The 225,180-nt window shown below is 67.4% G+C and carries 208 protein-coding genes, 2 tRNA genes, 1 other RNA gene, 1 pseudogene, 1 CRISPR repeat array and 1 riboswitch (2 of these 214 running past the window's edge); of the genes and pseudogenes, 111 read left to right on the top strand and 101 right to left on the bottom strand.

The features are described from left to right. The 7 genes from cas7e to HTA01S_RS01270 all read left to right on the top strand — a co-directional run. Positions 1-933, top strand: partial view of a type I-E CRISPR-associated protein Cas7/Cse4/CasC gene (cas7e, locus tag HTA01S_RS01295; RefSeq protein ID WP_068166690.1) — the 3' portion only. It extends 264 nt beyond the left edge of the window; 933 of the gene's 1,197 nt are visible here — the last part of the coding sequence; its start codon lies beyond the left edge, outside the window; the stop codon is at positions 931-933. A gap of 1 nt (position 934) precedes the next feature. Beyond that, positions 935-1,669 carry a type I-E CRISPR-associated protein Cas5/CasD gene (gene cas5e, locus HTA01S_RS01290; protein WP_068166687.1) on the top strand — a complete coding sequence of 245 codons (735 nt, stop codon included), beginning with the start codon at positions 935-937 and terminating at the stop codon, positions 1,667-1,669. Continuing rightward, on the top strand, positions 1,666-2,409 hold the full coding sequence (gene cas6e, locus HTA01S_RS01285; protein WP_068166685.1) for a type I-E CRISPR-associated protein Cas6/Cse3/CasE: 744 nt from the start codon (positions 1,666-1,668) through the stop codon (positions 2,407-2,409). The genes cas5e and cas6e overlap by 4 nt, the downstream gene beginning before the upstream one ends. An 18-nt stretch (positions 2,410-2,427) precedes the next feature. Then, a complete protein-coding gene (gene cas1e, locus HTA01S_RS01280; protein WP_068166680.1) occupies positions 2,428-3,321 on the top strand; it encodes a type I-E CRISPR-associated endonuclease Cas1e in 894 nt (297 codons plus the stop codon). Next, complete coding sequence (gene cas2e, locus HTA01S_RS24480; protein WP_084235755.1) at positions 3,293-3,604, top strand: type I-E CRISPR-associated endoribonuclease Cas2e; 312 nt, start codon at positions 3,293-3,295, stop codon at positions 3,602-3,604. The genes cas1e and cas2e overlap by 29 nt, the downstream gene beginning before the upstream one ends. A gap of 55 nt (positions 3,605-3,659) precedes the next feature. Further along, a CRISPR array of direct repeats spans positions 3,660-7,225; the repeat unit is 29 nt; unit sequence GGTTTCCCCGCGCGAGCGGGGATAGGCCC. A gap of 356 nt (positions 7,226-7,581) precedes the next feature. Next, entirely contained in the window at positions 7,582-8,481 is a 900-nt protein-coding gene (locus HTA01S_RS01275; RefSeq protein ID WP_068166678.1) for a dienelactone hydrolase family protein, read from the top strand. A 109-nt stretch (positions 8,482-8,590) separates the two neighbouring features. After that, positions 8,591-9,433 (top strand): ZIP family metal transporter, encoded by an 843-nt coding sequence (locus tag HTA01S_RS01270; RefSeq protein ID WP_068166673.1) that lies wholly within the window; start codon positions 8,591-8,593, stop codon positions 9,431-9,433. 179 nt (positions 9,434-9,612) lie between these two features. On the opposite strand, the gene HTA01S_RS01265 is transcribed toward HTA01S_RS01270, so the two are convergent. From HTA01S_RS01265 to HTA01S_RS01245, 5 genes are all read right to left on the bottom strand, one after another. Continuing rightward, positions 9,613-12,183, bottom strand: coding sequence for a PAS domain-containing sensor histidine kinase (locus tag HTA01S_RS01265; RefSeq protein WP_068166670.1), 2,571 nt, complete (start codon positions 12,181-12,183; stop codon positions 9,613-9,615). A gap of 14 nt (positions 12,184-12,197) precedes the next feature. Then, a complete protein-coding gene (locus tag HTA01S_RS01260; protein WP_068166667.1) occupies positions 12,198-14,783 on the bottom strand; it encodes a PAS domain S-box protein in 2,586 nt (861 codons plus the stop codon). An 84-nt stretch (positions 14,784-14,867) separates the two neighbouring features. After that, entirely contained in the window at positions 14,868-15,743 is an 876-nt protein-coding gene (locus tag HTA01S_RS01255) for a sulfurtransferase (RefSeq protein ID WP_068167099.1), read from the bottom strand. 83 nt (positions 15,744-15,826) lie between these two features. Then, a complete protein-coding gene (locus HTA01S_RS01250) occupies positions 15,827-16,717 on the bottom strand; it encodes a DMT family transporter (RefSeq protein WP_068167098.1) in 891 nt (296 codons plus the stop codon). A gap of 8 nt (positions 16,718-16,725) precedes the next feature. Further along, the gene (locus tag HTA01S_RS01245; protein ID WP_068166665.1) at positions 16,726-17,865 is read right to left on the bottom strand and encodes an aromatic ring-hydroxylating oxygenase subunit alpha; all 1,140 of its coding nucleotides are present in this window, start codon (positions 17,863-17,865) and stop codon (positions 16,726-16,728) included. A 328-nt stretch (positions 17,866-18,193) separates the two neighbouring features. Here HTA01S_RS01245 and xseB point away from each other — a divergent pair, with 328 nt between their 5' ends. The 7 genes from xseB to dut all read left to right on the top strand — a co-directional run bounded on the left by xseB (position 18,194) and on the right by dut (position 25,719). Then, positions 18,194-18,463, top strand: coding sequence for an exodeoxyribonuclease VII small subunit (xseB, locus tag HTA01S_RS01240; RefSeq protein ID WP_068166663.1), 270 nt, complete (start codon positions 18,194-18,196; stop codon positions 18,461-18,463). Then, entirely contained in the window at positions 18,460-19,365 is a 906-nt protein-coding gene (locus HTA01S_RS01235; protein ID WP_407656085.1) for a polyprenyl synthetase family protein, read from the top strand. The genes xseB and HTA01S_RS01235 overlap by 4 nt, the downstream gene beginning before the upstream one ends. 34 nt (positions 19,366-19,399) lie before the next feature. Beyond that, positions 19,400-21,295, top strand: coding sequence for a 1-deoxy-D-xylulose-5-phosphate synthase (gene dxs, locus HTA01S_RS01230; protein WP_068166662.1), 1,896 nt, complete (start codon positions 19,400-19,402; stop codon positions 21,293-21,295). Between the two features lie 255 nt (positions 21,296-21,550). After that, positions 21,551-22,630, top strand: coding sequence for a TRAP transporter substrate-binding protein (locus tag HTA01S_RS01225; RefSeq protein ID WP_068166656.1), 1,080 nt, complete (start codon positions 21,551-21,553; stop codon positions 22,628-22,630). 176 nt (positions 22,631-22,806) lie between these two features. Then, the gene (locus HTA01S_RS01220; RefSeq protein ID WP_068166655.1) at positions 22,807-23,427 is read left to right on the top strand and encodes a TRAP transporter small permease subunit; all 621 of its coding nucleotides are present in this window, start codon (positions 22,807-22,809) and stop codon (positions 23,425-23,427) included. 2 nt (positions 23,428-23,429) lie between these two features. Then, positions 23,430-25,238, top strand: coding sequence for a TRAP transporter large permease (locus HTA01S_RS01215; protein ID WP_068166653.1), 1,809 nt, complete (start codon positions 23,430-23,432; stop codon positions 25,236-25,238). Between the two features lie 31 nt (positions 25,239-25,269). Then, on the top strand, positions 25,270-25,719 hold the full coding sequence (dut, locus tag HTA01S_RS01210; protein ID WP_068166651.1) for a dUTP diphosphatase: 450 nt from the start codon (positions 25,270-25,272) through the stop codon (positions 25,717-25,719). A gap of 84 nt (positions 25,720-25,803) precedes the next feature. Here the strand turns inward: dut and HTA01S_RS01205 are convergent, their stop codons facing one another. After that, entirely contained in the window at positions 25,804-26,355 is a 552-nt protein-coding gene (locus HTA01S_RS01205; protein WP_068166649.1) for an FKBP-type peptidyl-prolyl cis-trans isomerase, read from the bottom strand. 14 nt (positions 26,356-26,369) lie between these two features. On the opposite strand from HTA01S_RS01205, the gene HTA01S_RS01200 reads away from it, so the two are divergent. The 3 genes from HTA01S_RS01200 to HTA01S_RS25820 are packed head-to-tail and all read left to right on the top strand — an operon-like array spanning position 26,370 to position 28,612. Continuing rightward, entirely contained in the window at positions 26,370-27,524 is a 1,155-nt protein-coding gene (locus HTA01S_RS01200; protein WP_068166648.1) for a JmjC domain-containing protein, read from the top strand. Positions 27,525-27,552: 28 nt separating this feature from the next. Then, entirely contained in the window at positions 27,553-28,077 is a 525-nt protein-coding gene (locus HTA01S_RS01195; RefSeq protein WP_068166646.1) for a hypothetical protein, read from the top strand. Positions 28,078-28,102: 25 nt separating this feature from the next. Further along, on the top strand, positions 28,103-28,612 hold the full coding sequence (locus HTA01S_RS25820) for a hypothetical protein (RefSeq protein WP_245637956.1): 510 nt from the start codon (positions 28,103-28,105) through the stop codon (positions 28,610-28,612). A 105-nt stretch (positions 28,613-28,717) separates the two neighbouring features. On the opposite strand, the gene bamC is transcribed toward HTA01S_RS25820, so the two are convergent. From bamC to HTA01S_RS01170, 5 genes are all read right to left on the bottom strand, one after another. Beyond that, positions 28,718-29,839: an outer membrane protein assembly factor BamC gene (gene bamC / locus HTA01S_RS01185; protein ID WP_068166643.1), complete on the bottom strand. Its 1,122-nt coding sequence runs from the start codon at positions 29,837-29,839 to the stop codon at positions 28,718-28,720. A 49-nt stretch (positions 29,840-29,888) separates the two neighbouring features. After that, the gene (dapA, locus tag HTA01S_RS01180) at positions 29,889-30,776 is read right to left on the bottom strand and encodes a 4-hydroxy-tetrahydrodipicolinate synthase (RefSeq protein WP_068166639.1); all 888 of its coding nucleotides are present in this window, start codon (positions 30,774-30,776) and stop codon (positions 29,889-29,891) included. Between the two features lie 79 nt (positions 30,777-30,855). Further along, a complete protein-coding gene (locus tag HTA01S_RS01175) occupies positions 30,856-31,410 on the bottom strand; it encodes a class I SAM-dependent methyltransferase (RefSeq protein ID WP_068166637.1) in 555 nt (184 codons plus the stop codon). After that, positions 31,411-31,539: a hypothetical protein gene (locus tag HTA01S_RS26125; RefSeq protein ID WP_279338483.1), complete on the bottom strand. Its 129-nt coding sequence runs from the start codon at positions 31,537-31,539 to the stop codon at positions 31,411-31,413. Beyond that, positions 31,536-32,780, bottom strand: coding sequence for an MFS transporter (locus tag HTA01S_RS01170; protein WP_068166633.1), 1,245 nt, complete (start codon positions 32,778-32,780; stop codon positions 31,536-31,538). Before HTA01S_RS01170 ends, HTA01S_RS26125 begins: the two co-directional genes overlap by 4 nt. A 167-nt stretch (positions 32,781-32,947) precedes the next feature. On the opposite strand from HTA01S_RS01170, the gene HTA01S_RS01165 reads away from it, so the two are divergent. The 6 genes from HTA01S_RS01165 (at position 32,948) to HTA01S_RS01140 (ending at position 40,920) form a co-directional block, all read left to right on the top strand. Next, positions 32,948-34,918: a DNA topoisomerase IV subunit B gene (locus tag HTA01S_RS01165; protein WP_068166630.1), complete on the top strand. Its 1,971-nt coding sequence runs from the start codon at positions 32,948-32,950 to the stop codon at positions 34,916-34,918. A gap of 71 nt (positions 34,919-34,989) precedes the next feature. Then, on the top strand, positions 34,990-35,679 hold the full coding sequence (locus HTA01S_RS01160; RefSeq protein ID WP_218017294.1) for a lytic transglycosylase domain-containing protein: 690 nt from the start codon (positions 34,990-34,992) through the stop codon (positions 35,677-35,679). A gap of 23 nt (positions 35,680-35,702) precedes the next feature. Beyond that, the gene (gene parC, locus HTA01S_RS01155) at positions 35,703-38,042 is read left to right on the top strand and encodes a DNA topoisomerase IV subunit A (RefSeq protein WP_068166625.1); all 2,340 of its coding nucleotides are present in this window, start codon (positions 35,703-35,705) and stop codon (positions 38,040-38,042) included. Continuing rightward, positions 38,042-38,221, top strand: coding sequence for a hypothetical protein (locus HTA01S_RS01150; RefSeq protein WP_068166622.1), 180 nt, complete (start codon positions 38,042-38,044; stop codon positions 38,219-38,221). The genes parC and HTA01S_RS01150 overlap by 1 nt, the downstream gene beginning before the upstream one ends. Before the next feature lie 199 nt (positions 38,222-38,420). Further along, a complete protein-coding gene (locus HTA01S_RS01145) occupies positions 38,421-39,560 on the top strand; it encodes an MBL fold metallo-hydrolase (protein WP_068166620.1) in 1,140 nt (379 codons plus the stop codon). Positions 39,561-39,639: 79 nt separating this feature from the next. Then, the gene (locus HTA01S_RS01140) at positions 39,640-40,920 is read left to right on the top strand and encodes an alanine racemase (protein WP_068166618.1); all 1,281 of its coding nucleotides are present in this window, start codon (positions 39,640-39,642) and stop codon (positions 40,918-40,920) included. On the opposite strand, the gene HTA01S_RS01135 is transcribed toward HTA01S_RS01140, so the two are convergent. From HTA01S_RS01135 to HTA01S_RS01075, 13 genes are all read right to left on the bottom strand, one after another. Continuing rightward, complete coding sequence (locus HTA01S_RS01135; protein ID WP_084235753.1) at positions 40,884-41,390, bottom strand: GNAT family N-acetyltransferase; 507 nt, start codon at positions 41,388-41,390, stop codon at positions 40,884-40,886. The two genes, HTA01S_RS01140 and HTA01S_RS01135, sit on opposite strands and share 37 nt — an antisense overlap. Positions 41,391-41,407: 17 nt before the next feature. Beyond that, a complete protein-coding gene (locus HTA01S_RS01130) occupies positions 41,408-41,992 on the bottom strand; it encodes a hypothetical protein (RefSeq protein ID WP_068166589.1) in 585 nt (194 codons plus the stop codon). A gap of 80 nt (positions 41,993-42,072) precedes the next feature. Continuing rightward, positions 42,073-42,543, bottom strand: a complete 471-nt coding sequence (locus tag HTA01S_RS01125) for a RidA family protein (RefSeq protein ID WP_068166584.1) — start codon at positions 42,541-42,543, stop codon at positions 42,073-42,075. Positions 42,544-42,636: 93 nt separating this feature from the next. Beyond that, positions 42,637-44,322, bottom strand: coding sequence for a Na(+)/H(+) antiporter subunit D (locus HTA01S_RS01120; protein WP_068166582.1), 1,686 nt, complete (start codon positions 44,320-44,322; stop codon positions 42,637-42,639). Continuing rightward, positions 44,315-44,584, bottom strand: coding sequence for a hypothetical protein (locus tag HTA01S_RS01115; protein WP_068166578.1), 270 nt, complete (start codon positions 44,582-44,584; stop codon positions 44,315-44,317). The genes HTA01S_RS01120 and HTA01S_RS01115 overlap by 8 nt, the downstream gene beginning before the upstream one ends. Before the next feature lie 5 nt (positions 44,585-44,589). After that, positions 44,590-46,062, bottom strand: a complete 1,473-nt coding sequence (locus HTA01S_RS01110; protein WP_068166576.1) for a monovalent cation/H+ antiporter subunit D family protein — start codon at positions 46,060-46,062, stop codon at positions 44,590-44,592. Continuing rightward, complete coding sequence (locus HTA01S_RS01105) at positions 46,062-47,543, bottom strand: monovalent cation/H+ antiporter subunit D family protein (RefSeq protein WP_068166573.1); 1,482 nt, start codon at positions 47,541-47,543, stop codon at positions 46,062-46,064. The genes HTA01S_RS01110 and HTA01S_RS01105 overlap by 1 nt, the downstream gene beginning before the upstream one ends. Then, positions 47,540-47,923 (bottom strand): cation:proton antiporter subunit C, encoded by a 384-nt coding sequence (locus HTA01S_RS01100; RefSeq protein WP_218017293.1) that lies wholly within the window; start codon positions 47,921-47,923, stop codon positions 47,540-47,542. Before HTA01S_RS01100 ends, HTA01S_RS01105 begins: the two co-directional genes overlap by 4 nt. An 8-nt stretch (positions 47,924-47,931) precedes the next feature. Further along, positions 47,932-48,360 carry a Na(+)/H(+) antiporter subunit B gene (locus tag HTA01S_RS01095; RefSeq protein ID WP_068166571.1) on the bottom strand — a complete coding sequence of 143 codons (429 nt, stop codon included), beginning with the start codon at positions 48,358-48,360 and terminating at the stop codon, positions 47,932-47,934. Continuing rightward, positions 48,357-48,875 carry a DUF4040 domain-containing protein gene (locus HTA01S_RS01090; protein WP_245637978.1) on the bottom strand — a complete coding sequence of 173 codons (519 nt, stop codon included), beginning with the start codon at positions 48,873-48,875 and terminating at the stop codon, positions 48,357-48,359. The genes HTA01S_RS01095 and HTA01S_RS01090 overlap by 4 nt, the downstream gene beginning before the upstream one ends. A 14-nt stretch (positions 48,876-48,889) precedes the next feature. After that, complete coding sequence (mnhG, locus tag HTA01S_RS01085; RefSeq protein ID WP_068166565.1) at positions 48,890-49,219, bottom strand: monovalent cation/H(+) antiporter subunit G; 330 nt, start codon at positions 49,217-49,219, stop codon at positions 48,890-48,892. After that, positions 49,216-49,500 carry a monovalent cation/H+ antiporter complex subunit F gene (locus HTA01S_RS01080; protein ID WP_068166562.1) on the bottom strand — a complete coding sequence of 95 codons (285 nt, stop codon included), beginning with the start codon at positions 49,498-49,500 and terminating at the stop codon, positions 49,216-49,218. Before HTA01S_RS01080 ends, mnhG begins: the two co-directional genes overlap by 4 nt. After that, entirely contained in the window at positions 49,500-49,976 is a 477-nt protein-coding gene (locus HTA01S_RS01075) for a Na+/H+ antiporter subunit E (RefSeq protein ID WP_068166560.1), read from the bottom strand. Before HTA01S_RS01075 ends, HTA01S_RS01080 begins: the two co-directional genes overlap by 1 nt. Positions 49,977-50,340: 364 nt before the next feature. On the opposite strand from HTA01S_RS01075, the gene rmuC reads away from it, so the two are divergent. Then, a complete protein-coding gene (rmuC, locus tag HTA01S_RS01070) occupies positions 50,341-51,846 on the top strand; it encodes a DNA recombination protein RmuC (RefSeq protein ID WP_068167094.1) in 1,506 nt (501 codons plus the stop codon). Between the two features lie 8 nt (positions 51,847-51,854). Further along, positions 51,855-53,006, top strand: coding sequence for an MFS transporter (locus tag HTA01S_RS01065; RefSeq protein WP_157571945.1), 1,152 nt, complete (start codon positions 51,855-51,857; stop codon positions 53,004-53,006). A 17-nt stretch (positions 53,007-53,023) separates the two neighbouring features. Here the strand turns inward: HTA01S_RS01065 and HTA01S_RS01060 are convergent, their stop codons facing one another. Further along, a complete protein-coding gene (locus HTA01S_RS01060; protein WP_068166558.1) occupies positions 53,024-53,710 on the bottom strand; it encodes a TetR family transcriptional regulator in 687 nt (228 codons plus the stop codon). Positions 53,711-53,887: 177 nt separating this feature from the next. Between HTA01S_RS01060 and HTA01S_RS01055 the strand changes: the two genes are divergently transcribed. The 3 genes from HTA01S_RS01055 to HTA01S_RS01045 all read left to right on the top strand — a co-directional run bounded on the left by HTA01S_RS01055 (position 53,888) and on the right by HTA01S_RS01045 (position 59,950). Continuing rightward, positions 53,888-55,168 carry an efflux RND transporter periplasmic adaptor subunit gene (locus tag HTA01S_RS01055; RefSeq protein ID WP_068166556.1) on the top strand — a complete coding sequence of 427 codons (1,281 nt, stop codon included), beginning with the start codon at positions 53,888-53,890 and terminating at the stop codon, positions 55,166-55,168. 9 nt (positions 55,169-55,177) lie between these two features. After that, on the top strand, positions 55,178-58,324 hold the full coding sequence (locus tag HTA01S_RS01050; RefSeq protein WP_068166555.1) for an efflux RND transporter permease subunit: 3,147 nt from the start codon (positions 55,178-55,180) through the stop codon (positions 58,322-58,324). 228 nt (positions 58,325-58,552) lie between these two features. Continuing rightward, complete coding sequence (locus tag HTA01S_RS01045) at positions 58,553-59,950, top strand: efflux transporter outer membrane subunit (RefSeq protein ID WP_068166552.1); 1,398 nt, start codon at positions 58,553-58,555, stop codon at positions 59,948-59,950. 128 nt (positions 59,951-60,078) lie between these two features. On the opposite strand, the gene HTA01S_RS01040 is transcribed toward HTA01S_RS01045, so the two are convergent. From HTA01S_RS01040 to earP, 4 genes are all read right to left on the bottom strand, one after another. After that, positions 60,079-60,951 carry an LOG family protein gene (locus tag HTA01S_RS01040; RefSeq protein WP_068166549.1) on the bottom strand — a complete coding sequence of 291 codons (873 nt, stop codon included), beginning with the start codon at positions 60,949-60,951 and terminating at the stop codon, positions 60,079-60,081. A gap of 59 nt (positions 60,952-61,010) precedes the next feature. Continuing rightward, entirely contained in the window at positions 61,011-61,889 is an 879-nt protein-coding gene (locus tag HTA01S_RS01035; RefSeq protein ID WP_068166547.1) for an AEC family transporter, read from the bottom strand. A 70-nt stretch (positions 61,890-61,959) separates the two neighbouring features. Continuing rightward, positions 61,960-62,514 carry an elongation factor P gene (gene efp, locus HTA01S_RS01030; RefSeq protein WP_068166545.1) on the bottom strand — a complete coding sequence of 185 codons (555 nt, stop codon included), beginning with the start codon at positions 62,512-62,514 and terminating at the stop codon, positions 61,960-61,962. A 149-nt stretch (positions 62,515-62,663) separates the two neighbouring features. After that, positions 62,664-63,803: an elongation factor P maturation arginine rhamnosyltransferase EarP gene (gene earP, locus HTA01S_RS01025; RefSeq protein WP_068166543.1), complete on the bottom strand. Its 1,140-nt coding sequence runs from the start codon at positions 63,801-63,803 to the stop codon at positions 62,664-62,666. A 62-nt stretch (positions 63,804-63,865) separates the two neighbouring features. Between earP and uvrC the strand changes: the two genes are divergently transcribed. Genes uvrC through HTA01S_RS01010 form a run of 3 tightly spaced genes read left to right on the top strand, consistent with a single transcriptional unit; the run spans position 63,866 to position 67,542 of the window. Next, positions 63,866-66,013 carry an excinuclease ABC subunit UvrC gene (gene uvrC / locus HTA01S_RS01020; RefSeq protein WP_068166541.1) on the top strand — a complete coding sequence of 716 codons (2,148 nt, stop codon included), beginning with the start codon at positions 63,866-63,868 and terminating at the stop codon, positions 66,011-66,013. 29 nt (positions 66,014-66,042) lie between these two features. Continuing rightward, positions 66,043-66,612, top strand: a complete 570-nt coding sequence (pgsA, locus tag HTA01S_RS01015; RefSeq protein ID WP_068166539.1) for a CDP-diacylglycerol--glycerol-3-phosphate 3-phosphatidyltransferase — start codon at positions 66,043-66,045, stop codon at positions 66,610-66,612. Positions 66,613-66,636: 24 nt separating this feature from the next. Next, positions 66,637-67,542, top strand: a complete 906-nt coding sequence (locus HTA01S_RS01010; RefSeq protein WP_068166537.1) for a DMT family transporter — start codon at positions 66,637-66,639, stop codon at positions 67,540-67,542. On the opposite strand, the gene HTA01S_RS01005 is transcribed toward HTA01S_RS01010, so the two are convergent. After that, on the bottom strand, positions 67,493-68,464 hold the full coding sequence (locus HTA01S_RS01005; protein ID WP_068166533.1) for a LysR family transcriptional regulator: 972 nt from the start codon (positions 68,462-68,464) through the stop codon (positions 67,493-67,495). The two genes, HTA01S_RS01010 and HTA01S_RS01005, sit on opposite strands and share 50 nt — an antisense overlap. Before the next feature lie 65 nt (positions 68,465-68,529). On the opposite strand from HTA01S_RS01005, the gene HTA01S_RS01000 reads away from it, so the two are divergent. The 6 genes from HTA01S_RS01000 (at position 68,530) to HTA01S_RS00975 (ending at position 73,328) form a co-directional block, all read left to right on the top strand. Continuing rightward, a complete protein-coding gene (locus HTA01S_RS01000; protein ID WP_068166528.1) occupies positions 68,530-69,426 on the top strand; it encodes an alpha/beta fold hydrolase in 897 nt (298 codons plus the stop codon). Next, on the top strand, positions 69,423-70,514 hold the full coding sequence (locus HTA01S_RS00995) for a tartrate dehydrogenase (RefSeq protein ID WP_068166526.1): 1,092 nt from the start codon (positions 69,423-69,425) through the stop codon (positions 70,512-70,514). Before HTA01S_RS01000 ends, HTA01S_RS00995 begins: the two co-directional genes overlap by 4 nt. A gap of 291 nt (positions 70,515-70,805) precedes the next feature. Then, positions 70,806-71,078 (top strand): HU family DNA-binding protein, encoded by a 273-nt coding sequence (locus tag HTA01S_RS00990; protein WP_066158910.1) that lies wholly within the window; start codon positions 70,806-70,808, stop codon positions 71,076-71,078. A gap of 22 nt (positions 71,079-71,100) precedes the next feature. After that, positions 71,101-71,176, top strand: a tRNA-Val gene (locus HTA01S_RS00985). Between the two features lie 92 nt (positions 71,177-71,268). Further along, positions 71,269-73,188 (top strand): SurA N-terminal domain-containing protein, encoded by a 1,920-nt coding sequence (locus HTA01S_RS00980; protein ID WP_068166522.1) that lies wholly within the window; start codon positions 71,269-71,271, stop codon positions 73,186-73,188. Positions 73,189-73,252: 64 nt separating this feature from the next. After that, positions 73,253-73,328: transfer RNA gene (locus tag HTA01S_RS00975), tRNA-His, on the top strand. Between the two features lie 62 nt (positions 73,329-73,390). Here HTA01S_RS00975 and HTA01S_RS00970 read toward each other — a convergent pair. Continuing rightward, on the bottom strand, positions 73,391-74,494 hold the full coding sequence (locus HTA01S_RS00970) for an oxidoreductase (protein ID WP_068166520.1): 1,104 nt from the start codon (positions 74,492-74,494) through the stop codon (positions 73,391-73,393). A 41-nt stretch (positions 74,495-74,535) separates the two neighbouring features. Beyond that, entirely contained in the window at positions 74,536-75,522 is a 987-nt protein-coding gene (locus tag HTA01S_RS00965) for an NADPH:quinone oxidoreductase family protein (protein WP_068166518.1), read from the bottom strand. Positions 75,523-75,678: 156 nt separating this feature from the next. On the opposite strand from HTA01S_RS00965, the gene surE reads away from it, so the two are divergent. The 5 genes from surE (at position 75,679) to rlmD (ending at position 80,798) form a co-directional block, all read left to right on the top strand. Beyond that, the gene (surE, locus tag HTA01S_RS00960; RefSeq protein ID WP_068166515.1) at positions 75,679-76,500 is read left to right on the top strand and encodes a 5'/3'-nucleotidase SurE; all 822 of its coding nucleotides are present in this window, start codon (positions 75,679-75,681) and stop codon (positions 76,498-76,500) included. Beyond that, positions 76,497-77,345 (top strand): protein-L-isoaspartate(D-aspartate) O-methyltransferase, encoded by an 849-nt coding sequence (locus HTA01S_RS00955; protein WP_084235750.1) that lies wholly within the window; start codon positions 76,497-76,499, stop codon positions 77,343-77,345. The genes surE and HTA01S_RS00955 overlap by 4 nt, the downstream gene beginning before the upstream one ends. An 88-nt stretch (positions 77,346-77,433) precedes the next feature. Further along, positions 77,434-78,360 carry a peptidoglycan DD-metalloendopeptidase family protein gene (locus HTA01S_RS00950; protein ID WP_084235749.1) on the top strand — a complete coding sequence of 309 codons (927 nt, stop codon included), beginning with the start codon at positions 77,434-77,436 and terminating at the stop codon, positions 78,358-78,360. A 133-nt stretch (positions 78,361-78,493) separates the two neighbouring features. Continuing rightward, positions 78,494-79,279, top strand: coding sequence for a 3'-5' exonuclease (locus HTA01S_RS00945; RefSeq protein ID WP_068166510.1), 786 nt, complete (start codon positions 78,494-78,496; stop codon positions 79,277-79,279). Positions 79,280-79,316: 37 nt separating this feature from the next. Beyond that, positions 79,317-80,798 (top strand): 23S rRNA (uracil(1939)-C(5))-methyltransferase RlmD, encoded by a 1,482-nt coding sequence (gene rlmD, locus HTA01S_RS00940; RefSeq protein WP_084235748.1) that lies wholly within the window; start codon positions 79,317-79,319, stop codon positions 80,796-80,798. A gap of 26 nt (positions 80,799-80,824) precedes the next feature. Here the strand turns inward: rlmD and HTA01S_RS00935 are convergent, their stop codons facing one another. Both HTA01S_RS00935 and HTA01S_RS00930 read right to left on the bottom strand, forming a co-directional pair. After that, a complete protein-coding gene (locus HTA01S_RS00935) occupies positions 80,825-81,181 on the bottom strand; it encodes a hypothetical protein (RefSeq protein WP_068167090.1) in 357 nt (118 codons plus the stop codon). A 143-nt stretch (positions 81,182-81,324) separates the two neighbouring features. Continuing rightward, a complete protein-coding gene (locus HTA01S_RS00930) occupies positions 81,325-82,020 on the bottom strand; it encodes a Bax inhibitor-1/YccA family protein (protein WP_174545170.1) in 696 nt (231 codons plus the stop codon). 259 nt (positions 82,021-82,279) lie between these two features. Between HTA01S_RS00930 and HTA01S_RS00925 the strand changes: the two genes are divergently transcribed. Next, the gene (locus HTA01S_RS00925; RefSeq protein ID WP_068166506.1) at positions 82,280-82,687 is read left to right on the top strand and encodes a GlcG/HbpS family heme-binding protein; all 408 of its coding nucleotides are present in this window, start codon (positions 82,280-82,282) and stop codon (positions 82,685-82,687) included. A gap of 280 nt (positions 82,688-82,967) precedes the next feature. On the opposite strand, the gene hemP is transcribed toward HTA01S_RS00925, so the two are convergent. From hemP to HTA01S_RS00890, 8 genes are all read right to left on the bottom strand, one after another. Further along, a complete protein-coding gene (gene hemP, locus HTA01S_RS00920) occupies positions 82,968-83,168 on the bottom strand; it encodes a hemin uptake protein HemP (protein WP_068166503.1) in 201 nt (66 codons plus the stop codon). A 37-nt stretch (positions 83,169-83,205) separates the two neighbouring features. Then, a complete protein-coding gene (locus tag HTA01S_RS00915) occupies positions 83,206-83,625 on the bottom strand; it encodes an ExbD/TolR family protein (RefSeq protein WP_068166501.1) in 420 nt (139 codons plus the stop codon). Positions 83,626-83,642: 17 nt separating this feature from the next. Continuing rightward, a complete protein-coding gene (locus HTA01S_RS00910) occupies positions 83,643-84,377 on the bottom strand; it encodes a MotA/TolQ/ExbB proton channel family protein (protein WP_068166497.1) in 735 nt (244 codons plus the stop codon). Positions 84,378-84,417: 40 nt separating this feature from the next. Further along, the gene (locus HTA01S_RS00905; protein WP_068166493.1) at positions 84,418-85,074 is read right to left on the bottom strand and encodes an energy transducer TonB; all 657 of its coding nucleotides are present in this window, start codon (positions 85,072-85,074) and stop codon (positions 84,418-84,420) included. 136 nt (positions 85,075-85,210) lie between these two features. Continuing rightward, a complete protein-coding gene (locus HTA01S_RS25040) occupies positions 85,211-85,399 on the bottom strand; it encodes a hypothetical protein (RefSeq protein WP_157571922.1) in 189 nt (62 codons plus the stop codon). Continuing rightward, entirely contained in the window at positions 85,389-86,468 is a 1,080-nt protein-coding gene (locus HTA01S_RS00900; RefSeq protein ID WP_407656084.1) for an alpha-hydroxy acid oxidase, read from the bottom strand. Before HTA01S_RS00900 ends, HTA01S_RS25040 begins: the two co-directional genes overlap by 11 nt. A gap of 170 nt (positions 86,469-86,638) precedes the next feature. Then, a complete protein-coding gene (locus HTA01S_RS00895) occupies positions 86,639-87,322 on the bottom strand; it encodes a Fe2+-dependent dioxygenase (protein WP_068166489.1) in 684 nt (227 codons plus the stop codon). A 96-nt stretch (positions 87,323-87,418) separates the two neighbouring features. After that, entirely contained in the window at positions 87,419-89,653 is a 2,235-nt protein-coding gene (locus HTA01S_RS00890) for a TonB-dependent receptor (RefSeq protein WP_245637977.1), read from the bottom strand. Between the two features lie 484 nt (positions 89,654-90,137). On the opposite strand from HTA01S_RS00890, the gene ahpC reads away from it, so the two are divergent. Together ahpC and ahpF are read left to right on the top strand one after the other, a co-directional pair. After that, positions 90,138-90,701: an alkyl hydroperoxide reductase subunit C gene (gene ahpC, locus HTA01S_RS00885; RefSeq protein WP_068166484.1), complete on the top strand. Its 564-nt coding sequence runs from the start codon at positions 90,138-90,140 to the stop codon at positions 90,699-90,701. A gap of 203 nt (positions 90,702-90,904) precedes the next feature. Beyond that, positions 90,905-92,488 (top strand): alkyl hydroperoxide reductase subunit F, encoded by a 1,584-nt coding sequence (ahpF, locus tag HTA01S_RS00880; RefSeq protein ID WP_068166482.1) that lies wholly within the window; start codon positions 90,905-90,907, stop codon positions 92,486-92,488. Positions 92,489-92,564: 76 nt separating this feature from the next. On the opposite strand, the gene HTA01S_RS00875 is transcribed toward ahpF, so the two are convergent. The 3 genes from HTA01S_RS00875 to HTA01S_RS00865 form a co-directional block, all read right to left on the bottom strand. Beyond that, on the bottom strand, positions 92,565-98,225 hold the full coding sequence (locus HTA01S_RS00875; protein WP_068166477.1) for a DUF7379 domain-containing protein: 5,661 nt from the start codon (positions 98,223-98,225) through the stop codon (positions 92,565-92,567). A 200-nt stretch (positions 98,226-98,425) separates the two neighbouring features. Next, positions 98,426-100,123, bottom strand: coding sequence for a cation acetate symporter (locus HTA01S_RS00870; RefSeq protein ID WP_157571944.1), 1,698 nt, complete (start codon positions 100,121-100,123; stop codon positions 98,426-98,428). Between the two features lie 26 nt (positions 100,124-100,149). Beyond that, a complete protein-coding gene (locus HTA01S_RS00865) occupies positions 100,150-100,458 on the bottom strand; it encodes a DUF485 domain-containing protein (RefSeq protein ID WP_068166473.1) in 309 nt (102 codons plus the stop codon). Between the two features lie 294 nt (positions 100,459-100,752). Between HTA01S_RS00865 and HTA01S_RS00860 the strand changes: the two genes are divergently transcribed. From HTA01S_RS00860 to HTA01S_RS00850, 3 genes are all read left to right on the top strand, one after another. Next, entirely contained in the window at positions 100,753-101,019 is a 267-nt protein-coding gene (locus HTA01S_RS00860) for a DUF4212 domain-containing protein (RefSeq protein ID WP_068166471.1), read from the top strand. Between the two features lie 17 nt (positions 101,020-101,036). After that, entirely contained in the window at positions 101,037-102,839 is a 1,803-nt protein-coding gene (locus HTA01S_RS00855) for a sodium:solute symporter family protein (RefSeq protein WP_068166469.1), read from the top strand. Between the two features lie 230 nt (positions 102,840-103,069). Continuing rightward, entirely contained in the window at positions 103,070-103,435 is a 366-nt protein-coding gene (locus HTA01S_RS00850; RefSeq protein ID WP_245637954.1) for a hypothetical protein, read from the top strand. An 18-nt stretch (positions 103,436-103,453) separates the two neighbouring features. Here HTA01S_RS00850 and ppsR read toward each other — a convergent pair whose 3' ends face one another. After that, positions 103,454-104,275, bottom strand: a complete 822-nt coding sequence (ppsR, locus tag HTA01S_RS00845) for a posphoenolpyruvate synthetase regulatory kinase/phosphorylase PpsR (RefSeq protein WP_068166465.1) — start codon at positions 104,273-104,275, stop codon at positions 103,454-103,456. 250 nt (positions 104,276-104,525) lie between these two features. Between ppsR and ppsA the strand changes: the two genes are divergently transcribed. The 5 genes from ppsA (at position 104,526) to HTA01S_RS00820 (ending at position 112,713) form a co-directional block, all read left to right on the top strand. Next, positions 104,526-106,928: a phosphoenolpyruvate synthase gene (ppsA, locus tag HTA01S_RS00840; protein WP_068166462.1), complete on the top strand. Its 2,403-nt coding sequence runs from the start codon at positions 104,526-104,528 to the stop codon at positions 106,926-106,928. A gap of 189 nt (positions 106,929-107,117) precedes the next feature. Continuing rightward, on the top strand, positions 107,118-107,330 hold the full coding sequence (locus tag HTA01S_RS00835; protein ID WP_068166459.1) for a hypothetical protein: 213 nt from the start codon (positions 107,118-107,120) through the stop codon (positions 107,328-107,330). An 18-nt stretch (positions 107,331-107,348) separates the two neighbouring features. Beyond that, positions 107,349-110,144 carry a sensor histidine kinase gene (locus HTA01S_RS00830; protein WP_068166457.1) on the top strand — a complete coding sequence of 932 codons (2,796 nt, stop codon included), beginning with the start codon at positions 107,349-107,351 and terminating at the stop codon, positions 110,142-110,144. Then, positions 110,141-110,515: a response regulator transcription factor gene (locus HTA01S_RS00825; RefSeq protein WP_068166456.1), complete on the top strand. Its 375-nt coding sequence runs from the start codon at positions 110,141-110,143 to the stop codon at positions 110,513-110,515. The genes HTA01S_RS00830 and HTA01S_RS00825 overlap by 4 nt, the downstream gene beginning before the upstream one ends. Continuing rightward, positions 110,512-112,713 (top strand): exonuclease domain-containing protein, encoded by a 2,202-nt coding sequence (locus tag HTA01S_RS00820; RefSeq protein ID WP_068166427.1) that lies wholly within the window; start codon positions 110,512-110,514, stop codon positions 112,711-112,713. Before HTA01S_RS00825 ends, HTA01S_RS00820 begins: the two co-directional genes overlap by 4 nt. 214 nt (positions 112,714-112,927) lie before the next feature. On the opposite strand, the gene HTA01S_RS00815 is transcribed toward HTA01S_RS00820, so the two are convergent. After that, positions 112,928-114,787: a putative nucleotidyltransferase substrate binding domain-containing protein gene (locus tag HTA01S_RS00815; RefSeq protein ID WP_245637953.1), complete on the bottom strand. Its 1,860-nt coding sequence runs from the start codon at positions 114,785-114,787 to the stop codon at positions 112,928-112,930. 171 nt (positions 114,788-114,958) lie between these two features. On the opposite strand from HTA01S_RS00815, the gene HTA01S_RS00810 reads away from it, so the two are divergent. From HTA01S_RS00810 to HTA01S_RS00765, 10 genes are all read left to right on the top strand, one after another. Next, on the top strand, positions 114,959-115,255 hold the full coding sequence (locus HTA01S_RS00810; RefSeq protein WP_068166420.1) for a hypothetical protein: 297 nt from the start codon (positions 114,959-114,961) through the stop codon (positions 115,253-115,255). Beyond that, the gene (locus HTA01S_RS00805; RefSeq protein ID WP_322788357.1) at positions 115,246-115,827 is read left to right on the top strand and encodes a tetratricopeptide repeat protein; all 582 of its coding nucleotides are present in this window, start codon (positions 115,246-115,248) and stop codon (positions 115,825-115,827) included. Before HTA01S_RS00810 ends, HTA01S_RS00805 begins: the two co-directional genes overlap by 10 nt. A 145-nt stretch (positions 115,828-115,972) precedes the next feature. Next, complete coding sequence (locus tag HTA01S_RS00800) at positions 115,973-116,233, top strand: DUF4212 domain-containing protein (protein ID WP_068166418.1); 261 nt, start codon at positions 115,973-115,975, stop codon at positions 116,231-116,233. Positions 116,234-116,237: 4 nt separating this feature from the next. Beyond that, positions 116,238-118,355: a sodium:solute symporter family protein gene (locus tag HTA01S_RS00795; protein WP_068166415.1), complete on the top strand. Its 2,118-nt coding sequence runs from the start codon at positions 116,238-116,240 to the stop codon at positions 118,353-118,355. A 205-nt stretch (positions 118,356-118,560) separates the two neighbouring features. Next, entirely contained in the window at positions 118,561-118,935 is a 375-nt protein-coding gene (gene rpsF / locus HTA01S_RS00790; RefSeq protein ID WP_068166413.1) for a 30S ribosomal protein S6, read from the top strand. A 40-nt stretch (positions 118,936-118,975) separates the two neighbouring features. Then, positions 118,976-119,248: a primosomal replication protein N gene (priB, locus tag HTA01S_RS00785; RefSeq protein WP_068166409.1), complete on the top strand. Its 273-nt coding sequence runs from the start codon at positions 118,976-118,978 to the stop codon at positions 119,246-119,248. Between the two features lie 11 nt (positions 119,249-119,259). Then, on the top strand, positions 119,260-119,541 hold the full coding sequence (gene rpsR / locus HTA01S_RS00780) for a 30S ribosomal protein S18 (RefSeq protein WP_068166407.1): 282 nt from the start codon (positions 119,260-119,262) through the stop codon (positions 119,539-119,541). Between the two features lie 13 nt (positions 119,542-119,554). After that, a complete protein-coding gene (gene rplI / locus HTA01S_RS00775) occupies positions 119,555-120,007 on the top strand; it encodes a 50S ribosomal protein L9 (RefSeq protein ID WP_068166405.1) in 453 nt (150 codons plus the stop codon). A 227-nt stretch (positions 120,008-120,234) separates the two neighbouring features. Next, positions 120,235-121,662, top strand: coding sequence for a replicative DNA helicase (gene dnaB / locus HTA01S_RS00770; RefSeq protein ID WP_084235745.1), 1,428 nt, complete (start codon positions 120,235-120,237; stop codon positions 121,660-121,662). 85 nt (positions 121,663-121,747) lie between these two features. Next, on the top strand, positions 121,748-122,137 hold the full coding sequence (locus HTA01S_RS00765) for a VOC family protein (protein ID WP_068166403.1): 390 nt from the start codon (positions 121,748-121,750) through the stop codon (positions 122,135-122,137). Here HTA01S_RS00765 and HTA01S_RS00760 read toward each other — a convergent pair. The 4 genes from HTA01S_RS00760 to HTA01S_RS00745 all read right to left on the bottom strand — a co-directional run bounded on the left by HTA01S_RS00760 (position 122,074) and on the right by HTA01S_RS00745 (position 125,905). Then, a complete protein-coding gene (locus HTA01S_RS00760) occupies positions 122,074-122,775 on the bottom strand; it encodes a helix-turn-helix domain-containing protein (protein WP_068166399.1) in 702 nt (233 codons plus the stop codon). The genes HTA01S_RS00765 and HTA01S_RS00760 overlap by 64 nt on opposite strands. A 21-nt stretch (positions 122,776-122,796) precedes the next feature. Further along, a complete protein-coding gene (locus HTA01S_RS00755; RefSeq protein ID WP_068166397.1) occupies positions 122,797-124,596 on the bottom strand; it encodes a PhoH family protein in 1,800 nt (599 codons plus the stop codon). Between the two features lie 194 nt (positions 124,597-124,790). After that, on the bottom strand, positions 124,791-125,267 hold the full coding sequence (locus tag HTA01S_RS00750; RefSeq protein ID WP_068166395.1) for a peroxiredoxin: 477 nt from the start codon (positions 125,265-125,267) through the stop codon (positions 124,791-124,793). Between the two features lie 245 nt (positions 125,268-125,512). Then, the gene (locus tag HTA01S_RS00745) at positions 125,513-125,905 is read right to left on the bottom strand and encodes an Mth938-like domain-containing protein (RefSeq protein ID WP_068166393.1); all 393 of its coding nucleotides are present in this window, start codon (positions 125,903-125,905) and stop codon (positions 125,513-125,515) included. Between the two features lie 156 nt (positions 125,906-126,061). Between HTA01S_RS00745 and HTA01S_RS00740 the strand changes: the two genes are divergently transcribed. From HTA01S_RS00740 to HTA01S_RS00705, 8 genes are all read left to right on the top strand, one after another. Then, entirely contained in the window at positions 126,062-127,342 is a 1,281-nt protein-coding gene (locus tag HTA01S_RS00740) for a pyridoxal phosphate-dependent aminotransferase (RefSeq protein ID WP_068166389.1), read from the top strand. Between the two features lie 62 nt (positions 127,343-127,404). Continuing rightward, positions 127,405-128,727, top strand: a complete 1,323-nt coding sequence (locus tag HTA01S_RS00735; RefSeq protein WP_068166387.1) for a homoserine dehydrogenase — start codon at positions 127,405-127,407, stop codon at positions 128,725-128,727. Between the two features lies 1 nt (position 128,728). Beyond that, positions 128,729-130,171 carry a threonine synthase gene (thrC, locus tag HTA01S_RS00730; RefSeq protein ID WP_068166383.1) on the top strand — a complete coding sequence of 481 codons (1,443 nt, stop codon included), beginning with the start codon at positions 128,729-128,731 and terminating at the stop codon, positions 130,169-130,171. A gap of 1 nt (position 130,172) precedes the next feature. After that, positions 130,173-130,706 (top strand): molybdopterin-guanine dinucleotide biosynthesis protein B, encoded by a 534-nt coding sequence (mobB, locus tag HTA01S_RS00725; RefSeq protein WP_068166382.1) that lies wholly within the window; start codon positions 130,173-130,175, stop codon positions 130,704-130,706. A 43-nt stretch (positions 130,707-130,749) separates the two neighbouring features. Then, complete coding sequence (locus tag HTA01S_RS00720; RefSeq protein ID WP_068166379.1) at positions 130,750-132,021, top strand: molybdopterin molybdotransferase MoeA; 1,272 nt, start codon at positions 130,750-130,752, stop codon at positions 132,019-132,021. Further along, positions 132,018-132,269 (top strand): molybdopterin converting factor subunit 1, encoded by a 252-nt coding sequence (moaD, locus tag HTA01S_RS00715; RefSeq protein WP_068166377.1) that lies wholly within the window; start codon positions 132,018-132,020, stop codon positions 132,267-132,269. Before HTA01S_RS00720 ends, moaD begins: the two co-directional genes overlap by 4 nt. Next, positions 132,266-132,745 (top strand): molybdenum cofactor biosynthesis protein MoaE, encoded by a 480-nt coding sequence (locus tag HTA01S_RS00710; RefSeq protein WP_068166373.1) that lies wholly within the window; start codon positions 132,266-132,268, stop codon positions 132,743-132,745. The genes moaD and HTA01S_RS00710 overlap by 4 nt, the downstream gene beginning before the upstream one ends. A gap of 7 nt (positions 132,746-132,752) precedes the next feature. Next, complete coding sequence (locus HTA01S_RS00705; RefSeq protein ID WP_068166371.1) at positions 132,753-133,538, top strand: GNAT family N-acetyltransferase; 786 nt, start codon at positions 132,753-132,755, stop codon at positions 133,536-133,538. Here HTA01S_RS00705 and HTA01S_RS00700 read toward each other — a convergent pair. After that, positions 133,496-134,404 (bottom strand): DMT family transporter, encoded by a 909-nt coding sequence (locus HTA01S_RS00700; RefSeq protein WP_157571921.1) that lies wholly within the window; start codon positions 134,402-134,404, stop codon positions 133,496-133,498. The genes HTA01S_RS00705 and HTA01S_RS00700 overlap by 43 nt on opposite strands. A gap of 120 nt (positions 134,405-134,524) precedes the next feature. Between HTA01S_RS00700 and HTA01S_RS00695 the strand changes: the two genes are divergently transcribed. Together HTA01S_RS00695 and clpB are read left to right on the top strand one after the other, a co-directional pair. Beyond that, positions 134,525-135,460 carry a helix-turn-helix transcriptional regulator gene (locus HTA01S_RS00695; protein ID WP_084235803.1) on the top strand — a complete coding sequence of 312 codons (936 nt, stop codon included), beginning with the start codon at positions 134,525-134,527 and terminating at the stop codon, positions 135,458-135,460. A 123-nt stretch (positions 135,461-135,583) separates the two neighbouring features. Next, positions 135,584-138,202, top strand: a complete 2,619-nt coding sequence (gene clpB / locus HTA01S_RS00690; protein ID WP_068166367.1) for an ATP-dependent chaperone ClpB — start codon at positions 135,584-135,586, stop codon at positions 138,200-138,202. A gap of 199 nt (positions 138,203-138,401) precedes the next feature. Here clpB and HTA01S_RS00685 read toward each other — a convergent pair whose 3' ends face one another. From HTA01S_RS00685 to dctP, 5 genes are all read right to left on the bottom strand, one after another. Then, entirely contained in the window at positions 138,402-139,931 is a 1,530-nt protein-coding gene (locus HTA01S_RS00685; protein ID WP_068166365.1) for a malonate--CoA ligase, read from the bottom strand. A gap of 37 nt (positions 139,932-139,968) precedes the next feature. After that, positions 139,969-141,258, bottom strand: coding sequence for a malonyl-CoA decarboxylase (locus HTA01S_RS00680; RefSeq protein WP_068166362.1), 1,290 nt, complete (start codon positions 141,256-141,258; stop codon positions 139,969-139,971). A 6-nt stretch (positions 141,259-141,264) separates the two neighbouring features. Then, positions 141,265-142,572 carry a TRAP transporter large permease gene (locus HTA01S_RS00675; RefSeq protein ID WP_068166358.1) on the bottom strand — a complete coding sequence of 436 codons (1,308 nt, stop codon included), beginning with the start codon at positions 142,570-142,572 and terminating at the stop codon, positions 141,265-141,267. 99 nt (positions 142,573-142,671) lie between these two features. Beyond that, complete coding sequence (locus HTA01S_RS00670) at positions 142,672-143,211, bottom strand: TRAP transporter small permease subunit (RefSeq protein ID WP_218017291.1); 540 nt, start codon at positions 143,209-143,211, stop codon at positions 142,672-142,674. Next, a complete protein-coding gene (dctP, locus tag HTA01S_RS00665) occupies positions 143,201-144,205 on the bottom strand; it encodes a TRAP transporter substrate-binding protein DctP (protein WP_068166355.1) in 1,005 nt (334 codons plus the stop codon). The genes HTA01S_RS00670 and dctP overlap by 11 nt, the downstream gene beginning before the upstream one ends. A gap of 113 nt (positions 144,206-144,318) precedes the next feature. Here dctP and HTA01S_RS00660 point away from each other — a divergent pair, with 113 nt between their 5' ends. Further along, positions 144,319-145,038 (top strand): GntR family transcriptional regulator, encoded by a 720-nt coding sequence (locus HTA01S_RS00660; protein ID WP_068166347.1) that lies wholly within the window; start codon positions 144,319-144,321, stop codon positions 145,036-145,038. 64 nt (positions 145,039-145,102) lie between these two features. Next, a complete protein-coding gene (locus tag HTA01S_RS00655; protein ID WP_157571920.1) occupies positions 145,103-146,542 on the top strand; it encodes a coniferyl aldehyde dehydrogenase in 1,440 nt (479 codons plus the stop codon). 47 nt (positions 146,543-146,589) lie between these two features. Here HTA01S_RS00655 and HTA01S_RS00650 read toward each other — a convergent pair whose 3' ends face one another. Further along, entirely contained in the window at positions 146,590-146,841 is a 252-nt protein-coding gene (locus HTA01S_RS00650) for a hypothetical protein (RefSeq protein ID WP_157571919.1), read from the bottom strand. A gap of 288 nt (positions 146,842-147,129) precedes the next feature. Between HTA01S_RS00650 and HTA01S_RS00645 the strand changes: the two genes are divergently transcribed. Next, a complete protein-coding gene (locus HTA01S_RS00645; protein WP_068166342.1) occupies positions 147,130-149,598 on the top strand; it encodes a DUF1631 family protein in 2,469 nt (822 codons plus the stop codon). Positions 149,599-149,621: 23 nt separating this feature from the next. On the opposite strand, the gene HTA01S_RS00640 is transcribed toward HTA01S_RS00645, so the two are convergent. Beyond that, positions 149,622-150,470: an AraC family transcriptional regulator gene (locus HTA01S_RS00640; protein ID WP_068166339.1), complete on the bottom strand. Its 849-nt coding sequence runs from the start codon at positions 150,468-150,470 to the stop codon at positions 149,622-149,624. An 88-nt stretch (positions 150,471-150,558) separates the two neighbouring features. Between HTA01S_RS00640 and HTA01S_RS00635 the strand changes: the two genes are divergently transcribed. The 4 genes from HTA01S_RS00635 to HTA01S_RS00620 all read left to right on the top strand — a co-directional run bounded on the left by HTA01S_RS00635 (position 150,559) and on the right by HTA01S_RS00620 (position 154,983). After that, positions 150,559-151,809 (top strand): MFS transporter, encoded by a 1,251-nt coding sequence (locus tag HTA01S_RS00635; RefSeq protein WP_068166336.1) that lies wholly within the window; start codon positions 150,559-150,561, stop codon positions 151,807-151,809. Next, on the top strand, positions 151,806-153,515 hold the full coding sequence (locus HTA01S_RS00630; protein ID WP_068166335.1) for a thiamine pyrophosphate-binding protein: 1,710 nt from the start codon (positions 151,806-151,808) through the stop codon (positions 153,513-153,515). Before HTA01S_RS00635 ends, HTA01S_RS00630 begins: the two co-directional genes overlap by 4 nt. A 115-nt stretch (positions 153,516-153,630) precedes the next feature. Next, complete coding sequence (locus HTA01S_RS00625) at positions 153,631-154,326, top strand: helix-turn-helix transcriptional regulator (RefSeq protein WP_068166332.1); 696 nt, start codon at positions 153,631-153,633, stop codon at positions 154,324-154,326. A gap of 6 nt (positions 154,327-154,332) precedes the next feature. After that, a complete protein-coding gene (locus HTA01S_RS00620; RefSeq protein WP_068166328.1) occupies positions 154,333-154,983 on the top strand; it encodes a Crp/Fnr family transcriptional regulator in 651 nt (216 codons plus the stop codon). 135 nt (positions 154,984-155,118) lie between these two features. Here the strand turns inward: HTA01S_RS00620 and HTA01S_RS00615 are convergent, their stop codons facing one another. From HTA01S_RS00615 to HTA01S_RS24470, 4 genes are all read right to left on the bottom strand, one after another. After that, complete coding sequence (locus HTA01S_RS00615; protein ID WP_068166326.1) at positions 155,119-157,053, bottom strand: S8/S53 family peptidase; 1,935 nt, start codon at positions 157,051-157,053, stop codon at positions 155,119-155,121. 31 nt (positions 157,054-157,084) lie between these two features. After that, positions 157,085-158,170, bottom strand: a complete 1,086-nt coding sequence (locus HTA01S_RS25480) for a phosphatase PAP2 family protein (RefSeq protein ID WP_068166324.1) — start codon at positions 158,168-158,170, stop codon at positions 157,085-157,087. Positions 158,171-158,187: 17 nt separating this feature from the next. Beyond that, on the bottom strand, positions 158,188-159,957 hold the full coding sequence (locus tag HTA01S_RS25475) for an adenylate/guanylate cyclase domain-containing protein (protein WP_169804732.1): 1,770 nt from the start codon (positions 159,955-159,957) through the stop codon (positions 158,188-158,190). 202 nt (positions 159,958-160,159) lie between these two features. After that, a complete protein-coding gene (locus HTA01S_RS24470; RefSeq protein ID WP_084235744.1) occupies positions 160,160-160,597 on the bottom strand; it encodes an SWIB/MDM2 domain-containing protein in 438 nt (145 codons plus the stop codon). Positions 160,598-160,857: 260 nt separating this feature from the next. Between HTA01S_RS24470 and rraA the strand changes: the two genes are divergently transcribed. Beyond that, entirely contained in the window at positions 160,858-161,364 is a 507-nt protein-coding gene (rraA, locus tag HTA01S_RS00590) for a ribonuclease E activity regulator RraA (protein ID WP_068166316.1), read from the top strand. A gap of 34 nt (positions 161,365-161,398) precedes the next feature. Here rraA and HTA01S_RS00585 read toward each other — a convergent pair whose 3' ends face one another. The 4 genes from HTA01S_RS00585 to HTA01S_RS00570 form a co-directional block, all read right to left on the bottom strand. Next, positions 161,399-162,214: a sulfite exporter TauE/SafE family protein gene (locus HTA01S_RS00585; RefSeq protein WP_068166313.1), complete on the bottom strand. Its 816-nt coding sequence runs from the start codon at positions 162,212-162,214 to the stop codon at positions 161,399-161,401. Between the two features lie 160 nt (positions 162,215-162,374). Further along, a non-coding RNA gene (gene ssrS, locus HTA01S_RS00580) (6S RNA) lies at positions 162,375-162,554 on the bottom strand. A gap of 82 nt (positions 162,555-162,636) precedes the next feature. Continuing rightward, positions 162,637-163,014 carry a cell division protein ZapA gene (locus HTA01S_RS00575; protein ID WP_068166310.1) on the bottom strand — a complete coding sequence of 126 codons (378 nt, stop codon included), beginning with the start codon at positions 163,012-163,014 and terminating at the stop codon, positions 162,637-162,639. Then, the gene (locus HTA01S_RS00570; protein ID WP_068167085.1) at positions 163,011-163,244 is read right to left on the bottom strand and encodes a hypothetical protein; all 234 of its coding nucleotides are present in this window, start codon (positions 163,242-163,244) and stop codon (positions 163,011-163,013) included. The genes HTA01S_RS00575 and HTA01S_RS00570 overlap by 4 nt, the downstream gene beginning before the upstream one ends. 51 nt (positions 163,245-163,295) lie before the next feature. Continuing rightward, positions 163,296-163,549, top strand: a riboswitch (cobalamin riboswitch). Between the two features lie 78 nt (positions 163,550-163,627). Here HTA01S_RS00570 and HTA01S_RS00565 point away from each other — a divergent pair. From HTA01S_RS00565 to HTA01S_RS00470, 20 genes are all read left to right on the top strand, one after another. After that, positions 163,628-165,460, top strand: a complete 1,833-nt coding sequence (locus tag HTA01S_RS00565) for a TonB-dependent receptor domain-containing protein (RefSeq protein WP_068166305.1) — start codon at positions 163,628-163,630, stop codon at positions 165,458-165,460. Continuing rightward, a complete protein-coding gene (locus HTA01S_RS00560) occupies positions 165,457-166,800 on the top strand; it encodes a cobyrinate a,c-diamide synthase (protein ID WP_245637952.1) in 1,344 nt (447 codons plus the stop codon). The genes HTA01S_RS00565 and HTA01S_RS00560 overlap by 4 nt, the downstream gene beginning before the upstream one ends. Beyond that, entirely contained in the window at positions 166,797-167,615 is an 819-nt protein-coding gene (locus tag HTA01S_RS00555) for a cobalamin-binding protein (RefSeq protein WP_068166300.1), read from the top strand. The genes HTA01S_RS00560 and HTA01S_RS00555 overlap by 4 nt, the downstream gene beginning before the upstream one ends. Beyond that, positions 167,608-168,174, top strand: a complete 567-nt coding sequence (locus tag HTA01S_RS00550; protein WP_068166297.1) for a bifunctional adenosylcobinamide kinase/adenosylcobinamide-phosphate guanylyltransferase — start codon at positions 167,608-167,610, stop codon at positions 168,172-168,174. The genes HTA01S_RS00555 and HTA01S_RS00550 overlap by 8 nt, the downstream gene beginning before the upstream one ends. 160 nt (positions 168,175-168,334) lie before the next feature. Then, positions 168,335-169,129: an ABC transporter substrate-binding protein gene (locus HTA01S_RS00545; protein WP_245637976.1), complete on the top strand. Its 795-nt coding sequence runs from the start codon at positions 168,335-168,337 to the stop codon at positions 169,127-169,129. A 44-nt stretch (positions 169,130-169,173) separates the two neighbouring features. Next, positions 169,174-170,166, top strand: coding sequence for a FecCD family ABC transporter permease (locus tag HTA01S_RS00540; protein WP_068167084.1), 993 nt, complete (start codon positions 169,174-169,176; stop codon positions 170,164-170,166). A gap of 16 nt (positions 170,167-170,182) precedes the next feature. Further along, positions 170,183-170,983: an ABC transporter ATP-binding protein gene (locus HTA01S_RS00535; RefSeq protein WP_068166292.1), complete on the top strand. Its 801-nt coding sequence runs from the start codon at positions 170,183-170,185 to the stop codon at positions 170,981-170,983. 15 nt (positions 170,984-170,998) lie between these two features. Further along, positions 170,999-171,580 (top strand): cob(I)yrinic acid a,c-diamide adenosyltransferase, encoded by a 582-nt coding sequence (gene cobO, locus HTA01S_RS00530; protein ID WP_068166290.1) that lies wholly within the window; start codon positions 170,999-171,001, stop codon positions 171,578-171,580. A gap of 15 nt (positions 171,581-171,595) precedes the next feature. After that, positions 171,596-172,285: a 5,6-dimethylbenzimidazole synthase gene (gene bluB / locus HTA01S_RS00525; protein ID WP_068166288.1), complete on the top strand. Its 690-nt coding sequence runs from the start codon at positions 171,596-171,598 to the stop codon at positions 172,283-172,285. Between the two features lie 33 nt (positions 172,286-172,318). Continuing rightward, entirely contained in the window at positions 172,319-173,362 is a 1,044-nt protein-coding gene (gene bioB / locus HTA01S_RS00520; protein WP_068166286.1) for a biotin synthase BioB, read from the top strand. A 5-nt stretch (positions 173,363-173,367) separates the two neighbouring features. Then, positions 173,368-174,747: an adenosylmethionine--8-amino-7-oxononanoate transaminase gene (bioA, locus tag HTA01S_RS00515; protein ID WP_068166284.1), complete on the top strand. Its 1,380-nt coding sequence runs from the start codon at positions 173,368-173,370 to the stop codon at positions 174,745-174,747. Further along, entirely contained in the window at positions 174,737-175,417 is a 681-nt protein-coding gene (gene bioD, locus HTA01S_RS00510; RefSeq protein ID WP_068166280.1) for a dethiobiotin synthase, read from the top strand. The genes bioA and bioD overlap by 11 nt, the downstream gene beginning before the upstream one ends. Before the next feature lie 10 nt (positions 175,418-175,427). Further along, positions 175,428-176,669: an aminotransferase class I/II-fold pyridoxal phosphate-dependent enzyme gene (locus HTA01S_RS00505; protein WP_068166277.1), complete on the top strand. Its 1,242-nt coding sequence runs from the start codon at positions 175,428-175,430 to the stop codon at positions 176,667-176,669. Positions 176,670-176,674: 5 nt separating this feature from the next. Continuing rightward, positions 176,675-177,652: an adenosylcobinamide-phosphate synthase CbiB gene (gene cbiB / locus HTA01S_RS00500; RefSeq protein ID WP_068166275.1), complete on the top strand. Its 978-nt coding sequence runs from the start codon at positions 176,675-176,677 to the stop codon at positions 177,650-177,652. After that, the gene (locus HTA01S_RS00495) at positions 177,649-178,638 is read left to right on the top strand and encodes an aminotransferase class I/II-fold pyridoxal phosphate-dependent enzyme (RefSeq protein ID WP_068166273.1); all 990 of its coding nucleotides are present in this window, start codon (positions 177,649-177,651) and stop codon (positions 178,636-178,638) included. Before cbiB ends, HTA01S_RS00495 begins: the two co-directional genes overlap by 4 nt. After that, positions 178,635-180,101, top strand: a complete 1,467-nt coding sequence (locus tag HTA01S_RS00490) for a cobyric acid synthase (protein WP_068166269.1) — start codon at positions 178,635-178,637, stop codon at positions 180,099-180,101. The genes HTA01S_RS00495 and HTA01S_RS00490 overlap by 4 nt, the downstream gene beginning before the upstream one ends. A 14-nt stretch (positions 180,102-180,115) precedes the next feature. Next, entirely contained in the window at positions 180,116-181,183 is a 1,068-nt protein-coding gene (gene cobT / locus HTA01S_RS00485; protein ID WP_068166266.1) for a nicotinate-nucleotide--dimethylbenzimidazole phosphoribosyltransferase, read from the top strand. 121 nt (positions 181,184-181,304) lie between these two features. Beyond that, positions 181,305-182,120, top strand: coding sequence for an adenosylcobinamide-GDP ribazoletransferase (locus tag HTA01S_RS00480; protein WP_068166262.1), 816 nt, complete (start codon positions 181,305-181,307; stop codon positions 182,118-182,120). A 10-nt stretch (positions 182,121-182,130) separates the two neighbouring features. Next, the gene (locus tag HTA01S_RS00475) at positions 182,131-182,685 is read left to right on the top strand and encodes a histidine phosphatase family protein (RefSeq protein WP_068166260.1); all 555 of its coding nucleotides are present in this window, start codon (positions 182,131-182,133) and stop codon (positions 182,683-182,685) included. Between the two features lie 38 nt (positions 182,686-182,723). Further along, the gene (locus HTA01S_RS00470) at positions 182,724-184,016 is read left to right on the top strand and encodes a DUF445 domain-containing protein (protein ID WP_245637951.1); all 1,293 of its coding nucleotides are present in this window, start codon (positions 182,724-182,726) and stop codon (positions 184,014-184,016) included. An 89-nt stretch (positions 184,017-184,105) separates the two neighbouring features. Here the strand turns inward: HTA01S_RS00470 and HTA01S_RS00465 are convergent, their stop codons facing one another. Further along, positions 184,106-184,981, bottom strand: a complete 876-nt coding sequence (locus HTA01S_RS00465; protein ID WP_084235742.1) for an AraC family transcriptional regulator — start codon at positions 184,979-184,981, stop codon at positions 184,106-184,108. Positions 184,982-185,025: 44 nt separating this feature from the next. Between HTA01S_RS00465 and HTA01S_RS00460 the strand changes: the two genes are divergently transcribed. Then, positions 185,026-185,634 (top strand): LysE family translocator, encoded by a 609-nt coding sequence (locus HTA01S_RS00460; protein WP_068166255.1) that lies wholly within the window; start codon positions 185,026-185,028, stop codon positions 185,632-185,634. A gap of 19 nt (positions 185,635-185,653) precedes the next feature. On the opposite strand, the pseudogene HTA01S_RS24465 reads toward HTA01S_RS00460, so the two are convergent. The 26 genes and pseudogenes from HTA01S_RS24465 to HTA01S_RS00335 all read right to left on the bottom strand — a co-directional run. Then, a pseudogene (locus HTA01S_RS24465) lies at positions 185,654-185,863 on the bottom strand (endonuclease III domain-containing protein); the annotation flags it as partial. Positions 185,864-185,916: 53 nt separating this feature from the next. Next, positions 185,917-186,396: a MerR family transcriptional regulator gene (locus HTA01S_RS00455; RefSeq protein ID WP_068166252.1), complete on the bottom strand. Its 480-nt coding sequence runs from the start codon at positions 186,394-186,396 to the stop codon at positions 185,917-185,919. 43 nt (positions 186,397-186,439) lie between these two features. Continuing rightward, complete coding sequence (locus HTA01S_RS25035; protein ID WP_157571918.1) at positions 186,440-186,655, bottom strand: hypothetical protein; 216 nt, start codon at positions 186,653-186,655, stop codon at positions 186,440-186,442. 255 nt (positions 186,656-186,910) lie between these two features. Next, the gene (nth, locus tag HTA01S_RS00445; protein WP_068166248.1) at positions 186,911-187,546 is read right to left on the bottom strand and encodes an endonuclease III; all 636 of its coding nucleotides are present in this window, start codon (positions 187,544-187,546) and stop codon (positions 186,911-186,913) included. A gap of 49 nt (positions 187,547-187,595) precedes the next feature. Beyond that, positions 187,596-188,096: a hypothetical protein gene (locus tag HTA01S_RS00440; protein WP_068166246.1), complete on the bottom strand. Its 501-nt coding sequence runs from the start codon at positions 188,094-188,096 to the stop codon at positions 187,596-187,598. A 12-nt stretch (positions 188,097-188,108) separates the two neighbouring features. Beyond that, positions 188,109-191,285, bottom strand: a complete 3,177-nt coding sequence (locus tag HTA01S_RS00435; RefSeq protein ID WP_068166244.1) for a DUF6519 domain-containing protein — start codon at positions 191,283-191,285, stop codon at positions 188,109-188,111. A 13-nt stretch (positions 191,286-191,298) separates the two neighbouring features. After that, the gene (locus HTA01S_RS00430; RefSeq protein WP_068166242.1) at positions 191,299-193,374 is read right to left on the bottom strand and encodes a hypothetical protein; all 2,076 of its coding nucleotides are present in this window, start codon (positions 193,372-193,374) and stop codon (positions 191,299-191,301) included. Positions 193,375-193,399: 25 nt separating this feature from the next. Then, positions 193,400-196,210: a putative baseplate assembly protein gene (locus HTA01S_RS00425; RefSeq protein ID WP_068166239.1), complete on the bottom strand. Its 2,811-nt coding sequence runs from the start codon at positions 196,208-196,210 to the stop codon at positions 193,400-193,402. Then, positions 196,210-198,807 (bottom strand): putative baseplate assembly protein, encoded by a 2,598-nt coding sequence (locus HTA01S_RS00420; RefSeq protein ID WP_068166237.1) that lies wholly within the window; start codon positions 198,805-198,807, stop codon positions 196,210-196,212. The genes HTA01S_RS00425 and HTA01S_RS00420 overlap by 1 nt, the downstream gene beginning before the upstream one ends. Further along, complete coding sequence (locus HTA01S_RS00415; RefSeq protein WP_068166235.1) at positions 198,804-199,172, bottom strand: GPW/gp25 family protein; 369 nt, start codon at positions 199,170-199,172, stop codon at positions 198,804-198,806. The genes HTA01S_RS00420 and HTA01S_RS00415 overlap by 4 nt, the downstream gene beginning before the upstream one ends. Positions 199,173-199,174: 2 nt before the next feature. Continuing rightward, positions 199,175-199,495: a hypothetical protein gene (locus HTA01S_RS00410; protein WP_068166233.1), complete on the bottom strand. Its 321-nt coding sequence runs from the start codon at positions 199,493-199,495 to the stop codon at positions 199,175-199,177. A 4-nt stretch (positions 199,496-199,499) separates the two neighbouring features. Beyond that, complete coding sequence (locus tag HTA01S_RS00405) at positions 199,500-200,018, bottom strand: phage baseplate assembly protein V (protein ID WP_245637950.1); 519 nt, start codon at positions 200,016-200,018, stop codon at positions 199,500-199,502. A 127-nt stretch (positions 200,019-200,145) separates the two neighbouring features. Then, positions 200,146-201,288, bottom strand: coding sequence for a hypothetical protein (locus tag HTA01S_RS00400; RefSeq protein WP_068166230.1), 1,143 nt, complete (start codon positions 201,286-201,288; stop codon positions 200,146-200,148). After that, positions 201,278-201,640 carry a hypothetical protein gene (locus HTA01S_RS00395; RefSeq protein WP_084235741.1) on the bottom strand — a complete coding sequence of 121 codons (363 nt, stop codon included), beginning with the start codon at positions 201,638-201,640 and terminating at the stop codon, positions 201,278-201,280. Before HTA01S_RS00395 ends, HTA01S_RS00400 begins: the two co-directional genes overlap by 11 nt. Continuing rightward, positions 201,640-202,299: a CIS tube protein gene (locus tag HTA01S_RS00390; RefSeq protein WP_068166226.1), complete on the bottom strand. Its 660-nt coding sequence runs from the start codon at positions 202,297-202,299 to the stop codon at positions 201,640-201,642. The genes HTA01S_RS00395 and HTA01S_RS00390 overlap by 1 nt, the downstream gene beginning before the upstream one ends. A gap of 79 nt (positions 202,300-202,378) precedes the next feature. After that, positions 202,379-204,274 carry an eCIS core domain-containing protein gene (locus HTA01S_RS24460; protein WP_169804730.1) on the bottom strand — a complete coding sequence of 632 codons (1,896 nt, stop codon included), beginning with the start codon at positions 204,272-204,274 and terminating at the stop codon, positions 202,379-202,381. Between the two features lie 91 nt (positions 204,275-204,365). Continuing rightward, a complete protein-coding gene (locus tag HTA01S_RS00380) occupies positions 204,366-205,757 on the bottom strand; it encodes an eCIS core domain-containing protein (RefSeq protein WP_218017290.1) in 1,392 nt (463 codons plus the stop codon). Further along, positions 205,754-207,064: an eCIS core domain-containing protein gene (locus HTA01S_RS00375; protein WP_084235739.1), complete on the bottom strand. Its 1,311-nt coding sequence runs from the start codon at positions 207,062-207,064 to the stop codon at positions 205,754-205,756. Before HTA01S_RS00375 ends, HTA01S_RS00380 begins: the two co-directional genes overlap by 4 nt. Beyond that, positions 207,061-207,315, bottom strand: coding sequence for a hypothetical protein (locus tag HTA01S_RS00370; protein WP_068166215.1), 255 nt, complete (start codon positions 207,313-207,315; stop codon positions 207,061-207,063). The genes HTA01S_RS00375 and HTA01S_RS00370 overlap by 4 nt, the downstream gene beginning before the upstream one ends. Continuing rightward, on the bottom strand, positions 207,312-209,249 hold the full coding sequence (locus HTA01S_RS00365) for an ATP-binding protein (protein WP_068166213.1): 1,938 nt from the start codon (positions 209,247-209,249) through the stop codon (positions 207,312-207,314). Before HTA01S_RS00365 ends, HTA01S_RS00370 begins: the two co-directional genes overlap by 4 nt. Next, positions 209,246-210,574, bottom strand: a complete 1,329-nt coding sequence (locus HTA01S_RS00360) for a DUF4255 domain-containing protein (RefSeq protein ID WP_068166209.1) — start codon at positions 210,572-210,574, stop codon at positions 209,246-209,248. Before HTA01S_RS00360 ends, HTA01S_RS00365 begins: the two co-directional genes overlap by 4 nt. Then, complete coding sequence (locus tag HTA01S_RS25030) at positions 210,571-211,374, bottom strand: hypothetical protein (RefSeq protein WP_157571917.1); 804 nt, start codon at positions 211,372-211,374, stop codon at positions 210,571-210,573. The genes HTA01S_RS00360 and HTA01S_RS25030 overlap by 4 nt, the downstream gene beginning before the upstream one ends. A 27-nt stretch (positions 211,375-211,401) precedes the next feature. Next, a complete protein-coding gene (locus HTA01S_RS00350; protein WP_068166204.1) occupies positions 211,402-212,109 on the bottom strand; it encodes a hypothetical protein in 708 nt (235 codons plus the stop codon). 11 nt (positions 212,110-212,120) lie between these two features. After that, the gene (locus HTA01S_RS00345) at positions 212,121-212,645 is read right to left on the bottom strand and encodes a phage tail protein (protein WP_068166202.1); all 525 of its coding nucleotides are present in this window, start codon (positions 212,643-212,645) and stop codon (positions 212,121-212,123) included. An 11-nt stretch (positions 212,646-212,656) separates the two neighbouring features. Beyond that, complete coding sequence (locus tag HTA01S_RS00340) at positions 212,657-214,249, bottom strand: phage tail sheath family protein (protein ID WP_068166200.1); 1,593 nt, start codon at positions 214,247-214,249, stop codon at positions 212,657-212,659. A 369-nt stretch (positions 214,250-214,618) separates the two neighbouring features. Continuing rightward, positions 214,619-215,392 (bottom strand): phosphate/phosphite/phosphonate ABC transporter substrate-binding protein, encoded by a 774-nt coding sequence (locus HTA01S_RS00335; protein WP_157571916.1) that lies wholly within the window; start codon positions 215,390-215,392, stop codon positions 214,619-214,621. Positions 215,393-215,632: 240 nt separating this feature from the next. Between HTA01S_RS00335 and HTA01S_RS00330 the strand changes: the two genes are divergently transcribed. From HTA01S_RS00330 to HTA01S_RS00320, 3 genes are read left to right on the top strand one after another with little or no spacing between them, the layout of a single operon-like run. Beyond that, a complete protein-coding gene (locus tag HTA01S_RS00330; protein ID WP_174545172.1) occupies positions 215,633-216,823 on the top strand; it encodes an aminotransferase-like domain-containing protein in 1,191 nt (396 codons plus the stop codon). 59 nt (positions 216,824-216,882) lie between these two features. Then, positions 216,883-217,380 carry a GNAT family N-acetyltransferase gene (locus HTA01S_RS00325; RefSeq protein WP_068166193.1) on the top strand — a complete coding sequence of 166 codons (498 nt, stop codon included), beginning with the start codon at positions 216,883-216,885 and terminating at the stop codon, positions 217,378-217,380. Positions 217,381-217,402: 22 nt separating this feature from the next. Continuing rightward, the gene (locus HTA01S_RS00320; RefSeq protein WP_068166189.1) at positions 217,403-217,849 is read left to right on the top strand and encodes a VOC family protein; all 447 of its coding nucleotides are present in this window, start codon (positions 217,403-217,405) and stop codon (positions 217,847-217,849) included. A 29-nt stretch (positions 217,850-217,878) separates the two neighbouring features. Here the strand turns inward: HTA01S_RS00320 and HTA01S_RS00315 are convergent, their stop codons facing one another. After that, entirely contained in the window at positions 217,879-218,472 is a 594-nt protein-coding gene (locus HTA01S_RS00315; protein WP_068166187.1) for a lysophospholipid acyltransferase family protein, read from the bottom strand. A 93-nt stretch (positions 218,473-218,565) separates the two neighbouring features. Here HTA01S_RS00315 and HTA01S_RS00310 point away from each other — a divergent pair, with 93 nt between their 5' ends. Both HTA01S_RS00310 and HTA01S_RS00305 read left to right on the top strand, forming a co-directional pair. Beyond that, positions 218,566-219,402, top strand: a complete 837-nt coding sequence (locus HTA01S_RS00310) for an alpha/beta fold hydrolase (protein ID WP_068166185.1) — start codon at positions 218,566-218,568, stop codon at positions 219,400-219,402. Beyond that, on the top strand, positions 219,399-219,614 hold the full coding sequence (locus tag HTA01S_RS00305) for a DUF3820 family protein (protein WP_068166182.1): 216 nt from the start codon (positions 219,399-219,401) through the stop codon (positions 219,612-219,614). Before HTA01S_RS00310 ends, HTA01S_RS00305 begins: the two co-directional genes overlap by 4 nt. 10 nt (positions 219,615-219,624) lie before the next feature. Here the strand turns inward: HTA01S_RS00305 and HTA01S_RS00300 are convergent, their stop codons facing one another. Further along, positions 219,625-220,221 carry a 3'-5' exonuclease family protein gene (locus HTA01S_RS00300; RefSeq protein WP_068167082.1) on the bottom strand — a complete coding sequence of 199 codons (597 nt, stop codon included), beginning with the start codon at positions 220,219-220,221 and terminating at the stop codon, positions 219,625-219,627. A gap of 85 nt (positions 220,222-220,306) precedes the next feature. On the opposite strand from HTA01S_RS00300, the gene HTA01S_RS00295 reads away from it, so the two are divergent. Both HTA01S_RS00295 and HTA01S_RS00290 read left to right on the top strand, forming a co-directional pair. Next, complete coding sequence (locus tag HTA01S_RS00295; protein ID WP_068166178.1) at positions 220,307-220,615, top strand: hypothetical protein; 309 nt, start codon at positions 220,307-220,309, stop codon at positions 220,613-220,615. 55 nt (positions 220,616-220,670) lie between these two features. After that, positions 220,671-221,015: a DUF6172 family protein gene (locus HTA01S_RS00290; protein ID WP_068166176.1), complete on the top strand. Its 345-nt coding sequence runs from the start codon at positions 220,671-220,673 to the stop codon at positions 221,013-221,015. 3 nt (positions 221,016-221,018) lie between these two features. Here the strand turns inward: HTA01S_RS00290 and HTA01S_RS00285 are convergent, their stop codons facing one another. After that, positions 221,019-222,272, bottom strand: a complete 1,254-nt coding sequence (locus tag HTA01S_RS00285; protein ID WP_068166173.1) for a DEAD/DEAH box helicase — start codon at positions 222,270-222,272, stop codon at positions 221,019-221,021. 66 nt (positions 222,273-222,338) lie between these two features. Between HTA01S_RS00285 and HTA01S_RS00280 the strand changes: the two genes are divergently transcribed. Beyond that, positions 222,339-222,701, top strand: coding sequence for a translation initiation factor Sui1 (locus HTA01S_RS00280; RefSeq protein WP_068166171.1), 363 nt, complete (start codon positions 222,339-222,341; stop codon positions 222,699-222,701). A 33-nt stretch (positions 222,702-222,734) separates the two neighbouring features. Here the strand turns inward: HTA01S_RS00280 and HTA01S_RS00275 are convergent, their stop codons facing one another. From HTA01S_RS00275 to HTA01S_RS00260, 4 genes are read right to left on the bottom strand one after another with little or no spacing between them, the layout of a single operon-like run. Beyond that, positions 222,735-223,277: a redoxin family protein gene (locus HTA01S_RS00275; protein WP_068166168.1), complete on the bottom strand. Its 543-nt coding sequence runs from the start codon at positions 223,275-223,277 to the stop codon at positions 222,735-222,737. 2 nt (positions 223,278-223,279) lie between these two features. Next, the gene (locus HTA01S_RS00270) at positions 223,280-223,633 is read right to left on the bottom strand and encodes a hypothetical protein (protein ID WP_068166166.1); all 354 of its coding nucleotides are present in this window, start codon (positions 223,631-223,633) and stop codon (positions 223,280-223,282) included. Beyond that, the gene (locus HTA01S_RS00265) at positions 223,630-224,274 is read right to left on the bottom strand and encodes an RNA polymerase sigma factor (RefSeq protein WP_068166164.1); all 645 of its coding nucleotides are present in this window, start codon (positions 224,272-224,274) and stop codon (positions 223,630-223,632) included. Before HTA01S_RS00265 ends, HTA01S_RS00270 begins: the two co-directional genes overlap by 4 nt. A gap of 8 nt (positions 224,275-224,282) precedes the next feature. Then, positions 224,283-224,735 (bottom strand): DUF3106 domain-containing protein, encoded by a 453-nt coding sequence (locus HTA01S_RS00260; RefSeq protein WP_068166137.1) that lies wholly within the window; start codon positions 224,733-224,735, stop codon positions 224,283-224,285. 185 nt (positions 224,736-224,920) lie between these two features. Here HTA01S_RS00260 and HTA01S_RS00255 point away from each other — a divergent pair, with 185 nt between their 5' ends. Next, a protein-coding gene (locus HTA01S_RS00255) for a hypothetical protein (RefSeq protein ID WP_068167081.1) crosses the window boundary here: on the top strand, positions 224,921-225,180 show its 5' portion. Its footprint extends 103 nt past the window's final position; the window shows 260 of its 363 coding nt (coding positions 1-260); it begins with the start codon at positions 224,921-224,923; its stop codon lies beyond the right edge, outside the window.

Raw genomic sequence — 225,180 nt, 5'->3', positions numbered from 1 at the left:
GACTTGGCGCAGTCTGCGGGCGAAGGTCTGCGCGACGGGGGGCTTCTGGACAAGGGCGGAAAAGAATCAAAGGGCAAAGATGCTCTTGAAACTGGGCAGGCCGTTTTGATGGGCTACGCGGAGATTGACTACCTTGTCAAACGCTGCGCGGAACTGGCGCAGGAAAACACCGAGACCAAGGCGTTGAAGACCACCATTGCCAAGTTTCTGAAAGACGAGAAGAAAAATATCGAAGCACTGAAACACGGTAGTGGGCTGGAAGCCGCGCTGTTCGGTCGCATGGTCACTTCTGACGTTCTGGCCAGCCGCGATGCCGCTGTGTACGTGGCACACGCCTTCACGGTGCACGAGGCGCAAGTGGAGAACGACTATTTCACCGTGGTGGACGACTTGCTGCGCGAGGCGGGTGAGCAGGGCTCCGCTGGCATTTTTGATACCGAACTGGCCTCAGGCTTGTACTACGGCTACGTGGTGGTGGACGTGCCGCAACTGATTGCCAACCTGGAAGGTGAGGCAGCTAAAGACTGGGCCACATTGCCCGCCGAAAAGCGAGAGCTTGCGGGTCGTGTGGTGCAGCATCTGTTGCACCTGATCGCCACGGTCAGCCCCGGTGCCAAGCGTGGATCGACAGCGCCGTTTGACTGGGCCAAGTTCATGTTGGTGGAGGTGGGTGACTGGCAACCGCGCAGCCTCGCAGGTGCATTCCAGAATGCCTTGCCGACCGACCACACAGCGCTGCGTGAAACGGCTGTGCAGATGCTGGCGGACGAAATTGGCAAGCTGGACGAGGCCTATGGAGCCACGCTGGATCGGCGCTTCCTGGCCTTGGATACAGTGACCGTCCCCAACGCCGAGCGCCTGCCCCTCAATGACCTTGCAACGTGGGTGCAGGCCTACATCACCCAAGGCGCAGCGCCAGCGCAGGCGGCCTGATATGGCGCGCCATCTGCTGATCAGGTTGTCGTCCCCGCTCATCGCGTTTGGGGGCGAAACCATCGACAACTTCGGTGTCATTCGCGACTTCCCGGCGCTCTCCATGGTCACGGGGTTGATTGCCAATGCCTTGGGCTGGGATCGGGGAGACGACGTGCTGCACAACCGGTTGCAGGAGCGCTTGCGAGTGGGTACCCGACTGGAGACGCAAGCGCAGCAACTGCGTGAATATCAAACGGCAGAGCTGTTTGAAGATGACGCCGGCTGGACAACATTTGGGCAACCAGAGGGGCGAGCAAAGAGTCCTAGCTATTCGATGGCAAAGAACGGGCGGAAGTCCTTGACATTGCAGCGATACCGCGACTACCACGCCGACCTCACGGCCCTTATTGCTTTGCGGCTCGCTCCTGCTGAAGAGTCACCCATGCTGGACGAGGTAGCCCAAGCGCTGGACCAGCCCCAACGTCCACTGTTCATCGGACGCAAACCTTGTCTGCCTGTGGGTCGGCTGGTGGCCGGATGGATTGATGCAGATTCGGTTTTGCAAGCCCTGCAACTCGCGCCATTGACCGGTGGCCTGGAGGGCTTGCGAGCCCAGTGGCCAGATGGCGAGGGGCAGTTGCCGGGTGACCGTTTGGTGGATGTGTGCGATGAACGCAATTGGACCAGCGGTGTGCATGGTGGCTGGCGTCCGGTGCGAGAAGGACTCATCAAGAACGCAGGAAACATGTCATGAGTTTTGACCCTCTGTATTTGCTGCACACCCAGCCCGATCCGCAACGGCTGGCAGCGTGGGCAGCACGACACCGCTTGTTGGACTCGCAAGGCGATCTGGGCTACGCGCTTCACGCGCTGTTGCACGCCGCCTTTGGCGAACATGCGCCTCAGCCATTTCGCTACCTTGATGCCGAACAGGGCTTGTTGGCCTACACCCAACGGAGTGCTGCCGAATTGGCACAGCTTGCTGCTCTGGCTGACCCTGATGCGGCGGCTGCGCTGGGGCTGGGCCAGACATCACGACACGGTGGCATGAACGCGCGGCCGTTCCCAACGCAGTGGGCGACGGGGCATGCACTTGGGTTTGAGGTGCGCGTGCGCCCCATCATTCGCGAAGGAAAGACGGGTCGCGAAAGAGATGCTTTTTTGGCTGCTGTCGAAAAGGCGAGCGATGTCAAGTTGGATCGCAGCGAGGTATATGTGCAGTGGCTGCGTGAGCTGTTCGTCCGGCAGGGCGGTGCAGAACTGATGGACGCCCGTGTGATTCGCTATCAGCAGCTGGGGGTCACGCGAAAGAGCCAGAAGGGGGGCACGGACGATGTGCGCCACAGCCGTCTTGTCAACGGGCCCGATGCGGTGCTGACTGGGCAATTGCGTGTAACCGATCCGCAGGCATTCGCGCAGTTGCTGGCACAAGGGGTCGGGCGACATCGCGCGTTCGGCTTTGGTCTGCTTTTGCTGCGCCCTGCCCGAGGTTGACGTGACCGAGTTGCCCAAGTGCTGAAAGGCCGCCTGGGGCTGGAGACAGCCCGGTTTCCGCACGCTGATCGCCACGGGTTGCTGTGGCTTGAGCGCGGGGAGTTGTGCGTCGTTGACGGTTGCCTGCATTTCATGCGGGGCAGCAACTCTCTGACCCCTCAGATGGATCAGATCCCGCATCAATCGGTGTCCATGATTTTGCTGGGGCCGGGCAGCAGCGTGACGCACGATGCCCTGCGCCTGCTGGCCCGCCACGGCACGCTGATGGCCGCCGTTGGGGTCGACGGTGTGCGTTCCTACACCGCGCCGCCGTTGATGCCGGATCGGTCTGACGTCGCCAGACGGCAGGCCGAGTTGTGGGGTAACCCGCGTCGGCGCGTGAGCGTGGCTCGCCACATGTACGCCTTGCGTCTGGGCGAAATACTGCCGCATCGCGACTTGGACACACTGCGCGGTATCGAAGGCTCCCGCGTGAAGGTCATGTACAAGCTCATGGCTGACAAACACGGCATCGAATGGAATGGCCGCCACTACGACCGGGCCAACCCGATGGCCGCCGACATTCCCAACCAGGCGCTGAACCATGCTGCCACGGCTGTTCAGGCAGCCGCCGCAATTGCTGTGCAGTCGCTGGCGGCGCTACCTCCGCTGGGCTTCATTCATGAGGATTCTGGGCAGTCTTTCGTGCTGGACATCGCTGACTTGTTTCGCGAAGCGGTTACGTTGCAAATCGCTTTTGCCGCAGCCAAACAGGTGACCAAGGGTGCGGAAGATACGGTGGACCGTTTGGTGCGCCGTGAGGCAGCCCAGGTGTTTCGCAAACAGCAAGTCATCCCGTCGATGATCGACAAGATCAAGCAGGTTCTGCGCATGGAGGAGGTCGATGGCGCTGGTGATGATCGTGACGCGTGATGTTGCAGACCGGTTCCACGGTTTTCTTGCCTCGGTCATGCTGGAGGTTGCACCCAATGTGTTTGTCGCACCGCGGATGAACAAGGGTGTGCGTGAACGCACATGGGGTGTTGTTTCCGATTGGTATGACCAAGAACCAAGAGGCAGTCTGGTGATGGTCTGGCGTGATCTGAATGAGGTGGGCGGCATTGGCTTGGCTCATCTTGGAACACCACCCCGCGAGTTGGTCGAGATGGACGGAATGTGGTTGACCCGACGCGGCAAGTCTGAAAACGCTCTTTAAAATTTTGAATGGATTTCATTGTTTTCTCTTACACCTCAACAAGTTAGGTGTGAGAGGTTTCCCCGCGCGAGCGGGGATAGGCCCCCTTCCCACACCACGCGCTCAATCTGCAGAAAGGTTTCCCCGCGCGAGCGGGGATAGGCCGTGCATTCAGTGGCTGGTGGATCGCGAGGTTCGGGTTTCCCCGCGCGAGCGGGGATAGGCCCACACGTTCAGCGATGTAGATCGTCCCGTTCTCGGTTTCCCCGCGCGAGCGGGGATAGGCCCTTCGCCAAGTCCCTGGTCAACACCTTCAAAACGGTTTCCCCGCGCGAGCGGGGATAGGCCCCCGTGCAGCTCGTAAAGCTGTGTCAACGATCTGGTTTCCCCGCGCGAGCGGGGATAGGCCCTCGCCGGCACTCGCGCCCACCAGGGCAGCGCCGGTTTCCCCGCGCGAGCGGGGATAGGCCCTCATCGGCAATTTCAATGCACTCCTGTAAATTGGTTTCCCCGCGCGAGCGGGGATAGGCCCTTCCGGTGCTCCTTCTGGCCGTAGGTCTTCCAGGTTTCCCCGCGCGAGCGGGGATAGGCCCCACCAGCCAGGGCCGTCCTCGCTGGGGTCTGAGGTTTCCCCGCGCGAGCGGGGATAGGCCGCTGCCGAAAAGCAGCAACCGCACGACGCTGAAGGTTTCCCCGCGCGAGCGGGGATAGGCCCTCGTTGGCGGGTTCCCGGCGCACACCACACGCGGTTTCCCCGCGCGAGCGGGGATAGGCCCCCACAAGGATTGACCCATGTCTTCGGAAATCAGGTTTCCCCGCGCGAGCGGGGATAGGCCCCAGAGCACCGAGAAGATCGTTGGCGCGCTTGAGGTTTCCCCGCGCGAGCGGGGATAGGCCCATGCAGCCGATGACGGATGGAGCTTTGACCGCGGTTTCCCCGCGCGAGCGGGGATAGGCCCGCGTGGTCAGGCGGCACCTTTGGCGCGTTCGTGGTTTCCCCGCGCGAGCGGGGATAGGCCCCAAGGGCAACGTGATCAACATCAGCCGCCAGTGGTTTCCCCGCGCGAGCGGGGATAGGCCCCCACCCAGACCGATGCGCGCCTGGTTGCTGGGGGTTTCCCCGCGCGAGCGGGGATAGGCCCACCAGCTCCAGCGGCGCACGCGCGTCGGGCCGGGTTTCCCCGCGCGAGCGGGGATAGGCCCCCGGGCGCGATGGCCAACAGCTCCAGCAGCGCGGTTTCCCCGCGCGAGCGGGGATAGGCCCAAACAGCCTCGCCACGCCGGACACCCTGTTGGGGTTTCCCCGCGCGAGCGGGGATAGGCCGCTGACGTGTGGATCCACGCCGCTTCTCAAAGGGGTTTCCCCGCGCGAGCGGGGATAGGCCGTTTCGAAAAGAGCTTTCGGCCATGGGTATCGTGGTTTCCCCGCGCGAGCGGGGATAGGCCCAGCTCCAGCAGCGCCCAGAACACAACCCCGGCGGTTTCCCCGCGCGAGCGGGGATAGGCCCGTTCTTCCAAATGATTGCCAGGTTGTCCACGGGTTTCCCCGCGCGAGCGGGGATAGGCCCGACCGAGGGAACTGCTGCTGCAGTTCGTCATGGGTTTCCCCGCGCGAGCGGGGATAGGCCCCTCGACCCGCACGGTCATGAGCTTGTAGGCGTGGTTTCCCCGCGCGAGCGGGGATAGGCCCGGGCGACGCTTTTACTTCGCGGTGGTGTACGAGGTTTCCCCGCGCGAGCGGGGATAGGCCCTCACGTCGGCCCGCCTGGGAAACTGACCGAGGGGTTTCCCCGCGCGAGCGGGGATAGGCCCTGTGAGGCGCCGGAGTGGAAGACGGCCACGACGGTTTCCCCGCGCGAGCGGGGATAGGCCCCTCTACAACAAGGGCTACACGCGCGCCGCGCTGGTTTCCCCGCGCGAGCGGGGATAGGCCCCCGCTTTCCTGCAGCCCGATGGCCAGCAGCATGGTTTCCCCGCGCGAGCGGGGATAGGCCCCATCGAGCGACGCCTTGCATGGGCCATCAGCGGGTTTCCCCGCGCGAGCGGGGATAGGCCCACGCGGCCAGTGTCAAAGCAGCGGTCGGCGTGGGTTTCCCCGCGCGAGCGGGGATAGGCCCTCAGCACGAGGCGCCAGGTACAGCGTGGTGCAGGTTTCCCCGCGCGAGCGGGGATAGGCCCACGTCGTAGAGGGCAGCTGCGTTGCTGGCCGAGGTTTCCCCGCGCGAGCGGGGATAGGCCCTCGACACCGCTAAGACCAAGACCATCGAAGCCGGTTTCCCCGCGCGAGCGGGGATAGGCCCATTGCAAAACGTGCGCAAGAACTTCTAGCTGAGGTTTCCCCGCGCGAGCGGGGATAGGCCCGGGTGCGGGATCGAACCGCAATGCCGTTTACGGGTTTCCCCGCGCGAGCGGGGATAGGCCCTGGATGATCTCGTCCCCGAGCACAGCAGGATTGGTTTCCCCGCGCGAGCGGGGATAGGCCCGTCATGTGCACCGGGAAGCGCGTGTGCATCGCGGTTTCCCCGCGCGAGCGGGGATAGGCCCTCTCGCGCACGCCATCGACGGACTTCCGCAGGGGTTTCCCCGCGCGAGCGGGGATAGGCCGTACATGGCGTCGGCCTGGGCGGTGCGCGTGCTGGTTTCCCCGCGCGAGCGGGGATAGGCCCATGTTCAAGACCTACGTGGCGCGCGAGATCGCGGTTTCCCCGCGCGAGCGGGGATAGGCCCTCGGCGGGCGCCGCTGCCGCGATCAACGTTCGGGTTTCCCCGCGCGAGCGGGGATAGGCCGTATGGCTTCCTGTTGTCGAATGGGAAGGTTTAGGTTTCCCCGCGCGAGCGGGGATAGGCCACGGCATGGTTCCGCGACCAATTCGGGCAAGCAGGTTTCCCCGCGCGAGCGGGGATAGGCCCTTGTAGGCCTCAACCGAGCCGCAGTTGCTGAAGGTTTCCCCGCGCGAGCGGGGATAGGCCCTCACTATCGTGCTTCGGACGGCCAGAAACGCAGGTTTCCCCGCGCGAGCGGGGATAGGCCCGAAATAGGTGAAGTGGTACACGTTGGCCGTGGGGTTTCCCCGCGCGAGCGGGGATAGGCCCTTGATGCCGCGCTCATCCTTGTCCGTCACGGGGGTTTCCCCGCGCGAGCGGGGATAGGCCCTCTGGCTCTGCGCAAATTGTCAACGGCATTTGGGTTTCCCCGCGCGAGCGGGGATAGGCCCCAATCGAAGGTGCCGCCACCCATGTCCAGCACGGTTTCCCCGCGCGAGCGGGGATAGGCCCAAGCAGGTCAGCGGCACCGCGAAGATTGACCCGGTTTCCCCGCGCGAGCGGGGATAGGCCCGTAGAGCGGCGGGACAGCGATCCCCACGCACAGGTTTCCCAGCGTGAGCGGGGATAGGCCCATCGTCGCCACCGCCATCGAGTTCGTGGCCGAGGTTTCCCCGCGCGAGCGGGGATAGGCCCCTGCAGATGAGCCTGAACCCGGACGCCGGCAAGGTTTCCCCGCGCGAGCGGGGATAGGCCCAAGTGCACCCAGCCCGATGGCTCGGCGGCCTTGGTTTCCCCGCGCGAGCGAGGATAGGCCCGTCGATCCAGTCGGACTTCATGCAGACGTGACGGTTTCCCCGCGCGAGCGGGGATAGGCCCCAGCGGTAATCCCGCCCATGGTCCGCGCGTTCGGTTTCCCCGCGCGAGCGGGATAGGCCCTGCTGCGATGCAAACGGCAAATGCACCGGTGGGGTTTCCCCGCGCGAGCGGGGATAGACCCGAATGGGCGGGCGAAGAGGTGATCGCCTTCGACGGTTTCCCCGCGCGAGCGGGGATCGGCCTAACTCGGGCAATAACACCGGGTCTTTTCAGGCGATTCCCCCGCGCAAGCGGGGATCACCCGAGATTAGAAATACAAGTGCTGTTTGTCCGTAGATGTCTCCCTCGAACAAGCAAGAACTTCACCCCAATGTCAGACTCCGACCCATTCCCCTAACAACCCAAGGAGACAACCCATGCTCAACGACAACCAGACCCAGGACCTCCAGGCCTTGCTGCCGGGCCAGTCCACCGAACTTGGCGCCACGCGGCGCACCGCCCTCAAGGCCGCCCTGGGCGTGGGCTACGCCGCGGCGACCATGCCCATCATGGCGCAGACGGCGATCAAGACGCCGGCCGACGGCCTGACGGCGGGCGAGGTGACGATCGACGTGAACGGTTTCAAGATGCCGGCCTACCGCGCCGCGCCCGCGGGCAAAACGGGCTTGCCGGTGGTGCTGGTGCTGTCCGAGATTTTTGGGGTGCACGAGTACATCGCCGACACGGCGCGGCGCTTTGCCCAGGCCGGGTATCTGGCGATCGCGCCCGAGCTGTTCGTGCGCCAGGGCGACGCTCAGAGCTACGGTGAAATTGCAAAGCTGATCGCGGAGGTGGTGTCCAAGGTGCCCGACGCGCAGGTGATGGGCGATCTGGACGCGGCGGTGAAATGGGCGGCGGCCAATGGCGGCGATACCCGCAAGCTGGGTGTGACCGGGTTTTGCTGGGGCGGGCGCCATGTCTGGCTCTATGCGGCGCACAACCCGGCGGTCAAGGCGGGCGTGGCCTGGTACGGCCGGCTGGTGGGGCAGGCCAGCGAGCTGAACCCGAAACACCCGGTGGACGTGGCCGCCGGGCTGCATGGGCCGGTGTTGGGGCTGTACGGCGGGGCCGACACCGGCATTCCCCTTGACACGATTGATAAGATGAAGGCCGCCCTGGCGACCGGGAACGCAGCGGCCAAGGCATCGACGTTTGTGGTGTACCCCGAGGCCCCCCACGCGTTCCACGCCGACTACCGGCCGAGTTACCGCAAGGAGCCGGCCGAAGACGGCTGGAAGCGCGCCACGGCCTGGTTCAAGCAGCACGGCGTGGCCTGAACCCCGGCGTGAGAAGATTGACAAGGGCCGCTGACCAGCGGCCCTTTTTCTATGGGTGTGCCCCGCAGGCCCGCGCGGCGCGCCGTTTTTGTGGACTGAGCAGAGCAAGATGATCCTGATAGCGATCCTGATCGGAACCGTCGCCGCTGGCGTGGGCAGCGTCTGGCTGGCGGCTTTTCTGGGCTTTTCCATGCTGGCGCGCTACACCCAGCACATGCTCAGCCTGGCCGCCGGCGCGCTGATGGCCACGGCCTTCATGCACCTGCTGCCCGAGGCGTTCGAGAGCCAGGCCGGCGCGCAAGAGCTGTTTGCCACGCTGCTGGCGGGCCTGGTGTTTTTCTTTCTGCTCGACAAGGCCGAGCTCTGGCACCACGGCCATGAGCACCACCACGGCCATGGTCACGATCATGGGCACGACCACCACCACGAAGCCCCTCACGAAGACCACTCCCACGATCACGGCCACGCGGCGGCGCACGCGGGCCACCCGCACGAGGCGGAGCGGCGCTCGGGCGGCTGGGCGGTGCTCGCGGGCGACAGCGTGCACGCGCTGGGCGACGGCATCCTGATCGCCTCGGCGTTCATGGCCGACATGCGGCTGGGCGTGGTCACGGCGCTGGCGGTGCTGGCCCACGAGGTGCCGCACCACATCGGCGACTTGGTGGTGCTGCGGCTCACCTCGGGCACGCAGCGCGCGGCGCTGGTGAAGGTGTCGCTGGCGGGCACGGTCACGGCTCTGGGCGGGCTGGTGGGCTATTTTCTGCTGTCGCAGCTGGAAGACTTTCTGCCGTACTTCCTGGTGATCGCGTCCAGCAGCTTCATCTACGTGGCGCTGGCCGACCTGATTCCGCAGCTGCAGAAGCGCCTGGGCCTGCGGGAGACGGCGGCGCAGGTGGCCTGGCTGCTGACGGGCATTGCGCTGGTGATGCTGGTGAGCAGCCTGGCTCATTAGAAACACCCCCGCCGCGCTTTGCGCGACCCCCTCAAGGGGGCTGAGGGCCGCGGCTCCAAGCCTGCCTGCGCAGGCTTGGACGGCCCGAAGAAGCCTCGCCTCTGGCGAGGCTGCGGCCTGCAAGGCGCACTGGCCGTCCGGCAAAGCCGGCCCGGCGGTGCCCTTGGCTGGGCTGTTGCTTAGTCCAAGGTCGGACGCCCGAAAGAAAACCAGAAGCTCGCGCCCTTGCCCACCGCGCCTTCGCCGCAGATGTGGCCGCCGTGGCGCTCGATGATGCGGCGCACCGTGGCCAGGCCGATGCCGGTGCCTTCGAACTGCAGGGGCGAGTGCAGCCGGGTGAAGGGCTGAAACAGGCGGTCGGAGTGCGTCATCTCGAACCCGGCGCCGTTGTCGCGCACGCAGAACGTCGGGGCTTCGCCGGGCGGGGCGCTGATCTGTGACAGCTCGATGCGCGGGTGGGCCTGCTGGCGGGTGTATTTCCAGGCGTTGCCGAGCAGGTTTTCCAGCACGATCTGCGCCATGCGGGGGTCGCAATCGGCCACCATGTCCGGCGCGATCACCACCTCCACCTCGCGCCCCGGGTCGCGGTGGCACTCCTGGCGCAACACGTCCCGCGCGAGTTCGCTCAGGTTGACGCTGGTGCGCTGCAGCGTGCCCTGGCTCACCCGCGCCAGCGCCAGCAGGTCGGTGATGAGCCGGTTCATGCGCGCCACGGAGCCCGCCACCCGTTGCAGCATGTCTTCGTCTTCCGGGGTCAGGCGCTCGGCCATTTGCTCCTGCAGCAGGTGCATGAAGCCGTCGATGGAGCGCAGCGGCGCCTTCAGGTCGTGCGAAACCGTGTAGGCGAAGGCGTCGAGCTCGCGGTTGAGGTACTGCAGCTGTTCGGTGCGGGCCGCCACGCGCTGTTCCAGCGTGTCCTGCAGTTTGCAGATTTCGCGGTCGCGCCGCAGCCGCACCAGCTCGGCGTTGCAGCGGCTGGCGAAGATGGTCAGCAGGGCCCGGGTGTCCGCCTCGGGCACTTGTCGGTGGCCCCAGGTGGCGACCAGCAGGCCGATGGCGGTGCCGTCCGGATCGCGCAGGGCCATGCCGGCCAGGGTCTGCACCCGATCCGGGTCGAAGGGCGGGGTGTGCCGGCGCAGGGGTTGGGCGCTGATGTCTTCCACCTGCAGGTCCCGGTGCGGCAGGATGCGCGCGTAGGTGGTCTGCTCCAGGCCCAGCGTCTGGTGGGGCCGCAGCTCGCCGTCTCTCAGCAGGGCGAGGGTGTCGAGCCGCTTGTGGTCGGTGCTGAGCTCGCCGATCACCACCCCATCGGCCCCGACGGCCTGGGCCAGGCGCTCGGCCAGCGAGAGAAAGAAGGCTTCGCCGGTGGCCGACGAGACACCCTGGGCCACGTTCATCAGCAGGGCCCGCTGGCGCTTTTCTTCGGCCACGTTGATGGTGAAGGTGAGTGCGCAGGGCTCGCCATCGAGTTCGATGGATTCGGCCCACATCCGCACCTCCACCACCTCGCCCAGCTTGTTGCGCATGTGGGTTTCGTAGCCCAGCAGGTGGCCGTCCTGGCGCAGTCGCCGGGTGTATTCGTCGCGGTCGGCCGGGCTGAGCCAGATGCCGACCTCCAGCGCGGTCTTGCCCGCGCAGTCGGCCTGGCTGTAGCCCAGCACACGTTCGCTGGCGGGGTTGACCTCCATGTAGCGGCCGTCGGACAGCCGCGTGATGGTCATGCCCAGCGGGCTGAAATTGAACGCCTTGGAGAAACGCTCTTCCGATTTTTTCAGAGCCTGGCGCGCCCGTTCTTCCATGCTGACGTCGATCACCATCACGATGAGCAGGCGCTCGGAGCCGCTGTGCAGCACCTCGGCGTACAGCAGGGCTTCGAACAGGCTGGCATCGCGCCGCCGCCCCAGGGCCCGCATGCCGCGCACGCGGCCATGGGCCTTGAGCATCGCGCGGAAGGCCTCGCTCTCGGCGGGCTTGGCCCAGAGAAGAGGAGGGGGCTGACCGATCATTTCCTGGCGGCTGAAACCGCTCATGTCGGCATACGCGTCGTTGACGTCCACCACCAGACGGCTGCCGAGCGACTGCACCAGGCAGGCGGCCGGGTTGCCACGAAACAGGGCCCTGAAGCGCTCTTCGCTGGCGCGCAGATCGGCTTCGGCCGCAAGGGTCTGGTTCAGGCTGTGCGCCAGGCGGCGGTAGGCCTTCATGAGGCGGAAGCGCCCGAAGAACACGCTCACCAGAATGGTGGAAATCACCGAGGTGTGCACCAGCCAGACCGCCCAGCCCATGCGCATGGAGCCGGGCACGAAGATGCCGCGCTGCTCCAGCCAGTTGAACAGGCCCAGCACGGTGATGCAGTAGATGCCCACGGCGATCATGCCGCGGCGCGGCAGGAAGCTGCCGGCCAGCACCACGGTCGCCATCATGGCGGTCACCGCGCTGCTGCGCACGCTGCCGTCCAGTGCCGTGGCCAGTGTGGTGCCCAGCAGCATGCTGCCGATCAGCGCATCGGCCACCAGCCGTATCCGGCCGTGGCGAAACGGCAGCCACAGCGCCCAGAGAACGACGGAGAGCAGCGCGATCACCACGACCACGCGGGACGCGCCGTCGCGCAGGAACACGGCGCCCGCGATCGCGGGCGCGGCCACGCTCAGGGTCAGCAGCAGCGCGCGCACCGCCTGCTCCTGGTGGCGTTCGATCACGCCCGTCTGCCCGGGGGCCAGCGGGTCGTCGGCGAAGATGGAGTTTTCCATGGGAGGGCCTATGGCTAGGCCGCAGCGGGCGGCGGTGGGGCTGGGGAGTTCACCGGCCCGGCGCCGGCCGCCAGCGTGAAATGGAACACCGCGCCCTGGCCCGGTGCCGAGGCGCCGCTGATGCTGCCGCCGTGGCGCTCCACGATGCGGCGCACGGTGGCCAGCCCGATGCCGGCGCCCTCGAACTCGCTGGGCATGTGCAGGCGCTGGAAGGGTTTGAACAGCTTGTCCGCGTAGGCCATGTCGAAGCCCGCGCCGTTGTCGCGCACGAAGAAGGCCTGCGCGGAGGGCTCGTGGTCGGGCAGGCGGCCGAATGCGATGTGGGTGTCGGCCTGGTCGCGCGAGTATTTGACGGCATTGCCCAGCAGGTTCTCCAGCGCGATGCGCGCCAGCCGCGCGTCGCACTCGCAGTGCAGCCCGGGTTCGATGTCCCAGCGGATGCTGCGCAGCGGCTGGCGGCTGCGCTCGAACTCCAGGATGCACTGCGCCATGTCGCTCAGGTCCACCCGCTCGCGCCGCAGCGTGCTCTGGCTGATGCGCGCCAGCGCCAGCAGGTCGGCGATCAGCTGGCTCATGCGCCGGGTGGAGGCGAGCACGCGCTGGAGCAGCTGTTGTTCGTCCGGTTTCAGGCGGTCGTGCAGTTGTTCCGTGAGCAGCTGCGTGAAGCCGTCGATGGCCCGCAGAGGCGACTTCAGGTCGTGCGACACGGAGTAGGCGAACGAGTCGAGTTCGGCGTTGAGCTTGCGCAGTTCGGCGGTGCGTTCGCGCACGCGCTGCTCCAGCGTTTCGTTCAGTCGCTGGATCTCGCGGTCGCGGCGCAGGCGCACCAGTTCGGCGCCGGCGCGGCTGGCAAAGATGGAGAACAGTGCCTCGGTCTCGGGCGTCATCTCGATGGGGCGTGTCCACAGCGCGTTGATGACGCCAAAGGGGGTGCCGTCGGCGTCGCACAGCGACTGCCCCACATAGGCCTGAAAGCCGGCCTGCGCCAGCGGGGCGTAGTGGGGGAAGTGCCAGGCGAGGTCGTGGGTGTGGACCACCAGGCCGGGCTGGTCGATCGCTTGGCCACAGGGCACGTGGTCGATGGGAAAGCTGAAATTGGGGCTTTCGGTTCCACCGCGCGAGACCGCGAGCGTGCGCACCCGCCGTTGCGGGCCCAGTTCGCCCACCATGACCATGTCGGCCCCCAGCGCCTGGGCCATGTAGCGGGTGAGTTCGCTGAAGAAAGCTTCGCCGGTGTGCCCCGACACACCGCGCGCGATGGAGAGCAGCTGCGCTTCGCGCAGCTTTTCCGCGCTGGTGTCGACCGTGCACGACAGCATGCATTCTTCGCCGTCGATCTCGATGAGTTCGGCCCAGAGCCGGGCATCGGCCATGCTGCCGTCCTTGCGCCGCACGCGGATGTCGTACCCATGCACGTGCCCTTCGCGGCGCAGCTGCTCCACGAAGGCAGCACGCTCGTCGGCGCTGGACCAGGCGCCGGTCTCCAGCGACGTCCGGCCCTTGAGTTCGTCGCTGCGGTAGCCCTGCAGGCTGTCCCGGGACACGTTGGCCTCCAGGTAGGTGCCGTCCGAGAGGCGGGTGATGGCCATGTTCAGGGGGCTGAAGTTGAAAGCCTTGGCGAAGCGCTCTTCGGAGCGGCGCAGGCGCTCGGTCGCCTGGGTCTGCAGGCTGATGTCGGCCACCGTGGTGATGATCAGCTTGTCTTCGGCGTCGTTGCCCATCTCGGAGGAAATCAGGGCGTCGAAGGTGCTGCCGTCGGCCCGCAGACCGGTGACGGGTTGTTCCGTCAAGCGGCGCAGCACGAACAGGCGCCGCGCATGGTCTTCCCGCTCGGGCGGGTTGCCCCAGAGAAAGTGGTCGGTGCGCCCCAGGGCCTGCTCGCGGGTGTAGCCGTAGCAGCGCTCAAACGCGGGGTTCACGTCCAGGATCAAGCCGGTGCGGGCCGACAGGGCGATCATGGGGCTGGGGTTGGTGCTGAAGATGAGCGCGAAGCGTTCCAGGCTGCGGTCGCGTTCCTGTTCGGTGCGCTTGCGCAGTTCCAGTTCGTGCATCTGCCGGTCGAAGGCCTGGCGTGCACGCATCCGGCTGTAGAACACCATGATGCCCACCAGCACCAGGGTGGTCGAGTGGGTGAGCCAGACGCTGAGGCCCACCTCGAAGCCGGACGGGTGCAGCCAGCCCCGCGTTTCGGCGTAGCTCAGCAGCCCGAGCGCCGCCACGCTGAAGGCGACCGAACCCACCAGGGCCGCGCGCCCGAGAAAGATGCCCGCGCCAGCGACCGCGGCAACGAACAGCACCACCCCGGCGGTGCGCACGGAGCCGTAGGCCAGCACCGCGAAGACCGCCGAGAGCAGCACCGCGAACACCAGAACATGCGCCACGTAGCGCGTGTAGCCCCGGCGCAGCATGAGCAGAGCGCCCCAGCCGGTGAGCGCGATCACGGTCGGTGCGATGACTTCCTGCGGGTGGGACGTGTTCAGGTAGACCAGCGGGGCGACCACGGTGGCGACTGCGCCGATCAGCAGCGAGATTCTCTGCAGGGTGGCCGGTCGGGACGCGCTGTCGGCGTCGGTGGGCTGCGATGGGCTGGGGTGGGACACGGGTCGGCTCGGGTGGGGGCGCCGCGGTGGGTTCGGGGTTCGTGTTCCAGGCGGGCGCCGTCGGACCCCTGTTGTATCGGCGGATCAGGCAGGGACTTGACTGCGCGCGCAGGGCACGCCGGGCGTGTTGCACCACTCGCTCCAGCTGCCGGGGTAGAGCCGGGCCGTGCCCAGGCCCGCGACCTCCATGGCCAGCAGGTTGGGGATGGCGCTGACGCCGCTGCCGCAGTGGTGCACCACCGTGGCGGGGTCGCGCTGGCCGAGCAGCGCACGGAACTCGGCGCGCAGCTGCTCCGCGGGCTTGAACCGGCCGTCGGGCCCCAGGTTCTCGCTGAACGGTCGGTTCAGGGCGCCCGGGATGTGGCCGGCCACCGGGTCGAGCGGCTCGACCTCGCCCCGGAAGCGGGCGTTGGCCCGCGCGTCGATCAGGGTCAGGCCGGGCTCGCCGATGCGGGAGGCGATCTCGCGGGTGGAGGCGGTGCCCACCCGGGCCGGGCCCAGCGGGTAGGCCGCCGCTTCGTCGGGCAGGGCCGGGCCGGGGCCGCTGTCTGTGGCGCCGCCGGCCTCCAGCCAGGCCTGCAGGCCGCCGTCGAGCACGGCCACCGCTTCGTGGCCGCACCATTTGAGCATCCACCACAGGCGGCCACAGTAGTTGGCGCCCTGGCGGTCGTACACGATCGCCTGCACGCCAGGCGTGAGGCCGGTGCGGCCCAGCCAGCGGGCCAGGCGCTCGCGCGAGGGCAGGGGGTGTCGCCCGCCGCTGGCGCGGTCGGGGCCGGCCTTGTCGCTCAGGTGGGTGTCCAGGTCGGCGTGGATGGCGCCCGCGATGTGGCGGGTTTCGTATTGCGCGCGCCCGGCCTGCGGGTCCATGAGGTCGAAGCTGCAGTCGTAGATGCGCAGCGGCGCGCCGCTGTCCATCAGCCGTTGAAGTTCGGGGGCAGAGATCAGGGTGGAATGCATCGGCCCATTGTGCGGCAGCCACACCGTCTTGACGATGCCGACCCTGCGCCGCATCCTGCCGCGGCGTGCAGGGTTTCACGGCCTCAGTGTTCTTCTGCGGGGGCGTTGGGCACCGCGCGCGTGCGCAGCACGGTGGCGGTGATGCCGCTGACGATGATCAGCCCCATGCCCAGCCAGCCGATCAGGGGCAGCCGGTCACCGAACACGGTGAGGCTGTACAGGCCGGCGAAGACGATGCCCGAGTACTGCAGGTTGGCCACCACCAGAGTTGCACCGCTGGCGTAGGCGCGCGTCATGCACAGCTGCCCGAGCACCGCGAGCAGACCAATGGGCAGCAGCCACAGCGCGCTCGGCCAGTGCCAGGCGCTCACCCCGGTGAACACCATGCCCAGCGCGCCGGCGAGCACCGCGCCGATGGAGAAATAGAACACCGTGCGGCTCTCGGGCTCGCCCAGGCGAGAGAGCGCCGTCACCTGCAGGTAGGCAAAGGCCGCGAAGATGCCCGAGAGCAGCCCGACCAGGGCGCCGAGCACCTGGTCCTGGGCCAGCGTGGGGCGCAGCATCATGGCCACGCCGCCGAAGCCGGCGAGCACCGCCAGGAACAGCGGTCCTTGTTGTTTGATGGGTGCGTTGCGGCCCTGCATCAACAGCGCGCCGCCGAGCAGGAAGGTGGCGATCCAGACGCTGCTCATGTAGTTCAGCGTCATGGCGGTGGCCAGGGGCAGCGTGGCGATGGCGTAGAACCAGGCGGTGAGCGAGATCACGCCCACCACGCTGCGCCAGACATGCATCATGGGCACCTGGGTGCGCAACGAAACGCCGCGCAGGCGGGTGAGGCCGATCAGGAACACCACTCCCACCATGCCCCGGTAGCACACGATCTCGAAGCTGTTGAAGTGCACCGACGCGAACTTGATGCACACGCCCATGGTGGCGAAGAGCAGCGAGGCCAGCAGCATCCACAGGGCTTGCACGCGGATGCTCACTCCGTTCGCATTCGCGACCTGTACCACTCGTGGAAATGCTGCATGCCGTCTTCCATCGGGCTCTGGTAGGGACCGACCTCGTTGTCGCCGCGCAGCAGCAGGGCCTTGCGGCCTGCGTCCATGCGTTCGCCGATCTCGTCGTCTTCGATGCAGGTTTCCATGTAGGCCGCCTGCTGGGCCTCGACGAATTCGCGCTCGAAGGCGGCGATTTCCTCGGGGTAATAGAACTCCACCATGTTGAGCGTCTTGTCCACGCTGACCGGGTGCAGGGTGGAGACGGTCAGCACGTGGGGGTACCACTCGACCATGATGTGGGGGTAGTAGGTCAGCCAGATCGCGCCGTGTTCGGGCGCCGCGCCGTTGCGGTACTGCATGAGCTGTTGCTGCCAGCGCTGGTAGACCGGACTGCCGGCCTTGCCCAGCAGGTTGGCCGCGCCCACGGTCTGCACCGAGTACTCGGGCTTGAATTCCCAGCGCAAGTCATCGCAGGTGACGAAGCCGCCCAGGCCGGGGTGGAACGGGACGACGTGGTAGTCCTCCAGATAGACCTCGATGAAGGTCTTCCAGTTGTAGTTGCACTCGTGCAGCTCGACGTGGTCCAGCACCATGCCCTCGAAATTGAGCGCCGCGCGCGGGCCCATGTTCGCCAGGTCGGCCTCGATGTCGCGGCCGTTGTCTTCGAACAGCAGGCCGTTCCATGAACGCAGCGGGTAGTTCTTCAGGTCGAGGCAGGGGTCGTGCTCGAAATGCGGTGCCCCCAGCAGGCCGCCGGCCTTGCCGCCCCGGCCGCCGCTGTAGGTCCAGCGGTGCAGTGGGCAGACGATGTTGCCCCCGGCGCTGCCGCTGCGGTTGTCACCCAGGTTGCCGCGACCCTTGAGCATGACGGCCTGGCGGTGGCGGCAGACGTTGGACACCAGTTCCACGCCGGCATCGGTGCGCACCAGTGCCCGGCCACCCGCTTCCTGGGGCAGGGCGTGGTAGTCGCCTCGGTGGGGTACCGCGAGCTCGTGCCCCACATAGCGGGGGCCTCGCTGGAAGAGGGTTTCCAGTTCGCGCTGGAACAGCGCCTGGTCGAAATAGCTGGAAACCGGGAGTTGGCTTCTGGCCTGCTGGAGTTGAAGACTTAAATCAGACATGGTGGTCTTGACCTAGAGACTCCCCCTATGAAGGGGCAGGGTAAGCGCTGGTCGAAAATCGAATTCGCGCGGGATGGGTGGAGTGGTGCGTCCCTCCGGACAGGGGCTGTCCGTCAGTGATGAAAAAGGAGGCGGATTGTACCCCGGGGGGGTCGACCGTGCCCCCGCTGGCGTCGGGGTGCTGGTGCGCCTGCGGCTGCTTCGGGGGGCGCGGGGCTAAAATCCGCGATTCGGTGGGCTGGCCGGCCAGGTGCGCGGCGCGCACCCCGTTGGTGCCGGCCGTGGCCCGTTCCCCGCGGGCGCCCCTGATTGGTTTTGCAACTGCTCCATGACCTCACCCTCCACCCCCAAGAAGACCCCGCCATCGGCCCGCGCCGGTGCGGCCAGTGACGTGGCCGCCAGCTACGAAGCCGCGCTGGAAGAACTGGAACAGCTGGTGGCCCAGCTCGACGCCGGCCAGTTGCCCCTGGACCAGCTGCTCACGCGCTACCAGCGCGGGGCCGAACTGCTTGCTTTTTGCCGCAGCCGGCTCGAAGCGGTGGAAAACCAGATCAAGGTTCTGGAAGGTGGTGAACTCAAACCCTGGGACGCCGCTTGAACACCTTGCTTTCAGACACCCTCGGTTTTGTTGCCTGGCGCGAAGCGCAGCAGGCGGCGGTGGAACACGCGCTGTCGGGCTGGGTGCCGCTGGACGCGCCCGCTGGTCTGGGCGAGGCCATGCGCTACGCCGTGCTTGACGGCGGCAAACGCCTGCGTCCCTTGCTGGTGCTGGCCACCAGCGCTGCCGTGAACGGCGCGCCGGGCGCCGCGATGCGCGCGGCCTGCGCGGTGGAGCTGATCCACGCCTATTCGCTGGTGCACGACGACATGCCCTGCATGGACAACGACGTGCTGCGCCGGGGCAAGCCCACGGTGCATGTGAAGTTTGGCGAGGCACAGGCCCTGCTCGCGGGCGATGCCTTGCAGGCCCTGGCGTTTGAACTGCTGGTGCCGGGCGACGGCAGCCTGGAGGCGGACATGTCGGTCGCCTTGTGCCGATTGCTCGCGCTCTCTGCCGGTGCCGCTGGCATGGCCGGTGGCCAGGCCGTGGATCTGGCCAGTGTCGGTGTGGCGCTGGACCAGGCCGCGCTGGAGGCCATGCATCGGCAGAAAACCGGTGCCCTGCTGCAGGCCAGCGTCATGATGGGCGCCGCCACCGGACAGACCTCCGAGGCCACCCGCGCGCAACTGGCCCGGTACGGTGCCAGCCTGGGCCTGGCGTTCCAGGTGGTGGACGACATCCTCGATGTGACCGCCGATTCGGCCACCCTGGGCAAGACTGCGGGCAAGGACGCCGCTTGCGACAAGCCCACCTTTGTTTCCCTGATGGGCCTGGACCAGGCGCAGGCCTACGCGGACCGCGTGCTGGACCAGGCGCACGAAGCGCTGCGCCACAGCGATCTGACCCACACCGACACGCTGCACGCCCTGGCCGACTGGGTGGGCCGCCGTGCCCACTGATCCCCGTCCCTCAAGAGACCCAAGCGACAACCCCATGAGCCCATTGCTGCCCACCATCGAGTCGCCCGCGGATCTGCGGCGCCTCTCGCGCACCCAGTTGCAACCCCTGGCCAATGAGTTGCGGACGTTCGTGCTGGAGAGCGTGGCGCGCACCGGCGGCCACCTCAGCTCCAACCTGGGCACGGTGGAGCTCACCGTGGCGCTGCACTACGTGTTCAACACCCCCGAAGACCGCCTGGTCTGGGACGTGGGCCACCAGACCTACCCGCACAAGATCCTCACCGGTCGTCGTGACCGCATGCACAGCCTGCGCCAGCAGGGCGGCATCAGCGGTTTTCCGCGCCGCGAGGAAAGCGAATACGACACCTTCGGCACGGCGCATTCGTCCACCAGCATCTCGGCCGCGCTGGGCATGGCGCTGGCCTCGAAGATCAAAGGCGAGAAGCGCCATTCCGTGGCCATCATCGGCGACGGTGCCATGACGGCGGGCATGGCCTTCGAGGCGCTGAACAACGCGGGCGTGGCCGAGGGCCGGCTGCTGGTGGTGCTCAACGACAACGACATGTCGATCTCGCCGCCGGTGGGCGCGCTCAACCGCTACCTGGCCCAGCTCATGAGCGGCCAGTTCTACGCCGCGGCAAAAAACGTGGGCAAGCAGGTGTTGCGCGGCGCGCCACCGCTGTTCGAGCTGGCCAAACGCCTGGAAGAGCACGCCAAGGGCATGGTGGTGCCGGCCACGCTGTTCGAGAAATTCGGCTTCAACTACATCGGCCCGATCGACGGCCACGACCTCGACTCGCTCATTCCCACGCTGGAGAACATCCGCCACCTGCTGGAGACCGACAGCGGCCCGCAGTTCCTGCACGTGGTCACCAAGAAGGGCCAGGGCTACAAGCTGGCCGAAGCCGACCCGGTGGCCTACCACGGCCCGGGCAAGTTCGACCCGGCGGTCGGCCTCACCAAGCCCGCGACGCCGCCCAAGACCACCTTCACCCAGGTGTTTGGCCAATGGCTGTGCGACATGGCCGAAGCCGATCCACGCCTGGTCGGCATCACGCCGGCCATGCGCGAGGGCTCGGGCATGGTCGAGTTCGAGCGCCGTTTCCCGGCCCGCTATTTCGACGTCGGCATCGCCGAGCAGCACGCGGTCACCTTCGCCGCGGGCCTGGCTTGCGAGGGCATGAAGCCGGTGGTGGCGATCTATTCCACCTTCCTGCAGCGCGCCTACGACCAGTTGATCCACGACGTGGCCCTGCAGAACCTGCCGGTGGTGTTCGCGCTGGACCGCGCCGGCCTGGTGGGGGCCGATGGCGCCACCCACGCGGGCGCCTACGACATCGCGTTCCTGCGCTGTATCCCCAACATGGCCGTGGCCTGTCCGTCCGACGAAGCCGAATGCCGCCAGTTGCTCAGCACCGCGTTTGAACAGGACCACCCGGTGGCCGTGCGCTACCCGCGTGGTGCGGGCGTTGGCGCGGTGCAGCCCAGCGGGCTGGAGGCGTTGCCCTACGGCCGCGGCGAATGGACCCACAAGGGTCGCGGCGTGGCGATCCTGGCGTTCGGCACCCTGCTGCACCCGGCGCTGGCGGCGGCACAACGCCTGGGGGCGAGCGTGGCCAACATGCGCTGGGCCAAACCGCTGGACCTGGATCTGTTGCGTGAACTCGCGAATTCGCACCAGGCGCTGGTGACGGTCGAGGAGGGGTGCCTGCAGGGTGGGGCCGGCAGCGCCGTGCTCGAAGCCCTGCAAGCCGAGGGCCTGACGCTGCCGGTGCTGCAACTGGGGCTGCCCGACGAATTCGTCGAACATGGCGACCCGGCCAGGCTGCTGGCCATGCTGGGGCTGGACGCCACCGGCATCGAGCGCTCGGTGCGCGAACGTTTCGCGGACCTGCTCGATGTTGCGCCGGGTCTGAAGGTGGCGGCCTGAAGGTTGCCGCGTCCACCGCAGGACGCGTGGGCTGAAGAAATTTCACGCCCTTGTTGAGCTCGCTTTCATGGGCCGCTGCGGGGATCGGCCGAAGCTTGCAGAACACTGAACACCCGTGCCAAAAGGCCGGTTCTTCGAGGGAAAACCCGCAAGAGACGGGGGAGGGGTGTTCCTACAATGGCCCGGACTGTTGAAAGTCCCTGGCCACCTCAGAACTGGCCGGGTTGTGCAGAACCAACCACGGAGTCAATCAATATGGATCGTCGTTCCCTCATCAAGCACGCAGGCATTGCCGGTGTGCTGGCCGCAGGAGCTGCCCCCGCTGTTCATGCGCAGGCCGCCATCCGCTGGCGTCTGGCTTCCAGCTTCCCCAAGGCGCTGGACACCATCTACGGCGCAGCCGACGTGTTTGCCAAGAAGGTCGGTGAAATGTCCGGCGGCAAGTTCAGCATCACGGTGCACCCCGGTGGCGAGCTCATGCCCGCTTTCGGTGTGGTGGACGGCGTGCAGGAAGGCACCGTGGAGTGCGCGCACACCGCTCCTTACTACTTCTTCGGCAAGGACGACACCTTCGCACTGGACTGCGCCATCCCCTTCGGCCTCAACAGCCGCCAGATGACGGCCTGGATGTACGAAGGCAACGGCATGAAGCTGATGCGCGAGTTCTACGATGGCTACAACATCGTCAACTTCCCCATGGGCAACACCGGCGCCCAGATGGGCGGCTGGTACCGCAAGGAAATCAAGACGCTGGAAGACATCAAGGGTCTGAAGATGCGCATCGGCGGTTTCGCCGGCAAGGTGCTCACCACCATGGGTGGCGTGCCGCAAAACATTCCCGGCGGCGAGATCTACCAGGCGCTGGAAAAGGGCACCATTGACGCCACCGAATGGGTGGGACCGTACGACGACCAGAAGCTGGGCTTCAACAAAGTCGCCAAGAACTACTACTACCCCGGCTGGTGGGAAGGTGGCCCGCAGCTCACGCTGTACGTCAACAACAAGGCTTTCAACGCCCTGTCGCCGGAGAACAAGGCCATCGTGGAATGCGCGGCGGCCATCGCCCACACCACCATGCAGGCCAAGTACGACGCCCTGAACCCGGCCGCGCTCAAGCAACTGGTGGCCGCCGGTACCAAGGTGCTGCCGTTTCCCAAGGCCGTCATGGACGCCGCGTTCAAGAACTCGATGGCGCTGTACGACGACATCAGTTCCAAGAATCCGAAGTGGAAAAAGGTCTACACGGACTACGCGGCCTTCCGCAAGGACCAGAACCTCTGGTTCCGTTTCACCGAAGCCCAGTTCGACCGCTACATGCAGTCGGCCAAGCTCTGATCGGTGCAGCCTCCGGCAAAAAGCCCCGCCCTGGCGGGGTTTTTTGCTCGGGCCTCGGCCGACACCCCATGGGGTGTTCGCCGATGCCGTCCGTCAGGGCTCGTTCAGCCAGGGCGTGATCACTTTGCATAGACTGACCGGTCGTCTTTGAACACCCAAACCCCGCGGGGAATTCCATGAAGTTTTTGTTAACGCTCTCGCGTCTGATCGACGCCATAAGCCAACTCATCGGCAAGCTGGCCATGTGGCTCATTCTGGCCGCCACCCTCATCAGCGCGGGCAACGCCATCGTGCGCAAGATTTTCAACACCAGCTCCAACGGTTTGCTGGAAATTCAGTGGTATTTGTTCGCGGCGGTGTTCATGCTGGGTGCAGGCTACGCTTTCATGCGCAATGCCCATGTGCGCATCGATTTCATCTCCTCCAAGTTCAGTGCGCGCGGGCGCAACTGGGTCGATATCTTCGGCATTCTGGTGTTCCTGTTTCCCCTGTGCTACATGATGGCCACGCTGGGCTGGCCGCTGTTCGAGCGCGCCTGGACCACGGGTGAAATGTCGTCCAACTCGGGCGGCCTGATCCGTTGGCCGGTGTTTTTCCTGATTCCCCTGGGCTTCACGCTCTTGTCCATGCAGGGCGTGAGCGAGCTGATCAAGCGCATTGCTTTCCTGACCGGCAACGGCCCCGACGCGCTGGCGCACGAAGGCCCGAGTGACGAAGAGCTGCTGGCCCAGCAACTGCTCGAAGAAGAAGAGCAGGAGCGACTGAAACAAGAACAACAGCTCAAGGGAGTGCAGTGATCATGGTTGAATTTCTGACTGCAAACTTTGTGCCGCTGATGTTCGGTGGCCTGCTGGTGTTTCTGCTCTCGGGTTTCCCGGTGGCATTTTCGCTGGCCGCCACGGGCATGTTCTTCGGCTTCGTCGGCATGGAAGTCGGGCTGTTTCCGTCCAACCTGTTCCAGGCCTTGCCGTTGCGGGTGTTTGGCATCATGCAGAACGACACCCTGCTGGCGATCCCGTTCTTCACCCTCATGGGCATCATTCTGGAGCGCAGCCGCATGGCCGAGGACCTGTTGGCCACGGTGGCGCAGGTGTTTGGGCCCGTGCGCGGCGGTCTTGCCGTGGCGGTGATCCTGGTGGGCGCCTTGCTCGCCGCCACCACCGGTGTGGTGGCGGCTGCGGTGATCTCGATGGGGCTGATCTCGCTGCCCATCATGCTGCGCTATGGCTACAACCGCACGATCGCAACCGGCACCATCACCGCTTCGGGCACCCTGGCGCAAGCCATTCCTCCGTCGCTCGTGTTGATCGTGCTGGCCGACCAACTGGGCCGCTCGGTCGGCGACATGTACTCCGGTGGTCTGATCCCCGGCCTGATGCTGGTCGGTATGTACCTGCTCTTCATTGCGGTCGTGGCCATCGTCAAACCCCATTGGGTGCCGGCACTGCCCGCCGAAGCACGCGTCTACAACGAGCCCAATGGCAGCAGTGGTCACCGTTCCTTGCTGATCCTGTTGGCGATCTGCGCTGTCGCGGGTTATGCGTGGTCGCAGGTGCATCAGTCCATCATCAACCCCTTGATCGGGCGCGAGATGGATGCGCCGGGTGACGAGATCGTCATCATGTCGCTCACGGTCGCCTCGTTCCTGGCGCTGTTCATGGCGCTGTTCAACAGCCTGTTCAAGCTGGGCCTGCTGTCGCGTCTGGCCGGCCAGGTGACCTTCGTGCTGATCCCGCCGCTGGTGCTCATCTTCCTGGTGCTGGGTACCATTTTCCTGGGCATTGCCACGCCCACGGAAGGCGGCGCCATGGGTGCCCTGGGCGCGCTGATCATGGCCGGTTCGCGCAAGCGCCTGTCATGGAGCCTGATGTCCCAGGCGCTGGAGAACACCACCAAGCTGGCGATCTTCGTGCTGTTCATCCTGATCGGGTCCACGGTGTTCAGCTTCACCTTCAACGCCGCCGACGGCCACATCTGGGTGGAGCACCTGTTCGCCAAGTTGCCGGGTGGCCAGATGGGCTTCCTGCTGGTGGTGAACTTGCTGGTGTTCGTGCTGGGCATGTTCATCGACTTCTTCGAGATCGCCTTCATCGTGATCCCGCTGCTCGCGCCGGTGGCCGACAAACTGGGCATCGACCTGATCTGGTTCGGCATCATCCTGGCGATGAACCTGCAGACCTCGTTCCTCACGCCGCCCTTCGGTTTTGCGCTGTTCTATCTGCGCAGCGTGGCCGCGCGCAGCGACTACACCGATCATGTGACCAAGAAGCGCATCCCTGCGGTCACCACGGCACAGATCTACAAGGGATCGATTGCCTTCATCGTGCTGCAGCTGATCATGGTCACGGTGGTCGTGCTCAACCCGGGGCTTGTCACGGGCAGTCTGAGCAAAGCGGCGGTGGTCGACGACGCGACCGTGACCGACATGCTCAACAACATGCCTGGTCTGGAGGAAGAGGCGCCAGCCGAGGGTGCCGAAGAGAGCGACCCCACCGAAGGCATGGAAGGCGCCGATGCCCAGCCAGCCGAACCCGCTGCGGGCGAAGAGCCGGCCGCCGAAGACGACCCCGCCAAGGCGCTGGAAGAAGCCATCAAAAAGGCCGAATGAGAATGACCTTCACCGCCAGGAGCTTGACGCCATGCAGATCGATGTGAAGGTGCTGGACCCGCGCATGGCGGGTCAGTTGCCCGCCTACGCCACCCCCGGCAGCGCCGGGCTGGACCTGCGTGCTTGCCTGGACGCACCGCTGACCCTGGCGCCCAATGCCTGGCAGCTGGTGCCCACCGGGCTGGCCATCCACCTGGCCGATCCGGGTTTTGCGGCCATGATCCTGCCGCGTTCCGGGCTCGGCCACAAGCACGGCATCGTGCTGGGCAATCTGGTGGGCCTGATCGACAGCGACTACCAGGGCCAGCTCATGGTGAGCGCCTGGAACCGCAGCGACGTGGCCTTCACCATCGAGCCTATGGAGCGCATCGCGCAGATGGTCATCGTGCCGGTGGTGCAGGCGCGCTTCAACCTGGTGGAAGACTTCGCACAGGCCAGCGAGCGGGGCGCCGGAGGCTACGGCTCCACGGGCCGGGGCTGAGCAACCGGCCTTCTGCTCTCACCAAGAAAAAGGGCGCCCTCTCAGGCGCCCTTTGCATTGTTGGGGTGGCGGTCAACCGGGGTTTCAGTGCAGCGTGCGCGGAGCCGGTGGTGTGTCCATGGTGTCGTCGGCCGGGCCTTCGGTGTCCACCTGCATGCGGAAGAATCCGGTGCCCAGCGTGCCGCGGCCCACTTCGCTGATCTGCGCCTCGCGCACGGCATGCACCTTGAGCGTGATGCGCAGCGCGATGCCCGCCAGCGGGTGGTTGCCGTCGAGCACCACGTGTTCGGGGTAGATGTCGCTCACGAAGTACAGACGGTCTTGGGGAGCGGCCGGGTTGCAGCCCGGGGGAAGACCCTCGAAGCCCATGCCTTCTTCGAGCTCCTCGGGGAACAGGTGGCGGGGTTCCAGGAACAGCAGGCGGTCGTCGTAGTCGCCGAACGCATTCTGGGGTTCCATGTGCAGTTCCACCGTGTCACCCGCCACGTGGCCGAGCAGGGCTTCTTCGATCTTCGCGAGCAGGTCGCGCCCGCCCACGAGGAATTCCACGGGTTCGTCGAGCACGTCCAGCTCTTCACCCAGCGTGTCTTTGAGCGTCCAGGTCAGCGCCACGACGCATTGTTCGGTGATTTTCATTGGACAATTGTCCCATGACACAAGCCCCACACTCCAGCGCCGCAGAGACGCCCGACACCCCCCGCACCATGCTCGGTGGCCTTTCCCCCGCGCAGTTCATGCGCCGCTACTGGCAGAAAAAGCCCCTGCTGATCCGCAACGCCTTCCCCGGTTTCACCCCGTTCGTGAACCGGCAGGCGCTGTTCGCCATGGCGGCGGATGAGGTGGTGGAGTCGCGGATGATCGTGCACAAGGCCTCGGGCTGGACACTGCGGCACGGCCCGTTTGCCCGCACGGTGTTCCCACCACTCAAGCAGCCGCGCTGGACGCTGCTGGTGCAGGGGGTGGACCTGCATCTGGACGCAGGGCGCGCGCTGCTGGAGCGTTTCCGCTTCGTGCCCGACGCCCGGCTGGACGACCTCATGATCTCCTGGGCCAGCGATGGTGGTGGCGTCGGCCCCCATTTCGACAGCTACGACGTGTTCCTGCTCCAGGCCAGCGGCCAGCGCCACTGGCGCATCGGCCGGCAGAAAGACCTGTCGCTTGAGCCGGACGTGCCACTCAAAATCCTCAGCAACTTCGAGCCCGAGGAAGAACATCTGCTCAATCCCGGCGACATGCTCTACCTGCCGCCGCGCTGGGCGCACGACGGTGTGGCCGTGGGCGACGACTGTATGACCTATTCCATCGGTTTCCGTGTGCCGCAGCGTGGCGGTCTCGCGGGTGAGCTGTTGCAGCGCATGGCCGACGATTTCGACGACACCACGCTCTACCGCGACCCGGACCAGGCCGCGACCGACACCCCGGCCGCCATGCCCCAGGCCCTGGAAGCCTTCGCCGCCGACGCGCTGCAGCGGCTGCTGGCCGAGCGCGAGTCGCTGGCCTGCGCGCTGGGCGAGGTCATGACAGAACCCAAACCCAAGGTCTGGTTCGAAGAGCCGCAGCACGACTGGGTGCCGGGCGCACTGACGCTGGACCGACGCACACGCATGATGTACGACGCGCGCCACGTGTTCATCAACGGGGACGGTTTCCGCGCCGCCGGAGCCGACGCCCGGCTGATGCGCAGCCTGGCCGATACGCGCAGCCTGGGCACGCGACAGGTGGCGCAGGCCAGCCCCGCCGCGCTGGCGCTGCTGCAGGACTGGTTCGAGGCCGGCTGGCTGCACCGCACACCGGCCGCGGCCTGAGTTCACCCTCTCTTCAGGAGGTCTTCGCATGACCACAACCCAGAGCGACAGCAACAGCGCACCGCTGCCACAGACCTTGCCCGTGGGACGCCTGGAGGGCCGGGAGGCCTTCGCCGGGCTGGTCCGGCAGGCGCTGGCCTGCGCGGCGCACGAGGGCTGGCCACGACTCGTGCTGAGCGATCCCGACTTCGCCGACTGGCCGCTGGGCGAGCGCGCGGTGGTGGAGTCGCTGCAGGCCTGGGCGGGCCATGGCCGGCACATCCAGTTCATGGCGCGTGACTTCGCGCCCCTGCGGCAACTGCATCCGCGCCTGGTGCAATGGCGCACCACCTGGTCGCACCTGGTGGAAGCCCATGCCTGCACGGGCGCCACCGGTGCCGATCTGCCCAGCGCGATCTGGTCACCGGGCTGGACCCTGGAGCGGCTGGATGTGCTGCGCTGCACGCTGGTGGCCAGCAACGACGCCGAGCGGCGCGTGGCGCTGCGGGAACGGCTCGATGCCTGCTGGCACAAGGGCAGTCCCTCGTTTGCCGCGACCACCCTGGGTTTGTGACGAATGGCCCTTTGGCAACAGATGGGTGTTAGAAAAAGAAAAAGTTGATAAGGGTAAATGGGGATGGCGCTTTGTCGCTATCATCGTTCTTCAGTCTGGAAACCAATGCAACGGTTGTCTGACTGGGTCAATCAAATCCGGATACCGCATTCGGTTTTTTTTGGTTGATTCACAAAAATCGAATGAATGTTTGTCTGTCTCATCCATAGGAACTGCTGCCATGAAAAAAACCATCCTGCTCGCCAGTCTGCTCGCCGCGATTGCCCTGACCGCTTGCGGCAAAAAAGAAGAAGCTGCTGTGGAAGCCCCGGCGCCTGCCGCGGCTCCGGCCCCCGCTGATGCCGCCCCGGCTCCTGCTCCCGCAGAAGCCGCCCCGGCTGCTACGCCTGCGGAAGCCGCAGGCGCTGCCGCTGATGCTGCCAAGGACGCCGCTGGCGCCACCGTTGATGCCGCCAAGGAAGCCGCCGACAAGGCCGCCGAAGCCGCCAAGGCCGCTACGGACGCCGCCAAGGAAGCCGTCAAGCCGGCCCAGTGATCCGGTGTCGGGGCGCCTCGTCGGCGCCCCGGACATGAAAAAGCCGCCCTCGGGCGGCTTTTTCATGTCTGCGCTGCGCCGGTCGGACCGGCGCAGGCGGGAGACTCACTTCAAGTCGTCGGCCAGCAGCTGGATGATGCGCTGGGCGTTCGCCGTGGTGTCGGGCTGGCCCTCGGCGTTCAGCACCGAGACGGTGCTGCTGGTGTCGCTGCCGCTGCGCACCACGACGCGGTATTTCGCCGGCGTGGGTTCGGCCGCCGAACCGCCGAACAGGCGCCCGAAGAAGCCGGGTTTCTTGGTGTCGGTGGTGGCGGTGGCCGGCACGTAGCGCACAAAGTAGACGCCCTTCGTGCGGTCGCGGTCTTCCACGGTGAAGCCGGTGCGGTCCAGCGAGAGGCCCACGCGGCGCCAGGCGCGGTCAAAACCGTCCTCGAGCTGCACCACCGGCTGGTTGTTCAACGTGGTCACGCGGGCGGCGGCCTGGGGCGGCGCCGTGGCCGCGATGGCTTTGGACTGGGCCTCGCTCACACCGAGCTTGACCATCAGGCGCCGCAGGAACTCGGTTTCCAGTTCGACATCGGACGGGCGCGGTTGCCAGATGGTCTGGTCCTTCTGGGTGCTGGTGTAGACCTCGATCATGCCCCGGTGGCTGATGTAAATCTCGGTGCCGCCCGCGGGATTGCGCTCTAGCCGGGTACGGAATTTGTCGCGTTCGCCGGTGGAATACAGGTTGTCAAACACCTTGCCAATGGTGGAGCGGATGAAATCCTGGGGCAGTTTGGCGCGGTTCTCGGCCCAGTCGGTTTCCATCACCCCCAGTTTTTCCTGATCGAGTTCGAGCAGGAAACCGTTTTCCTGCCAGAAATCGCGCACCGGGCCCCAGAGCTTGTCGGCCGGTCGATCGATCACCAGCCAGCGTTGGTTGCCCGCGCGCTCGATGCGCACGTCGCCCACGCTGTTGACCGCGGTGGTGCTCTCGGACGCCTGGGCCGGCTGGGTCGACTGGTAGCCGCTGGCGGTGACCACCGAGCCCGGCACGTTGTAGCGCGAATCCCGGCTGAGCTGGGTCAGATCGGGCGGCACTTCCAGCGTGCTGCCGCGTTGCGCGGTCTTGTAGTCGATCTTGTCTTCCTGCAGAACGGAGCAACCCGTGGCCAGCGTCGCCGCCAGCGTGATCAGGCCAAGGCGGGCAAATGAAGGCGTGGGGCTGGGTTTGTGAAGGTGCATGGTCTGGCTTTGCGGAAAGGGAAAAGCGGGAGAAAAGGCGTCGGCCCGCTCAATCGATCAGGCCGCTGTCTTTGAGCGCGGATTCAACCACAGGTTCAAAGGCGCGGGACATGGGGGTCAGCGGCAGGCGCATGGTCTCTGCGCACAGGCCCATGCGGGCCATGGCCCATTTCAGTGGAATCGGGTTGGCTTCGACGAACAGGTTCTTGTGCACCGGCATCAGCCGGAACTGGATGTCCATGGCCTTGCGGATGTCGCCCGCCATGGCGGCCATGCACAGCTCGTGCATCAGGCGCGGGGCGATGTTGGCTGTCACGCTGATGTTGCCCTGGCCGCCGCACAGCATGAGCGCCACGGCGGTGGGGTCGTCACCCGAGTAGATGGCAAAACCTTCCGGCGCTTCACGGATCAGCCATTGCGCGCGCTCGATGTTGCCGGTGGCTTCCTTGATACCAACGATGCCTGGCACCTGCGCCAGGCGCAGCGCCGTGTCGACAGACATGTCGGCCACGCTGCGGCCCGGCACGTTGTAGAGCACGACGGGCAGGTCGCCCGTGGCTTCGGCGATGGCCTTGAAGTGCTGGTACTGGCCTTCCTGGGTCGGCTTGTTGTAGTAGGGCACGACCTGCAGCTGGCAGTCGGCACCGACGCTGCGCGCGAACTTCGCCAGCTCGATGGCTTCGGCGGTGGAGTTGGCGCCGCAGCCGGCCATGATGGGCACGCGTTTGGCGGACTGTTCAACCGCCACGCGGATGATTTCGCAGTGTTCTTCGACCGTGACGGTGGGCGATTCGCCCGTGGTGCCGACCACGCCGATGCAGTCGGTGCCTTCGGCGATGTGCCAGTCGATGAGTTTGCGCAGGGTGGGGTAGTCCACGCTGCCGTCTTCTTGCATGGGCGTGACCAGGGCCACGATGCTGCCGGTAATGGGATTCATAGCTAAAGACTCAAGTGGTGAGCGCCTGCGCAACGGCAGACCAAAGGGGCGGTGTCAGCGGGCGCACGAATCTGACATTCTACCCAGTGGCATCCAGCGGATACCGCTCGGGCAGGCCCGGGAGATGCGGACGTTTTCGCACCGCCGCAATGCGCTGCACGAAGCGTTCGGGTCGGTCGATGAAGCCGTCCTCAAAGGCCACCACGTGCAGGCCGGCGGTGGCCTGCAACAGCTCGCCAGGACGGAGCAGGAAATCGGGCCGTGACGGCTTGCCCACGGTCTCGTTGCTCTGGGCAAAGGTTTCGTAGATCAGCACGCCGCCCGGCGCCACGCTGGCCACGATCCGCGCCAGCAGGGGGCGCCAGAGGTAGTTCGTCACCACCACGGCGTCGAACTGTTCGTCCGCGAAGGGCCAGGGGCCGTTCTCGATGTCGGCCTGCACCACGTGCCCCAGCCCGGACACCGCGTCGATGGCCTCGGCCGAGCGGTCCACGCCGGTCACCGCATGGCCACGCCCAGCGAACCAGCGCAGGTGCCGGCCATGCCCGCAGGCCACGTCGAGCACCGAGCCCGCCATGGGGACCAGGTGCGACCAGCGTTGTACCCAGGTGGAAGGGGATTCGGTGCCGTGCATCTAGAAGCAGCTCCACAACTGGTCGGCCAGGTTCACCAGGAAGTCGGGCCGGTTGTAGAGCGCGAGCGTGCCCAGCAGGATCAGCAGCACCCCGGCCCAGACCAGGGCTCTGAGCGCCAGCGGTCTCATGCGGCCACCTCCACCCGATGCGGGCCACCGCGCACGATGGGCGACTCGCGTACCGGCAGGTTGATCAGCGCGGCGAACACTCCCAGCGCGATCGAGATGTACCAGACGATGTCGTAGCTGCCGGTGCGGTCGTACAAATAGCCGCCCAGCCACACGCCCAGGAAACTGCCGATCTGGTGGCTGAAGAACACGAAGCCACCCAGCATGGACAGATGCGCCACGCCGAAGATTTGTGCCACCACGGCGTTGGTGGGCGGCACGGTGGACAGCCACAGCACGCCCATGACGGCCGCGAACACGTAAACGCTGGCGGGCGAGAGCGGCACGATCAGGAAGATGCTGATGGCCACGGCCCGCGCCAGGTAGATGAAGGCCAGGATGTGGCGCTTGGCCATGCGCTGGCCCAGCGCACCCGCGGCGTAGGTGCCGATCACGTTGAACAGCCCAATGAGTGCCAGCGCATAACTCGCTACCTGGGGCGACAGGCCGTTGTCTTTCAGATAGCTCGGCATGTGCACGCCGATGAACACCACCTGGAAGCCGCAGACGAAGTAACCGGCCATCAACAGCTGGAAGCTGCGGTACTTGAAGGCCTCGCGCGCGGCCTGCACGATGGTCTGCTCCCGCTTCGGCGCCACGCCGCCCACAAAACCCGGTTCACGCAAGAACAGCGCCAGCGGCATGATGAGCAGCACTGCAGCGCCCAGGATCAGCAGGGCTTCCTGCCAGCCGAACGCGCTGATGAGCCAGCCCTCGACCGGCACCATCAGGAACTGGCCAAACGAGCCGGCCGCGGCCGCCACGCCCATGGCCCAGGAGCGCTTCTCGGCCGGAATCTGGCGCCCGATCACGCCATAGATCACGGCGTAGGTGGTGCCGGCCTGGGCCGCGCCGATCAGGATGCCGGCTGTGAGCGCAAAAGTGAGCGGTGTGGGTGAGAGTGCCATGCCGGCCAGGCCCAGCGCGTAGAGCACCGCGCCCCCCACCAACACGCGCATGGCGCCAAACCGGTCGGCCGCCATGCCGGCGAAGATGCCGAACACGCCCCAGGACAGGTTCTGGATCGCCAGCGCGAAGGCAAAGGTCTCGCGCGTCCAGCCCTGGGCCGCTGTGATGGGCTGCAGCCACAGGCCAAAGCCGTGGCGGATGCCCATGGAGAGGGTGACGATGGTGGCGCCGCAGGCGAGCACCTGGAGCGCGGAGAGTCGGGGTGTGGGGTGCTGGACCAGTGGCGGAGTCATCCCGGGACTGTAGCGAATCCACCCGTTCGGCGGGTGTCACCGCGGCGCATGGGGTCATGAAATCGATGGCCGCCATTGATGCGCCGGGCGAATCACTGGAAATGGCGGGTGTTTCTTCTGTATTTGCATCCAGTGGTTTTTGAACAGGCCGCTTACAATCCGCCCCCATGGCGACCCAATCTCCCAACGAATACTCCGAAGGCTCGATCCGCGTCCTCAAGGGACTGGAGCCGGTCAAGCAGCGGCCGGGCATGTACACGCGCACCGACAATCCGCTGCACATCATCCAGGAAGTGCTGGACAACGCGGCCGACGAAGCCCTGGCCGGATTCGGCAAAAAGATCAAGGTCACGCTGCACACCGACCACTCGGTGAGCGTGGAAGACGACGGCCGCGGCATCCCATTCGGCCTGCACCCGGAAGAAAAGGCCCCGGTGGTCGAACTCGTGTTCACCCGGCTGCACGCCGGCGGCAAGTTCGACAAGGGCAAGGGTGGTGCCTACAGCTTTTCGGGCGGCCTGCACGGCGTGGGCGTGAGCGTGACCAACGCGCTCTCGACCCGGCTCGAAGTCATCAGCTACCGCGAAGGCCAGGTGGCCAGGCTCGCGTTTTCCGCCGGTGACGTGATTGAACAACTGGTGATCACGCCCAAAGGCGAGGGCGACCGCAAGCAGGGCACCACGGTGCGCGCCTGGCCCGATGGCAAGTACTTCGAGTCCGCCGCCCTGCCCATGACCGAGCTCACCCACCTGCTGCGCAGCAAGGCGGTGCTGATGCCGGGCGTGACGGTGACCCTGGTCAACGAGAAGACCAAAGACACCCAGACCTGGCTCTACAAGGGCGGCCTGCGCGACTACCTGCAGCAGACGCTCAACGGCGAACCGGTGATCCCGCTGTTTGAAGGCGAAGGCTTTGCCGACGCCAAGGACGACACCTTCGCCGACGGCGAGGGCGCCGCCTGGTGCGTGGCCTTCACCGAAGACGGCCAGCCGGTGCGCGAGAGCTATGTCAACCTGATTCCCACCAGCGCCGGCGGCACCCACGAAAGCGGCCTGCGCGACGGCCTGTTCCAGGCGGTCAAGGGCTTCATCGAGCTGCACGCGCTCTTGCCCAAGGGTGTGAAGCTGCTGCCCGAAGACGTGTTTGCCCGTGCCTCGTATGTGCTGAGCGCCAAGGTGCTGGACCCACAGTTCCAGGGCCAGATCAAGGAACGCCTGAATTCGCGCGACGCGGTGCGCCTGGTCGGCAGCTTCGTGCGCCCGGCGCTCGAACTCTGGCTCAACCAGCATGTGGACTACGGCAAGAAGCTCGCCGAACTCGCCATCAAGGCCGCGCAGTTCCGCCAGAAGGCCGGCCAGAAGGTCGAGAAGCGCAAGGGTTCGGGCGTGGCCGTGTTGCCCGGCAAGCTGACCGACTGCGAGAGCAAGGACCTGGCGCACAACGAGGTGTTCCTGGTCGAGGGCGACTCCGCGGGCGGCAGCGCCAAGATGGGCCGCGACAAGGAAAGCCAGGCCATCCTGCCGCTGCGTGGCAAGGTGCTCAACACCTGGGAGGTCGAGCGCGACCGCCTGTTCGCCAACAACGAGATCCACGACATCGCGGTCGCCATCGGCGTGGACCCGCACGGCCCGCTGGACACGCCCGACATGAGCGGTCTGCGCTACGGCAAGGTCTGCATATTGAGCGACGCCGACGTGGACGGCTCGCACATCCAGGTGTTGCTGCTCACGCTGTTCTTCCGCCATTTCCCCAAGCTCATCGAAGCCGGCCATGTGTACGTGGCGCGCCCACCGCTGTTCCGCGTGGACGTGCCCGCGCGCAGCAAGAAGCCCGCGAGCAAGCAGTACGCGCTGGACGAGGGCGAGCTGCACGCCATCCTGGACAAGGCCGAGAAGGATGGCGTGGTGCGTGACAAGTGCCAGATCAGCCGCTTCAAAGGCCTGGGCGAAATGAACGCCGAGCAGCTCTGGGACACCACGCTCAACCCCGATACCCGCCGCCTCATGCAGGTCAACCTGGGCACGCTGGACTTTGCCGGTACCGAAGCGCTCATCACCAAGCTCATGGGCAAGGGCGAGGCCGCTTCGCGCCGCGAGCTGATGGAGCTGCACGGCGATTCGGTGGAGGTGGACGTTTGAACCGCGGCACACTCCGTTGGCCCCGGGCCTTGGCGCTGGGGGGGCTGCTCCTGTGGGCGCTGGGATGGTCCGTGCCCGCCGCAGCGGAAATCTGGGGCTACGTGGACAAGCGTGGCGTGTCGCACTTCGCCGACCACCAGGTGGACCGGCGCTACGAGCTGTTCTACGGCGGTGGGGCCAAGTCCGTGGGCAGTTCGGGGCGCGTGCCGCGTGGGGCCGTCCATGCGTCACCCAGCGTGCAGGCGGTTTTCCAGGTTTCCACCTCGTACAAGGCGGTGCGCCACCTGATCCGCGAAGCGGCCACTGCGTACGGGCTGGAATACGAACTGCTCAAAGCGGTGATCGCCACCGAGTCCGGGTTCAACACCCGTGCGGTCAGCCCCAAAGGCGCCATCGGTCTGATGCAACTCATGCCCGACACCGCGCAGCGCTTTGGCGTGAAGGCCCGGGCCAATGAATCGCTGCAGGAGCGCCTGACCGACCCCCGCACCAATCTGCAGGCGGGCGCCCGTTACCTGGCCTGGCTGCTGAAGTATTTCGACGGCCAGACCGAACTGGCGCTGGCGGCCTACAACGCGGGCGAGGGGGCGGTGCTGCGCGCCGGGCGCCAGATCCCGAACTACCGGGAAACCCAGAACTATGTGCGCAAGGTGACGCAACTGCAGCAATCGCTGCAACCGCCGCGCGCCCTGAGCCAGCGCTACACGACCCCCGTGCGCACCGACATGCAGGCCAGGGCCCAGACCCCCGCGCCGCTCTGAACCGGATTCACGCAACAGACTTCATGGACACCTTCAACCCCGAACTCCCGCTGGACACCCCAGAAGACAACGACAACCTCGCGGCTTACGCCCAACGCGCCTACCTCGAATACGCACTCTCCGTCGTAAAGGGCCGGGCCTTGCCCGACGTCTGCGACGGCCAGAAGCCGGTGCAGCGCCGCATCCTCTACGCCATGGACCGCATGGGCCTGGGCTACAGCGGCAACACGGCCGCCAAGCCGGTCAAGAGCGCGCGCGTGGTCGGCGACGTGCTGGGCAAGTACCACCCACACGGCGACAGCGCTGCGTACGACGCGCTGGTGCGCATGGCGCAGGACTTCTCGCAGCGCTATCCGTTGATCGACGGCCAGGGCAACTTCGGCAGCCGCGACGGTGATGGCGCCGCCGCCATGCGCTACACCGAAGCGCGGCTGGCCAAGATCAGCGGCCTGCTACTCGACGAGATCGACCAGGGCACGGTGGACTTCATCCCCACCTACGACGGCTCGTTCGAAGAGCCCAAGCAATTGCCCGCGCGCCTGCCGTTCAACCTGCTCAACGGCGCCTCGGGCATCGCCGTGGGCCTGGCCACCGAAATCCCCAGCCACAACCTGCGCGAAGTGGCCGACGCCTGCGTGGCGCTGATCAAGACGCCCAAGCTGTCTGACGAAGAACTCTTCGCCATCCTCCCCGGCCCGGACTACCCCGGCGGTGGCCAGATCATCAGCCCGGCCGGCGACATTGCCGACGCCTACCGTACCGGCCGCGGCAGCCTGAAAGTGCGCGCGCGCTGGAAGATCGAAGACCTGGCGCGTGGCCAGTGGCAACTGGTGGTGAACGAGCTGCCGCCCGGCGTGAGCACGCAGCGTGTGCTGGAAGAAATCGAAGAGATCACCAACCCCAAGGTCAAGGCCGGCAAGAAGGCGCTGAGCCAGGAACAGACGCAGCTCAAGGCCAGCATGCTCATGGTGCTGGACGTGGTGCGCGACGAATCGAGCAAAGACGCGCCGGTGCGCCTGGTGTTCGAGCCCAAGAGCAGCCGCATCGAGCAGAGCGAGCTCATCACCGCGTTGCTGGCCCACACCAGCCTGGAAAGTTCGTCGCCGATCAACCTGACCATGATCGGCCTGGACGGGCGGCCGACGCAGAAGAGCCTGCGGCAGATGCTGGGCGAGTGGATCGAATTCCGCCAGGGCACCATCGTGCGCCGCACGCAGCACCGCCTGAACAAGGTGCTCGACCGCATCCACATCTACGAAGGCCGGCAGCTCGTGCTGCTGAACATCGACGAAGTGATCGCGATCATTCGTCACAGCGACGAACCCAAGGCGGCATTGATCGAGCGTTTCAAGCTCAGCGACCGGCAGGCCGAGGACATCCTTGAAATCCGCCTGCGCCAACTGGCGCGCCTTGAGGCCATCAAGATCGAGCAGGAGCTGAAAGAGCTGCGCGAAGAGCAGGGCAAGCTCGAAGACATCCTGGGCAACCCGGCCAGCTTGAAGCGCCTGATGGTCAAAGAGATCGAGGCCGATGCCAAGACCTTTGCCGATGCGCGCCGCACGCTGATCCAGGCCGAGAAAAAGGCCGTGGCCGAAATCAAGGTGGTGGACGAGCCGGTCACGGTCGTCATTTCCAGCAAAGGCTGGGTGCGCGCGCGCACCGGCCACGGCCACGAAGCTGCCAGCTTCGCCTTCAAGGCGGGCGACGGCCTGTACGGCACCTTCGAATGCCGCACGGTGGACCTGCTCATCGTCTTCGGCAGCAACGGCCGCGTCTACAGCGTGCCCGTGGCCAGCCTGCCCGGCGCGCGCGGCGACGGCCAGCCCATCACCACGCTGATCGAGCTGGAAAGCGGCACACAACCGTTGCACTACTTCGCCGGCCCGGCCCACGCCACGCTGCTGCTCAGCGGCACCGGTGGCTACGGCTTTCTGGCCACCGTGGACAACCTGGTCTCGCGCCAGAGGGCCGGCAAGGCCTTCATCAGCGTGGGCGAGGGTGAAACCATCTGCGCGCCCTCGCACGTGGCCAATACCTCGGGCAGCCAGCCACTGCCGCCGGCCACCCACGTGGCCTGCGCGTCCACCGGCGGGCGCATCCTCACCTTCGAAATTGCCGAACTCAAGGCGATGGAGAAGGGCGGGCGCGGCCTGATGCTGATCGACCTCGAAGCCAAGGACACACTCGCCGGCGCAGCGGCCTACACCCGCAGCGTGAAGATCGAAGGCATCGGTCGCGGCGGCAAGGAGCGTGACGAAACGCTGGAGATCCGCAGCCTGAACAACGCCCGCGCCGCGCGCGCCCGCAAGGGCAAGGCGGCCGATCTGGGCTTCAAGCCCAACCGCATCACGCGGGTGGAGTGATGGGCGCGGACGGCATCGGCCTGTTCCTGATGCTGGGGAGCTTCGTGCTCACCTTCTTTGTCGCGCGCATCATCGGCAAGCGGCTCAAGGCCCGCCGCGATGCCCGGCAGGCGCAGCGCGAGCTGGCCGGGCAAAGCCGTCAAGTGCGGCGTGCTCAGGCGCGCAAAAACAAGGGTTGACCCCCCGCGCCGCTTCGCGTCACCCCCCAGGGGGCGACACCTGCCGTCTGGCGAAGCCAGCCCGGCGGTGTCTCTGGGTGGAGGCCGGTGCGGCGAGAAACGCCGAGGCGAGCAGGCATGTCAGACACCGGCTTGAAATCCATCGTGGTGCTGTCATGTTCTGTGGTCTTGCAACGCTGCTGACCGCAAAAGGAACTGCATGAAATCGATGGGCAAACGGGCCGAAGGCCAGCGCCTGGAGCGCATGAAGGCCTCGGCACAATGGCTGGGCGATCGTTTTCGCAACGTCTTTCCCATCGCACCCGGCCTGCGCGACACCAGCGTGCCGTTTCCGGGCGTGCGCGACTTTCTTTGCGGTGGCGAACGTCGCGTGCCCAGCGCGCCGCTGCCTTCGCTGGACCCGCGCGATGCCTGGCGCCTGAAGCCCCAGAGCGGCCTGCGCGCCACCTGGCTCAGCCATTCCACGGTGCTGATCGAGATCGGGGGACTGCGCGTGTTGACCGATCCCGTCTGGGGCCCCCGCGCTTCGCCGTCCACGCTGCTCGGCCCCAAGCGCTTCCAGCCCGTGCCGGTGAGCGTGAAACAGCTGCCGCCGGTGGACGTGGCGCTGATCTCGCACGACCACTACGACCACCTCGACTACCCCACCATCCGCGCGCTGAACCAGCGCGAGGTGCCCTTCGTCACCTCGCTCGGCGTGGGCGCGCACTTGCAGGCCTGGGGCGTGCCGCCCGAACGCATCACCGAGCTGGACTGGTGGGAGAGCCACCGCCTGCCAGGCAGCGAAGTCACCGTCACCGCTGCGCCCTCGCAACATTTCTCGGGCCGTGGCCTGAAAGACCGCAACGCCACGCTCTGGTCGTCGCTCGTCATCCGGTCCGACCGCCACAGCGTGTTCTTCAGCGGCGACACCGGACTGACCGCCGAGTACGCCGAGATCCGCGAGCGCCTGGGTCCGTTCGATCTGGTCATGCTCGAAGTCGGCGCCCACCACCCCGCCTGGGGCGACATCCATCTTGGCCCCGACAACGCGCTCACGGCCCATCGGCTGCTCGGCGGTGGCGTGCTGTTGCCGGTGCACTGGGGCACCTTCGCGCTGGCCATGCACGCCTGGGACCAGCCGGCCGAGGTGCTGATCCAAAAGGCCGACCGGCAAGACACCCCGCTGCTCATGCCCGTGCTCGGGCAGGCGGTGGAGCCCGCGCATGTGGAAAAAACCCGGCCCTGGTGGCGCAGCGTGGAAACGCAGGCCGCGCCCGCGCCCGCGCACGTGGCTGCGCCGCTGGAGACCGAGGCCGACAGACCCTTGCCCAAGGGCATGAGCTGGCCACTGGACTGAGTGCGGGCATGATGCGCAGGAGGGCGGCGGGCGCACCGTGCGCACCGTGCGCTCAATCCATTTGTAAAAACGCATCGCCATGAACCCCACAACACCCCCCTTCGGCCCCCACCTCAAAGGTTTCCCCACCGGCCTGGCACCGCTCGCGCGCGAACAAATCGCCGAGCAGGGCTGGCAACTGTTGCGTGGCGATCTGGCCCTGCCGCTGGCGGTGCTCAAACAAAGTGCCCTGCGGCACAACCTGCACTGGATGCGCGACTTCTGCGCGCAGCGCGGCCTGCACCTCGCGCCGCACGGCAAGACCAGCATGTCGCCCGAGCTCTGGCACATGCAGCTGGACGCCGGGGCCTGGGGCATCAGCTTCGCCACCGTGTTCCAGGCGGCCGTGGGCGCGCGCCACGAGGTGCCGGTGCTGCTGATCGCGAATCAGGTGATCCAGCGCGCCGAGCTGGACGCGTTGGCGGTGTTGCACGCCGAACGCCCCGCGCTGCGTTCCCTGTTCCTCGTCGATTCGGTGGGGCAGGTGGACGCCATCGAAGCCTGGGCCATTGCACGCGGTTTCACGGGCCGGTTCGAGGTGTTGCTGGAACTGGGCATCGCCGGCCAGCGCACCGGCTGCCGCAGCGCGGACGAGGCCCGGCAGATCGCGTGGCGCATCCATGCCAGCCCGGTGCTGCAACTGGCCGGCATCGAGTGCTACGAAGGCACCACCGCCACCTGTGATCACACCAAAGACCGCGCCACCGTGCAGTGCCTGATGGACCGCGTGGAGGCAACAGCCCGTGAAGCCATTGCCCAGGGCTGGTTCGTGCAAGACGAAATCATCCTCAGCGCCGGTGGCTCCGCCATCTTCGACCTCGTGGCCGAACGTCTCACGCCGAACCTCGGCCGCCCGGTGCGCGGCGTGCTGCGCTCAGGCTGTTATCTCACGCACGACCACCAGCGCTACACGCGGTATCTCTGCTGCGTGGCAGAACGCCTGAACCTGCGCGAAACGCTCAAGCCCGCGCTGGAGGTGCTGGCCTGTGTGCAGAGCTGCCCCGAGCCCGGTCTGGCGCTGCTCAGCATGGGCCGGCGCGACGTGTCGCACGACCTCGACCTGCCGCTGCCCCTCTGGCGTTCGGACGGGCAGGGCGGTGCACCGAGGGCGGTGCCCGCCCATTGGCGCATCGACGCCCTCAACGACCAGCACGCCTACCTGCGCCATGACCCATTGGCCCCGAAGGAAGAATGGCCCCAGCTCGGCGAAACCGTGGCCTCGGGCATTTCGCACCCCTGCACCACCTTCGACAAATGGCGCTGGATGCCGGTGGTGGACGATGGCTACCGCGTGGTGGACGCGGTGACGACCTGGTTCTGAGCGTCGGCAACACGCCGGCTGTACGCAAAAAACACCTCATCGCGCACCCACCCCAGTGACTCGTACAGCGACTGCGCCTTGAAGTTCGTCCTGGCCGTGGTCAGGTCCATGCGCCGCTTGCCGTCGGCCGCCGCCCGGGCTTCTGCGGCCAGCAGAAGCGCCCGACCCACGCCCAGCTGGCGTGCCTCGGGCAGCACGAACAGGTCGTACAGCGCATAGATGGGCGCGGCCTCGACCGAGCAGAAGCTCGGGTACATCTGGCAGAAACCCACCAGTTCGTGCATGGGTGTTTCGGCCACCAGCACCACCGACTCATGGCGGGCGAACCGCTCTGCGATGAACCGTTGGGCAAGGCCGAGGTCCGGCGCCTGTTCGTAGAACTGGCGGTAAAGGTTGAACAGATGCGCGAGTGCAGGCAAGTCAGCCGCCTGCATGTTTCGGGTGGAGATGGTTGTGTGGGTTGCGGTCATGGGTGGGGATTCTGACCTCACAGCTTGCCGGCCTCTTGCCACCACTGATCCCTGGGGATGCGTGTGGCCCACGCGTTGAAGCGCGCGCGGTGTGCCTCCCACGGGTCGGCCAGCGGTGCACGCGGGTCCAGGCTCAGGCCATAGGCCATGCCTTCGACAAACCACGTGGGCATGAACAGGCGGCGCACCACGCCCAGGCGCTGGCCCTGCAGCACATGGATCAGCTCGTGGCGAACGTAGTAGGACTTCCAGGCGCGAGGGCCGATGACGATGCCCCAGTTGGCGACGGTGACCGCCGACCGCGCACCCAGCCCGAAGCTGTCGGCGCAGGCCTCGGTCGAGCAAAAAATGACGCGGGGAGGGTGCTGCAGCGGGGCGATGGCTTGCGACACGAACGTGACCGCCTCGGCATAGAGCCCGTTCGCCGCCTGCAGCCGCTGCGGGTCGTCGACGCACACGGGAGCATCAACCCCACACGCCATGCCCACCAACCCAGGCGCCAGCACACGGACCGGTTTCACCAACATCCACGCCGCCAGCGGGACAACGACGAACAGCAAAAGTGCGAGGCGCTGGATGGAGGGGCGCTTGGCCTTGTTCATGCTTGAGCGCTGCGCGCGCCATTCTGAGCGGGACAGGCGGCGTCGGCATGTCTCCGCGCGCCGCCCCGAATGCTGGTGGCTTACCCCAGCTCAGCGATCAGTTCGATTTCCACACAAGCCCCCAGCGGGATCTGCGCCACGCCGAACGCGCTGCGGGCGTGGGCGCCGGCTTGCGGGCCAAAGACTTCGCCCAGCAGTTCGCTGCAGCCGTTGGTGACGAGGTGCTGTTCGGTGAAGGTGCCGGTGCTGTTGACCAGGCTCATGACCTTGACGATGCGCTTCACGTCGTCCAGCGTCTTGCCGGCGGCCAGGCAGGCGGCGGCGAGTGTGCCCATGAGGTCGATGGCGATGGCGCGGGCGGCGGCCTTGCCTTCTTCGGTGGTGGTGGTCAGGCCGAGCTGGCCGACCCAGGGTTTGCCGTCTTTCTTGGCGATGTGGCCGCTCAGGAAGATGAGATTGCCGGTCTGCACGAACGGCACATAGGCGGCAGCGGGGATGGCCACGGGTGGCAGTTCGATGCCGAGTTGGGAAAGCTTGTCGTAAACGCTCATGGAAAGGGCTCCTGAAGGCGGGGGAATGGGTTCTGCAGCCGCTGGCTGCAGGGGGTGCGGGCCATTCTATCGGCGGGTTCGCCGAGGGGTGGCTCAGGCGTAATACAACAGCAGGTAGCCGGCCAGCAGCACCAGCACCCACAGCGCCATGCTGCGCGTGGACCAGGTGCGGGCGAGGCGACCGTCCTGGCCGTAGTGGCGCAGCACCAGGGCGCCGGTGGCTTTACCGGTACGGCGGAGTTCGCGACTCAGCAGGCGCTGGATGGCGGCGTAGGGCTTTTGCACCAGCGCGTACATCGCGGGGCCCAGGCGGCGCCAGAACCAGTCGGTGTCGAGCGTGATGGTGAGCGTGCGTTTCAGGAACGGCAGCATCACGAAGAAGGCCAGACCCGAGAACAGCAGCAACTGCAGTTGCGCGAGCACGTGGGCCCAGGTATAGGGCTCGTAGCTCGTGGGGTAGGGCAGCAGGGCGTAGAGCGGCTCGGCCCAGACGCCGATGGCGATGCACAGGAAGGCGAAGAAAATCATGGCCCAGCGCATGGTGGCCGGTGGCTCGGCGGGGCGCAGGCCCGAGTCTTTCTGGAAGAAGACGAACCAGGGGAATTTGATGCCTGCGTGCAGGAACACGCCGGCCGAGGCGGCGGTGAGCGCCAGCCACACGACCAGCATGTGGCCGTCGGCGGCCGACTGAGACACCATGGACTTGGAGACGAAGCCCGAGGTGAGCGGGAACGATGAGATGGCCAGCGCTCCGATGGTGCCGCAGACCGTGGTGAGAGGCATGGTGTGGAACAGGCCGCCGAGCTCGGAGCACTTGCGCCGACCGGTCATCAGCAGCACCGAGCCAGCCGACATCAGCAGCAGGGCCTTGTAGATGATGTGGGTGAAGGCGTGGGCGGCCGCGCCGTTGAGCGCCATTTCGGTGCCGATGCCGATGCCCGCGATCATGAAACCGACCTGGTTCACGATGGAATAGGCCAGGATGCGGCGCATGTCGTTTTCGAGCAGCGCGTAGACGATGCCGTAGAACACCATGAACAGGCCGACCCAGATCAGCAGCTCGGTGCCGGCGAAGCCGCGGATCAGCACGTACACCGCCGTCTTGGTGGTGAAGGCCGAGAGGAACACGGTGCCGCTCCAGGAGGCTTCGGGGTAGGCGTCGGGCAGCCAGGCCGAGAGCGGCGGCGCGCCGGCGTTGATGAGGAAGCCGATCAGGATCAGCCAGTGCGCGATCGAGTCCGCTTCCATGTGCGTGAAGGCGACGCTGCCGGTCTGCACCACGTGGCCGGTGACGCCGGCGAACAGGATCACGCCGCCCAGCAGGTGGACCATGGCGTAGCGGCGCGCGGCGCGGTACGAAGCCTCGCTGCCCTGGCTCCAGAGCACGAGCGTGGAGCCCACGGCCATCAGCTCCCAGAACGCGAACACGGTGATCAGGTCACCGGCCAGGGCCACGCCGATGGCCGAACCGGCATAAACGAAGGCGGCTGGCACTTCGAGCCGGCTCTTCTGGCCCAACGCGAACAGGCCGCCACCGACGGCCATGATGGCGAAGATGGTGGCGAACAGACGCGAGAGTTTGTCGCCCTGCAGCGGGGTGATGGTGTGGTCGAGGAAGCGCAACTGCCAGACCGCGCCATCGGGCACCAGCCAGACCAGGCCCAGCACCACCAGCGGCAGCGCCACGATGGCGACCGAGCGCGGTGTGCCGCGCAGGAACGGCAGCAGCAGGGCGCCGACGATCAGCACCAGCCCGGGGTGCAGGACGAGGTCATTCATCGTGTTTGTCGTCGTAATAGGTGTCGGGTCGCTTGAGCACCAGGGCCAGGCCCTTGGCCACCACGATCATGGCCAGGCAGGCCAGAAAACCGAACCAGGCGTTGAAGCCGAACAGCGCGTCCACTTCGAAGTGGGGGTGCAGGTGCACCAGCAGCTCGGCCAGCACGGTGAGCGCCAGCACCACGAGGAAGCCGCGGTAGAGGCGCTTGACGTTGGCCGGGTGGTCAAGCCAGTGCGGTTGGGGGTCGTTGGGCTGTTGCATGGCGTTCATCCTCCCAGGCCGAGCATCTGCCGGGCCAGCGCCAGAGGTACATCGGGCATGAAGAACAGCAGCACGGTGCCGGCGGCGGTCGCGGTCAGCGCGATCACCATGGGCAGCGGGGCTTCACCGTGCGGGTGATCGTGTTCGTCGTGCGCGGGGGCGATGAAGAAGGCGCGGTAGATGATGGGCAGGAAGTAGCCCGCGTTGAGCAGCGTGCTCAAGGCGATCACGCCCACCGCGATCCACTGCTCGGACGCCATCGCGCCCGAGAGCATGTACCACTTGGAGACGAAGCCGGCGGCCGGAGGCAGGCCGATCATGGACAGTGCGCCAATGGCAAAGGCCGTCATGGTCCAGGGCATGCGCCGGCCGATGCCGTCGAGCTGGCTCACCTCGGTCTTGTGGGCGGCGGTGTAGATGGCGCCGGCCGCGAAGAACAGCGTGATCTTGCCCAGCGCGTGCGCGGCAATGTGCAGCGTGGCGCCGGCCACCGACAGCGGCGCCAGCAACGCGGCGGCCATGATCACGTAGGACAGCTGGCTGATGGTGGAGTAGGCGAGGCGGCGCTTCAGGTTGTCGGCACTGAGCGCCACGACCGAGGCCGAGACGATGGTGAAACCGGCCAGCAGGATCAGCCAGTCCGTCGTGCCATTCACGCCCAGTGTGTCGAGCCCGAAGATGTAGACGATGACCTTGACCACGCTGAACACGCCGGCCTTGACCACCGCCACCGCGTGCAGCAGCGCCGACACCGGCGTGGGCGCCACCATGGCCGCAGGCAGCCATCTGTGGAAGGGCATGAGCGCGGCCTTGCCGATGCCGAACATGCACAGCACGAGCAGGCCCATCAGGCCGAGCGGGCCCAGCTGGTCGGACAGCAGGCCGCCGGCGGTGAAGTCGGTGCTGCCGGTCAGGTACCAGATGAACACCAGGGCCGGCAGCAGGAACAGGACCGAGGTGCCCATGAGCAGGCCGAGGTAGACGCGACCGCCCTGGCGGGCCTTTTCCGTGCCGTGGTGCGTGACCAGCGGGTAGGTGATCAGCGTGAGCACTTCGTAGAACAGGAACAGCGTGAACAGGTTGCCCGAGAAGGCGATGCCCATGGTGGCCGAGAGCGCGAGCGCGAAGCAGACGAAGAAGCGCGTCTGGTGGGCCTCGTTGTTGCCGCGCATGTAGCCGATGGAGTAGACCGAATTGACGATCCACAGGCCCGAGGCAACAAGGGAAAACAGCATGCCCAGCGGCTCGACCTCGAAGGCGATGTCCAGCCCGGGCAGCACGCTGAAGAGGTTGGCCGTGGGCCGCGCGCCCGCGAGCACCGCAGGCAGGATGGTCAGCACGCAGGCCAGCAATGCCGCCGCGGTGGTCAGCGTGATGCCTTCGCGCAGGTTGGGCCAGCGGTGGGCCAGGGCGATGCCGATCGCGCCCAGGACGGGCACGAGCAGGGCGATCAGGATGGCGTCGTCGGCGGTGAACATCAGCGCGCCCCCATCAGGAAGGTGGCGGCCTGACTGGCCGAGCCCACAGTGAACGCCGTGCTGAGACCGAAATACACCGTGGCTGCCACCAGCAGGGCCGTGGGCACGCCCATGGACCAGGGCACGGAGGCTTTGACGTCTACGTCCTGGCGCGGTTCGCGGAAGTAGGCCGCTTCAACGAAACGCCAGACGTAGGCCACCGCCAGCAGCGAAGACAGCAGGATCAGGAACACCAGCCACCACTGGCCCTGTTCGAGTGCGGCCAGCAGCAGATACCACTTGCTGATGAACCCGGCGGTGCCCGGCACGCCGATGAGCGAGAGGCCGCAGATCACCATGCCAAAGCTGGTCAGCGGCATGCGCTTGCCCAGTCCCTGGATACGCGAAAGGCTGGTGCCGCCCATGACCAGGGCCACCAGGCCGAGCAGCATGAAGATGGCGCCCTTGGTGATGCCGTGGTTGAATAGGTGCAGGATGGTGGCGGTCAGGCCCGTGGTGGAGTCGAACGAGAGGCCGAGGACGATGTAGCCGATCTGGCCCACGCTGGAGTAGGCGAACAGGCGCTTGAGGTCGGACTGGAAGATGGCGGTGGCCGACGCGGCGAACATGCCGGCCAGGGCCAGCAGCAGCATGGCCTCTTGCATGGGCAACTGGCCGAACACCTGCGACTGGCCGAACACCGAGAAATAGAAACGCAGCAGCACATACACCGCCACCTTGGTGGCCGTGGCGGCCAGGAAGGCCGACACCGCCGAGGGCGCGTAGGTGTAGGCGTTGGGCAGCCACTGGTGCAGCGGGAACAGCGCGAGCTTGAGCGAAATGCCGACGGTCAGGAAGGCCAGGGCGGCCAAAACCGGCCGCGTGCCTTGCACGGCGGCGAGTCGCTGCCCCATGTCCACGATGTTCAGCGTGCCGGTCATGAGGTAGAGCAGGCCGATGCCGATCACGATGAAGGTGGCGCCGATGGTGCCCATGATCAGGTACTGGTAGGCCGCGACCAGCGCGCGGCGGTCGCGCCCCAGGGCGATCAGCACGTAGGTGGAGAGCGACGAGATCTCCAGGAACACGAAGATGTTGAACGCATCGCCGGTGATGGAGATGCCCAGCAGGCCGGTCAGGCACAACACGAACATCGTGTAGAACAGATAGTGCTGCCGCTGCGGCACCTCGTCTTCAATGCTGCGGCGGCAATACGGCAGCACCAGGGCGGCAATGCCGGCCACCAGTACCAGCATGAACGAGCTCAGGCGGTCCACCCGATACTCGATGCCCCAGGGCGCGGGCCAGCTGCCGATGGCGTAGGAAATGGTGCCGCTGGCGTCGACCTGGAGCCACAGCGCGATGGCGATCGCAAACGCGGCCCAACTGGCCAGCAGGGCCACGGCAAAAGCCAGCGTGCGCTGACGCAGCAGCACCGTCATGGGGGCGGCGAGCAGGGGAATGACCACCTGCAAGGCAGGCAGGTGCTGAGCCAGACTCATGCTTGTTCTTGGCGGCTCGGCACCGCGTCCATGTTCAGGATTTCGTCTTCTTCGATGCTGTCGTAGGCTTCGCGGATGCGCACCACCAGCGCCAGACCCAGCGCCAGCGTGGCCACACCCACGACGATGGCCGTGAGGATCAGCACGTGGGGCAGCGGGCTGGAATAGACCGTGAAGGCGTCGCTCAGGATGGGCGCCGTGCCGCCGACCAGCTTGCCCGGGGCGATGTAGAGCAGGTAGACCGAGGTCTGGAAGATGCCCAGCCCGATGAGCTTCTTGATCAGGTTGCCGCGGGCGATCACGATGAACAGCCCGGCAATCATCAGGAAGATGGTGATGAAGTAGGTGAAGTGGCCGCCCAGGGTCATGGTGGTGTTCATGGTGCCGCTCACTCGTCGTCGGCGTTGCCGCGGTCGGCAAACATGTAGAAGATCTTCAGCATCACACCCGAGACGGTGGTGGCCACACCCACTTCCACCCAGAAGATGCCGCGGTGCTGACCATGCACCGAATGGTGGTCGAGCACGAAGTAGTCGAGGTAGTTGCCACCCAGCAGCAGGCCGGCCACGCCCACGCCGCCGTAGATCAGCACGCCGATGGCCATCATGGACTCCACCAGCGGCTCGGGTACCACCTTGCGCGCGTCGGCCAGGCCGTAGATCAGGGCGTAGAAGATCACCGCGGCCGCCAGGATCACACCGGCCTGGAAGCCGCCGCCCGGGCCGAAATCGCCGTGGAACTGCACATACAGCGCGAACAGCAGGATGAACGGGATCAGCAGCTTGGCGATGACCCGCAGGATCAGGTCGTGCCTCATGCCTTGTCGTCCTTGCTGTTCCTGCGGCGGCGACGCAGCAGGGCGATCACGCCCGCACCGGCGGTGAAGACCACGGTGGTTTCACCCAATGTGTCGTAGCCCCGGTAGCTGGCCAGCACCGCGGTGACCACGTTGGGCACATCGACCTCCTGTTTGATCTCGTTCAGGTAGCGTGGGACCACATGGGTGTGGATCGGTGCCTTGGGATCGGAAAATTCCGGCAGGCCCAGCGTGCCGTACACCAGCACCGCACCCACCGCGCCAGAGACAAACAGCGGCAGCCAGGGCTTGTTCACCGGGCGCGCTTCCTCGCTCTTGCACAGGTGCAGCGCACCCAGAAACAGCACGGTCGAAATGCCCGCGCCCACGGCGGCTTCGGTCATGGCCACGTCCACGGCGTCCATCGCAACCAGCACGGTGGCCATCAGGAAACTGTAGATGCCGCCGAGCACGACCACGCCAAAGAGGTTGCGGCTGCGCGCGATCACCCAGACGGTGACCGCCATCAGCACCATCAGCACGTTGATGATCAGGGTTTCGATGATGGATTCTCCGGCTGGGCGAGCAGGGGTTTGAGGCCACGCGCCATGGCCGCACGGGCCAGGGCATGCGTCGCGGTGGGGCTGGCAAAGAAGATCAGCAGGCCGACCATCAGCAGCTTGACCGTGACCAGGGTCCAGCCCGCCTGCAGGCCCAGTCCAACCAGGATCAGGCCAGCACCCAGGGTGTCGATCACGCTGGCGGCGTGCATGCGCGTGTAGAAGTCGGGCATGCGCAGCAGGCCCAGGGCGCCCACGCAGCAGAAGAAGCCGCCCACCACCAGGCAGGCCCAGCTCAGGATGTCGATCACTGCGCTCATGCCGTCGGCTCCTCTTCATCACCCGGGTCACCCAGGTCCCCCTTGCGGAAGTACTTCAACACGGCGATGGTGCCGATCACGTTGAGCAGGCCATACACGATGGCCAGGTCCAGAAACTCGGGCCGCCCGGTCAGAAAACCCAGCACGGCCAGCAGCAGCATGGCCACGGTGCCGATGGAATTGGCGGCCTGGGCACGGTCGAACACCGTGGGGCCCAGGGCCGCGCGGATGAGTGCGAGGGTGAGCGTGACGAGGAGCGCGAGGGCGGCGGCGGCGAACATCAGCGGGAGCCCTCGCAGGCCGAGACCCTGCGATCCATGTCGCTGTCGATCGTGCCCTCGGCACCGTTGCGTGTGAGACCGTGCACCAGGAACTCGTGGGGCCAGGCTTCGATGGTGATGGTGCCCGGCGTGAGGGTGATGGAATTGGCGTGCAGCACCAGGCCCACATCGGTTTTCTGGCTCGGCTGGAATCGGACCATGGTGGGGCTGATCGGGAGTTTGGGGTTGAGGATGATCTTGCTCACGTCCCAGGCCGACTTCACGATTTCCTTGAACAGCCAGACCCAATACACCAGGGCCTTGGCGCCCAGCTGGATGGGATGGCCTTCGTGGTCCACCACATCCATGCGCTGCGCGAACCACACCACCGCCAACGCGCTGCCAGCACCGGCTGCCATGAGGAAGGGCGTGAAGAAGCCCGACAGCAGGAGCCAGAAGGCGTAGAGGGTGAGGAACAGGCTGAATGAGCGAAACACGGCAGTCCAACGGTGATCAGCGGAGCGGCATTATAGCCAGCGGTACCCTACAGAAAGCGGACGGCTTTGATAGCCAAAATGGGCGCTTTCGACGGTCAAAACGCTCGCATCATGGTTCATCTGCGCCGTGCTGGCTATTCATGAAATCCCGATAGCATACGGACACACCGACCGACCGAAACCCTGTTTGACGAGACCGACCGAATGTTTTTTTCCGCACCGATGGCACGCCCGAACGAGATGCGTGCGCCATCCAGACATCAGCCATCGCCCCGAGGTGCAGCATGAGCGCCGCCCGGCCGTTCCGAAGGCGCTCAGCCCCGCAGTGCGCAGCACGGAGGGAAGCCCAGTGAGCGCGGATCTGATGGATGGGCTCGTATTGCTCCTGCTGTTGGCCAACCTGGTGCTGGTGGTGTGGCTGCTGTTGCGGCGCCAGCCCCTGGACACCGAGGAGCAGGCGCATCGCCAGGCGCTGCTGGCCACGCTGCAAAGCCAGGGGCAGCAGACCACCCAGCGCATCGAGCGCGTGGAAAGCGAGCTGCGCCGCGAGATCGGTGAAAACGCACGTGGCGGGCGGCAGGAAATCCAGCAGACCCTGGCCACTTTCCAGGAAACGCTCACGCGCCAGGACGCCGAAGCCACCCGCACGCAGAACACCCAGCTCGATGCGTTTGCCCAGCAGTTGCTGCAGCTGCGCGGCACCTTGGGCGACACGCTGACGCAGCAGCTGCAGGCGATCAGCCTGGGCATGGGGCAGCAGGCCGCCGAGGCCACACGCACGCAGAACGCGCAGATCGACGCCTTTGCGCAGCAGCTCATGCAGTTGCGCGGGACGCTGGGCGACACCATCACCCAGCAGCTCAAGGCCATGATGGAAAGCAACCAGCAGCGCCTGAGCGAGGTGCGCGCCACGCTGGAAAACCAGCTGACCCAACTGCAGCAGACCAACGCCGCCAAGCTCGACGAGATGCGGGCCACGGTGGACGAAAAACTGCAGAGCACGCTGCAGGCCCGCCTGGGCGAGAGCTTCAAGCAGGTGGCCGACCGGCTGGAGCAGGTGCACAAGGGGCTGGGCGAGATGCAGACGCTGGCGCAGGGCGTGGGCGATCTGAAGCACCTGCTGACCAACGTGAAGACCCGCGGCATGTTCGGCGAAGCCCAGCTCGGCGCGTTGCTGGAGCAGGTGTTCGCGCCCGACCAGTACGCCACGCAGGTGACCACGCGCCCGGGGAGCCGCAACGCGGTGGACTTCGCGATCAAGCTGCCGGGTCGCGGTGACGACGGCGCGCCGTGCTGGCTGCCGATCGACGCCAAGTTTCCGAACGAAGATTACGAACGCCTGCTCGACGCACAGCAGCGCGCCGATGTGGAAGGCGCCGAGCTGGCCGCGCGCGGGTTGGAGCAGCGCATCAAGCTCGAAGCCAAAAGCATGGCCGACAAGTACCTGGAGCCGCCACACACCACCGACTTCGCGATCCTCTTCCTGCCCACCGAAGGCCTGTACGCCGAGGTGCTGCGCCGTCCGGGGCTGATGGAAGTGCTGCAGCGCGAGTACCGCGTCACGCTGGCCGGGCCGACCACGCTGATGGCCATGCTCAACTCGCTGCAGATGGGCTTTCGCACGCTGGCGCTGGAGAAACGCAGCAGCGAGGTCTGGCAGGTGCTGGGAGCGGTCAAGACGGAGTTCGGCAAGTTCGGTGACGTGCTGGCCAAGGTCAAGGCCCAGACCCAGACCGTGCTCAACACCCTGGACAACGCCGAGACCCGCAGCCGCGCCATGGGCCGCGCGCTCAAGACCGTGGAGGCGCTGCCGCAGGAGCAGGCCAGCGCACTGCTGCCGCTCGACACCCACCCGGCCGAAGACGTTTGACCCCCACACTGCGCGCCGAGCTGGCCCGGCTGATCACCGCCCAGGTCTGTCTGCACGCCTGCATGACCGGCTTTCGCATGGCAGCGCCATTGATGGCGCTGCGCGAAGGTCACAGCCCGGTCGCGGTGGGCATGCTGCTGGCGCTGTTCGCGGTGGCCCAGGTGTTTCTGGCCTTGCCGGCGGGCCGCTATGCCGACCGCCGGGGCCTCAGGAAGCCGGTGCGGCTGGCCGTGGGTGTGGCCACCGGGGGCGCGTTGCTGGCCGTGGTCTTCCCGGTGTATGGCGTGTTGTGCCTCACCGCCCTGACCTGCGGCGGGGCCACCGGGATGGCTGTGATCGCGCTGCAGCGCCATGTGGGGCGGCTCGCGACGGATGCCACCACACTCAAGCAGGTGTTCAGCTGGATGGCCATCGGGCCGTCCATTTCCAATTTCATCGGCCCGCTGGCTGCGGGCGTGATGATCGACAGTTTCGGGTTTCGCGCCGCGTTCCTGCTGCTCGCGCTGCTGCCCTCGCTGGCCTGGATCTGGATGCGCGGCACGGTGGAGCATGAACCGTTGGCCCCGGAGCAGCGAAACACCAGCGGATCACCATGGAACCTGTTGCTTGACGCCGCGTTCCGCCGCCTCATGCTGATCAACTGGATGCTGGCCTCGTGCTGGGACGTACACACCTTCATCGTGCCGGTGATCGGACACGAGCGTGGCCTGAGCGCGACCGCGATCGGCGCCGTGCTGGGGGCTTTCGCGCTGGCCGCCACCGCCATCCGGCTGGCCATGCCCTGGCTGGCCGCGCACCTGCGCGAATCGGTGGTGATCGGCTCGGCGATGCTGGCGACCGCGCTGCTGTTTGCGTTGTACCCCCTGGTGCAGGCGACCTGGGCGATGGGGCTGTTGTCCATCCTGCTGGGGCTGGCGCTGGGGTCGGTGCAGCCGATGGTCATGAGCACGCTGCACCAACTCACGCCCCGGCACCGTCATGGTGAAGCGCTGGGCATGCGGGCCATGGCGATCAATGGATCGAGCGTGGTGATGCCATTGCTGCTGGGCTCGGCCGGTGCGCTGGTGGGCGTGGCCTGGGTGTTCTGGGTGGTGGGCGCGGTGGTGGGGGCGGGCTCACCCCTGGCCTGGCGGCTGAAGCTGCGGGCAAGGTCTCACTGAGGCCGCTCCCCGGGGTGTCACGCCGTCTCCAGGGCCGGCGGCTGCCGCGTGCGGCGGGTTTGGGGGCGGGGCAGGGTGACCGGCGGAAAACCCAGCCCGGCCAGATAGGTGTTCACCACCTGCCGGCCGCAGCGCCGCAGGTCGAACGCCTGGGGGTCTAGCAGCCAGTTCTGGATCAGGCCGTCGATCATCACGTGCAGGCCGAGCGCGGCGCTCTGCACCGGGATGGCGAGGGTCAACCCCTGCTGGTCCGCCGCCGACCGCAGCACCTCGGCGGTCTGCTGCATGCAGTCGTTGCGGCCCTGGAGGTGGCGCGCGCGCACCGCGTGCATTTCATCGTGGTATTCCACCTGCAGGGTCGCTATTTCGAAGACGCGGCGCGTGCGCTCGTCGGTGGCGGTCTTGTGCAGGGCGTAGGCGATGGAGTCGCGCAGTGACTGCAGTGGGTCTGCAAGGGTTGATGGGGTTTTCCCTACCTTGTTCAGGGTTTCTTCCAGCGGCAGAACCACGCGTTCCATCATCGCGTTGAATAGATCGGCCTTGTCCCTGAAGTGCCAGTAGATGGCGCCCCGCGTGGTGCCGGCGGCCGTGGCAATGTCGTTGAGCGAGGTGCGCGAGACGCCACGCGCCTGAAACAGGAGCTCGGCCGCGTCGAGCAGGCTGTGGCGGGTGGCCTCGGCATCGGCCTTGGTGCGTCGAACCATGTGATGTCTCCAGTCGATGACCCTAACATGAATTTGGGAATTTGTTGGGTTGAACTATACATACATTCACGAATGTATGTATAGTTCAACCCCTTGCCTTCGTTGGTCATCGCTCGCGATGGTCATGCCAGCCGCTTTTCAGGCGGCACCCCCGATTTCATTGCCCTAAGGATTCCCATGCCTGCTCAGAGTCCCCAGCCTTCCGTTTCGTTCAACCCTCCGCTGGCGACACCCGGTCGCACCGCGTTGTGGGCCCGCCGTCTGTCGGTGATCTCCGCTGCCGTGTTGCTGGTGGCCTGCGGCAAAGGTGAGGCGCCGGCCGCGGCGGCTCCTGGCGGCGGCATGCCCGCGCCCGAGGTGGGCGTGGTCACGGTCGCGCCGGGTGACGTCGGGCTGTTGACCGAGTTGCCGGGCCGGCTGGAGGCTTCGCGCACGGCACAGGTGCGGGCACGGGCGGCGGGCATCCTGCAGCAGCGGTTGTTCAAGGAAGGCAGCGATGTGAAGGCCGGTCAGGCGCTGTTCCGCATCGACCCGGCACCGTACGCCGCCACCCTTCGGAGTGCGCAGGCCAGCCTGGCCCGGGCACAGGCCAACCAGGCCCAGGCCACGGCGCTGGCCGAGCGCTACAAGCCGCTGGTGGCGGAGAACGCGATCAGTCAGCAGGAATACGCCAACGCGGTGGCGGCCCAGAAGACGGCCGAGGCCGATGTGGCCGTGGCCAAGGCGGCTGTGCAGACTGCCAGCATCAATCTGAACTATGCGAACGTAACGGCACCGATCTCGGGTCGCATCGGCCGCGCGCTGGTGACCGAAGGCGCGCTGGTGGGACAGGGCGAGGCGACCCCGCTGGCCCTGATCCAGCAGGTGGATCCGATGTATGTGAACTTCACCCAGTCGGCGGCGGAGACCATGAAACTCCAGCGCGCGCTGGAGAGCGGCCAGCTCAAGGGCGCGGGCGTCGGGGCGGCCAGCGTGCGTGTGGTGCTGGAAGATGGCAGCGAATACCCCAAGGCGGGGCGGCTGCTGTTCTCCGATCTGTCGGTGGACCCCACCACCGGTCAGGTGACGTTGCGCGCCGAGGTGCCCAACCCTGGCGGCGCGCTGCTGCCGGGCCTGTACGTGCGGGTGCGCCTGGAGCAGGCGACGGCGCGTGACGCCATCGCCCTGCCGCAGCAGGCGGTGACGCGCTCGGCCCAGGGCGACTCGGTGTCGGTGGTGGGCGCCGACGGCAAGATCGAAAGCCGGTCTGTGAAGATCGGTGGCCAGCAGAACGGGAAGTGGGTGGTGCTGGACGGTCTGAAGGCCGGCGAGCAGGTGATGGTGGACGGTTTCCAGAAGCTGCAGATGATGCCGCCGGGCACCCCGGTCAAGGCCGTGCCCTGGCAGGCGCCGGGCGCCGCCCCGGCCGCAGCCGCACCCGCCACAGCCCCGGCCGAAGCTCCGGCTGCGTCGAAGTAAGGATCCGACATGGCGAAATTCTTCATCGACCGGCCGATCTTCGCGTGGGTGATCGCGCTCTTCATCATGGTGATGGGCGCGGTGTCCATCACCCAGCTGCCGATCGCGCAGTACCCACCGGTGGCGCCCCCGTCCATCGTCATCAACGCGACCTACCCCGGCGCTTCGGCCCAGACGCTGGAAGACAGCGTGCTGTCTGTCATCGAGCAGGAAATGAACGGCTCGCCCGGCCTGATCTACATGGAAGCCGTGGCCCAGGCCAACGGCACCGGCAGCATCACGCTGAGCTTTGAGCCCGGCACCAACGCCGACCTGGCGCAGGTGGACGTGCAGAACCGCCTCTCGCGGGCCACGCCGCGCCTGCCCTCGGCGGTGACGCAGCAGGGCGTGCGCGTGGACAAGTCGCGCAACAACTTCCTGCTGTTCACGATCCTCTCCAGCGACGACCCGGCCTGGGACCCGGTGGCCCTGGGCGACTACGCGTCGCGCAGCATCGTGCCCGAACTGCAGCGCCTGCCCGGCGTGGGCCAGGCCCAGCTGTTCGGCACCGAGCGCGCCATGCGGGTCTGGATCGATCCGGCCAAGCTGCTGGGTTTCAACTTGAGCGCGGCCGACGTGACCAACGCCATCCGCGCCCAGAACGCCCAGGTCTCGGCCGGTGAGATCGGCGCGTTGCCCAACGTGGCAGGCCAGAGCATCGCCGCCACCGTGGTGGTCAACGGCCAGCTCGCCAGCGTGGAGCAGTTCGGCAACATCGTGCTGCGCGCCAGCGCCGACGGCGCCACCGTGCGCCTGAAAGACGTCGCGCGCATCGAGCTCGGCGCCCAGGCCTACGCCACCTCGGCGCGCCTGAACGGCAAGCCGTCCACCGGCATCGGTGTGCAGCTCTCGCCCAGCGGCAATGCGCTGGCCACAGCCGAGGCGGTGCGCGCGAAGATGACCGAGCTGGAGCGCTTTTTCCCCAAGGGCATGACCTGGGCGATTCCTTACGACAGCTCCAAGTTCGTGAAGATCTCCATCCAGGAAGTGGCCAAGACGCTGGCCGAGGCGGTCGCGCTGGTGTTCCTGGTGATGTTCCTGTTCCTGCAGAACTGGCGTTACACGCTCATCCCGACGCTGGTCGTGCCGGTGGCGCTGCTGGGCACCTTCGCGGGTCTGCTGGCGATGGGTTTCTCGATCAACGTGCTGACCATGTTCGGCATGGTGCTGGTGATCGGTATCGTGGTGGACGACGCCATCGTGGTGGTGGAAAACGTCGAGCGCATCATGAGCGAGGAGGGCCTGCCGCCGCTGGAGGCCACGCGCAAGGCCATGGGCCAGATCTCGGGCGCCATCATCGGTGTGACCGTGGTGCTGATCTCCGTGTTCGTGCCACTGGCCTTCTTCAGCGGCTCCGTGGGCAACATCTACCGCCAGTTCGCGGCGGTGATGGGCATGTCCATCGCCTTCTCGGCCTTCATGGCGCTGTCGCTCACGCCCGCGCTCTGCGCCACGCTGCTCAAGCCGGTGGAGGCGGGCCACGCGCACGCCAAGACCGGCTTCTTCGGCTGGTTCAACCGCGGTTTCTCGCGCACCGCCAAAGGGTACGAGGGCGGCGTGGCCAAGCTGCTGCCGCGCGCCGGCCGCACGCTGGTGATCTATGCGGCCATCGTCGCCGCCGCCGCGGTGGTCTACCAGCGCCTGCCGACCTCGTTCCTGCCCAACGAAGACCAGGGCAACTTGCTGGTCAACGTGCAACTGCCGCCGGGTGCCACGCAGGAGCGCACGCTGGCTGTGATGAAGCAGGTGGAAGGTTTCATGCTCCAGCAGCCCGAAGTGGAGAGCATGGTCGGCGTGCTGGGCTTCAGCTTCTCGGGCCAGGGCCAGAACGCCGCGCTCGCCTTCGTCACGCTCAAGGACTGGTCCGAGCGCTCCGGCGAAGGCAGCTCGGCCCAGGCCGTGGCCGGCCGCGCCTTCGGTGCGCTCTCGGGCATCCGCGACGCCTTCATCTTCCCGCTGAGCCCGCCGCCCATTCCCGAGCTCGGCGCTTCGTCGGGTTTCAGCTTCCGGCTGCAGGACCGCGCGGGCCGGGGGCATGACGCGCTGCTGGCCGCGCGCAACCAGATGCTGGGCATGGCCTCGCAGAGCAAGCTGCTCACCCAGGTGCGCCCCGACGGCCTGGAAGATGCACCGCAGCTGCAGATCGACATCGACCGGAACAAGGCCAACGCCCAGGGTGTCGGGTTCGACGCGATCAATGCCGCCATCGGCACCGCGCTGGGCTCCAGCTACGTCAACGACTTCCCCAACGCGGGCCGCCTGCAGCGGGTGGTGGTGCAGGCCGATGCCATGGCGCGCATGCAGCCCGAAGACCTGTTGCGCATCAACGTGCTCAACAGCAAGGCGCAGGCGGTGCCGCTGTCGGCATTCGCCACCACGCGCTGGGTCACCGGCCCGATGCAGACCGTGCGCTACAACGGCTACCCGTCCATGCGTATCAGCGGCAGCGCCGCGCCGGGGGTGAGCACCGGCCAGGCCATGGCCGAGATGGAGGCACTGGCGGCCAAGCTGCCGCAAGGCTTCGGTTTCGAATGGACCGGCCAGTCGCGCGAGGAAAAGCTCGCCGGCTCACAGGCGCTGATCCTCTACGGTTTCGCGATCCTGGCGGTGTTCCTTTGCCTGGCCGCGCTGTACGAGAGCTGGAGCATTCCGTTGTCGGTGGTGCTGGTGGTGCCGCTGGGCGTGCTGGGCGTGCTGCTGGCCACGCTGCTGCGCGGCTACTCGAACGACGTGTACTTCCAGGTCGGCCTGATCACCATCATTGGCCTGTCGGCGAAGAACGCGATCCTGATCATCGAATTCGCCAAGGACCTGCAGGCCCAGGGCAAGAGCGTGGTGGAGGCGGCGCTGGCGGCGGCGCACCTGCGGTTCCGTCCCATCATCATGACCTCGCTGGCGTTCACGCTGGGCGTGTTGCCCCTGGCCCTGTCGGGCGGCGCTGGCTCGGCCAGCCAGCGCGCCATCGGCACCGGCGTGATCGGCGGCATGCTCACGGGCACGGTGCTGGCGGTGGTGTTCGTGCCGATCTTCTTTGTGGTGGTGCGCTCCCTGTTCAAGGGCAGCGATCGCCAGCACCGTCGGGAAGCCGAGGAGGCCGAACACCATGGTGTGCACTGATATGAAACACCCCCGCCGCGCTGCGCGCGACCCCCTCAAGGGGGCTGAGGGCCGCGGCTCCGAGCCTGCCTGCGCAGGCTTGGACGGCCCGAAGAAGCCTCGCCTCTGGCGAGGCTGCGGCCTGCAAGGCGCACTGGCCGTCCGGCAAAGCTGGCCCGGCGGTGCCCTGGATGGCGCTTCTTCTTTCGTTGCGTCGTGTCTTTCCCGATACGCGTTGGAGCCACTGGCATGATTTTTTCTTCTCTCAAATTGCGCGGCAGCGCCCTGGCCCTGGCGGTTCTGGCGCTGGCCGGCTGCTCTTTCATTCCCACGTACGAACGGCCGGCCGCACCGGTAGCTGCCGACTGGCCCGGGGCCGTGCCCGGCAGCGCTGCGGGCTCGCCAGCGGCGGCCGAGATTGCCTGGTCCGACTTCGTCACCGATGCGCGGCTGCGCGAACTCATCGGCCTGGCGATCCAGAACAACCGCGACCTGCGCGTGGCGGTGCTCAATATCGAACAGGTGCGTGCGCAGTACCAGATCCGTCGCGCCGACCGGTTTCCGACGCTGAACCTGGCCGCCACCGGCAACCGCCAGAGCAGCACCGACGACAGCATCACCAGCGTCTACACGGCCGGACTCGCCATGAGCAGCTGGGAGCTCGACTTCTTTGGCCGCGTGGCCAGCCTCAAAGAGGTGGCGCTGGCGCAGTACCTGGCCAGCGAAGAGGCGCGCAAGGCGGCGCAGACCAGTCTGGTGGCGTCGGTCGCCAGCACCTGGCTGAGCCTGCAGGCCAGCGACGAGCTGCTGGCGCTCACGCAGCGCACCCTGGCCACGCGCCAGGACTCGCTGCGCCTGACCAAGCTGCGCTTCGACAACGGCGCCGCTTCCGCGCTCGATCTGCGCCAGGCCGAGTCGCTGACCGCGGCGGCCGAGTCCGCCCTGGCCCAGCAGCAGCGCCAGCGCGCGCTCGACCTCAACGCGCTCACCCTGCTGGTGGGGCAGCCGCTGCCGGCTTCGCTCGCCGATCCCGCAAGCGAAGCGGTCACCACGCAGCCGCTGTTCCGCGAGGTGCCCGCCGGTCTGCCCTCAGACCTGCTCACCCGCCGTGCCGACATCCGCCAGGCCGAGCAGCAACTGATCGGCGCCAACGCCAACATCGGTGCGGCGCGGGCGGCCTTCTTCCCGCGCATCTCGCTCACCGCGAGCGTGGGAACGGCCAGCAGCGCGCTTTCGGACCTGTTCAAGGACGGCTCCTGGGGTTTCACGCTGGCACCGCAGGCGCTGCTGCCGATCTTCGACGCGGGCCGCAATCAGGCCGGCCTGGCATCGGCCAAAGCGGGCCGCGAGATCGCGGTGGCGCAGTACGAGAAGGCGATCCAGAGCGCGTTCCGCGAGGTCGCCGATGCGCTGGCAGGGCGCGCCACGCTGGGTGAGCAACTGCGCGCCCAGCAGGCCCAGGCCACGGCCGAGGCCGAGCGCTTCCGTCTGGCCGAGCTGCGCTACCGCAACGGCGTGGCCAGCTTCCTCGACGTGCTCGACGCACAGCGTTCGCTGTTCGCCACCCAGCAGGCCCTGACACAGACGCGGCTGGTGCAACAGCAGAACCAGGTGGCGCTCTACAAGGCGCTGGGTGGGGGGTACTGACGCCCCCCTGCGCCGCTTCGCGTCTTCCCCCCGGTGGGGGGACCACACCTGTGGCCCGGCTGAGCCGGTTCCACGGTGTGTGCTGGACGGTCCTGCGCTGCTTCTGAGCGCCTGGGCCGCCCAGGCTTTCAGACTGGCGGTAAGTCGTAAAAACGCATGATGTAGTCCCACGCCGCCCGCGGGTCGTCCACGTACTCAAACAGTTTCAGGTCTTCGGGCGAAATCATGCCTTCCTCGACCAGCACGTCCAGGTTCATCAGGCGTTTCCAGTGCGCGCTGCCGAACAATACGATGGGCACCGGCTTGGCCTTTTTGCACTGCACCAGGGTGATCACCTCGAACAGCTCGTCCAGCGTGCCGAAGCCGCCGGGGAAGGCCACCAGCGCCTTGGCGCGCATCATGAAATGCATCTTGCGCAGCGCGAAGTAGTGGAACTTGAAGCTGAGTTCGGGTGAGATGTAAGGGTTGGCCGACTGTTCGTGGGGCAGGGCGATGTTCAGCCCCACGTTGAGCGCGCCCTCGTCGTGGGCGCCGCGGCTGGCCGCTTCCATGATGCCGGGTCCGCCGCCGGTGCAGATGAACAGTTGGTCTTCCTTCGGACAGCGGGCGCTGTAGCGCGCGACGATGCGGCCGAACTCGCGCGCCTGTTCGTAGTGGTGGGCATTGCGCACCATGGCGCGGGCGCGGGCCAGGGCCTCGGGGTCACCGCTGGACTCGGCGTCGATCAGGCGCGCCCGGGCGATCTCGGGTTCGTGCACGCGCGCGCTGCCAAACACCACGATGGTGTTTTCAATGCCCAGATCGCGCTGGGCCAGGTCGGGCTTGAGCATTTCCAACTGGAAGCGGATGCCGCGCGTCTCGCGGCGCAACAGGAATTCAGGGTCGGCAAAGGCCAGGCGGTAGGCGTCGGCCTGCAGCGGATGGCCTTCGCTGGCGTGCGACTGCAGTTCGGCCCAGGCATCGGCCAGGCGGCGTTCTTTCAGGTCTTGGGTGGCTTCCATGAGGGCTCCTTGTTGCATGTTCTCGATTGTCTGTCTTGTCGCCCGGCACCCGGGCCGACTCAGAGTCCGATGGCCAGCGCCAGTGGCACAAAGGCTACGGCCAGTGCGTTGCCGAGCATGATCATCGCCCCCACCTTGTCGGGCTCCTGGTGGTAGCGGTCCGCCAGCATGAACTGCATCACCGCCGGCGGCAAGGCCGCAAACAGCAGCAACTGGCCACGCGCGGCACCTTCCAGCCCCAGCGCCCAGGCCAGCGGGATGCCGATGGCCAGCCCGATCATCGGCCGTGCCAGCGCGCCCAGCAGGCCGAGCGCCAGGCCGTTGCGGGTCAGGGCCGTGAGCCGCACGCCGAGCGCGAACAGCATCATGGGCAGCAACGCGTCGCCCAGCAGCTTCAGACCGGACAACACCACCTCGGGCGGGCGCAGGTCGGTCAGGGCACTGACGAAGCCGAGCGCGGTGGCGATCATCAGCGGGCTGGTGAGCAGGTCGCGTGTGCGCGCTTGGCTGCTGGTGATGCGCGCGCCGAGCGAGAAGTGGAACAGGTTGCTCACCGAGAACAGCGCCACGGCGGCACCGAAGTGCGCTGGCCCGAAGGCCAGCAGGGCCAGTGGCAGGCCCATGTTGCCGCAGTTGTTGAACATCACCACCGGCACCAGGGTACGTGGCTGCGCACCACAGGCGCGGGCCAGCGGCCAGGCCAATAGCCCGCTGCCGAGAATCAGCGCCGTGCCTCCGATGAGCAGCGGCATGTGGTCGGCAAGGTGGAAGTCGCGCGAGGCCAGCGCCGAATACACCAGCATGGGCGCCAGCACATCGAGCGCGATGCGGTTGAACACCGTGAGGTCGGGCCGCTGGCGGCGCGCATAACCGTAGCCGATGGCCACGATCAGAAACACCGGGATGATGACGTCGGCGATGCGGGTGATGAGGTCCATGTCTCGGCAGTTCAAAACGAAAAGGCTCCCGGAGGAGCCTTTTCAACGATCAACGCAGCAGACGATCGGCTTAGACGCGCTTGCGGTATTCGCCGGTGCGGGTGTCGATCTCGATGCGGTCGCCCTGGGCCACGAACAGCGGCACGGACACTTCGAAACCGGTGGCGATCTTGGCGGGCTTGAGCACCTTGCCGGACGTGTCGCCCTTGACGGCGGGCTCGGTCCAGGTGATCTCGCGCTCGACGCTGGTCGGCAGTTCGACCGAGATGGCCTTGCCGTCGTAGAACACCACTTCCACGGCCATGCCGTCTTCCAGGTAGTTCAGCGCGTCGCCCATGTTTTCGGCTTCGACTTCGTACTGGTTGTAGTCGGCGTCCATGCAGACGTACATCGGGTCGGCGAAGTAGGAGTAGGTGCAGTCCTTCTTGTCCAGAATGATCTGGTCCATCTTGTCATCGGCCTTGCAGACCACTTCGGTGGCCATGTTGTTGAGCAGGGCCTTGAGCTTGAGGCGCACGGTGGCGGCACCGCGGCCGCCGCGGCTGTATTCGGTTTTCAGGACGATCATCGGGTCCTTGCCGTGCATGATCACATTGCCAGCGCGGAGTTCTTGAGCGATTTTCATAGGGATTCCAACTGTTGGGCCGCTTGTTCCTGTCGGGGCTGAAGGACCCGGGAACGGTGCTGATGGCTGCGATCTGTGCGGCGAGGCAGATGGCTGGCGGGAGCGGCTGCAGGTGTCTGCCAGGCCGGTTTTCCGCAAAGCCTTGAATTTTATCGCTTTTCCGAGACGAATTCGAGCAACTGCCCGGTCAGATCGGGTTGCGCCAGCAGCCGCTGTCGCGCCGAGAGCACGCAGGGTCGCCAGCTCTCGACCACTTCCCAGCCGGGCCAGACGCGTTCGGCCGTGGTGATGCCGTTCCAGAGCCGGTGAAACCTTCGCAGCGAATCCGGCGCCTCCAGCCAGTCCAGGAAGGCTTCGAGCTTGGCGTGGTGGGCGTTGTCGTGCTGCGGGTAGATGTGCCAGACCAGCGGCCTGCCGGCCCACAGGGCGCGCACCAGGGAGTCCTCGCCCCGCACCAGATTGAGGTCGCAGGACCAGAGCAGGTGGTCGAAAGCGTGTTGCGTCAGGGTGGGCAGCGCGAGCAGGCGGCAACTGGGGCCGGGTTCGCCCCCCTGCCCGCAGGCGGCGGCCACGGCCCGCGCGGCCCGGCCGGACGTGACCAGCCAGTCGCTGGCTTGCGCGTCCTGCCCGGCCTGTTGCAGCACGTCGGGCAACGGGGCCGGTTCGTAACAGAACAGGCTCACGCGGCGCCGCGCGCTGTTCACCGGCAGGCCCTGCGCGCGCAGCCAGGCCGGCGCGTCAAACGCCGCCTGGCGCGCCGGCAGATCGGCTTCGCGCAGCAGCCCCCCGGTGCGCGGCGTGAAGCCGGGGTAGAAAAACCATTTGGTCAGACCTTTGAGTGGCCCGCTCATGACCGGCGAGGGCAGGCGGTGCGAGCGTTCCACGTAGGACTCCGCGCTCAGGTATTCGAGGTTGAGCCACACCGGCGCGGCGGCGCCGGCCGCGATTCGCTGCGCCAATTCGGCCACACATTCGGGCGGCGGGTTGCAGCCGAAGGCCTCGACCCAGACATCGGCCGGCCCCGCCGCCTGCGCGAGTCCGGGCGCCAGTGGCTGGGTCCAGTGCAGCACCTCAATGCCCGGCACCTGCCCCTGCACCGCACCGGGCACCATCCAGGCCAGGTGTTCGGGCTGGTCGATCCACAGCCGCACCTGGTGGCCGCGCGAGGCCAGGTCCGCGCAGAAGCGCCAGCACACGCCCGCGTCGCCCAGGTTGTCGATGACCTGGCAGAAAACGTCCCAGCGCAGGGAGGGGAGCGGGCGGTGGGTAGGAGGACCGTTGGTTGACATGGGCGTGATCTTGCCACCGGCCAGCGCTGCAGGCCGCGGGTGCGCCGTTCACAATACCGCCCATGTCCCGCCCCGAATCCGAAGCACCACATTCCGAACAACTGCTCAGCGAAGTCGCGGCCCTGCCGGGCCTGCCGGGCGTCTACCGCTATTTTGATGCGCAGGGCCAACTGCTCTACGTGGGCAAGGCGCGCAATCTGAAAAAGCGGGTGGCGAGCTATTTCCAGAAGAACCATGACGGCACGCGCATCGGCCACATGGTGAGCAAGATCGTGCGCATGGAGACCACGGTGGTGCGCTCCGAGGCCGAGGCGCTGCTGCTGGAAAACAACCTCATCAAGACGCTGGCGCCGAAGTTCAACATCCTGTTTCGCGACGACAAGAGCTACCCCTATCTGAAGATCACCGGCACGCGCGAGACCTTCCGCACCGCGGGCCGCCTGCCGCCGCCCTCGCTCGCGTTTCCGCGCATGGCCTATTACCGCGGCGTGGTGGACAAGCGCCACAGCTACTACGGCCCGTACCCCAGCGCCTGGGCGGTGAAGGAGTCCATCACGCTGCTGCAGAAAGTGTTCCGGCTGCGCACCTGCGAAGACACGGTGTTCGCCAACCGCACCCGGCCCTGCCTGCTGTACCAGATCAAGCGCTGCAGCGGCCCCTGCGTGGACCTGATCGACAGCGAGGCCTACGCCCGCGACGTGGCCGATGCCGAGCGCTTCCTGCGCGGCGAGACCCAGGCCGTGCTCGACACGCTGGAGCAACGCATGATGGCCCACGCCGAGAAGCTCGAATTCGAGCAGGCCGCCGAACTGCGCAACCAGATCACGGCGCTTTCGCGCGTGTTGCACCAGCAGGCGGTGGACAACGTGTCCGACCAGGACGTGGACGTGCTGGCGGTGAAGGTGCAGGGTGGCCGCGCCTGTGTGAACCTGGCCATGATCCGCGGCGGGCGCCACCTGGGCGACCGGCCGTACTTTCCCACCCACGTGGAAGACGCCACCGCCATCGACAGCGTGATGAGTGATGACGAGACATCCGAGGTACCACCCGCCGATCCCGCCGATCCCGCCGAGCGCGTGGCCGTTCGCGTTCTGGAGGCTTTCATCGCCCAGCACTATCTGGGCGTGGCCATGCCGCACACCCTGGTGACCAGCCACCCCGTGGGCCGGCCGCTGCTGGACGCGCTCACCGAGCAGATCGGCGCCAAGGTCAATGCTGTGCACCACCCGCGCGAGCACCGCCGCATCTGGCTGGAGATGGCGCAGAAAAACGCCGACATCGCGCTGGCGCGGCTGCTGGCCGAAGAGGGCTCGCAACAGGCCCGCACCCGCGCCCTGGCCGATGCGCTGAACCTGCCCGACGACCAGCTCGACACGCTGCGCATCGAATGCTTCGACATCTCGCACACCGCGGGCGAATCGACCCAGGCCTCGTGCGTGGTGTTCGAGGCCCACAAGATGCAGAACAGCCAGTACCGCCGCTACAAGATCGAGGGCATCACGCCTGGTGACGACTACGCCGCCATGCGCCAGGTGCTGCTGCGGCGCTACGGCAAGATCGCCGAGGCGCTGCGGGCAGACGACGCCTTGCCGGCCGGTTCCCCGCCCGCCGAGGTCGATCCCGCCACACCCGCCGGAGTCGCCGGGGCCGAAGCGGCCTCCGCCGTGGGCCCCGCGCCTGTTGACGGGGCCATCGTAGCGACCGGCGCGCCGGACGAGGTCGCCGCCATCGAGCCCACGGTCGAATCCGTCGCCGGCCCGCGCATGCCCGACCTAGTGCTGGTCGACGGCGGCAAGGGCCAGGTGAGCATGGCGCGCGAGGTGTTCCAGCAGCTCGGCCTGGACCTCTCGCTCATCGTGGGCGTGGAAAAAGGCGAGGGCCGCAAGGTGGGCCTGGAGGAGCTGGTGTTCGCCGACGGCCGCGAGAAGGTGTACCTGGGTCACGACTCGGCCGCGCTCATGCTGGTGGCGCAGATCCGCGACGAAGCGCACCGCTTCGCCATCACCGGCATGCGCGCCCAGCGCGCCAAGGTGCGCACCGGCGGCAGCCGGCTCGAAGACATTCCCGGCGTGGGGCCCAAGAAGCGTGCCCGCCTGCTGCAGCGGTTTGGCGGTGTGCGCGGCGTGGCCTCCGCCAGCGTGGACGACCTCTGCACGGTCGAAGGCATTTCCACCGAGCTGGCCGACGCCATCTACCGCGCGCTGCACTGAACCGGGTGTCGCTCCGCCATAATCGCTGCATGTTCTTCAACCTTCCCACCCTGCTGACCTGGGCGCGCATCGTCGCCATTCCGCTGATCATCGGGGTGTTCTATCTGGAAGGTATGAACCCGGCGCGGCAGAACCTGATCGCCACGGTCATGTTTGTGGTGTTTGCCGCCACCGACTGGGCCGACGGCTTTCTGGCGCGCAAGCTCAACCAGACCTCGGCCTTCGGCGCTTTCCTGGACCCCGTGGCCGACAAGTTCCTGGTCTGCGCCAGCCTGCTGGTGCTGGTGCACCTGGAGCGGGCCGACGTGTTCGTGGCACTCATCATCATCGGCCGCGAAATCGCCATTTCTTCCCTGCGTGAGTGGATGGCCATCATCGGCGCGACCAAGAGCGTGGCGGTGCACATGATTGGCAAGCTCAAGACCACGGTGCAGATGACGGCGATTCCTTTTCTGCTGTTCAACGGCCAGCTGTTCGGGGTGATCGACACGCACCTGTGGGGCACCTGGCTGATCTGGATCTCGGCGGTGCTGACCGTCTGGTCCATGGTGTATTACCTGCAGAAAGCCCTGCCGGAAATCCGCGCGCGTTCGCACTGAGCGCGCCCCGCGCGCTCCTCTCCCATGACATCTCCCGTGCAAGACAACGCGTGGCTGCGCGCCATGCCCTGGGTGTTCGTGCTGATCTGGAGCACGGGCTTCATCGTGGCGCGCTACGGCATGCCCCACGCGCCGCCCATGAAGTTCCTGGCGGTGCGTTATGCGCTCTCCATCCTGTGCTTCCTGCCCTGGATCTGGTTCGCCGGAGTCCGCTGGCCGAAGGACCGCGTCCAGTGGCTGCACCTGGCCGTCACCGGGGTGCTGATGCACGCGGGCTACCTCGGTGGGGTCTGGGCCGCGGTCAAGGCTGGCATGGGCTCGGGTCTGTCGTCGTTGATCGTCGGCATCCAGCCGGTGCTCACCGCGGTCTGGCTCAGCTCGATGGGCGGCCCGGGTTCGCATGTGTCGCGCCGCCAGTGGGTCGGCCTGCTGCTGGGCTTTGCCGGCCTGGTGCTGGTGGTCTCGCGCAAGTTCGGCGCGGGCGGGCCGGGGGATCAGGCCAACTGGCTCAACCTCTCCTTTGCTGTGATGGCGCTGTTCGCCATCACCATCGGCACGCTGTACCAGAAGCGTTTCGTGCAGCCCTGCGACGTGCGCAGCGCCAACACCGTGCAACTGGTCGCGGCGCTGGTGGTGACGCTGCCGCTGGCGTTGCTGGAAACCGAGTCCATGCGCTGGAACGCCGAGCTGGCCGGCGCCATGGCCTGGTCGGTGCTGGGACTCACGCTGGGCGGCAGTTCGCTGCTCTACATGTTGATCCAGCGCGGCGCGGCGGCCTCGGTCACCAGCCTGATGTACCTGGTGCCGCCTTGCACGGCGCTGATCGCCTGGGGCCTGTTTGATGAGCCGATCACGGTGGTGACCGTGGCCGGCATTGCGCTCACCGCTTTCGGCGTGAGCCTGGTGGTGCGGCCGCCAAAGCCGGTCTGAGCTTCCAGGGCTCGTCGGCAAAGCGCTGCGCCAGAAAGTCGACCAGCAGCCGGATGCGCCGCGGCACCTGGGGCCGGTAGGGCGCCAGCCAATGGACGTGTGCCTCGGGCATGGCGTAGGTGGGCAATACACGCACCAGTTCGCCACTGGCCAGCTGCGGCGCGATGTCCCACAGGCTGCGCAGCATGATGCCGTGCCCCGCCAGGCACCAGTCGCGCACCATTTCCCCCGAGTTGCTGGACAGCGGCCCACGCACCGGCGTGTGCCGCACCGTGGATTCCCCTTCGCGTTGCAGGCGCCAGTGGTCAAAGCGCTGGCCCGGTCCACCCCCGTTCTCGCGCACCACCAGGCAGGCGTGGTCGGCGAGGTCCTGCAGCTGGCGGGGCGTGCCGTGCTGCTGGAGGTAGCGCGGCGCGGCCACCAGCACGCGCTGGTTGCCAGCGAGTCGGCGCGACACCCACTCGGTGGCCCGCTCGCCGGGTGCGTTCCAGAGCCAGATCGCGCCGTCAAAACCGTCCACCGCCAGATCGGGCAGTTGCTCGGTGAGCTGCAGCTGAACCTGGGTACCCGGGTGGCGGGCCTGAAAGTCCGCCAGCGCCGGCCCGACCCAGAGACGGCCGAAGCCGAAAGTGGCCGCCAGGCGGATGGGGCCGGCCGGCTCGGCCTGGCGTTCCCGCAGTTCGGACTCGACCTCGTCGAAGGCCCGCAGCAGGTGGATGGCGCGTTCGCACAGGGTGTCGCCCTCGGCCGTGGGGCTCACGCGCCGGGTGGTGCGCTGGAACAGGCGCAGGCCCAGGCGGGCCTCCAGCGCGGCCAGCCGTTTGGTGACCGCCGAGGGCGCCAGCTGCAGCGCCTTGGCCGCCATCACCAGGCTGCCATGCTGGCGCACGGCGAGCACGAGCTCAAGGTCGGATCGGTCCAATTGTTTCCTTTGAAGAATGAATAAATTGATGAATTATTGCTGCAACGAGGACTATGCTTGCACCCATGTTGAATGGTTTTGTGCCCCACACCGTGGAACGCGATGGCGTGCAGTTGCAAACGCGCGTGGCCGGCGAGGGGCCTCCCCTGTTGTTGTTGCACGGCCATCCGCAGACCATGGCCATGTGGCACCGGGTCGCGCCCGCGCTGGCTGAGCATTTCACCGTGGTGCTGATGGACCTGCGCGGCTACGGCGATTCCGCCCGCCCCGCGCCCGACGATGCGCACCTGACCCACAGCAAACGCGAGATGGCGCGCGATGCGCTGGCGGTGATGGCGCACCATGGCTTTCAGCGCTTCGATGTGCTGGCGCACGACCGCGGCGCCCGCGTGGCCCACCGGCTCGCGGCCGACCAGCCGCAGGCGGTGCGGCGGCTGATGCTGCTCGACATCGCGCCCACCTTGGCCATGTACGCGCAGACGTCCGAAGCGTTCGCGCGGTCGTACTGGCACTGGTTCTTCCTGATCCAGCCGCCGCCCTTGCCAGAGGGGCTGATCGCCTCCGACCCCGCGCGTTACGTGCGCAGCGTGATGGGCAACCGGCACGCAGGGCTCGCCCCGTTCGATCCCGCCGCACTGGCCGAGTACGAACGCTGCGCGGCGTTGCCCGGCACGGCGGCCTCGATCTGCGAGGACTACCGCGCCAGCGCCAGCATCGACCTTGAGCACGACCGCGCCGATACCGCGGTCGGCCATCGGCTCACGCAGCCCCTGCGCGTGTTGTGGGGCGAACACGGCACGGTGGCGCGTTGTTTCGACGTGCTGGCGCTGTGGCGCGAGCGCGCCACCGATGTGTCGGGTAGCAGTCTGCCCTGCGGTCACTACATCGCGGAAGAGGCGCCAGCGCTGCTGATCGCCGAAGCCCAGTCATTCTTTTCGATGGAAACCCAGGAGAACCCATGAGCAAACACCGCATTGCGGTTATCGCCGGCGACGGCATCGGCCAGGAAGTCATGCCCGAAGGTATTCGTGTGCTGGAGGCTGCGGCCTCGAAGTTCAACATCCCGCTGCAGTTCGACCGCTTCGATTTCTCGAGCTGCGACTATTTCGAAAAGCACGGGAAGATGCTGCCCGACGACTGGAAGGCGCAGATCGATGGCCACGACGCGATCTACTTTGGCGCCGTGGGCTGGCCCGACAAGGTGCCCGACCATGTGTCGCTCTGGGGCTCGCTGTTGCTGTTTCGCCGCGAGTTCGATCAGTACGTCAACGTCCGCCCTGCCAAGCTCATGCCGGGCGTGACCGCACCGGTGGTGCGCCGCGACGGCAGCCCGCGCGAGCCTGGCGAGATCGACATGGTGATCGTGCGCGAGAACACCGAGGGCGAATACTCCAGCATCGGCGGGCGCATGTACCCGGGCACCGAGCGCGAGATCGTGGTGCAGGAGACGGTGATGTCGCGCATCGGTGTGGACCGTGTGCTGCGCTACGCGTTCGAGGTGGCGCGCTCGCGACCCAGGAAGCACCTGACCAGCGCCACCAAAAGCAATGGCATCGCGATCACCATGCCCTACTGGGACGAGCGTGTGGCCGAGATGGCGAAGCAGTACCCGGATGTGAAGGTCGACAAGTTCCACATCGACATCCTCACCGCGCATTTCGTGCAGCGCCCCGACTTCTTCGACGTGGTGGTGGGCAGCAACCTGTTCGGCGACATCCTGTCCGATCTGGGTCCGGCCTGCACCGGCACCATCGGCATCGCGCCCAGTGCCAACCTCAATCCGACGCGCCAGCACCCTTCGCTATTTGAACCGGTGCACGGCTCGGCGCCTGACATCGCCGGCAAAGGGCTCGCCAACCCGATTGGCCAGATCTGGTGCGGCGCGATGATGCTCGACCACCTGGGACATCGCGACGCGCACGACGCGGTGATGCGTGCCATCGAGTCGGTGCTGCAGCCGGGCAGTGGTGCGCCGCGCACACCCGATCTGGGCGGCACCGCCAGCACCGCCGACGTGGGGCTTGCCATAGCGCAGGCCCTCAAGTTCTGACGAAGATCATGGGCGCTGCGACCCGGATGTGCCATATTTCACACGGCCAGTCTCGCCGTTGATCAAAGCGTCTAGAATCTCGCGTTCCGTTCAGGCGGCACCTGCCTCGGTGCCAGTGTGTATTGACAGGGGCCCAGCCCCGTGGGTCTAATCACCTGGCATTGCTTCCGGTCCCGCCGCCTGACAAATACGATCTAGAGCGATCAAGGTTTTTGCCCGCGGACGCCGCACCGTTTCTGGCAAGCAACTTGTCCATACAGATTCTTCCAATCACTTCATGAGGGGCTATTTGTGAACAAAACAGAACTCGTCGAGCACATTGCAAAGCATGCCGATATTTCCAAGGCGGCCGCAACCCGTGCGCTGGACTCCACCATCACCGCGATCCGCACCACGCTGAAAAAAGGTGGCACGGTTTCCTTGGTGGGTTTCGGTTCTTTTGCTGTGACCAAACGTCCCGCGCGCAAGGGTCGCAACCCCCGCACCGGCGCTGAGATTAAAATCAAGGCCGCCAAGGTGCCGAAGTTCCGTCCGGGCAAGGCACTGAAGGATGCGCTGAACTGATGCGCCATCCGGTTTTCCGGTGGGGTGCTTAGCTCAGTCGGTAGAGCGGCGCCCTTACAAGGCGTAGGTCGGCGGTTCGACCCCGTCAGCACCCACCACCATCGAAAAGGCGAACCCGGGTTCGCCTTTTTTGTTGTCGGCTCCGGCACTTGTCTGCCAGGGTCGGCTTCTCGTTTCAGGGTTTCAAGGCATGTTCGATTCCATTCGCAATCACAAGAAGTACCTGATGGGTTTCTTGATGATTTTGATCATCCCTTCCTTTGTGCTGTTCGGCATCCAGGGCTTCACCGACTTCAACAACCGCGGTGAACCGGTGGCCTCGGTGGATGGGCAGGACATCACCAAGATCGAGTGGGATCAGGCACACCAGGCCGAGTCGCAACGCCTGCGCGAGGCCATGCCCACGATCGATGCCAAGCTGCTGGACAGCGATCAGGCGCGCTACGCGACACTGGAGCGCATGGTGCGCGAACGTGTATTGGCAGCGGCGGCGCAGAAGTTCAACCTGTACACCAGCGATCAACGGCTGGCCAACGAGCTGCAGGGCAACGAGATGATCGCCGCGTTGCGCAAGCCCGATGGTTCGCTCGACGTGGAAGCCTACCGCCAGCTCGTGGCTCGCCAGGGCATGACGCCCGAGATGTTCGAAACCCGGGTGCGCACCGACCTCTCGCAACGGCAGGTCGTGCAGGGCATCCAGGGCTCGGGTTTTGCGCCCGATGGGTTGGCCCAGGTGTCTCTCAATGCGTTTTTCGAGCGCCGGGAAGTGCGCGTGGCGCGTTTCGCCGCCAGCGATTTCGCGGCCCGCGTGTCGCCCAGCGACGCCGAGATCGAAACCTTCTACAACGCGAATCCCGCGTTGTTCCAGGCCCCCGAGCAAGCCGATGTGGAGTACCTAGTGCTCGACACCACGGCGTTGCAGCAATCCATCGTGCTGGCCGAAGCCGACGTGCGCGCCTATTACGACCAGAACGCCGCGCGCCTCTCTGGCGGCGAAGAACGCCGCGCCAGCCATATCCTGCTGAGCGTGCCCGCGGGCGCATCGGCGGCCGACAAGGACAAGGTGCGTGAACGCGCGACCGCCTTGTTGACCCAGGTGCGCCAGGCCCCCCAGACCTTTGCAGAGGTGGCGAAAGCCAACTCCCAGGACCCCGGCTCGGCCGCCAACGGGGGCGATCTGGATTTCTTCGGTCGCGGTGCCATGGTCAAGCCCTTCGAGGACGTGGTGTTCTCGCTTGCCAAGGGCGGCATTTCCGATCTGGTGGAAACCGAGTTCGGTTTTCACATCATCCAGCTCACCGACATCAAGGCGCCCAAGGTGCGCAGCTTTGCCGAGATGCGCGCCGAGATCGAAGCCAGCCTGAAGAAAGAGCAAGCACAGAAGCAGTTCGCGGAAACCGCCGAGGCCTTCAGCAACATGGTGTATGAGCAGGCCGACAGCCTGCAGCCTGCCGCGGACCGTTTCAAGCTGACGCTGCGCACCGCCAAGGGACTGACCCGTCAGCCCCGGCCTGATGCAGGTGTGCTGGCCAACGAACGCCTGCTCGGTGCCATTTTTGCCCCGGACTCGATCGAGAAGAAGCGCAACACCGAAGCCGTCGAAATCGCGTCGGGCCAGCTCGCCTCGGCCCGCGTCGTTCAATACACCGCCGCACGGACCCAGCCGCTGGCCGAAGTGCGTGACCGGGTGCGCGCCTTGCTGGTGGCCCAGCGCTCGGCCGAACTGGCCAAGAGCGAAGGCATGAAGCAGCTCGAAGCCTGGAAAGCCGGCGGCGAAGCCACGGGTCTGGCGGCGGCGCTCACGGTGTCGCGCGACAAGGCGCAGGGGCTGACCCAGCCGGTGCTCAATGCCGCGCTCAGCGCCGATCCGCGCGCGCTGCCGGCCTGGGTGGGCGTGGACCTGGGTGATCAGGGCTACGCCGTGGTGAAGGTTGACAAAGTGTTGCCACGCGAGACCCGGGAGGCCCCGGTGCTGGCGCAGGAGGTTCAGCAGTACAGCCAGTGGTGGGCGTCGGCCGAGAGCCAGGCCTACTACGAGGCGCTCAAGGAGCGTTTCAAGGTGCGCATGCTGGTGCCGGAGCCCGTTGCCGCGCCGGCCGCCGCGCGCTGAGTTTGAAATCGGCCGGCTCCGGGCCGGTTGAGCGGGTTCTTCGCGCTATAATGCAAGGCTTGCGGTGGCTGTAGCTCAGTTGGTAGAGTCCAGGATTGTGATTCCTGTTGTCGTGGGTTCGAGCCCCATCAGCCACCCCAAAAAATTCAAGGCGCTACAGCTGCAATGGCTGTAGCGCCTTTTTCATGGTCCTCATTCAGGGCTACATGAACGCGGCATCGGGCACGGGCAGCTCGCGCCGCTGCGCCGCACTTTGGGCCCCCAGGTCGAGCAGCCGCATCACGTCCAGCACCTGGGTCGCGGGCACGGGGTTGGGGGCCAGTCCCCACCATGCATCGCGAATGCCGGCGTAAAAGTCCGGATAGCGCCCCAGCGCCGTGGTCCAGTCTTGTTCCATTGGTGCGGCATTCGGCGGCGCATCGGGCGCCAGCACGGCCAGCCGTCCCACCGCCGGATCGTGCCCCCAGTCCTCCGGGTGAGCGGCGTCGGGCCTTTGCCCGGCCTTGAGCGCATCTTCCTGCGGGTCCAGGCCCCATTTCACCCAACTGCCCCGGGTGCCATGGATCGCAAAACGTGGGCCGGGCAGGGCGGACAGCGCGCTGCCATGCAGATCGGCGCGCAGGCCACTGGCCCAGCGCAGGCGGGCGTGGAACATGTCGGTGGCCTGGGCCCCGTCGCGTGTGGTCACCAGGTCGGCGGCGATCGCCACCGGCCGTCCAAACAGCTGCATGGCCTGGTCGAGCAGATGGGGTCCCAGGTCCATCCACAGGCCCGCCCCCGGCCCGTCCGCGTCGCGCCAGCGCGCCGGGACCACGGGGCGGAAGCGGTCAAAGTGCATCTGGGCATGGACGATGCGGCCCAGTTGGCCGCTTTGGACCAGCGCTTGCGCGGTCAGCATGTCGCCGTCCCAGCGCCGGTTGTGGAACACGCTCAACAGCAAGCGCCGCTCCTGGGCCACCGCGATCAGCCGTTCGGCCTGGGCCGCGTTCAGGGTGAAGGGCTTGTCCACCACCACCGCACGTCCCGCCTGCAACGCGGCCAGGGCCAATGGGTGGTGGCTGTCGTTGGGGGTGGGGATGACCACGAGGTCGATGTCGTCGCGGGCCAGCAGCGCGCCGGCATCCGGTTCGACCGCCATGCCCGGGCCCAGCGCCGCGTGAACGGCGTCGGGCCGGCTGCTGACCACGACCGCCAGGTGAAGCCCGGGTGTGCTCATGATCAGCGGCCCATGAAACACCTGGCTGGAGCCGCCCCAACCGATCAGGCCAACACGAATCGTTTTCTGGGGGACAACTTGTGGGTTCATGGCCCGTTTGTACACGCCTCGCGCCGTCCTGTGCGGCGTGCTCAGTTCACCAGCACCAGCTTGCCCTTCACCGAGCGCGATCCCATGATGGCGTAAGCCTTGGGCAGCTCGCTCATGGGCAGGGTCTGGTCGATCATGGGCTTGACCTGGCCCTTGGCGTACATGCCGGCCAGGGTCTGCATCATCTGGGCGTTGGCTTGCGGCTCGCGTCGCGCAAAGTCGCCCCAGAACACGCCGACGATGCTCGCGCCCTTGAGCAGGGTCAGGTTCAGGGGCAGGCTGGGGATGGGGCCGCTGGCAAAACCCACCACCAGGTAGCGCCCGCGCCAGGCGATGGAGCGGAACGCGGGCTCGGCGAAGTCGCCGCCCACCGGGTCGTAGATCACGTCGGGGCCTTTGCCGTCGGTGAGACGCTTGATCTCGTCGCGCAGGCCCGCCTGGGGCGTGTGCACGCTGTAGTTGATGGTGGCGTCGGCGCCCATCTGGCGGCAGAGTTCGCACTTGTCGTCGGTGGATGCTGCGGCGATCACGCGCGCACCGGCGGCCTTGGCGATCTGGATCGCGGCCGTGCCCACGCCCCCTGCGGCGCCCAGCACCAGCACGGTTTCCCCGGCCTTGAGCGCGGCGCGGTCCATGAGCGCGTGCCACGAGGTGGCGTAGATCATGATGAAGGCCGCTGCGTCCACCGGCGGGAAGCCCGGCGGCAGGGGCATGCACAGCGCTGCCGGCGCGACGGTGTGGGTGCCAAAGCCCCCGGTGCCACTGAGGCAGGCCACGCTTTGGCCCACCTGCAGGTGTTTCACGCCTTCGCCCACCGCGCGCACCACACCGGCGTATTCAGAGCCGGGCACGAAGGGCAGGGCAGGCTTCATCTGGTACTTGTTCTGCACGATGAGGAGATCGGGGAAGTTCAGGCTGGCGGCCTGGATCTCGATCAGCACCTCACCCGCCTTGGGTTCGGGGGTGGGCAGTTCTTTCCAGGTAAGGGCTTCGACGCCCACAGGGTTCTCGCACAGCCAGGCTTGCATGTTGTCTCCTCATAGGACAGGGGGGAAGCGGCTGATGATAGGCATGGCAGGGGGCCGGGCACAGCGGGTAAGTCCGCTTTCTGTCGCTGCGGAGACCGCGGAAAACCACCCGGTGGCAGCCGGTCACGGGCGTGCAATCCCCCTAGAATTGCTTCAATGAAAATCCTCATCTCCAACGACGACGGTTACCAGGCGCCGGGCATTGTCGCGCTCTATGAAGCGCTCAAGGATCTGGCCGAGGTGGAGGTGGTGGCGCCCGAGCACAACAACAGCGCCAAATCGAATGCGCTGACGTTGCATTCACCGCTGTATGTGCACACGGCGGCCAATGGCTTTCGCTACATCAACGGCACGCCCGCCGACTGCGTGCACATCGCCCTGACCGGCCTGCTCGGCTACCGGCCCGATCTGGTGGTGTCGGGCATCAACAACGGCGCCAACATGGGCGACGACACGATCTACTCGGGCACGGTCGGCGCGGCCATGGAGGGCTACCTCTTTGGCATACCCGCGATCGCGTTCTCGCAGACCGAAAAAGGCTGGGCCCACCTGGACACGGCGGCACAGAAGGCTGCCCAGCTGGTGGCCCAACTGCTGCCTTCGGTGGGTGAAGCGGCCCAGCGCGGCGAGCCCTGGCTGCTCAACGTGAACATCCCGAACCGGCCCGCGAACGAGATCCGGGGTTTCAAGGTGGCCCGGCTGGGCCGGCGCCATGCGGCCGAGCAGGTGATTTCTCAGACCAACCCGCGGGGCGACACCATGTACTGGATCGGCGGGGCTGGCCCCGCCAAGGACGACACCGAAGGCACCGACTTCCACGCCGTGGCCCAGGGTTACGCCACCATCACGCCTTTGCAGGTGGACCTGACGGACCACGATCGCTTGCCCTATTGGGCACCGACGGCGGCGCATCTGTCGCAGCCTGTTGAGTCAGCCGGCGTCCCGGACGGTGTTCCGCAGGCCGGGGCGTCGGCATGAAACGCCATCTGCCGGGCCCGGCGCCCTCGGCCAACCCCGCGCCCAAACCCCGTCCTGGTTTTCCGGCGCGGCTGGTGCCGTTGCCAGCCGCAGCGGCGGCGAAGGGGGCCCGACCCGCGGTGGCCGCTCCGGTGGCCAGCGCCCGATCCGCAGCCGCGCCCCGATCACCCGGCCAGCCATCACAGCCGCCCCGCGGCACCGGCATGGACTCCCAGGCCGTGCGTTGGGCCATGGTGCGCAAGCTCGAAGCCCAGGGGGTGAGCCACCCGGCGGTGCTGGCGGCCATGCGCACGGTCGAACGGCACCGGTTCGTGGACTCGGCGCTGGCCAACCAGGCCTATGAAGACACCAGTTTGCCTATTGGCCTGGGGCAGACCATATCCAAACCCAATGTGGTGGCGCGCATGTGCGAGCTGTTGTGCCAGGGGAGCCGCGAAAAGCTCGGGCGGGTGCTGGAAATCGGTACCGGTTGCGGCTACCAGGCCGCCGTGCTCAGCCATCTGGCGCGCGAGGTGTACAGCATCGAGCGGCTGAGGGGCCTGCACGACAAGGCACGTGAAAACCTTCGGGGCATGCGCCTGTCCAATCTGCACCTTTTGTTTGGCGATGGCATGCTCGGGTACCCCAAAGGTGCGCCTTACGCGGCCATCATCGCCGCCGCTGGCGGGAACGACATCCCCGATGCATGGATCGAGCAACTGGCGGTGGGCGGGCGGCTGGTGGCGCCGGCCGTCACCGGATCGGATCGCCAGAATCTGGTGGTGGTCGACAAGACCGCCACCGGCGTTGTGCGCACAGTGCTGGAAGCCGTGCTGTTCGTGCCACTAAAATCGGGCGTCGCATGAAGTTCACCCTGCCATTCGCAGGGTGGAGGTGTTTTTTTATTCGGGTCTGCCCCTCGCGGCAGCACCCTTGCAACAGCTGGGAAATTGCATGAACAAGCGTTTGAAACCGGTGCTGGACCACGGAACACAGGTGGTCCGTCCCGCGTGGCAAGGCGCCGCGGTATTGACGGTGCTGGCGGCACTGCTGGTCACGACGGGTTGCACTACGCGTCGCGTGATGCAGCCCGCACCCGTGGAGGATCGTTCCGACACCACGCGTCCCATGGATGTCAAGACCCTGCCCGGCGCCGAAAATGCCGGCAAACCTGGTTACTTCACCGTCCGGCCAGGCGACACGCTGTACCGCATCGCACTGGAAAGTGGTCAGAGCTGGCGCGACGTCCAGGCCTGGAACAACCTGCCCAACCCGAATGTGCTGGAGGTCGGGCAGGTACTGCGTGTGGCCCCTCCCGTGGGGGCGGCTCCCACGGCGGGCGCCCAGGGAACGGTCGCCACGCCAGGGGTGTCGTCTACCTCACCCGTGGCGCCGTCCGGCGTCGTGCCACGCCCGTTGTCGCCCGCAGGCACGCCAGCCACTGCCACGCCCACGCCCACGCCAGCGCCAGCGCCAGCCACCCCTGCCGCTCCCGAAACGCCGGTGGGCGCCGACGAACTGAGCTTCGTCTGGCCCGCGCAGGGCACGGTCGTGGCCACGTTTGACGAAGCCAAGAACAAGGGCGTGTCGATCGCCGGGCGCATTGGCGACCCGGTGCTGGCCGCCGCCGACGGCCGCGTGGTGTACGCCGGTGCCGGCCTCAGGGGCTATGGCAACCTGATCATCCTCAAGCACAACAACACCTACCTCACCGCCTACGCGCACAACCAGGCCTTGCTGGTGCGCGAAGACCAGGCGGTGCGCCAGGGCCAGAAGATCGCCGAGATGGGTAGCAGTGACACGGACCGCGTCAAGCTGCATTTCGAGGTGCGGCGTCAGGGCAAACCGGTCGATCCGCTCCTCCATCTGCCGAAGAAGTGACCCCCCTGCGCCGCTTCGCGGCTTCCCCCCAGGGGGGCCACACCTTTGGACCGGCGGAGCCGGATCCTCGGTGTGTGCTGTGTTGCGGTCCCGCGCTCCGGTGGCGCCTCGGTAACGCTCCACACACAGCCCCATGAGCTGGCCTGTTCTGGTTTTCGACATCGAGTCCATCCCGGATATTGCCGGTCTGCGTGCCTTGCGCGGTGAATCGGCGGAGACCAGTGACGAACAGGTCTATGCGGCCTGGCTGGCGGAACGCCAGGCAAAGGGCCAGAGCGATTTCATGCCTTTGCACCTGCAGCGCATCCTGGTCATCAGCGTGGTGTTTCGCAATGCTGAGGGCCTGCGCATCCATTCGTTCGTGGACCGCGATGGACAGAGCGAGGGTAAGGTGGTGCAGACCTTTTTCAGCAGCATCGAAAAGCACCAGCCGCAGCTGGTGAGCTGGAACGGCGGCGGGTTCGACCTGCCGGTGTTGCACTACCGCGGTCTGCGCCATGGTGTCGAAGCCAGCAAGTACTGGGACATGGGCGAGGACGACCGCGAGTACAAGTGGAACAACTACATCAGCCGTTACCACATGCGCCACCTGGACCTGATGGACCTGCTGGCGATGTACAGCCCGAAAAACAATGCGCCGCTCGATGCCATGGCCAAGCTCTGCGGCTTCCCCGGCAAGCTCGGCATGGACGGGTCACAGGTGTATGCACAGTACCTCGCCGGGCAGACCGATGACATCCGCCGCTACTGCGAAACCGACGTGATGAACACCTACCTGGTGTATTGCCGTTTCCAGAAGATGCGCGGCGGCCTGACCGAGGCCGAGTACGAGCAGGAAATCGCCTACGTGAAAGAGACGCTGGGCAACCTTGCACCCACCGAGAGCCACTGGGACGAGTACCTCAAAGCCTGGGCTTGAAGCGGTATCGCGTCTCGTGTCCTGAGACAATCGGAGAATGACCGCACCCCTCGCCCACGAAAACAGCCTGCTCACCACCGCGCGCGACGACGCGCCCGCCACCGCCAACGCCTCTCTGCCCGAGGGCTGGCTGGCGGTGGAATCCCTCGACATCGATGCCCAGGGCATTGCCCGCCGCCCGGACGGCAAAGTCGTCTTCATCGAAGGCGCCTTGCCTTTTGAAGTGGTCAGCACCAGTGTGCACCGCAAGAAGAACAACTGGGAAGCGGGTGTCGTCACCGCCATCCACCGCGAATCCTCGCAGCGCGTGCGCCCGGGATGCCCGCACTTCGGCTTGCACGCCGGCGCCTGTGGTGGCTGCAAGATGCAGCACCTGCACGAGGGCGCCCAGGTGGCCATCAAACAGCGCGTGCTGGAAGACAACCTCTGGCACCTGGGCAAGGTCAAGGCGCAGACCATGCTGCGCCCCATCGAAGGCCCGGCCTGGGGCTACCGCTACCGTGCTCGCCTGTCGGTGCGTTTCGTGCACAAGAAGGGCGAGGTGCTGATCGGTTTTCATGAGCGCAAGAGCCGCTATGTGGCGGACATGCAGGTCTGCCCCGTGCTGCCGCCGCACGTGAGCGCGATGATGATGCCGCTGCGTGAGCTGATCTTCGGCATGGATGCGCGCGAGACCTGCCCGCAGATCGAGCTGGCCTGTGGCGACGAGGTCACGGCGTTGGTTCTGCGCCACCTGGAGCCCTTGTCCGAAGACGATGTGTCCCGGCTGCGCGCTTTTGGCGCGCAACACGGCGTGCAGTGGTGGTTGCAGGCCAAGGGTCCCGACACGGTGAAACTGCTGGACGAGGGCGGTCCCCTGTTGTCGTATGCATTGCCCGATTTCGGCATCACCATGCCGTTCAAGCCCACCGATTTCACCCAGGTCAACCCCCACATCAACCGCGTGCTGGTGACCCGTGCGCTGCGCTTGCTGGAGGCACGGAAACACGAGCGCGTGATCGACTGGTTCTGTGGCCTGGGAAATTTCACCCTGCCCATTGCCACCCAGGCGGGCGAGGTGCTGGGCATCGAAGGCAGCGAAACGCTGGTGGCCCGTTCCCGCGACAACCTGGCCGGCAACCAGGCCGGGCGCAGCAAGCCGCTGGCGCCCACCCGCTTCGTGGCGCGCAATCTGTTCGAGATGACGCCGGCCCAGCTGGTGGCCGATGGCGTGGCCGACAAGTGGCTGGTCGACCCCCCACGCGAGGGCGCATTCGCGCTCGCCAAGGCGCTGGCCGACCTGCACCAGCAGCCCGAACTGCGTGGCGGCTGGACGCCCCCGCGACGCATCGTCTACGTGAGTTGCAACCCTGCCACGCTGGCACGCGACGCCGGGCTGATGGTGCACCAGGCCGGCTACCGTTGTCTGGCCGCAGGCGTGGTGAACATGTTCCCGCACACCGCGCACGTGGAGAGCATGGCGGTGTTCGAACTGGACGCCGCCAACCCGTCGGACACGGACACGTCGCCTGCGGGCTGAGAGCCGCTGAGCGTTGCCCGCTCGCTTCAGGAGTTGCGCGAGCGGGGGGCTGCCTTGTTGGACGGGGTCTCGATCTCTTCGATCACTTCCGGTTCGGCGCGCGAGGGGCCGGGCGTGTTCGGCATGCCGACGACCGCGTTGTCGCGCATGTACTGGTCCATGTCCTTCCAGCCGGCAAAGACCGCGGCCTTGCCGGCCTTGGGGTTGCTGGCAAAACACTCTTCGATGCCACGCACCGCGTAGCGGCAGGCGCTGCCGATGGCCCGGGCCTCGGCTTCCTTGCGGGCGTTCACCTGGGTCGCGGTTTCAATGCCCAGCGCGTCGCAGCCGGCCAGCAGGCTGGCCATGATCAGCAGTCCAAGGGTGAGGGCGGTGTGTCGCATGATGGTTCGGGTGGGGTTTGAAGGTTCTTTCGGCGTTTTTTCACCGAACTTGATGCCCGCACCCGGCGCCCGCACCGTGCCTGGCATCGCACAGGCAAAGAAAAAGGATCCGAAGGTCCTTTTCCCTGGGTGAGCCGATCTGCTCAGTCGCGTTCGCCGCCAAAGATCCCCAACAGGGCCAGCAGGCTCTGGAAGATGTTGAACAGGCTCAGGTACAGGCCCAGCGTGGCGCTGATGTAGTTGGTTTCGCCGCCGTCCACGATGCGCTTGAGGTCGTACAGCAGGTACATGCTGAACACCACGATGGCCAGGGTGGCGATGGCGGCCATGCCGGCCGTGCTGCCCACGAAGACGTTGATGATGGCGCCTACCATGATGGCCAGTGCGCCGACAAACAGCCACTTGCCCATGCCGGAGAGGTCGCGCTTGATCACGGTCGAGAGGTTGGCCATGACCAGGAACACGCCGGCCGTGCCGCCGAAAGCCGTCATGATCAGGCTGGAGCCGTTGCTGAAGCCCAGCACGGCGGCGAGCATGCGCGAGAGCATCAGGCCCATGAAGAATGTGAAGGCCAGCAGCACCGGCACGCCGGCGGCCGAGTTCTTGGTCTTTTCGATCGCGAACATGAAGCCGAAGGCACCGCCGAGGAAGACGATCAGGCCCAGGCCGCCGGTCAGGCTGGCGGTGATGCCGGTCTGCACGCCGATCCAGGCTCCCAGCACGGTGGGCAGCATGGACAGCGCGAGCAGCCAGTAGGTGTTGCGCATCACGCGGTTGCGCAGCGCATCGGAGGAAACGGCGGTGCCGAAGCGGCCGCTGGTTTGCGTGTGGTCGGTCATGGTGGTGAGCTCCTTCATCATCTGACTCGTTGGTCTGGTTGTTGGCCCCTTGCAGACAAGGGGCCAACGCGTGTGTTGCATTGTAGGCCGCCGGGATTCGTGGGCTGATGGCCGGGTGATCCCACATCTTTGATAGGGGCACTCGCCACGCCGGGTTCCCATATAAGAGGGTAGAGGCCATCCCGGCCTCCTGGCGCCTGAGCGTTTAAGCTTGGCGCCTGCAATCCTTCATCAGAGACCTTAATCGGGGTAATAGTTCATGAAAACCAAAGCCGTGCTCGAACTCGCCGACGTCAAACTCATTGCGGCGGCGGCCGAGGCCGAAGCGTTGAAAAACAACTGGGCCGTCACTTTCGCCATCGTCGATGACGGCGGCCATCTGCTGTGGCTGCAGCGCCTGGACGGCGCACCCGCCATCTCTTCGCACATTGCACCGGCCAAGGCCCACACAGCGGCGCTGGGGCGGCGTGAGAGCAAGGTTTACGAAGACGTGATCAACCAGGGGCGGGTGTCGTTCCTGAGCGCGCCAGTGGTGGCGGGCATGCTCGAAGGCGGTGTGCCGGTCATGAAGGACGGCCAGTGCATTGGCGCGGTGGGTGTGAGTGGCGTGAAGTCCTCCGAAGACGCGCAGATCGCCCGCGCGGGCATTGCCGCTTTGGGTTTGTAAAGGTCCACCCCTGCCGCGCTGCGCGCGACCCCCTCAAGGGGGCAACGCGATGCGTCCTGGCAGAGCCGGTTCCGCCGCGTTCTGGGTTGGATCGTCGCGCGCCGGAGGGGATTCCTCGGCTGCGCAAATGGGTCAAGCGGGAAAAAAAAGCCTGGCTATCGGAAGCGGTGCTTCCCTGGCTGGCTAAAAACGACGCGCTGGGAAGTTGAAATCCCCGCGTCGCCCCACGATGAAAAAGAGAGGTTCTGTTCAGTGCGCTGTGCGGCCATGCCCCGCGCGTTCATTTGGTCAGGATGAGCTTGCCCTGGCGGGTGGTCTGCAACCGGTAGAGCGCGCCGTTGTGGCTGATGGCGACTGCTTTGTGGCCACGCAGCACATCCTGGCTGGCGAGTACGGGCTGCGCCGCATCGGTCTGGATCGCGGCAAGGTCGGGCACGGCCGAAGACTGCGGGCGGGTCTGGGGGCTGGGTGGGCTGCTCATGGCGTGTTCCTTGGGTGGGTTGGCTGGGGGGCCGGGCTCAGGGGGACGCCGTGGTCGGCTCGGTGATGAAACCGATCTTGCGCATACCGGCGCGCTGGGCTGCGGCCAGGGCCAGGGCCACGCGCTCGTAGCGCACCGCCTTGTCGCCACGGATGTGCAGTTCGGGCTGCGGTTGCTGGGCCGCGGCAACACCCAGACGCCGTTCGAAATCGGCGTCTTCCACGCGCGCATCGTTCCAGTAGTAGAGGCCGTCGGCGTCCACCGAGAGGCGGATGTTCTCTGGCTTGTCCAGCACTTTCTCGTTGCTGGCGCGCGGCAGGTCCACGTTCACCGCGTGTTTGATCACCGGCACGGTGATGATGAAGATGATGAGCAGCACCAGCATGACGTCGATGAACGGGATCATGTTGATCTCGCTGAGCATCTCGTCGCTGTCGTCCTGGGTTCCGATGGCCATGGTGTGCTTTCCGCCTCTCAGGCCTTTTTCATCGGCAGCACCTTGGCGTCGCCGCTGAGGCTGACGCGGGCGCCGGTGACGAAGTAGGCGTGCAGGTCGTGCGCGAAACGGTTGAGCTGGTGCGAAATGCCCTTGTTGCCGCGCACCAGCGCGTTGTAGCCCAGCACGGCGGGAATGGCCACCAGCAGGCCCAGCGCGGTCATGATCAGTGCCTCGCCGATCGGCCCGGCCACCTGGTCGATGCTGACCTGGCCGGCCGCGCCGATGCCCAGCAGCGCGTGGTAGATGCCCCAGACGGTGCCGAACAGTCCCACGAAGGGCGCGGTGGAGGCCACCGAGGCCAGCACCGACAGACCACTCTGCGCACGCGCCTGGTGGTCGTCCACGCTCTTGCGCAGGCAGCGTTCGACCCAGTCGCTCACGTCCAGGCTGTCGTGCAGCTGCGTTCCGGGGCGACCGTCCTTGTGCAGGATGTGGCGCGCCGCCTCACGGCCTTCGAGCGCCACGGCGCGAAACGGGTTGCCCTCGGTAGTGCCGAGCTTGTCCAGGCCTTCGGCGAAGTCTGCGCTGTGCCAGAAGCCTTCCACGCCCTTGGCCTGGGCGCGTTGGGCGCGCTGGTCCAGCGCCTTCCACAGGACGATGATCCAGGTGGCCAGCGACATGGTCAGCAGCACCAGGGCCACGGTGCGGGTGACGGCGTCGCCCTGGGTCCAGACGTGGGCGAGGCCGGTGGAGGTGAGAGAGGTGTCCATGAGCGGGAAGGTCCAGTGAGAGTCGGTGAGGGTGGGACGGTTAATCGAGGCCGAAGCTCATTGGGACGTTGACCCACATGGCTTCGGGCACGCCTGCGCGTTTGCCCGGTACATAACGCCACTTGAGCGCGGCCTTCAGCGCGGCCTGGTCAAGTCGCGCATAGCCGCTGGACTTGAGTATCTCGGCCTTGCTGGCAGTGCCATCCACTTCAATGTAGGCCCGGATCCGGACGGTGCCTTGCTCTCCCAGGCGGTTGGATAGTGCTGGGTATGCTGGCTTAGGGTTATGCAGGTAGGCCGCATCGGACAACGGCAGTTCGATCTTGGGCGGCGGAGGTGGCGCGGGCGGTGCGGGCGGCGCTTCGATCTGGCTCATCGCGGCCGTGAGCGGTTCGGCCGGCGGGGGCGGCTCGGAGGTGCCGGCGGGGGCCTCGGGGGCAGGTGTGGGCTCGGCGATGGCCACGGGTTGAGGGCGCGGCTGGGGTGCCGGGCGCAGTTTCTGCACCGGCTCGGGTCGGGGCTCGGGTTGTGGCGGGGCCGGCGTGGCCTGCGGCTGCGGTGCTTCAATGAACTCGGCCATCACGTTCACCGGGATCACGAGTTCCACCGCGCGCCGAAGCAGGCCGGCCTGCAGGGCCCACAGGCCCAGCACATGAAAGCCGATCACGGCCATCACGATGAACAGGCGACGGTTCATTCGGGGAACGCTGTTCGGGGCCGGCAAGGGCCCTGAAGAAGGGAGCGCAAGGGCTGCGCTGGCGAAACTCATAGTGTAGGCGTGAGGGGTTGCCGAAGGAATGGCGGTATGTCGGATGGCTGCGGTGGGCGGCGGCTCATTTTTGCCGCAGGACCCACCACGCCGCGCCCAGAATCAGCAGCAGGCTGCCGCCCAGGATGGAGATGCTGATGCCCATGATCATCCTTTCCAGAGGGTTGGGTGCGACGGAAGAATTATAAATGCGAATCTGTCGCATTTGCAATTTCTCGGGTGATTTTTCGGTGATTTTTGCATCAACCTGCATCCGACCTGGCCCGTGTCTCCCCGTGGCGCTGGCCACCAGATGCCAGCGCCAGGGAGGCCTGGTCCAGCCGCGCGCAGCCACACAAGGCCATCGCGATCTCCAGCTCGTCGCGCAGCAGGCGGATCACGTGGGCCACGCCCGTGGCACCGGCGTTGGCCAGGCCATGGACCACCGGTCGGCCCACCAGGACGGCGCTGGCGCCCAGGGCGATGGCCTTGAGCACATCGGTGCCGCGGCGGATGCCGCCATCCACCAGCACCGGCACAGCGCCGCCCACCGCCTGCGCCACCGCCGGCAGCAGGGTGGCCGTGGCGGGCATGGTGTCGAGCGTGCGCCCGCCATGGTTGGACACGATCAGGCCGGCCGCGCCAGCGTCCACCGCGAGCCGGGCGTCAGCGGGGTGGGTGATGCCCTTGAGCAGCACCGGCAGCCGGGTGATGGAGCGCAGCCAGGCCACGTCGTCCCACGTCGGGGCGTGGGTCAGCAGGTCGTCGAACAGGGCGCTCTGGCCGGGTTGCAGGGCTGCAGGGGCGGGCTTGCGCAGCCCCTGCAGGTTGACGGCCGAGATGCCGGGCGGCAATGTGAAGCCGGCGCGCCGTTCGCGGTCGCGTGCGCCGTTGACCGGCGCATCCACCGTGAGCACCAGCGCCTCGTAGCCGGCCGCCTCGGCGCGATGCACCAGTTCGCGCGTGAAGCCCCGGTCGACCTGCAGGTAGAGCTGGAACCACAGCGGTCCACGAGCGTTCTCGGCCAGCACGAGACGCGCCACGTCTTCCAGCGGCGTGCTGGCCTGGGTGCTCAGGACCAGCCCCGCGCCCAGCACGGCCGCGGCCAGCGCCGTGGCCACTTCGCCGTGGGGATGGGCCAGCCGCTGGTAGGCTATGGGGGCGACCAGGATCGGATGCGCCAGCGTGCGCCCCAGCAATTCGACCCGTGTGTGTCCACCCGCCAGGGGTTGCAGCACGCGGGGCAGCAGCGCGATGCGCTGCCAGGCCAGTGCGTTGTCGCGCAGCGTGAACCCGTCGGCGGCCCCGCCGTTGAAGTAAGCGTCGGCCTGGGGGGAGAGCACGGTCCGGGCGAATGCCTCATGGTCGGCGAGGTTGACCAGGCCCTCCGGTAGCGTCGTGCGCAGTGGCGGAGCGTGGGGGTCGCCGAGCCTGCCGCCGGGCCGCCCCAAGGCAGGCTCAGCCCTCTCGGGGGGCAACGATCCGCGTAGCGGTGGAGCGTGGGGGCGCTTCCTCATACTTCCGCCCACATGCGCAGCAGGTTGTGGTACGTGCCAGTCAGGGCCGTGGTTTCGGCGGTTTCGCCGTGCTGCTGGCGCAGTGCGAGCAGGCTCATGTCCAGTTCATAAAGCAGGCGACGCTGTTCGTCGCTGCGCACCATGCTCTGCACCCAGAAGAAGCAGGCCACACGCTGTCCGCGCGTGACGGGCGTCACCTGGTGCAGGCTGGTGCCGGGGTAGAGCACGGCGTGGCCCGCGGGCAGCTTCACGCCGCGAGTGCCAAAGGTGTCGGCCACGGTGAGCTCGCCGCCGTCGTAGCTGTCGGGGTCGTTGAGGAACACGGTGCACGACACGTCGGTGCGCACGCGCTCGCCGGTGTCGGCCTTGATGCGGATGCTGTTGTCGACGTGGTTGCCGTAGGTGTTGGCCTCGCCGCCGTAGCGGTTGATGCGCGGCGTGAACACGCGCAGCGGCAACGCGGCGGAAAAGAACAGGGCCGAACGGTCCAGACCACTGAGCACGAGGTGGCGGATGCGCTGCGCCGCGGCGCAGTCGTGCGGCAGTTGCTGGTTGTTCTTCACGGTCCTCGCCTGCGGGCCGGCGCTGTCGCGGCCGTCGGCCCAGGGCGCGTCGGTCAGCAGGGCCTGGATCTCGGCCAGATCGTTCGCGGACAGGATGTCGGGCAGTGTGAGCAGCATCGTGGGTTTCCGTTGGGGTGGTCGGTGTTCACAACATGGCAAAAAGCCGCCCCGCTGTGCAGCAGGGGCGGCCATGCCCGCGAGAGGTCAGGGCGTTCAGAACTTCAGGCTGGCGGTCACCTGCAGCGTGCGGCCCGCGCCAGGGATGTAGTGCCCTGGGTAGAGCTGGTCGGCGTACAGCTTGTCGGTAACGTTGCTGAGGTTGGCCTTGAGCGTGAGGCGGTCGAAGTCGAACTTGTATTCGGCCATCAGGTCGGCGGTGACGTAGGACGGCACGCTCCAGTCCACGCGCGTGGGCTTTTGCTGGCTGCGGAAATTCAGGCCAGCGCCCAGGCGCAGCTTGGGCGTGAGCTGGTAGGTGGTCCACACGGTGCCGCTGTGCTTGGGGGTGAGCGACGGGCGGTCGCCAATACGTTCACCGGCCGCGCCCTGGGTGCAGGCGCCGGTGGCGGGGCAGGGGGCGGCGTTGTCCACCTTGGCCACCGGGATCCACATGTAGGAGCCGAAGACTTCCCACTGGGGCGTGAGGCGGCCGGTGATGTCGGTCTCGAAGCCGGCCACATGGCGGCGTCCGGTCAGCGTGACCACGGGGCGGTCGGGATCGGTATTGCGCTCGTTGAGCTTGGTGGAACGGAACACCGCCAGGCGGGTGGTGAAGCGCTTGTCGGCCGAATCCAGCTTGGCGCCGATCTCCAGGTTGATGCTCTTCTCGGGCGGCGTGTCCACGTTGGATGCGCCCAGCGAGTAGGCATCGCCCGATGTGTTGAAGGAGGTGCCCGCCGAGGCGTGGAATGAGTGCAGGGCCGTGGGCTGGAACAGCACGCCCACGCGCTGGCTCAGCTCGGAGACCTTCATGCGGTAGCGCTCGGCGGTCACTGGGCCGGCGGCGTCGGTAGGCAGGCTGTAGCTGTCGTAGTCGCCGGTCAGGTTGTCATAGCGCAGGCCGCCCACCAGCTTCCAGTGTGGGGTCACCTGCACGGTGTCTTGCACGTAAGCGCCGAAACCTTGTGCCACGTACTCGTTGTTCACCCGCAGCACCCGCGAGGACTCGTCGACCCAGGCGCCATCGTCGGGCGTGCCCACGGTGGTGGTCGGCTTCGTGATCGTGACGCCGCCTTGCGCGGCGGAGCGCGCCGCGTACACCGTGCGCTTCTCGCGCGACACGTCGGCGCCAGCGATCAACTCGTGCTTGAGCCCCAGCCCTTCGAATTGGGTGTTGTAGTCGGTCTGGGCATAGAGGTTTTCCATGTCCTGAATCTTCAGGTGGTTGCCGCGCGTGAGCACGGTGTCGGGGCCGAAGCTGTCCAGGCTGATGGCGCTCGGGCACTGCGGGTTGCTGACCACGCCGGTGGTGGCGTTGGTGTTCATGGTGCACAGGCGGATGGCGCCGGAGCGCTGGTCGCGCTCGAACTTGCCCAGGCGCACCTGGGTCTTGAGCTCGCTGTCGTGGCTGAAGCGGTGGGTGTGGCCCAGGGTCGCGATGGTGCCGCCGCTGTGGCTGTAGTCGCTGGCGGCGCCGTAGTAGGCATCGGGCTTGAGCGGCAGCAGGACGCGGTTGCTCGCGCCGGCGGTGGGGGCGATGTACGGAATGCCGTAGTTGATGCCGTTGTCGTTGTCCAGGTGGTAGAGGCTGGCGAGGAACTCGTCTTTTTCACCGATGCCGTTGCGGTAGGCGATGGCCGCGCCGCGCTTGTCCAGGCTGGCCCCCGCGCCATTGTTGTCGGCCTTGGTGGCCATGGCGTTGAGGCGCAGGGCCGAGCTTTCGCCGGTCTGGATGTTGAAGTCGCCGGTGGCGCGCACGTAGTTGTGGCTGCCCAGGGTCAGGTCGACCTGGTGTTCGTCGATCAGGCGCGGCGCCTTGCTGACCTGGTTGACCGCGCCGCCTGTGGAGCCGCGACCGAACAGCATGGAGGCCGAGCCACGCAGCACTTCCATGCGGTCCAGGTTGAAGGTGTCTCGGTCGTAGATGGCCGGGTCGCGCATGCCGTCGATGAACAGGTCACCGGTGGCCTGCAGCGCGAAGCCGCGCAGGCGGATGTCTTCTTCGCCGCCTTCGGCCGCGAGGAAGGTGATGCCGGCGGTGTTCTTCAGCGCTTCCTTGACGGTGTCGAGGTTGCGGTCGTCGATGAGCTTTTCAGTGACCACCGTGACCGACTGCGGAATGTCGCGCAACTGCTGTTGGCCTTTGCCGATGCGGGTTTCGCTCGCGCGCAGCGCGTCCTTGCCCTCGGGCGCCTCGGCCTTCTCACGCACCACCACGGTGGGCAGCGTGGCCTCGGTGGGGGCCGGCGCGCTCTGGGCCATGGCGTTCATGGAGCCGGCCAGCAGCATCGCGCCCAGGGGCAGCAGGGTCGTGTTCGAGCCCACGGGGCGGGCCGGCGTGTGTACGACGGAGGTGGGGGAAGGCTGGGGGCGGGCGGCGCGGAGGGGTTTTTTCCGTTGGGACATGGTTGCGGTGTCAGTCGAGCAGGTTTTCGGCTGGCTGCAACGCAGGTCGGGCGGCGCTGTGGCTGGCTGGAGTCGGGGAGTTTATTTGCAAATGCAAACTATTCGCAAATAAAGCGTTACACAAGCAAACCATCTGTTGTACGGGTTCAACAAGCCTGGAGGGAACCCGAAGACCTTATGCTGATCCACTCAAAGCCCCGCGCAAACGAAAACCATTTTCATTGTCACGGTCATGCTGCATGGCAACAAAAGCTATGAGGCGCATAGTGACTATCAATTCTTTGAATCAATAGTTGTGCGCTATGATTCAACCCGTCGCGATCAACATATCGCTGCAACCGTTTCTCAACCACCTCAAGGAAAAACCATGTCCCTGATCAACACGCAAGTTCAGCCCTTCAAAGCCCAGGCTTTCCACAACGGCAAGTTCATTGAAGTCTCCGACGAAAGCCTGAAGGGCAAGTGGTCCGTGCTGATCTTCATGCCGGCCGCCTTCACCTTCAACTGCCCGACCGAAGTGGAAGACGCCGCCGACAACTACGCCGAGTTCCAGAAGGCCGGCGCCGAGGTCTACATCGTCACGACCGACACCCACTTCTCGCACAAGGTCTGGCACGAAACCAGCCCCGCCGTGGGCAAGGCCAAGTTCCCGCTGGTGGGCGACCCGACCCACGCCCTGACCAACGCTTTCGGCGTGCACATTCCTGAAGAAGGCCTGGCGCTGCGCGGCACCTTCGTGATCAACCCCGATGGCGTGATCAAGACGATGGAAGTGCACTCCAACGAAATCGCCCGCGACGTCAAGGAAACCCTGCGCAAGCTCAAGGCCGCCCAGTACACCGCCGCCAACCCCGGCCAGGTGTGCCCGGCCAAGTGGAACGAAGGCGCCAAGACGATCGCTCCTTCCCTGGAACTCGTCGGGAAGATCTGACCCACCCCCGCGCCGCGCCTAGCGGCGCGTCACCCCCTCAAGGGGGCAACGCCTGCGGCCCGGCGGAGCCGGTTCCGCGGCGTTCTGGGCGAAGGCACTTCGTTCAACCATTGTTTCAGGCAGTACCGCTGCCTCATGGGCTTGCTCGCAGGCCCATGCACCAGCGGCCTTCCGCACCTCATCTTTCCTTTCAGGAGTCCACCATGCTTGACGCCACTTTGAAATCCCAGCTCCAGCAATATCTGGGCATGCTGCGCCAGCCGATCCGGCTGATCGCTTCGCTCGACGACAGCGCCACCGGTGTGGAGATGCGCAGCCTGCTGGACGACATCGTTTCGCTGTCGGACAAGGTCACGCTGGACACGTCGGGAAACGATGCGCGCAAGCCCTCGTTCGTGGTGGCGCGTGACGGTGAGACGCAGGGCGTGCGCTTCGCTGGTCTGCCGCTGGGTCACGAGTTCACTTCGCTGGTGCTGGCCCTGCTGTGGACCGGCGGTCACCCGCCCAAGGTCGAGGCCGACGTGATCGAGTCGATCAAGGCCCTGGACGGTGACTTTAGCTTCGAGGTCTACATGTCCCTGACCTGCCACAACTGCCCGGACGTGGTGCAGGCGCTCTCCTTGATGGCGATCTTCAACCCCAAGGTCAAGACCGTGGTGATCGAAGGCGGCGCCTTCCAGCAGGAAGTGTCCGAGCGCGAGATCATGGCCGTGCCCATGGTGTTCCTGAACGGCAAGGTCTTCGGTTCCGGCCGCATGACGGTCGAGGAGATCGTGGCCAAGCTCGACACCAACTCGGGTGACCGCGAAGCCGCCAAGCTCAACGCCAAGGACCCGTTCGACGTGCTGATCGTTGGCGGGGGCCCGGCAGGCGCGGCAGCGGCCGTGTACGCCGCCCGAAAGGGCATCCGCGTGGGCGTGGCTGCCGAGCGTTTCGGTGGCCAGGTCAACGACACCATGGCGATCGAGAACTACATCTCTGTGCTGGAAACCGACGGTCCCAAGTTCGCCGCCGCGCTGGAAGCCCAGGTGCGCCACTACGAGGTGGACATCATGAACCTGCAGCGCGCCGACAAGCTGATCCCCGCTGAAGAGCCGGGCGGTCTGGTGCAGGTGCAGATGGCCAACGGCGGCGTGCTGCAGGCGCGCAGCGTGATCCTGTCCACCGGCGCGCGCTGGCGCAACGTCAACGTGCCTGGCGAGCAGGAATACAAGAACAAGGGCGTGGCCTATTGCCCGCACTGCGACGGCCCGCTGTTCAAAGGCAAGCGCACGGCGGTGATCGGTGGCGGCAACTCGGGCGTGGAAGCGGCCATCGACCTGGCGGGCATCGTGCAGCACGTGACCCTGGTCGAGTTCGCCGACCAGCTCAAGGCCGACGCCGTGCTGGTGAGCAAGCTGAAAAGCCTGCCCAACGTGACCATTCACGTGAACGCACAGACCACCGAAATCACCGGTGCCGATGGCAAGGTCAACGGCCTGAAGTACAAGGACCGCGCGACCAATGAAGAGCACCTGGTGCCGCTGGAAGGTGTGTTCGTGCAGATCGGTCTGGTGCCCAACACCGAGTTCCTCAAGGGCACGGTCGAGCTCAGCCGCTTCGGCGAGATCGTGGTCGACGCCAAGGGCCACACCAATGTGCCGGGCGTGTTCGCCGCCGGTGACTGCACCACGGTGCCGTACAAGCAGATCGTGATCGCCGCAGGCGAGGGCGCCAAGGCCGCGCTCAGCGCGTTTGACCACCTGATCCGCCAGCCGGTGGCGGCTGCCGAGGCGGTGGCGGCCTGATTCGCCGGGCTGTGATCGCTCAAAGGGCCTCGGGTAACCGAGGCCTTTTTTGTTGGAGGCTCGGGACCGGTGGCGCTCAGGCCTGGGCGTAGGCCTGCAGCACCTCCAGCAGCTGGCGCACCGCCTGCGCTTCGGCGCCTTCGCGGCCCGCAAAGTGCCGCAGCACAAAACCCGCCTGATCGACCACCGAGGCCCACATCCAGGCGGTGCCAGCCCGGCTGTGCAGGTCTTCGTAGACCGACAGGATGTCGGGCAGGCGCGAAGCCAGGTTGTGCGCAGCCAGCGCTTCGTACATCGCCAGCTCGGGCAACCCGACCACGCTCCAGAAGTCGGGGTCGTCGCGCCGCTTGCGCTCCAGGCTTTGCCGCAGCTGGGCGGTGTCGGCCGGGTCGAAGCCCGGCCAGCCGCTGGTGCCCGTGTGCGCGATCAGCTCGGCCGCCATGCGGTTGAGCGCGGGGTAGAACCACTCGGCGTGGCCAGCCTGGCGCGCCAGGGCTTCGGCCCGCCGGTAGTGCAATGCCATCTGTTCGATGGCCCGCGCGGCGGGGCGGCTCTGCCCGGCCGCGGTCTCCAGCAGGTGCAGCCGCTTGTGTGCGGAGCCCAGCAGGCTCTCGCGTTCGATGCTGGGGCAGATGGCCACCAGTGCGCCGAGCTGGCCGAGCGCGGCCTGGATGTCCCGGCGCCCCTGGGCCATCAGCCGTTGCTGCGTGCGGGCCGGGCGCTGCTCGCGGTGGGCCAGCTCCACCCGCTCCCAGGCCAGGCGTGCGCTCAGGTTGGCGAGCTGCTCGCTGGCCTTGACGGAGGCGCTGGCGTCGTTGGCGGCGAGCGCGCGGCGGTACCAGTGGATGGCGCGCTCGATGTCGTGCGCGGCCGCGCAGGCCACGCCAAAGGCCTCGGCCACCGCGCCCATGCCGCCCCATTCGACTTCAAAACGCGCTTCCAGGTGGCGGATCTTTTCGCGCTGGGCCTCGGGCGCGGCGCCCTGGGTGCTGCTCTCCACGGCCAGCGTTTCCAGCGCCAGTGTCAAAGCCACCGGGGACGCGATGGCGGCGTAGGCCTGTCCCACCGGCGCTCGCGCCCGGTTCGGGTCGCGGTGGTCGGGTTGCCAGACCCACTCCGGGTCGCCATAGCACTGGTAGGCGGCCCAGGTGTTGCCCTGGGGGTTGGCCTCGTAAGCTGCCACTCGGCCAGCATGCACTGCATCCATGAAGCGCTCGCCGCGCAGCAGCGCCTGGTAGAAGGCGATGGCGAAGCGGTTGGCGGCGTCGTCCTCCACCGCCCAGCCCGCCGCGACCACGCAGCGCACGCCGATGCGGATCAGCTGCTTGGCCACGCCCGCGGCGAAGGCGGCGCGGTCGTAGCCCTGCAGCAGGTGGTGCGGGTCGGCCGCGAGGTGGCAGCAGTTGAGGAACACCAGCTCGGGCACCACGCGCATGGCTTCCACCTCGCGCGGGCCGAGGAAGGTGCCGTCGCTCAGCACCACGCCGCGCAGCACCGGGGCCTGGCCTTCGCGCTGTAGCTCGGGCTCGCCGTGCCCCGCGATGTGCACGATGCGGTAGGGCCGGGCCAGCAGGGCGTTTGTGACGGTGGCCGCATCGGCGCCCAGAAAGTCGCCGGGGGCGATGAGCGCGTGCACTCGGTCCGCGTCCAGTCCGCTCGGGCCGCTCAGGGCCTGCACCACCGCCACGGCCTCGGCGCGCGCGGCCGGCAGCGGCGGGTAGAGCACGGGGTCGCACAGCGGCTCGCCGATCACCAGCACCGCGTCTTCGATGCGCGCGTCGCTCACCTGGCCGCGAAAGCGCACGGTGCGCAGTTTGCGCAGCAGCTTGTTGCGGATGGTCCAGGGCTGGGTGGGGCCGCCGCGCCCGTCGTTCGGCGCGTCCAGCAGTTCCCAGGGGATGCCGGCCGTGCCGTCGTTGAGCTCGAGCAGCAGCTCGCTGCTGCCGCGCAGGCTGGCCTCCATCTCCACCGGCACCAGGAGCTGGAACAGCGTGCGGCCGATCTGTGGATCGCGGTTGGCGTCGTTCGAGGCCCGCCGCACCAGTTCGCTCACCAGCCGGGCCTGCGTGGCCTGCACGCGCGCCTCGGAGCGGGCGCGCTGGGTGTCCAGGGTGTAGGTGATGATGGGTTCGCCCGCCTCGTTCTTTTCCGAAATGGCGCTGATGAAGTCGTGGCCGGTGCCGCGGTAGCCGCTCTCCAGCGGGCGGCGCAGCGCGCCGATGCCCGAGACCACGGTGGGGCTGAGCGCGTAGTGCTCGGGCGCCGACAGGGCCAGCAGGTGCAGGGCATGCCAGGCCTCGGTGGCGCGGTCCAGGTAGAGCTCGATCAGGCGCAGGTGACCGACCTGCGGCCAGCCATGGGCCTGCAGTTTTTCGTTGGCCTCGCGCACGCCTTGGGCCACCGCCTGGGCCGCCGCCGCCGCCGTCACGCCGACACCTCCGCTGCCGATCAGCGTGGCGCACAGCTCGAACTGCGCCGCGGCGCTGCCCGGCGTTTCGGCCACGCGCTGCGCCCAGGCCAGCGTGGCCTGGCGCACCGTGTGGACCATGTCGGCGCCGCGCAGCTTGCCTTCCTCGCCCAGCCCGGCCACCACCACGTGGGGCGGGCGCGGCAGCGCCAGCGGGCTGTCGGGGTCCTGCCGGTGGTTGATGAAGAACTGGTGCGAACCCGGCGCCTCGGGGTACAGGCCCACGGCCAGCGAGGCCGACATGGCGCCGCCGATGAACTGGTCGACCACGCCCTCGGTGCCGGTCAGGGTCGAGGCGCCGTAGTGCCCCACCATCACGGTGGCGCTGATGAACTTGAGGTTGCCGTTGTGCACGCTGATGCGCAGCGCGCTGCGCTGGGGCCGCACCGGGCGCGGTGCCTCGTCGTCCAGGCGGAACACCTCGCTCGGTTCGGTGGGGGGCTGCTGCGGTCCGCTGCGCTGGCGCGATGGCCGGCTGCGCACCCGCGCCGCCGCCCCCGCTGCGGCCCCGCGGGCGGTGGTGACCGGCGGCAGGCGCTGGGTGTCGCCGTGCTGGAGCAGCTCCCGGTAGGCCTCGAAGGCGTCTTCGGCGTCGGCCAGGCCGCCGTGTTCGCAGTCCACCCGCCAGGCCTTCACGCCGGGCAGCAGCGCGCTGTCGAGCGTGACGCGGCCGTCGCCGTCGTCCGGGGCGTCCAGGTACACCAGGCCTTCGCTTCCGCTGAGCTCGAAGCCGGCCGGCGTGAAGCGCGCATGGCCGACCACCACCAGCACCCGGTCGTGAAAACGCTCCAGCTCGTTGGTGCGCTGCTGGTCCAACCGCTGGTGCAGGGCGACGGCCTGGTCGAGCACCGCTTGTGGTGGCACGCCCCAGCGGTAGACGTTGCGCTGGCTCTCGCCGTCGTGCCACCAACTGGCGTCCTGCAGCAGGGCCATGTCCTGCTCGGCCAGCGCCTTCCAGCGCTCGCTGCGCTGCAGCCCGAGCGAGGCGTCGAGCAGGCCGGCCTGCAACTGGATGAAGCCGGGCATGGCGGCCATGATCTGGCGCGCCAGGTGGTCCTGGAACGGCAGGCCGAACGCGGCCAGCGCGTTGCCAAAGCGGTCGTCGCCCGAGAGCACCTGCATGGGGACGAACGAGCCGCCGTTGGGTGTGCCCAGCATCAGCAGGCGCGAGCCGGGCCGCTCCAGCCAGCGCTGCCACACCTCGGGCCGCTCCAACTGCACGGTGCGGGCCACCAGCCCGCCCATGGAGTGCGCGAGCAGGTGCACCGGCTGGCCGGTGGCGCTGCGCGCGCTCAGGGCCTGGTCCATGGCATCGGCCAGGCGGCGGGCTTCCTGCTCGATCGGGCGGCGCCAGTCGAAGGCGAACTCGATCACTTCGTGGCTGCGCGAGAGGAATTCGGCCAGATCGTCGTAGCTGCGGCCCATGGCGCCGTCTGGCCGCACGTTGCGTGCGTCTTCGCGGTAGGCGAGCCGGCCCAGGCCGCCCAGGATGCGCATGCTCAGCCAGACCCGCTTGCCGTCCACGCTGAGGTGGCTGCCCAGGATGCCGGGCAACAGGATCACCGCCGGGCGCGAGGCCGCGGGCTCGACCAAGGCCTCGCGTGGCATACCGCGCAGGCCGTCGCTGGAACTGCCGGCCCACGACATCGGGCCGATGGGGCGAAAGCCCGCGGGCGTGTCCTGCGTGAGGCCGCTGCACACGGCCTCGGCGGTGCGCGGGTTGCTGAAGTAGCCAAAGTGCGTGACCTGGCCGCCCTGGTCCAGCAGGAAGCTGGCCGCCGCGTGGCCCCCGGCCGGCGTGCGCGGGCCGCCGCCGTACATGGAGCGCGTCTGCACCACGAGGTCGTTGTCGGTCCAGTAGAAAGCGTCGGCCAGCAGGGTCTTGACCCAGGCCGTCACGGAGTCGCCTTCGATGTCGCCGGCGACCACGCGCAGTTGCCCGGGCAGCGGGCCGTCGCCGCCGTGCAGCCACTGCACCAGCGGGCTCTGCGGCGTCATGGCTTCCAGGCCGGGCAGCAGCGCGGGGTCGGTGCGGTGGCTGGCCACCTCGGCCACGAAGTCGAGCAGGGCGGGCGCCACCGGGATGCCGGCGAGTTCCAGCGTCCACTTCAGCACCGACACATAGGCGTCCAGCCGCCGCGAGGCCAGCAGCGTGCCACGCGCCGGGCAGGCCACGCGCACCACCCGCTCGATGCGGATGTCGCGCCCCTGGAGTTCGGCGGCCAACTGGCGCAGAGCGCTCAGCTGCACCCGGTGCGCGCCGCCCTTGAACGGCGCGAGCAATGCTTCGGACAGGGTGGGCTGGGCGCAGACCCGGGCCAGCACCTCAGCCACCAGGCCGCCGCGCGAGTGCGTGAGCAGGTGCACGCGCGCGCCATCGGGCAGGGCACGCGCGAGCATGAGCGCGTTGTCGATCGGGCTGGCGGTGAGCGTCGGGTGGTCCAGCCCGTACACCCGCTGGCCGTAGTGTGCGAACAGATCGCGGACCTTTTGCGGGTGCTGTTGCCACAGCTTGCCGAAGGTGCCGTGGGTGTCGGAAAACGTGCCGTGCAGCAGCACCAGCAGGGGCTCGCCGGGGTCCGCGGCGGGCACACGGGCGAGCTTGTGGCCACTGGCCTTGAGCGGCGCGCCCAGGGCGTCGGCGCTCAGGCGGTACACGCCGGGGTCCACCTGCTGGTCCAGCCGGGCCCCGATCCGGGCCGCTGCGAGCTCGCTCACCGGCCCGCTGAACAGATCGGTCACCACCTCGATGCCCGAGAGCAGCGCCTCGCCCAGCCGACCGCGCGTGGCGGCGCGTGGGCCGCCGGCCGCGGGGGTGCCCTGCCAGCCGAGTTCGACCGGCACCACCACCTCGTTCGGCGCGACGTCGGTCGCGTCACCCGGGCGCGAGGCGCCGCGCACGGCGCTGCGTGTCAGGCCCGACTGCGCCAGCATCAGGTCGCGCGCGGTCTCGGGGTGCAGCATCAGCGAAGGGCCGTTGGCGATGTGCAGCACCACCGCATCCAGCCCCGGGCGCGCGGTCATGCGCACCGTGTCGTTGCCGCTGCTGCGGCGCGCGCCCGGTTGCACTTTCTGAATGACCTGGCCGCGCCCGCCGAATCCGCTGGGAAGGGCCGGGCCACCCCGGGGGGCGCCGCCGGTCTGCAGCATCTGGCCGCGGACGACGAAGGTGATGGCGGATGCCGGGCCGGTGCGGACCACGCCGGGACCGGTGCGCCGCGAGCGGCCCGGGGGCTCCTGGGGGGCGTTGACGACTGGTTTGCGGGCCATGATGTCCTCCCCGGGGTCAAGGCTTCAAACGGTGCAATTCGTCACAAATTCTGTTCCTGTCGCTGGGACGGCGCCCATCGCAAGTTGTAAGCGTTTGTCTCGCGCGCCGCACCCGGCGGGTTCTGGCGTTCGCCAGAAAGCGGCAAGGGCCGAAGGCATCACACCTTCGGCCCTTGGCCCTTGGGATCAGGTGCTCAGGTTCAGTGGCCCGACGCACCCGATGCACCGATGCCGGTTTCCGAGCGCACCTGCTGCGCCAGGAAGCCGCCCCGGTCGACCTTGGCGCGCTGGCTGTTGTCGAGGATGGAGAACAGCCAGATGCCCACGAAGCCGATGGTCATGGAGAACAGGGCCGGCGAGGTGTAGGGGAACAGCGCCGAGCCCTTGGGGTTGCCCAGGGTCACTTCCCACACCGAGGGCGAGACCACGGTGAGCACCACCGACGAGATCAGGCCCAGGAAGCCGCCGATCACCGCGCCCTTGGTGGTGCAGTCTTTCCACAGCACGCTCATGAACAGCACGGGGAAGTTGGCCGAGGCCGCGATCGCGAACGCCAGCGACACCATGAAGGCGATGTTCTGTTTCTCGAAGGCGATGCCCAGCACCACGGCGATGATGCCCAGTGCGATCGTCGTCGCCTTGGACACGCGCAGCTCCGAGGCACTGTCGGCCTGGCCCTTCTTGATCACGGTGGCGTAGAGGTCGTGCGACACGGCCGAGGCGCCCGACAACGTGAGGCCCGCCACCACCGCGAGGATGGTGGCGAAGGCCACAGCGGAGATGAAGCCCAGGAACACGTTGCCGCCCACGGCGTTGGCCAGGTGCACCGCCGCCATGTTGTTGCCGCCCAGCAGGCCGCCCTTGGCGTCGAGGAACTGCGGGTTGATCAACACGAAGGTGATGGCGCCGAAACCGATGATGAAGGTCAGCAGGTAGAAGTAGCCGATCCAGCCGGTGGCCCACATCACCGACTTGCGCGCTTCCTTGGCGCTGGGCACGGTGAAGAAGCGCATCAGGATGTGCGGCAGGCCGGCGGTGCCGAACATCAGTGCCATGCCGAAGCTGATGGCCGAGATCGGGTCCTTCACGAAGTTGCCCGGGCCCATGATCGACTGGCCCGCCGCGGTGGCGGCCTCGGCGATCTTGCCGTCCTTGAGCGCGAGGTCGGTCTTGATCTGCACCGCGCTGGCGAACATGGCCTCGGGGCTGAAGCCGAAGTGCCACAGCACCGACAGCGCCATGAAGGTCGCGCCACCCAGCAGCAGGCAGGCCTTGATGATCTGCACCCAGGTGGTGGCCGTCATGCCGCCGAACAGCACGTAGACCATCATGAGCGCGCCCACGATGATCACGGCGATGTAGTACTCCAGGCCGAACAGCAGCTTGATGAGCTGGCCGGCGCCGACCATCTGCGCGATCAGGTAGAAGGCCACCACCACCAGCGTGCCCGAGGCCGCGAAGATGCGGATGGGAGTCTGATTGAAGCGGAAGGCGGCCACGTCGGCGAAGGTGAACTTGCCCAGGTTGCGCAGGCGCTCGGCCATCAGGAAGGTGATGACGGGCCAGCCCACCAGGAAGCCGATGGAGTAGATCAGGCCATCAAAACCGCTGGCCATCACGGCCGCGGAAATGCCGAGGAACGAGGCCGCCGACATGTAGTCGCCCGCAATCGCCAGACCGTTCTGGAAACCGGTGATGCCACCGCCGGCGGTGTAGAAGTCCGAGGCCGACTTGGTCTTGGCCGCGGCCCATTTGGTGATGAACAGCGTGCCCACCACGAACAGGGCGAACATGCCGATGGCGGTCCAGTTGGTGGCTTGTTTTTCGGCCTGGCCGAGGTCCGCGCCCGCGGCCCAGGCGACCGCCGAGACGCCGAAGAGGGCCAGCAGCGTGAGCAGGCGGCGCGTGTGTGCGTGGAGGAAGTTCACTTGTACACCGCCTGGATGATTGCGCTGGAGAGATCGTCGAACTCGGTGTTGGCGCGTTTGACGTAGATCGCCGTGATGACGATGGTGAAGAGGATCACACCGAAGCCGATGGGAATGCCGAGGGTCATGACGCCGTCGCCCAGCTTCTGGGACAGCAGTTCCTTGTTGAAGGCCACCAGCAGGATGAAGCCGTAGTACACGACCATCATCGCCAGCGTGAGCCACCATCCGAAACGCGAGCGCCTGGCCTTGAGCGCCTGGTATTGCGGGTTGTCCAGAATGCGCTGGACCATGTCGTCTTGCATGAGACCTCCTGAGTGCTGAAGAGGTCCGCAGCGTAGGCGTGGGTACTTACCCGGTACTTACCCCGGTATCAGGGTGGGTGCCCGTTCGCGCCCCTCGATGCCAGTCGTCATCACACCATTTCGTAGGGGCTTACCCTCGGTTTGGAGCTCATCGCCTCCGCCCGAAATTTTGCTGTAAGAAAGCGCTTCCAAAGTCCGCCCGTGACGTCGGAAACCCCCCGGTGGATGGCGTGCAAAACGTGGCGGCGCAAGCCGTCGAAACAGCAAAAGCATCACTCTGAGGAGATGACTTTCATGACAACTGAAAGCGAAAAAAACGCGAAGGCCTATTGGTCTGCGACGTTGGGGTTGCTGACCAAGATCCTGATCATCTGGTTCCTGGTTTCTTACGGCGCAGGCATCCTGTTCGCCGATGCCCTCAACGGCATCAAGCTCGGTGGCTATCCCGTCGGGTTCTGGTTCGCACAACAGGGCTCCATCTATGTGTTCATCGCGCTGATCTTCTATTACGCCAAGAAGATGGGTGACCTTGACCGCAAGTTCGGTGTGCAAGAAGACTAAAAGATAGGACCCACATCATGGATCTGCAAACCACCACCTACCTGTTTGTCGGGGCCAGCTTCGCGCTGTACCTTGGCATTGCCTTCTGGGCGCGCGCTGGCAGCGTGTCCGAGTTCTACGTTGCCGGCGGCGGGGTGCACCCCATCACCAACGGCATGGCCACGGCCGCTGACTGGATGTCGGCCGCGTCCTTCATCTCCATGGCTGGTCTGATCTCCAACATGGGCTACGGCGGTGCCGTGTTCCTGATGGGCTGGACCGGCGGCTATGTGTTGCTGGCCATGCTGCTGGCACCGTACCTGCGCAAGTTCGGCAAGTTCACCGTGCCTCAGTTCATTGGCGACCGCTTCTATTCGAAGACCGCCAGCACCGTGGCCGTGATCTGTCTGCTGACCGCCTCCACCACCTACATCATTGGTCAGATGACCGGTGTGGGCGTGGCGTTCTCGCGTTTCCTGAACGTGTCGAGCGACACCGGCATCTACATCGGCCAGGCCATCGTGTTCTTCTATGCGGTGTTCGGGGGCATGAAAGGCATCACCTACACCCAGGTGGCGCAATACATCGTGCTGATCTTCGCGTACATCATTCCCGCGATCTTCATCTCCCTGAACCTGACCGGCAGCTTCTTGCCGCAACTGGGCCTGGGTGCTGATCTGGCTGGAACCGATACAGCGTTGCTGGCCAAGCTGGACCAGGTCGTCACCGACCTCGGATTCAACCAGTACACCACGACTTCTGCAGGAAGCATGCTCAACATGTTCTTCTACACCGTGTCGCTGATGATCGGTACCGCCGGCCTGCCCCACGTGATCGTGCGTTTCTTCACCGTGCCGAAGGTGGCCGACGCTCGTGCCTCCGCCGGTTGGGCCCTGGTCTTCATCGCCCTGCTGTACACCACGGCGCCTGCCGTGGGTGCCATGGCCAAGCTGAACCTGCACAGCACGGTCAACACGGCGGTGATGAGCAATGGCGACCTGTACGCCACCGAATCCAGCCTCAAGAACGAAGACCGTCCGGACTGGATGAAGCGCTGGGAAAAGACCGGTCTGCTGAAGTGGGAAGACAAGAACGCCGACGGCCGCATCCAGTACTACAACGACGCGACGAAGAACGAAATTGCCAAGAGCAAGGCCACAGCCGCAGGCTGGAAGGGCAACGAGCTGACCGTGAACGCCGACATCATCGTGTTGGCCAACCCGGAAATCGCGCTGCTGCCCAACTGGGTGATCGCGCTGGTGGCTGCCGGCGGTATCGCTGCTGCGCTGTCCACTGCCGCGGGTTTGTTGATGGCCATTTCCTCTGCCGTGTCGCACGACCTGATCAAGAACGTGTTCAACCCGAACATCTCTGAAAAGGGCGAGCTGCTCGCGGGCAAGATCGCCATGGCGGTCGCCATCGTGCTGGCCGGCTGGCTGGGCCTCAATCCTCCGGGCTTCGCGGCCGGCACCGTGGCACTGGCATTCGGCATTGCCGCTTCGTCGATCTTCCCTGCCATCATGATGGGCATCTTCAGCCGCACCATGAGCGACAAGGGCGCCATCGCCGGCATGTTGTCTGGCCTGCTGGTCACGCTGTTCTACGTGTTCGCCCACAAAGGCCTGTTCTTCATCAAGGGCACGGACTTTGTCGACATGGTCGGCGGCGTCAACGGCTGGTTCGGCATCACGCCGGAAGCCGTGGGTACCGTGGGTGCCATCGTCAACTTCACCGTGGCCTTCCTGGTGAACAAGCTGACCGCTCCGGCACCAAAACACATCCAGGAACTCGTGGAGTCGATCCGCGTGCCCAAGGGTGCCGGTGCTGCAACCGGGCACTGAGCGCGCTGGTTGATTTCGCACAGGACTGGCTCGCCAGGACTGTGTGCGCAAGGCCCCGTCGGGTGACCGATGGGGCTTTGTTTTTCCGGCCCGGCCTGGGGGACAATGCCGGCGAGCCGGGTCGGTGTTTCCATCGGGCACTTCGCAAAACATTGAAACCCATCGTTGGTTACGTGGTTTTGCAAAGTCTCTGAACGAGGCAAACAAAGGATGTTGGAATGGACTTTGGTTTGAGCGTTTTCCCCATACGCATCATTTTTTTTCTGGCCCTGTTTCCCGTGGCGTTCTTCTGGCTGCGTCGGACCTGGCGCATTCTCGTGAAGCGGGACTTCTCGGAAGTGGCTCTGAAGAAGGGGCTTCCACCCGCCAATGCCGAGAAATACGCGCCTTACGAGATGGCCATCAACGGCATCGCGGGCGTGGTGATGGTGGGTGTGATCGTGGCGGTGTTGCTGGGCCAGCTCGACTACGACACCTGGGTGGCCATTGCGGGTTCCACCCTTTGGCTCAAACTGTTTGCGTCCTTCGCCCTGGGGCGCCAGGCGCACGGGCTGGGCCCGGGCCGAAAAAAAGCCAACCCCGATCAACCGGGTTGAGAGCCCGAGGGGCGGGGCTCAGTACTCCAGCCGCTCCGGGCGGATCTCCTGCAGGATGGTGGTGGCGATTTCCTCGATCGACTTGGTCGTCGTGGAGAGCCAGCGGATGCCCTCGCGGCGCATCATGCCTTCGGCCTCGCTGACCTCCATGCGGCAGTTGTCCAGACTGGCATAACGCGAGTTTGGCCGGCGCTCGTTGCGGATCTCGGACAGGCGCTCGGGCGCGATCGTCAGGCCAAAAATCTTCTTGCGGTGCGGCACCAGGGCCGGCGGCAGCTTGCGGCGTTCGAAATCTTCCGGGATCAGTGGGTAGTTCGACGCCTTCAGGCCGTGCTGCATGGCCAGGTAGAGCGAGGTCGGCGTCTTGCCGCTTCGGCTCACACCCACCAGGATCACGTCCGAGCCGGCCAGATCGCGGTGGCTCTGGCCGTCGTCGTGCATGAGCGAGAAATTGATGGCCTCGATGCGGTCGTGGTACTCCTTGCTTTTGGATACATCCGAGAAGCGGCCCACGCGATGGTTCGACTTGATGCCCAGCTCGACCTCCAGGGGTTCCACGAAGGTGCCGAACATGTCCAGGATCATGCCGTTGCAGTGCTCCTTGACGACGCGCAGAACGTCCATGTTCACCACGGTGGTGAACACCAGCGGGCGCCGACCCTCGACCTCAGCCGTGTGGTTGATCTGACGCACCGCCTGGTGGGCCTTGTCCACGCTGTCCAGGAAGGGCAGGCGCACGCGGCGCACCTGGGTTTCGAACTGGGCCAGGATGGCGTTGCCAAAGGTCTCGGCCGTGATGCCGGTGCCGTCGGAGACAAAAAAGACCGTTCTGGTGGGCATGGTGGGGGGGGCGGATGGTGTGGCGGGATGTTCGGACCCGGGGAACGGAGTGTTTCAGCCTCGTCAGCTTGGATGCAACCTCTGTCAGGGTGGCACCCTACAATGTCAGGTTCGGGTCGTGGCGCCATTATCAATCGCGCCAACCCGTCCGATTTCAGCCCTTTGCCCGGCGACGGACCCATAACAGAACCACAGGTCAGGAGCGCGGCGCATGGAGCCCCCGGTTTTTTAACTTGAGCGGAGTCTATCCATGTCCAACCTGTTTTCCCCGACCGATCTGGTCGTGCCCTTCGAGCATCTGCGGATGAGCGACGTCGAAGCCGTCGGTGGCAAGAACGCCAGCCTCGGCGAGATGATCTCGCAACTGCCGCAAGGTGTGAAAGTGCCCACCGGCTTCGCCACCACGGCACACGCTTTTCGCGAGTTCCTGAAGTACGACGGCCTGACCGACCGTATCAACGCCCGCCTGAACGCGCTCGACACCGAAGACGTGCGTGCCCTGGCCGAGGCCGGCGCGGAGATCCGGGCCATGGTGGAGAACCAGCCGTTCCCCGCCGATCTGGAAAAGGCCATCCGCGACGCCTTCGTCACCCTGGTGGGTGACAACGACAAGGCCACCTTCGCCGTGCGCTCGTCGGCCACCGCCGAAGACCTGCCCGATGCTTCGTTCGCCGGCCAGCAGGAAACCTTCCTCAACGTGCACGGCATCGAAGAGGTGCTGCACAAGATGAAGGAGGTGTTCGCCTCCCTGTACAACGACCGCGCCATCAGCTACCGCGTGCACAAGGGTTTTGCCCACGCCGACGTGGCCCTGTCCGCCGGTGTGCAGCGCATGGTGCGCTCCGACACCGGCGCCGCCGGCGTGATGTTCACCATCGACACCGAGTCGGGCTTTGAAGACGTGGTCTTCATCACCTCCAGCTACGGCCTGGGCGAGACGGTGGTGCAGGGCGCCGTGAACCCCGACGAGTTCTACGTGCACAAGCCCATGCTCAGGGCTGGCAAGCGCGCGCTGATCCGCCGCAACCTGGGCTCCAAGCTGATCCAGATGACCTTCAGCACGGCCGAGGAAAAGGCCCAGAGCGGCAAGCTGGTCAAGACCATCGACGTGCCGGTCGAGCAGCGCAACCGCTACAGCCTGACCGACGCCGACGTGGAGCAACTGGCGCAGTACGCGCTGGTGATCGAGCAGCACTACGGCCGCCCGATGGACATCGAGTGGGGCAAGGACGGCACCGACGGCCAGCTCTACATCCTGCAGGCCCGCCCCGAAACCGTGAAGAGCCAGAGCGCCGGCAAGACCGAAGTCCGCTACAAGCTCAAGGGCAAGGGCAGCGTGCTGGCCTCGGGCCGCGCCATCGGCCAGAAGGTCGGTACCGGCCCGGTGCGACTGGTGCACAACATCAGCGAGATGGACAAGGTCAAGCCCGGCGACGTGCTGGTGACCGACATGACCGACCCGAACTGGGAGCCGGTGATGAAGCGCGCCAGCGCCATCGTGACCAACCGGGGCGGCCGCACCTGCCACGCGGCCATCATCGCGCGCGAGCTGGGCATCCCGGCCGTGGTGGGCTGTGGCGACGCCACCGAAACCCTCAAGGACGGCACCCTGGTGACGGTGAGCTGCGCCGAGGGCGATACCGGTCACATCTACGACGGTCTGCTCGAAACCGAGGTCACCGAAGTGCAGCGCGGCGAGATGCCCCCGCTGGACGTGAAGATCATGATGAACGTGGGCAACCCCCAGCTGGCGTTCGATTTCGCGCAGATCCCCAACGGCGGCGTGGGCCTGGCGCGGCTGGAGTTCATCATCAACAACAACATCGGCGTGCACCCCAAGGCCATCCTGGACTACCCGCAGATCGACGCCGACCTGAAGAAGGCGGTGGAGTCGGTGGCCCGTGGCCACGCCTCGCCGCGCGCCTTCTACGTGGACAAGGTGGCCGAGGGTGTGGCCACCATCGCCGCGGCCTTCTGGCCCAAGCCGGTGATCGTGCGCCTGTCGGACTTCAAGTCCAACGAGTACCGCAAGCTGGTCGGTGGCAGCCGCTACGAGCCCGATGAAGAAAACCCCATGCTGGGCTTCCGTGGCGCGGCGCGCTACATCAGTGATGACTTCCGTGAAGCCTTCGCCATGGAATGCGAAGCCATCAAGCGTGTGCGCGAAGACATGGGCCTGACCAACGTGCAGGTGATGGTGCCTTTCGTGCGCACGCTGGGCCAGGCGCAGCGCGTGACCGAGCTGCTGGCCGAGAAAGGTTTGAAGCGCGGCGAGACCGGGCTCAAGGTCATCATGATGTGCGAGATCCCGAGCAACGCGGTGCTGGCGCACGACTTCCTGCAGTACTTCGACGGCTTCTCCATCGGCTCCAACGACCTGACCCAGCTCACCCTGGGCCTGGACCGCGACTCCGGCCTGGAGCTGCTGGCGCACGACTTCGACGAGCGCGATCCGGCCGTCAAAGCGCTGCTGAAACTGGCGATCGGCGCCTGCAAGGCCGAGGGCAAATACGTCGGCATCTGCGGCCAGGGCCCCAGCGACCACCCCGACTTCGCCCAGTGGCTGCGCGACGAGGGCATCAGCTCCATTTCGCTGAACCCGGACTCGGTGGTGGACACCTGGCAACTGCTGGCGTCGTCGGCAAAACCATAATGCGGCGCGGCGGGCCCGCGTTGCGTTGAATCAGGCGGCAGGGTGCAGACCCTGTCGCCTTTTTTGTGGCCCCGTGTTTGTGCGCCGATGTTTGTGCACCCCAGCGTAAGCGGTCGGTCAGTGCGTGGGGCACAATCGTCGGCGAGGGGTCGCGGCCAAGCACCGCAGCCACCGCACGAGGAGACACGCATGTTTCAAGGTCTTGCCGCCCAGCGCCTGGTGGCCCTGTTCTTTGCCGGCTGGGCGTTGTTCAACTTTCCGCTGCTGGCGCTCTGGGACCACGATGTCCGGGTGTTCGGCCTGCCGCTGTTTCCGCTGGCCTTGTTCGTGGTCTGGGCGCTGTTGATCGCCGCCTTGGCCTGGGTGGTCGAACGCGACACCGACGCCAGCGCCACCGACTGACCCCAGCCAGGACCGGTCATGCTCTCCGCCCCACTGGTCATCGGCGTCTCGTTTGCCTATCTGCTGCTGCTGTTCGCGGTGGCGCACTGGGCCGATCGGCGGGCCGCACAGGGGCGCTCGGTCATCGCCAGTCCCTGGGTCTACGCGCTGTCGCTGGCTGTCTATTGCACCGCCTGGACCTACTTTGGCAGTGTGGGCCGGGCCGCCACCGCCGGGGTCTGGTTCCTGCCCATCTACCTTGGCCCCATGCTGGCCATGATCCTGGCCTGGATGGTGGTGCGCAAGATGATCCGCATCGCCAAGACCTGGCGCATCACCTCGATCGCCGACTTCATCGCCAGCCGCTACGGCAAGAGCCCCTTGCTGGCCGGGCTGGTGACGCTGATCACCGTGGTGGGCATCGTTCCCTACATCGCGCTGCAGCTCAAGGCCATCTCCAGCGGCTACGCTGTGCTGACCTCGCCCCTGGGCCAGCCCGCCGTGCAGAGCGCGCAGTGGTGGACCGACAGTACGCTCTACCTGGCGATCGCCCTGGCCGGCTTCACCATCGTCTTCGGTGCCCGGCACCTGGACAGCACCGAGCGCCACGAGGGCCTGGTGGCCGCGATCGCGTTCGAGTCGGTGGTGAAGCTGGTGGCGTTCCTGGCGATCGGCCTGTTCGTGAGCTTCGGGTTGTTCGGCAACCCGGCCCGGTTGTTTGACCAGGCCCAGTCGGTGGATGAACTGCGCCGCCTGCTGCAGTTCGGCCAGGGCCAGCCTTTCGCCTATGCGCAGTGGCTGGGCCACACGCTGCTGGCCATGTTGTCGGTGATCTTCCTGCCGCGGCAGTTCCAGATGATGGTGGTGGAGAACGTGGATGAGCGGCACCTGCGGCGCGCGGTCTGGGCGTTTCCGCTCTACCTCTTGCTCATCAACCTGTTCGTGCTGCCCATCGCCATGGGCGGACTGCTGCATTTCGGCCCTGGGCAGATGAACCCCGAGACCTTCGTGCTGTCGCTGCCGCTGTCGCAGGGTCACCATGCGCTGGCACTGTTCGCCTTCGTGGGGGGGCTGTCCGCCGCCACCGGCATGGTGATCGTGGAGGCGATCGCGGTCTCCACCATGGTGTGCAACGACCTCGTCATGCCGCTGCTGCTGCGCATGCGCCGCTTCGGCGCGCGCGCCAGCGGCGACCTCACCACGCTGCTGCTGACCATCCGCCGCCTGGCGATTCTGGGCATCCTGCTGCTGGGCTACCTGTATTTCCACCTCGCGGGTGAGGCCTATGCGCTGGTGAGCATCGGCCTCATCAGCTTTGCGGCGGTGGCGCAGTTCGCCCCGGCCTTGCTGGGCGGCATGTACTGGAAGGGCGGCACCCAGGGCGGCGCGCTCACGGGCCTGCTGCTGGGCTTCGGTTTCTGGGCCTACACCCTGATGCTGCCTTCGCTGGCCAAGTCGGGCTGGCTGCCGGGCGACTTCCTGGCGCACGGTCTCTGGGGGCTGGGCTGGCTCCAACCTGAGGCCTTCCTGGGCCTGGTCGGCCTGGACAACATCACGCACTCGCTGTTCTGGAGCCTGCTGGCCAATCTGGTGGGCTATGTGGGGGTCTCGCTGTGGCGCCCGCCCTCGGCGCGCGAGACCAGCCAGGCCCTGTTGTTCGTGGACGTGTTTCACCGCGCCTCGGGCTCGCGGCCAGTGTTCTGGCAAGGCAAGGCCCAGGTGTCCGCTCTGTTGCCGCTCGCTGGCCGGTTTCTGGGGGTGGAGACCGCGCAACGCCTCTTCAACGAGTACGCCCAGAGCGTGGGGGTGGGCCACATCGACCAGATTCCCGCCGACGCGCGGCTGGTGCATTTCGTGGAAACACAGCTGGCCGGTGCCATCGGTAGCGCATCGGCGCGCGTGATGGTGGCCTCGGTGGTGGAGGAGGAGGCGTTGAATCTGGACGACGTGATGCGCATCCTCGACGAGGCCTCGCAGCTGCGCGCCTACTCGCACGCGCTGGAAGATAAGTCGCGCTCGCTCGAACGCGCCACCAACGAGCTGCGCGAAGCGAACGAAAAACTCAAGAGCCTGGACCGGCTCAAGGACGACTTCATGTCGTCGGTGACGCACGAGCTGCGCACGCCCTTGACGTCGATCAGGGCCCTGTCGGAGCTGATGCGGGACGATGATCACATGGACCTGCCGCAGCGACAGCAGTTTCTGGGCATCATCGTGACCGAGGCCGAGCGCCTGAGCCGCCTGGTGAACCAGGTGCTGGACATGGCCAAGATCGAGGCCGGGCATGCCGAGTGGCACAACACCGAGGTGGACATGCGCAAGCTGCTGGAGCAGGCGGCGGGCAGCATGGGCGAGACCTACCGTGAGCGGGGTGTGGCGCTCGAACTGCGTTTGCCCGCTTCGGTGGCGCCGCTGTGGGCTGATCGCGACCGCATCACCCAGGTGGTGCTGAACCTGCTGTCGAACGCGGCCAAGTACGCGCCACGCGACATCGGCCGGGTGGTGATGAGCCTGCGATCGGTGGAGGGGGGGGTGGAGGTCGAGGTGCAAGACAACGGCCCGGGCATCGCGCAGGACCAGCAGACCATGGTGTTCGAGAAATTCCGCCAAGTGTCGGGCGACGAGCACTACCGCCCGGGTGGGACCGGCCTGGGCCTGCCCATCAGCCGCCAGATCGTGGAACACTTTGGTGGCCGCATGTGGCTGCACTCCAGCCCGGGGCAGGGCGCGCGCTTCGGCTTTTTCCTGCCCCGCGCGGACCCCACGCGCGACAACGGATCACACGGGATGGCGGCGCATGAAGCCGGCATCCACCTCACAGGAGAACAGACATGAGCCAGAAGATACTGATCGCCGACGACGAGCCCAACATCCTGATTTCGCTCGAGTTCCTGATGAAGCGGGAAGGCTACGACGTGGTGGTGGCGCGCGACGGGCAGGAGGCCATCGACGCCATCGTGCGCGAGCGCCCGGCGCTGGTGCTGCTGGACGTGATGATGCCGGTCAAGACCGGGTTCGACGTCTGCTGTGAAGTGCGGGCCCATGAGCTGGTGCGCGACACGCCGATCCTCATGCTCACCGCCAAGGGGCGCGACACCGACGTCGCCAAGGGCCTCGCGCTGGGCGCCAACGCCTACATGACCAAGCCGTTTTCCACCAAGGAACTGGTACAGAAGGTCAGGGAGATGCTCGGAGCCGCCACATGAGCGGTCATCGCAAGACCGACCGGCGGTTGTGGTGGCTGCTGGGGGTGGCGGCCGTGGTGTCCATCGCCTGGCTGCTGGCGACCTTCGCGCTGGTGGGCGCGACCCTGGAGCCGCAGGACCGCAACACGGTGTGGGGCCTGCTGGAAAACCGCCTGACGCTGATCTGCCTGACCTGGGGTGTGGGCATGGCCGCCATCGCTTGGGGTCTGATGCGCTGGTTCGATCATTGGGTCACGCCCTCGGTGCAGCTGGCCGAAGAGGCGCAGGTGCTGCTGCGCACCGACGTCGTGCGCAACCTGCACCCCAAAGGCAATGTCGAGACCAAGGTATTGGCCGACCTGTTCAACCAGCTCGTGGTCCAGCGCGAAGACCTGCGCCGTCAGATGGATGCGAGGGTGAGCGAGGCGGCCCAGGGCATCGAGCAGGAGCGCTCGCGGCTGGCCGCGCTCATGTCCGAACTCACGCAGAGCGTGGTGGTCTGCAACCTCGATGGGCGCATCCTGCTCTACAACAACCGCGCGCGCATGCAGTTCCGCGCACTCTCGCAGGCGCCCGGGGTGGCCGGTGGGGCCGAGCTGATCGGCCTGGGCCGTTCCATCTACAGCGTGTTCGACCGCAAGCTGGTGGCCCACGCGCTGGAGAACATCCAGCAGCGCATGCTGCGCGGCGCGGGCCAGCCCTCGGCCCAGTTCGTCACCACCACGGCGGCGGGCCAGTTGCTGCGGGTGCAGATGGCGCCGGTGCGCTCGGTGCAGGCCCAGACGGCCGAGTCCGTCGCCGACCGCATCGAGCTGAGCGGCTTCGTGCTGATGCTGGACAACATCACGCGCGACTACGAGGCCGAATCGGCCAAGGACCAGGTGCTGCATTCGCTGACCGAAGGCAGCCGCTCGGCGCTGGCCAACATGCAGGCGGCGATCGACATGCTCGATTACCCCGACCTCGACGCCGCCATGCGTGAGCGCTTCCTGGGCGTGATCCGCGACGAGACACGTTCGCTGAGCCAGCGCATCGCTGCCCTCGAATCGGGGTCGGCCGACAGCCTGAAGACCCGCTGGCCGCTGGAGGACATGCTGGGCGCCGACCTGGTGAACGCGGCCCTGCGCCGCATCGAAATCACCACCGGCCTGCCGGCCTCCAGCATGGAGGTGGATGCCTCGCTGTGGCTCAAGGTGGAGAGTTTTTCGCTGCTGCAGGCGCTGGTGTACCTGACCGGGCGCTTGGCCGACGAGTTCGATGTGCGCTTCGTGCAATTGCGCCTGGGGGCGGCCAGCGGCAGCGCCGGCAAGGCCCAGCTGGACCTGATCTGGTCGGGGCAGGTGATGAGCACCGAGACGGTGATGAGCTGGGAGATGGATCCGATGAAGGTCGGCAACGAGACCACGCGGCTGACGGTGCGCGATGTGGTCGAGCGCCATGGTGGCGCCTTCTGGTTCGAGCGCGAGCGCGTCCGTCACCAGGCCTTCTTCCGCTTCCTGCTGCCCCTGGCCAACCCGCAGGAGCAGGTTGACGCGGCCCTGTTCGTGAAGAGCGAGAGCCGCCCGGAGTATTACGACTTCGATCTGTTCAAGACCACCGAGCAGACGCGCACGCTGGATGATCGCAAGCTCGTTGATCTGGTCTACACCGTATTCGACACCGAGACCACGGGGCTCAACCCGTCGGAGGGCGACGAGATCATCCAGATCGGTGCGACGCGCATCGTCAACGGCAAGCTGCTGCGTCAGGAGTGCTTCGAGCAGTTGGTGGACCCGAAGCGGCCGATCCCCGCCGCGTCGATTCCCATCCACGGCATCCAGCCCGGGATGGTGTTCGGACAGCCCACCATCGATCAGGTGCTGCCCGCGTTTCACGCCTTCGCGCAGGATACCGTGCTGGTGGCGCACAACGCGGCGTTTGACATGCGCTTCCTGCAGCTCAAGGAAAAGCTCACGGGGCTGGTGTTCGACCACCCCGTGCTCGACACCCTGCTGCTCTCGGCGGTGATCCACCCCAACCAGGACTCACACCGCCTGGAGGCGATCGCAGAGCGTTTCAACGTCACCGTCATCGGGCGCCACACCGCCCTGGGCGATGCCATGGTCACGGCCGAGGTGTTCATGAGGCTGATTCCCTTGCTGGCGGAAAAGGGCATCCATACCCTGGGCCAGGCGCGCGAGGCGGCGCAGAAGACGTACTACGCCAGACTCCGTTATTGACCCCCCCGCGCCGGCCTGCGGCCGTCACCCCCCAGGGGGCGGCACTGGCGGCCCGGCGAAGCCGGTTCCGCGGTGCCCTGGAACCACCCCCCCTTTTGAATTGCATCGCCTCTCCGGAGCGCGTGCCCAAACCCAGGATGCGGTGGAACTGGCTTTGCCAGGCCACTCGCATCGCCCCCTGGGGGGTGACGGCCGCAGGCCGGCGCGGGGGGGGTCAAAGCCTATAGCGTTGGCCCAGCACGCTTTGCAGCGACTGCACCACCGTGAACGCATCCTTGAGCTGGGTGCGTTCGAGGTTGGAGATTTCGGCGGGGTCGAGGTGGTTGTCGGGGGGGATGCCCTGGGCGATCTGCCGGGCTTGGTGCTGGATGCGGATGAAGGCCATGAACTCCAACGCGTCGCGCAGGTCGCGTGCGCTCTGTTCGCTGATGGCTCCGCCAGCGGCCGCGCTCAGCAGGCGGTCGTGCGTGTTCACGGCCGCGTCGCCGCCGGCCAGCGCGTACACGCGGGCCAGGTCCACGATGGGCACCACACCGTTGTGCTTGAGGTCGATCGTGCCCTTGTGTTCGCCGCTGCGCGCGGTGGAGATGCCCTTGAATAGGCCCAGCGGCGGCGTGTGGGTGAGCGCGTTACCCACCATGTGCGCCAGGAAGATGGTGTTGCCCTGGGTGCGCTCCAGCACGTCGCGGCGCAGGCCGTCGAGCAGCGCGCTCTGACCATGCACCGCGCGCAGGTCGAAGAACACGCAGGTGAGCATGAGGGCCTTGGGGTCCGGCTGGGCTGTCCAGCGCGCGAAGTAGTCGACCCAGCGCCGGCGCGGCTGGCGCCAGGTATCGGTCATGGCCATCATCTCGCCTGGGCAGTACACATACCCACAGGCGTTCAGCCCGTCGCAGACGAACTGCGAGAGGGACTTGAAATAGGCACCGTGCAGCGCCTCGTCGTAGCTGTCGTCGAGCACCATGCAGTTGTCCTGGTCGGACTTCGCGGTCTGCTCGCTGCGGGCCTGTGAGCCCGCCGCCACCCACACATAGTCCACCGGGGCCGGGCCGAAACGGGCCTCGCCCAGCTGCAGCAGACGGCTGGTGATGGCGTCGGTGATGGCGGTGATGATGTGGCCGGTGCTGTAGGCCGAGGCCTCGGCGGCGGCCAGGCTTTGCTGCAGCCGTTTGATCTTGCCGCTGGCCTGTTGCAAGCCCTCGACCGAGCCCTGCTTGTAGATGTCGCCCGCCAGGTACACCGCTGAGGTGCTGTGCTGTTCGGTCAGGTCGGTGGCGGTGATCATGCCCACGATGCGCTGGCCATCGAGCACCGGCACATGGTGGATGTTGTGGCGCGCCATCAGCAGCAGCGCGTCGAACGCCGGGCTCTGCACGTCGATGGTCATGGGCGCCAGGGTGGCAATGTCGATCAGGGGCCGCGCGGTGTCCAGGCCGGCGGCGATCACCCGGTTGCGCAGATCGCGGTCGGTGACCAGTCCGAACAGGAGGCCCTGCTCCACGATCAGCACCGAGGACACGCGTTGCTCGCTCATGATCTGCGCCGCCTCGCGGATGCTGGTCTGGGGGGGCAGGGTGATCGGCTCGCGCCGGATGATGGAGCGCACCGGTGTGGTCATGAGGTTGAGGGCCGGGTCGGCGCTGCCCACCTCGGCAGCGCCTCGCGAGGAGGTGCTTTCGTGCTCGAGGTGGCGCAGCAAGTAGCCCAGGGCTGGCGTCTCGCCACGCAACTCCTCCAGCAGCGCACTGTCCATGCTCACCAGCTCGCTGGCTGTGCGAGCCTGTGCGCTCCGCACACCGGTGGTCCCCGCGGCCTGCAGGCTGAAGAGCTCTCCCGGTTGGAGGGTCACCACCGGCTGACCTTGTTCGTCCAGCAGCGTCACAGCGCCCGACAGCAGCCAGTGCAGCTCCGGATGTGCGGTGTCGGCCCCATCCAGCGCTTCACCTGGCCCCATTGCATGCACCTCCATGGTGTCGGTCAGGCGGTGCCGGGCCGCATCGGGCAGCAGCCCAAAGATGCGGTGCTGCCGCAGCTGTTCGGACAAAGGCAGGGCAGGGGATGCAGGTTGGATCATGGGGCTGATACCGGTCGCACGGAAGTGCCGTGGATGCTACACCGGCCCCCTGGACAGGATTGCGGGTAAACCCTCAGAGGGTTTGACCTGCATCAGGCCCCGGCAGGCCACTTTTGTAAGAACTCGGTAAGGTCCGAATCCAGAATGGGCTCACCTTTACCAGAAGCTTACATGTTGACACTGATTACCGCCGTCAAACTGGTCGCCGAAATCGCCTTGCTGGCCCTGTTTGGCCAGTGGGTGCTGGGCCTGCTGGCCGGGCAACGCCGGGATCAGAATTTGTTCTATCAGGTCCTGCAACTGCTCGGCAAACCCTTCGTTCGCGTCGCGCGGTGGGTGACGCCCCGATTTGTCCTCGAACGCCACCTGCCTTTGGTGGCGTTTCTCATTCTGGGCTTCGTGTGGCTTGCCGCCACCGCGGCCAAGGTGTCCTACTGCCTGAAGATCGGAGTCGAGCTGTGCCAGTGAACCAGATGCTCAACCGTTTTTTTGTGCGCTGGCAGGTTCGCGTGCTGCTGGTGTTCGGGCAGAAGCGCGCCGCCCTGGAGCGTGTGGAGGGCTGGCTGGCGCAGTGTCCCGACGATCTCCTGGCCCTGGCCACACGGGCCCATTTGCTGGCCGAACTCGGCGACAGGCATGAAGCGCTCCAGACCCTGCAGCATGTGGTGACGCTGCAGCCGGATGGGGCGCCTGGCTGGTTCAACCTGGGTTTCCTGAGCGAAGAGCTGGGCTTGCTGGAGCAGGCCGAGGCCGCCTTTGTGCGCGCCACACAGATCGACCCCCGACTGGACCGGGCCTGGTATGGCCTGGCGCTCAGTCTCATCCGCCAGCGCCGCTTCGATGAAGCGGTGGTCGCTTTGCGGAAGAACACCGAACTGCAACCCATGAGCCCCTACGGCTGGTATCAGCTGGCCCGGGTTCATGTGGACCGGCAAGAGCCTGATGAGGCGGCGAAGATCATTCGCCATCTCCGCCGGTTCGAGCCCAAAGTGGCCGCACAACTGGAGCGCGAAACGGGTCTGGGCCACGCCCAGGCCTGACCAGGCGCTTCGGCCGTGTGGCTGAAAAAGGGGTGGTCGGTGCGAGCCGATCATCGAAAAACGCGAACCGGTTGCAGGCTGCCTTGAGGAGACGGGCGGTGTTCGTGATGTGCCCGAAAGGGTTTCGTTGAAGGAGGTCGATCCCATGGAACTGACTGATAACCACCGCCGCTACTGGCGGAAAAACCTCAACATCACAGCCATATTGCTTGTAATCTGGTTCGTGGTGACATTTGTCGTGAGCTATTTCGCCCGAGAGTTGAGTTTCAACTTCTTCGGTTGGCCGTTCAGTTTCTGGATGGGTGCCCAGGGCGCGCTGGTGGTGTACTGCCTGATCATCGGGTACTACGCTTGGTACATGAACAAACTCGACATCGAACACGGTGTCGAAGAGACCGAGGAGTAACACCATGGCAGGCATGTTCGAAACCAAGGCTGGCATGAGCACCGGGGACTCCAACCGGGCGTTCAAGCAACAGCTCAACAAGGTCTACAAGTGGTACACGGGGGGCTTCTTCGTGTTCGTGATCGCGCTCGCGATCCTGGAACAGCTGGGCCTTTCCCGCGAATGGATCGGCTTCATCTTCCTGCTCGCCACCATCGGCCTGTATGCCGGCATCGGCATCATGAGCCGCACCACCGACGCGGCCGAGTACTACGTGGCGGGGCGGCGGGTCCCGGCGGTCTACAACGGCATGGCCACGGGAGCGGACTGGATGTCGGCCGCTTCCTTCATCGGCATGGCCGGCACGCTCTACCTCACGGGCTACAGCGGCCTGGCCTTCATCATGGGCTGGACGGGTGGCTATTGCCTGGTGGCGCTGTTCCTGGCGCCCTACCTGCGCAAATTCGGCCAGTTCACCATCCCCGACTTCCTGGGCGAGCGCTACGGCGGCAACCTGCCACGGTTCATCGGCATCTTTGCCGCCATCCTGTGTTCGTTCACCTACGTGGTCGCGCAGATCTATGGCGTGGGTCTGATCACGTCGCGCCTGACCGGTGTGGCGTTCGAACTGGGCGTGTTCCTGGGTCTGGGCGGCATTCTGGTCTGCTCCTTCCTCGGTGGCATGCGGGCGGTGACCTGGACGCAGGTGGCGCAGTACATCATCCTGATCGTGGCCTACATGATCCCGGTGGTGTGGCTCTCGGTGAAACAGACCAGCGTGCCGGTGCCTCAGGCCATCTACGGCTACCAGCTGGAGAAGGTCACGGCCAAGGAAAAACTGCTGGCCAACGATCCCAAAGAGCTGGAAGTGCGCGAGATCTTCAAGAAGCGTTCGGAAGATCTGGCCGCGAAACTCAAGGATCCGGGTGCCGCGCTGACCGCCGACAAGGCCGCTGCCGAAGCCAAGCTGGCCGAGCTGCGTGCCGCCAATGCTCCATCGGCCGACATTTCCGCTGCGGAAAAAGCGGTTTCTGCCCTGCCCAAGGACGAAGCTGCGGCGAAAAAGGCCTGGACCGCTGCGAAGGCTTCTGCCGACACCAAGGCCAAGCCGCTCAATGGCATGGCACCTCACGCGCAACAGTTCGCGGGCGATCCCAATGGCGATGAAAAAGCGAAGCAGACCTACGACGAATCGCGTCGCAACTTCCTGGCGCTGATCTTCTGCCTGATGATCGGCACGGCCGCGCTGCCGCACATCCTGATGCGTTACTACACGGTGCCCAGCGTGAAGGAAGCCCGGCAGTCGGTCACCTGGTCGCTGTTCTTCATCTTCCTGCTCTACTTCACCGCGCCGGCCCTGGCCGTGTTGGTGAAGTACGAGGTGTTCAGCATGGTGGTCGGCACACCGTTCGACCAGTTGCCGGCCTGGGTCGCCTCGTGGAACAAGGTTGATCCATCGCTGCTATCGATCACCGACATCAACAAGGACGGCATCCTGCAGCTCAACGAGATGAGCATCGGGGGCGACATCATCGTGCTGGCCACGGCCGAAATTGGTGGCCTGCCGTACGTGATCTCGGGTCTTGTGGCCGCCGGCGGCCTGGCCGCAGCACTGTCTACCGCCGACGGCCTGCTGCTGACCATTGCCAACGCGCTGTCGCACGACCTGTACTACAAGATGCTCGACCCGAACGCATCGACCGCTCGCCGTGTGACCATCTCCAAGGTCCTGCTGCTGGTGGTGGCACTGGCCGCGGCCTACGTGGCGGCGCAGAAACCGGCGGACATCCTGTTCCTGGTTTCGGCGGCGTTCTCGTTCGCGGCGGCAGCTTTCTTCCCGGCGCTGGTGCTCGGCATCTTCTGGAAGCGCGCCACCGGTATCGCCGCCTCGCTGGGCATGGTCGCGGGTCTGGGAGTGACCTTCTACTACATGCTCATGACCCAGCCCTGGCTGCGCGGGGTGTTTGGCGTGACCTCGCCTGTCGAGCTCTGGTGGGGCATCCTGCCGATTTCGGCCGGCGTGTTCGGTGTGCCGCTGGGCTTCGCCGTCATCATCCTAGTGAGCCTTGTCACCCCGGCTCCGAGCCGCAAGGTGCAGGAACTGGTGGAGCACGTGCGCTACCCCAGCCTGCGCTCGGCCTGATGCACCGCATCGAGTCTTGACGCCATCCGCCCCGGCGGCCTGACGCCGGGGCTGTTCTTACGGAACCCGGCCAGTTTTGCGACTGGCCGGGTTTTTTGCTAGAATCGCGGGCTTGCCTTGCTGCACCCCGAATCGACGCTGGGGGCAGCTCACCTCAAGCGCCCACTTCACATGTGTGGGCGTTGTCCATCCACAAGGAGAGTCTATGCGTCACTACGAAATCGTTTTGCTGATCCATCCGGATCAAAGCGAACAGGTTCCGGCCATGCTGGAACGTTACAAGGGCATGATCACCGCCGGCGGCGGCCAGATCCACCGTGTTGAAGACTGGGGTCGCCGTCAACTGGCGTACCAGATCAACAAGCTGTCCAAGGCCCACTACCTGTGCGTCAACATCGAGGCCGATCAGGCCGTGATGGCCGAACTGGAGCACGCCTTTAAGTTCAACGACGCCGTGCTGCGCCACCTGACCGTTCTGCGCAAGAAAGCCGACACCGGCCCTTCTTCCATGATGAAGGCCGTCGAGCGCGAAGAGGCTCGCAAGTCCCAGCAACAACCGCAGGAACAGGCCGCGGCGTAAGCGCGCTGCGTGACGTCGTCAGCGGGTGAACCAGTTTCAAATGTCCGCCGTGGTGGTGCAGGTGCAGAGCCTGCGTTACACACCGGCAGGCATTCCGGCCCTGAACATCGTGCTCGAACACGAGTCCGAGGTCGTTGAAATGGACACCCCCAGACAGGTGAAACTGCAACTGAGGGCCGTGGCCTTCGGGGCTCAGGCCGAAACACTGTCCCGTCAGGGGCTTGATGCGGTTTGTGAGTTTCACGGGTTTCTGACGAATGCACGCAACGGCAAAGGCGTTGTGTTCCATATCCAAGATTTCAGCAAGACATAGGAAGGCCCATCATGGCTGCACCCAAACGTTTCAACAAAGACAAGCGCCCCAAGCGCAACACCCAATCGCTGCTGTTCAAGCGCAAGCGCTTCTGCCGCTTCACTGTGGCGAACGTCGAAGAAGTCGACTACAAGGACGTGGACGTCCTGCGTGACTTCATCGCCGAAAACGGCAAGATCATTCCCGCGCGCCTGACCGGCACGCGTGCCTTCTACCAGCGTCAGGTCAACACCGCCATCAAGCGTGCCCGCTTCCTGGCCATGTTGCCTTACAGCGACCAGCACCGCGTCTGAAAGAGAGCCTGACATGCAAATCATTCTGCTCGACAAAGTTGTCAACCTCGGTGCCCTGGGCGATGTGGTCAAGGTCAAGGACGGCTACGCCCGCAATTTCCTGATCCCCTCGGGCCGTGCCCGCCGTGCGACCCAATCGGCCATCGCCGAATTCGAAGCCCGCCGCGCCGAGCTCGAAAAAGTGGCCGCTGCCAAACACGCCGAAGCCGTGGCTCTGGGTGAGAAGCTGGCCGCCGTGACGGTCAAGCTGTCGCAAAAAGCCGGTGTGGACGGTCGCCTGTTCGGTTCCGTCACCAACCACGATGTGTCCGAAGAGCTGAACAAGCAAGGCTTCAAGGTCGCCAAGTCGCAAGTGCGCATGCCCAACGGCCCGCTGAAGAACGTGGGTGATTACACGGTGAACGTGAACCTGCACACCGACGTGACGGTCGAAGTCAACGTTTCGGTGCTGGGCGAAACCGCCTGATTCCGCGCGCAGGCGCTTGGCGCGCCTCGTCCGAGAGCCGCTGTCCTTACGGGCTGCGGCTTTTTTCTTTTCCAGACGATGGCCGGGGTCGGTCACGAATACGCTGTCATGGGGGTGCAAAGGGTTATCCCGTCCAATCCCCACGCCATGCACCGCTTGTCCACAGACTTGTCCCATGACGTGCGCCCCTGCTGGGCGTACCATTGCAGATCACACCAAGAAAGCCCATGGCCGCTGTTTTTTCGAGTTCCTTCCCGTCCTTTGATGCCAGCCTGGATGAGACTGGCCTGGGAGGCGATCCCCAGATCAATCAGCTGCGGGTGCCCCCGCACTCCATTGAAGCCGAATCCAGTGTCCTCGGGGGGCTGCTGCTGGATAACGCGGCCTGGGACCGGGTTGCCGACCTGGTCGGCGATTCCGACTTCTACCGTTACGAACATCGGTTGACCTATTCGGCCATCGCCACACTGGTCAACGCCAGCAAGCCGGCGGACGTGGTGACGGTGTACGAGCACCTGCAGAATCTGGGCAAGGCCGATGAGGCGGGTGGTCTGGCCTATCTGAATTCGTTGGCGCAGTACGTGCCCAGCGCAGCCAATATCCGGCGCTACGCCGAGATCGTGCGCGAGCGCGCGATCCTGCGCAAACTGGTGGCGGCGAGCGATGAAATTGCGACGGCCGCCTTCAACACGCAGGGCCGGCCGGTTGAAAAAATCCTGGACGAAGCCGAGCAGAAGATCTTCCACATCGGGGAAGAGGGCTCGCGCATGAAGGAGGGCTTCCAGGGCATGGACACGCTGGTGGTCGACCTGCTCGATCGCGTGCAGGAGATGGCGGACAACCCGAACGACATCACTGGCGTGCCTACCGGCTTCATCGATCTGGACCGCATGACCTCGGGCCTGCAGGCCGGCGACCTGGTGGTGCTGGCCGCCAGGCCGTCCATGGGGAAAACCGCGTTCGCCATCAACATCGCCGAACACGTGGCGCTCAACGAGGGGCTGCCGGTGGCGGTGTTCTCCATGGAAATGGGAGCGTCCCAGCTGGCCGTGCGTATCGTCGGTTCGATCGGCCGCATCAACCAGAGCCACCTGCGCAACGGCAAGCTCACGGATGACGAATGGCCACGCCTGACCGAGGCCATCGAGAAGCTGCGCAACGTGTCGCTGCACATCGACGAGACCCCGGGTCTGTCCGCCAGCGTATTGCGCGCCAACGCCCGGCGGCTCTCGCGGCAGTGCGGCAAGCTGGGCCTGATCGTGGTCGACTATTTGCAGCTCATGAGCGGCAACGGCGGCGACGGTGACAACCGTGCTTCCGAACTGGGCGAGATTTCGCGGGGTTTGAAGATGCTCGCCAAGGAACTGCAATGTCCGGTGATCGCGCTTTCGCAGCTCAACCGCAGCGTGGAAACCCGCACCGACAAGCGTCCCATGATGAGCGATCTGCGTGAGTCGGGCGCCATCGAGCAGGACGCGGACATCATCATGTTCATCTACCGCGACGAGTACTACACCAAGGACGCGTGCAAGGAGCCGGGCGTGGCCGAGATCATCATCGGAAAACAGCGAAACGGCCCCACCGGCACAGTGAAGCTGGCGTTCCTGAACATGCTCACCCGCTTCGAGAGCCTGGCGGGCGGCGGCGACTTCTGATCACTGCGGCCTTCGTTGTCGGATTTCTTCAAGACCCAGGGCGTTTGCATCGGTAGAGTCCGGGCTCTCTATTCAAGGAGTCTCTATGCAACTGGGTTACACCATCCTGTACGTCGAGGACGTCAGGCATTCCGTCGAGTTCTACCAACAGGCCTTTGGCCTGGCCGCGAAGTTCGTCCACGAGGAGGGCGATTTCGGCGAGCTGGACACGGGCAGCACCTCGCTCGCGTTTTCCTCGCGTGAACTGATGCGCCGGCTGGGCAAGCATCCACAGGTCGCCCGGGCCGACGCACCCTGTTTCGAAATCGCCTTCACGACCCCCGATGTGGCTGCCGCTGTGGAGCGTGCGGTGAACGCGGGGGCCGTGTTGGTGCAGGCTCCCCAGGCCATGCCTTGGGGGCAGACGGTGGCCTATGTGTCCGACCGGGATGGATTCCTGGTCGAACTCTGCACCCCGATGACCGGATCGCCATAACCCGACTGGGCCAACAGGAGGCGCCACGAAGCGCAGGCCAGCACGCGGGCCGGCGTGGTGCCCAGCCACTGGCGGAACTCCCGCGTCATGTGGGCCTGGTCCGAAAAACCGTGATCGACCGCCAGTTCGGCCAGCGGCACCTCTGGCGACAGACACTGAGCCGAACGGCGCAGGCGGGCCAGGCGCTTCCAGTAAACGGGCGTGCGGCCGGTGCAGCCGCGCAGCAGCCGTTCCAGACTGCGTTCGCTCACACCCAGCGCCCGAGCCGCGCTGCTCACGTCGGGCGAGGTCGCCAATGCGTCAAGCGCTTCCGTCGTGGCGCTGTCCACTTGGGCGAGGGCTTCGATCAGCGTGTGCGCCCGCTGCACATCGGCGGGATCACCCGCTCGCGCGAGCCGCAGCATGGCGTCTTCATCGAGGTGGGTACCCGGGCGCAGGCGGTATCCGGTGCAGATGGCACCGGCAACGCCTTCAACGGTGTAGCCGCTGTCGGCCAGGGGTGAAACCAGCCACCGCGCAGGTTGCCCGGGGATCTCAATGGCAATCAGGTCCCGGCAGCCATCGGGCACCACCAGGGTGCTGGACACCGCCGGACTGGCGTGTCTCCAGGCTTCGAGCAGGGCGGTGGGCTGGCCCATGCGCCCGCACCTCACTTGAACTCAGAGCACTTCGCTGGCGAAGTCGGCCAGTCGCGAGCGCTCGCCGCGCGCCAGGGTGATGTGCCCGCCATGTGGCCAGCCCTTGAAGCGGTCCACGGCAAACGTCAGGCCCGATGAGCCTTCGGTCAGGTAGGGCGTGTCGATCTGCGCCAGGTTGCCCATGCAGATGATCTTGGTGCCAGGGCCGGCGCGCGTGATCAGTGTCTTCATCTGCTTGGGCGTCAGGTTCTGTGCCTCGTCGATGATGACGTACTTGTTCATGAAGGTCCGTCCACGCATGAAGTTCATGCTCTTGACCTTGATGCGGCTACGGATCAGCTCGTTGGTGGCGGCACGACCCCATTCGCCGGCGTTGCCGCCATCGCCCTTGGCCAGGAACTCCAGGTTGTCGTCCAGCGCGCCCATCCAGGGGCCCATCTTTTCCTCTTCGGTGCCGGGCAGGAAGCCGATGTCTTCGCCCACGCTCACGGTGGCACGGGTCATGATGATCTCGGTGTAGCGGCGGTCGTCGAGCACCTGCGTGAGGCCACTGGCCAGGGCCATCAGGGTCTTGCCCGTGCCGGCAGTGCCGGCGAGCGTCACGAAGTCGATTTCCGGGTCCATCAACAGATTGAGCGCGAAGTTCTGCTCGCGGTTGCGGCTGGTTACACCCCACACCGCGTTCTTCAGGTGCGTGAAATCCTTGAGCGTCTTGAGCACCGCGGTCTTGTCGCGGATTTCGGTGACGCGGGCGTACAGGGAGGGTTCGCCCGGGGCTTCGAAATAGACGAACTGGTTGATGTAGAACTGCCCCACGGCCGGGCCACTGACCCGGTAGAAGGTGTGGCTGCCACTCTGCCAGCTCTCGATGGTCTTGCTCTGGCGCGTCCAGAAGTCCTGCGGCAGCGCGAGTGCACCGGCGTACAGCAACTCACCGTCGTCCAGCGTCTTGTCGTTCTGGTAGTCCTCCGCCGCCAGGCCCAGCGCGCGGGCCTTGACCCGCATGTTGATGTCCTTGGACACCAGAATGACTTCGCGCAGTGGGTGCTTGTCGCGCAGGGCGTGCACCACGCCCAGAATCTGGTTGTCCGCCTTGCCCTGCGGCAGGCTGCTCGGGAGCTGGGCGTCCAGTGGTTCGGTCTGGAAGAACAGCAAGCCGCGTGCGGTCTGGTGACCGGTGGCGGACAGCTTGAGACCGCGCGCCATGTCACCACCCTGCTGGGCCGCCAGGGCATCCAGCGTGCGGCTGGTCTGTCGACCATTGCGCGCCACTTCGGTCATGCCCTTTTTGTGGCCGTCGAGTTCCTCGAGCACGATCATCGGCAGGAAGATGTCGTGTTCCTCAAAGCGGAACAGACTCATGGGATCGTGCAGCAGCACGTTGGTGTCGAGCACGAACAGGCGGGAGAGTCCCGTGCCATTCGGCTTGCCGGAGGCGCGGCGGCGGTTGCTGGCCACGGGGGAGGGGGCGGACGCTTTTTCCACCTCCACGGCGGGCGTGTCCTGGCGCGGCTTCTCGATCCGCGCCTCGGTGGGTTGCGCCACCGGCAGGGTGACGATGGCCGCCGTCGCGTCGGCCTTGGACGGGCTGGAAGCTCGGTCAGCCTGGGGCGACTTGCGGGCGCGGCTCTGAGCGTTGCGGCGGCCGGTCTTGGGTGCCAACTCGGTGACGGTGGTCTCTACCCGCGGCGCGGTGGCTGCCACTGGCGAAGGCCGTTCCATCGCATCGGCAAGGTCGAACGGATCGTCTGCGGCTTTGAGGTTGTAGGCGTCGGGTGAGAGCAGGGCTGCGCGTTTGGAGGGGGCGGGTGGCAGTGGCATGGAGGGCGTTGTTGTTCAGCGCAGGATGGAAAAACAAAAAGCCGCCACGGTGACCGGGCGGCTTTCTGGGCTGCTGGGAGCAAGAAAAGAAGGAGGAGCTGACTGGCTTCCCGTTGTCATGAACCCATTATGCATGACTGCCGTGACAGACCCATACCCATCATGGGGCCGGGGTGTCGAGGCCGTCCTAACGTTCAGGCGGCCTTCTTGAGAGCCTTGACCGCCTTGAGCACATCTTCCACATGGCCCGGCACTTTCAGCCCGCGCCATTCCTCTTTGAGCACGCCATCGGCGCCGATCAGGAAGGTGCTGCGCTCGATGCCTTTGACCTTCTTGCCATACATGATCTTGTTCTTGACCACGCCGAACATATGGCACATTTTCTCTTCGGTGTCGGCGATCAGCTCGAACGGCAGCTCAAGCTTGGTCTTGAAATCGTCGTGCGACTTCATGTTGTCGCGCGACACGCCGAAAACCTGCGCGCCCGCCTTGACAAAATCCTTGTATTTGTCGCGGAACTGCATGGCTTCGGTCGTGCAGCCTGGCGTATTGTCCTTCGGGTAGAAGTACAGCACGATGGTCTGGCCAAGGTGCGTCTGGCTGCTGACCTTGACGCCGCCGGTGGCCAGCGCTTCGAATTCGGGAATGGGTTTATTGACAACGACTGCCATACTGCGTGGGCCCCTGACGTAAGTTGGTGGTGATTCGTTGGCTTCCCGGTTGCGTGATGCACGCCCTGCAGCTGCTCTGGCTCAACAGGGGGCATGGCAGGAAACAATCGGGTATTTTACCCTGAATGGGCCTCGGGCGCAGTCGAGCAGGGGTCTCTGGCCGTCTGGCACCGGCACTCGCGTGACCATTGGTGCCACCGAACCCGGTTGTCTCACCGGTCCAGGCCGGGCCACATACAGTTGTTTCAGGTCTCCATAAGCAGGGCGGCCAGCACACGGCGCCCTTCGCCGGCCAGGATGTTGTAGGTCCGGCAGGCGGCCAGGGTGTCCATGGTTTCCACGCCGATGCGGCGGTCGATCAGGCTTTGCAGCAGCGCGGGGCGCACGAACCGCAACCGCGCACCGCTTCCGAACAGCACCAGTTCGGGCAACCATCCAGGCGGGAGCACTGTATCTTTGAGCAGCTGTTCAAAATGCATAGCGCTCAGGTCTTCGAAACGCGTGCAAGACCATGGAATCAGCAGCCCGCTCGACGACAGGACCAGGCTGTGCGAGTGGCGCTGCCCGTTGATGGCGATCCAGCCGTCGCCATGGGAAGTGATGGCGTGCAGGTCCGGTTTGTCGGCGTGCAATTTCATCGGGATATGGCTCGGGGTTCAGGGGGGCATGGCGCACCGTGAGGGTGCGGAACTGTGGTCAAATTGCAGGTTTTCCCTGCTGGGCCTGCTGAATATAGCGTTTCGCCAGTTCTTGGCGTTTCCCCACTCATCCGACCGCTCCCGAACGGAGGGACTTTGAAAACCATCCTGAAATCCGCCAAGCTCGCCAACGTCTGTTACGACATCCGGGGCCCCATCATGGACGCGGCCATCCGGATGGAGGAAGAGGGGCACAAGATCATCCGGTTGAACATCGGCAACATGGCGCCGTTCGGGTTCGACGCTCCCGAGGAAATCCAGCAGGACATGATCCGCAATCTGCCGAACTCGGCCGGGTATTCGGACAGCAAGGGGATTTTTGCGGCGCGCAAGGCGGTGATGCACGAGACGCAGAAACAGAATGTCAAGGGCGTCACGCTCGATGACATCTACCTCGGCAACGGTGCGAGCGAGCTGATCGTGATGTCGGTCAATGCCCTGCTGGACGAAGGCGACGAACTGCTCATGCCCGCGCCCGACTACCCGCTGTGGACGGCTGCGGTGAGCCTGTCGGGCGGCACGCCGGTGCATTACATGTGCGACGAATCCAACGGATGGATGCCCGATCTGGACGACATCCGCCGCAAGATCACCCCGGCCACCAAGGGCATCGTGGTGATCAATCCGAACAACCCGACCGGCGCGTTGTACTCGGACGATCTGCTCAAGGCTATCGTCGGCATCGCGCGCGAGCACGGCTTGGTGATCTTTGCCGACGAGGTCTACGACAAGGTGCTGTACGAAGGCGCGAAGCACACAGCGATCTCCAGTTTGTCCGAAGACGTGCTGACCCTGACCTTCAATTCCTTGTCCAAGAGCTACCGCTCCTGCGGCTACCGCGCCGGCTGGATGGTGGTGTCGGGCGACAAGAAACCGGCCCGGGACTACATTGAGGGGCTGAACATGCTCTCGAACATGCGCCTGTGCGCCAACGTACCAGGGCAGTGGGCGATCCAGACCGCGCTGGGCGGGTACCAGAGCATCAAGGATCTGGTGTGCGAAGGCGGCCGGCTGCGTCGCCAGCGCGACCTGGCCTACGAGCTGATCACCGCCATCCCTGGCGTGAGCTGTGTCAAGCCCTCGGCCGCGCTCTACATGTTTCCGCGTCTCGATCCGGCGATGTACCCGGTCGAGGACGATCAGCAGCTGTTCCTGGAACTGCTCCAGGAAACGCGCGTGATGCTGGTGCAGGGCTCGGGCTTCAACTACCCCGACAACCAGCACTTTCGCATCGTGTTCCTGCCGCACGAGGACGATCTGCGTGAGGCCATTGGCCGGGTCGCGAAGTTCCTGGAGGGCTGGCGCAAGCGCCACGCGATCCAGCGCGCATCAATCGCCCCCGCGCTCAGCAACACAGCGGACGTGGCGGCTCCCTAAACTAGACCGGCCGGGCCCCGGTGGGCGCGGCGCCGACATTTTCCGAAGCAGAGAGAACAACGATGAAACCGATCCAAGTAGGCCTGTTGGGCATAGGCACCGTGGGCAGCGGCACGTTCAACGTGCTGCAACGCAACCAGGAAGAAATCCGCCGCCGCGCGGGTCGCGGCATTGAAATCACCATGGTGGCCGACCTCGATGTGGCCCGCGCCCAGAGCATCGTCGGCCCGAACGTGAAAGTGGTGAACGACGCGCGCGCCGTGATCGCCAACCCCGAGATCGACATCGTGATCGAGCTGATCGGTGGCTACGGCATCGCCAAGGCCCTGGTGATGGAGGCCATTGCGGCGGGCAAACATGTCGTCACCGCCAACAAGGCGCTGCTGGCCGTGCACGGCACCGAAATCTTCGCGGCGGCTTCGGCCAAGGGTGTGATGGTCGCGTTCGAAGCGGCCGTGGCCGGTGGCATTCCCATCATCAAGGCGCTGCGCGAAGGCCTCACCGCCAACAGCATCCAGTGGATCGCCGGCATCATCAACGGCACCACCAACTTCATCCTGTCCGAGATGCGCGACAAGGGGCTGGACTTCGACGTCGTGCTCAAGGAAGCGCAGCGCCTGGGCTACGCCGAGGCCGACCCGACCTTCGACATCGAGGGTGTGGATGCGGCGCACAAGGTCACGCTCATGAGCGCGATCGCTTTCGGCATCCCGGTGCAGTTCGACAAGGCCTATGTGGAGGGCATCACCCAGCTCGGCGCCACTGACATCAAATACGCCGAACAGCTGGGCTACCGCATCAAGCTGCTGGGCATCACCAAGCGCACCGACAAGGGCATCGAGCTGCGCGTGCACCCGAGCCTGGTGCCGTCCAAGCGCCTGATCGCCAACGTGGAAGGCGCGATGAACGCCGTGGTGGTGCAGGGCGATGCCGTGGGCACCACGCTGTACTACGGCAAGGGTGCCGGCAGTGAGCCCACCGCCTCGGCCGTGATCGCCGATCTGGTGGACATCACCCGCCTGCACACCGCCGACCCGCTGCACCGCGTGCCGCACCTGGCGTTCCAGCCCGACAAGATGAGTGACTTGAGCGTGTTGCCGATGAGCGAGGTGGTGACCAGCTATTACCTGCGCCTGCGCGTGGCCGACGAAGCCGGCGTGCTGGCCAAGGTCACTGGTTTGCTGGCCAACGCCGGCATCAGCATCGACGCGGTGCTGCAGCGCGAGGCCGACGAAGTCGGCGGTGAGGGTGCCACCTCTACCGATCTCATCATCCTCACGCACGACACGCGCGAAGGCACGATGAACGAGGTGCTGGCGCAGATGCAGGCGCTGCCGAGCGTGCTCGCGCCCATCACGCGGATACGAAAAGAAGAGCTGAACTGAGATGCTGTACCTCTCCACCCGCGGTCACCCGGACCGCAAGCACTTCTGCGAAATCCTGCTCGAAGGCCTGGCGCCCGATGGGGGGCTGTACCTGCCCGAGCGCTACCCGCAGGTGGACGCGGCCACGCTGGCGCGCTGGCGCGGCGTGTTCAACGGTGGCGCCTCCGGCGGTTACGCGGCGCTGGCCTACGAGGTGCTGTCGCTCTACATCGACGACATTCCTGCGGCCGACCTGAAGGCGCTGTGCGACAAGACCTACACCGAAGCGGTGTATGGCACGGCGGCCATCGTGCCGCTCAAGCAACTCGAAAAAGGCTTCTACCTGGAAGCCCTGTCCAACGGTCCGACGCTGGCCTTCAAGGACATGGCCATGCAATTGCTGGGCAACCTGTTCGAGTACGAACTGGCGCGCCGTGGCGAAGAGCTCAACATCCTGGGCGCCACCAGTGGCGACACCGGCAGCGCAGCCGAATACGCCATGCGCGGCAAGCAGGGCGTGCGCGTCTTCATGCTCAGCCCGCACGGCCGCATGAGCCCGTTCCAGCAGGCGCAGATGTTCAGCCTGATGGATCAGAACATCCACAACATCGCCATCGAAGGCGTGTTCGACGACTGCCAGGACATCGTCAAGAACGTCAGCAACGACCTGGCGTTCAAGCGTGGCTACAAGATCGGCACCGTCAACTCGATCAACTGGGCGCGCCTGCTGGCCCAGGTCGTTTACTACTTCGCCGGCTATTTCCAGGCGACCACGGGCAACGATCAGAAGGTGAGCTTCACCGTGCCCAGTGGCAACTTCGGCAACGTCTGCGCCGGCCATGTGGCGCGCCAGATGGGCCTGCCGATCCAGACACTGGTGGTGGCGACGAACGAAAACGACGTGCTCGACGAGTTCTTCCGCACCGGTGTCTACCGGGTGCGCGCCAGCGCCGACACGCACGAAACCTCCAGCCCGTCGATGGACATTTCCAAGGCCAGCAACTTCGAACGTTTCGTGTTCGATTTGCTGGGCCGCGATGGCGCGCGGGTCAAGGCGCTGTTTGGTGACGCGCTGGCACGCGAAGGCCGGTTCGATCTGGGCGGGGACCCGGTGTTTGCCGAGGCGGCGAAGCACTATGGCTTCGTCAGCGGCAAGAGCACCCACGCCGACCGCCTGGCGACCATCCGGGACACCTGGACACGTTTCGGCGTGATGATCGACACCCACACCGCCGACGGCGTGAAGGTCGCCCGCGAGCACCCGAACCCGGCCGTGCCGATGATCGTGCTGGAGACGGCCCTGCCAATCAAGTTCGCCGAAACCATCGTCGAAGCGCTGGGCCGCGAACCGGAGCGCCCGGAGAAGTTCGACGGCATTGAAGCCCTGCCCAAGCGCGTGCAGGTGATGCCGGCCGACACTGCGGCCGTGCAGGCCTACATCGCCCAGCACTGTCCTCGCACCTGACATGAAAGTGGTCGGTTTCGCGGGCTACTCCGGCTCCGGAAAAACCACCCTGGTGGAGCAGCTGATCCCGGCGCTCAAGTCCCGCGGACTGCGTGTGTCGGTGGTCAAACACGCCCACCACAAGTTCGACATCGACCACCCCGGAAAAGACACCTGGCGCCACCGTGAGGCCGGTGCTTTCGAGGTGGTGGCGGCCTCGTCGAAGCGGCTGGTGCTGATGCGGGAGTTCGAGCAGTCCGCCGAGCTCACGGTGCACCATTTGCTGGCCGAGGTCTACCCGGGTGTGGACTGGGTGCTGGTGGAAGGCTTCAAGAACAGCGATCTGCTCAAGATCGAGGTCTGGCGCGACGCCAGTGCCAGACCCGTGCAGTACCCCGACGACCCGTTCATCGTGGCGATCGCCACCGACAGTCCGGCGCAATTGCCCGAGTCCACCCTGAGGCCGGTGCTGGATTTGAACGACGCCGACGGGGTGGCGGGCTGGCTGGTCGACAATGGAGCGCGGTTCGAATACAACCCTGAGGCGTATCTCTAGCGCGTCTAGCGCGCTACCGCCGACCACCTCCACACCGCCCGCCATGACCCAACCCGCCCGAACCCCGTTGATGCCGCTGGACGCCGCGCTGGCTGATCTGCTGCGCCGGGTCGAGCCCCTGTCCCGCCCCGAAACTGTGGCCACCTTCGAGGCCGACCGCCGGGTGCTGGCCGAAGACCTGGTGTCTGAACTGCATGTGCCGCCGCAGGACAACTCGTCCATGGACGGTTATGCCCTGCGTGCGGCCGACGTGACCGAACCCGGCGTGGTGCTGCCGGTGTCGCAGCGCATCGCGGCCGGACACGCGGGGGAACCTCTGCGGCCCGGCACCTGCGCTCGCATCTTCACCGGCGCACCGCTGCCGGAAGGGGCGGATGCGGTGGTGATGCAGGAAGAGACGCGCGAGGTGGGCGGCGATCTGCATGGCGTGCACATCGATGCGATGCCCGCCCCGGGCCAGTGGGTGCGCCGGGCCGGGGAAGACGTGGCGCGCGGTTCGGTGGTGCTGGCCCGTGGCGAATGGCTGACGCCGGCGAGCCTGGGGCTGGCCGCCAGCATTGGCCGCGCGCAGCTGCAGGTGCTGGCGCGCCCGCGCGTGGCCCTGTTTTCCACCGGCGACGAGCTGGTGATGCCGGGTGAGGTGGCCCCGCGGGACATGCCGCCCGGCGCCATCTACAACTCCAACCGCTTTTTCCTGCGCACCCTGTTGCAGCGCCTGGGCTGCGAGGTGAGCGACCTGGGCATCGTGCCCGACCGGCGCGATGCCACCTTGGCCGCGCTCAAGACCGCGGCCGACCACCACGACCTGATCCTCACCAGCGGCGGCGTGTCGGTGGGCGAGGAAGACCACATCAAGCCCGCGGTGCAGCAGCTCGGCAGCCTGGACCTGTGGCAGATCGCCATGAAGCCGGGCAAGCCCTTCGCCTACGGCACGGTGCGGCGCGACGCCGGAGCGGGCGCCGACGCCGCCCAGGCCTGCCATTTCATCGGTCTGCCGGGCAACCCGGTGTCCAGCTACGTCACCTTTCTGTTGCTGGTGCGGCCCTTCCTGCTGCGGCTGCAGGGCGCGCGGGTGCCTACACCCCAGCCGATCCTGCTGCCGGCGCATTTCGATCTGCCTCGCGCCGACAAGCGCCGCGAGTTTCTGCGGGTGCGCCGCAATGCCGCCGGCGGGCTGGATCTGTTTGCCAACCAGAGTTCGGGGGTGCTGACCTCGGCCGTCTGGGGCGATGGTCTGGTGGACCACCCGGCCGGGCACACCATCGCGCACGGTGACCTGGTGTCCTACACCTCTTTTGCGGACCTGCTTGCATGAAAGTTCAACTGCGTTATTTCGCCTCCATTCGCGAGGCCATTGGCACCGGCAGCGAATCGCTGGAAACGGCCGCTGCCACGCTGGCGGCACTGCGCGACGAGCTGATCGCCCGCGGGGGCGCCTACGCCGACGTCCTGGCGCACGGCCGGGCCGTGCGCGTGGCGCTCAACCAGACCATGAGTGACGAGGCCGCGGCGCTGAGCGACGGCGCCGAAGTCGGCTTCTTCCCGCCCGTGACCGGAGGCTGAGCGTGAACGCCCGCGTCCGCATCCAGACCGGCGACTTCGACCTCTCCACCGAAGTTGCCGCGCTGCGCGAGCAGGACAAGCGCGTTGGCGCCGTCTGCAGCTTCATCGGCACCGTTCGCGACCGCAACGATGGCCAGAGCATCCGCACCATGGAGCTGGAGCACTACCCGGGCATGACGGAAAAGGCGATCGAGGCCATGATCGACGAGGCGTTCAAGCGCTTCAACATCTACGCCGCGCGGGTGATCCACCGCGTGGGCCTGCTGCAGCCGCTGGACCAGATCGTGCTCGTGGCCGTGAGCTCGGCACACCGTGGCGAGAGTTTCCAGGGCTGCGAATTCCTGATGGACTACCTCAAGACCCAGGCGCCGTTCTGGAAAAAGGAACAGACGCCCGAGGGCGCGCGCTGGGTCGATGCCCGCGAAAGCGATGACGCGGCCCTGGCCAAATGGGGCATCGAGAGCCGCAACGCCTGAGCAGCGCATGAGCGACACCCTGAACCTGAGCACCGAGGACGTTGAAGCGATCGAGCGGGCCACGTTGAAGGCAGTGGCGCCCGAGCGGGTGGACGCCATCGACGGCTGGCTGCTGCCCATGGACAGCGGCACGGTCGGCCGCGCTCACAGCGCCGTGCCACTGCACCACGGCGCACACGATCCGTCGCTGATCGACGAGGTCGCGCAACGCTACAAGGATGCCGGCCTGCGGCCGGTGTTGCGCCTGCCGGATGTGCCCGCTTTCGATGCCTGGTGGCCGGCACTGGCGGCACGGGGTTTCCGCCGCGAGCAGCCGACACTGACCCAGACCGGCGCGCTTGAGGGGCTGCTGTGTCTGGCCCCCGACACCGAGGGCGTGTCGCTGGAGCCGCGCCCAGATGCGGCCTGGATGGCGATGTTTCTGGGCGAGGGGCTCGATCCGGTGGACGGCGCGAGCCGCTCGCGCGCACTGTCGCGGGCCGAGGGCACGCTGTTCGGCAGTCTTCGGGAAGGCGGGCAGACCGTGGCTTGCGGCGCCGCCTGTTACGCCGAGGGCTGGCTGAGCATGCACGGCCTGCGCACGGTGGCCAGCCAGCGCGGGCGCGGGCTCGCGGGCCGGCTGATTCGCGCCATGGCGCTGGAGGCGCAGCGCCGGGGTATTGCCCGGGTGTTCCTGCAGGTCGACGGCGCCAACGCGCCGGCGCTGGCGCTCTACCGCCGCGCCGGCATGACCACCGCCTGGTCCTACGCCTACTGGCGGCTGCCCGCCACCGCCACCACTGCTGCGGGCTGAACGCGGCGCGGCGGGCGAAACACCAGCACATTGCCCAGCATCACCAGCACCAGCCCGGCCAGGGCCGGCGCGGTCCACTGGTAGCCTTCCAGCCAGGCCGACACATTGAGCGCGACCACCGGGAACAGCACCGTGCTGTAGGCCGCGCGCTCGGGCCCAAGGCGCCCCACCAGCGTGAGGTAGGCGGTGAAACCAATGACCGAGCCGGGTATGGCCAGGTAGAGCAGGGCGCCGGTGTAGCGCCAGGTCGGCTCGAAGCTCAGTGGCAGGCCGGCCAGCAGCGCGTAGCCCAGCAGCACCAGCGTGCCCACGAGCATGCCCCATGCATTGGTCTGTACGGGCTTGAGCCCCTGGCCCTGCAGCGCGGCCGAGAGCAGATTGCCGCAGGAAAAACACAGCGTGCCCGCCAAGGCCCAGGCCAGCCCGGCGAGGCTGCCCGCACCGGCATGCCGGATTTCGGGCCAGAACAGCAGCACCAGCCCGGCCAGGCCCAGCGCGCCGCCCGCCAGCACCTGGGGCGCGAGCCGGCGCCCATGGATCAGGCGCGCGAGCAGGGCGTTCCACAGGGTGGCGCTGGAAAACACCACCGCCACCAGGCCGCTGGCCAGGGTCTGGCTGGCCTGCAGGAAACACACGAAATTCAGGCAAAACAGGCACAGGCCCTGGCCCAGCACCCACCAGGCGGCCTGCCCGCGCGGGCGCACCAGCTGCCGCCGCCAAGCCAGCCAGGCAAACAGCAGCAAGGCCGCCAGCCCGAAACGGTAGGCGATCGACAGGGCGATGGGCACGGGGCCCAGTTGCCACTTCAGGGCGATCCAGGTGGTGCCCCAAATCAGCACCACACTGGCGTACAGAACAGCGTTCACGGTGTTTTCTCCAACAGATGCCCCGAGCATCGGGCCAACGCGGTGTGGCCGGTTGCAGATTCCTGCGGTTTTGTGGCCTTGCCCGGCGCGGGCCAGCCGCCACCTCGCTACGATGCGCAGGTGACCACCACCACCGCCGCCGCCGCGTCTGCCACTTCGGCGCGCCCGTCCACCACCCGAACCCCCGGCGTGTTCGAGGTGTTGAGCCGCTCGCGTGCGCGGCTGGAACGGTCCGCCCTGCTGGGCGACGCCCTGCTGCTGGCCCAGTGGCACAACGAGCTGGACCGCCCGAGCTATCAGCAGCCCGGGCACCACACACTGTCTGTCTACCTCGAAGGCGGACAGGGCACGCGGCTGGTGGGCAGTGCGGGGGAACCCGGTGCGCCGGGCCTGCACTGCGTGCTGCCGGCCGAGCACGAGTCGCACTGGCAGGTGGAGCAGCCGTTCCGCTTTCTGCACCTGTATCTGTCGGAGCAGGCCTGGGCCGACCGGGTGGTGCGCCTGCTCGACGCCGAGCCACGCGCCCACACCCTGGAGCCCTGCATCTTCGGCGCCGACCCCGCCCTGGCGGGCTGGGCGCAGGCGGTGGCCGGGCTGGACTGGAGCGACGCATCGGCCCGGCTGCGTGCCAACGCCTGGAGCCAGCAGGCGCTGGACCGCCTGGTGCTGCGCGCTGCCCGGCCGCGCGCCCGCGCCGCGGCGCAGCGCCCGCTGGGAGGGCTGTCCACGGCGGTGCGCCGGCGGGTGCTGGAACACATCGACGCGCATCTGGACGGCGCCCAGGACGCGCTCACGCTGGGTCGCCTGGCCGCTCTGGCCCATCTGTCCGAGTTCCACTTCGCGCGCATGTTTCGCGTCTCCATGGGCTGCAGCGTGCTGGGCTGGATCATCCAGCGCCGCATGGCCCGCGCCCAGGCCCTGCTGGCGGCCGGGCGGTTGCCGCTGGCGCAGGTGGCGATGGACTGCGGGCTGGGCAGCGCCAGCCATCTGAGCCAGCTGTTCCGACAGCGGCTGGGCGTGACACCGCTGCAGTACCGGCGGTTCGCCGCAGCCTGAGACGAAGCCTGATCTGGGTCAAACCCACGCTGCGGGCGGATACTGCGTGGCGGTATCCGCCTTGAAAAGCCGGGCGGCAACACCACATGCCGAGGAATACCATTTATTCGGGAGTGCCCATTCATGCGACTCGACAAACTCACCACCAAGTTCCAGGAAGCCCTGGGGGAAGCCCAGACGCTGGCGCTGGGTGCCGACCACGCCTACATCGAACCGTCCCACCTGCTGCTGGCCCTGCTGCGCCAGGCCGATGGCCCCGCCTCGCTGCTGCAGCGCGCGGGCGTCAACGTGCAGGGCCTGGCCAAAGCGGCCGAAGCGGCCATGAAACGGCTGCCCGAGGTGCAGGGGCAGGACCAGGTGCAGGTCGGCCAGGAGCTGGGCAAGCTGCTGCAGGCCACGGAAAAGGAAGCCATCAAGCGCGGTGACCAGTTCATCGCCAGCGAGCTGTTCCTGCTCGCCGTGGCCGACAGCAAGGGCGAACTCGGCCGCATCGCGAACGAAAACGGCCTGAACCGCAAGAGCCTGGAGAGCGCCATCACCGCCGTGCGCGGCGGCCAGAAGATGGACAGCCCCGAGGCCGAGGGCCAGCGCGAGGCGCTCAAGAAATACACGCTCGATCTCACCGAACGCGCCCGCCTGGGCAAGCTCGACCCGGTGATCGGCCGCGACGACGAGATCCGCCGCGCCATCCAGGTGCTGCAGCGCCGCACCAAGAACAACCCCGTGCTGATTGGCGAACCCGGCGTGGGCAAGACCGCCATCGTCGAAGGCCTGGCCCAGCGCATCGTGGCCGGCGAGGTGCCCGATTCGCTCAAGGGCAAGCGCGTGCTCAGCCTGGACATGGCAGCGCTGCTGGCCGGCGCCAAGTTCCGTGGCGAGTTCGAGGAGCGCCTGAAGACCGTGCTCAACGAGCTGGCCAAGGACGAAGGCCAGACCATCGTCTTCATCGACGAGCTGCACACCATGGTGGGCGCGGGCAAGGCCGAGGGCGCGATGGACGCTGGCAACATGCTCAAGCCGGCGCTGGCACGCGGTGAACTGCATTGCGTGGGCGCGACCACGCTGGACGAATACCGCAAGTACATCGAAAAAGATGCCGCGCTGGAGCGCCGTTTCCAGAAGATCCTGGTGGGCGAACCCAGCGTGGAGGCCACCATTGCCATCCTGCGTGGCCTGCAGGAAAAGTACGAGGTGCACCATGGCGTGCAGATCACCGATCCGGCCATCGTGGCCGCGGCCGAGCTCAGCCACCGCTACATCACCGACCGTTTCCTTCCCGACAAGGCCATCGACCTGATCGACGAGGCTGCTTCCAAAATCAAGATCGAGCTCGACTCCAAGCCCGAGGTGATGGACCGGCTCGACCGCCGCCTGATCCAGCTGCAGATCGAGCGCGAAGCCGTGAAGCGCGAAAAGGACGAAGCCTCGCAGAAACGCTACGGCCTGATCGAGGAAGAGATCGGCCGGCTGGAGAAGGAAATCTCCGACCTCGACGAGATCTGGAAGTCCGAAAAGGCCGCTGCGCTGGGCTCCAAGGACGTGATGGAAGAGATGGACCGCATCCGCTCGCAGATCAAGAGCTACACCGACAAGGGCGACTTCAACAAGGTCGCCGAATTGCAGTACGGCAAGTTGCCCGAGCTGGAAAAGCGCCTGAAGGACGCGCAGGCGGTGGAGTCGGGCAAGGCGCTGAACAAGGACGGCAAGGGCCGCCCGCAGCTGCTGCGCACCCAGGTCGGCGCCGAAGAGATCGCCGAGGTGGTGGCGCGCGCCACGGGGATTCCGGTGAGCAAGCTCATGCAGGGCGAGCGCGACAAGCTGCTGCTGATGGAAGGCAAGCTGCACGAACGTGTGGTCGGCCAGGACGAGGCCATCGGAGCCGTGGCCAACGCCATCCGCCGTTCGCGCTCGGGCCTGTCCGACCCGAACCGCCCCACCGGTTCCTTCCTGTTCCTCGGCCCCACCGGCGTGGGCAAGACCGAGCTGTGCAAGGCGCTGGCCGGCTTCCTGTTCGACAGCGAAGACCACCTGGTGCGCATCGACATGAGCGAGTTCATGGAGAAACATTCCGTGGCCCGCCTCATCGGCGCGCCACCCGGCTACGTGGGCTACGAAGAGGGCGGCTACCTCACCGAAGCCGTGCGCCGCAAGCCCTACAGCGTGCTGCTGCTCGATGAGGTGGAGAAGGCCCACCCGGACGTGTTCAACGTGCTGCTGCAGGTGCTCGACGACGGCCGCCTGACGGACGGCCAGGGCCGCACCGTGGACTTCAAGAACACCGTGATCGTGATGACGAGCAACATCGGCTCGCACATGATCCAGGCGATGGTGGGCGAGCCCTACGAAGACGTGAAGGAAGCCGTGTGGGGCGAGCTGAAGAACCACTTCCGCCCGGAGTTCCTCAACCGCATCGACGAGACGGTGGTGTTCCATGCGCTGGACGCGCAGCACATCGAGTCGATCGCCGCGATCCAGCTCAAGGTGCTCGAAGCGCGCCTGGCCAAGATGGACCTGCACCTGCAGGTGTCGCCCGCGGCACTGGCCGAACTGGCCAAGGTGGGTTTCGACCCGGTGTTCGGCGCCCGGCCGCTCAAGCGCGCGATCCAGCAGCGCATCGAGAACCCGCTCTCGAAGTTCCTGCTGGAAGGCCGCTACCCGCCGAAGTCCTCGATTCCGGTGACCGTGGACCCGGTGCAGAACCCGGGCGTGTTCCAGTTCGGCGAGGCCGTGGAACAGGCCTGAGCCTTCCCGCAGAGGGATCCAGGCCCGGTGCCGTGTTGGCGCCGGGCCTTTTTCATGTCGACCACTTCGCCACTCGGCCACGCCGGAGCGAGTCCCGCAACGCATGAAGCGGTCTAGCCAAGGACACCGAGGAACCGGCTTCGCCGGGCCTCAGGTGTCGCCCCCCTCAGGGGGGTGGCGCCGAAGGCGACGCGGGGGGCTATCCCTTGAACACCTGTGCGTAGGTGTCGCGCAGCAGGTTCTTCTGCACCTTGCCCATCACGTTGCGGGGCAGGTCGTTCACCACGAACAGGTGCTTGGGCACCTTGAAGCCCGCAATGCGCTCCTTGATGGCCGCGCTGAGCTGGGCCGGGTCCAGGCTGGCGCCGGGCTGGGGCACCACCACCGCCACCACGCCTTCACCAAAGTCCGGGTGCGGGCAGCCGATCACCGCCGATTCGGCCACGCCTTCGAGCTCGTTGATGTAGCCCTCGACCTCGGCCGGGTACACGTTGTAGCCGCCGGTGATGATCAGGTCCTTGCTGCGCCCGACGATGGTGAGGTAGCCCGCGTCGTTGAAGTGGCCCACGTCGCCGGTGCGAAACCAGCCGTCGGCCGAGAACTCGCGCGCGTTGGCCTCGGGCATGCGCCAGTAGCCGGGGAACACGTTCGGCCCCCGGACCTCGATGTTGCCGATGCCGCCCGCCGGGCAGGCCTGGCCGTTTTCGTCCACGCAGCGCACCTGCACCCCCGGCAGCGGCCGGCCCACCGTGCCACCCAGGCGCGGGCCGTCTTCGGCCCGGTAGGGGTTGGAGGTCAGCATCAGCGTTTCGCTCATGCCGTAGCGCTCCAGGATGGTGTGGCCGGTGCGCTGCTGCCACTCGCGAAAGGTTTCGGCCAGCAGCGGGGCCGAGCCGCTGATGAACAGCCGCATGGCGCCGCAGGCACCGGGCGTGAGGGCAGGCTCCTGCAGCAGCCGCACGTACAGCGTGGGCACGCCCATGAAGACCGTGGCCCGGGGCAGCCAGTCCAGCACCTGCCGGGGTTTGAAGCGGCCCATCCAGAGCATGGTGCTGGCGCCCAGCAGGGCGCAGTGGGCGGCCACGAAGAGGCCGTGCACGTGGAAGATGGGCAGCGCGTGGATCAGCACGTCGTGCGGCTGCCAGCCCCACAGGGTCTGCAGCGTGCGCGCGTTGGAGGCCAGGTTGTGATGCGTCAGCTGCGCGCCCTTGCTGCGGCCGGTGGTACCGCTGGTGTAGAGGATGGCCGCCAGATCGTCGCCCGAGACCTCGCAGACGCGGTGTTCGCCCGGGTGCGCCTGCACCGCATCCATCAGGCTGCCGCTGCCGTCGGCGGCCAGAGTCACCAAGTGGGGCACGCCCAGCCCGGCGGCCAGGGGCGAGAGCGCGGCCAGCCGGGCCGGATCGCCCACGAACACCGCGGGCTGCGCGTTTTCCATGAAGTAGGCTAGCTCGGCCGACTGGTAGGCGGTGTTCAGCGGCACATAGACCATGCCCGAGCGCAGGCAGGCCAGGTAGAACAGCAGGGCGGGCACCGACTTTTCCACCTGCACCATCACACGGTCGCCGGGTCGCAGGCCCAGGCTTTCCAGCCAGTTGGCCATGCGGCCGGACAGGGCGTCGATGTCGCCGAAGGTGACACTGTGCCCGTCGTCGGTGGTGATCGCGGTTTTCTGCAGGCTCTGGCCGAACGCGGCGCGGAACAGGGCGTAGAGGTTGTGGTGTTCCATGGGGTGGTGGGGAAAAAGGGGCCGGGCTCCGTGGCGCTCAGGGCGCGGGCTTGAGCAGCCGGCGCACGGCCGATGAGTGGCTGACCTTGTTGTCCATGAACTGCTGGTGGCGCACCTCGACCGAGTCGATGTCGTAGAGGTAGTTGACCATCAGGCCCAGGGACTGTTTGATGCCCTTGCGGGAGAGGTCGGCGGCGAAGTTCACGCGCTCCAGCCGCGCGCCGTTGTCGAGGTGGAACCGCGCCACTGGGTCGCCCAGCGCCTCGTGCGAGGCGCTCACGAGGTAGCGGGCGCACAGGCTGGCCAGGTCCTCCTGCAGGCTTTTGGGCATGGACGCCAGGTCGGGCGCGGCGGGGGTGGGGTGGGCCTGCCGCCAGGCGTTCACCCGCTGCAGGGCAGCGCTCCAGGCCGCATCACCGCCCTCGGTGGTGGCCTGCGCGAGCCAGCGCGCGAAGCCGGGCACGGGCGAGAGCGTGCAGAAGGTCTTGAGCTGGGGCAGTTCGGTGCTGAGCTGGGCGGCCACCTTCTTGATCAGGAAGTTGCCCAGCGAGACCCCGCGCAGGCCCGGCTGGCAGTTGCTGATGGAATAGAACACGGCGGTGCGGGCGCTGGCCGCGGCGGCCGCATCGGGTTGCGATTCGATCAGCGGCGCGATCGCCTCGGCCATGTCCTGCACCAGGGCCACTTCCACGAAGATCAGCGGTTCGTCGGGCAGTTGCGGGTGGAAGAAGGCGTAGCAGCGGCGGTCGGGCTGCAGGCGCCGGCGCAGATCGGCCCAGCCCGAGATCTCGTGCACCGCTTCGTGGTGAATGATCTTTTCGAGCAGGGCCGCGCTGGACTGCCAGTCCACACGCTCCAGGCGCAGGAAACCGGGGTTGAACCAGGAGCTCAGCAGGTGCAGGAAGTCGGCGTCCACCGCGGCCAGTTCCGGGCTGTTCCTGAGCAGGCCCAGCAGATCGTTGCGCATGGACAGCAGCATCAGGGTGCCGCCCGGTGCGCGGTTCACGCGGCGCAGCAGTTCCTGGCGCAGCGGTTCCACCGCCTGCGTGAGCGTGGCCAGGTTGCCGGCGGCGGGCGATTCGGCGTAGCGCGTGGCCGCGGCCAGTACCTGGTCGGGGTGGGGCGAAAACCCCGTGGCCAGCGCGGCAAAAAAGGCCTCGCGCTGTGCCGCGGGCAGGGTCTTGTAGCGTTCGATCACCTCCAGCGCCAGCGCGTACACGTTGGCCTGGCCCCGTTCCGACACCAGTTGCCGGCACGATCGCAGCAGCGGCGCCAGGGACCGGTCCAGCAGGGCCTTCTGGGCCAGCCGTTTGAGTTTTTCCAGCATCGATCGTCATCCCATCAGTTGTTCGGGCAGCCAGGTGGCGAGCTCCGGGAACACGCACAGCAGCAGGATGGCCAGCACCATGCACATCATGAAAGGGAACGCGCCCTTGAGGATGGTCGGCAGGCGCACGTCGGGTGTGATGCCGTTGATCACGAACAGGTTCAACCCCACTGGCGGCGTGATCAGGCCGAGCTCCATGTTGATGGTGAGGATCACGCCGAACCAGATCGGGTCGAAGCCCGCGGCGGTGATCACCGGCATCAGGATGGGCGTGGTCATCAGGATGATGGCCGCCGGCGGCAGGAAGCAGCCGGCCACCAGCAGCAGCAGGTTGATCGCCGCCAGCACCACCCAGCGGTTGACCTGCAGCTCGCCGATGGCCTCGGCCACCGACTGCGTGACCTGCAGCGACGACATCATGTAGCCGAACAGGATGGAGGCGCCGATGATCATGAGCAGCATGCCGGATTCGCGCAGACCGTCGCGCAGGATGAGCCACAGGTCCATGGGTTTCCAGACCCGGTAGATCACGATCACCATCAGCAGGCACAGCGCCGCGCCCACGCCCGCCGCTTCGGAGGGCGTGGCGATGCCGCCGTACAGCGCGTAGACCACACCGACGATCACCACGATGAAGGGCAGCAGCCGGGGCAGCAGTTCGAGCTTTTCCTTCAGGCTGTAGATGCGGTCGTGGTCCACCAGCACGGTGCCGCGTTTCCAGCTCAGGAACAGCGCCCAGGCCATGAAGAGGCCGGTGAGCAGCAGGCCTGGGATGACGCCCGCGAGGAACAACCGGCCGATCGAGGTTTCCGAGGCGATGCCGTACAGGATCATGGTGATGCTGGGCGGGATCAGGATGCCCAGTGTGCCGCCCGCGGCGATGGCGCCGGTGGCCAGATCGGCGTCGTAACCGCGCTTGCGCATCTCGGGGATGCCCATCTTGCCGATCGCCGCGCAGGTCGCCGGCGACGAGCCGGTGAGGGCCGAGAACAGGGCGCAGGCGCCGATGTTGGAGATCACGAGCGAGCCCGGCACCCGGTGCAGCCAGCGCGACAGCGCCTCGTACAGGTCGCTGCCCGCGCGCGACGACGCCACGGCCGCGCCCATGATGATGAACATGGGCAGCGAGACGAGCGTGAAATCGCTCAGACCCGCGAAGATGGTTTCGGGCAGGAAGTTGACGCTGTACCAGCCGTCGAACACCACCATGAAGAACAGCGCCACGGCACCCATGCCGAAGGCGATGGGCAGGCCGGTGGCCAGCACCGCGACCGTGACCACGAAGATCAGCAGACCAATGGCCAGTGCGCTCATGGGGCTGCCCTCCGTGCTGCGCACTGCGGGGCTGAGCGCCTTCGGAACGGCCGTGCGTCGCTCATGGGATGTCGTCCGTCAAAGGAACGAAAGAAGTGCTCACAGATGCTCCTCCGGGGTCAGGCCGAACGGGTGTTCGCGCCGCGTCCAGACCATCCAGATGTCGGTCAGGAGCTGCAGGCACAACAGGCCCAGGCCCACCGGCACCGCGAGGTAGGGAATCCACAGCCGCGCGCGCCACATGGATGCGGTGGTGAGGCCGGTGGTCCAGGCCTCGTGCCACCAGGGCAAGGAGGCGTAGAGGAAGAAACCGCAGAAGGCCAGCGCGATCAGGCTGCCCAGCAGGTGCAGGGGGCGCCGCCGGGCGGGCGAGAGCATCAGCGGCAGCACGTCGACGGCCACGTGGCCGCGCGTGAGCAGGATGTAGGGTGCACCGATGAAGGTGGCCGCCACCAGCGAGTAGGTGACGAACTCGGTTTGCCAGATCGACGACTGCCCGAGCACGGCCCGCACGAACACCATCTGGCACACCACCCCGACCGAGAGCAGGATCATCCCGGCGGCCACCACGCCGAGCAGGCGTGAGGCCCCATGGATCAGCGCCACCCAGGCCGGCACGGGTCCGGGATCACTTGACACTCAGCGCCTTCTCGATGAGTTCCTTGCCGCCCGGCACCTTCTCGGCGAAGACCTTGTACGAGGTCTTCTGCGCCACCTCGCGCCAGGCCTGCGCCTCGGCATCGGTCAGCGTGACGACTTCCACGTTGTTCTTCTTGAAGGTGCTCACCATCTCGTCGTCGAGCTTTTTCGACTCGGTGTTGAAGTACGCCTCGGCTTTTTTCGAGGCATCCGTCAGCGCCTTTTTCTGGGCGTCGTTGAGGCGGTCCCAGCTGCGCTTGGAAATCAGCACCGGCTCGTACATGAACCACAGCGCGTTGTCGCCCGGGGCGGTGACGCATTTGAGCTGCTCGTACAGGCGGAACGAGACGAAGCTGCCCGTGGAGGTGTCCGTGCCCTGGGCCACACCCTGCTGCAGCGCGCTGTACACCTCGCTTGACGGGATGGACACGATGGAGGCGCCGGCGCCGGCCCACATCTGGGCGAAGGTGGCACCGGCCGAGCGGACTTTCAGACCCGCGGCGTCTTCGGGTTTGCGGATGCATCGGCCCTTGCTGCCAAACGCACCGGCGAGCCAGGCGTCGGCCAGCACCTTGGCGCCGCCCTGTTCGACGATGGCCTTGATGTCCTGCATGAAGGGCGAGGCGTTGATGCGCAGCGCGTGTTCGTGGCTCTTGACCAGGCCGGGCATGAGGGTGGCGCCAAATTGCGGATGCGAGCCGGAGGCGTAGTCCAGCGGGAAGGCCGTCATGTCGATCTGCCCGGTCTGCATGGCCTTCCACTGCTCGGTCGCCTTGACCAGGCTGGAGCCGGGGAACACCTTGATCACCAGATCCACCTTGGCCGCGGCCACCTCGCGCGCAATGATCTGCACCATCTCGTCGCGCACATCCCCCTTGCCGCCCGGGAACTGGTGCGAGGCCTTGAGGACCACCTGTGCCTGGGCGCCGGCAGACAGTGTGGTCAGAAGGGCGGCGGCGATCACGGTCGGGCCCCACTTGAGTGGTTTCGTCATGTTTGTCTCCAGGTGGTGGAAGGGTTGTTGTATAAATGAAGCCGCATGTTATATGCAACAAAAAGCCGCCAGCCTAGGGCTAACCCGAACAAATTTTCCCCCGAGACACCGCCATGACCGCCATTGCTCCCCCCAGATCCCGTGTCCAGCAGGTGCGCGAACAGCTGGAGGACGACATCGTCAACGGCCGCCTCCTGCCCGGGGAGCAGGTGCAGGTCGAGCAACTGGTGGAGCGCTTCGGCGTCTCGCGCACGCCGGTGCGTGAAGCCCTGCAGCAGTTGGAGGCCAGCGGCCTGGTCGAGGTGTTGCCCAAACGCGGGACCTATGTCTCTCGGCTGGGCATGCCCGAGCTGATCCAGATGTTCGAGGTGATGGCGGAACTGGAGGCAATGTGCGCGCGCCTGGCCACGCGGCGCAGCGATGCGCAGCGCCTAACCGAGATCGAAGACGCGCTCACGCAGTGCGAAGTGCAGGCGTCGGCAAACGACGCCAACGCCTACTACTACGCCAACGAACACTTCCACCAGCTGATCTACCATGCCTGCGGCAACCCGTTTCTGGTGCAGCAGACGCTGGCCCTCAAGAACCGGCTCAAGCCCTACCGTCGGTTGCAGCTGCAGATGCGCAACCGCATCGCGCAGTCGCTCGACGAGCACCGCCAGATCGTGCGCGCCCTGCAGCAGGGCGACGGCGAGGCCGCCGCCAGCGCGGCCCGCGACCACGTGCTCATCCAGGGCCAGCGCTTCACCGACCTCATGAGCCTGACCGCTCGCCAGCCCGTGGCGCGACCCCCAGCCGGTGCGCCTGAGGCGCCGGAAATGCTCGGCGGCTGAGCACGCTTTGGCACGGCCCCGGATGGGGCGCGGGCTCTACCCAGCGGCGGTGAGCGGGCCTATCATGAGATCCATGACCCAGATACCGCCCACCATCCCCTTGCAGGCCCTGTTCGCCGCGCAGCACAGCGCCAGCCGCGCGCAGATCGACGTGCCGCTGGCGCTGCGGCGTGATCGCCTCGGGCGCCTGCACGACCTGATCGAGACCCATGCCTCCGCGCTGTGCGAGGCGGTGCAGGCCGACTTCAGCGTGCGCTCGGCCCAGCTCACCGAAGTGGCCGACCTGTTCGTGCTGCGCGCCACCATCGGCCAGCTGAGCAAGCGGCTGCCCCAATGGATGAAACCGCAACGCGTGACCACGCCCCTGTACCTGCTGCCCGCGCGCGCCCACATCCAGCGCCAGCCGCTGGGCGTGGTGGGGGTCATCGGTCCATGGAACTACCCCTTGCAGCTCACCTTCGGCCCGGCCGCCACCGCGCTGGCCGCGGGCAACCGCGTGATGCTCAAGCCCAGCGAACTCACGCCGCACACCTCGGCGCTCATGGCCACGCTGGTGCAGCAGGCCTTCGCGGCCGACGAGTTCTGCGTGGTGCTCGGCGGCGCCGATGTGGCGCACGATTTCGCCAGCCTGCCGTTTGACCACCTGTTCTTCACCGGCTCCACCGGCGTGGGCCGCAAGGTGGCTGCCGCAGCGGCCGCCAACCTCACGCCGACCACGCTGGAGTTGGGCGGCAAGTCCCCTTGTGTGGTCGACGCGTCGTGCGACCTGTCCGACGCGGCGCTCAAGATCGCCCACGGCAAGCTGCTCAACGCCGGGCAGACCTGTGTCGCGCCCGACTACGTGCTGCTCCCGCGCGGCCAGGAAGCCGCGTTCGAACAGGCCTACACAGCGGCCGTCGCGCGTCTTTTCCCCCAGATCGCGGGCAACCCCGACTACGCGGCCATCCTCAGCGACCGTCATCACGCCCGCCTCAGTGCGCTGCTGGACGAGGCGCGCAGCCAGGGCGCGCGCGTGGTGGACGTGGCTCCGCAGGGCATGGCCTCCGGGCAGACCCCGGGCACGCGCCAGATGAACCCGACGCTGGTCTTCGACCCCGCGCCAGGGCTGCGTCTGATGGACGAAGAGATCTTCGGCCCGGTGCTGCCCGTGCTGCCCTACGACACGCTGGACCAGGCCATCACATTCATCAACCAGCGGCCCCGCCCGCTGGCGCTGTACTGGTTCGGTTCCGACACCGCATCGTGCGACCGCTTGCTGCACAACACGGTCAGCGGCGGCGTCACGGTGAACGACACCCTCATGCATCTGGCCCACGAGGGCCTGCCCTTTGGCGGAGTGGGCGAGAGCGGCTGGGGGGCCTACCACGGTGAGGGCGGCTTCCTGCGCTTCACCCAGCAAAAGCCGGTGCTGGTGCAGTCGCGCTGGGCCATGGGCCAATTGTTCTATCCGCCTTATGGGCCGCGCTTTGATCGGGTGATGGGATTGCTCAAGCGCTGGCTCTGAAGCCTGGGCGGTGTGGGTGGTCGCGCAGTGCGCAACCACCGGTGGGGTCAGGCGCTGGTGCTGGTGCCTTCGTCGGGATCGCCGTTCACCGGCAACGTGGTCTGCTGGAGATAGCCCTGCCTGAGCAGCGTGTGCATCAATCCGGTCACGTCGTCACCCAGCAGCAGCGACAGTTCGCGGTCGCTGCGCCGCCCGTTGACCATCAACAACAGCGAGTGGACCGGTTTGCCCACCAGATCGGGACGTGCCAAGGCTTCCCAGGCCTTCACTGTCTTGGCGCAACGCATGATCGTTTGCATGTTTCGTTTACCCCCTGAATCCATGGCCGGATTTTGACCTCTGGCCCACCATGTTGACTGTCAGGTATGACAGGGTGTTGACAGCTTGGCCGGAATGGGCATTGGGGTCTTGCTGTTCACCCCGCCCAACACCATGAGGTCTTTCTTATGACTGCAGGCGCGGGTGTAAGGGGTTGCAACGTGATTTTTTTGGCATGGTCACGTCCGTGGGCCATCCGGCAGGTATAACTGCGGTTTGATCCACCAGTTTGATTTATCCAGGGCCTCCAGGCCTTCGCACAGAGAGACATGAAGGTGCACTCCCCCTTGTTGCAGCAGTGTTTTGCTGAAGTGCTCGCAGAAGCGCCCAAACTGGTGGGACGCTGCGTGGATGCGGCGGTGGTCGGCTTGCAGGAAGCCGAGAAAAAGGGGCGCGAAGTCGCACAGCGCGACCGCCTGGCCACCGCTTGGTGGCACCTGCAGCAACTCAAACCCCTCTGGGTGAGAACCTACCCCGAGCTTCTGCGCAAGGCACTTCAGGGCGAGGACTTCGATGCCTCGTTCTCGCGGCCCATGCCGCTGTCGGAATCCACCTATCTGTCGCTCGTCGAAGACGAAGCGGTGACCGAGTCGATGGAGTCCACCCGCCTGGTGCAGTCCGTGCAGCCCCTGGTGGAGCAGGAACTGTCGGTGCTGGACGCCCTGGTGAGCTCGCTGATCGGGCTGGACCAGATCCGGGCCGAGATGAACCCGCTGCGCCCCGAGATCTTCGTGCGTGTGCTGCGCGAGATGTTCAGCGCGAACGAGGACGACGTCGACATCCGCACCCTGTGGTTGCGGCACTGTGGCCGCCCGCTGGGCGGTGAGCTCAAGACCCTGTACGGGCGTCTGGTACAGATGCTGCAGCGCGCCCAAGTGCGCGAGGTGGGTTATCGCGTGCGCTTGACCGCGCAGAGTCCGTCCGGCGCTGGGCGATCCGGGGGAAGCACGGCCCCGGGTGCTTTGCGTGGTGCCGATGGCCGCAGCCTGCCCGACACCGGTTTCGATTCCCTGCCTGGGGATGACGCCGGTTCCGGCCTGCCGTCCATGCCGCAGCTCGGACGCATCCGCCCGCGTTTCGAGACGCAGCTGTACCAGGATTTTTTCCAGCGAGAAGACAGCCGCTACGAGCAGCCGCTGGAGCCAGCGTATTACAGGCAGGTGAACCGCGAGATCGCGGCCATGGAGCAGGCCGCCGCCAGCGATCGCATCGACGAGTCCAGGGTGCTGGAGAACCGCACTCAGTACCTCACCCAGTACCGCGACCTGCCTGTGGTGGACCGGCCGGCGCGCGAAGTCGACATCTCGACCCAACTCAGCCAGCGCGACTGGGGCGACTACGCCACCGCTCACCAGCGCTCGCGCGTGCTCATGGAGCTCAAGCAGAAGGCCCGGCGTGTGGCGCAGGCGGTCGGGCTCGATGTGGTGCGCACGCTGGTCAACCAGGTGGCCCAGGACCCGCAGCTGTTGGCGCCGGTGCGCGAAGCGGTGGTGGCGCTGGAGCCGGCGTTGCTGCGCATGGCCATGGCCAACCCGCGTTTCTTCCGGGAAGACGTCCACCCGGCGCGCCGCCTGATCGAGAGCGTGGCGCAGCGCAGCTTCAAATACAACGACGAGTTTGCCAGCGAGTTCGAGAGCTTCTTCCTGCCGGTGCAGCAGGCGTTCAATGAGCTCAATGCCTCGAAGACCGAGGATCCGGATGTCTTTGCGAACGCCCTGGCCGGTCTCCAGCATCGTTGGGACGAGCAGGACCAGGAGGCGCTCAAGCAGCAGGACGACAGCCTGCAGCAGATCCGCCACGCCGAAGCGCGCCAGGCGCTGGCCGATCAGGTGGCCTGGGACCTGAGCCAGCGACCGGACGTGGACCACGCGCCGGGCGTGATTCTCGACTTCCTCTACGGCCCCTGGTCGCTGGTGATCGCTTCGGCCCAACTGTCCGCCCAGGATGGCCAGACCGATCCGGGGGGCTACCGCAAGGTGGTGTCCAACCTGCTGTGGAGCGTGCGCAAGGAAGTGACGCTCAAGCGCCCGGCCCAGCTGTTCCAGATCATTCCCGGTCTGCTGAACACGCTGCATTCGGGTCTGGACATGCTGGGCAAGACCCGCGAAGAGACCAAGCCCTTCTTCGACGCCCTGATGCGCCTGCACGAACCCGCGCTGAGTCTGCGGCGCGCGCGCATCCGTGGTGATGCGAGTGCTTCCGCGCCGGCGCCGCTGGAAATATCGACGAGCTCGATGTCGATGGAGCTCGACGAAACCTTGCCGGCCACACCCGAGCAACGCAAGCCCCGCCAGAACGCCCAGCCGTGGCTGGGCCGGCATGAGATCGAAGCGGCGGGCTTCGCCGACACCGTGCCCACGGATTTCGCCGAACTGCATGAGCTTGAGCCCACACAGGCCGGCGCGACCGACGACGCGGGCAGCTCTCAGCCGGACCACGAGGACGATCAGGAAATCAACGCCGCGGCGGTGCTGGCCGGCCTGCGCGAGGGCGATTGGGTCGATCTGTACTCGCGGCGCGAGTGGTTGCGTGCCCAGTTGATTTGGGCCAGCAGCCGGGGCACGCTGTTCATGTTCGTGAGCCGTGGTGGTTGCCCTCACTCCATGACCAAGCGCAGTTGCGAACGCCTGATCTCTGGCCGCCTGCTGCGGCCCATCGATTCCCGGGGCGTGGTGCACAAGGCCATCAAGAACCTGGCCGAACAGCAGGCCCGTTCGGAAGAACCGGTCTCGGCCTGAGAGGCTGAGGTCACCAACCCGTTTCAGGGTGATCCGCGCATCGAACGCGTGGGAGGCTGGCCCATGGCGGCCTTGAACATGGCGGTGAACGCGCTGTCGCTGGCGTAGCCGCTGGCCGCGGCCACCTGGCCCACCGGCATGCCCCGCGCCAGCATGGGCAGTGCATGGGCCAACACCACTTGCTGGCGCCAGCGCTGGAATCCCATGCCCAGTTCCTCGCGAAACAGGCGCGCCAGCGTGCGTTCGCTCGCACCGCTGTGGGCCGCCCAGCCCGACAGCGTGGCGTGTTGCGCCGGCGTGTTCAGCACCGCTTCGCACAGCGTTCGCAGGCGGCGGTCACCGTGCAGCGGGTCGGGCATCGGCACGCCCAGGGGTTGCGTGGGCGCATGGGCCATTTCGGCCAGCACCAGCGTGGCCAGGGCCTGCTGGCGGGTGGTGTGCTGGGCGTGTTGTGGCTGGTCCATGCCCAGCACCAGCTCGCGCAGCAGGGGCGAAACCACCAGCACACGCGAGCGGTGCCAGCCGTCGGGCACCACCGAAGCGTCGATGTACAGCGTGTGCAACTGCGAGGCTTCAAGCATGGTGACCGCGTGGCGCGCACCCGGCGGAATCCATACCGCGCGCGACGGCGGCACGATGGCGGTGGTTTCGCAGGCGGGGATCTCGCCGGCTTCGTCGGGCGGTGCCGACACTGTGACCTGCAGCAGCCCACTGGCGCAGTAGGCTAACTGGCCCCAGGGGTGGTGGTGGGGTTCGAACTGCGTGTCGTGGCCCATGGCGCGTGCGCGGCAGCGCACCGGCCGCTCGGGCGAGGGCGCGTAGGGGTCGGTGTCGCCGACCGGCACGGCTTGGCGGGGGCGGCGAGGTCTCATGGGAGGGTGGGGTGGTTTGGCTGGAATTCGACAGGACTTGTCTTTTTATCGCAAAACACCGCCGAGCACCAACCGTACCATTCATCGCATGAACACCGCCACCCTCGGCGCCATCGCGCCCGCCAACCCCGTTCCCCTGAAGCAGGATGCCAGCGTCATCGGCCTGGTGGGCTTGGCCCACGCCACCTCGCACTTTTCGCATCTGCTGCTCGCGCCGCTGTTCCCGGTGTTCATGCGCGACTTCGGCCTGAGCTACTCGGACGTCGGCCTGCTCATGAGCATCTTCTTCGTCGTCTCGGGTTCGGGTCAGGCCCTGGCCGGCTTCGTGGTGGACCGGTTCGGCGCGCGACCGGTACTGTTCGCGGCCATCGGCTGTTTTCTGCTGGCCGCGCTGGCCGCTTCGCAAGTCACCGGCTATGCGGGGCTGGTCGTGGTGGCGGCGCTGGCCGGGCTGGGCAATGCGCCGTTCCACCCGGCCGACTTCACCATCCTGAACCAGCGGGTCTCGCCGCCACGCCTGGGGCACGCGTTCAGCACCCACGGTCTCACCGGCAACCTGGGCTGGGCGCTTGCGCCGGCCTTTCTGGTCGGCATCACCGCGCTGGCCGACTGGCGTGTGGCCTATTACTGCGCGGCGCTGCTGTACGCGTCGGTCCTTGCACTCCTGTTCTGGCAGCGCGACAAGCTGCGCACCGAGGCGCATGTGCGCCACCCCGATGCCCCCAAGGGCTCCGATCTGGCCTATCTGAAACTGCCCGTGGTGTGGTGGAGCTTCGCGTTTTTCCTGCTGTCCACCATGACGCTGGCGGTGGTGCAGAGCTTTGCACCTTCCATTCTCAAGGCTGTGCACGGCGTGAGCGTCGAAGCTGCCACGCTGACCATCAGCGCCTACATGTTGTGCGGTGCGTTCGGCATGCTGGTGGGCGGCTTCGTCGCGGCCTATACCCAGCAGAGCGACCGCGTGGTGGCGCTGTCCATGTCCGGTGGCGCCTTGCTGCTGCTGGTCTGTGCCACCGGCTGGCTGGGTGCGGCGGGCACCATGGTTGCCCTGGCCGCCACCGGTTTTGCGGTGGGCGTGGGCGGCCCCAGCCGCGACATGATGATCAAGAAGGCAACGCCCAAGGGCGCGACCGGCCGTGTCTACGGCACCGTGTATTCGGGTCTGGACGTGGGCTTCGCCATCTCGCCCATGGTGTTCGGCGGGTTCATGGACCGCGGCTGGTACACGCTGACACTGGCGGGTGCGGCGGTGGTGCTCTTCATCTCGGTGTACGCCGCGCTCGGGGTGGGGCGCCGTACCGGTCCGCAGGGTTCCGGCGCGGCACAATCGGCGGCATGACGCAAAAAATCGCTGGACACCTGCTCGTTGAATGCCTGATCGCCCAGGGCGTGACCCACGCCTTTGGCGTGCCGGGTGAAAGCTACCTCGCCGTGCTCGACGGCTTCCACGCCCACGCCGACCGCATCCGTTTCGTGATCAACCGGCAAGAGGGCGGGGCCGCCTTCATGGCCGAAGCCCAGGGCAAGCTCACCGGGCGCCCCGGTGTGTGTTTCGTCACCCGCGGTCCTGGCGCGACCAACGCCTCCATTGGCCTGCACACGGCCTTTCAGGACTCCACGCCCATGGTGCTCTTCGTGGGCGACGTGGCCAGCGATGCACGCGACCGCGAGGCTTTCCAGGAAGTCGACTACCTGAGCTTCTTTGGCCCCAGCACCAAGGGCATGGCCAAACGTGTGGAGCGCATTGACGATGCGCGCCGCATCCCCGAATACGTGGCGCGCGCCTTCGCCACCGCCATGAACGGCCGGCCCGGCCCGGTGGTGCTGGTCCTGCCCGAAGACATGCTGACCCAGCCGGTGGACGCCAAGCCCTTGCCGCGTGTGGAACCGGTGCAGGCCTGGAGCGACCCGGGCGCGCTGCGCGGCTTGCGCGAACTGCTGCTGCAGGCCGAGCGCCCGCTGGTGATCGCCGGCGGCGGTGGCTGGACATCGCAGGCCGCGGCCGCCTTGCAACGCTTCGCCGAAAACTGGCAGCTGCCGGTGGCCAACGCCTTTCGCTTCCAGGACTGTTTCGACAACCACCACCCCAACTACGCGGGCGACGTGGGGCTGGGCATCAACCCGGCACTGGCCAAGCGCGTGCGCGAGAGCGACCTGCTGATCGCCATCGGCCCGCGCCTGGGCGAAGCCACCACCGGCGGCTATGCGCTGATCGAGGCGCCGGTACCGAAACAGAAGCTGGTGCACATCCACGCCAGCGCCGAAGAGTTGAACCGCGTCTACCAAGCCACGCTGGCCATCAACGCCACCATGAACGCAGCGGCGCGCAGCCTGGAGGTATTGACCGCGCCTCCGGGCGTGGCCTGGGGCCAGTGGACGCAGGCCTGCCACGCCGACTACCTGGCCAACATCGATCCGGCCAACGGCGGCATCGTGCTGCCCGGCAGCATCGACATGCCGGCCCTCATCGCCACGCTGCAGCAGCACCTGCCGGCCGACGCCGTGCTCACCAACGGCGCGGGCAACTTCGCGTCGTGGCTGCACCGCTTCTACCGCTACCACGGCCTGGTCAAGGGTCACAAGACCCAGCTCGCGCCCACCAACGGTGCCATGGGGTACGGCGTGCCCGCCGGCATTGGCGCGGCCATCCTCACCGGGCGCACCGCCTTCACCATCGCGGGCGACGGCGACTTCCTCATGAACGGCCAGGAGCTGGCCACCGCCGTGCAGCACGGTGCCAAGAGCATCGTGCTGCTGCTCAACAACGGCACCTACGGCACCATCCGCATGCACCAGGAGCGCGAGTACCCGGCCCACGTGAGTGGGTCGGACCTGCGCAACCCCGACTTCTGCGCCCTGGCGCGTGCCTATGGCTATGCGGCTGAGCGCATCACCCACACGGCCGAATTCGAGCCCGCGCTGCTGCGGGCCCTGGTCGCGCCCAGCGGGACGGTGATCGAGGTGACGCTCGACGCCGAGGTGATCACCACCCGGGGCACACTCTCGGCGATTCGCCAGGCCGCACAAAAATCCCGCCCGGCCTGAGGCGGGGCGTTGTTACAAGGCGTGAATAAGTCACAGAAAGCCCGGCAACTGGCCGCTCGTGTGGCATGGCCCGTGTTCGTAAGCTTCTCCCATCGACACGACGGAGGACGCTCACATGTGGCAAGCCAACGAACAACTCTCGAACCGTGGTTTTCTTCAGACGATCGCGCCCCCGGCGCGGGACGATTTGGCGCAGTCGCTGCTGCTGCGCGTGCTTGACGAAGTGGACTACGGTCTGCTGGTGATCGACGGCACCGGCCGCATCCGCCACGCCAACCACCTGGCCCGCCATGAGATGGCCGGCGGGCGCGCCATCATGACGCACGGCAACGTCCTGCTGGGTCGCACGACCGAGTTCACCGCGCAGATCCAGCAGGCCATCGAACAGGCGCTGCGGGGGCAGCGCCGGCTGGTGTCGCTGAATCTGGGAGGGAGGGACTTTTCGATGGCGTTCGTGCCCCTGAGCCACCCGCTGGAGACCGACGCGCCGTGCGTGCTGGTGTCGCTCTCGCGCCAGAGTGCCTGCGAAAACCTGGCCGTGCGCATGTACGCCCGCTCGCAGAACCTGAGCCCGAGCGAAGAGTCGGTGCTCCTGGGGCTGTGCCGGGGCCTGTCCATCCCCGACATCGCGCGCCAGCACGGGGTGGCGCAGTCCACCGTGCGCAGCCAGATCAAGGCCTTGCGCGAAAAAACCGGTTGCGGCAGCATCCGCGAGCTGTTGCAGCGCGTCAACAGCCTGCCGGCGGTGGTGCCCGCCTTGCGCATCGTCTCGCCCATGCCTCACAATGCCACGGAGTACGCACAACCATGACCCCGGATGCCCGCCTCCGCCGCCCAACCTGCCCACACCCCACCCAGCACCCACGTTGAAGCACTGGCGGCGCTGGGCGTGCAGCGCCGCTACCGGCGCGGCGCCCTGTTGATCCAGGAAGGCGACACCGGCGACACCCTCTACATCGTTCTGCAAGGCCGCCTGCGGGCCTTTCTGGCCGATGCCGGTGGCAAGGAACTGACCCTGGGCACCTACGGCCCGCTGGAATACGTGGGCGAAATGTCGCTCGACGGCGGGCCCCGCTCGGCCAACGTCGAAGCCATGGAGGCGAGCACCTGTTCGGTGGTCTCGCGCGCCACGCTGCTGGACTACATCGCCGTCCACCCCGAATTCGCCCTCGAACTCATGTCCCGGCTGATCCGCCGCGCCCGCCTGGCCACCGAGAGCGCGCGTAGCGTGGCCCTGATCGACGTCTATGGCCGCCTGGCGCGCCTCCTGGTCGAGCTGGCCCGCGAGCCCGATGAGCACGGTGAACGCCCCCTGAAAGAGCGCCTGACCCACCAGCAGATGGCCCAGTACCTGGCCTGTTCGCGCGAGATGGTCAGCCGCCTGCTCAAAGACCTGGAGATCGGCGGCTACATTGCCGTGCGCGAGCGCTGGATCTGGCTGCTCAAGCCCCTACCGGCGCGCTGGTAGAGGTCGCCCCCCCGAAGCGCCTTTGGCGCCTCCCCCCAGGGGGCAACACCAGCGGCCCGGCAAAGCCGGTTCCGCGGTGTTCCCGGGTGGCCTTTGTTGCATGAGGTGGGGACCGCACGCCGGGTGATCGGGCGTTCAGAGCGCGTTGAGCAGGGCGCGCGCTTCTTGCGGTGCGGACGAACTGGTGCCCACCAGGCGCGCCGTGCTGCCGCTGCGGCTGCCCGCGGCGCGTACCCCCCACAAGGCCACGTTGTCGTCGCTCACCTGCAGCGTGTCGGGTACCTTCTTCACGCCGGGGCGCTGGGGCCGGCTGGCGTCCGGGTCGGGCTTGCGTGGGGAATACAGCGCGAAGTACCCGCTGGGCGATGCATGGCGGCGGATGCCACCCACGCTCACGGTGTTCTGGCCGGTGGACAGGCTGTTGAAGGTACCGCTGCGCCGGATCGGCGTGGGGTCGTCCGCGTGGTCCACGAAAGAACCGATGTTGCCGCTGGTGTCGTAGTGGGCGTCTTCAAAATACGACTGTCGAGCACCCGTGTTCTGGCCGATGGCCACGTCGTCGCGCTCGATGTAGGCGTCCAGCGTGATGTCGGTCGAGCCCGTGTTGATGAGCGTGACCTGCCAGGCGCCAAACGGTGCGGTGGCCGCCGAGCGCTTGCGACTGAAGGTGGGTTCCAGCGCCAGCAGCACGCAGGTACCCCGGCTACCCAGGGCCGAACTGGTGGGGTAGATCAGACCGCACAAAGGGTCCGACCCGTCCCCGGTCCATACGCCCGACTGGCCCATGCAACGCTGCGGCAGGGGCTCGGTCTGCCCCGGCGGCGTCACGCAGATTTTCACGTCCTGCGCGCCATCGGGCAGCCAGATTTCGAGAAAGCTCTGGGTGCGGTCGTCCGGCTGCACGCGCCAGTGCAGCGGCAAGGTCTGGTCCGGCTGCAGCGTGGCGTTGACGTGGGTGCGGCTCTGGTAGGCGTTGCCCGCGGGCACGGCGATCTGCAACCGCCCCCCGTACAAGGCGATCAGTTGGTCCATGGCCGCTTCCAGGATGGAGCTGCCGTCGTGCGGCCCCGCCAGGGTGCCCCAGCTGATGTTCACCACCACCTTCGCGCTCGGCGCGCAGCGTGCCAGGATGTACATCAAACCGTCGAGCACGCTCACGTTCATGGCGCCGCCCGAGGTGTCGAGCACGTTCGACCAGTCAAGCTGCACGGCCACCAAATCGGCACGGCTGGCGTCATCGTGCATCGGGTGCAGCGGATTGCCCGGCCCGCAGGCCAGGCTCATCACGTGGGTGCCGTGGTTGACGGGCATGCTCAGGTCCCAGAGCTGCAGGTGTTGGTAGAGCGCGTCTTCGTCCACCTGGCCATGCCGGGTGTAGGCCGCCATGGCCGCGTCGATGGCCGTGCCCGAGAGTTCGTGGCCGTAGCCCATGTCGTGCGGCGTGGGGCCGGCGCGCGCCGGGTCCAGCGGCTCGCGGTGGCGCGGCTGGTTGCCGGGCCAGTTGCCGTTCTGGTAGGCGTCCTGCCGCCAGAAATGCTGGATGCGCGTGCGGCCATGCTGGTCCAGAAAGGCGCTGTTGGCCAGCGCCAGACCGCCGTCGATCAGACCCAGCACCTTGCCGCCCAGCAGGCCATGGGCCGGGGCGGGTTGGCTGGTGGGCGTGCAGGGGTCGATCAGCGCATGCGTGTGCGGCTCCACCGGCAGGCCGAGTTCGAAGCGCTGGATCAGGCTGCGCAGATGGTCGTCGCTGCGAAGCTTGTCGAAAAAACGCGGCTTCACGCGGGCGCTGCAAAAACGCAGGCCGGGTACGTTCAGGTACACCCTGGGAATCTGCAGCCAGGCAGTGCTGGACGCAGCCACCAGCGCGGGCACGTCGGCCTGCGACGAGAGCTCGATCACGATAGGCAACCACTTTGGTGGCTTCTTGCCGGGGCCCCGACGGTAGCCGGCGAAGTGGTCGGCCTCAGCCCAGGCGAGGTAGGGGTCCTGACCATTGATGGCACCGGGGGCGCTCCAGTCGATGCCGGTGAACTCCCCGGTGGGCAGGGGCTGCCAGACCGGCGCACTCATTCCGACACCCCAGCGCAATACACCGCGGCGCTCATTGCCACTCCTTGATCGCTTCCTCCCAGAGCCAGGCGAGCAGCGGGGCATTGCCCACGCCCGTGCTGGTGGCCGAGCGTGTATAGGCCGGCTGCCGGTGTGGGCCTTCCATCTTCTGATGCAGGCTGAAGTCCAGCGCCTCGCCGTTCGGGCCGTGGAACAGGCGGCCATCAAAGCCGCGCTCGTGCACCCGTGTGCTGGTGGCGCGGGCCACCAGGAACTCGGCCAGCGCCGTGCCGAGCAGGCGGCCAGCCGCGCTGTCCACCGGGAAGTGCACCCCAGCCACCGTGCGGTTCACGGCGATGCGTGCGGCCAGGCGCTGCAACTGTTCGTGGCTGGCCGTGCCGTTGGGCGGGGTGGCACCTTCTGCCGAGGCGGCGTTGAGCAACGCTTCCAGCAGGACTGCGAAGGCAAAGGCTTCGGTGGCGTGGCCGCTGGGCCAGCTGCCGTGGCCGGGGGTCTGGATCATGGGCTGGATCTGCGGCGAAAACGCTTCCGGCCGCAGGCTGGCGAAGGTGTGCTTGAAGCGCATCTCCACATGAACACAGAGCGAAAAGACCAGGTCCAGCAGCTGCAGGGTCTTCGGGTGGCGGTGTGCCGTCAGGCCGACCATGGACGACCAGAACGCCAGCGGCGGCGTCAGCTGCGCCACAACTTCGGCCGCGCGGTCGGCGCGCAGATCGGCGTAGGCCGCGACCAGATCGAGCTGTTTCTTGAACTGGGCCTTGGTGGGTGCGCGCAGGCACACGAGCGGTTTGCGCTGGATGGTATTGGCCTGCAGGTTGGCGAACTCCAGCAGCGCTTCCTTGGGGCCGTTGCGGGTGCGAAAGAGCAGGCCCTCGACCAGCTCGGTGAAGCAGGCCGTGATGCGCGGTCCGTCGGCCCAGAGCTTGAGGTTGGCGGGTTTGTCGAACCCGGGTTCGGTAGCGTGCAGGGACGCCCCGGTGAAGGGGCCGACAATGGCTGCTCGGCTGAGGATGAGGGCGTCGGAGGAGACTACTGCGCTGCTGATGCCCCCGCTGATGCCCCCGCTGATGCCTCCACTGATGCCTCCACTGATGCCCCCGCTGATTCCTCCACTCATTTCGACTCTCCTGTTGGTTAGTGCATTCGTAGACCGAGACTGGTCAGCGCTTTCGCGACCCGCTGTCGCAAAGGACTTTTGCCTCCTGCCGCTAGATACTGCTGTACCGTCAATTGGGGTTGCAGTTGCATCAAGAGGGCAAAGGTTTCCTTTGCATCCTCTGCATAGCCAAGTTCGTGTTGGGCGATCAGCAGGGTTCTTATCGTGGGTAGGTGGTATCGATTTTTCAGCAGGGATGCACGGCAGAGCTCGATGGCACGTTCCCATTGCTCCATGGCGGCATAGCTGGTTGCCAACATCATCTCGAAATAGTATTTCTGCGGATCGAGTGGCGAGAGGTGCAGGGCGTTTTCTGCTTCGACCATCGAATCCTTGGGTGTTCCCCACATCTGCGACCACACGCTGTTGTACAGCCAGGCCATGGCGTCGTTCGGGTTGCTCTGGGTGGCCTCCTGCAGCAGGCGGTGCGAGGCGTCCACGTCCTTGCCCAAGTGGCACAGCGCATGGCCTTTGATGGCCATGGCCAGCGAGCTGGCGGGCTCCAGGTCGAGCGCACGGTCGGCGGTGTCGATGGCACGCTGGAAGTCTTTGGCGGGTTCGCCCGAGAGGCCTTGCACCACCTGCATGATGTGCCATTTGGCCAGCCAGGCCCAGGGCGTGGCCACGCGCCGGTGCCGTGCCACCACGGCTTCAAGCAGTTGGTGGCTGCGCTGCAGGTCGCGCGGCGTGGAGCGATGCATGAGCGTGATGCCACCGAGCATGAGCGCATTGCTGTCGAGCTGGGGCACGGGCAGCACCAGGGTGCGCTGCACCAGATCGTTGAGCAGGGCCTTGGCGCAGGCGGCGCTCAGGGCATCGAGCAGGCCGCTCTGGGCCTCCAGCAGATCGTGGGTATCGCCCGTGAGCCGCTCGGCCCAGATCACTTCGCCACGCTTGTTGTCGGACAGCTCGGCCATGATGACGACCTTGTCGCCCAGGGTGACGTAGCTGCCGCCCAGCACAAAGGCCGCGTCCAGCCGCTGGCCGATCTCTTCGGTGGTGCTTTGGCGTCCACGAAAGGCGGTGGTGGAGAGGCGGGAGATCACGCGCAAGTCCTGGCTGCGCGAGAGTTGGGCGATCACGCCGTCGGCGATCAGTTCGCCGATGACGAACTGTTCGCTCGTGTGGCTGCGCGTTTCGAACGGCACCACGGCGATCGACGGGCGAAAGTCGGTCGGCACCCCTTCTGGCACCCGCGGGCGCACTGCGGCTGAGCCGTGGCTGACGGGGTAGAGCCGCCAGGTGCGTACCGGCTCCGGCCAATGTTTGAGGTAGCTCTCGCCACAGTCTTCCACCTCGGCGTCGACGCCGATCACGATGCCGTCGAACACGCTCGCGGTGACCAGGGTGTCACCGGGCGAGGCCAGATCGGTGATGCGCGCGGCGAGGTTCACACCATGGCCGTAGACGTCGTTTTCGTCGGCGTACAGATCGGTGGCGTTGATGCCGGCGCGCAGGTGCAGCTGCTGGCTCAGGGGCAGGCGGCGGTTGATGGGCGCGAAGTACCGGTGCAGCGCCAGTGCGGCCCGCACGGCGTCGGTGGGGTGCTCGAACTCGACCAGCAGGCCGTCGCCCAGGCTCTTGACCAAGCGGCCCCGGCATGTGGGCAGCACCTGAGTGGCGGCGTGGTGCATGAAGCCGCGCCACTGGCTCACGACCTCGGCCTCGTTGTCGGCCATGAGCCGTACCGATTCGACCAGGTCCATCACCAGCACGACCTTGTGCTGCTGCTCGGGCAGCGGCGGCACGACCACCTCCTCGTCTGCGGCAAGGAGTGGGGGGCGAATCGGTTGCGGGCTCTCTGTCATGCCTGTGGGGGTCTTGGAATTTTGTTGCAGTTTCTCACAGCTCTGCACAGATGCCATGGCTGCGGGGCCCAAAAACAGCAAAGCCGGCTTGGGGCCGGCTTTGCTGGGACTCACGGCACCATGACGGTGCAATGTGGGTGGATCACTTCAGGTGCTCGTTGATCATCTTGGTCATTTCAAACATGGACGCCTGGGCCTTCTTGAAGATTTCCTTCAGCTTGGCGTCGGCGTTGATCATGCGGCGATTGACTTCGTCCTGCAGCTTGTTCTTCTTGATGTAGGCCCAGACCTGCTTGGTCACTTCGGTGCGGGGCAGCGGGCTGTTGCCAACGATGGCGGCCAGCGCGGCGCTGGGCGTCATGGCCTTCATGAAGGCGGCGTTGGGGGTGCGCTTCTTGGCCGGAGCGGCCTTCTTGGCGGGGGCGGCTTTCTTGGCCGGAGCGGCTGCCTTCTTGGCGGGAGCGGCCTTCTTCGCCGGGGCGGCGGCTACCTTCTTGGCCGGGGCGGCTTTCTTCGCAGGTGCTGCAGCCTTCTTGGTCGGGGCCGCTTTTTTCGCGGGAGCTTTTTTCGCAGTTGCCATGATTGAATTTCCTTCTAGAAGTGAAACATTGACCAGCAGGAAACGCGCTTCCTCGCTGGTGTCTCGCATGCTAATGGAGTTGTTTGTGCATTCCAAGGTGGGCTACCTGATTTTTTGCGTGTTTTCATAGAGGGGAAGCCGCTTTTTGGCCCGGAAAACAACACTTGAACAGTGCATGCCTGCAAGCGCTCTGTCAGAGCAGGGCTTCATGCTGAAAATCCGCTGTGCCATGCTCCTTCATCCGAACCTGAGAAAGCGTCATGTCTTCGACCCCAACTTTTGCCACCTGCGATCTGTGTGATGCCCACAAAAACGACGGCTCGGGCAGCTTCCGTGTGTTGCCGCCGGTGTTGCGCGACTTCGGTGCCGTGCGCCGGTTCTCTGGCCCGGTGGTCACGGTCAAGTGCTTTGAAGACAACACGCCGGTGAAGGCCGCGGTGGAGAGCCCGGGCGAGGGCCGGGTGCTGGTGGTCGATGGTGGCGCTTCGCTGCGCCGTGCGCTGCTGGGTGGCAACCTCGGCGCCGCCGCCGCACGCAACGGCTGGGCCGGTGTGGTGATCGACGGCTGTGTGCGCGACGTGGCCGAGCTGGCCGCTTGCCAGGTGGGCATCCGCGCGCTCGCGTCGATGCCGCTGCCGACCGAAAGGCGCAACGAGGGCCTGCGCGATCTGGCGGTGCAGATTCAAGGCGTGTGGGTGCGGCCGGGTGACTGGCTCTACGCCGACGAGGACGGTGTGGTGGTCTCGGACCACGCGCTCATGGCTTGAGTCCCGGGCGCCCGGTTCACCCGGTGGCCGGTGTTCAGATGCTCAGGCCTTTGTAGAGCATGTAGGCCGCGAGCAGGTACAGGATGCCGGCGAACACCCGCTTGAGGGACTGGACGGGCAGGGCGTGCGCCGCCCTCACGCCGAGCGGCGCCATGAGCACGCTGGCCACGGCGATCACCAGCAGCGCCGGTGTGTACACATAACCCAACGAGCCTGCGGGCAAGTCCGCCACGCCCTGGCCCGCGACGATGTAGCCCAGCGCGTTGGCCAGCGCGATCGGGAAACCCAACGCCGCGCTGGTGGCCACGGCGTTGTGGATGGCCACGTTGCACCAGGTCATGAACGGTACGCTGACAAAGCCACCGCCCGCGCCGACCAGCCCCGACAGAAAGCCGATGACCGAGCCAGCGCCGAGCTGGCCCGCCGTGCCCGGCAGGGTGCGCGTGGGCTTGGGTTTCTTGTTCAGCAGCATCTGTGTGGCCGAGAAGCCGACGAAGGCGGCGAACACGATGGCGAGCCACGCGCCCTTGAGCAGCGCAAACACGCCCAGGCTGGCGAGCGCCGCGCCGATCACGATGCCGGGTGCGAGGCGCTGGACGATGTCCCAGCGCACCGCGCCGCGCTGGTGGTGCGCGCGCACGCTGGAGATCGAGGTGAAGATGATGGTGGCCATGGAGGTGGCGATGGCCATCTTGACGGCGAGATCAGAAGCGATGCCACGCGCGCTCAGGATGGCGCTGATGAAGGGCACCATGATCATGCCGCCGCCAATGCCCAGCAAGCCAGCAAGGAAGCCGGTGCACAGGCCCAGGGCAACCAGTTCAGCAATGAGCAGAGGTTCGAGGATCATGAGGGGTCCGTGACCAGACGCCGAAAGCGGGCGCGGTGGGAAGGGGAGGGGGAGCCATGCAGAGTGCCCGTGGAACCGGCTTCGCCGGGCCACAGGGCACGTCCCCCCTCCCGCAGGTGAGGGGGGAAGCCGCGAAGCGGCGCAGGGGGGTGTACCGAATAGGGTGTCTGCAAGTGCCGCCGGACCGTCATCCTGAACCGGGGTTCAGGTGGGCCAGGGCAGCGTGACTTCGGGTTCATCTGACGCGAGATGCTCACACCCATCAGGCAATGTACCTAGTCCGTGCTCAATGAGCATTGGTTCAAGGAAATATAAAGCCCGGCGCGCACTGCAGACGGTTCAAATTGTAGGCGCTGCAACGGGGCTGCGCGGACCGCTGGTCCAGAAAAAAAGATGGACCGACGGACTGCAGGTCCCAGGGCTCAGAGCAACTGGCCGTCGCGTCCGAGCGTGTGGTCCAGGCGGCGGATCAGCTCGTCCATGCGGGCCTGGGCCACAGGGTCCAGTGGTTCGGCCGCTGGCACTTCCGCTGCGTCCGGGCTCGGCTCGGTGTGGCCGAAGGACGAGGCCTGGTAGCTCTGGGATTCCTTCTGCGACAGCTCGAACGCGAGGTTGAGCGAGGCCAGCACCGCAATGCGGTCGCGTGCCTTCACCTTGCCCGCGTCGCGGATGCGGCACATGGCCGTGTCGACCCGTTCGACCGCGTCGAGCAGCGCGGATTCGCCACCGATGGGGCACGCGAGCAGGTAGCTCTGTCCCATGATCTGGACTTCGACCTGTTTGCTCGCGGGCTTGTTCATTCGCTGTCCTTGCGGTGGGCCTCGGGGGCGTCGGCCTCCGGCAGGCGTTCGAGCAGCGCTTCGATGCGCGCACGCGCTGTGTTCAGGCGCGATTTGAGCAGGTCGCGCTCGGCCTGCAATGCCAGCACCTGGTCCATCAACAAGGTGTTGGTGCGCTGGAGTTCCTCATGGCGCAACAGCAGGCGCTCCACGCGTTCGGTGATCTGGTCAAGGTACTTGGGATCGGCCATGGTGACGAATTGTTGCTGGCACATTGTAGGGTTGCCGCGAAAACCTCGGGCTTACAATGCCGCCTGTTGGTGCTCGCGGTGTGGTTCACACGCCGCAGTTCAACGGGAAGCAGGAGGGAATGTTCACGCCGAACGGACCTAACCTGCGCTGCCCCCGCAACGGTAAGCAGACGAGCCGCCTGATGCCCTCAGGCCACTCCGCTTTCATCCCGCAGCCACTGGAGCGCTGGTTCAGACCAGCTCACCGGGAAGGCGATGAAGGTCGATCTGCCAGCCCGGATACCGGCCAACGAGGTGGTGGTGCGTTCATGAAGGGCGCACCGTCGTGACGCTCAGGCACCGTCGGGGAAGGCGGTGAGGGCACATCAGCTTCCTTGTCTCCCATGAAAAACCGTTTCTCGCGCGCTCCCACGGCTGCGCTGCCTTTGGCCATCCTCGTCTCATCCTTGTCCCACGCCCAGACCACACCGGCGCCGGATCTGCCCGAGGTCGTGGTCACGGCCACCCGTTCCGACACCCGCGCCGACATCCTGCTCAGCGACGTGGTGGTGATCGAGGCCGAGGCGATCCGGCAGGCCTCGGGCCGCTCGTTGTCCGAGCTGCTGACCCGCACCGCTGGCTTGCAGATGTCGTCCAACGGCGGCCTGGGCAAACAGTCGGGGCTTTTCGTTCGCGGTACGGAAACCCGCCACGTGTTGTTGCTGATCGACGGTGTGCGCTACGGTTCGTCCACCTCGGGTGCCGCCTCGTGGGACAACATCCCGCTGAGCGCCATCGAGCGCATCGAGGTGCTCAAGGGCCCGGCCTCGGCGCTGTATGGCAGCGACGCGGTGGGCGGCGTGGTGCAGGTCTTCACGCGACGCGGTGAGCCCGGTTTTCACCCCAGTGCCAGCGTCACGCTGGGCAGCTACGGGCACCGCGGCGCCAACGCCGGCCTGAGTGGCGGCAGCGAGACCTTCACCTATTCGCTCAACGCCGGCACCGTGCGCGAGACCGGTTTCTCGGCCACCAATCCGGACGTGTCTTTTGGCGGCCACAACCCCGACAACGACAGGTTCGACCAGGACACCGGCTCGGCCTCGATGCGCTGGAAGCTGGCGCCTGGCTGGACCACCGACGCGCAGTTCACCCAGGCCAGCGGGAGCTCCGGGTTCGACCGCGGGCCGGGCGACTTCGACGTGCATTCGGACGCGGTGACCCGCGTGCTGGGCTGGGGCCTGGAGCGCCAGTGGTCCCCCCAGGCGCGCACGCAGCTGAGGCTCTCGCGCAGCGACGACCGTTCCACCTCTTTTGAGGAACTGTCCACGTCGCGCTTCGACACCGCGCAGACCCAGCTGACGCTGCAGAACGACTGGAAGACACCGCTGGGCAACGCCATCGTGGGCTTCGACGCCGTGAAGGAGTCGGTGGACAGCACGCAGGCCTACGCCGTCAATTCGCGCACCACCCGGGCACTGTTCGCCGGCCTGCAGGGCGAGGCCGGGCGCCACCTCTGGCAGGCCAACCTGCGGCGCGACGAGAACTCGCAGTTCGGGGGCGCCACCACCGGCGTCGCGAGCTACGGTTTCCAGCTCACGCCGCACTGGCGCCCGCACCTGGCCTACGGCACCTCGTTCAAGACGCCGTCGTTCAACACCCTGTACTGGGTGTCGCCCTTCTTCGTGGGCAACCCGAGCACCCAGCCCGAACGCGGCAAGAACCGCGAGTTCGGCCTGACCTACAACCGCGACGCGCACGAAGTCAAGCTGACCCGTTTCGACAACCGCGTGCGCGGCTTTATCACCACCCAGCCGGTGGTGGAAAACGTGCCGCAGGCGCGCATCGAAGGCTGGTCGCTGGTGTATGCGGCATCGGCCGGGGCCTGGTCGTGGAGCACGCAACTGGAGTTGCTGGACGCGCGCAACCTGGCCAATGGGCGCAAGCTGCAACGGCGCGCCGATAAAACCTTGACCGCCAGCCTGGACCACCAGCTTGGCGCCTGGACCTGGGGCGCGAGCCTGCTGGCCATGTCGGGCCGTTTCGACGACGCGGCCAACACCGTGGCGCTGGCCGGCTTCGCCACGCTGGACCTGCACACGCAGTACCGGCTGGACCCGAACTGGTCGCTGAACCTGCGCCTGAACAACCTGGCCGACAAGGCCTACGAGACGGCCCGGGGCTACAACCAGCCCGGCCGGGCCGCCTACGTGACCGTGGACTGGAGGCCGCAGCGGTGAAGACCACCTGCCCGGCCATCCTGGTCGCGGCCCCGGCCTCGGGCCAGGGCAAGACCACCGTGACGGCGGCGCTGGCGCACCTGCACGCGCGCGCCGGGCGGCGGGTGCGGGCCTTCAAGTGCGGGCCCGATTTTCTGGACCCGATGTGGCTGGAGCTGGCCACCGGCCACCCGGTGCACAACATGGACCTGTGGATGACCGGCGAGGCGGACGTGCGGGCGCGGCTGCATGCGGCCGCGCAGGACGCCGACCTGATCATCGTCGAAGGGGTCATGGGCCTGTTCGACGGTGAGCCCAGCGCGGCCGATCTGGCGCGGCACTTCGGCCTGCACGTGCTGGCGGTGATCGACGCGTCGGCCATGGCGGGCACGTTCGGCGCGCTGGCCTTTGGCCTGCAGCACTACCGCCCGGGCCTGCCCTGGGCCGGCGTGCTGGCCAACCGGGTGGCCAGCGAGCGACATGCGCAGATGCTGCGCGAGGCGCTGCCGGCGGACGGCGCGGCGCCGTCGGGCTGGCTGGGGGCGGTGATGCGCAACCCGGCGTTCACGCTGCCCGAGCGCCACCTGGGCCTGACCGTGGCCACCGAGCTGCCCGACGCACTGGCCCGGCTCGACGCCGCGGCCGATGCGCTGCTGGACACGCCGCTGGGCCAGATGGACACGGCCGCGCTGGCGCGCTGGTCGGTGGCGTTCGAGGCGCCCGCCGACCCGGCCCCCACGGTGCCGCTGCTGGCGGGCAAGGTCGTGGCCGTGGCGCGCGACGCGGCGTTCTGTTTCATCTATGCCGCGAACCTGGAGAGCTTGCGCGCCCTGGGTGCGCGGGTGGTGTTTTTCTCGCCGCTGGCGAACGAGCCACTGCCCGCGTGCGACGCGGTGTGGTTGCCCGGCGGTTACCCGGAGCTGCACGCCGAAGCCTTGTCCGCCAGCCAGGCGAGCCGCGACAGCCTGGCCGCGCATGTGGATGCCGGGCGCCCGGTGTGGGCCGAATGCGGCGGGATGATGGCGCTGTTCGATGAAATCGTGGACCCGCAGGGCCAGAGCCACGCCCTGTGGGGCCTGCTGCCCGGCGTGGTGCGCATGCAGCCGCGCCTGGCCGCGCTGGGGCCACAGAAGCTCGCGCTGACGGCGGGCGAACTGCGTGGCCACACCTTCCACTACTCGCGCTGCGAGACGGCGCTGGAGCCGGTGCTGCACACCGCTTCGGCGCGCGGCGGCGCGGCCGGTGCGGGCGAGGCGGTGTACCAGCGCGGCGCGCTGCGCGCCAGCTATTTCCACGCCTGGATGGCCTCCAGCCCGGCGGCCACGGCGGCGCTGTTTCTGCCCGAAGGAGCCACTGCGTGAACACCCACCTGGGCCCGCAGCGCATCGTCTGCCTGACCGAAGAGACCACCGAGTGGCTCTACCTGCTGGGGCAGGAGCACCGCATCGTGGGCATCTCGGGCTACACGGTGCGCCCGCGCCGTGCGCGCGAGGAAAAGCCCAAGGTGAGCGCGTTTCTCAACGCGAAGATCGACAAGATTCTGGAGTTGCGGCCCGACTGCGTGTTCGGCTTCTCCGACCTGCAGGCCGACATTGCCGCGGCGCTGATCCGTGCCGGTGTGCAGGTGACGGTGTTCAACCAGCGCAGCGTGGACGAGATCTTCGCCATGCTGTACCAGGTGGCGGCCATGGTGGGCTGTGCCGAAGAGGGGCTGGCCTGGATCGCCGCCACGCGCACCCGGCTTGATGCCATCGGCCAGTCGGTGCGGGTGCTCGAAGCGTTCGGCAAGCGCCGCCCGCGGGTGTTCTTCGAAGAGTGGGATGAGCCGCACATCAGCGGCATCCGCTGGGTGTCCGAGTTGCTGGGCATCGCCGGAGGCGACGACGTGTTTCCCGAGCTGGCGCGCGAGTCGCTGGGCAAGAACCGCATCATTGCCGACCCCGCCGAGATCGTGCGCCGCAACCCCGACATCATCATCGGCTCCTGGTGCGGCAAGAAGTTCCGGCCCGAAAAGGTGGCGGCGCGCGTGGGCTGGCAGGCGGTGAACGCGGTGACGACGGGCCAGCTGTTCGAGATCAAGTCGGCCGACATCCTGCAACCCGGCCCGGCCGCACTCACCGACGGCGTGGCGCAGATGCAGCGCATCGTTCTGCAATGGATGGAACAGCATGGTTGACGTGGCACGCAGCGAATTCATCCTGGGCGGCCAGAAGAGCGGCAAGTCGCGCCGCGCGGAAATGCTGGCGCGGCAGTGGCTAGGCGCCCGTGCGACCCACCGCGCGGTGCTGATCGCCACCGGCCAGGCCTGGGACGAGGAGATGCGCGAGCGCATCGCGCGCCACCAGCGCGATCGCGCGGTGCGCGTGCCGGGCATGGCGACGGTGGAAGAGCCGCTGGCGCTGGCCGAGGCCCTGCGCCAGCACAGCGCGCCGCACACGCTGGTGGTGGTGGACTGTCTCACGCTGTGGCTGACGAACCTGCTGATGCCGATGGATGGCGTGAGCGTCGAGGCCGCTGAACCGGCCAGGGCCCTGTGCGGCGCCATCGAACAGGCCGCTGGCCCGGTGGTGCTGGTGGGCAATGAAATTGGTCTGGGCGTGATCCCGATGGGGCGCGAGGTGCGCGCCTTCGTGGACGCGCTCGGAGGTCTGAATCAGGCCGTGGCCGCCGCCTGCGAGCGCGTCACGCTGATGGCGGCGGGCCTGCCACTGAGATTGAAGGGACATCATGCATAACCCCTTGAAATACCTTGGGCGCCTCTTGCCGGGGGCGCGCAGCGGTGGCCGGGCACAACCGGCTTCGCGGTATTCCGCGGCCGGGGCCGGCTGGCGGTGCTTGTTCGTGACCGGGCTGCTGGCCTGGGCGGGCGCGCTGCAGGCCGCGGGCATCGAGGTCATGGACGACCGCGGCGTGACCGTGCGCTGGGATGCGCCGCCGCAACGCATCGTGACGCTGCTGCCCTCGCTCACCGAAACCGTGTGCGAGCTCGGTCAGTGTGCGCGGCTTGTGGGCGTGGACCGCTATTCCAACTGGCCCGCTTCGCTGGACAAGCTCCCGCGCGTGGGCGGCGGCATCGACCCCAACGTGGAGGCCATCGTGGCGCTGCGGCCCGATGTGGTGCTGCTCGCGCAGTCCTCGCGCGTGATCGACCGGCTGGAGGGGCTGGGGCTGAAGGTGGTGGCGCTGGAGCCCAAGAGCCACGCCGACGTGCAGCGCGTGCTGGGCAAGGTGGGGCGGGTGCTGGGCGTGGACGACGCGCAGAGCCAGCGCGTGTGGCGCCACATCGACGCAGCCGTGTCGGCCGCGGCGCAGTCGCTGCCGGCGCGCGTGAAGAACACGCGGGTGTATTTCGAGGTGAACCGCGCGCCCTACGGCGCGGGCACCTCGTCGTTCATCGGCGAGACGCTCACGCGCCTGGGCGTGCAGAACATCGTGCCCGCGCATCTGGGGCCGTTCCCCAAGCTGAATCCCGAATTCGTGGTGCGCGCCAACCCGGACCTGATCATGGTGGGCGACCGCAATTTCGAGGGCATGACGCAGCGGCCGGGCTGGCGCGGCATCCGCGCCGTGCGCGAAAACCGCCTGTGTGTGTTCCCCAACGCCGAATCCGACGTGCTGGTGCGGCCTGGCCCGCGCATGGCCGAAGCGGCGCGCCTCATGGCGCGTTGCCTGCAGGACAAAGCCCCATGAGCCCGGGCAACAGCGCCACCGTAGCCCTCGCCACCATGGCCCCCATGCCCCGCCCCGTCACCCGTGCGCTGACCCTCGCCGTGGGGTTGGTGCTGCTGGGTGGTGTGCTCGGGGTGCTGGGCCTGGGGGTGGGCAGCACCGGCCTCGAAGCGGTGTGGACCATGCTGGCCGACCCGGTGGCCGCGCAGATCGTCTGGGACATCCGTGCGCCGCGCACCGTGGGCGCCTTCGCGGCCGGGGCCCTGCTGGGCCTGGCCGGCGCGGTGGCGCAGGGCCTGTTTCGCAACCCGCTGGCCGACCCGTTTCTGCTGGGCAGCGCCTCGGGCGCTTCGCTGGGCGTGGCGCTCGCGCTGGCCGGCCTGGGCGTCTCGCCGTTCGCCACGCAGTGGGTGGTGCGCCTGGGTCTGACGGGTGCGGCCTTCGTGGGCGCGGTGCTCGCGGTGCTGCTCACGCTGGCGCTGGCGCGCGGCGTGCAGCACACGCTGCGCTTGCTGCTCGCGGGGGTGGTGGTGGGCGTGGTGCTGGGCGCCATCACCTCGCTGGTCACGCTCAGCGTGCCCGAAACCCTGCAGGCCATGCAGGCCTTCATGCTGGGCTCCACCGGGTTCGTGGGCTGGGCGTCCTGCCTGCTCATGGGCGGCATCGGCTTCGTGTGCCTGCTGCTGGCCTGGGGCCTGTCGCGCGTGCTCGACGGCCTGGCGCTGGGCGAGGCCACGGCGCTCAGCCTGGGCCTGCCGCTGGTGCCGCTGCGTGCCGCGCTGGTGGGGGTGCTCGCGCTGGCCACCGGCACCGCGGTGGCGCAAACCGGGTTGATCGCTTTCGTGGGCCTGGCCGCGCCGCACCTGGTGCGCGCCGTGGTCAAGACCACCCACGCCTGGCTGGTGCTGCTCGCCAGCCTCATGGGCGGGGTGCTGCTGATGCTCGCCGACACCCTGGCGCGTGGCCTCATGGCGCCGCAGGAGCTGCCCGTGGGCGTGCTCACCGCGGTGCTGGGCGGCGGCTACCTGCTCTGGCTGATGCGCCGGCGGGTGGGGTAGGGCGAAGGAAGACCCGATGGACATCTGTACCGAACAAGCCACCGCGCTGCAGGCGCTGAACCTGAGCGCCAGCCTGGGCCACGGCGCCGCGCACCGGCAGGTGCTGCATGGCATCGATGTGTCGCTCGCGGCGGGTCGCTGGACCAGCATCGTCGGCCCCAACGGTGCGGGCAAATCGACCCTGCTGCGCGCGCTCGCCGGCGTGTTGCCGCACGGTGGCGAGGTGCTGCTGCACGGCGAGCCCATGCCCGGCATGGCGCCGCGCGAACGGGCCCGTGCCCTGGCCTGGCTGGCGCAGAGCGGCGCGGGCGAGGCCAGCGCCGACGACCTCACCGTGCACGACGTGGCGCTGCTCGGGCGCCTGCCGCACCAGGCCTGGCTGGCCCCGCCGGGCGAGGCCGACCACGCGGCGGTGGAGCGCGCGCTGCGCCAGACCCAGGCTTGGGAATGGCGCGCGCGGCCGCTGGGTTCGCTCTCCGGCGGTGAGCGCCAGCGCGTGCTGCTGGCGCGCCTGCTCGCGGTCGAGGCCGGCGTGATGCTGATGGACGAACCGCTGGCCAACCTTGACCCGCCGCACCAGGCCGACTGGATCGCGCTGGTGCGCGAACTGGTGGGGCAGGGTCGCACGGTGGTGAGCGTGTTGCACGAGATCACGCTGGCGCTGCTGGCCGACGACATCGTGGTGATGCAGCAGGGCCATGTGCGCCACACCGGGCCCTGTGCCGAACCCGCGGCGCACCGCGCGCTCGAAGCCGTGTTCGACCACCGCATCGCCATCCACCCCCTGGGCGCGCACTTCGTCGCGCTGCCCCAATAGACGACAAGGAACCCTATGCAGATCGAAACCCCACCCACCGAGAAACGCTATGAAAAGCCCGAGGGCGAACGCCGGGGCCTCGTGATCGTGCACACCGGCGACGGCAAGGGCAAGAGCACGGCCGCTTTTGGCCTCGCGATGCGCGCGCTGGGCCGCACGCACGTGCACGGCAAACAGGTAAAGATTTTCCAGTTTATGAAAGTGCCCAGCGCGCGCTTTGGGGAGCACCGCGTGTTCGAGCAACTGGGTTTGCCGATAGAAGGGTTGGGCGACGGCTTCAGCTGGAAGAGCCAGGACCTCGAACACTCCGCCCAGCTCGCACGCGACGGCTGGCAGAAGGCGAAGGCGGCCATCCTCGGTGGTGACTACTTCATGGTCACGCTCGACGAGCTGACCTACCCGTTGATCTACGGCTGGCTGCCGCTGGACGATGTGCTGCAGACGCTGCGCGACCGCCCACGCGATGTGCACGTGGTCATCACCGGGCGACGCTGCCCGCCCGAGATCATCGAGCTGGCCGACACCGTGACCGAGATGACCCTGGTGAAACACGCGTTCAAGGCGGGCATACCCGCGCAGCGCGGTATCGAAGACTGAGCGGCAGAGCCCTTGATGCCCCATTCGCCCGCCCCAGACCAGGCTTTTTCCGCGGCCGAGCGCGATGCCGTGTACCGCGCCATCTTCGAGCGGCGCGACATGCGCCACTTCGCGGGCGGGGAGGTTGCTCCGGAAGTGATGCGACGCCTGCTCACCGCCGCGCACCACGCGCCCAGCGTGGGGTTCATGCAGCCCTGGCGCTTCCTGCGGGTGGCGTCGCCGGCGTTGCGGCGCGGGCTGCAGGCACTGGTGGAACAGGAGCGCGTGCAGACCGGCCGTGCGCTGGGGCCGCGCGAAGATGCGTTCATGCATCTCAAGGTCGAGGGCCTGATGGACGCGGCCGAGGTCTGGGTGGTGGCGCTGGCCGACGGCCGCGAGCGCCATGTGTTTGGCCGCAGGACCCTGCCGCAGATGGACCTCGCCTCCACCGCCTGTGCCATTCAGAACCTCTGGCTCGCCGCGCGCGCCGAGGGGCTGGGCATGGGCTGGGTTTCGATGTTCGACCCGGCGGCCGTGGCCTCACTGCTGGGCATGCCCGCCGGGGCCGAGCCCATTGCCTTGCTGTGCATCGGGCCGGTGCCGCATTTTTACGAGGAGCCGATGCTCCAGCAGCAGCGCTGGGCCCAGCGCTGCGCATTGGACAATATGCTGTTTGAAGACGCCTGGGGCCAGCCCCTGGGCCAATGCGAAACGGTGGCTGGGTGACCCCCCGTTTCTTGAACCCTAGGAGACCTACCGATGACCACGACCCATACCACCCTTCCTGCCGCCGCGCAGCCCCTGCATTTCCATGCCCCGCGCAAAGCACCGGCTCCCGCGGTCGACACCGGCCAGCGGGTCTGGGCGGTGGACGAGGTCGCGGCGCTGTTCGACCTGCCGTTCTCCGATCTCATGTACCGCGCGCAGACCGTGCACCGCGAGCATTTCGACCCGACCGAGGTGGAGCTGGCCACGCTGTTGTCGGTGAAGACCGGTGGCTGCCCCGAAGACTGCGGCTACTGCCCGCAGTCGGTGCATTTCGACACCGGCGTTGAGGCCGGCAAGCTCATGGGCGTGGACGCGGTGCGCGAGGCCGCCCAGCGCGCTCGGCAGGCCGGGGCCACGCGCTTTTGCATGGGCGCGGCCTGGCGCGCGCCCAAGGACCGCGATGTGGACGCCGTGGCCGAGCTGGTGCGCGCTGTGAAAGAGGAAGGCCTGGAGGCCTGCGCCACCCTGGGCATGCTGTCCGAGGGCCATGCCGAGACGCTGCGCGACGCGGGCCTGGACTACTACAACCACAACCTGGACAGCGCGCCCGATTTCTATGGCGAGGTGATCACCACCCGCGATTACCAGGACCGCCTGGACACGCTGGAGCGGGTGCGCGGTGCGGGCGTGAAGGTGTGCTGCGGCGGCATCGTGGGCATGGGCGAGTCGCGCCTGCAGCGCGCCGCGCTCGTGGCCCAGCTCGCCAACCTCTCGCCCGCGTACCCCGAGTCGGTGCCGATCAACCACCTGGTGAAGGTGGCGGGCACGCCGCTGGCCGAGCAGCCCGACCTGGACCCGCTGGAATTCGTGCGCACCATCGCCGTGGCGCGTATCACCATGCCGCGCGCACGGGTGCGCCTGTCGGCCGGGCGCCAGCAGATGAGCGATGCCGTGCAGGCCCTGTGTTTCGTGGCCGGCGCCAACTCCATCTTCTACGGCGACAAGCTGCTGACCACCGGCAACCCCGACGTGGACCGCGACCGCGAGCTGCTGGGGCGCCTGGGCCTCAAAACCCGCCACACGTTCGGCGGTTGACGCCGATGAGCGGCGTGTCGCCCAACGAAGCCTGGCGCCAGCGCAGCCTGGCCGCCGTGTGGCACCCCTGCACGCAGATGAAGCTGCACGCGCCCGACGGTGCGGCCTTGCCGCTGATCCCGGTGGCGCGGGCCGAGGGCGTGTGGCTGCACGACCGCGAAGGCCGGCGCTACCTGGACGCGATCAGCTCCTGGTGGGTCAATCTGTTTGGCCACAACCACCCCGCGATACGCGCCGCGCTGGTGGACCAGCTGAACACGCTGGACCACGTGATGCTGGCCGGTTTCACCCACGCGCCGGTGGTTGAACTTTCCGAGCGCCTGGCCGCGCTCACCGGCCTGGGCCACGCCTTCTACGGCAGCGACGGCGCCAGCGCCACCGAGATCGCGCTGAAGATGAGTGCCCACCACTGGCGCAACGCGGGCCGGGTCGAGAAGAACCGGTTTGTCGGCGTGGCCGGGGGTTACCACGGCGAGACCGTGGGCGCGCTGGCCGTGACCGACATCGCGCTCTTTCGCGAGGCCTACGCGCCGCTGGTGCGCCTGGCCGCCACCGTGCCCAGCCCGGACGCACGCGGCGCGGCGCCCGGCGAAACCCCGGCCGACGTGGCCGAGCGGGCCGCCGCCGCCCTGGGCGACTGGCTGGCCGAACACGCGCACGAGACCGCCGCCGTGATCATCGAACCGTTGATCCAGTGCGCCGCCGGCATGGCCATGCACGACCCCGTGTACCTGCAGCGCGCGCGCGAACTCTGCGACCGCTACCAGGTGCACCTGGTGCTCGACGAGATCGCGGTCGGCTTCGGCCGCACCGGCACCCTGTTCGCACACGAGCAGGCGGGCATCCGGCCCGACTTCCTGTGCCTCTCCAAGGGCCTGACCGGCGGCACGCTGCCGCTGTCGGTGGTGCTCACCACCGACGCGGTGTACGCCGCCTTCTACGACGATCAGGTGGCGCGCGGTTTCCTGCATTCGCACAGCTACACCGGCAACCCGCTGGCCTGCCGTGCCGCGTTGGCCACGCTGGATCTGTTTGACCAGACCGACGCGCTGCGCCAGAACCTGGGCACCAGCGAGCGGCTGACCGCGCAGTTCGAGCCGCTCTCCAAGCACCCGCGTGTGCGCTTCGCGCGCCAGCGCGGCATGGTCTTCGCGTGGGACGTGGCCAGCAGCCTGCCCGACTTCGGCCGCCGCTACGCCCGCCACGCGCTGACGCAAGGGCTGCTGCTGCGGCCCATCGGCCACACGCTCTACGCCATGCCGCCTTATGTGATCGACCAGGCCGAGGGCGAGCTGCTGGCGCGGGGCGCGCTGGCCGCGCTGGAAGCCACGCTGGCCGAAGAAACGGCTCCTGCGCCGGTGGTGGGAGACCGCGATGGCGTTTGACGGCTGCTTCGTCACCGGCACCGACACCGGCGTGGGCAAGACCCTGGTGAGCGCGGCGCTGCTGCACACACTGGCGCGCCAGCACCGTCGCGTGGTCGGCATGAAGCCGGTGGCCGCCGGCCTGGTGCAGCGCGATGGCGAGTGGGTGGCCGAAGACGTGCTCGCCCTGCGCGCGGCGTCCACCGTGGCCGTGCCCGCCGTGCTCGACAACCCGGTGGCCCTGCCCGATGCCCTGGCGCCGCACCTCGCGGCGGCGCGCGCCGGCCGGGCCGTGACGGTGGCGGAACTGGTCGCCGCGCATGCCGCGCTGCGCGATCTGGCCGACGTGGTGGTGGTCGAAGGCGCGGGGGGGTGGCGCGTGCCGCTCAATGAGCGCGAGACCCTGGCCGACCTGGCGCTGGCCATCGGCGCGCCGGTGGTGCTGGTGGTGGGCCTGCGCCTGGGCTGCCTGAACCACGCGCTGCTGAGTGCCGAGGCCATCCGCGCCGACGGCCTGCACCTGGCCGGCTGGGTGGCCAACACGCTCGATGCCGACATGGCCTGCCGCGACGAAAACATTGAAACGCTGCGCCGCTGGCTGCCCGCGCCGCTGCTGGGCACCGTGCCCTGGCACCCCCAAACCCCCGACGCACGCCAGATCGTGCTGGACCTGCCCGACACCTGGCGATGAAGGATCTGCAATGAGTTGGCTGAACGAATTCGATGACCGCCTGGCCGCGCTGGACGCCCAGGCCCTGCGCCGCCGCCGCCGCGCCGTGGTGCCCGAGCAGGGCGCCCGGCTCAACGTGGACGGCGAGTCCCTGCTGGCCTTCTGCAGCAACGACTACCTGGGCCTCGCGCAAGACCCGCTGCTGCGCCAGGCGGTGCACGCCGCCGTGGACCGCTACGGCGTGGGCTCCGGGGCCTCGCCCATGGTCAGCGGCCACAGCGTGGCCAACGCCGCGCTGGAGCGTGAGCTGGCCGAGGCCGTGGGCCTGCCGCGCGCGCTGTATTTCTACGCCGGTTACGCCACCAATGCGAGCATCGTGCCGGCCCTGGTGGGCGAGGGCGATGCGCTGTTTTCCGACGCGCTGAACCACGCCTGCCTGATCGACGGTGCGCGCCTGTCCAAAGCCACGGTGCACCGCTACCCCCACGGCAACCTGGCCCGGCTCGACGCCTTGCTGACCGCCAGCCCGGCGCGCCGCAAGCTGGTGATCAGCGACGCGGTGTTCAGCATGGACGGCGACGTGGCCGACATCACCGGCCTGCACGCGCTGTGCGAGCGGCACGATGCCTTGCTGCTGCTGGACGACGCGCACGGCTTTGGCGTGCTGGGCCCGCAGGGGCGGGGCGCGCTGGCCGCCGCCGGCCTCACCGGGCCGGGCGCTTCGCCGCGTGTGCTCTACATGGCCACGCTGGGCAAGGCGCTGGGCGTGGCCGGGGCGTTCGTGGCCGGGCCCGAGAGCCTGGTCGAGTGGCTGCTGCAGAAAACCCGCAGCTACACCTACGCCACCGCCGCGCCGGCCCTGCTGGCCGAGGCGGTGCGCGCCGGCCTGCGCTGTGTGCTGGGTGCCGAGGGTGAGCGCCGCCGCCAGCACCTGGCCGCCCTGATCGAGCAACTGCGCGAAGGCCTCGCGCCTGGGGCCGATGCCGCGGTGGACGCCGCCGGCTGGACCCTGATGCCCTCGGACACCGCGATCCAGCCCCTGGTGATCGGCGACAACGAGGCCGCGTTGGCCGTGATGGCCACGCTGCGCGAGCAGGGCATCTGGGTGCCCGCGATCCGCCCGCCCACCGTGCCGGTGGGCACCGCGCGGCTGCGCATCGCGCTGTCGGCCGCGCACCAGAGCGCGGATGTGGCCGCGCTCGTGGGTGTGCTGCGGGCCGCGGCCGCCGGCTTGGGCCAGCACCGCGTGGCCGCAGCCGCGCTGGAGGCCTGAGCCCCATGGCCGAGCTGGCCATCCTGCCATCCTGGAGCGTGATGGCCTGTGCCGTCTGGGTGGCGCTGCTCATCGATGTCCGCTGGGGCGAGCCGCCGCCGCGCTGGCACCCGGTGGTGTGGATGGGCCACTACCTGGAGGCGCTGGGCAGGCGCATCGCGCCCGCCGTGGGCGGGCTGCCCGCTGGTGTGGCCGGGCCGTTCGTGCGCGGCGCGCTGGCCTGGGTCGCCGGGGCGCTGCTGGTGGTGTCGGTCGGGCTCGCGGTGGTCTGGGTTGTGAGTGGCGGGCCGCTGTGGTTGCAGGCCTTGCTGCTGGGCGTGCTGCTCAAGCCGCTGCTGGCCTGGCGCATGCTGCGCGACGAGGTGCGCGCGGTGGAGGTGGCGCTGGCCGAATCGTTGCCAGCCGGGCGCTCGCGCCTGGCCTGGCTGGTGAGCCGCGACGTGGCGCAACTGAGTGAGCGCGAGGTGCGCGAAAGCGCCATCGAAACCCTGGCGGAAAACCTCAACGACTCGGTGGTGGCGCCACTGTTCTGGTTCGCCGTGGCCGGCTTGCCGGGCGCGGCGCTCTACCGCTTCGCCAACACCGCCGACGCCATGTGGGGATACAAGGGCGAGCGCCAGGGGCGCGACTGGACCTGGGCCGGCAAATGGGCCGCACGCGCCGACGACGTGTTGTCCTGGCTGCCCGCGCGCATCACGGCCGCACTGCTGGGTCTGCTGGGCGCGGCGAACACGCTGCTGAAATTGCCGGCGCAGGCGCGGGTCACGCCTTCGCCCAACAGCGGCTGGCCCATGGCCGCCATGGCGCTGGCGCTGGACGTGCGCCTGGGCAAACCCGGCGTCTACACCTTGCATCCCTGCGGGCGTGGCGCGCTGCCGGCCGACACCGCCCAGGCCTTGCGCCTGGCGGGCCGTGTGGTGTTCACTTGTGCCTTGTTGGCCGCCGCGTGGGCGGCGGCGGGTTTCTGGAGCCTGTTCCGATGACACATCCACACGGTGGCCCCGACGCGATGGGCGTGCCCCGCTGGGACTTTTCCACCAACGCCAACGCCTGCGGGCCGTCGCCGGTGGCGCTGGCCGCCGTGCAGCAGGCCGACGCGGCCCACTACCCCGACCCGCAGTACACGGCGCTGCGCGAGGCGCTGGCCGCTTTCCATGGGGTGGCGCGCGAGCGCATCGTGCTGGCGGCCAGCGCCAGCGAATTCATCGCCCGCATCAGCGCCAGCGTGACCCACGCGGGCGGGCAGCGAGCCTGGTGGCCCGCGCTCGCTTACGGCGACTACGCACACGCCGCGCAAGCCTGGGGCCTGCGGCGGGTGGACGAGCCCGCGCAGGCCGATCTGCTCTGGCTGTGCGAACCGTCGAGCCCGCTGGGCAATGCCGAAACCATGGCGCAGGTGGTGGCGGAGCAGTGCGGTGTGATCGTGATCGACCGCGCCTACGAACCACTGCGCCTGTCCGGCCGCTGCAGCCTGCCCGATGCCGTGCTCGACGGCGTCTGGCAGCTCTGGACACCCAACAAGGCGCTGGGCCTCACGGGGGTGCGCGGCGCCTACGCCATCGCGCCGCTGCAGAGCCAGGCGCTGGCGCGCGCGCTGGAGCAGATGGCGCCCTCCTGGCCGCTGGGCGCGCATGGCGTGGCGATGCTGCAGGCCTGGGTGCGGGCCGACACGCAGCACTGGCTGGCCCAGAGCCTGGCCTGCCTGCGCGGCTGGAAAGCGCAGCAGCTGGCCCTGTTGACCGGGCTGGGCTGGACCTGCCTGCCCAGCGAGGCCAACTACTTCTGCGCGCGCCCGCCCGCCGCACTGGACACGCCGGCCCTGCGTGCCCAGGGCGTGAAGCTTCGCGACACGACCTCGCTCGGCCTGCCGGCGCACTGGCGCCTGGGCGTGATGTCGCCCGCCGCACAGGCCGCCCTGCGCGATGCCTTGCAGAGCGCCACGGCGCGCTGCGCGGAGCTGACCGCATGACCGCCGTCTGCGTGATGGTGCTCGGCACCACCAGCGGCGCGGGCAAGAGCTGGCTGACCACGGCGCTGTGCCGGCACTACGCGCGCCAGGGGCTGAAAGTCGCCCCGTTCAAGGCGCAGAACATGAGCAACAACGCGCGGGTGGTGGCAGGCCCCGATGGTGCCTATGGCGAGATCGGTTCCGCGCAGTTCTTTCAAGCCCTGGCTGCCAACGCCGTGCCCGAGGTGCGCATGAACCCGCTGCTGCTCAAGCCCGAGGCCGACACGCACAGCCAGGTGGTGCTGATGGGGCAGGTGAGCCAGGCACTGTCGGAGATGCCGTGGCGCGGCCGCAGCCTGCACGTGTGGCCCCAGATCGCCGCCGCGCTGGACGCGTTGCGCGAAGAGAACGACGTGGTCGTGATCGAAGGCGCGGGCTCGCCGGCCGAGATCAACCTGCACGGCAGCGACATCGTGAACATGCGGGTGGCCCTGCACGCGCAGGCGCGCTGCCTGCTGGTGACCGACATCGACCGGGGCGGCGCCTTCGCCCACCTCTATGGCACCTGGGCGCTGCTGCCGCCCGACGAGCAGGCGCTGATCCGGGGCTTCGTGCTCAACAAGTTCCGGGGCGATGCCACGCTGCTCGCGCCCGCGCCGCAGATGCTGCAGGACCTGACCAGTGTGCCGGTGGTCGCCACGCTGCCGATGTGGTGGCAGCACGGCTTGCCGGAGGAAGATGGCGTTTTCGACGACAAAACGCGGGCCAACGGCGCCGTGCAAAAGACCATCGCCGTGATCGCCTGGCCACGCATCAGCAACCTCGACGAGTTCCAGCCGCTGAAGAACGTGCCCGGCCTGCGCCTGGTCTGGGCGCGCACGCCGGCCGATTGCGCGGGCGCCGACTGGATCGTGTTGCCGGGCTCCAAGGCCACCAGCGCCGACCTGGCCTGGCTGCGTGCGCAGGGGCTGGACCGCGCCGTGGCCGCGCACGCCGCGTTGGGCGGGGCGGTGCTGGGCGTGTGCGGCGGGCTGCAGGTGCTGGGCGAGGCGCTGATCGACCCGCATGGTATCGACGGCAACGCGCCCGGCCTGGGCCTGCTGCCGCTGGTGACGCGCTTCGACCTGCAGAAAACCGTGTGCCACACCGAGTCCCGGTTCGGCGCGCTCACCGGCCCTTGGGCTGCGCTCTCGGGCGTGACCGCCGCGGGCTACGAAATCCACCACGGGCAAACCACCCAACACCCGGCCATGGCCGCCGGGGGCGACGTGGCGCGCGAGGTGTTGCCCGATGGCCTGGGCTGGCAGAACGCGCAGGGCAATGTGCTCGGCGTCTACCTGCATGGCCTGTTTGAAGACCCGCGCGTGCTGCACGCGCTGTTTGGGGCCAGCGCGCCCACGCTCGACAGCGTGTTCGACGGTCTGGCCGATTTCATTGAACGCCACGTCGAACCCGGCGTGCTTGACCAACTCATCCAACCCTGACCCTGGAGCCTGCCATGTCCTACACCCTTCCCGCCATCGCCGACATCGCGCAAACCGCGCTGGCCGAGCGCCTGCAGCACAAGCTGGACAACAAGACCAAGCCGCAGGGCTCGCTCGGCCGCATCGAGGTGCTGGCCCAGCGCATCGGCCTGATCCTCGGCACGGAAGCGCCCGAACTCCAGAGCCCGCAACTCGTGGTGTTCGCCGGCGACCACGGCCTGGCCGCGCGCGGCGTCTCGGCCTTCCCGAGCGACGTGACCTGGCAGATGGTGGAAAACTTCCTGGCCGGCGGCGCCGCGGTGAGCGTGCTTGCGCGGCAACACGGCATCGGTCTCACGGTGGTGGACTGCGGCGTGAAGCACGACTTTGCGCCGCGCCCTGGCCTGGTGATCAACAAGGTCGCGCCAGGTACGGCGGATGCGCTGGAAGGCCCGGCCATGAGCAGTGCGCAGTGCGATGCGGCGCTCCGCAACGGCGCGGCCCTGGTCCAGGGGCTGTCGGGCAACGCGCTGCTGCTGGGCGAAATGGGCATTGGCAACACCTCGGCGGCGTCGATGCTGCTGGCGCGCCTGGCCGGTCTGGCCGTGGCCGACTGCACCGGTGCCGGCACCGGTCTGGACGCCGAAGCGGTGCAGCGCAAGATCGGCATCCTGCGCGCGGTGCTGGAGCGCCACGCCGAGGCCCGCCAACCGCTCGAAGCGCTGGCGGCTTTCGGTGGCTTCGAGATCGCCACCATGGTGGGTGCCGTGCTGCAGGCCGCGAGCGAGCGCCGCGTGATCGTGGTCGACGGCTTCATCGCCAGCTCCGCCGTGCTCGTGGCCAGCCATGTGCAGCCCAACGTGTTGCAGCGCTGCGTGTTCGCGCACCGCTCGGGTGAACGCGGCCACGCGCTCATGCTCGCGCACCTGCGCGTCGAGCCGCTGCTGGACCTGGGCCTGCGCCTGGGCGAAGGCTCGGGCGCTGCCATGGCCTGGCCGCTGCTGCAAAGCGCCTGCGCCATCCTGCGCGAGATGGCCAGCTTCGAGGCGGCCGGCGTGTCGCGGCAAGACGAAGCGCCGGTTGTCGGCGTCGCCCCGGTCTGAGGCCGAGGCGGTGGAGCGCGGTGACTTCGAGCCAGGTAGCCGTGGAACCGGCCCCGCCGGGCCACAGGCTGCGTCCCCCCTCCCGCAGGAGAGGGGGGAAGACACACAGCGGCGCAGGGGGGTGTCCCAGCCTGTTCGTCACTTCTTCATCGCCCTCCAGTTCTTCACCCGCATCCCGGTCACGGGGCGGCTGGCCGACTGGGTGGGCTTTTCGCCCGCCATGCTGCGCGCGAGTGCCGCGCATTTCCCGGGCGTGGGCTGGGTGGTGGGCGGGCTCACGGCGGCGCTGTTCTACGGCCTGCTGATACTGTTGCCCGCCCAACCCGCCGCGCCCTGGGTGGCGGCGATGGTCAGCACGGTCTTTGGCGTGCTGCTCACCGGCGCGTTTCACGAAGACGGCCTGGCCGACACGGCCGATGGCCTGGGCGGCGCCATGGGCCGCGAGCGCGCGCTGGAGATCATGAAGGACTCGCGCATCGGCAGCTACGGCGCGGTGGCGCTGGTGCTGGCCTTCCTGAGCAAGGCCGCGCTGCTGGCGCTGCTGGCACAGGCCGGTGGTGCAGGGCTGGCCGCGCTGGCGCTCTTCGCGGCCCACGTCAGCTCGCGTCTCATGCCGCTGTTCATCATCCGCACGCTGCCGCACGTGGGCGACACGCCCACCTCCAAGTCCAAACCGCTGGCCGAGAGCATCGGCCATGCCGGTCTGGCGGCCGGCCTGCTCTGGTGGGCGCTGGCCATGGCGCTGGTGGGCTGGGCGCTGCCGGGTGCGCCCTGGCCGCAGGCGGTGCTGGGCGCGCTGCTGGGTCTGGCCTGGATGTGGCGCCTGCTGCGCCGGCGCCTGCAGGGCTTCACCGGCGACGGCCTGGGCGCCACGCAGCAGGTGAGCGAGATCGGGTTCTACCTCGGGCTGGCGCTGTGCCTGCCCGCCACCGCATGAGGGTACGCGCATGACGCTCTGGCTGTTGCGCCATGCACCGGTGGTGCTCGACGCCGGGCGCTGCTACGGCGCCAGCGACGTGCCCGCGAACCTGGCCCTCACGCGCCAGGCCGCGCAGTCGATGGCGGCGCTGCTGCCCGAGGGCGCGCCGCTGTGGGTGTCGGGCCTGCAGCGCGCGCAGCAGCTCGCGCGCGAGCTGCACATGCTGCGGCCCGACCTGGGCGAGCCCGTCACCGACACGCGCCTGAACGAAATGGACTTTGGCCACTGGGAGCTCAAGCGCTGGGACGCCATCCCGCGCGAGGCCTTCGACACCTGGCTGGTCGACTTCGCGCACCACCCCTTCGGTGGCCACGAGAGCGTGCAGCAGCTGATCGACCGGGTGGCCGTGGCGCTGGCGGTGGTGCGCCTGAAACAGCAGGGTGAGGCAGTCTGGGTGACCCACGCGGGCGTGATCCGCGCCGTGCAGTACCTGGTGGCCCACGGCAGCGCGCCGATCACCGACGTGGACCAATGGCCCCGCGAGGCACCGGAGCCGGGTGGTCATCTGTGCCTGACGCTGTGATGGTGTGAGCCGCGCTCAGCGTGCACACTGTGGTGCCCATGAACAGTTCATCGCCACGCCCTCCCGCCAGTCTGGCCCGCATGAAAGTGCTTGCGCTCGGCCTGTTGCTGTTCGCCGCGCTGGTGTATGGGCTGGCCACGCTGCTGGGGCCGCGCCACCTGGCCTGGGGTTATGTGGCCGCTGCGGCCGAGGCGGCCATGGTGGGGGCGCTGGCCGACTGGTTCGCGGTGGTCGCCTTGTTCCGCCATCCGCTCGGGCTGCCCATTCCCCACACGGCCATCATCGCCGCCAACAAGGACCGCCTGGGCGCGCAGCTGGCGCGTTTTCTGGGCGAACATTTCCTGACCGCCGAACACGTGCAGCCCACGCTGGCGCGCTGGGACCTGAGCCTGGAGGCGGGCCAGTGGCTGACCCGGCCCGAGTCGGCGCAGCGCGTGGGCGAGTGGCTGCGGCAGGCCACGCCGGCCATGCTGTCCGCGCTCGACCAGGCGCCCGTGCGCCAATGGGTGGCGCGGCTCGCGCAGCGCCTGCTGCGCGAGGTGGACCTGTCGGCGCTTGGTGGCCAGGCGCTGGGCGCGCTCACCGAACACGGCCACCACCAGCAGTGGCTCAACGGCCTGCTGCTGCAGCTCTCGGGCTGGGCCGGGCAGGACACCGTGCAGGAGCGGCTCACGGACGCCATCGCGCGCGAACTCAAGGAGCTCAAATACGTCGGGCTCGACCAGGTGGCCGCGCGTCTGGCCACGCGCAAGCTGGTGGCCGCACTCACCCGCACGCTCGCCGAGGTGGCGCAAGACCCCGAGCACGAACTGCGCCACCGCTTCGACCGCTGGATGGCCGACGCCATTGAGCGCCTGCAGCACGACCCCGACTGGCGCGAGCGGGTGGCGCTCTGGCGCGACGCCTGGCTGGCCCAGCCGGCCTGGGGCGACCCCATCGAGGCCTGGTGGCGTGCGCTCTTGGGCCACCTGAGCGAAGAGGCCATGAAACCCGAGACCGCGCTGGCCGAACGCATCGCCGGCGTGGTGCAGACCGTGGGGCAGCAACTGCTGGCCGACGAGGCGCTGCGCGGCTGGATCAACGCCCAGGCGCAACACGTCTTGCTGCGCGCGCTGGAGGGCAGCCGCGACAGCATCGTCGGCTTCGTGGCGCAGCGGGTGCAAGCCTGGGACGCACAGGAGATGAGCCGCGTGCTCGAAAACAACATCGGCCGGGATCTGCAGTTCATCCGCATCAACGGCACCCTCGTGGGCGCGCTGGTTGGGCTGGTGCTGCACGCTGTCACCGTGATCGCGCTGGATTTGCCGCTGGTGCAGTCCTGGGTGAAATGAGATAAGCCGAGAAGGCAAAAATCGGAACCGGACACAGGTCATTCGTCATCGCCGGCCCCTTCGTTGTTCTGCGAAAAGCGAAGACCCTTTTAATGGGGAGGGTCGACCTTGTTCACGACGGCGCTTCGCAGCGCTGCAAAGCGGTTCGGAGTCAGGCCGAAGGCGGCCTTGAATTGACGGGTCATGTGGGCCTGATCTGCGAAACCTGCTTCGACGGCAAGGTCGGCCAAAGACACGCCGTGGCCCAGTTGTTCGCGCACATGCTCAAGACGACGCATCAGCAGATAGCGATAGGGCGAGGTGCCGAAGCGGCGCTTGAACTGCGTGCACAGTTCGAAGCGCGACAGACCACATAGCTCCTCCAATTCGACTGAGCGCACCACGCGGCGAAAATGCTGCGACAAAAAGTCACTTGTTTGCCTGAGCGCGACCAGGTCCAACGTACGTGTGGGCGCAGTGGCCATTTCGCCAGAACTCACCCTCAACAGGCCAGTCGCCACCGCATGAATCAATGCGTCTGCCTGCAGCGGCTGCATTGTGTCGTCGAAAGCGTGCGAGAGCACATGGGCGAGTGTCTGATCCGTCACGACAGGGTTGGCGATGAAGGGCAGGGAGCCGTGGCTGGGCGCAATGGCGCGCACGGCGTCGAAAACCCGACTAGGGTCGACGTAGATCGTCCGGTAGACAAAGCCCTGCGCGGTCGCCGCTCGGCCATCGTGCGCTTCGTCGGGGTGGAGGATCACCAGTTGCCCCGGTAGGCTGTGGTGCACCGTGCCTCGGTACTCGAACGCTTGCACGCCCTGCTCGGTCATGCATACGGTGTAGGTGTCGTGGCGATGCCTGGCATAAGCCTCCCGATACAGGCGCGCGCGCAATCGGGACACGCCTGCACCCGCTGGCGCATCCGCCAACCAAGCGGCGTGCAAGGAGGCTTCACAAGATCGTTCAATACGGCAGTCTTGCATGTCGGTATACCCAGACCATTCCTCAACAAACGACGAAATTCATCATGCCGCAACAAGAGCTGATCGCATTCTTGATTTTCGCCATTGTTGCTGCAGTGACGCCAGGTCCTAGCAACGTGCTTGTGATGGCCGCAGGCGCGCGGGCCGGCTTCAGAGGCGGTTTGCCCTGCCTAGCGGGCGTCGTGACGGGGATGGCCGCGCTGATGAGTGCCGCCACGTTCGGCCTGGGTGGTTTTGTCAAGGCCTATCCCACGTCGCTTGTGATTCTGAAGTGGGGAGGTTCACTCTTCCTGCTGTGGCTGGCCTGGAAGGTCGCAAGCGCTCCGGCGATACGTCCATTGAACGGTGCCACGGCACGCACCGAACCTGTCGGCTTCCGGGCTGCACTGATTTTCCAGTGGGTCAATCCCAAATCGTGGGTTGTGAGTGTCAGCGCTGCGGCTGCCTATTCGGGAAGTGGTGACCTGGGGATGCTGGAGCGAGCCCTTTTGCTCGGCGGATTGTTCGCGGTGGCGGCGGTACCAAGTGGTGCGGTATGGTTGGCGTTCGGTGCCTCGATGCAGCGATGGTTGACCAACGAACGCCGCTCACAAGTGTTCAACATGGGCATGGGCATCGCGTTGGTTGGTTCGGTGTGGTTCGTATTGCGCTAGAAGCCAGCGCGCAGGCAAAGGATGTCTGGGCCGCAGCCTGCGCGCTGGCTTCGAGCGCTTCGCGCGTGCGCGGCACCTCGCCACCGTGACGCTCCACCAGGATGCGGCAGGTTTCCATCTGGTGCTTGGCCTTGCTGCGGTACAGGCCGATGGTCTTGATTGTGCTCTCCAGCCCTTCCTGCCCGAGCGCCAGCATCTTCTGCGGCGTGTTCGCCACCGGGAACAGCTCAGACAGTTGGTGTTCTGATCCTCTTGCGGCGTGCTAACGCCGCGTGGCGCGGCTCACGAGCAGCACCCGGCTGTCTCGGTCGAAGCGGACACGCCTTGGCGAAGGTCGGTCAGGATGCTGCAGTCGGGCGCGGGGCCACCGGCACAGCCTTCGCTGCAGGCCCGCACATAGCGCGACAGGCTTCGCTCCAGTCGACGCAACTCGGCCATCTTGGCCCGCACGGCCGTGAGATGCCCCTGGGCAATCGCGCGTGCTTCCACGCAGTCGCGCTCGGCGCTGGTCGACAGCGCGACGAGCTCACGGGTCTCATCAATGGAGAAGCCCAGGTCGCGGCAGTGCCGGATGAGGATGAGCACGTCTTGCACCGATTCCGGGTAGACACGGTGCCCGCTCTCGCGGCGCAGGGCGGGAGGTATCAAGCCCACTTCCTCGTAGTACCGGAGGGCAGACACGGCGAAGCCGACGCGCTTGGCCAGGGTGCCAATGGTCAGCCATTCCGGTGGGGGTTCTGCGGTGGTTGTGGTTTTCTTCATGGTGGACCTTGTATCTCAAGTAACTTGAGATTTTAAAGTGGGCTCACGGGAATCGACCCGCATGGATCCACTGGAGAAGACTCATGAAGAAACCTGTATTGGCCGTGTTGGGCGTGGCCGGTGCGTGTGTGGCCTGCTGCACCATCCCCTTGGCGATTCCGCTGTTCGGGGGAGCGGCTGCGCTGGGGTTGACGTCCTGGCTGGGCGCGAAGTTCCAGATCGGTCTGGAGTTGCTGGTATTGGTGGTGATGGTGTCCATGGCGGTGCTGGTCTGGGGCGCCATGGTCTGGACACGTCGCAGGCGCGCGAAGTCCTGTGGACGTGAACCCTCCAGCGGAACTGCGTGTGCGGTGAGCCCAGACGCCGAGGGATGCGGCTGTGCCCCACGATAGGGCATGAAACGGGGCCACCCAGGGCACCGCCGGGCCGGCTTTGCCGGACGGCCAGTGCCGTCCCCCTCCCGCCGAAGGCGAGAGAGGGGGGTGACGCGAAGCGGCGCGGGGGGTGCTTCGATTCAGCCCAGCGTCTTGGGCTTGAAATCGCAGTACGCCGACACCGCACACCGGTGGCACAGCGGCTTGCGCGCCATGCACACGTAGCGGCCCAGCAGGATCAGCCAGTGGTGCGAGTCCACCGCGTAGGCGGGTGGCACGCGTTTCATCAGCTGCTGCTCCACCGCCAGCGGCGTCTTGCCCGGGGCCAAGCCCGTGCGGTTGCTGACGCGGAAGATGTGCGTGTCCACCGCCATGGTGGGCTGGCCGAAGGCCACGTTGAGCACCACGTTGGCCGTCTTGCGGCCCACGCCGGGCAGGGCTTCGAGCGCTTCGCGCGTGCGCGGCACCTCGCCGCCGTGGCGCTCCACCAGGATGCGGCAGGTTTCCATCAGGTGCTTGGCCTTGCTGCGGAACAGGCCGATGGTCTTGATGTAGCTCTCCAGCCCTTCCTGCCCGAGCGCCAGGATTTTCTGCGGCGTGCTGGCCACCGGGAACAGCTTGCGCGTCGCCTTGTTCACGCCCACGTCGGTGGCCTGGGCCGAGAGCAGCACCGCGGTCAGCAGTTCGAACACGCTGGTGTATTCCAGCTCGGTCACTGGGTGCGGGTTGGCGGCTTGCAGGGTGGCGAAGAAGGCTTCGATGGCGGCGGGTTTCATGCCGCGCAGTGTAGCGGGGCGGGGCGCGAGAGACGCCCCACGCCCCGCCTCAGGCACTGGCCTGCTTCAGGTCTTTCAGCATGCCCTGGATCGCCGCCTCCATGGTCTTGGCGCGTTCCGCGAGTTCCTTGCCTCGCAGTTCCAGGGTCTTGGTGGTCAGTGCGGCCTGTTCTTTCAGTTCGGGCGATTTTTCCAGGGCGCGTTTGAAGGCGTCGCTGCGGATCAGGGCGAGGTGTTCCTTGTTGTCGGCCAGGCCCTGCTGGGTGCGCTGGGCCAGTTGTTTGCCGTGGCTGGAGAGCGCCTCGCCGATCTCGCTGGCGATCTGGGCGGGCGGATCGTCCGCTGCCAGGCGGGCCTTGGCCCGCAGTTCCGGGAGGTCGGGCACCTGGAGCACGGCGCCCTTGGGCAGGGTGCTCAGATCGTTCAGCCGCGGGTTGGCTTTCAGGATGGCGGCCTCGGCCTTCTCGCGCTGCTTGGGCGTCAGGCGCTCGAACATGACGTCGGCGATCTCGGCCACGGACTTTTCGCCGCGGAAGCTGGTGATCGGCATGGCAAGTCTCCTTCAGAGGCCAATGACGTTGGTCAGGTTGATGTCGGTGGGGGTGGGCGTGCCCCCTTGCACCACGATCGGGCCGGTGCTGGTGTTGCCCATCACGATGGCACGCTTCAACTCGGGGAACAGGAAGAGGGTCTGCAGGTCTCCCAGGCCGATCAGCCGGTTGTTGCTGGCGTTGAGCGTGCGCGCCGTGAGCTGGCCGATCACAGGCTGCGCGCTGCTTTCGCCCACCGCCTCGCAGTGGTTGGTGTTGAACAGGCAGTCGGTGACGCCACCGCAGCGGTTCAGCGACACCGAAGACTGGTGGCCGCGCAGCCGGTTGCCGCGGATGGACAGGATGCCCGTGTGCGCGGGCACGGCCGCCGCCAGGCTCTCGGTCAGCAGGAAACCCGCTTCGCCCGCCGCGACGTGGCTGGCCATGGCGAAGTGGGTGAAGCGCACGCTGCTGCCGGGCGCGATGTTGATGGCGCGCCAGGCCAGCGGCTCGGGCTTCTGGTCGTCGGCGCCGATGCGGTCCACCTGGTTGTCGTCGATCGCGCAGTGTTCAAACGGCGGCAGCACATGCAGGCCGCTGATCTGGCCGCTGCCGCGGTCCGGGCCGATGCCAAAGCAGCGGTTGCCCGCGATGCGCAGCTGCCCCATGGCCAGCGCGCGCACCGCGTCCACTGCGGGCGACCCGGTGGCCGTGCGCGCGACCAGGCCCACGCTGTTGTCGAGCAGGTCGGCGCGTTCCACGCGCACCAGCTGGATCGCGGCGAAGGCGGTGTTCTCCACGTTCGCGGCCTGGCCGATGTCGTGGCACTGGTTGCCCGAAAAGCGCAGCACGCCCGCGGAGCCGCTGCGCGCCATCACCAGCGCACCGAGCCCCAGTTGTTCGAAGTGGTTGTCGCAGATCACCGCGTGCTCGACGCGGTGGTTGATCTGCACGCCGTTGCCGCGCAGCGTGCGCAGGCGGTTGCCGCTGATGCGCGCGCGGTCCAGCGCCACCGGGTCCAGGCCTTCTTCGAGCACGATGCCGTCGCCGCTGCGCTCGTTGGAGCCGGAGATCTCGTTGCCCTCGATGCACAGGCCATCGACCCCGGCCCGGATGCCGTCGCCGGCGGTGTAGATGACGTTGCTGGCGATGTCCATGGGCGAGCCGGGCAGGGTGGCGCCGGTGGCGACCACGGCGGCCTGGTTGCCCACCAGCATCAGGTTGTCGTCGATGCGTGTGTTGCCGAAATGCAAGCTGACGCCGTCGAGATTGACCGCGCGCTGGCGGCAGAACATGAGGTTGCGCGCGATCCGAAGTTCGGCGGTGAGCAGGTGCTTGCGCTCGCGGTCGGTGACAGCCGCGACGCCGCGTTCGGCCACCAGCGCGCACTGCTCGATCTTCGCGCCGAGCACGTTGCCGGCCAGCCCGATGGCCACGCTGGTGCCGTCGCCCACCGACAGGCCGAGCACGTTGATGTGCTGCGCGAGCAGGTCGATCACCTGGGTGGCCAGCAGCATGGCGGTGGTGCCCGAGGTGCGCGCCGCGCCGAGCAGGCTGAGGTTTTCCAGCGCCACGCCGTTGCTGTCGTGGATGTCCACCACGGGGCCCGGCTCGCTACCCTGCAGCACGGTGGCCCAGCCCTGGCCGCGGATGCGCAGCGAGCGCGCGCCCTCGATGTTCAGCGGCGCCGAAAGAATGTAGGTGCCGATGCCCAGGCAGACCGTGCCCCCGGTGGCCTGCAGGCTGTCCACCGCCTGTTGCAGCGTGGCGCTGCCGTTGTTGTGGTTTTCCGCGCTCACGCAGACCGAGCAGTCGCAGCCGTGGCCCTCGGGCATGGGTGGCCACAGCGTGCGGCAGTCGGTCTCGGCGTCGGGGAAGTTGACCACGGCGAGCCGGGCGTGGTGGTGGTGGATGCCTAGCGGCGGCGCGCGGTCCAGCTCTTCGATCTTGGCGTTGGTGCTGCGTGCGGCGAACACCCAGTGGTCGCCGCTGTGGAACTGGCCGCCGGCCGGGTCGAGGCTGAATTCGACCAGGACGCCGTGCTCCAGAAACAGGCGCGTGCCCAGCGGCGGGACCAGGATCGCGCCGGTGCTGGCGGGCGCGTCCAGGTCCTGGCCGGCCACCGCGCTGCCGTCTTCGCGGCGCACCTGGCCCGACTGGTCCCAGCGCCGCACCCGGGTGTTGCGCAAGGGGTCGGTGGCCTGTTGTGGGTCGGTGGGGAACAGGCCGGCGCTCAGCGGCTGGTCAAACGTCAGCGTGCGCGCGGTCACGTCCACCCCGCTGGCCGCGCGGATGCGGCGCAGCTCGCCGGGCAGGCCGTGCAGTTCGCGGTGGTCGTCGGTGACTTCGACCCAGTCGCCGTCGTTGAAGCGCAGCACGTCGTCGCGCCCGATGCTCTCCACCGTGACGCGGTCGCGCGCCGGGTTGATGTGGGTCGCGCGCGAGGCCACGCTGGCGTTGTCGCGCGACCACTTGAAGGTGGCCGTGCCGAGCGCGCCGCCCTGGTGCACCTCCACCCGGTAGAGTTGATTTTCCAGCCCGCGGTAGCCCGCGGCCGGCGGCACGCTGCAGGGGTTGGGCTCGAAGCCGGGGTCGCCGGTGGCGGTGGACAGGCGCGCGGCCGAGGGCGCGGTGGCGGCCAACCAGCCGGGGATGTCTTCGTCGGGCGTGGCGCAGCTGATCGCGCCGACGTTGGGCAACAGCTTCACCTGCCACACCGTCTGGCGCCGGCCGGTGGTGTCCACTCCGATGGCCGGCTCAATCAGCCCGGGCGCCTGCAGCGCGGTCACGTCGCGCTGCCACACGTCCAGGTACACCAGGTGCGGCCCTGCGCCGGGCAGCGCGGGCGGCTCGGGGTAGTAGGGCTGGTCCAGGTAGTCCAGCGCGGTGGTGCCGGCCAGTTCGGCCAGGTGCGGGTCCCAGGCGTCGGGCGTGCCGCCGTGGTTTTCGGCCAGCAGGCCATCGACGTACATGCGCCCCGGGCCGATGCTCAAGTTGCCACCGGCCGCCTCGATGCGAAAGCCCTCGGGCGTGGTGCGCGGCACCACGCTGCCGTTGAAGGTGTCCCAGCTGCCGGCCTGCAGCCGCCGGCCGAGCTGGGCCACCCACTCGTTCCAGTCCGCATCCAGCTGGACGCGGCCCTGTTGCATGACCACGCCCAGGAAGTCCTGGCGGGCATCAAAGCGCACGCGGCTCAGATCGAAACTCATGGTGCTCCCTCCTTCAGGATTCGTAAAAAATGCCGGCCCGCAGCCCGACCCGCAGGTACTCGGCGAGGCGGATGCGCAGGTTGGCTTCGCGCTGCGCGCCGTGCAGGTGGTGAAACACGCCCATTTCGCTTTCGTCGTCGGCGCCACGCAGCACCTCGGGCGGTGTCGAGCGGGCGAGCTGGGCGTAGGCCGGTGTGCCGTAGACCAGCGAGGTGAAGCGCGGCGCGATGTGCTGTGCATCGCTGGCCGAGCCGGGCTGGCAGCGGAACCGCGTGGGCACGATGGCGCCCAGCGGCAGCCAGGAAAAGCGCACGCAGCCCACCTGCTTGCGCGCGGCGCGCACCGGCACGGCCCAGCTGTCGCTCTCGGCCAGGGCCGCCAGCAGGATGCTGTTGGACACGCTCATCTGCGCCGCGTGCAGCTTGCCCACCACGGTGCAGGCCTCCAGCGTGAGCGCCGCGCCGGGGCCGCTGCCATCGAGCGCGGCCAGCGCCACGCCGCTGCGCACGGTGGCGTCGATAAGGCTGTCGTGCGCGCTCAGGCTGGCGCGCTCGTGGCAGCGCACGGCGCCCACGATGCAGCGCTCGATGTGCGTCTGCAGACCGGCGAGCTCCAGCAGCAGGCTGGGGCTGGTGGGCTGCGCCGGGCTGGCGTCCGGGTTCAGGGCGATCCCCGGCACCAGGGTGCAGTGCAGCAGGTTCAACTGTTTCAGGGCGTTCGTGCCGTCGTCGGGCACCAGCAGCGGTGCGCCGGTGACCAGCAGGCCGTTGAGCGTGCAGGCGGCGTTGGCCCCGCCGGTGACGGTGCAGCCGCCCAGGTCGAGCACCGGGCGGCGCCCGTTCTCGGCCCGGATCTCGATCTGCCCGTCGGCCACCACGGCCAGGGTCAGCGTTTCCGTGTAGCGGCGGCTGTCGCGGATTTCCACCACACCGTTGCCCGCGATCTGGGTCAGCGCCGCGCCGATGCTGGGCTGGTCGTCGGGCACGCGCACCACCAGCGTGCTCGCGGCCGGGGCGGGCAGGCTCTCGCCGCGTTCGTACTCGCCGCCGCCCAGGTCGGCGCTGAAGCCTTCGTGCCAGGTCAGGCTCAGCTCGGCCGGGTCGTCGGCCTCCGGCGGCAGGGCGATGCGCCCGAGCACCGGGTCGATGGCGTAGACGCCCGCCGGGGGCGGCGTGTGGGCCCAGCCCGCGCCGTCGTCGCCCAGGTTGCAGACCACGATCTGGTCGCGCTCGATGGGCGTGCCGTCCACGCTGAGCAGCAGCGCGGGTTCGGCGTTGTCCGCGGGCGCCGCCGCGTGGGCCCGCGTGCCGTAGTGCTGCGCCAGCTCGGCGGCCAGGCGCCGGCGCGAGAGCGGGCCCGGCACATGGGCCGGCTCGGCCAGGTGGGTGATGTCGTCCTCGGCGAGCGGGCGGTTGAACAGCGGCAGGTCGTGGTTGAGCGGGCTCACGCGGTAGCGGCGCGGCCCCACCCGCAGCGCCGGTGTGTCGCGGTGCCGGTAGGCCTGGATGCGCCACAGGTGCAGGCCTACGTTGGGGATGTTGTGGCGCCCCCGGCCCGACTCGATGCGCCGCACGTCCACCGTGCGGTTGGCGCTCTCGAACGCCGTGCCCACGAACTCCAGCGCCGCCCCCCGCCGCAGATCGGGCGACTGCAGGTTGTGCGGGCGGGTGTGGTTCATGTACTGCGTGGTCACGATGCGCTGGAAATACTCCACGGCGCGCGCGTCCCAGCCGGTCACGTCGCGCGCGAGCTGCTCCAGCACCAGCGCCGTGCCCTTGCGCCGGCGCAGGGCGATGGTGTGAGCCACCTCGGCGCGCGCGCTGGCCACCTTGGGCGTGACGCCGTGCAGGCTCTGGTAGCCGATGAGGTCGCCGATGTAGGGCACGGCCCAGTCGGCACAGGTCTCGATGAAGAGGTCGTCGTGGAGCTGCTCCAGGCTTTCCCCGGCCACCGCGATCTGCTCGGCCAGCACGCCGATCAGCTCTTCGAGCGGCCCGCGCTCCAGGCCCAGGGTTTTTGCAAGCTCGGCGTCGCGGATGCGGTGGATGGCCGGCAGCAGCTCAAAGAGCGACTGGGTGTCTGTGCTCATGGGAACTCCTTCAAGTGCTGCGCGCTCATGGCATCACCTCCAGCTCCACCGGCTCGTCGGCCAGGGTGAGCAGTTCGGCCGGTAGCGGCTGGCCGGTGAGCGAGGCCACGGGCAGGGCCGCGAACAGGCGCGGCACCAGGCCCGGGGCCTGGCCCACGCGGTACAGGCGGGTGACGTGCACCGCCTGCACGCCCGCCACCGCCTGGGCCACGGCCGACACCTCGTCCACCGACACGGTCTGCCCGAACTGGCGCCGCGCGAAACTGAAATGCGCGCGCAGCGCGGCCTCCAGGGCCTGGAGCACCGGGTCGGTCTCGTGGCTGGCCAGCACCTTCACCGAGAGCCGCACGCGAAACCGCACGCCGAGGTGGTTGCGCAGGTGCAGCGGCACCAGCGCGTCGCCATGGTTGCGCAGTGCCGCGCCCAGGCTGGCGAAGGTGGCGCCCGACGGCGGCACCACGGCGCCGTCCACCCCGGCGATGGTGAGGAACACGCCGCGCGCGGGGCCGGCGGGAATCCACAGCGCGTGGGCCTTGTCGATGCCGGCGAAGGCGCGCGCGAAGCTGGCGTAGTCGGTGATCGAGACCGCGCGGTCCAGCGTCAGCACGGTCAGCGGGGCGTTTTCGCGCGCGCGCTCCAGCAGCTCGCCGTCTTCGCCGCCGGTGGCGGGCTCGGGGTTCACCACCTCGCTGACACCGAGTGGGCGCGACAGCAGCGTGGTGAGCTGGCCCGCGGCCACGTTGCCGGCCACGCCCAGACCCTTGCGGTAACGCGCGCGCACGTTGCTTTGCCCGCTGGGCAGGCGCGCGCCTTCCACGCCGTCGCCAAACTCCACCGTGGTCAGGCCGTCGTCGTCCTGGCGGGTCTGGTAGACGCGGGCGGCCGGACTGGCCTGGTAGAGCGAGGGCGCTTCGGTCCACAACACGTCGGCGACGCGCAGCTCCAGCGTGGACGCGCCGCCGCTGGGTGTGGGGGCGCTGACGTAGGTCAGCGGCGCCTGGTTCAGCACGAAGCGCTGGCCCGCGCTGCCTGCGTCGCCGTTGCCCAGCAGCGCCTCGACCGTCTCGCCGTGCGTGGCGGGCGCCACGTTGCCGTTGACCCGGACGCTGGCGCGCTCGTAGACGTGGCGCAGCGCGGCGTCGAGCTTGAGCTGCGTGTGGTCGCGCGCCAGCAGCACGGCCTGCTCGGTGTCGGCGATGTGGGTGATCTCCCGCACCAGCGGGTCGTCCTTGCGCGCCGGTGCCAGCCGCAGCTCGTGGCCCTTGGCCACCAGCGTGCCGCTGCGGCCGTCGCGGTCCATCAGGGCGAGCCGCAGCCGGGCCGACGCTTGGCCGAGTAGCGCGGTGAAGGCCTCGGCGCCGAGCGTGATGGTCGTGAAGAACAGCAGGCGGCTGGCCGGATCGGTCATGAAGAGTTCGTCGCCCTCGTTCAGCGTCACGCTGCCGCCCTGCGCGAGCTGCAGCGACAGGCCTTTGGCGCCCGCGGCGATGGCGATGCGCTGCCGGGTGCCCGAGACCGCCAGCGCCTGGCCGGGCAGCAGGCCTTCCACGCGCTGGCCCAGTGTGAGCGCGTCGCCCTGCAACGGGTGGAACAGCGGCGTGTCCACCGTGGCCAGGCGCTCGCTCTGCGCGAGCACCAGGGTGTTGCGCAGGCCGAAGCGGGCCGCGCTCAGGTTCTCGGTGGTGTCGGGCGTGATGCGGGTGGTCTTGCCCGAGATGCCGAAGTCGTTGCGGCTGAGCTGGCTCACGCGCTGGGCGCGGTAGAGCTCGGTGTAGCCCGGCAGGTCGGCGCTGCCGTGGCCGGCCTCGTTGGACACCAGCGCGAACCAGGTGCCGGCGGTGATCTTGGGGTTGGCGCTCTCCAGGTCCACCGTGGTCCCGTTGATGTGGAACTGCTTCCATGTCCAGTTCGAGGGCGTGCTTTTGTCGATCTTCTTCGCCAGGTTGGAGCCGCGACCGCTGAGCAGGTTGGGGTCGGGCGCGTTGTGGCCGAAGAGCGCCGTGCGCTGGCGAAACGCGTGCACCTCCACGCCCACGCCGGCCGGGCTCATGGGCGGGAACGCGCTGCCCAGGGGGTGCTGCCACACCACGCGGGTGCGGGCGTTGGCGTTGTCGGGCAGCACCGCGCTGAGCACACGCACGTCCCAGTGTTCGCCGCCGGGGTCGCTGATGCGGTCGCTGCCCACGATGAGGATCGCATCGCCCGGCTGCAGCTGCGTGGCCAGGCCGTCGAGCCACAGCTCGGTGTCGCCCGACTGGGGCCGCCAGGGCACGCGGGACTGCACCGGCATGGCGTTCCATTGCACCCGCGCGGGAACCTCGGCCACGGTCTCGAAACTCTGCGCCGTCTCGTCCTGGCCGGGCACGCTCTGCACCCGCGTGCCCACCGGAATCTGGATCGGCTCGGGCGGCACGGTGCCCGGCGCCTCCAGCAGCTTGAACGCCAGGTGGGTGCTGGCGGCCACGCCGGGCGCGAGCCGGTAGCCGATCAGGCGTGCCATCTCGCGCACCGAGAGGCGCTCGGTGGCGGTGCGCAGGTAGTGTTCCTGCGCGTAGCGTTCGGTGTAGAAGCTCAGCACGTCGAGCGAGGTGGCCATGGCGTCGGCCAGCGCCAGGCTGAAGTCGCTCATCTCGCGCGTGCTCAGGGCGGCCAGCGCCGGTGTGTCGGTGCTCGACAGCCGGGCCTGCATCGAGGCCAGGAAGTCGCCGTGGCGGCCCACCCGGTAGGCGATGGCCGGGAGGCCGGGCGGGTTGTGCACGCGCGCCGGGGTGTCGGCGTCCACGCCGGCGCAGCAGCCGCAGTCGCCGTTGCCGGCAGGGGTGTCGTGGCCACTCATCACTTGCCTCCGTGCAGTTCCAGCCGCAGCACACCGTGCTCGGGGAAGTTGGGGTCGTTGTCCAGCCGCGCGATCTCCAGCCGGCCCAACGTCATGAAGCCGTCGGCCAGCGGTTTGGGGTCCGCCTGGCCCTGGCGCTGGAAGCGCGTGACCTGGACCGAGCTCACGCCGGCCACGGTGCGCGCGGCCGCGTACAGCGGGCTCAGGAACACGGTCTGGCCGAAGCTGAAGTGGTCCGGGTGGAACAGGCCGCGCGTGCCGTCGGCGCGGGTGCGGCTGCTCAGCGCGTCGAGCAGGCCGCGGCTGACGTCGCTGCGGAAGTGGTCCTTGTGGACGCAGACCAGCAGGTCGATCTCCAGCGACACCGCGATCGGGTCGTGGATGCGCAGGTCGTGGCCGGCCATGCGGTAGCGGTCGAGGTGGGTGCCGACCTGGGTGGCGAAGGCGGGGTCGATGGCCTCACCGTCTTGCCGGTCCACGGTGACGAACACGGTGTGCCAGCTGCCGGTCCAGCGCAGGCTGGCGGCGGCGCGCTGCACCTCGGGCAGGCGCTCGGTGACGGCGGCGTAGTCGGCCGTGGTCACGGCGCGCTCCTGGGTGCGAAAGGCCTGCGGTGCGCGCCGGCGCACCTCGGCGGTGGTCTCGGGCGCCACGCCGCCGCGCGCGGGTATGGGGTTGACCACCGCGTTGATGCCGCCCTGGGTGGTCACCACGTGGGCGATGGCCTGCGCGCCCACGTTGCCCTGCGGCCCGTTGCCCACGCGGTAGTGGGCGCTGAAGGCGGTTCCGCTGTCGGGGCGGCGGCCGTGCAGGTCGTCACCGAAGCGCAGGCGCGCGCTGCCGTCGTCCTCGGCTTCGATCACGAAGTGGGTGTCGCTGGCCCGGCTGGAGAGCAGGTCGCGCCGCGGGCTCCAGGGTTCGCTGCCGCTGCCCTGCGTGGCGGTGAGGCCGATCCGGGGCAGCGCGTCGGCGGTGCGCCAGCGCATGGCGGCGCTGGCCGAGTCCTGCGGGTCGAACAGCAGGCGCTCGCTGGTGCGCACGCCGTTCTCGACCCGGGTCACGAGCACCGTGCCCTGGTGGGTGAGCGGCGCGCTGGCCAGCCGCGGCCGGTAGCGCGGGGGCAGGGGCTGCGGCGCCTCGCGCTGGCAGGCGTCGCCCAGCATGGTCGGGTGGTGCAGCCGGGGCTGCGGCACGCTGCCCAGCGGCTCGTCTTCGATGCGCTGGCCGTGATCGACCAGCACGTTGTTGCCCAGCGCGATGCTCACGCCGTGGATCAGCACGCTGCCGTGGGCCTCGTCGGTTTCGCTGGAGATGCACAGGGCGAAGGGCAGGGCGTCGGCCGGGTGCCAGGCGATCTCGGTGATCTCGGTCAGGGCGCTGGGGGCGGCTGGGTCGGGCGGGAGCGGGTCGGTCAGCGGGTCGGTGCCGTCGAAGGCGCGCACGGCGCTCAGGCGCACCGCGTGGCGGTGGGCGGGGTCGGCGTCTTCGGGCTCGCCGCTGAGCGGGCCGAGCTGCTCCTGGAAGATCAAGACGTCGCCGGCCTGCAGCTCGGGCCAGTGGCCCAGCAGCGTGGCGCGGGTGGCGCCGCGGGGCAGGCAGCAGCGGGCATCGCCCCAGGTGTGGAACTGAAAGCTGTTGTGGGCCTCGCGCAGGGTCGCGCCGTGCAGCGGCTCGAACACCAGGGGCCGGGCCTGCAGCGCGGCGCGCTCGGCGGGCGAGTCGGGAACGATGCGCGGCGGCACGCCCGCCACCCGGGTGTAGCAGCGCAGGTCGTCGGGCAGGGGGAAGGGGCCGCCGCTCACGTCGAAGTGCAGCCAGGCGCGGGCGTTGCAGCCCTCGTGCACCGCGTAGTCCACCAGCAGGGAGTGGCGGCGCAGGCTGCTGCGCCGCCGGGCGGTGTGCAGGTAGGCCTCGGTGGCGACGGCGTCGAGCTGGTAGTGCTGCAGATCACCCACGTAGGCGATTAGCTCGGCCAGCGTGGTGGCCAGGTCGGCCGGGCTGCGGTCGCGCCAGCCCGGCATGTTGCGCGCCAGGCGGTCGATCACCAGCCGGCGCAGGCTTTCGTAGTCGCGGGCGAGGTAGTTGATGTCGGGGACCGGCTTGGCGGGCTCGGTGCAGCCTGGCGGTGTGCGGCAGTCGAAGTCGCTCGGGCATTCCACCTTGAAGCGGAATTCGATCTCGGAGAGCCGGGGGTCGAAGTCGGGCAGCGGGGTGGGCGTGGCCGGGTCCTGCGTGAGCCGCAGGGTGTAGCGCGAGAAGTCGCCCGCGCTGTCGGTGCGCACCAGCAGCACGTGGTCGGCCTCGGGCAGCGCGCTGAACAGGGCCTGCTCGGCCGCGTTCGCCTGTGCCGGTGGCGCGCTGGCCACGCCAATCCACTGAACCTCGATGCGGCGGACGCGCTCGCCGCCTTCGATCACGACCTGCTCGCGCGTGAGCCCGGCCGGCACCGGCTTGAGCAGGCGCACGAGCAGGGTGCGCTGGCGCGGGCTGCCCAGGGGCGCGTCGAGGTCCAGCACCTCCAGCCAGTCGATGCCGTTGAGCGTGGCGTGGGCGTCCACCGCCGCGCGCCGGTTCTGGTCGCAGCAATGGAAGATCATGGCTGGCCTCCCTGGGTGAAGGTCTCGCGCTGGCGCGAGGCGTTGCGCCGTATCAGGTACTGCACGGTGACGCTGAGCGCGGCGTCCACCGCCCGCACTTCGACCGCCTCGACCGTGATCAGGCCCGAGAGCCAGCGCTGCAGCGCGCCCTGCACCAGGAACTGGGTGGTGGCGGCGAGCTCGGGGCTGTTGGGGGCGAACACGAGCTCGCGCAGGCCGCTGCCGAAGTCCGGGCGCATCACGCGCTCGCCCGGCGCGGTGAACAGCACCTGCTCGACCAGGCCACGGATCCAGTCCGCCTCGTCGGCCTCGCGGGTGAGGCCGCGGCCGTCGAACTGGTAGGGGAAAAACAGGCGTTGGGTCATGTTCAGCTCCCGATCACGCGGGGTTGCGCGGCCACCGGCAAGAGCGGTGTGCCGTTGGGCACGCACACCGCCTGGCTGTCCATCAGCACCAGGGGCTGGCCGCTGGACTGCACGCGCAGTGCGGCCACCACCCACTGCCCGGTGACGCAGGGCACCGGGCTGCCCGAGACGTTGAACGGACAGCCCGCGATGGCGTAGGGCGCGCTCATCACCACCGTGGGCTGACCGCTGACCAGCACGCGCGGGTTGGGCGCCGTGGGCGTGGCGGTGCCGCCGTGGGCACAGAGCACGGTGGCGCCGACGTGGAGCAGGGGGCCGGGCATGGTGTCAGGTCACCGTGAGGGCGCCGTTGTTGATGGTCACCACCGGGCCCACCAGGGTGATCGCCGCGCCCTTGCCGTTCTGGATGTAGATGCCGGTGTCGTTGACGATGAGCATCGCGCCGGTGGTGCTCTTGATCATGATGCCGCCGGTGGGGCCGGGCACGTCGGAGATGGTCAGGCCGTTCTGCAGCGGCGTCTGCAGCGTGATCGCCGGCACCGCCGGGGGCGTGAGCAGGGCCAGCGCGGGCACTTCGGCCGCGCTGCCCCAGAAGCCGCCGACCCAGATGGGAAAGTCCGGGTCGCCCTGCTCGAACTCGACCCAGACGCCCGAGCCGGGGATGGGCAGGGCGAACATGCCGTTCTGGATGCCCGCGATCGGCACGCAGGGCATGGCCCAGGTGCCGGGGATCAGGCCGCCCACGTCGGGCACCTGCACCATCAGCCGGCCCTGCTGCATGGGGTCGACGTTGGAGATCACCATGCCGCGGTATTTGCCGTAGAACTTCTGCGTGCCGTTGCTCACTGGATGACCCTCCGTGCTGCGCACTGCGGGGCTGAGCGCCTTGGGAACGGCCCGGCGGTGCTCACTGGACTTGCCCTCCGTGCTGTGCACTGCGGGGCTGAGCACCTTGGGAGCGGCCCGGCGGTGCTCATACCGGAATCCTCGGTGTGATGGAGATCAGGCCGTTGCGGCTGAGGTCGAAGCTCTGCTTGAACTCGCCGCGCTTGAGCGTGCTCTTGACGCTGGAGACGTAGTACAGGCCGTCGTAGGCCAGGCCCACGCCACGCACACCGACCAGGCCGCGCGACTTGAGCGGGCGGCCGTAGCGCAACACGTCGAGCTCGCCGCTGGCGGTCACCGAGTCCTGCGATTTCTTGGCCTCGGCCAGGCCACGCGAGATCGCCTGCATGGGGTTCATGCGGGCCGTGTCCTTGAGCATGGTCAGGTTCGACAGCGGCGTGGACAACACGCCCAGCGGCGGCTGCAGCGGGTTCAGGTTGGGGATCGGAATGGGGATGGGCGCGCGGGTGAGCTGGTTCTGGATGAACACGATGGGCAGCACGCCGGCGGTCGGGTCGAAGTTGAAGCTCAGGTTCTCGACGTTGGTCAGCGCGTCCATGTCCACGTTGAGCGCGGGCTGGGGCACGCCGATCTTGATCTCGGGGCCGAAGTAGGCGATGTTGGTGCCCGGCGCCGGCCCGGGCTCGATGTAGAACACATAGCCCACCTGCTCGGCGAGCTGGCGGATGTAGGCCAGATCGGTGCCCTGCTGGGCCGGGATCTTGTCCACCGGGATCGGCACATCAGGGAACAGCGCCGGGATCACCAGCGGGATCAGGCCAAACGGGGCGTACTTGGCGCAGAGCAGGGCCACGCGCGCTTCAATGGGCATGGCCGGAAACGGCAGGCCGCTCCAGTCCTGGGTGTCCATCACCTTGGTCAGGTCTTCGCCGGTGACGGTGACCGTGCCGGGCGAACCCTGGCCGCCGGCCTGCACCTCCACATGGGTCATGACGCCGTCGAACAGCGGCTGCGGCGAGCCGTTGAGCGTGACGATCAGCATCACCCGCAGCGGCGGCGTGCCCAGCCCGGTGTTCTGCGCGCCGGCGATCAGGAAGATGGTGTTGAGCTCGGAGCGCGAGCTGAACTGGAAGGTCAGCGTGAAGCCGCTGGCGCTGCCCGCGGAGCTGCGCACCTCCACGCTCTCCAGCGCGTCCATGACCACCCGCGGCGCCGGCACCGGGATCACCGGCCCGATCAGCAGGGTGAGCTGGATGCCCTTAGCCAGCATCGCTGTCTCCCGGAATGCCTTCGGGCAGGGTGATGCGCAGCAGGCGGCCCACGGTGGCAGTGAGCTCGGTCGGGTCCATCGCGCCGTTGGCGTCGCACAGGCGCCAGTACTGCAGCGGGTCGCCGAGATAGTGCGCGGCCAGGTTGTCGAGCCGGTCGCCGCTGGCCACGGTGTGTTCGGAGAGGGTTGAAAAACGCTCGGGCGGTGGCACGAAGCGCCGCTTGACGAAGGTGATCACGGTGCCCTCGGGCGTGGTGGTCTGCGCCGAGCCGATGCCGTGGTAGCGGCTGGTGGGCGCGAACAGCGGGGTGGCCAGCGCATGGGCCTGCATGAATGCCTGAACGGGGTCCATCAGCCGATTCCTCCTATGCCCAGAGAGCCGAAGCTGCCCGACTGCGCCTGGCCGGCGAGCCGCTCCTTGCCCTGCAGATACGCCATGAACAGGCTGCCGCCCTTGTGGGAGAAGCCCAGGTCGTCCACCGACAGCACACGCAGGCCGATGCTGACCTTGGCGACGATGGGGTTGAGCGCCGGGTCGAAGGCCTCTTCGGTGATCGAAAACTCGGTCAGCCGCACCGGCACGATGCGGTTCTTGCCCCAGACGAAGAGCATCAGCGGGGCCTCCATGGGCGCGATCTCTAGCGTGCCGGAATCGGCCTGCCGGTGCACCTCCAGCAACTGCGCGCTGCCCGGGTTCGCCAGCGCTTCGAGCACGGCCAGCTGGGGCGCCACGCCGTGGTCCACGGTGCCGCGGTTCTGGTCGGGAAACTCCAGCTGGTCGGCCGCGTCGATGTCGGCTTCGAGCCGGAAGGTCTCGATGGCCGGCCCCTTGAAGCGCATCGCCTCGCTGCGGTTGGCCGCTTCGCCGCCAGCGGCCTGCACCTGCAGGCTGCGGGTGAGTTTTTCCGGGTTGTACTGCAGCGAGATGACGCGCAACACCCGCGACGACTCGGGGTCGATCAGCACCAGACCGCCTTTGAGGACCTTGGGGGAGTTGGGGAAGCTTGTCATGCGTTTTTCCTTGCGCCCGGTTGAATGGGCGCGTGACAAGTGAATGGCATTGCGGTTCGAACGAACAGGTGCATGGCCATCAGCTTTCTCCCCGCACCAGGAACATCTCGACGCGCCTGTTCATGGCCCGGGTGATGGCGTCCTCTTCGGTTGCAGTGGGTAGCGTTTCTCCGAAGTGGGGCGGGTTCCCTGCATCCAGCAGGCGACTCGCCGGGAGACGCTCACGCCTGGCCATCTGGTAGAAGGCCGTCGAACGCCGTCGGGCTACCCGGTCATTGACCTCCAGGCTGCCGGCACTCGATGCGTGTCCAACAAATCGGACTTTCACCTCAGGATCGGATTCGATCTGCGCCGCCTTGATTTCACGGAACGCCGACAGATGTTCTGGCTTGGGCTGGACTTCGTCGAAACCAAGGTTCAGAAAACGATAGTGACGACCTGACTCGACGGTCTGGAATATGCCGGGGCCGGTTCGAGACGCAGTGTTCTGGTCGGTTTCGAGCGCGGTTTCGCTGATGCCCGTTGATGTTTCAAAGGCGGTTCTGGCCTCGGTACTGCGTGTTTCGAGGCGCCAGATTTCGCCCCTGAAGAAGGCTCTCGCAATGTCATCCTCCGGCACGTGGCGTGCAATCTGCTGCTCCACCACATCCACTCTGGGCTGGTAGGTGGTCCGGTCGACCAGCTCTTCCGATGTCATGACCTTGCGTGCCAGCCATTCCGTCAGGCCTTCGTTGTAGAAATCTGAGTCCTTTGAAGCGGCAACCCAGGCAGCGTAGTCGGGGTGACGGTAGAAGTGAACGAGCTCATGAATCAATGTCAGCTGTCGCGGTCCTGCTTCCACCCGGCGGTGGACGAATATCTCGCGGCTGGCCCCATCTCCCCGAGTGAACGCCGGTTGTCGCGCACCAAGGGTCACGATCTTGGGGCCCACATCACTGTCGTCAATCAGCCGATCCAGCATGGCCACATAGTGCGTGTTCGTGTCGTCGATCGCAAAGTCCTCGGCCTCGGACATTTGCGGGAGGAAATTGTCGAGCCACTCCCTGAGGTAGGTGCGGTCGTTTCGGATGGTTGCCGGCTCAAACAGGCTCACCCGGCGTTCAATCTCAGAATCTGGCAGCGCCGATGCAATCAGTGGGAAGCGCGCAAGTACCCTTTGGTGCATGGCCACGGCATCGCTATCGAGGTTGGTGTCGTTCGTATGGGTCGGCTCGCGGCGGGAGAAGCTGCGGTTGTCCAGGAATGAGAAGGCTTGGCCGAACAGCAGTTCGGCGGTCCCACCATCCGCGCCCACCGGGTCCACCCATGGCTTGCGCGCCGCTGTGCTGCCGCTAGGCGTCTGCCGGGGTGGCCCGTCAACGCGCACGTTTTCGTGCACCGTACCCAGCCGAGAGGGATCTTCCAGATCGCGCTGAATCAGCGTCGGCCCGTGAGAAGGAATGGTCTGCCCAAGGTTGCCTTGCTGAATGACGTGGGTCAGCTCGTGGGCAATCAGTCGTTGACCTGCAGGGTTGCCCGGGTTGTTGTGGCCGGCACCGAACACGATCGCATTTCCCGCGGTGTAGGCTTTGGCGCCGACATCCCGTGCCGATGCCTCCGCTGCAGTGCCGGAATGAACACGAACACGGGAAAAGTCATACCCGAACCGGTGTTCCATGTTTCGCCTGAGGGGCTCGGGAAATGGTTGGCCAGAACTTCGCAGAACCCGCTCCACGCTGGGTGGTGCAGGGTTGAACGAATCGCCCTGATGGACGTAGCGAGAGCGGTGGATGACCGGTGCAACACCCAGTGCATGGCCTGGATGCTGGGTGGACACCACCCGCTCGGAGACCTTGTCGGCCTCCAACTCCATGGGGTCGTTTTCCGAGCCCACGACCAGCTTGGTCTGCAACCATGGGCTTGCAGTGGGAGGCCCTTGATTGCCAGTGGTGCGCGCGAACGATGCTTCGGTATCGTTTCGCTGGAGCAGAGACATTCGCCCGCGCAATGATTTCGGTCTGGAAACTGCTGGGTGTCTCACCAGCCCTCCGGTTGTGGCTTGTTTTGCGTTTGAGCTCATGGACGACTCATGGGCTTGTGGGTGGGGTAGACCCCGCTGAGGTCGGCGGCGTTGAGCCTGATGCAGTGGCCGCAGGATCCGGCGCCCGAAAGCGCGGTCCAACGCGGACCTGGTCCAGGATCTGATCCTCAGTCAATTTCACCCGATGGTCCCGGCGCAACCGTTGGGCATATTCCTTGACGGTGAACACACCCATGCCGTGGCCGAAAAATCGCTTTTTGCCGAGATAGGTGGCGTTTTCCCCTTGAAAGGCGCCACTCGTTATGAATTTCTTGTTGTCGAGGAACACCCAATCGCCGCGTTGCAGACCCATATCGGTGGAGCTGTCCAGCAGCTTTCGCAGCGAGAAATCGGGCAGGCTGGCCATGTTGAAAACCAGGGCGCTCCCGCCCATGCGGACACCCGGATTGCCCGAGAAAGGAATCGTTACGCTGATGTCGCTGTGGCTGCGGTCGAATTTCGCAACGGCGGTGGCGGGATCGGCGGCCTGCAGACTCCGGAAGACTCCCACAAACTGGATCAATGCCGCGGCGGTGAAACACTCAAATGAGTAGCGCTTCTTTGCGGTGCTCGACATGAGGTCCTGAGCGGCGGCAGCCGCACTGGCTTTGGGCACCAACGTCACCTCGATGCGCTCGATGGTTGCATCGTTTCGCCAGGTAGGATGGCTGGCCAGATGGCGTTGCACGTTCTCCAAGGCCGTTCGTCCGGAACCGTTGGTGATGGCGATGGTGCCGGGGGATGAGCGAAGGTGATAGGTCACGAGCCAAAGCGCAGGGTTCATTCGAAAACCACTGCCCTCCTTTGTCCGTCCGAATTGCCAGGCCGGGTTCTCTTCACCAGCTTGCGCGGCTCCTTCGGCGGCTGGGCTCGGCTTGCGCTGGACTTGGCGCGTACCACCATCCTGTTGAACCACATGGGTGAGTTCATGGGCGATCAGACGCCGTCCTGAAAGGCTGTGCGGTTCAAACTGCGATGTGTTGAAGACCACCGATTGCCCAACGGTGTAAGCACGGGCGCTGACCTCACGTGCGGAGCTTTCGGCGGCTGGCCCGGTGTGTATGCGTACACGGGAGAAGTCGTGGCCCAGCCGATGCTCCATGTCCTGCCTGAGCGAAGACTCCAGTGGCCGGCCCGATTGCGCCAACGCGTGATTCACACTCATCGGAGCCGTACCGACACCTGCGGCTGGCTGGCTTGCCATGCGCTGGATGTGCGGCACGGTCCGGGCAGTGGCTGCGCGCGGGGCCGCCACCAGAGCCAGATCGGCTGCGCGGTCGGCTTGTTGTTCCAAGGGGTCGCTGGTCCCACCCACCATGAGCTTGCGCTGCAACACGCCATGCGCGACCGATGTGCCCGCCGCCTTGGCCGGTGCAACCTGCAGGGGGGCCGCGTTCATGGGCATTTGGTGCTCCCGCAGGGGTTGGCATTCCAGCGGGTGTTGCCGGTCTTTTTCCGGTGGCAGCACAGGTCGTCCAGCACCGCGCCGCTGTAGCTGACCGACACTGTGGTCACGCCGATGCGGGTGTGGTGGTTCAGGGTGCGGATCTGGGACCGGGTGCCGACGTGCACGCAGGCGTGCGAGCCGGTGTTGAGCAAGCCTTCGTGAATCGCCTGGATGCCCTTGAAGAAGATGGCGTAGTTCATGGTCCCGGCGCCGCTGGCCGAGTAGCGCGCGCCTTTGCCCTTCTTGGCCACGGGATCGGTTAGGTTGCCCAGGCGGATGTTTTCGGAGTCGGTGTAGCCCAGCCCCTCCAGCCGCGAGACCTTGGAGTTCTTGACGCGGTCGGTCAGCCCGACGCCCAGCATGGTGGAGCCGCCCGCGATGGGCATCACGATGTCTGCCGGTACGCTGGACGATGCCGTGCTGTATTTGGCCTTCAAGGTGCCGGTGGGCATGCGTGGCTCCAGTTGGCCGGCCGCAGCGGCTGCGGCTTTGTGGCCGTCGTCCACCACGGCTTTGTCGAAATCGATGTCGATGTGTTCCACCCAGGGCTGGGTCTTGGCGTCCGTCAGGGTTTCGTCGGCACCCTCGAAGGCAATCGTGTCTTTGCCCTTGCGACGATAGCGGTGCAATGTCTGCGCGGAACCGGCGCTCGGTTCGCCCGACGAGCCGGTTTGCTGGACCACATGGGTGAGCTCGTGGGCGATCAGGTGCCGGCCCGTCGCCGTGCCGGGCGCGTACTGGCCGCTGCCGAAGACCACGTCTTGACCCACGGTGTAGGCGAGGGCGTTGACGTCCCGGGCCGAGGTGTCGGCCGCTGCGTCCGCGTGCACGCGCACCCTGGAGAAGTCGTGGCCGAAGCGTTGTTCCATGTCCTGGCGCAGGGCCGGCTCCAGCGCGTGGCCTGGGCTTGCAAGCGCTGTGTCCACGCTGGTGGGCGTCGCGGCGGCACCCTGCGACGCGCTGCCGCTGAAGCGCTGGATGCGTGGCACCACTGCGCCAGCGTGGGGTTGGCCCGGTGCGGCGAGCACCTGGTGGGCGACCTGTTCGGCCTCCTGCTCCAGCGCGTCGTTGCTGGCGCCGATGGCGAGCTTGCGTTGCGGGGCGACGGTGGAGGCGTCTTCCTTGCAGCGATCCGATGCGGTAGCGGACGAACCGCAGCCGCAAGCGCACTGGCGCTGCAGCCACGGGCTCGGCACCGGGGTGTGCGTGGACGCCCTGGGTTTGCCGGCCTTCGTTATCAGGGGTGCTGTTGTACTCATGACCGCATCCCCCGTACGATGCCCTGCGCGGTCTGTTCGCCCACCGCCGTGGCCTGTGCCCCCGGCGCGATGCGCAGGGCCGCGACCTTCAGCCGCGGCACGCTGTGTTGCGCCATCAGCGCCTGTGCCGCCTGCGGTGTGGCCAGCAGCCGGCCGAGTTCTTCCCGTAGCCCTTCGGCGATGCCGGTCTGGTCGGCGCGGTCGAAGCCACGCAGCACCAGCCGGTCGATGTGCAGCACGATGCGCGTCATGCCCACCCCCGCGTTTCGGCGTCGCTCAGCGGGCGTTCGCGTTTGCTGGCTTCGGACTGCGCGGCGCGCAGCACGTGGGCCATGCCGACTGGTTGTGCGTCCTGCGCCGCATGGAAGGCGGCGTTGAGCGCGATGTTGCGGATGTTGCCGCCAGCCATCTGCAGGCGGGCAAGCTTGGCGTGGTCCAGGTCTGCGGTGGGTGTGGCGCCGGGGAAGATGCGCCGCCAGATGGCCTCGCGCTCGCTGGCCTCCGGAAACGGGAAGTTCACCACGAAACGCAGCCGGCGCGAGAACGCCGTGTCCAGCGCCTTTTGCTGGTTGGTGGTGAGGATCGCCAGTCCGCGATAGGCCTCCATGCGCTGCAGCAGGTAGCTCACCTCGATGTTGGCGTAGCGATCGTGGCTGTCCTTGACTTCGCTGCGTTTGCCGAACAGCGCGTCGGCCTCGTCGAACAGCAGCACCACGCCGCTGTCTTCGGCCACGTCAAACACACGGGCCAGGTTCTTTTCGGTTTCACCGATGTATTTGCTGACCACGGCCGAGAGGTCGATGCGGTAGAGGTCCAGGTGCAGCTCGTGGGCCAGTACCTCGGCCGCCATGGTCTTGCCGGTGCCGCTCTCGCCGGCGAACAGCACCGAGATGCCCAGGCCGCGCCCGCCCTTGCTGGCGAAACCCCAGTGTTCGTACACCGTAGGCCGGTGGCGCAGGTGGGCGGCGATCTGGCGCAGGGTGGCCTTCTGTGGCTCGGGCAGGATCAGGTCGTCCCAGCGGGCCACGGGTTCGATGCGCTGGGCCAGCCCGGCAATGCGCCGCCCCTCCAGGCTGCGGCAGGTGGACCACAGGGCGGCCACGGGGTCGCCGGCGAGGTCTTCCGCGCGCTGCAGGTCGGCGCCCATGCGGTGGATGTCGCGCGCGCTCAACCGGAACTCCGAGGCCACGCCGTCGAGCGCTGCGCCGTAGCGGGACGATCGCCCGCCCAGCGACTGTTCCCACAACAGCCGCTGCTCGCGCACCCCGGGCTTGGGAATGTCGATGCGGATGTCGCGCCGCGTGAGTTCCACCGGTTCGGACACGCTCAGCAGCGTCAGGCCACCAATGCGCTCGACCAGGCGCAGGGCCGGCGCGGGTGGGGCGGCGTCGCCGCATTCGATCAGCAGCGCGGCGTCGAGCAGCGCCGCTTCGCGTTGCCAGAGCACGGCCAACGCTTCAAGCTCCTGCGCCGATTCGGGCAGGTCTTCGCAGGCCATCGCGTAAAGCTGCAGGCCGAGCCGTGCGGCGGTGCTGGCGGCGATGTCGCGCTTGCCGTGCCGGTCCTTGCCCCAGAGCTGCACCACCGGCACGGGCTCGCCCGCCTCGGCGATGGAGGCGGCGAGTGCCTGGGCCAGTGTCTGCTGCCGGGGCGCCATCGTGGGGGGCATCTGCACGCGCTGCAGCAGTGCTTGCAGGCGCGTGTCCAGGAAGCCTGCCCCCGCCAGGTGGTGCAACACCCGCTCGTCCAGTTTCAGGCGGGCGTTGACCAGGGATGCGTCGTCGGTGGGTTCGACCAGGCGCCAGCGACGCAGGGGGCGCACCGGGGTCAGCGCGCTCCAGTGCGCATCGGGCAGCACGGCCAGGGCCAGGCCGAACGTGGCCCAGGGGCGCTGGCCGCTGGGCGAGGCCCCCGCGCAGAGCGCGCCGAACTCGCTGTCCATTTCCACCGCCGCCGCCAGCAGCAGGATGTCGCGCTCGAACCTCGAAAGGCCAAAGCGTTCGACCAGCTGGTCAATCGCCGCCGGCGGGTCCAGTTCCTCTCGGCATCGCTCCAGCCGTGCCAGGGTGGCCGCCTCGTCCTCACCGCGCAGCCGGGCCTTGATGCGCGCGAACTCGGCCGACAGCAGGCGCTGGTTGGCCGCGGTCCAGTCGGTGGGGGCACGGGCGGTGTCGCGGGCGTTCATGTGATTACCACACGCTGGTTCAGGAAGGTCGGCGGCACGGCCGTGCGGTCGATGAGGGGGCTGTCGATGCCATCGATGCGCAGGCGCGCCAGGTGGCCCGGGGGCTGGCCGGGTGGGGGTGGGGGCGACACAGGCGCGTCTTCGATCACGAAGTCGAGCGAGGTGGTGGGCGCGGTGAACGCTTGCGGCGCGTACTCCTGCTGGCCCAGCACCAGCACCACGCTTTGCCCGGCGCGCAGGGCCGGGTGGAAGTTGATCGTGAAGCTGGCGCTGCCGTCGCCCGCGCGCACCACGTTCAGCGGCAGCCCGGTGATCTGCGGCGCCAGCGTCATGGCCAGGCGGTTGCTGCTGCGCGTGGCGCTCTCGCCCGGGCGCAGCACGCTCATACCGACGCGGTAGACGCCCACCGGATAGTTCGCGGCGTCGGCCAGCGGGATGCTGAACTGCACCAGGGCCGCGCCCCCGGTCGCCAGCGCGGGCAGGCTGAGCTCGCTCTCGAAGCGGTCGTTGCCCAGCAGCACGGTGCGCCCGGTGCCGTCCAGGTGGTGGCCCGTGAGGTCGATGGTTTCACCCAACCGCGCGACGATCTGCCCGCCGGGTGGCGACACCGCTTCGAGCGTCGGGATCGCGGGCTCCAGGCTGGGCTCCACGGACACGCCGCGCTCGCGCCCGCTTGACGGGTCCACCCCGCCGCGGGTGAGCACCGGCAGCGCCGAGCGCACCGGCTCCGAGACTTCGATCAGCACCACCGTGGCGCGGTAGGCGGCGGTCGGGCGCAGATGGCTTTGGGTGGCGGTCCAGAGCTTGGACATTTCCTCGGTGTCGAGGTGCTCGGGCGTGATCTTGATCAGCTCGACCTGGTCGGCCAGGCCCGAGTCGAACAGCGCGCGTTCAAGCGGTGTGCCGGGCAGGGGCGCGGGCGTGAGGGCCTGGCGGATCATGCCGCGGGTCAGCAGCGGGGACTCGTGCAGCCATTGCATGGCGTAGCCCAGCAGGATCTCGGCGTGCAGATCACCGGCGCTGTAGGCCGAGAGCAGGTAGTGCAGGTCCAGCGCGAGCGGGGCGTTGCTCAGGCGGTTGCGCCCGGACGCGTCGCGGCTGGGCAGGCCTTCGTTGCGCCAGCCGGTGTTGGCGCTGACGCGGTGCAGGAACAGGTTGAGCTGCGAGGCCTCGGTGCCGTTTTGTGGCACCACGCGGTCGGGCGGCAGCACGCTGACGGTGGCGGTGCTGCCCAGCACGCCGCTGAGGTTGTGCTCCACCAGCCCCTCGCTCAGCAGGCTGCGCAGGGTGGCGGTGACCGCGGCGATGCCCAGGGCGGTGGTCATGAGCGGCCTCCTTGGCGCCGGGCCAGGTATTCGTCCAGCGAGACCGGCGCTTTGCGGCGCGCGGCGGGGCGCTGCGCGGGCGCGGCTGGTTCGTGGATGGCCGTGACCTCGATGCGGCCGATGCTCACGTGCACTTCGGTGGTGGTGTCGGCATGGCTGCTTTGGCCGGACCGTTGGGCCGGGGATGGCTGCGCGGCGCTGGCGGGCCAGCGCACGCGGATCGTGGGCGCCAGCAGCGGCTCGACCTGAGGCCAGGCCGGGGCTGCTGCGGTTGATGACGCGGAAGAAAACTCAGGGGTGGCGGCTGCCGGTGTCGCGTCCGGCCTCGGGGTGGCGGGTTCGCCGGTTCCGGGGGGCACGCCGCGGGCCGTCGGGGCATCGTCCAACGGGTCCGGTGTGCGTGGGTTGGGCAACGACGCCCTGGCGCGTGCCGCCCGCGCCGGGGAGCGCGCCACGCCGGTTTTGTCGGCGGGTGCCGGCAGTGGGGTGGGCGTGGACAGCGTTGTGGTTGCCTGCCCGTGCCGGGGTGCTTCCGTGGCCTGCTGGCGCCGTGCGTCGGCCGGTGTAAACACCGGGTCGGAAAAGCGGCCAAGGCCCGCGCCCGGGGGCGTTCCGATGGGTGAACCGGCCGTTGGACCAGCGGGCTGACGCGGCATGCTGGCCTCGGGCGCGAGGGCGTCTTCCTGCATGGGCGCGCCGTGCTCAATCGGCTCGGGCGCGAACCGCATGCCCGACGCAGCGCGCACCGTGCGAGCCGAGCCGTTGGCCCGTTGGGCAAGACGTTGCAGGAATCCGGTCATGGTCTGCCTCGCCTTGTGGTGTGGGCTTCAGGCCCTGAGCAGATCCAGATACGCGGCGCGCCGGGTCGGGCTGAGCGCGAGCACCTCGCCTTCGCTCCAGCCATAGGCCTGGGCCAGGCTGTGCACCTGGCCCAGAAGACCCCGGGCGTGGTGGTGCACGTCGTCCCACAGCAGGCTCCCTGCGTCCAGCGAAGCCTGCGTCGTCTGGGCGCAGGCTTCGCAGGCCACGCTCAGCTGCAGGTCGGCCAGGGGGTCGGCGGCCTCGAGCTGTTCTTCCGCCTCGCTCAACACGTCGGCCAGCGCGGCGGGGCCGTCGGGGCGCGCCACGCAGCAGCGTTCCAGCAGGCGCAGCGCGGCGGCCTGCGCATCGGTTTCATGGGCCAGGGCCGCGAGATCGCGGCTGTGGGGCGCGCGGAACCGGAACCCTTGCAGCTCGACGTCCGCACGTTCGTCCTGCGCCGTGGCGTCGGCCAGCAGCGGGGCGATGTCCAGCGCGAGTTCCAGGTGTTCGCCGCAGTGTTCACAGTCCAGCTGAACTTCGACGCGTGCGCCGAACAGCGCAGCGCGCATGCGCAGCAGCCCGGTGTTGACCACGCCCAGCGGCAACTGCGCGAAGCGCTCGGGCGCCACGTCGGGCCGCGCCCAGGCGCAGAGCAGCAAGGCCCGGTCAATGGGGTGGCGGTCCTGGCCGCGTTCCCAGAGGTCGAGCAGCCCGGCCTCGTCGAGCGTGCGCATGGTGGTGGGCCTCAGGCCGGTTCGGTGAAGCGCGGTTCGGTCGGTTCGGTGACGTCGTAGTCACGCTCCCAGCCCTCGTTCTCCAGCTTGATCGACTGGATGGCCACCGCGTTGGCGTTGGCGTCCAGGTCGGGCAGCGCCTGGTATTCCGAGACCCAGCAACGGAACACCTTGTAGGCCAGGACGAGCTGGCCGGCCTCGTTGTAGACCTCGATGATCAGGTCCTTGCGGAAGTCCTGCAGCGAGACTTCGGCGCCCAGGCCGGAGCCGAAGTTCCAGACCTTGTTGGCCCAGCGCTCGAACTCCAGGTCGTGTGTCACGCCGCGCTCCAGGCTGATCGCCTCGAACTTGGTGCGCCCGGGCGACTTGCGCGTGACCGAGGGGTCGCCGCCCTCGCGGTGCTCGACCAGTTCGGTGCTGCGCTTGAGCGCGCCGACCTTGCTGATGCCCGCGACGTAGCGGCCATCCCACTTGACGCGGAATTTGAAGTTCTTGTAGGGGTCGAAACGCTGTGCATTGACGCTGAACTGAGCCATGACGGTTCTCCTTAGACTTCGACCTGACCGGCCATCTGCTGGATCTTGAGCACCACGAATTCGGCCGGTTTCAACGGCGCGAACCCGACCAGGATGTTCACGATGCCGAGGTTGATGTCGTTCTGCGTCGTGGTCTCGCGGTCGCACTTGACGAAGTAGGCCTCGCGCGGGCTGCGGCCCTGAAACGCGCCCTGGCGGAACAGGTTCTGCATGAAGGCGCCCACGTTGAGCCGGATCTGCGCCCACAGCGGTTCGTCGTTGGGTTCGAACACCACCCACTGGCTGCCGCGGTACAGGCTCTCTTCGAGGAACAGCGCGAAGCGCCGCACCGGCAGGTATTTCCACTCGGAGGCGAGCTGGTCGGCACCGGCCAGCGTGCGCGCGCCCCACACCAGGTTGCCCGTGACCGGGAAGCTGCGCAGGCAGTTCAGCCCCAGCGGGTTGAGCAGGCCGTTCTGGCCGTCGGTCATGGTGTAGCTGAAACCCTGCACACCGGAGAACGAGGCGTCCAGCCCCGCAGGGGCTTTCCAGATGCCGCGCTGCACATCGGTGCGCGCGATGATGCCCGCGACCGCACCGCAGGGCGCGAACTCGGCGAGGCGGTTTTCGCTCAGCGGATCGCCCATGCGCAGGCGCGGGAAGTACACCGCGGCATTGCGTGCGTCGTCGTTGCCCACCGTCGTGCGCAGGGCGTTCACACCGTCCTGCGCATCGCCGATCACAGTGGCGGCGTTGGCGGTCCAGTCGGCGGGGGCGTCGATGATCAGCATTGCGCGCCGGTCCTGGCAGTAGGTGGCGGCCAGGGCCCAGGTGTCGGGGGCAACGTCGGTCTCGTGCGTGAGCGGCGGCAGGCACAGCAGGTTGAACAGGTCGGCCGCCTCCAGCGCGTACATGCCTTCTCGGTTGGCGATCGCCGTGGCGTCGGTGGGCACGAGCTGGGTGTCGGTGATCGCCACGCCATCGGCGGTCGCAACGCCCACGGCCACCACGTTGGGCAGGGTCGGATCGGCCGGATCGTCCGGGCTGGCATCCGTCGGCGCGGAGGTGCGCACTCTCACCAGGGCCGACTGTTCGTTGAGCACGGTGTCGACGAAGCGCGGGCTCAACGGCGAGACCGAGACGTTGCGAAAGCTCTCCGCGGCCACCACCTGGCTGCCGCCCACCCGGTCGAGTTCTTCGACCGTGAGGTTGAAGAGCAGCGTGTCGGTGGTGTCGCGGGTGAGGTGATCGACCCGCGCCCGCAAGGCCTGGCCCCACAGGCCCGGGCTGGCGGCCTCCAGCACCAGGTTGCCGGCGCCCGCGGGCAGGGTAATGGTGGCGGTGTTGGTAGCGATGTTGCCGTTGAACACCCTCACGATCAGCGCGTCGGCGCCACCGTGTTGAAAGAAGTGGCTCACCGCGTAGCTCATGGTGCTGTCGCGCCAGAGGCCACCGAAGATGCGCGCGTACTCTGTAAAACTTTGTACCCGTACCGCCCGGTTGACCGGACCTCGCGACGACCGCCCGATGAAGGCCGTGATGGAAGTGGCGACGCCGGTGATGGTGCGCACACCACTGGGGACTTCTTCGACGTAAACCCCAGGATAAGTGAGGGCTGAAGGCATGGTGGACGCTCCTTGAAGGCTGTGTTGATTGGGGGCCCGGAGTGCGCCTCATGGCGCCTGGTGAAGCCAGCGGTGTGCTTCAGGTCCGAGAGGCTACGAACTTCATCGGCCGGATGTTGTGACACTTTGTGTCGCTCCATTCCCTGTCCAACCGTCGCAATCCGTGGGCTCAACGCTGGTGGTTCTGGTCCGCATTGCGCCACAGATCGGTGTAACCGACATACCTCAAACAGAGGACGAAACCGGATCGATGGGGCGCGAAAAAAGGCACGCAGGAAGAACGCCGTCGCCCTCTTTCCAGGCCTGGTGTCGCTGTCTGACGTGCAGCGTGGACGTGATCAGGCGGCGCTTCGCAGGCGATGCGCGCTGTCAGAGTCCGAGCCAGGGCAACAGGTTGCGCAGGCGCTTCTCGGTGCTGGTGTCAAAGCCCTGGATGCCGACGTTCTTGAGCACGTCGCGGCCCGGCTCGGTCTCGGGCAGCGCGCGCAGCGCCGACTGCATGGCCGCGATCTGTGCGGCGGTGAACGACTGGTTCGCAATGAGCGGGAAGTAGGGCTGCGACACGCTGGTGTGCAGGACGCGGTGATCGGTGTTGTTCAGGGCCTTGGCCACGCCCGAGTACGAGGCCACGCCCCCCACATCCCCGAACTTGTTGTTCAGGTAGAACGGCACCGCCCCTTGTTCGCGCACCCACTCGATGCGCTCCTTGCTCAGGTCAATGCCCTGGTCACGCAGCTCGGCACCGCAGAACTTCGCCATGTAGGACGCCGCATCGGGCAGCACGATGCGCTTGCCCTTGATGTCGGCCAGCGTCCGGTAAGGCGAGTCCTTGGGCACGATGAGCATGCAGTGTCCATCGGGTCGGGCTGACGCCACGTACTGGTAGCCGTGGTCGCGCATGCCCCGCGCGGGGTAGTCGCTCGGGCGTGCGATCGCCAGATCGAAGCGCTGGTTCTTGAGCCCGTCTTCAAGCGCCGCGAACTCCCGGATGAACACCACGTTGACTTTTTGGCCGATGCTCTGGCCGATGGCATCGGCCAGCCCCTGGTATTTGGCGATCACACGGGCGTGATCGGTACCGCCCGAAGAGCCTTCGCTGATGGCCAGCATGACGTCCCGCGACCACGCTGTTTCCAGGCCCATCTGCCATGCGAACCAAATAACAAGTAATTTCAGATATTTGCGCATTCAAATATTCCAGTCAACAAGTTGACGAATTCTAGGGACATCAAGGTCCGGGTGGGACCCCTGACAACATCGGCAACATCCGGGAGAACCCTCGGTCTCGCACGCCATGCGCGCGCATGTCCTTTGGCGGAGCGACGGGGCCTGTTTCGCCTAAGATCGCACGCACTTTCTGACACTGGAGATTTGTTCATGCCTTTGCAATTCGCCGACCGTCTCAACAACGTTGAGACCTCCGCCATCCGAGAACTCTTCAAGCTGCTGGGCAAGCCCGGCATCATCAGTTTCGCCGGGGGCTTTCCCGACAGCGCCATGTTCGACGTGGACGGCATCCGCGAAGCGGTCAACGCCGCGCTGACCGAAGAACCCGGCGGTGCCCTGCAATACGGTGCCACCGAGGGTTACAACCCGCTGCGCGAACAGCTCGCCGCCTTCATGACCAGCAAGGGCAACCAGGGCGTGAGCGCCAACGACCTCATCGTCACCACCGGCAGCCAGCAGGCGCTGGACCTGCTGGGCAAGACGCTCATCTCCCCCGGCGACAAGGTCATCGTCGAAGGCCCCACCTTCCTCGCCACCATCCAGTGCTTCCGCCTCTACGGCGCGCAGCTCATCACCGCGCCGGTGGACGGCAACGGCGTGAAGACCGATGAACTGGAAAAGTTGATCGAAGAACACAAGCCCAAATTCGTCTACCTCATTCCCACCTTCGGCAACCCCAGCGGCGCCATGCTCAGCCTGGAGCGGCGCAAGCGCGTGCTGGAAATGGCGGTGAAACACAACACGCTGATCGTGGAAGACGACCCGTACGGCGACCTCTACTTTGGCGAAGCGCCGCCGCCCAGCCTGCTCGCGCTCAGCGCCAGCGTGCCCGGCAGCCGCGAGCTGCTGGTGCACTGCGGTTCCTTGAGCAAGGTGCTGAGCCCCGGCCTGCGCGTGGGCTGGATGATTGGCCCCGCCGAGCTGCTGGCCAAGGCCACCATGTGCAAACAGTTCAGCGACGCCCACACCAGCACCTTCGCCCAGGCCACGGCCGCGCAGTACCTCAAAGCCGGCCGCATGCCCGCCACGCTCGCCAAGGTGCGCGCGGTGTACGCCGAACGCGCCACCGCCATGGGCAACGCCCTGCGCCGTGAACTGGGCGACGCCATCGAGTTCGTGCAACCCAAGGGTGGCCTGTTCGTCTGGGCCCGCCTCACCGGCGCGGGCGGCAAAGTGGCCGACGGTGGCGAGCTGGCCAAACGCGGAATTGAAAAAGGCGTGGCCTTCGTGCCCGGCGCGCCGTTCTACGCCTCCAACCCCGACCACGCCACCCTGCGCCTCTCCTTTGCCACGGTGGGGGTGGAGAAGATTGAGGAAGGCGTTGGGCGCTTGGGTTCGGCGGTTTGATCTGTTGACTCCCATTTCTTCAGCGCCCAAAACCCCAAGGCTCTGACCGGCCCCACGCCATGATCCGGCCCGAAACCCCCGCGGACGCGGCCGCCATCGCCGCCCTCACCACGGCTGCTTTCCTGAACGCGCCGCACACCAGCCACACCGAGGCCTTCATCGTCAACGCGTTGCGCGGCGCCGGTGCGCTGAGCGTGTCGCTGGTGGCGGAGCAGGGAGGCGAGCTGGTGGGGCATGTGGCGACCTCGCCGGTGACCATCGCCGATGGCACGCCGGGCTGGCACGGTTTGGGGCCGATTTCGGTGTTGCCGGTTTACCAAGGCCAGGGCATCGGGTCGGCGCTGATGCGGGCGGCACTGCAGGCGCTGCGCGAGCAGGGCGCGGTGGGCTGCATGCTGGTGGGCGAACCGGGCTACTACCGGCGCTTCGGCTTCCGCAACGAGGCGCAGCTGGTCTACCCGGACATTCCACCGGAATATTTCATGGTGCTGCCGTTCACCGACGCCCTGCCGCGAGGCACGGTGAGCTTCCACGAGGCGTTCAGCGCCACGTCCTGAATCTGATAACCGGAGCACAAGCATGGCCACCGTGATCGGCATCGACCACATCTACATCACCGTGTCGGACCTCGCGCGCTCGCAGGCGTTTTACGACGTGGTGTTCGCGCAAGTGCTGGGTTTTCGCCGCAACGAGTTCGTGATCGGCGGCGACCCGCATGTGCAGTACTACAACCGACAATTCGGCTACGTGTTGCGCCCAGCGCGTGTGGCGCAGGCGCACGAGCCGTATGCGCCCGGGCTGCACCACCTGTGCCTGCGGGTGGCGTCGGTTGACGATGTGCACGCGGTGGCTGCCGCACTGAACGCGGCCGGCATCGCCGCCACGCCGGCGGCCTTGCACGGCGACTACGCGCCCGACTACTGGGCCACCTTTTTCACCGACCCGGACGGCTTGCGCCTGGAGGTGACGAACTTCCGCCAGGAACGGCGTGAGCGCATGGAGCGCTGGGACGCACTAGGCGGCTGAGCAGGGCCCTGGCCCGTGAACGGCCCGCTTCAGTTCACGTTCTCGAACTGGTCGGCGTTCTTGCCCTTGAACGGCGCGTAGAAGACCTTGATGGCGGCCATGTCGGCGTCCACGTCGCCCGTCGGCTGGAACAGTGGGCCCAGGCCGCTGCGTTTGGTGGCGTAGTCCATGTAGGCCATCACGATGGGCACTTTGGCGCCCAGAGCGATGTAGTAGAAGCCGGTTTTCCAGTAGCGCGTCTTGCTGCGCGTGCCTTCGGGCGGCACGATGAGCTGCAGCGGGCCGTCGGCGGCGCGGATGGCGTCGGCCGAGGCTGCCACCAGGTTGCTGGACTGCGCGCGGTTCACCGGGATGCCGCCGAGCCAGCGCATCAGGCCGCCAAACGGGGCTTTGAAGATGCTCTGCTTGCCCATCCAGTAGATGTTGAGCCGCAGCGCAAACGCCACCATCAGGGTGTAGGGCAGGTCCCAGTTGCTGGTGTGGGGCGCGGCGATCAGCACGCTCTTGCGCGCCACCTCGGGCAGGCTGCCTTCGACGCGCCAGCCGGTGAGCTTGAGGTAGGCGATGGAGAGGCCACGCAGCAGGGTGTTGACGACCGGGGTGGTGAAGACGGTGCGGTGCATGGCGAGCGAGTATCGCTGATGACATCTGAGCGACGTGCGCTGGGCCGCCTCGCGCTACCATCGCCGCCACCTCATCTTGACGGAGATCAACGGATGCAAACCACCCTCGACGTGCAGGGCCTGAACGTGGTCGTGGAAGGCAGCGGCCCCACCGTGGTGATGCTGCATGGCTGGCCCGACACGCGAGCGCTGTGGGACGACAGCGTGGCGTCGCTGCGCGACGGCTACTGCTGTGTGCGTTTTTCGCTGCCGGGGTTCGACCTCTCCAAGCCACCGCGCCCGGTGTCGGTGAATGAGATGTGCGAGCTGGTGGGTGCGGTGGTGGACGAGGTGAGTCCGGGCGAGCCGGTGACGCTGTTGCTGCACGACTGGGGCTGCTTCTTCGGCTACGAATACGCCGCGCGCCACCCGCAGCGGGTGGCCCGGGTGGCGGCCGTGGACATTGGCGACACGAACTCGGGCGCCTACCTGAAGTCGCTCAAACCGAAGGAAAAGGCCCTGATCGCGGGCTACCAGCTCTGGCTGGCCCTGGCCTGGAAGTTGGGGCCCTGGCTGCCCTGGCTGGCCAACCGCATGACGCGTTTCATGGCGCGCAGCATAGGCTGCCGTACCGCGCCCGAGCGCATGGGCTGGCAGATGAACTACCCGTATGCGATGCAATGGTTCGGCGCCTTCGGTGGGCTGCGCGGCGTGGCGCGGGTCGACAGGGTGTTTGGCCCCGTCATTCCGACGCTGTTTTTCTTCGGCAAGCGCAAGTCCTTCATGTTCCATTCGGCGCGCTGGCTGGCCGCGCTGGCCACCACGCCGGGCAGTGCCGTGCACGGCATGGACACGGGGCATTGGGTGATGCGGCAAAAGCCGGTGCAGTTCCACGCCTGGCTGCGCGCCTGGCTCGACCAGCCCGCGCCGGCCAGGGACGAGGCCGCATGAAGCCCGAAGACCTGGAGCGTCTGCTCACGGTGGAAATGCCCTATGGCAAATACAAGGGTCGGCCCATCGCTGACCTGCCGGGCAACTACCTGAACTGGTTTGCGCGCGAGGGCTTCCCGCCGGGTGAGGTGGGCCGCCTGCTCGCGCTGATGCACGAGATCGACCACAACGGGCTCAGTGATCTGCTCACGCCGCTGCGGCGGCCGCGCTGAGCGGGCGCGCTCAGCCCAGTGCCAGCGCGGCGAGCACCCGGGCCGCGGCGTAGGCGTCGTTCGCCGCGTAGATCAGCTGGGCTTCGCTCAGGCGCGGGTTGGCCCAGTTGGAGGTGGCGGCTTTTTTGGACTTGATGAAGCGCTGGTTGAACAACACGGCCACCGCGCCTTTCACGCCCATGTCCTTGCGGTAGCCGCGCTGGCGAAACACCGCGTTGAGTTCCAGCACACCGGCGGGCTCCACCCGCAGCTTGGAGACGATGCGTTTGGTGTCGTCGCCCAGGCCGAAACCGGCTTTGGTGTGGGCTGCTTCGGCCAGCAGGCCGGCCACCCGATCGCGGCAGGCCGGGTCGGTCAACTGGAACACCCAGGCGTGCTGCAGCGTGGCGAGCTGCACGATGTGCGGCCCGTCGGACACTTGGTCTTTGAAGAAGGTGGGTTTGGATTCGGTGTCGAAGCCCCAGGCCGCGTGGTCGCGCAAGGCGGCGCAGGCTTCCACGGCCTGCGGACCGCTGTCCACCAGGGTGATGCGTTCCAGGCCCAGGCGGCCAAATTCGGGCAGCAGCGCGATCTCTTCTTTGCTGGGCGTGGGGCGGGTGGTTGGCATGGGCTCGGGGAAAGGCTGGCGTCCCGGGGCGGGATCGATAATCAGGGCATTGTGCAACGCGCTGCGTTGCCCCCTCGCCACCCCCATGACCTACTCCCTCCGACTCTACGTGTCCGACGACACCACGCCCGAGCAGCGCCGGGCGGCCGAACGGCTGTTCCGGCAGGCGCTCGAATCCGCTCTCGGTGACGCCGCCCTGGTGGCACCGGTGTACGCGGCCTACCAGGGCATCGTGGCCCAGCACGGCGAAACGCCCGACCCCGAAGCCCTCACCACCGACGAACGCATGGTGCTGGAGCACTGGCAACTGGCCGAGAGCGCCGCGCTGCAGGCCGTGTTCGGCCCACACCGGCACCTGGACGAGGGCGGCTACGAGATCGGCTTGCCCGCATAATCAGCCCCCCATTGCGCGTCCTCTCAGGGCGATCACCCTCTTTGAAGGACATCCCATGCGAAAAATCTACCCCCTGCGGCCCGAAGGCAAACACCCGGACCGCGTGCTCGACGCCGTCAAACACGACATCCGCAAATACATGAAGCGCGAGCGTCGCCGCGCACTGCCCGAGGGCGCCAGTTTCTGGGACTTTGATTGCCGCTTCGGCGCCGACAAGGACAGCGCGCAGACCGCGAACCCGGCCGAACTGATCGGCCTGCTCGACGCGCTGGCCCGCGCCGGTGGTGAACAGTGCTACGTGGAATTGCTCGCCAAGCCCGGCGTGCGCCAGCCGCGCCCGGTGGGCGAGCCGGCCAGCCCCGCCGAAGCCGCGCCCGAAGCCGACACGGCCGAGGACTGATGCTTACGGTTTGACGGGGGCCTGCGCGGCGGCCGCCGCCGCTGCGCGCAGCTTGTCTTTCTTGCTCGGGCGTTTGCCCTTGACGCCACCCGTGCCCGGCTCGGCCTGCGTGGCCACTTCGCTGGGCTCGAACCCGGCCACCTCTTCCAGCGGCAGGCTCATGCCCTGGCGCTTTTCGATCAAGCGCCAGTGGGGCAGGGTCGATGCGCTCACGAAACTCACCGCCAGCCCGCTTTCGCCCGCGCGGCCGGTGCGGCCGATGCGGTGCACATAGTCCACGGCGGAGCGCGGCAGGTCGTAGTTCACCACCACGGGCAGCTGCGCGATGTCGATGCCACGGGCGGCCAGGTCGGTGGTGACGACCACGTCCCAGCGCTTTTCCTTGAATTCGGTCAGCGCCTGTTTGCGTGCGCCCTGGCTCAGGCCGCCATGAAACGAGGTGGCGAACAGGTCGCCGTGGTGCAGCTTGGTGGCCACGCGATCGGCGCTGTACTGCGTGGCCACGAACACCAGCACGCGTTCCCAGCCGTTGTCCTTGATGAGCTGGCGCAGCAACTGGGTGCGCCGGCTCGCGTCGACCATGATCGCGCGCTGCAGCACCACGGCCTCTGCTTGCGCTGGCGTGGGCACGTCCACGCGCTGCGGGTCGCGCAGCAGGCCACCGGCCAGCGCCTGCACCGCGGGCGGGAAGGTGGCCGAGAAGAACAGGTTCTGGCGCTGTGCCGGCAGCAACGCGAGCACGCGCTGGAGCTCGTCGGCAAAACCCAGGTCGAGCAGGCGGTCGGCTTCGTCGAGCACCAACAGCTCCACCGCCGACAGGCGCAGGGCGTTGTGCTCCACCAGGTCGAGCAGGCGCCCGGGCGTGGCGACCACCACGTCGGCACCACCGCGCAGCGCCATGAGCTGCGGGTTGATGGACACGCCGCCGAACGCCACCGCCACCTTGGGCCGGTTCGGCAGGTGCTGCGCCAGGCTGCGCACGACCTCACCCACCTGGGCGGCCAGCTCGCGCGTGGGCACCAGCACCAGGGCGCGCACGCGCCGTGGCGTGTGCGCCGCGCCGGTCTGCAGGCGTTGCAGCAGGGGCAGGGCGAAGGCGGCGGTTTTCCCGGAGCCGGTCTGGGCCGTGGCCAGCAGATCGGCGCCGCCCAGCACCACGGGAATGGCTTCCAGCTGAATGGGGGTGGGGGTGGTGAAGCCGAGTTCGGCGGCGGCTTTGGCGAGGGATGGGGCAAGCCCGAGGGATGTGAATGGCATGGGTCGTCGGTTTTGCCCAGTTTAACGGGCGCCCCCCCGTGGCGGCCCGCGTTACGATCCGGGCCCATGAAAAGCAAGTTGTCTTCCTTGGGCGGCCTGGTGTATTCCACCGAAGCGGGTCGCATGTGCCCCGGTTGCCGCCAGCCGGTGGCGCAATGCACCTGCGGCCAGAAGCCGGTGCCGACGGGCGACGGCATCGTGCGCGTGTCGCGCGAAACCAAGGGCCGCGGCGGCAAGGCCGTGACGCTCGTCAAGGGTGTGGCGCTGGACGCTGCCGGCCTGACCGCGCTGGGCAAACAGCTCAAGGCCGCGTGTGGCACGGGCGGCACGGTGAAAGACGGCGTGATCGAAATCCAGGGCGACCACATCGAGCGCGTGATGGCGGCGCTGAAGGCGCAGGGCCATACCGTCAAACGCGCAGGGGGTTGATGTTTTGCCCACCCCTGCGGCGCTTTGCTCCGGCTAAAAGAGTTTCGCCCACCACAGCCGCAGGCGCATGCCGATCTCGCTGGTGTAGCCGACGCTGGCGCCGCGCAAGTGACCATCGGCATCCACCACCACGAATGCGGGCACGGCCTGAAAGCCCAGTGTTTGCGCCAGCGCACCACGCGCATCGATCGCGGTCGTCCAGGGCAGTTCACGTTGCGCCAGCACGCGGGCCACGGTTTCCGGGGCACCGGATCGCATGGCCACGGTGAGCACCGGCCAGTCGCGCGCCAGGCGGGTGACGCTGTGTTCCTCGGTGCGGCAGATCGGGCACCATTCGGCCCACACGTGCAGCGCCACCGGCTGCCCGGGGTGGGCGGCGCGCCAATCGGCGAGTGTGGTGTTGCTGCGGCTGCCGTCGGGGCGGAGCACGGTGAAGGCGAGTTCGGGCGCCGTACCAGACGGCACATGGCGTGTCTGCCAGGCCTGCACGCCGAAGACCACGGCCAATACCAGCAGCAGGGTGCCGAGGTGGCTTTTCCACTGCTGACGCAGTGATAGAAGACCTTGTCGCAGCACGTTCAGAGTTCGCCGATGGCGATCAGCGACAACAGGTCGGGCTGCATCAGTTCGTCGAGGGTGGGGTCGGGTGGGGCCCAGGGCTTGAGCAGCAGCACGGCCGCCAGGCCCAGCGCCAGCAACGTGCCGCTCCAGGCGATCGGGTGGTGGCGCCAGCCCGCCTGCAGGGCCGCCAGCGGGCCCGCGCGCAGGCTCTGGCCCTGCGCGGTTCGCATGCGCCACTGCGCCAGGGCCCGGGACTCCAGCGCCTCCAGGCCGTCGGCGGGGGTGTGGGCCAGGGTCTCGCGCAGGCGTTGGCGCAACCCGGGGTCGTCCGGCTGGGCAGGCGGTGGGGCGTGTGGGTGCGGGGTGTTCATGGAGCGGCTTCCTGCAACAGGCTTCTCAGGGCCATTTTGGCCCGGTACAGCAGTTGATGCGCGGCGTTGGCGTCGAGTTCCAGCGCACGTGCGATCTGCGGGACATCGGCATCGGCGTAAGCCCACATGGCCAGGGCCATGCGCTGGCGGGCGGGCAGCCGTGCCATGGCCGCCTGCAGCTGCGGAGCGGTCAGGGCCGGCAGGGGGTCGGCGTCGGCCCGCTGGGCCTGCTGCCACGCGTCGGAGAGCTCGACGAGCTGCTCGTGGTCGGCGCTGAGTTCGTGGCGCCGGGTCAGCCAGGTCTTGCAGCGGTTGATGACGATGGTGTTGAAGTAGGTGGCCAGCGTGGCGCCGTGGGCGTCGCTCGGGCGGCTGCCCCACAGGCGCAGGAAGGCTTCCTGCACCACGTCCTCGGCGTCTTCGTGCCGCGCCAGCATCTGCATCGCCAGGCCATGTGCCTGGGGCGTGAGCTGGTGCACCAGCCGCGTGGCGCTGGCGGCGTCGCCCGCGCAGGCGGCGTGCCACAGCGCCCAGCCGTCGGGGCGGCCGGACAAGCCGGGCGGCAGCAGCGCGCGGCCGACCCAGCGGCCCAATTGGGTGAGCGAGCCGCCGAAACTGGCCGCCGCCTGGGGGTCCTGCATGGGCCCGCTCACGGGGTTGACAGCTTTTCGCGCAAGGCCCTGCGCTCTTTGGGACTGAGCTTGTCCAGCATCTCGCGCCGCTGCCGCAACAGCTCGCGACGCTCGGCCGGCGTCATGGCCCGCACCTGTTCGCGGCGTTCGTCGGCGAAGCGGCGCCTTTCCTCGGGCGTGAGGGTCTGCCAGCGCTGGCGGGTCTGTTCGATCAGGGCCTGGCGTTCGCTGGGTGAGAGGGCCTCGAGCTGCTGGCGCAGCTGTTGGCGGAAGGCCTTGCGCTCTTCGGGCGAGGCGAGCTTGAGCTGGCGCTTGATCTCGGCCTGGCGCGCGGCCTGCTGCTGGGGCGTGAGGCGGGCCCAGCCCTGGGCGTCGGGTACCGCGACGGGGGCGGCCTGCACGGTGGCGCAGACCAGCAGCGCGCTGGCGGCGAACCAGCGGCACAGGCGCGAACGGAAGGGCGTTTTCATGGGGGGTGGGTGATCTGGCGGTATGGGTCTTTCCCGCTTGAACCCCGCTGCGGCCAGGTTCTTACGCGATACCCCGGGGTTTTACCCGGAATTGGCCGGGGCCGCGTAAGCCGGTCTCCGTGCGCAGGTTCAAGGGAGGCATGGGCCAGCCCGGCCCCTGTGATTCAACCTTCAAGGAAAACACCATGACCCCCTGGCTCACATCCTTCACCGCCGCCACCATCACCGCCGTTGGCCTGACCGTGTTCGCTGGCAGTGCCAGCGCGCAGGCGCCGGCCAGCCTGGCCGACAGACAGGAGCGGCGCGTGGACAACCGGCAGGAGCGGCAGGCCGATCGCATCGAGGACGGCGTGGCATCGGGCCAGATCACCCGCCGCGAGCAATTGCGCCTGGAGCGGCAGCAGCGGCACATCAAGCGCATGGAGCGCCGCGCCGAAGCCGATGG

Source organism: Hydrogenophaga taeniospiralis CCUG 15921, assembly GCF_001592305.1.
Classification (GTDB): Bacteria; Pseudomonadota; Gammaproteobacteria; order Burkholderiales; family Burkholderiaceae_C; genus Hydrogenophaga; species Hydrogenophaga taeniospiralis.
Note: the sequence above shows the minus strand (reverse complement) of the source record. Positions and strands in the feature narration are given on the sequence as shown.

Coding starts and splice junctions, on each gene's coding strand:
- HTA01S_RS00945 (WP_068166510.1), top strand. CDS start 78,494: ATGAGCTGGCCTGTTCTGGTTTTCGACATCGAGTCCATCCCGGATATT.
- HTA01S_RS00955 (WP_084235750.1), top strand. CDS start 76,497: ATGAAACGCCATCTGCCGGGCCCGGCGCCCTCGGCCAACCCCGCGCCC.
- HTA01S_RS01050 (WP_068166555.1), top strand. CDS start 55,178: ATGGCGAAATTCTTCATCGACCGGCCGATCTTCGCGTGGGTGATCGCG.
- HTA01S_RS00420 (WP_068166237.1), bottom strand. CDS start 198,807: ATGATCTTCCATTGCTGCGACCAGAACCGGCGCGCGGCGGTGGACGCC.
- HTA01S_RS00970 (WP_068166520.1), bottom strand. CDS start 74,494: ATGAACCCACAAGTTGTCCCCCAGAAAACGATTCGTGTTGGCCTGATC.
- cbiB (WP_068166275.1), top strand. CDS start 176,675: ATGGCCGAGCTGGCCATCCTGCCATCCTGGAGCGTGATGGCCTGTGCC.
- bluB (WP_068166288.1), top strand. CDS start 171,596: ATGCCCCATTCGCCCGCCCCAGACCAGGCTTTTTCCGCGGCCGAGCGC.
- rlmD (WP_084235748.1), top strand. CDS start 79,317: ATGACCGCACCCCTCGCCCACGAAAACAGCCTGCTCACCACCGCGCGC.
- hemP (WP_068166503.1), bottom strand. CDS start 83,168: ATGAGCAGCCCACCCAGCCCCCAGACCCGCCCGCAGTCTTCGGCCGTG.
- HTA01S_RS25030 (WP_157571917.1), bottom strand. CDS start 211,374: ATGACCGGATTCCTGCAACGTCTTGCCCAACGGGCCAACGGCTCGGCT.
- HTA01S_RS01175 (WP_068166637.1), bottom strand. CDS start 31,410: ATGCACGGCACCGAATCCCCTTCCACCTGGGTACAACGCTGGTCGCAC.
- HTA01S_RS00735 (WP_068166387.1), top strand. CDS start 127,405: ATGAAACCGATCCAAGTAGGCCTGTTGGGCATAGGCACCGTGGGCAGC.
- HTA01S_RS00290 (WP_068166176.1), top strand. CDS start 220,671: ATGCGAAAAATCTACCCCCTGCGGCCCGAAGGCAAACACCCGGACCGC.
- dapA (WP_068166639.1), bottom strand. CDS start 30,776: ATGAATCCCATTACCGGCAGCATCGTGGCCCTGGTCACGCCCATGCAA.
- HTA01S_RS00350 (WP_068166204.1), bottom strand. CDS start 212,109: ATGCGCACGCTCGACGAGGCCGGGCTGCTCGACCTCTGGGAACGCGGC.
- cobO (WP_068166290.1), top strand. CDS start 170,999: ATGCAGATCGAAACCCCACCCACCGAGAAACGCTATGAAAAGCCCGAG.
- HTA01S_RS00765 (WP_068166403.1), top strand. CDS start 121,748: ATGCAACTGGGTTACACCATCCTGTACGTCGAGGACGTCAGGCATTCC.
- priB (WP_068166409.1), top strand. CDS start 118,976: ATGTCCGCCGTGGTGGTGCAGGTGCAGAGCCTGCGTTACACACCGGCA.
- ppsA (WP_068166462.1), top strand. CDS start 104,526: ATGTCCAACCTGTTTTCCCCGACCGATCTGGTCGTGCCCTTCGAGCAT.
- HTA01S_RS01165 (WP_068166630.1), top strand. CDS start 32,948: ATGGCGACCCAATCTCCCAACGAATACTCCGAAGGCTCGATCCGCGTC.
- xseB (WP_068166663.1), top strand. CDS start 18,194: ATGACCTCACCCTCCACCCCCAAGAAGACCCCGCCATCGGCCCGCGCC.
- rpsR (WP_068166407.1), top strand. CDS start 119,260: ATGGCTGCACCCAAACGTTTCAACAAAGACAAGCGCCCCAAGCGCAAC.
- HTA01S_RS00505 (WP_068166277.1), top strand. CDS start 175,428: ATGAGTTGGCTGAACGAATTCGATGACCGCCTGGCCGCGCTGGACGCC.
- HTA01S_RS01245 (WP_068166665.1), bottom strand. CDS start 17,865: ATGTCTGATTTAAGTCTTCAACTCCAGCAGGCCAGAAGCCAACTCCCG.
- HTA01S_RS00495 (WP_068166273.1), top strand. CDS start 177,649: ATGACACATCCACACGGTGGCCCCGACGCGATGGGCGTGCCCCGCTGG.
- HTA01S_RS00475 (WP_068166260.1), top strand. CDS start 182,131: ATGACGCTCTGGCTGTTGCGCCATGCACCGGTGGTGCTCGACGCCGGG.
- bamC (WP_068166643.1), bottom strand. CDS start 29,839: ATGCACCTTCACAAACCCAGCCCCACGCCTTCATTTGCCCGCCTTGGC.
- HTA01S_RS00310 (WP_068166185.1), top strand. CDS start 218,566: ATGCAAACCACCCTCGACGTGCAGGGCCTGAACGTGGTCGTGGAAGGC.
- HTA01S_RS01120 (WP_068166582.1), bottom strand. CDS start 44,322: ATGAATGACCTCGTCCTGCACCCCGGGCTGGTGCTGATCGTCGGCGCC.
- HTA01S_RS00315 (WP_068166187.1), bottom strand. CDS start 218,472: ATGCACCGCACCGTCTTCACCACCCCGGTCGTCAACACCCTGCTGCGT.
- dxs (WP_068166662.1), top strand. CDS start 19,400: ATGAGCCCATTGCTGCCCACCATCGAGTCGCCCGCGGATCTGCGGCGC.
- HTA01S_RS26125 (WP_279338483.1), bottom strand. CDS start 31,539: ATGAGACCGCTGGCGCTCAGAGCCCTGGTCTGGGCCGGGGTGCTGCTG.
- HTA01S_RS00575 (WP_068166310.1), bottom strand. CDS start 163,014: ATGAACAAGCCCGCGAGCAAACAGGTCGAAGTCCAGATCATGGGACAG.
- rpsF (WP_068166413.1), top strand. CDS start 118,561: ATGCGTCACTACGAAATCGTTTTGCTGATCCATCCGGATCAAAGCGAA.
- rmuC (WP_068167094.1), top strand. CDS start 50,341: ATGGATGGGCTCGTATTGCTCCTGCTGTTGGCCAACCTGGTGCTGGTG.
- HTA01S_RS00375 (WP_084235739.1), bottom strand. CDS start 207,064: ATGAGTACAACAGCACCCCTGATAACGAAGGCCGGCAAACCCAGGGCG.
- HTA01S_RS00905 (WP_068166493.1), bottom strand. CDS start 85,074: ATGAACCGTCGCCTGTTCATCGTGATGGCCGTGATCGGCTTTCATGTG.
- mnhG (WP_068166565.1), bottom strand. CDS start 49,219: ATGAGCGCAGTGATCGACATCCTGAGCTGGGCCTGCCTGGTGGTGGGC.
- HTA01S_RS00915 (WP_068166501.1), bottom strand. CDS start 83,625: ATGGCCATCGGAACCCAGGACGACAGCGACGAGATGCTCAGCGAGATC.
- HTA01S_RS00295 (WP_068166178.1), top strand. CDS start 220,307: ATGACCTACTCCCTCCGACTCTACGTGTCCGACGACACCACGCCCGAG.
- HTA01S_RS00570 (WP_068167085.1), bottom strand. CDS start 163,244: ATGGCCGATCCCAAGTACCTTGACCAGATCACCGAACGCGTGGAGCGC.
- HTA01S_RS01045 (WP_068166552.1), top strand. CDS start 58,553: ATGATTTTTTCTTCTCTCAAATTGCGCGGCAGCGCCCTGGCCCTGGCG.
- HTA01S_RS00365 (WP_068166213.1), bottom strand. CDS start 209,249: ATGAACGCCCGCGACACCGCCCGTGCCCCCACCGACTGGACCGCGGCC.
- HTA01S_RS00460 (WP_068166255.1), top strand. CDS start 185,026: ATGCCGCAACAAGAGCTGATCGCATTCTTGATTTTCGCCATTGTTGCT.
- HTA01S_RS00455 (WP_068166252.1), bottom strand. CDS start 186,396: ATGAAGAAAACCACAACCACCGCAGAACCCCCACCGGAATGGCTGACC.
- HTA01S_RS00865 (WP_068166473.1), bottom strand. CDS start 100,458: ATGCAAGACGACATGGTCCAGCGCATTCTGGACAACCCGCAATACCAG.
- HTA01S_RS00300 (WP_068167082.1), bottom strand. CDS start 220,221: ATGCCAACCACCCGCCCCACGCCCAGCAAAGAAGAGATCGCGCTGCTG.
- HTA01S_RS00465 (WP_084235742.1), bottom strand. CDS start 184,981: ATGCAAGACTGCCGTATTGAACGATCTTGTGAAGCCTCCTTGCACGCC.
- HTA01S_RS00565 (WP_068166305.1), top strand. CDS start 163,628: ATGAAAAACCGTTTCTCGCGCGCTCCCACGGCTGCGCTGCCTTTGGCC.
- HTA01S_RS01090 (WP_245637978.1), bottom strand. CDS start 48,875: ATGGTGCTGATGGCGGTCACCGTCTGGGTGATCGCGCGCAGCCGCAAC.
- HTA01S_RS00965 (WP_068166518.1), bottom strand. CDS start 75,522: ATGCAAGCCTGGCTGTGCGAGAACCCTGTGGGCGTCGAAGCCCTTACC.
- HTA01S_RS01205 (WP_068166649.1), bottom strand. CDS start 26,355: ATGAAAATCACCGAACAATGCGTCGTGGCGCTGACCTGGACGCTCAAA.
- HTA01S_RS01135 (WP_084235753.1), bottom strand. CDS start 41,390: ATGACCGCAACCCACACAACCATCTCCACCCGAAACATGCAGGCGGCT.
- HTA01S_RS00305 (WP_068166182.1), top strand. CDS start 219,399: ATGAAGCCCGAAGACCTGGAGCGTCTGCTCACGGTGGAAATGCCCTAT.
- HTA01S_RS00820 (WP_068166427.1), top strand. CDS start 110,512: ATGAGCGGTCATCGCAAGACCGACCGGCGGTTGTGGTGGCTGCTGGGG.
- HTA01S_RS01170 (WP_068166633.1), bottom strand. CDS start 32,780: ATGACTCCGCCACTGGTCCAGCACCCCACACCCCGACTCTCCGCGCTC.
- HTA01S_RS01150 (WP_068166622.1), top strand. CDS start 38,042: ATGGGCGCGGACGGCATCGGCCTGTTCCTGATGCTGGGGAGCTTCGTG.
- HTA01S_RS01125 (WP_068166584.1), bottom strand. CDS start 42,543: ATGAGCGTTTACGACAAGCTTTCCCAACTCGGCATCGAACTGCCACCC.
- HTA01S_RS00860 (WP_068166471.1), top strand. CDS start 100,753: ATGACAACTGAAAGCGAAAAAAACGCGAAGGCCTATTGGTCTGCGACG.
- HTA01S_RS00835 (WP_068166459.1), top strand. CDS start 107,118: ATGTTTCAAGGTCTTGCCGCCCAGCGCCTGGTGGCCCTGTTCTTTGCC.
- HTA01S_RS00640 (WP_068166339.1), bottom strand. CDS start 150,470: ATGAGACCTCGCCGCCCCCGCCAAGCCGTGCCGGTCGGCGACACCGAC.
- HTA01S_RS01035 (WP_068166547.1), bottom strand. CDS start 61,889: ATGGACCTCATCACCCGCATCGCCGACGTCATCATCCCGGTGTTTCTG.
- ahpF (WP_068166482.1), top strand. CDS start 90,905: ATGCTTGACGCCACTTTGAAATCCCAGCTCCAGCAATATCTGGGCATG.
- HTA01S_RS00795 (WP_068166415.1), top strand. CDS start 116,238: ATGGCAGGCATGTTCGAAACCAAGGCTGGCATGAGCACCGGGGACTCC.
- HTA01S_RS00810 (WP_068166420.1), top strand. CDS start 114,959: ATGTTGACACTGATTACCGCCGTCAAACTGGTCGCCGAAATCGCCTTG.
- HTA01S_RS01095 (WP_068166571.1), bottom strand. CDS start 48,360: ATGAGGCACGACCTGATCCTGCGGGTCATCGCCAAGCTGCTGATCCCG.
- HTA01S_RS00950 (WP_084235749.1), top strand. CDS start 77,434: ATGAACAAGCGTTTGAAACCGGTGCTGGACCACGGAACACAGGTGGTC.
- rraA (WP_068166316.1), top strand. CDS start 160,858: ATGTCTTCGACCCCAACTTTTGCCACCTGCGATCTGTGTGATGCCCAC.
- HTA01S_RS00335 (WP_157571916.1), bottom strand. CDS start 215,392: ATGGGCCTGGAAACAGCGTGGTCGCGGGACGTCATGCTGGCCATCAGC.
- HTA01S_RS00415 (WP_068166235.1), bottom strand. CDS start 199,172: ATGACCCAACGCCTGTTTTTCCCCTACCAGTTCGACGGCCGCGGCCTC.
- HTA01S_RS00265 (WP_068166164.1), bottom strand. CDS start 224,274: ATGCAGGACCCCCAGGCGGCGGCCAGTTTCGGCGGCTCGCTCACCCAA.
- HTA01S_RS01040 (WP_068166549.1), bottom strand. CDS start 60,951: ATGGAAGCCACCCAAGACCTGAAAGAACGCCGCCTGGCCGATGCCTGG.
- HTA01S_RS01080 (WP_068166562.1), bottom strand. CDS start 49,500: ATGTTCGCCGCCGCCGCCCTCGCGCTCCTCGTCACGCTCACCCTCGCA.
- HTA01S_RS00760 (WP_068166399.1), bottom strand. CDS start 122,775: ATGGGCCAGCCCACCGCCCTGCTCGAAGCCTGGAGACACGCCAGTCCG.
- pgsA (WP_068166539.1), top strand. CDS start 66,043: ATGTTCTTCAACCTTCCCACCCTGCTGACCTGGGCGCGCATCGTCGCC.
- HTA01S_RS01225 (WP_068166656.1), top strand. CDS start 21,551: ATGGATCGTCGTTCCCTCATCAAGCACGCAGGCATTGCCGGTGTGCTG.
- HTA01S_RS00390 (WP_068166226.1), bottom strand. CDS start 202,299: ATGACAAGCTTCCCCAACTCCCCCAAGGTCCTCAAAGGCGGTCTGGTG.
- surE (WP_068166515.1), top strand. CDS start 75,679: ATGAAAATCCTCATCTCCAACGACGACGGTTACCAGGCGCCGGGCATT.
- bioB (WP_068166286.1), top strand. CDS start 172,319: ATGACCACGACCCATACCACCCTTCCTGCCGCCGCGCAGCCCCTGCAT.
- HTA01S_RS00925 (WP_068166506.1), top strand. CDS start 82,280: ATGAAAACCAAAGCCGTGCTCGAACTCGCCGACGTCAAACTCATTGCG.
- HTA01S_RS00825 (WP_068166456.1), top strand. CDS start 110,141: ATGAGCCAGAAGATACTGATCGCCGACGACGAGCCCAACATCCTGATT.
- HTA01S_RS00490 (WP_068166269.1), top strand. CDS start 178,635: ATGACCGCCGTCTGCGTGATGGTGCTCGGCACCACCAGCGGCGCGGGC.
- HTA01S_RS00380 (WP_218017290.1), bottom strand. CDS start 205,757: ATGAACGCGGCCCCCCTGCAGGTTGCACCGGCCAAGGCGGCGGGCACA.
- HTA01S_RS00910 (WP_068166497.1), bottom strand. CDS start 84,377: ATGGACACCTCTCTCACCTCCACCGGCCTCGCCCACGTCTGGACCCAG.
- HTA01S_RS00430 (WP_068166242.1), bottom strand. CDS start 193,374: ATGAGCACAGACACCCAGTCGCTCTTTGAGCTGCTGCCGGCCATCCAC.
- HTA01S_RS00285 (WP_068166173.1), bottom strand. CDS start 222,272: ATGCCATTCACATCCCTCGGGCTTGCCCCATCCCTCGCCAAAGCCGCC.
- cobT (WP_068166266.1), top strand. CDS start 180,116: ATGTCCTACACCCTTCCCGCCATCGCCGACATCGCGCAAACCGCGCTG.
- HTA01S_RS00745 (WP_068166393.1), bottom strand. CDS start 125,905: ATGAAATTGCACGCCGACAAACCGGACCTGCACGCCATCACTTCCCAT.
- thrC (WP_068166383.1), top strand. CDS start 128,729: ATGCTGTACCTCTCCACCCGCGGTCACCCGGACCGCAAGCACTTCTGC.
- HTA01S_RS24460 (WP_169804730.1), bottom strand. CDS start 204,274: ATGTCTCTGCTCCAGCGAAACGATACCGAAGCATCGTTCGCGCGCACC.
- HTA01S_RS01055 (WP_068166556.1), top strand. CDS start 53,888: ATGCCTGCTCAGAGTCCCCAGCCTTCCGTTTCGTTCAACCCTCCGCTG.
- HTA01S_RS25040 (WP_157571922.1), bottom strand. CDS start 85,399: ATGCAGGTTGATGCAAAAATCACCGAAAAATCACCCGAGAAATTGCAA.
- HTA01S_RS00800 (WP_068166418.1), top strand. CDS start 115,973: ATGGAACTGACTGATAACCACCGCCGCTACTGGCGGAAAAACCTCAAC.
- HTA01S_RS00280 (WP_068166171.1), top strand. CDS start 222,339: ATGAAAAGCAAGTTGTCTTCCTTGGGCGGCCTGGTGTATTCCACCGAA.
- HTA01S_RS00720 (WP_068166379.1), top strand. CDS start 130,750: ATGACCCAACCCGCCCGAACCCCGTTGATGCCGCTGGACGCCGCGCTG.
- HTA01S_RS00400 (WP_068166230.1), bottom strand. CDS start 201,288: ATGCTGGCTAAGGGCATCCAGCTCACCCTGCTGATCGGGCCGGTGATC.
- HTA01S_RS01200 (WP_068166648.1), top strand. CDS start 26,370: ATGACACAAGCCCCACACTCCAGCGCCGCAGAGACGCCCGACACCCCC.
- uvrC (WP_068166541.1), top strand. CDS start 63,866: ATGTCCCGCCCCGAATCCGAAGCACCACATTCCGAACAACTGCTCAGC.
- HTA01S_RS00995 (WP_068166526.1), top strand. CDS start 69,423: ATGAGCAAACACCGCATTGCGGTTATCGCCGGCGACGGCATCGGCCAG.
- HTA01S_RS00585 (WP_068166313.1), bottom strand. CDS start 162,214: ATGATCCTCGAACCTCTGCTCATTGCTGAACTGGTTGCCCTGGGCCTG.
- HTA01S_RS00395 (WP_084235741.1), bottom strand. CDS start 201,640: ATGGACCCCGTTCAGGCATTCATGCAGGCCCATGCGCTGGCCACCCCG.
- HTA01S_RS01060 (WP_068166558.1), bottom strand. CDS start 53,710: ATGGTTCGACGCACCAAGGCCGATGCCGAGGCCACCCGCCACAGCCTG.
- earP (WP_068166543.1), bottom strand. CDS start 63,803: ATGTCAACCAACGGTCCTCCTACCCACCGCCCGCTCCCCTCCCTGCGC.
- HTA01S_RS01105 (WP_068166573.1), bottom strand. CDS start 47,543: ATGAGTCTGGCTCAGCACCTGCCTGCCTTGCAGGTGGTCATTCCCCTG.
- HTA01S_RS00655 (WP_157571920.1), top strand. CDS start 145,103: ATGAGATCCATGACCCAGATACCGCCCACCATCCCCTTGCAGGCCCTG.
- HTA01S_RS00980 (WP_068166522.1), top strand. CDS start 71,269: ATGTTCGATTCCATTCGCAATCACAAGAAGTACCTGATGGGTTTCTTG.
- HTA01S_RS01195 (WP_068166646.1), top strand. CDS start 27,553: ATGACCACAACCCAGAGCGACAGCAACAGCGCACCGCTGCCACAGACC.
- HTA01S_RS00645 (WP_068166342.1), top strand. CDS start 147,130: ATGAAGGTGCACTCCCCCTTGTTGCAGCAGTGTTTTGCTGAAGTGCTC.
- HTA01S_RS00340 (WP_068166200.1), bottom strand. CDS start 214,249: ATGCCTTCAGCCCTCACTTATCCTGGGGTTTACGTCGAAGAAGTCCCC.
- bioA (WP_068166284.1), top strand. CDS start 173,368: ATGAGCGGCGTGTCGCCCAACGAAGCCTGGCGCCAGCGCAGCCTGGCC.
- HTA01S_RS00750 (WP_068166395.1), bottom strand. CDS start 125,267: ATGGCAGTCGTTGTCAATAAACCCATTCCCGAATTCGAAGCGCTGGCC.
- HTA01S_RS00935 (WP_068167090.1), bottom strand. CDS start 81,181: ATGCGACACACCGCCCTCACCCTTGGACTGCTGATCATGGCCAGCCTG.
- HTA01S_RS00615 (WP_068166326.1), bottom strand. CDS start 157,053: ATGAGTGCGCCGGTCTGGCAGCCCCTGCCCACCGGGGAGTTCACCGGC.
- parC (WP_068166625.1), top strand. CDS start 35,703: ATGGACACCTTCAACCCCGAACTCCCGCTGGACACCCCAGAAGACAAC.
- HTA01S_RS01010 (WP_068166537.1), top strand. CDS start 66,637: ATGACATCTCCCGTGCAAGACAACGCGTGGCTGCGCGCCATGCCCTGG.
- moaD (WP_068166377.1), top strand. CDS start 132,018: ATGAAAGTTCAACTGCGTTATTTCGCCTCCATTCGCGAGGCCATTGGC.
- HTA01S_RS00930 (WP_174545170.1), bottom strand. CDS start 82,020: ATGACCGACCACACGCAAACCAGCGGCCGCTTCGGCACCGCCGTTTCC.
- HTA01S_RS00895 (WP_068166489.1), bottom strand. CDS start 87,322: ATGCTGCTCACACTGCCCGACATCCTGTCCGCGAACGATCTGGCCGAG.
- cas2e (WP_084235755.1), top strand. CDS start 3,293: ATGGCGCTGGTGATGATCGTGACGCGTGATGTTGCAGACCGGTTCCAC.
- HTA01S_RS00320 (WP_068166189.1), top strand. CDS start 217,403: ATGGCCACCGTGATCGGCATCGACCACATCTACATCACCGTGTCGGAC.
- HTA01S_RS00535 (WP_068166292.1), top strand. CDS start 170,183: ATGGACATCTGTACCGAACAAGCCACCGCGCTGCAGGCGCTGAACCTG.
- nth (WP_068166248.1), bottom strand. CDS start 187,546: ATGAAACCCGCCGCCATCGAAGCCTTCTTCGCCACCCTGCAAGCCGCC.
- HTA01S_RS24470 (WP_084235744.1), bottom strand. CDS start 160,597: ATGGCAACTGCGAAAAAAGCTCCCGCGAAAAAAGCGGCCCCGACCAAG.
- HTA01S_RS01265 (WP_068166670.1), bottom strand. CDS start 12,183: ATGGAAAACTCCATCTTCGCCGACGACCCGCTGGCCCCCGGGCAGACG.
- HTA01S_RS00660 (WP_068166347.1), top strand. CDS start 144,319: ATGACCGCCATTGCTCCCCCCAGATCCCGTGTCCAGCAGGTGCGCGAA.
- clpB (WP_068166367.1), top strand. CDS start 135,584: ATGCGACTCGACAAACTCACCACCAAGTTCCAGGAAGCCCTGGGGGAA.
- HTA01S_RS00705 (WP_068166371.1), top strand. CDS start 132,753: ATGAGCGACACCCTGAACCTGAGCACCGAGGACGTTGAAGCGATCGAG.
- HTA01S_RS00260 (WP_068166137.1), bottom strand. CDS start 224,735: ATGAAAACGCCCTTCCGTTCGCGCCTGTGCCGCTGGTTCGCCGCCAGC.
- HTA01S_RS01100 (WP_218017293.1), bottom strand. CDS start 47,923: ATGAACACCACCATGACCCTGGGCGGCCACTTCACCTACTTCATCACC.
- dnaB (WP_084235745.1), top strand. CDS start 120,235: ATGGCCGCTGTTTTTTCGAGTTCCTTCCCGTCCTTTGATGCCAGCCTG.
- HTA01S_RS01130 (WP_068166589.1), bottom strand. CDS start 41,992: ATGAACAAGGCCAAGCGCCCCTCCATCCAGCGCCTCGCACTTTTGCTG.
- HTA01S_RS01220 (WP_068166655.1), top strand. CDS start 22,807: ATGAAGTTTTTGTTAACGCTCTCGCGTCTGATCGACGCCATAAGCCAA.
- HTA01S_RS00755 (WP_068166397.1), bottom strand. CDS start 124,596: ATGCCACTGCCACCCGCCCCCTCCAAACGCGCAGCCCTGCTCTCACCC.
- HTA01S_RS00360 (WP_068166209.1), bottom strand. CDS start 210,574: ATGACCACCGCCCTGGGCATCGCCGCGGTCACCGCCACCCTGCGCAGC.
- HTA01S_RS00680 (WP_068166362.1), bottom strand. CDS start 141,258: ATGCTGGAAAAACTCAAACGGCTGGCCCAGAAGGCCCTGCTGGACCGG.
- cas6e (WP_068166685.1), top strand. CDS start 1,666: ATGAGTTTTGACCCTCTGTATTTGCTGCACACCCAGCCCGATCCGCAA.
- HTA01S_RS00875 (WP_068166477.1), bottom strand. CDS start 98,225: ATGGCCCGCAAACCAGTCGTCAACGCCCCCCAGGAGCCCCCGGGCCGC.
- dut (WP_068166651.1), top strand. CDS start 25,270: ATGCAGATCGATGTGAAGGTGCTGGACCCGCGCATGGCGGGTCAGTTG.
- HTA01S_RS01000 (WP_068166528.1), top strand. CDS start 68,530: ATGTTGAATGGTTTTGTGCCCCACACCGTGGAACGCGATGGCGTGCAG.
- ahpC (WP_068166484.1), top strand. CDS start 90,138: ATGTCCCTGATCAACACGCAAGTTCAGCCCTTCAAAGCCCAGGCTTTC.
- HTA01S_RS00470 (WP_245637951.1), top strand. CDS start 182,724: ATGAACAGTTCATCGCCACGCCCTCCCGCCAGTCTGGCCCGCATGAAA.
- HTA01S_RS00830 (WP_068166457.1), top strand. CDS start 107,349: ATGCTCTCCGCCCCACTGGTCATCGGCGTCTCGTTTGCCTATCTGCTG.
- HTA01S_RS01255 (WP_068167099.1), bottom strand. CDS start 15,743: ATGCATTCCACCCTGATCTCTGCCCCCGAACTTCAACGGCTGATGGAC.
- HTA01S_RS00550 (WP_068166297.1), top strand. CDS start 167,608: ATGGTTGACGTGGCACGCAGCGAATTCATCCTGGGCGGCCAGAAGAGC.
- HTA01S_RS00325 (WP_068166193.1), top strand. CDS start 216,883: ATGATCCGGCCCGAAACCCCCGCGGACGCGGCCGCCATCGCCGCCCTC.
- HTA01S_RS00630 (WP_068166335.1), top strand. CDS start 151,806: ATGACGCAAAAAATCGCTGGACACCTGCTCGTTGAATGCCTGATCGCC.
- HTA01S_RS00540 (WP_068167084.1), top strand. CDS start 169,174: ATGCCCCGCCCCGTCACCCGTGCGCTGACCCTCGCCGTGGGGTTGGTG.
- HTA01S_RS00815 (WP_245637953.1), bottom strand. CDS start 114,787: ATGATCCAACCTGCATCCCCTGCCCTGCCTTTGTCCGAACAGCTGCGG.
- HTA01S_RS00685 (WP_068166365.1), bottom strand. CDS start 139,931: ATGGAACACCACAACCTCTACGCCCTGTTCCGCGCCGCGTTCGGCCAG.
- HTA01S_RS00545 (WP_245637976.1), top strand. CDS start 168,335: ATGGACGACCGCGGCGTGACCGTGCGCTGGGATGCGCCGCCGCAACGC.
- HTA01S_RS01275 (WP_068166678.1), top strand. CDS start 7,582: ATGCTCAACGACAACCAGACCCAGGACCTCCAGGCCTTGCTGCCGGGC.
- HTA01S_RS00270 (WP_068166166.1), bottom strand. CDS start 223,633: ATGAACACCCCGCACCCACACGCCCCACCGCCTGCCCAGCCGGACGAC.
- HTA01S_RS00855 (WP_068166469.1), top strand. CDS start 101,037: ATGGATCTGCAAACCACCACCTACCTGTTTGTCGGGGCCAGCTTCGCG.
- HTA01S_RS01140 (WP_068166618.1), top strand. CDS start 39,640: ATGAACCCCACAACACCCCCCTTCGGCCCCCACCTCAAAGGTTTCCCC.
- HTA01S_RS25035 (WP_157571918.1), bottom strand. CDS start 186,655: ATGGACACCATCACCACCAATACCAGCAACTCCAGACCGATCTGGAAC.
- HTA01S_RS00345 (WP_068166202.1), bottom strand. CDS start 212,645: ATGGCTCAGTTCAGCGTCAATGCACAGCGTTTCGACCCCTACAAGAAC.
- efp (WP_068166545.1), bottom strand. CDS start 62,514: ATGAAAATCGCTCAAGAACTCCGCGCTGGCAATGTGATCATGCACGGC.
- HTA01S_RS01215 (WP_068166653.1), top strand. CDS start 23,430: ATGGTTGAATTTCTGACTGCAAACTTTGTGCCGCTGATGTTCGGTGGC.
- bioD (WP_068166280.1), top strand. CDS start 174,737: ATGGCGTTTGACGGCTGCTTCGTCACCGGCACCGACACCGGCGTGGGC.
- HTA01S_RS00370 (WP_068166215.1), bottom strand. CDS start 207,315: ATGACGCGCATCGTGCTGCACATCGACCGGCTGGTGCTGCGTGGCTTC.
- HTA01S_RS00635 (WP_068166336.1), top strand. CDS start 150,559: ATGAACACCGCCACCCTCGGCGCCATCGCGCCCGCCAACCCCGTTCCC.
- HTA01S_RS00620 (WP_068166328.1), top strand. CDS start 154,333: ATGCCCGCCTCCGCCGCCCAACCTGCCCACACCCCACCCAGCACCCAC.
- ppsR (WP_068166465.1), bottom strand. CDS start 104,275: ATGCCCACCAGAACGGTCTTTTTTGTCTCCGACGGCACCGGCATCACG.
- HTA01S_RS01145 (WP_068166620.1), top strand. CDS start 38,421: ATGAAATCGATGGGCAAACGGGCCGAAGGCCAGCGCCTGGAGCGCATG.
- cas5e (WP_068166687.1), top strand. CDS start 935: ATGGCGCGCCATCTGCTGATCAGGTTGTCGTCCCCGCTCATCGCGTTT.
- HTA01S_RS25480 (WP_068166324.1), bottom strand. CDS start 158,170: ATGAGTGGAGGAATCAGCGGGGGCATCAGTGGAGGCATCAGTGGAGGC.
- HTA01S_RS01270 (WP_068166673.1), top strand. CDS start 8,591: ATGATCCTGATAGCGATCCTGATCGGAACCGTCGCCGCTGGCGTGGGC.
- HTA01S_RS00435 (WP_068166244.1), bottom strand. CDS start 191,285: ATGAGTTTCGATCTGAGCCGCGTGCGCTTTGATGCCCGCCAGGACTTC.
- rplI (WP_068166405.1), top strand. CDS start 119,555: ATGCAAATCATTCTGCTCGACAAAGTTGTCAACCTCGGTGCCCTGGGC.
- mobB (WP_068166382.1), top strand. CDS start 130,173: ATGAAAGTGGTCGGTTTCGCGGGCTACTCCGGCTCCGGAAAAACCACC.
- HTA01S_RS00625 (WP_068166332.1), top strand. CDS start 153,631: ATGTGGCAAGCCAACGAACAACTCTCGAACCGTGGTTTTCTTCAGACG.
- HTA01S_RS00425 (WP_068166239.1), bottom strand. CDS start 196,210: ATGAGTGGCCACGACACCCCTGCCGGCAACGGCGACTGCGGCTGCTGC.
- HTA01S_RS00890 (WP_245637977.1), bottom strand. CDS start 89,653: ATGCTGCTGGCCGGCTCCATGAACGCCATGGCCCAGAGCGCGCCGGCC.
- HTA01S_RS01110 (WP_068166576.1), bottom strand. CDS start 46,062: ATGTTCACCGCCGACGACGCCATCCTGATCGCCCTGCTCGTGCCCGTC.
- dctP (WP_068166355.1), bottom strand. CDS start 144,205: ATGACGAAACCACTCAAGTGGGGCCCGACCGTGATCGCCGCCGCCCTT.
- HTA01S_RS00410 (WP_068166233.1), bottom strand. CDS start 199,495: ATGCCCGGCCCCCTGCTCCACGTCGGCGCCACCGTGCTCTGTGCCCAC.
- HTA01S_RS00650 (WP_157571919.1), bottom strand. CDS start 146,841: ATGCAAACGATCATGCGTTGCGCCAAGACAGTGAAGGCCTGGGAAGCC.
- HTA01S_RS01115 (WP_068166578.1), bottom strand. CDS start 44,584: ATGCAACAGCCCAACGACCCCCAACCGCACTGGCTTGACCACCCGGCC.
- HTA01S_RS00675 (WP_068166358.1), bottom strand. CDS start 142,572: ATGAGCGCACTGGCCATTGGTCTGCTGATCTTCGTGGTCACGGTCGCG.
- HTA01S_RS00440 (WP_068166246.1), bottom strand. CDS start 188,096: ATGCCGATCACCAGCTTCCGCGGCGAAAAGTCCGTGGCCGAGATCGCC.